Below are 224,275 nucleotides of genomic sequence, written 5' to 3' on the forward strand. Positions count from 1 at the left end.
CGCGCCGACGTGCGCGTGGCCGAGCGTCGTCTTGCTGCCGCTACCGCGCGGGTGGGCGTGGCCACGGCGGATCTGTTCCCGCGGCTGTCGCTGTCCGGTTTCGTCGGCTTCCTCGGTGGCGATGCCAGTGGCCTGGTCAATGGCAACAACAAGGCCTGGTCGCTGACGCCGTCGCTGAGCTGGGCGGCCTTCGATTTTGGCACCGTGCGTGCACGCCTGCGTGCCAGCAAGGCCGAGGCCGAAGGCGTGGCAGCACAGTATGAGCAGACGGTGCTGCTGGCACTGGAAGACACCGAGAACGCGCTGACCCGCTATTCCAAGCAGCAGGCGCGGCTGGCGATCGTGGTCGAGCAGGCGCAGGCGGCACGCCGTGCCGAGTCGCTGGCGCAGATCCGCTATCGCGAGGGCTCGGAGGACTTCCTGACCCTGCTGGATGCGCAGCGTACGCAGCTGGCAGCCGATGATGCGTTGGCCGCGGCCGAGTCCGAGGTCAACGTCAGCGTGGTGGGGGTGTACAAGGCGCTGGGTGGTTGGGGTCAATCACCGCAGCCGGCGAGTGTGGCGCAGGTGCAGTAACCGCAGGGGACGGAAGCAGTGGCTTCCGTCCCTTTCTTCTTTCAGGGCCAGCGATTGGCCGGTACCTCGCGCTCGCGCATGCGCACGATGCAGAAGCGATGGCCGGTCGGTGCTTCCATCACCCACCAGCGTTTGACGAAGCCTATCCGCCGCGCGCCGAGCTTCTCCAGGCGGTCGGCCTCGGCGTCGATGTCGTCACTCTCGATGTCCAGGTGCACCCGTGAAGGGTGATTGACGCGTTGCACCTCCACGTTCAGGCCTGCGGGCGCGCCCTGCAGGTCGGCGTACTCGGCGCCGTCTTCGGCATAGGCGGGCTGCGCCTGCAGGCCGAGCGCGGCGGACCAGAAGCGGGCGCCTTCGTCGGCGGGAATGCCCTCGCAATCGATGATGAAACCGGCCAGGCGACTCTGGTGTGCCATGCCTTTCTCCACAGTTCGGGAACGGGGGCAGGGTAGCGCGGCGTGTGCTGTGGACGTTGTCACAGTCGTGACGTTTCTGACTCTGCCGGAAGCCGTGTCCGCCGTGTAACTAGTGGGGCAGATTCCAGGGAGTACATACGATGAGTGATGACAGGCGGGATACCCAGCGCATGCTGTTTGGCGACCCGGGGCCACCCGGCGCGGGCCTTTCGGTGGCGGTCGTTGTGCTGCTGGTGCTGGCGACGATGGCCGCTGCGATCGGTTTCCTGCGACTGCCTGATCCGATGCTGGGGCTGGGCCTGATCGGCGTTGCCGTGTTCCTTGCTGTCGGCGCCCGCATCTGCCAAGCGCGCAACCAGCACCTGGCGTTGTACCGGCTGTTGTCGCGGCAGCCGCCGCGGTAGCCACGGCGGCCGCGGAGATTCAGTGCTTCGGCCAGTCCAGCTCGACCACCAGCGGGAAGTGATCCGACGGCAGCACGCCGTCGATGCGGCGGTCATCGGTGAGGAAACTGCGGGCATGGAAGCCGCGCACCAGCACCCAGTCCAGCTGCACGGTGGCCTTGCCGGTGAAGTCGTGGAAGGTCAGGCGTGGTCCCTGCGGTGCCTTCACCTGCGTGCGTGTGTCCTGCAGCAGGCGGGTGAACGCCTTGTAGGTGTCACCGCCGGGCTCGCTGTTGAAGTCACCGGTCAGGACCACCGGCAGGTCGGCAGGCAGGGCTTGCAGGCGCTTGCCGATCAGCTCGGCACCCTTCACCCTGCGCGGTTCGTCCTCGTCGCGGTAGGGCAGGTGGGTATTCATGAAGTAGAAACGGCGGCCATCGTCCAGGCGCCGGAACAGGGCCCAGGTGACCATGCGCGGGTACAGGTTGCCCCAGGTGATGCTGCCGGGGACTTCGGGCGTATCGGATAACCAGAAGTTGCCGGATTCCTCGATGGCCAGCACCTTGCTGTCGTAGAACACGCCCATGTGTTCATCGCCGCTGCCACCGCGGCGGCCTTCACCGAACCAGCGGTAGCCGGGCAGATGCCCGGACAGGAAGTCGGCCTGTTCCTTCACCAGCTCCTGCGTGCCGATCACGGCCGGGTGTGCATCGAGGATGACCTTGACCATGGCATCGCGACGGTCCGGCCAGCGCTTGCCCGGTTCGGTATCGGCCGGGGTACGGACATTGAACGACATCACTTTCAGTGGCACCGGCGCAGCAGCCCAGGCGACGGCAGGCAGAGCAAGCGCCAGCAGCGCACACAGCGCAGGGCGACGGAAACGCGACAACATCGTGGAATCCCTCCATTCCATGAAAACGGTTTCATGAAGCATGCCATGGACGGTGGGGTCGGCGATATGCCGGGATGGGCGGATGGAAGATGCCGGGCGGGCGGTGAAGGTCCCGCCCGGCGGATAGCGCGGGCGCGATCAGAAGGTCATGGGTTCTTAGTCGGCAGGCAGGTACCACTGGCCATTCTGGTCAATCCAGTACACCTGGATGTAGGGAGTGCCGTCCTCGTCGAAGTACGTCACTTCGCAACGTTGATGGTAATAGGGCCCCATCTTGACCCGGGCGCAGTTCGTGTTCTCCGGACCACCGCCACCACCGCCGGCGGTGGCCTGGGACGGCGTGGAGAGAGCTCCCACGGCAAACATCAGTGCGGCCATCGAGGCCAGGTGCAGTTTCATGGGCATCATCCTTGTGTCTGCAATCGCGCATCTGCGCGGTGTCGTGCAACTACCCCCGGGTAGAGCATGCACCCGAGCGGCAGCTGCTGCATGCGCGCCGGCCCGGCGGGCGGCCCGGCGCAGTCCCCTGCCGGCTCAGTCGCGCAGGTAAGGGTTGCCGTACTCGTCGATCCAGTACTCGGCTTCGTACACGTTGCCGAACTCATCGGTGTAGGTTTCCGTGCAGTGCTGGTGGACCCGGTTGTGGTCCACTTTCACCGGCACGCACGAAACATTTTCTTTCGGTCCCCCGGCATTGGCGTCCGCCACCGGAGCCAGGGTTGCCGTTGCCATCACCAACGCGGCCATCGCGGCCAGTTGCAGTTTCATAAGCATCGTCCTTGCTTTCTGCAATCGCGCACATGCGCATGGCGTGTGTAACACGCGAACCAGAGCGCCGGAAGTGTCTTGCCCGGATCAGTCCTCGATCTCGCCGCGCCGACTGGCAGCACGCACCGCCTGCGCGGTGGTTGCCACGCCCAGGCGCTGGCGCGCGCGTCGCAGATGATTCTCCACCGTACGGGCGGAAAGCCCCAGCGTGGCCGCGATTTCCGCCTGGCGACGGCCGGCGGCGACCCAGCGCAGCACCTCGCGTTCGCGCGTGCTCAACGCACTTCCGGAAAGCTCGGTGGGCGTCTCGGAAAGCCGGCGTGCGGCACGGAATGCTGCAGCTGCAGCAGCATCCAGCAGCAGTCGCGCGCTGGCCGATGCATCGATCGCTGTCCCCGCAAAACTGATCGCGCCTTCCAGCCCTGTGGTGCCGAACACCGGCACCTGCAGACCGTGCAGGCCTTCACCACGTGGCTGCTTTACCACCTGATAGCGTTCGCCGCGAACGCCCTGGCGCTTGCTCCAGAAGAACGGCGCGTCACTGTCCAGAACGTGGCGATTGACCGGACAGGCGTGCAGGTAGCGCGCGAGGTCGGTAGTGCTGCCGTCGCCGAACCAGTCGCCCTCGATCCAGTACACGCGCTGGGTACCGCGTTCCAACCCCGTGCCGGTGGCGAACACCAGCACGCGGTCGTAGCCCAGCGGTGCAAAGATGCCGCGCAGTACCGCGCCCACCGCACTCAGTGAGCGGGCGCGATCCAGTTCCAGCAACGCCTGCACCAGATCGCTCACGCCAGTCAGCGCCCGGCCAATGCGTCCAGCAGCGTGCGCGCGGCCAGCTTGCCCAGCGCATTGCCGGCCAGCGGGCTGTCGCCGGTCAGCAACAGGCGGTCCTGCAGCACGCTGCCATCGATGCCGTCGTTGACGATCTGCACGCCCTGCTGCGCCAGGCGCTCACCGAAGAACCACGGCAGCTGCCCGGGCATGTAGCCGATCTCCGGCGTCTGCCGGTCCATCGCATCGGGGAAGGCACAGATGCGGTAGCCGCGGAACAGCGAACCACCGTCGGCCTCGTCAACGCCTGTGGCCAGCAATGCGGCCGGGCCGTGGCAGAGGGTGATGATGTGACGTTGCTCGGCCATCGCCCAGTGCAGGGCTGCCTTTACCGCGCGACTCTGCGGCAGTCCGATGAGGGCGCCGTGGCCACCGGGAATGAACACGGCTGCATAGTCCGACGCGGCATCGAGGCCTGCCACCACCTCATCCAACGGCAGTGGCTGGCGGAAGCGGGCTTCGTAGCGGTCGTACAGTCCGCCGATCTCCTTGTCCTCATGCGGGAACGCCCACCACTCGAACTTGGCGGCGTTGCCGGACAGCGTGGCCACATCGATGTCGAAGCCCGCCTTGTCCAGGTGGTACATCGGCAGCAGGGTTTCCACCGGATGGTTGCCGGTGGAGAACAGGTGGCCGTTGGCGGTGGGCAGATAGCGTTCGTCCGCAGCGATCATCAGCACCTTCCAGCGGCCATCGCGGCGCGCGTCGGGATAGTCGGCGCCGGACAGGTCGCTCTTCGCCGATGTGAACTGTGACAGCGAGTACGGCGACGGGAAGAAGGCGTCGCGCTCGGCCGGATCGGGGCTGGGGTGGCGGCTGGGCTCTTGCGTGTTCATGCGGACCTCCAGTGGGGTAGTGGAGCCAGCATAGAAGGGCGGATGCGTACAGGCGATGAGGGTTTTCCCCTCATTCGCGCGACGTTGCCACCTGTTGGCGCCAGGCATTCGGGCTCATACCGAAGGCGCGGCGGAAAGCACGACTGAATGCCGGTTCGGAGAGATACCCGACGTCTCCGGCGATCTGAGAAACCCGCCGGTTTCCGCTGCGCAGCAGCTCTGCGGCCAGTTGCAGCCGCGATCCAGCGAGATAGCGCATGGGTGACATGCCAGTGGCCAGGCTGAACCGCTGCGCGAAATTCGAGCGCGATTGATTCAGGCTTGCCGCCAGAGACTCGACCGTCCATGCCTGTGCGGGGTGTGCCTGCATCAACGCCAGTGCCCGCCCGATCAATGGGTCGGCCAGCGCATGCAGACGCTGGCAGTTGTGTGGACTGGAGGTTCCCAGCCAGTAGCGCAGCGTCCAGACAAACAACAGGTCGAGCAGGCGTGACAGCATAAGCCCACTGCCCAGGGTGGGCCGGGCCGCTTCAACCTGGATCGCGCCCAGGGTAACCGCCACCCAATCGGCCGAGCTGGCGGGAAATCCGTTTGGCATCCGGTCCACCCCGGGGACATGCAGCCAGCCGGGCAGGGCATCAAGCAGCAACTGGCTGCCTGGGCCGTCAAATCCAAAGGATGCCGTGGTCAGATGGACGGGCTGCAGAGCTTCGCCGGCACAGTCGATGCGATGTGTCCGGCCATGCGGCATCAACAGCAGCTCGCCGGCCTGCAGTGGCACGACCGCTGCATCCGCATGCAGACGTGCCGTGCCCTGTTCGATGAAATGGAAGCAGCCGCGCCCCTCGGCAATGATGCGGGTTCCATCGGGCTGCACGACGTGGCGGGTGATGTCGCCGCCGTGCATGCGCGAGGACTGGAAGATCGCAAACAAGGCATCGGATCCGGCCTGGAGCGATTCGGTGGTGTGGAGCCTTGGCATGGTTTTCAGGAGTCCGTGCATCGCCGCTGGCAGTGGCGATCCGTAGTCTGGTCGGGTGGCTTCAGGCAGCGCTGGTGGCTGTCGGGCAACGATCCCATCCAAGTGAGGAGTTCTGCAAGATGAGCAAGCCAAGCATCGTTCTGGTTCATGGTTTTTGGGGTGGCGCCGCGCATTGGTCCAAGGTGATCCTGGAGCTCGATCGCCGGGGTTTCCACGACCTGCATGCCGTGGAACTGTCATTGACGTCGCTGGCCGACGACGCAGAGCGAACCCGGCGCATGATCCGCCAGATCCCGGGGCCGGTGCTGCTGGTCGGTCATTCCTATGGTGGCGCGGTGATCTCCGAAGCCGGAAACGAACCCAACGTGACCGGCCTGGTGTTCATCGCCGCGTTCGCGCCGGATGCGGGTGAGAGTCCCGGTGGCATTACCGAGCAACAGCTGCCGCAGGCGGCGGCCAATCTGGCGCCGGACAGCGACGGCTATCTGTGGCTGCAGCCCGGCAAATTTCACGAGAGTTTCTGCCAGGACCTGCAGGCCGACGAGGCGCGGGTGATGGCGGTCACGCAGAAGGCGCCGATGGCGAGCACGTTCGGTGATGCCGTCAGTGACCCGGCGTGGCGACACAAGCCGAGCTGGTACCAGGTCTCCAGCGCTGACCACATGATCCACCCTGACAACCAGCGGCGCATGGCGGCCCGCATGCAGCCACGTGCCAGCATTACGCTGGACGCCAGTCATGCTTCGTTGGCATCGCAGCCGGTAGCGGTGGCCGAACTGATCACCGACGCTGCGGCCCACGGACAAGGCTGAGTACGCCGGTCATGCCTCAGTGGCGGTGTCCCGGCCCGCCAGAGCACTGCTGCCGTGATGCCGCCACGCTTGCGTTACTTGTTCTGCCGGTCGTGCTCCTGCATGTCTTCATGCAGGATCCGCCGCAGTTCGACGATGGCCGGCGTGGCTTCCTGCACGCTGTGCCCGGACACGATCACCTTCTCCGAATCCGCGTGCGGAAGGTGCGAGCTCCAGTAGGGCACCAGCCCGTCGTCGGTCTTTTCCAGCGGACCATCTGCCTTGGCGCGCGCGATGATCGAGTGGTAACGCACCTTCGGTGCCATCGGCAGGTCGGCCACGGCGCGCACGAAGGGATCGTCCTTGTCCAGGTTCTGGATGCTGTTCATCTGGTAGCCGTGCTTGCCGTCGTTGCGATCGATCTTGCCGTCGTTGGCGATGGTGGCCACGTCCTCCAGGACGGTCAGTGGCAGCCGTACCAGGCGGCCGATCCAGCGGCCGAGGCGGGTGCTCGCCACATCGGTACCGCGGTGCGGCGTGGCAATGAATACCACGCGCGATACTTCCGGTTCCGGCAGGAAGGTCAGCACCGGCGCGCCCTTGGTGCGCAGCAGCTCCTGCTGCGCAGGCGTCATCTGTGCGGTCGCCAGCAGGGTCTCTACCAGGTGGTCGCCGGAAGAAGACACCATCAGCCGTGAGATCACCCCACCCATGCTGTGCCCGACCAGCACCATGTCATGAGAGGCCTGCGCCTTGCCGCTGGGGTCGAAGTGCTTGAACACCTCATCCAGCGTGTGGCGCATCGCATCGTGGCTCATCGCGATGGGCATGTTGGTCGGGTAGTAGAACTGCCAGACCTGGAAGTCCTGGCGGATCTCGTCGTCGCGCATCAGCTCGTTGGCGACGTTGACCCAGGCTTCCGGGCTGCTGGCCAGGCCATGGATCATCAGCAGCACGCGGCGGTTCGGGTCGTAGGGCTGCATCATGTATAGATGCGGCGTGTCGATGCCGCCCTTGCCACCGAACAGCGAACGCAGCGATTGGTGGCTGAAATTGGAGCGCGCCAGCCACAGTGCGTAGCCTGCGGTGAAGTTCGCGGCCAATGGCACCTGCTGCCCATGCAGGGTGACTTCCGTGACCTGGTAGGGATCGTGGATCTCCAGTTCCGGCTCGTCGTCGTGCAGTACTTCCCACAGGTTCTTTCCGGAGAAGCGCAGCAGCACCGTCATCGATGGCGACGGCATCTCGCTCCAGCTCTGCGTGACGGGCGTGGTGGCCTGCGCGGCGGCTGTGGTGGCCGTAGTGGCGGCTGGATCATCCATCACGGCCACCAGTTCGGCACCGAAGCCATCGCGGCGATGCACGCTGCGCAGCGTGCCGGTGAACGACAGCGAGGCTGCCGGTACCAGTTCGGTGGGCGTACGCGTATCCAGCGGTGATGCTTGGCCCGACGGCGCCAGCACGAACGTCCAGCGGCCCAGCTGGAAGTGGCTGGCTTCACCATGCACGCGCCCGGTGGCATAGGCGTTGTACAACTGTACCGAGGCTTCCTGCACGGCCAGGTTGTAGTAGTCGCGCACCTGGGTCTGGCGGTCTTCGAAACCGCGCTGGTTGGCCGTGCGCTCGGTGAAGAACAGGTAGGCGTAGGCCTGCCGCGCGACCTGCATCCACGCGTCCAGGCGCGGCTGGAAGTCCGCATCCAGTTCGGTGATCGCGCTCTTGGCACGGCCTGACGTGGAGTACTCGCGCTTGGGCGCGGGCAAGGTCATCGCATACTGCAGCCACAGTTCGGCCAGGCTTGAGCGCTTGTCCTCCTCGCGCACCACGATGCTGCCTTCCATCGCCTCGATGCAGGGCAGGCCTGGCTTGGCGCAGACGCCTTCGTCGAGGCCGGCGACGCGCAGCGTCTCCATGGTGGCCGAACTGAGCTTGCCGGTGGTCAGGATGTCGCCGCGTTTCAGGGCGATGTATTGGCCGGGGGTGACCGAGGCCACCTGCACCGACGGCCCGAACTGGCGCAACGTCGCGCAGCCGCCCAGGGTGAGCAGCACGGTGATGATGAGGGTCGTGCGGCCGATGAAGCCCAAGCCCGTGGTTGCCATACGATCCTCCTGCGCGGTGGCGCCACTCTAGCGGTCGGCATGTCAAAGCGGAAGATACCGGGCGGTCGGTTTGGAGCGCGGAAATGCCGCCAACCGGGCGATTCAGGCATTCCCGTGTGACACTGGGGTGAACAGGATGAATGCGGGGCTGCGATGCGATGGCTTGAGACCCGTGTTCCTCCGCCTCTCGTGATGCTGTTGTGCGCCGCCATCGGCTATATGGTCAGCCGATGGCAGCCGGGCGGGGCGCTGCAGCTACCCGTGCCGGAGTTGCTTGCGGGTCTGGTGATGGCCTTCGGCGTGGTATTGAACCTGCTGCCGAAGCTGGCCTTCCGGCGCGTGGGCACCACGGTCAACCCCCTGCGGCCAGCGACGTCGAGCATGCTGGTCACGCACGGCGTGTACCGCTATACGCGCAACCCGATGTATCTGGGCCAGGCCACTGTCCTGGCAGGTGCCATGCTGTACCTGCAGAACCTGACCGCACTGCTGGCCGTGCCGTTGTTCGTGCTGTACATCAACCGATGGCAGATCATGCCGGAAGAGCGGGCACTGTCGGCCCGCTTTCCCGAGGCATACGCAGCCTTCCGCCAGCGGGTACGGCGCTGGCTCTAGCGCGGGTCAGGCCGTCACGGTGTGATCTGGCACTTCACGGCAGCGGAATAACCTTCGTAATCGTCACCGGCAATCACGTGCAGGGTGTGGTGCTTGTCGATGCGCTTCACGTAGGACGGTGCTTCGGTGTTGGCGTATTCGTTGACCGTGGTCACCGACCAGGTCTTGGCCAGGCGCTTGGGGTCGACACCGTTCAAGTAGACGAAGATGCTCTTCTCGCCCTCGGCGACATTCACGTCGGCATGGGTGACGGTACCGCCGAACAGGGCGACCGGCGTGGTTTCCGGCTCGAACGTGCCACCAGGCTTCCTGGCCAGGCCGGCTGCCTGCAGGGCATCGATGGCCTCGGCTTCGCTGAAGGTCGAGCCTGCCTTGCAGGCCAGCAGGGCTTCGAGTGTTGCGGTGCCGGGCGGCGCGATGGCGGGTGCAGCCGCGTGCGCAGCCGGGGTCGCGGCACAAGCAGCCAGGAGCAGGGCAGAGGTGATGATCACGATTCTCATCGCAGGTCCTTCTGTAGGTAGTGGGCAGCAACACGGACGGAGGATGCCGCCTCATTGTGCGATGTTCCAGTCAGTGCCGCGTGCAGCAATGGATCATGACCCATTCCGGCTGCCGTCGTCCGATTCAAGCAAGACGGCCCCGTCGCCGCGTTGTGACAACTGGTCGCCAGGGTTTCGCAACGGACAGTCCTTCAGTGACAGGCAACCACAGCCGATGCAGCCGTCAAGCTGGTCGCGCAGCTGGACCAGGCTGCGGATGCGCTCGTTCAGCATGTCGCGCCAGTTGCTGGACAGCCTTGCCCAGTCCTTCGAACTGGGCGCCCGTTCGGCTGGAAGATCATCCAGCGCGATCTTGATCGTGGCCAAGGGAACGCCTGCACGCTGTGCGACCTTGATCACGGCAATGCGCCGCAGCACGTCGCGGCGGTAGCGGCGCTGGTTGCCGTTGTTGCGCCAGCCATGGATCAGTCCCTTGGCTTCATAGAAGTGGACGGTGGCAATGCTGACCCCGCTGCGACGCGCGACTTCGCCCACGGAAAGCGGAACGCTGACATCGATCTTCATGGCCGGGGTTCCTTGACCTCATCAATACATGAGGTTTTATAAGGCAGTTCCCTTTTTCCTGCATGTGAACCCTGGGCTGCAGGTCATGAATCATAGGTTTGAACGAAAATGGAACAGCAAGGCATCGCCGTCCCCGGCACCCGCTGGGGCGATCTCCTGTCCGGCCGCAATGCAGTGCGCTCACTTGCCCTGGCGGGCGGGGTCGCACTGCATGCGGTCAACGTCTACATCGCCACCACCATGTTGCCAACCGTGGTGGAGGACATCGGTGACCTGGATCTCTACGCATGGAACACCACGCTCTTCGTGGTCGCGTCCATCCTGGGGTCGGCATTGTCGATCAAGCTGCTTGAACGTGCCGGGCCTCGTGGAAGCTATGCACTGGCGACGCTCATCTTCGCAGCCGGTGCCGTGATCTGCGCGCTCGCGACCTCGATGCCGATGATGCTGGTGGGGCGGCTGGTGCAGGGTGTCGGCGGCGGCTTCCTGTTCGCACTGGCCTACGCCATGATCCGGCTCGCGTTCGAAGAGCCGCTCTGGCCCCGCGCGATGGCCCTGGTTTCGGGGATGTGGGGCGTGGCGACGTTGATCGGACCTGCGGTGGGCGGCGTCTTCGCCGAATGGGGCGTATGGCGGGCCGCATTCTGGTCGGTCACCGCGGTTGCCGTGTTGTTCGCGCTGCTGGCGTCGAACGTCCTTCCGCAGAGGGAGGCATCGTCTTCAGCTGCGGCCAGGTCTTCGGTCCCGTGGCTGCAGATCCTGCTGCTGACCCTGGCCGTCATCAGCGTCTCCCTTGGCAGTACATCCTCGAGCGCAGTCAACAATTTCATCGGCATCGTGATGGCCGTGTTCCTCACAGTGGTGCTGGTGAGGATCGAGTCCCGAGCGAAGCAGACGCTGCTTCCTTCCGGCGCTCTCCGGCTCCGCTCGCGGCTGGCCGCGTTGTATGGGCTGATGTCGCTGCTGGTGGTGATGATCACCAGCGGCGAGGTCTTCGTGCCACTGTTCCTGCAGGTGCTGCATCAGCAATCACCGCTTGCTGCGGGCTACCTCGCGGCGCTGATGGCGGCCGGTTGGACGCTCGGGTCGTTGGTCGGCTCCGGCTTCAGCGGGCGCGCCGTTGACCGGGCGTTGATGATCGGCCCGGCGCTGGGGTGGGTGGGCATGATCGGGCTGGCGCTGCGGGTGCCGGCTGCGGGCAGCGGTACGTGGTTGCAGATGGTGCCGATCTGCGTGGCGCTGGCCGTCATCGGGATCGGCGTGGGTCTGGCTTGGCCTCACCTGCTGACACGTGTTCTGACCTCTGCACCGCCGGAGGAACAGGAGCGCGCCGGTGCGTCGATCACCACCATCCAGCTGTTCGCCACCGCGGCCGGGGCAGCGCTTGCCGGGATGGTCGCCAATGCAGCGGGACTGATCGAGCCGGGCGGGGCCGAGGGAACCGCGCGTGCGGCCCGGTGGCTGTTTGCCACCTTCGCGCTGGCGCCGATGCTGGGCATGCTGCTGGTGAAGCGATGCCGCTTTCCGGCAGACGTGAACTGAGGAACGGAGGAGGGCGCAGCGACCTTGCCGGGCCGCTGCGCCATGCCATCAGTTGCTGGCTGCCTTCACGGCTTCGGCCGCGTCAATGATGCCTGGCCCGCAGCCACCCGGGCAGTTCGCTGCGGCGATCGGGTGCGCAGTGCGACGCAGGATGTCCTTGACCTGGTCGGTGGTCTTTGGCACCGGCGCCACCGCTTGCATCAGCGCGACGATGCCAGCGACGTGAGGCGCCGCCATCGAAGTGCCGGACATGAAGTCGAAGGCGTTGTTACCCACCGTGGACAGGATGCCCTGCGCCGGATGCTGACGGGTCGGGGCGCAGTTGGCCTGGCTAGGCGGCGTGGCCAGCGGCAGGAACTCGCCGACGGACGCGCGGCAGGACCAGGTTTCACCACCGGGTGCGGTGATATGGATGCCTGCGCCATAGTTGGAGTAGAACGCGCGTCGCCCGCCCTGATCGTTGGCAGCCACCGCGATCACGCCCTTGCAATTCGCCGGAGCAAACTCGGACACATCCAGATTGCTGTTGCCGGCGGCGACCACCACGATCGTGCCCTGCGCGGTGATGTCGTCGATTGCATCCTGCTCGGCCGGCGAGCAGGCGCGGCGGCCGCCCAGGCTGAGATTGATGACTTCGGCCGGGTTCGCATTGGCCGGGACGTTGGGCACGTTGATACCGGCACTCCAGAGCATGCCATCGATGATGTCGGCGGAACCGCCATTGCCCTGGTTGCCGAGTACGCGCACCGGCACGACCTTCGCGTTGTAGGCCACGCCGGCCACGCCGATCTGGTTGTTGGTCACCGCAGCGACCGTTCCAGCGACGTGGGTGCCGTGTGCGATGCCCGAGGCATCGAAGGCATCCGCGTCGCGTCCATCGCCATCGTCGGAGCCGCCACAGCCGGGATTCATTCCGCCGATGATGCATTGCCAATCACTGAACGGACGGGTCGACGAGATCATGTCGTAGCCCGGCAGCAGGTTGGCCTGCAGGTCGTTGTTGTTGAGGTAGCCCGAATCGACCACAGCCACCACCACGCCCTGGCCAGTGGAGCGATCCCACGCGCCGGGCAGGCGCGCACCACTGGTCGGATTGCTGTAGTGCCACTGCTCGCCGTAGCGTGGGTCGTTCGGTGTGGCGAATGCGCTCATCATGTAGTTCGGCTGCACATACTCGACGTCCGGATCGTCGGCGATGCGCTGCATCAGGATCTGCGCTTCCGGGAGGTCCAGTGGCTTGTCCGTGGTGACCACGTCGGCCCCGCCGCCCATGCGGCGTTGATGGGTTACGGACGCGGCTGCTGGCGGTGCGTTGCCGATCGAACGCTTGCTGCGCTGCTGGACGCCGAGGCGCTTCTTCAGCGCATCCTGCGCGGTGGTGGCGGAGACGCGCTTGCTGCTGCCGTCCCGGTACTTGACGATGAAACTGCTGTACTGCTCGTTGCTGGCCATGCCTCGCGTCCATACCCGTTCGGTGGGTTGGGCGAAGGCGGGGGCGCTGGCCAGGACCAGGGTGATGGCGCTGGCAAGGGAAACCCGAAGCGACGTACGCATGGATACAGTTCCTTTGTGGAAGATGTGTCGAGCAGGCCGTGCCCTTCGGGCTCGGCTTGGATGTGAAGGGTGCAGGTGTCCCGTGGTCTCCTTTTGATGGCGACCAAGGACGAACGGCTTCGCGGACACATCCCCCCCAAGGAGAGGGTGGGAAATTTCTGAAGTGGTTTAGTGATGTCGAAAGCGAGAGAAGATGGCGGTTGCCGACATTGCTTGACGGCATCGGACCGCGATTGCGCCGGGGCGTCGAACTTCGCAGCGGCGTAGAGCAGCCAATAAAAAAGCCCGGAAACCCACGCTGGTGGAATTTCCGGGCTTCTCCGGTCCTTGACGAACCGTTCGTTGGTGGAGGTGGGCGGAATTGAACCGCCGTCCGAAGGCACTCCATCCCCAGCACTACATGCTTAGCTCACCGTTGAATCTCATCCCCGAGCAGCACGGTGTGCAAAGCGCACCCGGGAACCAGCCTGTTGTGTTCTAGTGCCGGACTGACAGGCAGCCGCCCAGCGCGATTCCATGATAATGACTCTACGCTGCGAGCATGGACACAAGCAGTTTCGAGGCTCCGCCTAAGTCGGCAGAAGGTCACGCACCGCAGTTTTTAGGCTGCGAGAGCGACCGGAGCGTAGTTGTCGTCGTTGGCAACTAGAGTTTTGCAGCTGGATTTACGAGGAAAGCTACCCCCTCGGCATGCGCCAGGCGACTTCACAACCCCCGTCGAAACCAATGCACCCCCGGTTTCTTCAAGCATTGCAAGGCTTTGGGGCCAATGCCGTCATAAAAGCTGACACTGACCCTGCCCAACGAGACGGATCTTACGGCAATCTTCCTGAACAGTCACGCGGGTGAGCGTCCGTCTCCCAGCTGATTGGCACGTTGCGATCCCTTGGGACGCCGTGCTCGAATTTCCGGTACCACTCCACGGGGGGCCTCATGGCCATTTCCGTCAGCCCCGGCAACTGGGGACAGTATCGGATCGGGCAAGAGGTGCGCGCTGGCATGCTGTCGGCTGAATCGTCCTGGTACATCCAGCCACACGCAGATCGGGCGGCGAAGGCCCTCGCGGCGGCGTTTCCGGCAACAGGTCCTGCATCAGGGCTGCAGGCCGATCTGTTGTTGAAGGCAGTGGCATCGGTCTGTGCTCAAGACGGGCCGCAATAGCGCCAAACGCTGAAGCGGGCCGGCGTAGGTGCGATCAGGCTTGATAGCATCCAGATTCCTGAAGTTGAGCCAGTGGAAGGACGCCATGACGCTAGACGTTGCAGTAACAGATGAACTCAGCGACGAAGCGCTGGAGGTGATTGGCACTGGCTTGGACCAGTTCAATCTGGAGGCTGCAGGGTATGCCGATCGACGCGCGCTGGCGGTACTGGTTACCGATCCGGCCAGCGGCAAGGTAGTAGGGGGCCTTACCGGGCGAACCTCACTGGGCCTGTGGTTCGTGGATCTGTTCCATCTGCCAGCGGCCCATCGCGGCAACGGGCTGGGGTCGCGTGTGCTGAAGGCCGCAGAGGATGAAGCGCGGCGTCGCGGTTGCCGTTCCGGCGTGCTGTACACCCTCAGCTTCCAGGCGCCCGACTTCTATGTGAAGCATGGATGGGTCGTGTTTGGCCGGGTGCCATGCGATCCGGCCGGCACATGCAGGGTGTTCCTCAGCAAGGATCTGTCGGCGGGGTGAGCGCTGCGGGCGAGCCGCGCGTCCTGTCAATCCGCAACTTGTTGTAGAGCGTCTGTCATAGCGGATTGCTAACTTCGTGGGCACGAATTTGCGACACACTGGCGATGACCATCCGAGCCAGGACAGACACGGAGACCATGGGTGACCGATGCAAGCCAACAACGCAGCCTGCGGCAGCTGATCGGGCCGGTCGGTGCCGACTACCAGCGGCGTGCGTTGCCGCCGGGCTGGGTCTGGGCGGTGCTGGCGGTGCTGCTGGCGGCCACCTGGGTGACGGAGTTGCCGGCCACGGCAGCTGCGGCACTGGTCGCCAGCGCGGTGGTGGTGCACTGGTCGCAGCGCGGCCGCATCCATTGGCTGGGGTGGCGCCTGCCGGGCCTGGCGGTGCTGGCTGCCCTGCTGTGGGGGCCGGAGGTGCTGTCGCAGTGGTTCGAGCACGGGCTGGCCGTGGTCCTGATGTCGCTGGCCAGTCTCAGTATCGGTGTGCACGTGTGGCAGTCGCGACAGATGGCACGCCAGCTGCAGGGCGCGGCCGATGCACTGGACGACGCCCAGTTGCTGGCGTTGCTGCCGGCTGATGCCGCGAACCTGGCCCAACAGTGGCGCTTGGGCGATGACCGTTACGCACCGGAGCTGGCGGTAGTGATGCACCTGGCGGTGATGCACGCGGCGCTGTCGCCGCGGATGCGCAGGCAGGGCATGCTGGCGGGGTGACCTGCCTTTTGTAGAGTCGAGCCATGCTCGACTGCTTTTCTTATCGAAGCCGAGCATGGCTCGGCTCTACAGAAGCCAAGGCAGTCGAGCATGGCTTGTATGTTCCTCCCGGCTCCTACGCGGTATGTAGGAGCCAGGGTGGAGGGACCGTCAAGCATGCATCTGCGGATACTAGCCGACAGACGAGTCGAGCGATCCCCATCCCGCACACGAACGTCGATAAAGGATCGTACGGCCCCCAAAGGGGATCGTCGATGTAGGCAAGCTAACGTCGGTGCGGTACCACCCCAGCCCCTTAAAGATAGCTGGGAGCCGTACAAATGTCTGATTCTCTCGATATTGGCGTGGACGTGGACTCCAAGGAGTTCGTACCGGCAGTGGCCGACCGCAAGGCCGGCGACAGGATCGCCAACACCCGGGCCGGCATAGCCCAGTGGCTCAACACCTTGCCCCAGCGATGCCGGATTGGCATGGAGGCGACGGGGCGGTACTACGAGTTGTTGGCTCGGATGGCTGGCCAGGCAGGCCACGTTGTCTATGTGATCAATCCACGTCTGATCAAGTACTACGGCCGGGCGACGGGCTCGCGTGGCAAGACGGACGCCATGGACGCCGAAGCGATCGCCCGGTACGTGAAGAAGGAGAGCGATCGCCTGCGTGAATACGTACCGCGTACCGACGAGCAGCAGCAGATGCACGATTTGCTGCGCAAGCGGCAGACGCTGGTAAAGACACGCGCGCGCCTGGAGCAATCCTTCGGGGTAAGCAAAAGTGCCCCCGGGGAGCTGTCAGATCTGTTCTGCGCTCTGGCTGGGACGCTGTCCGAGCTGGAAAGCGAACTGCAGCGCTTGGGTCGCGATGGAGAGCATGGCGCGCTCTACAAGCGCCTGTTGACCATCCCTGGTATCGGCCCTGCCGTCGCCGCTCACCTGATCTACTACATGACGCGCTGGCCGTTGGCCAACGCCAACGCGTGGATCGCCTGCACCGGCCTGGATCCCCGGCCCAACGAGTCTGGCGGCAGAACGGGACGGCGTCGGCTGTCCAAACAGGGCGCGCCAGTGCTGCGCCAGATGCTCTACATGGCCGCAATGGGGCTCAAGCGGTGTCGCCGGGGGCAACCGCTCTACGACGAGCTGTCAAAACGCGGTCACCCCAGCACCGCCGTCTTCAACATCCTGGCCAGAAAGCTGGCCAGGATCGCCTGGGGTGTCTTCAAAAGCGGCCGGGACTTCGATCCGGCCATGCTGAAGGTGGGTCAAGCCTGCTTCCAGCAGGCTTGACCACGAACATAGGATCTCGACTCTACAGGGTGATGCGCAGACGCCTTACGCGTCGCGGTTGCCGCGACGCATCACGCGCTGCTTCTCGATCGCCCAGTCGCGGTCCTTGGCGGCATCGCGCTTGTCGTGGGTCTGCTTGCCCTTGGCCAGCGCGACTTCGAGCTTGATCTTGTTCTTGCTCCAGTACATCGCGGTGGGCACGATCGTGTAGCCATCGCGCTCGACCTTGCCGACCAGCTTGTCGATCTCGCTCCGGTGCAGCAGCAGCTTGCGATCGCGCCGGTCGTTGGCCACGACATGGGTCGAGGCCTGGATCAACGGAGTGATCTGCGCGCCGATCAGGAAGATCTCACCATCCTTCACGTAGGCGTAGGCGTCGACGATGTTGCCGCGGCCAGCACGGATCGATTTCACCTCCCAGCCCTGCAGGGCCAGGCCAGCTTCGAAGCGGTCTTCGATGTGGTACTCGTGGCGGGCACGCTTGTTCAACGCGATGGTTTTGTTGGCCGTCGCGCTCTTTGCTTTATCCTTGCCGCTGTTCTTGCTCATTTCCGTATTGTCTCCGATTCGGGCCCGCCCGGTCGATTGCCGAAACGTCCTGTATTCATGCCTACTATCCGCCGCAGCGCCCTGGTCGAACATTCGGCCGCGCGCATGTTCGACCTGGTCAATGATGTCCAGGCCTATCCGCGCCGTTTCCGCTGGTGTTCGGCTGCCCAGATCCTGGAGCAGGGCGAGGACCGGCTGGTAGCGCGCCTGGACCTGGGCCTGGGCTCGTTCAGCACCTGGTTCCAGACTGAAAACACACTGCAGCGCCCGCACAGCATCGATATGCAGCTGCGCGATGGCCCGTTCAAGCAGCTGCACGGCCGCTGGGAGTTCCATGCGCTGGCCGAAGATGCCTGCAAGGTCACCCTGACCCTGGACTTCGAGCCCAGTTCGCGCCTGCTCGGTCCGGCGCTGGCATTGGGCTTCCAGAGCCTGGCCGACCGCATGGTCAACGACTTCATCCGCGTTGCCGACGAGGCCTGAGCGATGATCGAGGTCGAGGTGGTGCTGGCCTGGCCGCAGCGGGTGCTTTCGCGCCGGTTGCAGCTGGACGAGGGCGCGACCGTGGCCGAGGCCATTGCCGCTGCTGCGCTGGAAGGCAGTGCCGACTGCCCGGCGGCGGCCGTGCATGGGCTGCTGGCGCGCCCGCAGCAGGTGCTGCTGGATGGCGACCGCATCGAGCTGCTACGCCCGTTGCAGGCCGACCCCAAGGACAACCGCCGGCGTCGCGCGCTCGGCGGTTGATTCCTGTCGCCCGTCCGCGAGGACGGGCAGGGGGCGTCAGCGACCCTTCTTCTTCTTGTCCTTCGGCAGATTGCGGCCGAACTGGCGCACGGTCTGCTGGGCCAGGGCCTTGTCGTTACCCGGGAAGTAATCGCCTTCCCAGCGGGTCACGTTGTCATTGTCGAAGAACACGGTGAAGTTCTTCACCTCGGTACGGCCCAGGCGGTTCACGCGCTGGCTGGAGGTGTAGTCCCAGCGCTGGGCGTGGAACGGGTCCGGAATGGACGGGGTGCCCAGCAGCGCAGTGACCTGCTGCTTGCTCTGCCCGACCTGCAGCTTGGCCACGGCATCTTCCCGGATCAGGTTGCCCTGATAGATGGGTTGCTTGTAGATGATGCCGCACCCGGTGGTGGACAGGGCGACGGCGGCGACCAACAGGAGATTGCGCATCGGGACTGGCGGTTGGGGAAATCAAACCGATGATACACTCCCGGCGTGCCACCGCGACCCAATCCGAGGCAGCTGGCGCTAAATCGCCAATGAACGGAGACCTATGGAAACCCACGACCTGCGAAAAGTCGGCCTGAAGGTGACCCATCCACGGATGCGGATCCTGGCGCTGCTTGAACAGCGCAATGCCCAGCACCACATGACCGCCGAAGACATCTACCGCCAGCTGCTCGAGCATGGCGACGAGATCGGCCTGGCGACGGTCTACCGGGTGCTGACCCAGTTCGAGGCCGCCGGCCTCGTGCTCAAGCACAATTTCGAAGGCGGCCAGGCCGTCTACGAGCTGGACCGTGGCGGCCACCACGACCATATGGTCGACGTGGACAGCGGCAAGATCATCGAGTTCGAAAGCCACGAGATCGAGGAGCTGCAGCGCAAGATCGCGGCCGACCACGGCTACGAGCTGGAAGAGCATTCGCTGGTGCTGTACGTGCGCAAGAAGCGCAAGTAAGCCGTTCGGGCCAGCTGGATGCGACGAAACCCCGGGCCTGCCCGGGGTTTTTCGTTGCTTACGGCAGATCCACGCCATGCGGGAGGGGCCCCATCAACACCTCCATATCCACCGACTCGGCCATGGCCCGGTTGCCCGCATCGCCCGGGTGCAGGTGATCGCCGGAGTCGTAGGCGGCGGCCATCCGTGACGGATCGGCCGGGTCGCGCAGCGCCGGATCCAGGTCGATCACTGCATCGAACGGGCTGTCGCTGCGCAGCCAGGCATTGAGCTGCTGGCGCAGGGCCTCCTTGTCCGGCTGGTAGTAGTCGTCCAGCGGCGTGCCGGGCAGGGCGCCGGCGAACGGCGTCAGGGTGGCGCCGAGGATGCGTAGACCCCGCCGATGGGCCTGCTCGGCCAGGGTGCGATACCCCGCCTGCAGTTCGGCCAGCGTGGGCCGGGCCTGGTTCCGGGCGAAGGCGGTGCCGGGCCAGCTGATGTCATTGATGCCGATCAGCACGACTACGCTGACCACGCCTGGTTGATCCAGCACGTCACGCCGGAAGCGGGCCAGGGCGGATTCGCCCATGCCATCGCGCAGCAGCCGCCCCCCGGAAATACCGGCGTTGACCACGGCAACGCCCCGCGGTGCCAGACGCGCCGCCAGATGGTCGGTCCAGCGCTGGTCCTGATCGAGGCTGGCGGTGGCGCCATCGGTAATCGAGTCGCCGATCACCACCACGCTGCGTGCGCTGGCAGCGGCCTCGACCTCGATGCCGGCCAGGAACAGGCGGGCAGTGGTGCTGCTGGCCCCGCTCAGAGCTTGGGTCAGGCTCTGGTCGCCGGGCGCAATCCAACTGGTCTGCCTGCCCTCCCAATGGAACGTCTGTACCGGCATCGGTTCCGGCACAAAGACACTGATCTGCAACGCCTGGCGATCATCCGTGGCCAGTGGCAGCGGATCGCTCAGCCGTTCCTGACCGGGCTCGATCGATACGCCGGGCTGGCCGTCGAAACTGAGCGGCTGCGGGGTGACACCGGCGTGTGCGGCCACGCTGGCCGCCCCGATCCGCAGCGGCTGGGTGCCGTAGGCATTGCTCAGCCGCACCCGCAGCCGGGGCCCGCCCAGGCTGATGCGCGCGGTCTGGCGGAAGGTCTGGTCCTGCAGCGTGGCCGGGACCAGGGTCGGGAACAGGAAATCGGCGCCCCAGACCGGTTGCGGACTAGCCTGCCAGCTGGCGACCCAGTGCGGGGCCGGGGCGGCACTGGCTGCGCTGGAGAGGGCGATCAAGGCGGTCGCGGTGAGCTGGCTGAGGCGGTTCATCGGGCAATCCCGGGAGGAGGGAGGGCCATGGTGATTCTCCGTCGATCTGTGAACTAGACTGCGCATGGATAATCATCTGTGAACTGGATTCATCGCCATGGCGCGACCCGACATCAACCGATCCGGCGAACTGGAAGTGTTCGTGCGGGTGATCGAGACCGGTGGCTTCTCCGCCGCGGCCCGTACCCTGGACATGACGCCGTCGGCAGTCAGCAAGCTGGTAGCCCGGCTGGAGCAACGGCTGGGTACGCGCCTGCTGCAGCGCTCCACCCGCCAGCTGCAGCTGACCCCGGAAGGCTGCGCATTCTACGAGCGCGGCCTGCGCGTGCTGGCCGACCTGGAGGAGGCCGAGCGCTGTGCCAGCGCCCATGCCGAGCCGCGCGGACGCCTGCGGGTCAATTCCAACGTGCCGTTCGGCCAGCATTTCCTGTTGCCGCTGCTGCCGGCATTCCTGGAGCGCAATCCGCAGGTGGGGGTGGATCTGACCTTGAACGACGAGGTGATCGACCTGCTTGAGCAGCGCACCGACGTGGCGGTGCGGGCCGGCCCGCTGAAGAGTTCCAGCCTGGTGGCGCGACGGCTGGGTGCGACGCGGATGATGATCGTGGCCGCGCCAGCCTACGCGCAGCGGCATGGACTGCCGCGCAACGCTGAGGAGCTGATGTCGCACAACCGTCTGGACATCGGCCATGCGCGTGCGATGCAGGGCTGGCCGCTGCTGCAGGACGGTCGCGAGCGCATGCTGCTGCCCAGTGGCAATGCCCGCGCCAGCAACGGCAACGCGCTGCGGCAGCTGGTGCTGGGCGGGTTGGGCATGGCGCGGCTGGCGACCTACCAGGTGCAGGAGGACATCGCCGCTGGACGCCTGTTGCCGGTGCTGGAGGAGGCCAACCCCGGTGACCTGGAAGAGGTGCACGCGGTGTTCCTGGGGCAGGGCGGCTACCTGCCGCTGAGGGTGCGTGCGTTCCTCGATTTCCTGGTGGAAACGGTGGATCTGGCGCGGCCACGGGGGTAGTGCCGGCCGCTGGCCGGCAACCTCATGATCTTCGTTCACCTGTGTTGCGTTGCCGGCCAGCGGCCGGCACTACCTCGCGCGTTGTAGATCCACGCCATGCGTGGATAACCGCGAACAGGCCTCAGACCTGCAGCAGCTTGCGTGCGGCGGCGCGCGCTTCCTTGCTCACTTCCACGCCGCCCAGCATGCGCGCCAGTTCTTCCTCGCGTGCCTTGCTGTCCAGCTTTTCCACCGCGCTCTGGGTCATGCCTTCCACCGGGGCCTTGCTGACCCGGTAATGCGCGTGGCCCTTGGAGGCGACCTGCGGCAGGTGGGTCACGCACAGCACTTGGCGCTTCTCGCCAAGGGCGCGCAGCTTCTGGCCGACGATGTCCGCCACCGCGCCGCCGATGCCGGAGTCGACTTCGTCGAACACCATGGTCGGTACTGCATCCAGGTCCAGCGCGGCCACTTCGATGGCCAGCGAAATGCGCGACAGTTCACCGCCCGAGGCCACCTTGCGCAGGGCGCGCGGCGGCTGGCCGGCGTTGGCCGCCACCAGGAACTCCACGCGTTCGGCACCCTGCGGATCGGGCTTGCCAGTGTCCTGTGGCTCCAGCTCGATCAGGAACTGGCCGCCGCCCATGCCGAGCTCGGCGATGATGCCGGTGGTGGTGGCCGACAGTTCGGCAGCGGCGCTGCGACGGCTGACGGTCAGCACCTCGGCCTGTACGCGCCAGGCCGCAGCGGCCTTGTCGATTTCGCCGGCCAGGCGCTGCAGGCGTTCGTCGGCGCCGCGCAGCTGTTCGACTTCGGCATGCATGCGCTCGCGCTGCGCGCCCAGCTCGTCCATCGGCACGCGGTGCTTGCGGGCCAGGTCGTGCAGGCGGCCGAGACGACGCTCGTTCTCCTCGAACTGCTCCGGGTCGGCGTCGAGGTCGTCATGCACGCGGTCCAGCAGCGACAGGGCTTCGTGCAGCTGGATCGAGGCGTTCTCGATCAGGCCGTCCACCTCGCCCAGGCGCGGGTCGTGTTCGATCAGGCGCGACAGCTCGTGGCGCACCTGCTGCAGCAGGTCCAGCGCGGAACTGCCGTCGTCGCCATTGAGCTGGTTGCTGGCCGCCTGGCAGGCGCTCAGCAGGGCGCTGGCGTGGGCCTGGCGGCGGTGGCTGGCACCGAGTGCGACGATCGACTCCGGTTCCAGATCTTCGCGGTCCAGTTCGCGCAGCTGGTGCTCCAGGAAGCCGATCCGGTCACTGACGTCGCCCTGTTGCGACAGCGCCAGCGATTCATGGACCAGAGCCTGCCAGGCCGCGGCGGCGCGGCGCACCTGGCGGCGCTCGTTCTCGTTGCCGGCATAGGCATCCAGCAGGGCCAGCTGCGACGGGCGCGTCAGCAGGGCCTGCTGTTCGTGCTGGCCGTGGATCTCCACCAGCAGCGAGGCCAGGTCGCCCAGCTGGGCCAGGGTCACCGGACGGCCATTGATCCACGCCCGGGAACCGCCATCGGCACGGATCACACGGCGCAGCTGGCATTGTTCCTCGTCGTCCAGCTCGTTGTCGGCCAGCCACTGGCGCGCGGCCTGCAGCTGGTCCAGCGCGAACTCGGCGGAAAGTTCGGCGCGCGCAGCGCCGTGGCGGACCACGCCACTGTCGGCGCGCAGGCCGGACAGGAAGCCCAGCGCGTCGACCATCAGCGACTTGCCGGCGCCGGTCTCGCCTGAAACCACGGTCATGCCTGGCCCGAACTCCAGTTCGGTGGCGCGGACGACGGCAAAATCCTTGATCGAAAGATGTCTGAGCATGGGTAAGGGGGTATCAGCAGCCGCGCAACGCTAGCACGCGGGCGAGGGAGGTCCAATGACTTGCCAAGGTGATGCGCCGCCATTATCTAGTGTCCGTGTCTCACAGGTTGATTCCATGCACGGTTCTCCCGACCAGCTTGCCCCGCGTGCGCGCCATCTGCTGCGCACGCTGATTGCGCGTTACATCCAGGACGGTGAGCCGGTCGGCTCGCAGACGCTGGCGCGTGTGGCTGGCCTGGAGGTCAGCCCGGCCACCATCCGCAACATCCTCGGCGACCTTGAAGACCTGGGGCTGCTGGCGTCGCCGCATACCTCGGCCGGGCGCATCCCGACCGCGCATGGCTACCGGGTGTTCGTCGACAGCCTGCTGCAGATGCAGCCGCCGGGCGAGGGCGAGCTGGCCCGTCTGCGTCAGGAGCTGGCCAGCGGCGGCAGCACCCAGGCCCTGCTCGGCAGCGCCTCGGAGCTGCTGTCGGCGATGAGCCACTTCGTCGGCGTGGTCAGCGCCCCGCGGCGCGAGCAGTTCGCCTTCCGCCAGATCGATTTCGTGGCGCTGGACGGGCGCCGGGTGCTGGCGATCCTGGTGTTTGCCGACAACGAGGTGCAGAACCGGGTCATCGAGACCCGCCAGGACTTCGCGCCAGGCCAGCTGGAGCAGGTCGCCAACTACCTCAATGCCCATTTCGCCGGCCTGCCGATGGCCGAGATCCGCACCCGCCTGCTGCTGGAGCTGCGCGATGCCCGTTCCGAGCTGGAGCAGCTGCTGGCGCACAGCATCGAACTGGCCGAGCAGGCCCTGCAGCCGGCCGCCGACGACATGCTGGTGGCCGGCCAGACCCGCCTGATGGGGGTGCAGGACCTGTCCGACCTGGAGCGCCTGCGCGAACTGTTCGAGCTGTTCTCCAGCAAGCGCGAGATCCTGCAGCTGCTGGAGCGCACCATCCAGGCCCCGGGGGTGCGCATCTTCATTGGCGAGGAGACCGGGATGATGCCGCTGCAGGGGGTCTCGCTGGTCACCGCCCCGTACACCGCCAATGGCCAGGTACTGGGCGTGCTGGGCGTGATCGGCCCCAAGCGGATGGCCTACGACCGCATGATTCCGCTGGTCCAGGCCACTGCCGATGTGCTCGGCGCGGCCTTTTCACCGGCCGGGCGCACTCCCGGAACATCCGACGCTTGAAACGCAGCATCCCGCCCACACTAGGGTGGGTGGAGGCGGAGACTGACCGCCAGGGACCCAGACATGAACCACGAACATCCAGATATCGAATCCCAGCAGACTGCCGCCGATGCGGCCGCCGCCGCCGGCGTCAACGACGAAGTGGAGCGCCTGCGCGCCGAAGTCGAGCAGATCAAGGCCGATGCGCTGCGTGAGCGCGCCGACCTCGAGAACCAGCGCAAGCGTGTTGCCCGTGACATTGAGCAGGCCCGCAAGTTCGCCAACGAGAAGCTGCTTGGCGAGCTGCTGCCGGTATTCGACAGCCTGGATGCCGGCCTGAAGGCCGCCGGCGACGACCCGCATCCGCTGCGCGAAGGCCTGGAGCTGACCTACAAGCAGCTGCTGAAGGTCGCTGCCGACAACGGCCTGGTCCTGCTGGACCCGATCGGCCAGCCGTTCAACCCGGAACACCACCAGGCGATCAGCCAGGTGCCGACCCCGGGCGCCGCCCCGGGCAGCGTGGTGACCGTGTTCCAGAAGGGCTACCTGCTCAACGAGCGCCTGCTGCGGCCGGCGCTGGTGGTGGTGGCCGCCGATTGATCGGCCGGGCCGGGCCATGCCCGGTCCCGGTCGTGCCAGGCCATGCCTGGCAAGGTTTTCCAGGCGCTGAACACAGCGTTCGGGAGGTGGCTTGAATGTTCCACGAGCCCCCCCCACATCGTATTCATCCACCGGCCGAGCGGCCGGACTGACCCCAACAAGCATCCTCAGGAGTCTCCCCCATGGGCAAGATCATTGGTATCGACCTCGGCACCACCAACTCGTGCGTGGCGATCATGGACGGCGGCAAGGCCCGCGTCATCGAGAATTCGGAAGGCGATCGCACCACCCCGTCGATCGTCGCCTACACCAAGGACGGCGAAGTCCTGGTCGGCGCCTCGGCCAAGCGCCAGGCCGTCACCAACCCGAAGAACACCTTCTACGCGGTGAAGCGCCTGATCGGCCGCAAGTTCACCGACGCCGAAGTGCAGAAGGACATCGCGCACGTCCCGTACGGCATCCTGGCCCATGACAATGGCGACGCCTGGGTGTCGACCAGCGACGGCAAGAAGATGGCCCCGCAGGAAATCTCGGCCAAGGTGCTGGAAAAGATGAAGAAGACCGCCGAGGACTTCCTCGGTGAGAAGGTCACCGAAGCGGTCATCACCGTGCCGGCCTACTTCAACGACAGCCAGCGCCAGGCGACCAAGGACGCCGGCCGCATTGCGGGCCTGGACGTCAAGCGCATCATCAACGAGCCGACTGCGGCTGCGCTGGCCTATGGCCTGGACAAGGGTGACAACAAGGATCGCAAGATCGTGGTGTACGACCTGGGCGGCGGCACCTTCGACGTCTCGGTGATCGAGATCGCCAACGTCGACGGCGAGAAGCAGTTCGAAGTGCTGGCCACCAACGGCGACACCTTCCTGGGCGGCGAAGACTTCGACAACCGCGTCATCGAGTACCTGGTTGAAGAGTTCAACAAGGACCAGGGCATCGACCTGCGCAAGGATCCGCTGGCCCTGCAGCGCCTGAAGGACGCCGCCGAGCGCGCCAAGATCGAGCTGTCCAGCGCCCAGCAGACCGAAGTGAACCTGCCGTACGTCACCGCTGACGCCTCGGGTCCGAAGCACCTGAACATCAAGCTGACCCGCGCCAAGCTGGAAGCGCTGGTGGAAGACCTGATCAAGAAGTCGATCGAGCCGTGCCGCGTTGCCCTGAACGATGCCGGCCTGCGTTCGAGCGACATCAGCGAAGTGATCCTGGTCGGTGGCCAGACCCGCATGCCGAAGGTGCAGCAGGCGGTGACCGAGTTCTTCGGCAAGGAACCGCGCAAGGACGTCAACCCGGACGAAGCCGTGGCACTGGGTGCTGCGATCCAGGGCGGCGTGCTGGGCGGCGACGTCAAGGATGTGCTGCTGCTGGACGTGACCCCGCTGTCGCTGGGCATCGAGACCATGGGCGGCGTGTTCACCAAGATCATCGAGAAGAACACCACCATCCCGACCAAGGCCTCGCAGGTGTTCTCCACCGCCGAGGACAACCAGTCGGCCGTGACCGTGCACGTGCTGCAGGGTGAGCGCGAACAGGCCCGCTTCAACAAGTCGCTGGCCAAGTTCGACCTGTCCGGCATCGAGCCGGCCCCGCGCGGCCTGCCGCAGGTGGAAGTGTCCTTCGACATCGACGCCAACGGCATCCTGCACGTGTCGGCCAAGGACAAGAAGACCAACAAGGAACAGAAGGTCGAGATCAAGGCCGGTTCGGGCCTGTCCGAGGAAGAGATCGCACGCATGGTCGCCGACGCGGAAGCCAACCGCGAAGAAGACAAGAAGTTCCAGGAGCTGGTGCAGGCCCGCAACCAGGCCGACGCCCTGATCCACGGCACCCGCAGCGCCATCACCGAGCACGGCAGCAAGGTCGGCGGCGATGTCATCGGCAAGGTCGAGGCGGCGCTGGCCGACCTGGAAACCGCGATGAAGGGTGACGACAAGGCACAGATCGAAGCCAAGTCGAAGGCACTGGAAGAAGCCGGCCAGTCGCTGTTCGCCGCCGCTTCGGCCGACCAGGGCGGTGCCGCCCCGGGTGCCGACGCTGGCAATGCGGGCAAGCCGCAGGATGACGTGGTGGACGCCGAGTTCACCGAAGTCAAGGACGACAAGAAGTCCTGATCCGGACCGACACGGGACGCTGGCCATCAGCGTCCCGTTGTCGCATCAGGGTCCTGACCGCCCACCGGCGTGTCGGGGCGCCCGACGCAAGAGCGGACCTGGTTCCGCTCTTCCGCTTTGACGAATCCCGACTTTCCGGAACCCGATTCACGATATGAGCAAGCGCGATTACTACGAAGTGCTGGGCGTTGCCCGCACCGCCAACGACGAAGAGCTGAAGAAGGCCTACCGTCGCTGCGCGATGAAGTTCCACCCGGACCGCAACCCGGGTGATGCGGCGGCCGAAGCCTCCTTCAAGGAGTGCAAGGAAGCCTACGAAGTGCTGTCCGACGGCAACAAGCGCCGCATGTACGACAGCCATGGCCACGCCGCGTTCGAGCACGGCATGGGCGGAGGCGGTCCGGGCGGCCCGGACATGAACGATATCTTCGGCGATATCTTCGGCAACATCTTTGGCGGTGGCGGCGGTGGTCCGCGCCAGGCCCGTCGTGGCGCCGACATCGGCTACGTGATGGAACTGGACCTGGAAGAGGCCGTGCGCGGCGTCGAGCGCCGCATCGAGATCCCGACCCTGGCCGAGTGCGGCGACTGCGATGGCAGTGGCTCCGAAGACGGCAAGGTCGAGACCTGCAACGTGTGCCATGGCCGCGGCCAGGTGCGCATCCAACGCGGCATCTTCGCCATGCAGCAGGCCTGCCACAACTGCGGCGGCCGCGGCCAGATCATTGCCAAGCCCTGCAAGACCTGCCACGGCAATGGCCGTGTCGAGGAAGACAAGGTGCTGTCGGTGAAGGTGCCGGCGGGCGTCGATACCGGCGACCGCATCCGCCTGCAGGGCGAAGGCGAGGCCGGTCCGGCCGGTACGCCGCCGGGCGACCTGTACGTGGAAGTGCGCGTGCGCGAGCATGCGATCTTCCAGCGCGATGGCGACGATCTGCACTGCGAAGTGCCGATCCGCATCTCGCAGGCGGCACTGGGTGACACCGTGCGCGTGGCCACCCTGGGCGGCGAAGCGGAGATCCGCATCCCGGCCGAGACCCAGACCGGCAAGCTGTTCCGCCTGCGTGGCAAGGGCGTGCGTTCGGTGCGCAGCCGCAGCGAAGGCGACCTGTACTGCCGTGTGGTGGTGGAGACCCCGGTCAACCTCACCAACGAACAGCGCAAGCTGCTGGAGCAGTTCGAAGCCACCTTCGTCGGTGAGGAAGCGCGCAAGCATTCGCCGAAGTCGGCCACCTTCATGGATGGCGTGAAGGGCTTCTGGGACCGGATGACGTCCTGATCCATCGACGCATGTGTTGAACGACAGCGCCGGGCAATGCCCGGCGTTTTCGTTTGTGGTGCCGCACTGCCGCCGCCGGGCATGGCCCGGCGCTACCGGAAAAACGCCGCCGGCGTCTGCCCGAGCTGGCGCTTGAACATGCTGGTGAATGCACTCGGGCTGTCGTAGCCCATCGCCAGCGCGACATCGATGACCTTGTCGCCGACCGCCAGTCGCTCCAGGGCGGCCAACAGCCGCGCCTGCTGCCGCCACTGCCCGAAGGTCATGCCCAGTTCACTGGCGAAATGACGCTGGATGGTTTTCACGTCCACCTGCAGCGCCTGCGCCCAGTCCTGCAGGGTGGCGTCGTCGCCGGGATGTTTCTGGATGTGCTGGCAGATCCGCTGCAGGCGCGGGTCGGAGGGCGAGGGCAGGTGTAGCGGCAGCACGTCCATGCGGTGCAGCTCGTCCAGCAGCAGGCGCACCACGCGGCCGTCGCGGCTGTCATCCACATGCGCGGTCTCGATCAGGCTGGCGGCGAGCAGCAGCTCGCGCAGCAACGGCGCTACCTGTACCGCGAACGCCTCGTCCGGCAGCTGCGGCGCGAAGTCCGGTTCCACATACAGGCTGCGCATATGCACCTCAGCGATGCAGTCCACCGCATGGGCCATGCCGGCCGGCACCCAGATCGCGCGGGTCGAGGGCACCACCCAGCGGCCGCCATCCGCACGCACCACCATCAGTCCGGACATGGCGAACACCAGCTGGTGACGGCGATGCCGGTGGGGCGCGATGTGGGTGCCGGGTTTGTAGTGGCGGGCGCGGCAGGTCACCGGGCGGTGCACCGGAACCTCGTTCCACGGCGCAGTCTCGCGGACCGGGCAGGGAGTGTCCTTTTTGCGATATGCCATGACCCGAACGCGGCAGAAGGGAGGGGGAGGCCACCGTAGCATGCGTGGCTCGCCCCCAACCTGACTGTGTCCATGTCGACCCTGGCTTCTCCCGCAACGACCTCACGCCCGGTGGCCCCCGGCGTGCTGGCCGCCATCTCCACCTCGCATGTCGTCAACGACATGATGCAGTCGCTGATCCTGGCCATCTATCCGGTGATCAAGGGCGGCTTCAATCTCAGCTTCACCCAGATCGGTCTGATCACGCTGACCTACCAGCTTACCGCCTCGATCTTCCAGCCGTTGATCGGCATGGCCACCGACCGTCGCCCAGCCCCGTACTCGCTGCCGATCGGCATGGCCTCGACCCTGTGCGGCATGCTGCTGCTCGGCTTCGCACCGAACTACGCGGTTGTGCTGATGGCTGCGGCGATGGTCGGTATTGGCTCGGCCATCTTCCATCCGGAGGCCTCGCGCATCGCGCGACTGGCCTCGGGCGGCCGTCACGGCTTCGCGCAGTCGGTGTTCCAGGTGGGTGGCAATTTCGGAACAGCGCTGGGCCCGTTGATCGCCGCCGCAGTGATCGTGCCGTATGGCCAGCACGCCGCATCGTGGTTTGCCGGTGCTGCCCTGATCGGCATCGCATTGCTGACCTATGTCGGCCGCTGGTACGCGTTGCATCTGGGCACGCCACGACCGGTCAGCACGGCTGCGATGGCGCCGCGGCATCCGCCGCGCACCGTGGCCAAGGTACTGGCGATCCTGCTGGTGCTGATCTTCAGCAAGTACTTCTACATGGCCAGCATCGGCAGCTACTTCACCTTCTACCTGATCCACCACTTCGGCATTCCGGTGGCGCAGGCCCAGCTGCATCTGTTCGCGTTCCTGGTGGCGTCCGCCGCCGGCGGCTTCCTTGGTGGCCCGCTGGGTGACCGCATCGGCCGCAAGCCGATCATCTGGACCTCGATCCTGGGCGTGGCGCCGTTCGCGCTGATGCTGCCGCATGCTGATCTGCTGTGGACGACCGTGCTGGCGGTGCTGATCGGCTTCGTGCTGTCGTCGGCGTTCTCGGCGATCGTGGTGTACGCGCAGGAGATGATGCCGCACCGCATCGGCATGGTGTCCGGCCTGTTCTTCGGCTTCGCCTTCGGCATGGGTGGGCTTGGGGCGGCTGTGCTGGGCCTGCTGGCGGACAAGACCAGCATCGAGTACGTCTACCAGTTGACCGCGTTCCTGCCGCTGCTGGGCATCGTGGCGGCGTGGCTGCCACCGTCGCGGCCTGCTGCTCACTGAGGGGGTGGGGTTTGCAGGGCTTGCCGCCCTGCACCTGCTGAATCAACGTCAACGTCAAAAGCCTGCATTCCGCGGGTTGGCGGGGTGGGTCCGGTAGGTGTCGACCTTGGTCGACACGGTAGATCCACGCCATGCGTGGATGAATTCATTCGATATCTGACAGATGTGTCGACCAAGGTCGACACCTACCAACAGCCGCGCGGAACAACAGGCGCAGTTACCAACAGCCGCGTGAACCTGTCGAAGGTGGGGCGGTGTCGGATTGCGGGGTGTCAGCGGCATGGATGCCGCTGCCAAGCCTACAAGGACGTACTTGCGGCATCCCCGCACTCCGACACCGCCCCGCCACCCCACGGAAGGCCGCTTTGGCTTCGGCCGTTGCGATTGCCGTTGCATTGAGCAGGTGCAGGGCTGCAAGCCCTGCCGAAAACTCCCTTGGGCGTAGAATGCGGCCATGAGCGAATCCCTTGATAACCACCTGGTCCACGGCCGCCGCCAGCGGCCGGATGGTCCGTCGCCGATCGATGTCATCTCGGTCCAGTCGCAACTTGTCTACGGCCACGCCGGCAACAGCGCCGCCGTACCGCCGATGCGCGCACTCGGCGTGCGCGTGGCGGAGATCCCGACCGTGTTGCTGAGCAACGCGCCGTTCTACGACACCACGCGTGGTCGCGTGCTGCCCGCCGACTGGTTCGCCGACCTGCTGCTGGGCACCCACGAGCGCAGCCTGCCGCAGCGGGCGAAGATGCTGGTGTCCGGCTACTTCGGCAGCACCGCCAACGGTGCCGCCTTCGCCGACTGGCTGGACAACATCCTGCCGGCCTGTCCGCAGCTGCGTTACTGCCTGGATCCGGTGATTGGTGACACCCACACCGGCCCCTACGTGGAACCGGGCCTGGAGGCGATCTTCGCCGAGCGATTGCTGCCGCATGCCTGGCTGGTGACCCCGAACGCCTTCGAACTGAATCGTCTGACCGGTATGCCGGCACTGGCCGAGGCCGATGCCATCGCCGCCGCGCGCACGCTGCTGGACCGTGGCCCGCACTGGGTGATCGCGCACAGCGTGGGCGGTAACCCGGGTGAGCTGGTGACCCTGGCGGTCGGTCGCGAGGAAACCTGGCGCTGGACTTCGCCGCTGCTGCCGGTGGACGTGGCCGGCACCGGTGACGTGCTGATGTCGCTGGTGGTGTCGTTCCTGTTGCGAGGTGAATCGATGCAGCAGGTGATTTCGCGTGCGATTGCCGGTACCCATGCGGCGCTGGAGGCGACTCTGGACAATGGCTTCGAAGAGTTCGACGTGATCGCGGCGGCGCCTGCCGCACTGGCCGAAGGCACGCGCTTCCGCGCCGAACGCGTGGCATGAGCGGCTTGCTCGAACGCACGCCGCGCACGGTCGGCATCGTCGGCAGTGCCGGCGCCTATGGGCGCTGGCTGAGCCGCTTCTTCCAGCAGCACATGCAGCTGCAGGTGATCGGCCACGATCCGGCCGATCCGGACTCGCATACGCCGGAACAGCTGCTGGCGCAGGCCGACGTGCTGGTGTTCTCGGCACCGATCCGGCATACGCCGGCTCTGATTGCCGAGTACGTGCGGCAGTCGGCCGGCCGTGAGCAGGACCGGCTGTGGCTGGACGTGACCTCGGTGAAGGAAGCGCCGGTGCAGGCGATGCTGGCCTCTCAAGCCGAAGTGGTTGGCCTGCACCCGATGACCGCGCCACCCAAGGCGCCGACCCTGAAGGGCCGGGTGATGGTGGTCTGCGAAGCGCGGCTGCAGCACTGGCAGCCATGGGTCGATACGCTGTGCACTGCGCTGCAGGCCGAGTGCGTGCGGGCCACGCCGCAGCACCACGACCAGATGATGGCGCTGGTACAGGCGATGGTGCATGCCACCCACCTGGCGCAGGCCGGCGTGCTGCGCCAGTACCAGCCGCAGCTGGGCGATCTGGCCGCGATGATGCCGTACCGCTCGGCATCGTTCGAGCTGGACACGGCGATCATCTCGCGCATCCTGTCGCTCAACCCGGCGATCTACGAAGACATCCAGTTCGGTAACCCGTACGTGGCGCCGATGCTGGAACGGCTGGTCGGCCAGCTGCAGGCCCTGCAGGCGCAGGTCGGGCAGGGCGACGACCGTGCGCGTGGTGAATTCCGCGAGCAGCTGCTTTCGGCCAACCGCAGTGCCTTCGGCGAGCAGGCGCTGGCGGACGGCAACTACACCTTTGAACGCGTGGGTTATCTGCTGGCTGACCTGACCGAGCGTAATGCGTTGTCGGTGCACCTGCCGGAAGACCGGCCCGGCTCGCTGCGTGAGCTGCTGAACGTGTTCGAGCAGCATCGCATCAGCCTGGCTTCGATCCATTCCTCGCGCACGCCTGGTGGCGAAGTGCATTTTCGCATCGGGTTCGTGGCCGGCAGCGATGCGGCGGCGATCACCCGGGCAGCAGCCGACGTGGACGCCAGCGGCATTGGGCGGGTGCTGGGCTGAATTCATCCACAGGCGGTGTGGATGGTTCCTGAGCAAACGTGTGGATAACCTCGCTCAGGCCCTGCCAGCAAAGGCTGTCAAGATGCTTGGCCAAAAATTGATCACGCCATTTGTAGAGTCGAGCCATGTTCGACCGCCTTGGGCAAAAGGTGTGTCGACCAAGGTCGACACCTACCAGAGGCAAGAAAGCGGGTCGATCAAGGTCGACACCCGCCAGAGCGGGGCGATACGAAATCGGGTAGCGCCGGGTCATGCCCGGCGAACCTCAGATCGTCAGTCGCAGCTCGCCGCCACTGGTGGTGAACTCGCGGCCATCGCGCACCAGCGGCCGCCCGTCATCCAGTTCGTAGCGTGGCGTGGCTTCAGAGTGATGCCCGCTGCCATTCGCCTCGGGCTTGAACTCGATGATGATGTGGCTTTCGCCGTTGCTGTCGACGGCGGGGAACTGACGGAACGACATCGTGCACCTCCTTCAGCGGATGCGGTTGTTGCGCGGCCAGCTTGGCCGCGCCGATGTTAGCCGGACGTCATCAATCGATGAACTGCAGGCGCGCAAGTTCAGCGTACAGTCCACCTTCGGCCAGCAGCTGTGCGTGCGTGCCCTCGGCGACGATGCGGCCCTGGTCCATCACCACGATGCGGTCGGCCTTGAGCACGGTGGCCAGGCGGTGGGCAATGACCAGTGTGGTGCGGCCCGCCATCAGCCGCTCCAGCGCTTGCTGCACGCTGTGCTCGCTCTGCGCGTCCAGCGCGCTGGTCGCTTCGTCCAGCAGCAGGATCGGCGCATCCTTCAGCAGCGCACGGGCAATCGCCACACGCTGCTGCTGGCCACCGGACAGGCGGGCACCGCGCTCGCCCAGCTCACTGTCATAGCCCTGCGGCAACGCGCGCAGGAAGCCATCGGCCTCGGCAGCACGCGCGGCAGCCTCGACTTCGGCGTCGCTGGCCTGCAGGCGGCCATAGCGGATGTTGTCGCGCGCACTGGCAGCGAACAGCGTCGGCTGCTGCGGCACCAGCGCCAGCTGCGCACGCAGCTCGGCCGGGTCGACCTGGCGCACGTCGATGCCGTCCACGTCGATGCGGCCGCTGGCTGGATCATGGAAGCGCAGCAGCATCGAAAGCACCGTGCTCTTGCCCGCCCCCGACGGACCCACCAGCGCCACGGTCTCGCCGGGGTGCACGTGCAGGTTGAAGTGGTCCAGTGCGGCCTGGTCCGGTCGCTGCGGGTAGTGGAACACCACGTCGTCGAACCGGATCTCGCCACGCAGCGGCTGCGGCAGCGCGTGCGGCTGTGCCGGCGCGCGGATCTCGATGTCTTCCTGCAGCAGTTCGCCGATACGGCCCATGCCGCCGGCCGCGCGCTGCAGTTCGTTCCACACTTCGGCCAGCGCGCCCACCGAGCCGCCACCGATCAATGCATACAGCACGAACTGGCCCAGCGTACCGGCGCTGAGGCGGCCGTCGATGACGTCGTGCGCGCCCAGCCACAACACACCGACGATGGCGCCGAACACCAGCAGGATGGCGCTGGCGGTGACCAGCGACTGTGCGCCGATGCGGCGACGGGCGGCGCCGATGGCATCACCGAGTGCCTTGTCGAAGCGCCCGCGCTCGTACGGCTCGCGTGCATGTGCCTGCACCGTGCGTACCGCACCCAGGGTTTCACTGGCCAGGCTGTTGGCATCGGCGATGCGGTCCTGGCTGTTGCGTGCGACCGTGCGCAGCTTGCGCGCGCCGATGATGATCGGCAGCACCGCCAGCGGAATGCCTAGCAGCGACCATGCGGCCAGCCGCGGGCTGGTGACGAACAGCATTGCCAGGCTGCCGATGACGGTGACCGTGCTGCGCAATGCTACGGACATGGTCGAGCCGACCACGCTGCGCAGCAGTTCGGTGTCCGCGGTCAGGCGCGAGACCAGCTCTCCGCTGCGGCTGCGGTCGTGGAAGCCGGCGCCCAGCTGGATCAGGTGGGCATACAGCTGGCTGCGCAGGTCGGCCACGACCTTTTCACCCAGCAACGATACGAAGTAGAAGCGCGCGGCCGTGCCCAACGCCATGACGACCGCCACCAGCATCAGCAGGGCGAAGGCGCGGTTGATCTGGCCGCCGCTGCTGAAACCGTGATCGATCATCTGCTTCACCGCCGGAGGCAGGCTCAGCGTGGCTGCAGAAGACACCGCCAGGGCCAGCAGCCAGGCGGTGAACAGGCCGCTGTGGCGGCGCACGAACGGCCACAGCGTGCGCAGGCTGCCGAGGCGCCGCAGCGGCGGGGTCGAAGCGGGGGCGTCGTCCTTGTCAGTCATCCTGGTCGTCGTCTTCTATGCGGATACGGTCACGGGTGGCGTCGCGCAGGCGGATTTTCAATGCGTCGACCTGATCGGCAGGCAATTCGATCCGCAGGCACACACCATTGGCATCGAACTGTTCATCGCGCTTTTCGGCACCGAAGGCGGGCAGGGTGGCATGCAGGGTACCCAGGTCCTCGAAGCCGGCCAGCAGCTGCAGCCGGGCCATCGCCACCAGCGGCAGGCGCGGGGCGGTGCGCAGGCACTCGGCGGCGGCGCCGCCGTAGGCGCGCACAAGGCCACCGGCACCGAGCTTGATACCGCCGAACCAGCGCGTCACTACCACCATCACCCGGTCGAAACCCTGGCCGTCGATCGCCGCCAGAATCGGACGTCCAGCCGTGCCGGCCGGCTCACCATCGTCGCTGGAGCGATAGTCCTGCCCATGCCGGTAGGCCCAGCAGTTGTGGGTGGCATCGGCCACCGCAACCTGCTGCAGGAACGCCATGGCCGCTGCGGCGCCATCGATCGGCGCGGCATGGGCGATGAAACGGCTGTGTTTGACTTCCAGCGTGTGGCTGACCGGCTGGGCGAGAGTATCGAGCATTCCCGTCATTCTACGGGGTTGCCGGGTATTCCCGTCCGCTTCAGTCGTCCAGCAGCGGGCGCAGGTCGCGCGGCAGGCGTGCTTCCGGGTACTGCTGCATGTAGCGCTCCAGGCTGGCACGGGCCAGATCGCGCTGGCCGTCGTCGCGTCGTGTACGGATCTTCTGCAGCCACTGCCGGCGCGGCAGTCGTGCGTCAGCGTCCACCTCGGCCTGCACGGCATCCGCGCTCAGGCCCGCATCGCTGCCGCGGCGCATGATGCCAGGTGCGGAACGGCTGGGAGCCTCGCGCTTCATCGAGGTGATTTCTACCCGGTCCAATGCCGGGGCCTGTTCGGCCTGCACGCTGTTGGACTCTGGCGTGCCTGCCGAGCGCGCCTTCAGCGAACCACTGGCGACAACCGGCGCCATCAGCGGCGCGGGTGCCGAGTAGGCGGTGGGAGCCGGAGGCGCAGGGGGGCTGCTGCCGGCGCTGCGGCCGGAGCGGGCGGCAGGGCCGCAAAGGAGGTATCGGCGGCCGCATCCGCAGCCATCGATCGTGCAGCCTGGGCCGGCGCTTCAGCGGTCTCGGCCGGCGCAGGCTTGCTTGCGCGCGCGATGGCCGGTGCCGGGGCAGCGGCAACCGGGGCTGCCTCGGGTGCTGCGGGCGCAGCGGCCGGTTCCGCAGTCGCCACCGCGCTGTCGGCTGCACTGCGCTCAGCGGCCTGATCGGCAGCCGCGACGTCTTCTGCCGCAGCCGGTGCCGCCGCAACAGCGGCCTCACCCGCCGGAATCGGTGGCGGTTCCGGACGCAGCTGCCAGGCGATGCCGATGGCGAGCACCATCGAGGCGGCGATGCCGAACACCGCCGGCCAACGCGGGCGTGTGCGCTGCGTACGTGGTGCTTCGGGAGAGGCGACCGCATCGGCAGCCGGAGCGTCCACGGCAGCGCGGGCCGCGGCCAGGATGGCGGCGTCCAGTGCGGCGGGCGGTGCCTGTTCGGCGCGACGGCCGAGCAGCCGGGCCAGCTCGCGTTCTTCCGGCGTCAGCGGTTCGTCTCGGTTCATGCGTTCAATCCCGCACGCAGCTTGTCCATCGCATAGCGCAGCCGCGATTTCACGGTTTCCCGGCCTACGCCGGTGATCTGGCCGATCTCCTCCAGGCTCAGTTCCTGATCCAGCCGCAGTTGCAGCACTTCGCGCTGCTCGGGCGGCAGTTGTTCCATCGCCAGCTGGATGCGGCGACGTTGTTCGAATTCGGAAAGCTCGCCTTCCGGGGTCTGTCCATCCTCGATCGCGGCCAGGCGCAGATCGGCATCGGCCGGGGCAGCCGGCCGGTGGCGGGCGGCGCGCCAATGGTCGTTCAGGCGGTTGTGGGCGATGCGGAACAGCCAGGTGCTGAACGCCGCGTCCGGTTGCCACCCCGCACGGGCGCTGATCACCCGCTGCCAGACGTCCTGGAAGATCTCCTCGGCCAGCGCGTTGTCGCGCAGTTGCCGCAGCAGGAAGCCGAACAGGCGCTTGCGATGGCGCGCATACAGGCTTTCAAACGCGCGCAGGTCGCCACCGGCCCAGGCCAGCATCAAGGCTTCATCGGTTGGCAGTGCGCTGGCTTCCACGGCGTACAGGGTAAGGCCTGCAGGCGATGGCGCATAGCCGGTGGCGAGGGCGGGCAGGGCGAGGGTCATGGCTCGGAAGGGGCTACGGTCAGCAGGAAAAACGTACGGGCGCACGATTCGGGGTTCACGGGCTTCCATTGCCCCCCGGGTGGCGCGCTATGCTCGGCGGCTCAGGGGAGGCGACGCACTGACGGCGCCAAGAGATTGTCATTTGTCCACGCATGCTGAACCGGCGGAAGAGCCACCACACGAGGCCGTGCTGAGCGCGGCGCTGGTGCGCGCGTTGCATGCGCTTCTGCCGGAAGCGGCCGTGGTCCGCGTCGGCTGGGATGACCCGCAGCTTGGCCGTGGCCAGGGGGCCTGGCCGAGGGCGGCTGCCGGAGGTGATGCGGCGGCGCCAGGCGTGGGCGACGGCCAGCACGGCTGGGAACATGATGGGGCGCGCCTGCTGTTGTCGGTGGAAGGCGCGGTGCCTTCGCCGGCATGGTGGGGGGTTGCCCGGCAGGCGATGGAGCTGGCGCTGCAGCGCGGCCGCCAGGCCGGCCAGATCAAGGCGCTGGAAGAGGCCGAGCGGTTGCAGCAGGCCTTGTTCCAGATTGCAGATCTGGCCGGTGCCGACCTGGAAATGCCCGAGATGCTGCGCCACGTGCATGGTGTGCTGGGCACGCTGATGTATGCCGAGAACTGCTACATCGTGGAATACGACGATGTGCGCGACCAGATCCGTTTCCTGTACTTCGCCGATCAGGTCGATGATTTCGTCGCCGATCCCACGCAGAGCCATGACGCCAGCGAGATGCCGCGCAGCCTGACCGTGGCGTTGCTGCGTCATGGCAAGCCGCTCAGTGGTCCCTCGCGCGAACTGCTGGCGCAGGTGATGGAGCAGGAGCACGACCCGCAACGCGGGCCCGAAAGTCTGGATTGGCTGGGCGTGCCGATGCTGCGCGATGGCCGCGTATGCGGTGCCATCGTGGTCCAGAGCTATGAGCAGGCGGCCCGCTATGGCGAGGCCGAGCGCGCATTGCTGGGCTTCGTTGCGCAGCACGTGCAGACCGCGATGGACCGGCGCCAGGCGCAGGTGCGGCTGGAGCAGCAGGTGGCGCGGCGCACCCAGGAACTGCAGCGCGCCAATCACAGCCTGCAGGACGAGGTGGCCGAGCGTCGACGCGCCGAACAGCTGCAGACCGCCCTGTACAACATCGCCGAGATGGCGATGTCGGCCGACAGCCTGGCGCAGTTCTACGGACAGGTGCATGGGGTGGTCGGGCGCCTGCTCGACGCTCGCAATTTCTACATCGCCCTGGTCAACCCGGCCGGCAACGGCCTGGACTTCGTCTATTCGGTGGACGAGCACAACGCCAGCCGCGCGCCGCGACCGTTCAGCCGGGGCCTGACCGAGTACGTCGTGCGCAACCGGCGGCCACTGTTGGCATCACGTGCGCAGATCGACGCGCTGCTGGCCAGTGGCGAAGTGCGTGAATCCGGTGCGCGTTCGCACTGCTGGCTGGGCGTACCGCTGCTGCGCGACGACGAAGTGGTCGGCGCGATCGTGGTGCAGAGCTACAGCGAGAACAGCATTTTCAGCGTGCATGACCAGCGCCTGCTGACCTTCGTCGCGCAGAACATCGGTACCGGCCTGGCCCGTCAGCGCGACCAGCAACGGCTGCGCTCGGCGCATGCCGAGCTGGAGAAGCGCGTGGAGGAACGCACGCGCGAACTGGCCGAGGTCAACGAAAAGCTGCTCGGCCAGATCGGCGAGCGCCTGCGTGCCGAACAGCGCCTGACCCACCAGGCCATGCACGATGCGCTGACCGGGCTGCCCAACCGCCTGCATCTGCTGGACCGCCTGCAGGATGCGCTGGCCCTGGCCAAGCGTGAGGGCGGCCCGGTGTTCGCCGTGCTGTTCCTCGATTTGGACCGCTTCAAGCTGGTCAACGACAGCATCGGGCATGCTGCCGGCGATCGCATGCTGGTGGAAGTGGCCAAGCGCATCGTATCGATGGCCGGCACCGAGGACGTGGTGGCCAGGCTGGGCGGTGACGAATTCGCGGTGCTGCTGCAATGCCCGCAGGGCCTGGCCCAGGCCTTGGACTTTGGCCAGCGCCTCCTGCTGGCGCTGCAGGAATCGATGTGGATCGCCGGGCGCGAACTGTTCCCGTCCGGCAGTCTGGGCATCGCGCTGTGGAACCCCCGCTACCGCACCGGCGAAGAGCTGCTGCGTGATGCCGACGCGGCAATGTACCGGGCCAAGGCGCAGGGCCATGACCGCTGTGCGATCTTCGACGAAGACATGCGCGAGCAGGCCATGCGCAGCCTCGATCTGGAAGCCGACCTGCGTCGTGCGATCAACAACCGCGATTTCGTGCCGTTCTACCAGCCGATCGTGCGCCTGTCCGATGGCGAGGTGGTGGGCCACGAAGCGCTGCTGCGCTGGCAGCATGAGCGCCGCGGCCTGCTGCTGCCGGGGGCGTTCCTGGAGCTGGGCGAGGAAAGCGGCCTGATCGAGCAGGTCGACTGGCTGATCTACGAACAGGTGATTGCCGGCCTGGCCGAGGGCGGGCAGAGTTACGTCTCGGTGAACGTATCACCGCGCCATTTCCGCTCCGCCGGGTTCAGCGGCCGCCTGTTCGGCCTGCTGGATGCATGTGGTGCCGATCCGCGCCGGCTGCGCCTGGAGATCACCGAGGTGGCGCTGCTGGACGATGGCCCGCACACGCTGCGCATCCTGCAGGGCCTGCGCGAGCGCGGCATCCAGGTGCAGCTGGACGATTTCGGTACCGGCTTCTCGGCGCTGTCCTACCTGCACCGTTTCCCGATCAGTACGCTGAAGATCGACCAGAGCTTCATCGCCGGCCTGCATGGGCCGGAAGTGCAGAGCACGCGGGCACTGGTCGAGGGCGTGCTGTCGTTGGCGCGTACGCTGGGCATCGAGACCATCGGTGAGGGCATCGAAACCGAGGCGCAGCGGCAGACCCTGCGCGAACTGGGTTGCGACTACGGCCAGGGCTATCTGCTGGGGCGGCCCGCACCGTGGAGCTGCGCGGCGGTCTGAGCCGCCGCGCAGGAAAGCATCAGCGCAGGGCGGCGCGACGCTTTTCGTCGATCCACTTCGAGGCCTGCGCTGGCTTGTAGTTCTTCATCCACTCCAGCATCGCTTCGATATCCGAGCCGTACCACAGGTCCTGGCGCTGGTCCGGGTGCAGGAAGCGCTCTTCCACCATGCGGTCGATCATGCCGATCAGCGGGGCGTAGAAACCTTCCACGTCGAGGAAGGCGCACGGCTTGTTGCCGATGCCAAGCTGGCGCCAGGTCAGCATCTCGAAGATCTCTTCCATGGTGCCGAAGCCGCCGGGCAGCGTGACGAAGCCATCGGCGAGGTCGAACATGCGCGACTTGCGCTCATGCATCGAACCGACAATTTCCAGTTCGGTCAGGCCGCGGTGGGCCACTTCCCAGTCGGCCAGCTGGCGCGGGATCACGCCGGTCACTTCGCCGCCGGCGGCGAGCACGGCATTGGCCACGGTTCCCATCAGGCCGACATTGCCGCCGCCGTACACCAGGCGCATCCCGTCGCGGGCGATGCGGTCGCCCAGGGCAAGGGCGCGTTCGGTGTAGGCCGGCTTGCTGCCAGCGTTGGAACCACAGTACACACAGATCGATTTCATGGATCTTCCTGTCTCTTGGCCGGAAACGAAAACGCCCCGTCGCCGACCGCAGGGCGGTCAGGGACGGGGTGCCCAAGGATTATGAGGCCTTCAGGGGCCTTCTGTAGAGCCGCGCCGCGCTCGGCTGCTCTTCGTTCAGACCGCGGTGGGCCCCTGTAGAGCCGAGCCATGCTCGGCTGCTCTTCGTTCAGATCGCGGCTACGGCTGAGTCGAGCAAGCTCGACTCTACAAAGAACGAGACTTACGCCGCCGCTGCCTGCTCGCGGCGCGGGCCTTCACGCAGCGCGCGGCCGACCATCCCCACCAGCAGGTCCAGCTCTTCGCTGTCCATGCCGAAGTGCGGAGTGAAGCGCAGCGAGTTCTCGCCACCGTGAATCACGTTGATGCCGTGCTGGCGCAGCCATTCCTCGGTGGAGTTGGCGCCGTAGCACTTGAATTGCGGCGCCAGTTCGCAGGAGAACAGCAGGCCGGTGCCCTGCACCTTGGTGATCAGTCCGCCCAGCTCGTTCTTCAGCTGTTCAAGCTTGCGCACGGCCTCGGCACCACGCTCGGCGATGTTGGCGCGCACCTGCGGGGTCAGCTGGGCCAGGGTGGCGCAGGCCACGTCCAGTGCACGCGGGTTGCTGGTCATCGTGTTGCCATAGATGCCCTTGCGGTACAGCTGCGCGGCATGCTCGGTCACCGCCAGCACCGACAGCGGGTACTGCGCGGCGTTGAGTGCCTTGGAGTAGGTCTCCATGTCCGGCGGGTCCAGGCCTTCGAAGCCCGGGTAATCGACCACCGAGAGCACGCCATGCGCACGCAGGCCGGCCTGGATCGAGTCGAGCAGCAGCAGGCTGCCATGGGCACGGGTCAGTTCGCGGGCGACGGTATAGAACGACGGCGGCACCGAGCGGCCCGGGTCGCCTTCGCCCATCACCGGTTCCAGGAACACCGCCTCGATGAACCACTGGTTGCGCGTGGCATCCTCGAACACCTTGCGCAGGCCGGCTTCGTCGTACGGCGCCACTGTGATCACCGAATCCTCGCCACGGTAGCTGGCCAGGTGCTGCATGTAGCTCTTGCGGCTGGAGTCCGAATAGAGGGCAGGGCGGTCGGTACGGCCGTGGAAGCTGCCCTTGACCACCACGCGCTTGATCGCAGCACCGGCGTGGCGTGCGCCCGGGTCGGTCTGCAGCTTGGCGTTGACGTCGGCGATGCGCGCGGCCAGGCCGACCGCCTCGGAACCGGAATTCAGGCACATGAAACGGGCGAACGGGCAGCCGCCACGGCGGTGGCCGATCTCGGCGCGCAGGGCGGTGATGAAGCGCTGCTGCGACAGGCTGGGGGTCATGATGTTGGCCATAACCTGCGGGCGGGCCATCGCCTCCAGCACGGCGTCCGGGGTGTGCCCGAAGCCGAGCATGCCGTAGCCGCCGGCGTCGTACAGCACGGCGCCTTTCAGGGTGACCACCCACGGGCCGCGCGCAGCCAGTGCCACATACGGGGTCACCGCGTCATCGGCATAGAAATTGACGAAACCGTCCTGCATCGCGTCGATCTGCGCCTGTTCGTCCTGCGCCAGCAGCGGCCCCAGGTCGGCCTGCACGCGCGCGAATTCCTCGGCGGCGGCGTCCACCGCGGCGATCAGCTGCGGGTGGTTGGCGGACAGGGCGGTCAGGGTGGCGTCGTCCAGGCCGGAGGTGAGGCGGGTGCCGGGCTGGTTGCGCAGGGGGGCGAGGCGTTCGATGAAGCTCATTGCAGATCTCCTGAAACAATGGGTCGCACGGGTCTTCAAAAGCAAAACGCGCGTCATCACGCGCGCTTGGGGCAGGCTCGTGCAGCGGACTTCCGACTCGATGCTAGCACTTGTTTTTTTGCGCGATAACCCCGCGGAAACCTGCTGCATAGCAGCATTTTGCGCGACGTTCGCCGCGGAGCGCGCTGGCTCGCAGACGCTGGACGTACAATGCGCGCCATTGTCGACCTGTTGCCGCCCACTGCCTTGAAGAAGTCCGATTTCAACTACGACCTGCCGGCTGAACTGATTGCGCAGGCGCCCCTGGCCGAGCGTTCCGCCAGCCGCCTGCTGCTGGTGCCTCCGGCGCCCGATGCCTTCACCGACCTGCAGGTGCGTGACCTGCCGTCGCTGCTGCAGCCGGGCGATCTGCTGGTGTTCAACGACACCCGGGTGATCCCGGCGCGCCTGTTCGGGCAGAAGGCCAGTGGCGGCCGCGTCGAGATCCTGATCGAGCGCCTGCTCGGCGGCCAGCAGGCACGTGCCCAGGTGGGCGCCAGCAAGTCGCCCAAGGCCGGCAGCCGCATCGCGCTGGATGCCGGTGGCGAAGCCGAGGTGCTGGGCCGCGACGGCGAGTTCTATGTGCTGCAATTCCATGTGCCGGAATCGCTGGAACAGTGGCTGCTGCATGCCGGCCGCCTGCCGCTGCCGCCCTACATCCAGCGCGAGCCGGGCATGGACGACCGCGAGCGCTACCAGACCGTATTCGCGCGCGAAGTGGGCGCGGTGGCCGCGCCGACCGCCGGCCTGCATTTCGACGAACCGCTGCTGGCCGCGCTGAAGGACAAGGGTGTGGACTTTGGCCACGTCACCCTGCACGTGGGTGCGGGCACCTTCCAGCCGGTGCGTGCCGATGATCTGAAGGACCACGTAATGCACCGCGAGTGGCTGAACGTGGGTGCCGAGCTGGTGCAGCAGGTACGGCGCACGCGCGCCGCCGGCGGTCGGGTGATCGGCGTCGGTACCACCGTGGTGCGCGCCCTGGAAAGCGCGATGCGCGATGGCGAACTGCTGCCGTTCGCGGGTGAAACGCAGATCTTCATCACCCCCGGCTACCGCATCCGCAGCGTCGACGCGATGGTGACCAACTTCCACCTGCCGGAAAGCACGCTGCTGATGATGATTTCCGCGTTCGCCGGCAAGGCGCGCGTGTTCGAGGCCTACCAGCACGCGATCGCGCAGCGCTACCGTTTCTTCAGTTACGGCGACGCGATGCTGTTGTTCCCGCAGGCGGGGTAGGGCGCTGACCTCTGCCTGCTTGCGGTGGGTGCGCACCGTTGGTGCGCACTTGCCGGTGCCTGGAGGCCAGGAAAGCCACGCATGGCGTGGCTCTACTGCCGTGCCGTTCAGGCCTGAATGGGCGGTCGACCCGGTTTTGGGAGACAATGGGCGACTATTTGCCCGAATGACCGCTCCATGTCCCGATTGCAGTTTCAGCTCAAGACCCGCGACGGCCGTGCCCGCCGTGGCCGCCTGACCTTCCCGCGTGGCACGGTGGAAACGCCGGCCTTCATGCCGGTGGGGACCTATGGCTCGGTCAAGGGCATCCTGCCGGACCAGGTGCGTGCGCTGGGCGCCGAGATCATCCTCGGCAATACCTTCCACCTGTACCTGCGGCCGGGCCTGGACATCATCGCCGACCACGGCGGCCTGCACGGCTTCTGCCGCTGGGATGGCCCGATCCTGACCGACTCCGGCGGCTTCCAGGTGTTCTCGCTGGCCCATCGCCGCAAGATCACCGAACAGGGCGTGACCTTCGCTTCGCCAACCGACGGTGCCCGCGTGTTCCTGGGCCCGGAAGAGAGCATGAAGATCCAGAAGGTGCTCGATTCGGACGTGGTGATGATCTTCGACGAGTGCACCCCGTACCCGGCCACCGAGGATGTCGCCCGCCGTTCGATGGAGCTGAGCCTGCGCTGGGCCCAGCGCAGCCGCAACGCGCATGACGAGCTGGGCAACGACGCGGCCCTGTTCGGCATCGTCCAGGGCGGCGTGCACACCGACCTGCGCAGCCGCTCGGCCGATGCCCTGCAGGCGATCGGTTTCGACGGCTATGCCATCGGCGGCCTGGCCGTGGGCGAGCCCGAAGACGAGCGCAACGCCATGCTCGACCACCTGGACCCGGAACTGCCCGCCGACCGCCCGCGCTACCTGATGGGCGTGGGCCGGCCGGAGGACCTGGTCGAGGGTGTCGCACGTGGCGTGGACATGTTCGACTGCGTGATGCCCACCCGCAACGCGCGCAACGGCCACTATTTCACCTCGTTCGGCACCGTTCGCATCCGTAATTCCCAGTACGCGCGCGACATGGACCCGATCGAGCCGGGCTGCGGCTGCGTGGCCTGCACCGGCGGCTACACCCGGTCCTACCTGCGCCACCTGGACCGCTGCAACGAGATGCTGGCGCCGATGCTGGGCACCCTGCACAACCTGTTCTATTACGAAAAGCTCATGGCCGACATCCGCGCGGCGATCGAGGCGGGAACCTTCCTGGCCTTCCGTGAGTCTTTCTACGCGGCACGCGGGGCGGTCGCGCCGCCCCTGTAACCCGAACACCCCCTGCCAAACGGCCCAAGGACGAATGCCCGGGGCCGTGGCATACTTCAAGGCTGACCCAGATCCGCGGTCGACACCTCGTGCCCGTGAAAGGGCCGAAGCGCCGCCCAACCAAAGGACCAACGATGAACCTGCTTGCCTTCCTGATTCCCGCCGCCCACGCCCAGGCCGCCGGCGGCCAACCGCAGGGCATGGGCCTGACCACGCTGCTGTTCCCGGTCATCCTGATCGCCATCATGTACTTCCTGATGATCCGCCCGCAGATGAAGCGGCAGAAGGAACACAAGTCCATGCTGGAGAAGATCAAGCGTGGTGACGAAGTGCTGACCAATGGCGGCATCGCCGGCAAGGTCACCGACATCGGCGACAACTTCATCACCATCGAAGTGGCCGAGAACGTGCGCATCCGCGTGCAGAAGGGCGCTGTTGGCAGCGTGCTGCCGACCGGCACCCTGGATTCGGCCAAGTAAGCCACTCCCTTTCCGATGCACAACCGCGGCGCCGGGGATGGCGCCGCGCGGGACCCAAGCAATGCTCGAATTTCCACGCTGGAAGTACGTCGTCATCCTGATCGTACTGGCGCTCAGCGCGCTGTACGCGCTGCCCAACATCTACCAGAAGGACCCGGCCCTCCAGATCACCGCCAACCGTGGCGGCCAGATCGACGATGCGCTGCGTGACCGTGTGCTGGCCGACCTGAAGACGGCCGGTGTCACCACCATCGGTGTCGAGAAGGAAGGGGAAAGCCTGATCGTCCGCCTGTCGGACCTGAAGGCGCAGTCCGCTGCCAGCGACGCCCTGCGTGACACGGTCGGCGAAAAGTACACCGTGGCCCTGAACCTGGCCTCGACCGTGCCGGACTGGCTGGCCAACCTCGGCGGTCGTCCGATGGTGCTGGGCCTGGACCTTCAGGGTGGCGTGCACTTCGTGCTTCAGGTCGACCAGAAGGCCGCCCTCGACAAGCGCCTGGACGCCTACACCGAAGACGTGCGCAGCACCCTGCGCGACGCCCGCATCCCGTACCAGTCGGTGGAACGCCGCGCTGACAACAGCATCGTGGCGAACCTGAGCCCGTCCGCCGGTGACGACGCCGCGCAGCGTGCCCGCACCGCCCTGGTGAAGGCGCAGCCGACCCTCGGCTACGACGTCAGCGGCAATCGCATCACGGTGACCGTGCCGGAAACCGAAATCACCCAGATTGCCAACGGCGCCATCGAGCAGAACATCAACACCCTGCGCAACCGCGTGAACCAGCTCGGTGTGGCCGAGCCGATCATCCAGCGCCAGGGTGCCGACCGCGTGGTGGTGCAGCTGCCGGGCGTGCAGGACACCGCCGAAGCAAAGCGCATGATCGGCGCCACCGCTACCCTCGAGTACCGCGCGGTGGTTGACGGCAATGCACAGGACGCCATCAACTCCGGGCGCATTCCGCCGGAAGCGAAGGTCTACCAGCGTCGTGATGGCGGTGGTCCGGTCCTGCTGAACAAGCGCGTGATCGTCACCGGTGACCAGATGGTCGGCGCGCAGGCGGTGACCGATTCGAACAGCGGCTCTCCGGCGGTCAGCGTGACGCTGAACAATGTCGGCGGCCAGCGCATGTTCGACTTCACCAGCGCCAACGTGAACAAGCCGATGGCGGTGGTCTACACCGAGCGCGTGCCGACCGTGACCGTCGTCGACGGCCAGGAAGTGCGTGGCTTCAAGGTCAACGAGGAAGTGATCTCGGTGGCCAACATCAACGGCGTGTTCGGCAAGAACTTCCAGACCACCGGCCTGCAGAAGAAGGAAGCCGAGGACCTGGCCAAGCTGCTGAAGTCCGGCTCGCTGGCCGCGCCGATGGACTTCGTCGAAGAGCGCGTGGTGGGCCCGAGCCTGGGTGCCGAGAACGTCAAGAACGGTATGCGCGCGGTGGTGTTCGCATTCCTGTTCACCCTGGTGTTCTTCAGCGTCTACTACCGCATGTTCGGCGTGATCACCTCGATCGCGATGCTGTTCAACCTGCTGATCGTGGTGGCGGTGATGTCGCTGTTCGGCGCGACCATGACCCTGCCGGGCTTCGCCGGTCTGGCGTTGTCGGTCGGCCTGTCGGTGGACGCCAACGTGCTGATCAACGAGCGTATCCGTGAAGAGCTGCGTGCCGGCGTGCCGGGCAAGACCGCGATCGTGACCGGTTACGAGCGTGCTTCCGGCACCATCCTCGACGCCAACCTGACCGGCCTGATCGTCGGTGTGGCGCTGTTCGCATTCGGTACCGGTCCGCTGAAGGGCTTCGCGCTGACCATGATCATCGGTATTTTCGCCTCCATGTTCACCGCGATCACCGTGTCGCGTGCGCTGGCGACGCTGATCTACGGCCGCCGCAAGAAGCTCCAGAACGTGGCCATCTGACGGGACGACACGCACATGAAACTGTTTCCGCTGCACATCCTCCCGAACGACACCAAGATCGACTTCATGCGCTGGCGCCATGTCGCGATGGTTGTCACGGTCATCGTGTTCCTGGCCTCGGTTGCCATCATCGGCTTCAAGGGCTTCAACTACGCTCTGGACTTCACCGGCGGCACCCTGATCGAAGCCCGCTTCGACAAGGCGGTGGACGTCGAGCAGGTCCGTACCAGGCTCGAGGAAAGTGGCTTCGACGGTGCCCAGGTGCAGAGCGTCGGTGGCAACACCGATCTGCTGATCCGCCTGGCCCCGCACGGTGAGCACGCTGCCGGTACCGGCGACGCCGCGCACGAGGACAAGGCCACCGCCGCCGCCGTGGTGAAGGCACTGTCCACCGCCGACAACCAGGCCACCGTGCTCCGCAACGAGTTCGTGGGCCCGCAGATCGGCAAGGACCTGGCGATGAATGGCCTGTACGCCACCATCTTCATGCTGGCCGGCTTCCTGATCTACATCGCGGTGCGCTTCGAATGGAAGTTCGCGGTCACCGCCAGCATCGTGGCGATGTTCGACCTGATCGTGACGGTCGCTTACGTGTCCCTGCTGGGCCGTGAGTTCGACCTGACCGTGCTGGCCGGCCTGCTGTCGGTGATGGGCTTTGCGATCAACGATCTGATCGTGGTCTTCGACCGCGTCCGCGAGAACTTCCGCAGCCTGCGCGTGGACTCGATGGAAGTGCTGAACCGTTCGATCAACCAGACGCTGTCGCGTACGGTGATCACCGCGGTGATGTTCTTCCTGTCGGCGCTGGCGCTGTACATGTACGGCGGCAGCTCGATGGAAGGCCTGGCCGAGACGCACATGATCGGTGCGGTGATCGTGGTGTTGTCCTCGATCCTGGTGGCGGTGCCGATGCTGACGATCGGTTTCCTGCGCGTCAGCAAGCAGGACCTGCTGCCGAAGGCGAAGGACATCGAGGCCCTGGCCCGTCGCCCGTAAGCACCCGCTGCAGGCAACACACAGAGAACCCCGCGCAAGCGGGTTTTTTGTGTGCAGGGCTTGCAGCCCTGCACCCGCGGTAGTGCCGGCCGCTGGTCGGCAACAGCAATAGCAACAGCGGGCATTCCGTGGAATGGTGGGCCCATGTGGGTTGGCAGGACACGCCGTAAACCCGTCCTTGGGGGCTCGATGGCGCCATCCATGGCGCCAACGGTCCTGCCAACCCACATGGCCCCACCTCTGACAGATTCCTGCAGCTGTTGGATCGCGCGGCTGTTGGTAGGTGTCGACCTTGGTCGACACATCTGTCAGATATTGAATGAGTTCATCCATGTCGACCAAGGTCGACACCTACCAGAGCAGGATGCCGCTCCAACAGATCGCGGAAATCTGTCGAAGGCGGGGGTGGGTCCGGTTGCGGGGGTGTCCGCGGCATGGATGCCGCGGCCAAGCCTCCATGGACGGATTTACGGCGTCCCCGCAACCGGACCCACCCCGCCAACCCACAGGAACCCAGCTTTTGAAGTTGCTCCGGCTCCGGCCGTTGCTCCGGCCTCTGCGGGTGCAAGGTGCAACCCTGCAGAACAAACCCCACCCTACGCCGCCGTCGGTTGTGCAATCTTCCCCCGCGCACTACGATCCTGCGGTTCGCGCGCGCAGGCGCGCGCCCGTATTCCTGCTGAGCGCCCCGTGCGCCGCATCTGCCAACCCGAGGTATCCATGGTCATCAAACCGCGCGTCCGCGGCTTCATCTGCGTCACCACCCACCCGACCGGCTGCGAAGCCGCGGTCAAGCAGCAGATCGACTACATCCGCGCACGTCCGCCGATCCAGAATGGTCCCAAGCGCGTGCTGGTGATCGGCGCCTCCACCGGCTACGGCCTGGCTGCGCGCATCACTGCCGCCTTCGGCAGTGGCGCCGCCACCCTGGGCATCTTCTTCGAACGCCCGGGTAGTGAAACCAAGCCGGGCACTGCGGGCTGGTACAACTCCGCCGCGTTCCACAAGTACGCCGACGAAGCCGGCCTGTACGCCAAGAGCATCAACGGCGATGCCTTCTCCGATGAAGTGAAGGCCAGGACCATCGAGATGATCAAGGCCGATCTCGGCCAGGTCGACCAGGTCGTCTACAGCCTCGCCGCGCCGCGCCGCAAGCACCCGAAGACAGGAGAGATCATCAGCTCCACGCTGAAGCCGATCGGCGAGCCGATCACCCTGCGTGGCCTGGATACCGACAAGGAAGTGCTGACCGAGACCCATCTGCAGCCGGCCACCCCGGAAGAAATCGCTGGCACCGTCGCGGTGATGGGCGGCGAGGACTGGCAGATGTGGATCGATGCGCTGGCCGACGCCGGCGTGCTGGCCAATGGCTGCACCACCACCGCCTTCACCTACGTGGGCGAAGAGATCACCCAGGCAATCTACTGGAATGGCTCGATCGGTGCGGCCAAGAAGGACCTGGACAACAAGGTGCTGGGCCTGCGCGAGAAGCTGGCCAGGATCGGTGGCGACGCGCGCGTGTCGGTGCTGAAGGCCGTGGTCACCCAGGCCAGCTCGGCCATTCCGACCATGCCGCTGTACCTGTCGCTGCTGTTCAAGGTGATGAAGGAAAAGGGCACGCACGAAGGCTGCATCGAACAGCTCGACGTGCTGTACGACATCCTCTACGGCGGCAAGGCCGATGGCGTGGCGGTCGATCGTCTGCGCCACGACCTGGTCGATGGCGATGGCCACACCGTCGCGCTGGTCGATGACGAAGGCCGCCTGCGTGCCGATTACAAGGAAATGGCCGCGGACGTGCAGGGCAAGGTGGTCGCGCTGTGGCCGCAGGTGACCAACGAGAACCTGTACGAGATCAGCGATCTGGCCGGCTACAAGGCCGATTTCCTGCGCCTGTTCGGTTTTGGCGTGGAGGGTGTCGACTACGAGGCCGACGTCAATCCGGACGTGAAGATCGAAAACCTGGTCGACATGACCTGATCAACGAAGAGGCCGGCGAAAGCCGGCCTTCTCTTTGGGTGGTGCCGGCCAGCGGCCGGCACTACCATCGGTCACCCGAACTCGAAACCCATCTCCGGCAACGCCGGGCCGACGAAGTCGCCCTGCACGTAGTCCACGCCGGCACTGAACAGCAACGTCATCGAATTGGCATCGCTGACGAACTCGGCGATGGTGCGGATGCCGGCTTCCTGCGCGCGCGCGGTGATCTGGCTGATGCGGTCGATGTTCTCGCGGGTGGCTGCCAGGTCGCTGGTGAAGCCACGGTCCAGCTTGAGGAACTGCGGCTGGAAGTGGGCCAGCAGCTGGAACGAATCCAGCCCCGAACCGAACTGCTCCAGGCCGATGCGGCAGCCCAGCGGTGCCACTTCGGCAAGGAACTGCTGTGCACTGCGCAGGTGGGTGAACACCTTCGCTTCCGGCGCATGCAGCCACAGCCGTTCGCCGGGCACACCCTGAGCCTGCAGCTCGCGGCGCAGGGTAGCGATCATCTGCGGGTCGTCGAAGGATTCCGGCGTCACTTTCACCAGCATCTGCGTGGCATGGCCTTCGCGTGCACGCTGGCCCAGCACCGCGATGGCCCGTGACACCACCCAGCGGTTGATGTCGGCCAGCAGGCCGTGCTCCTCCGCGATACCGAGGAACGCGGTCGGGCTCAGCAGCTCGCCATTGTTCTCCAGGCGCAGGTAGGCCTCGTACAGCTCCAGTGACTCGCCCTGCAGGTTCAGCACCGGCTGGTAGTGCAGCTGGAAGCCGTCACCGGCCAGCGCTTCACGGATTCGGGCGACCCAGCGCAGCACGCGTTCTTCCTCCACGCGGTCGGCGGCGGCCGGGTCGAAGATGCGGCAGGTATTGCCCAGTTCGGCGGCGGCCTGCGTGCATTCGCTGGCGCGTGCCAGCACCTGGCCGATGCTGGCGATCTTCTCGCCCACCTGCACGCCACCGATGCTGACCGTTACCGTGGCCGAGCGCGCGCCGATGCTGAAGACGTGCGCGGCGTAGGCTTCGCGGATGCGCTCGGCCAGCGCCACGGTCTGCGCATAGGGCCCGGCCTGCAGCACGGCGAAATTGTGTTCGCCGAAGCGGGCCAGCTGTGCGTCCTCGCCGACCACCTCGGCCAGCAGGCCGGCAAGGGCGCCGATCAGGGTGTCGGCCGAGGCCAGGCCAATGTCCGGCAGCAGGCGCGCGTAGTGGTCCGGCTCGATCAGCAGCAGGCCGAACTGGCCTTCGCTGCGCCCGGCCTGGGCCACCGCGCTTTCCAGCTGCAGCATGAAGGTCGGGCGATTGAGCAGGCCGGTGACCTGGTCGCGCTGGCGCAGGTCCTCGACCTCACGTGCCAGCTCGGGGTCGAATTCCATGCGGCGGCGGAGCACCACCTGCAGGCAGGATTCGCCTTCGTAGGTGGCAGCGGCAAACTCCATCGTCGCCGGGAACGCACTGCCATCCTCGTGGCGCGCGTCGAGCTGGTACTGCGGCGGCGGCGCCTCGCCACGGCTCAGCCCCTTCAGCAGCTGCTTGAAGCCCTCCACGTGCTGGGCGGCGACCATGTCCAGCAGCGAGATGCCTTCGATGTCGTCGAAATGTTCGTAACCAAACATGTCCAGATAGGCATCGTTGGCGCGGATGTGCATGCCTTCATGCACGTAGGCGATGGGGTCGCGCGAGGAGGCGATCAGCGCGTCGCAGCGGCGCTCGGTTTCGCGCATCTGCGCCTCGATGCGGCGCAGGCCACGACGCGCCTGCAGGTCCACCCACTGGTCGCGGACCACGGCGAGCAGATGCTCCGGACGTTGGCGCAGGGCGAGGGCGCGGATGCCGTGGCTACTGGCCTGCACCAGTTCATCCTCGTCGATGCGCTCGGCCAGCAGCACCAGCGGAATGTCCTTGCCGCTGGCAGCAATATGCTGGGCCACCAGTGGCAGCGGGATGCCCTGGGAGGGCGAAGCCAGCACCAGGTCGATGGCCTGGCTGGCCAGCACCTGGGCCAGCTCGGCTGCATCCTGCGGACGCCACGGGCGTACCGCGATGCCGCTGTTGCGCAGCGTGCTGACGATGGCTTCGGCGTTCTCGCCGCTGTCATCGACGATCAGCAGGCGGATGGTGATGTCGTTCGCGTTCTGCATGCACTGCTCCCCAATCTGCAAATCTAGATACACGATGCGCGGCGAACCGTCCATGCGCGCACCCCTTGCACGCATCGAACGGCGATGTGGTTCACACCACGCCACCGGCTGCGTGGCCGCTGGCCCAGGCCCACTGGAAGTTGTAGCCGCCCAGCCAGCCGGTCACATCCAGCACCTCGCCGACGAAATGCAGGCCGGGTACGCGCTTGGATTCCATCGTCGAGGACGAGACCTCGGCAGTATCCACGCCGCCCAGGGTGACCTCGGCGGTGCGGTAGCCCTCGGTGCCACTGGCCACCAGCGGGAACGCGCCCAGCAGCTGTGCGGCCTGGCGCAGCACCGGCTCGTCCAGCTGGCGCACGGGCCGGTCGGGCAGCCAGTGTTCGCACAACCGCTGTGCCAGCCGCTTCGGCAGTACCTCGCCCAGCACCGTGCGCAGCTCGGCGGCAGGACGTTCGCGCTTCATCTGGCGCAACCACTCGCCGGCATCCTGGCCGGGCAGCAGGTCCAGCTCCAGCGCGTCGCCGGGTTGCCAGAACGAGGAGATCTGCAGGATCGCCGGGCCACTCACGCCGCGATGGGTCAGCAGCATGAAATTCTGGAAGCTCTTTCCGTTGCAGCGCGCCTCGATGGGCAGAGCGACGCCGCTGAGGTCGGCCAGCCGTTCCTGGTGCTTGCCGCTGAGCGTCAGCGGCACCAGCCCGGCGCGGGTCGGCAGCACCTGGTGGCCGAACTGTCGGGCCACTTCATAGCCGAAGCCGCTGGCGCCCATGCTGGGAATGGAGAGGCCGCCGGTGGCCACCACCAGCGAGGCGCAATGGAACAGGCCCTGCGTGGTGTGCACGCGGAATCCATCGCTGCCATGCTCGATGCGCTGCACGCTGCAGTCGGTACGCACCTGCACGCCTGCCGCCTGGCATTCGTCCACCAGCATCTTCACGATCTGCTTGGACGAGACATCGCAGAACAACTGGCCCAGCTCTTTTTCGTGATACGCGATGCCGTGCTTGCTGACCAGCTCGATGAAGTGCCAGGGCGTGTAGCGCGCCAGTGCCGACTTGCAGAAGTGCGGGTTGGCCGACAGGAAGTTGGCCGGGGTGGTGCCGGTGTTGGTGAAGTTGCAGCGGCCACCGCCGGACATCAGGATCTTCTTGCCGACCTTGTTGGCATGGTCGATCACCTGCACCTGGCGGCCGCGCTGGCCAGCCGTGATCGCGGTCATCAGCCCGGCCGCACCGGCGCCGATGACAACCACGTCGCAACGGATCGTGCTCATGCCTTGGCGCGCTTGCGCCAGTTCGGGATCACGTCGAGCTGGATCTGGTCGTTGAGCAGCTGCACTTCACCGTCCTGGATCAGCACGCTCCAGCGCATGGCGCGCTGGATCTGCTGGCCCCAGCGCTCGACGAATTCACCGTCCAGATCAACCACCGAGAGATTGTCGAAGCGTGCCAGGCCCTTGCTCTGCTTGCCCCACCAGATCTCCGAGGCGTTGCCGCCGTAGTTGATCACCTGCACCTGGCGGCTGCGATTGCTGGCCTTGCGGATACGCGATTCGTCCGGATGGCCCAGGTCGATCCACTGCAGGATGTCGCCGGTGTAGTCGTGTTCCCACAGATCCGGCTCGTCATCGGTGCTCAGGCCGCGGCCGAATTCCAGGCGGTCGCCGGCGTTCAGCGCGAAGGCGAGCAGGCGCACCATCAGGCGATCGTCGGTCTCGGACGGATGCTGGGCCAGGGTCAGGTTGTGGGTCGCGTAGTAGCCGCGATCCATGTCGCTGATCTGCAGTTCGGCCTTGCGGATGGTGGCGGTGAGGGCCATGGGGGGTCCGTGGACTAAAGACGACAATGATAGAGGTTTGCTCCAGGGGTGTCCGTTGCCGGTCTGTCTGCGCAGCGTCAACGGTGGCACTCTTGCGCTCTTTCCCGTGGCCGGAGTGGACGCCATGACCTTGCCCAGCCGCCTGCAGCTGCCACCCGGCCACTGGTCCAGCCTGCTCGATGGCCTGTGCGCGCGTTTCCCGCGCATCGACCGTGCGCAATGGCAGGACCGCTTCGCCCGAGGCCGCGTGCAGGATGCGCAGGGCAGGGCACTGGCGCCGGACATGCCTTGGCAGGTGGGGCTGGAAATCCAGTACTTCCGCGAGGTGGCCGACGAGCCGGTGATTCCCTTCGCCGAGACCATCCTGCATCTGGATGCGCACCTGCTGGTGGCCGACAAGCCGCACTTCCTGCCGGTGACGCCGGCCGGTGGGTATGTACGGGAAACCCTGCTCTCGCGCCTGGTCGTCCGCACCGGCAACACCGAGCTGGTGCCGCTGCACCGCTTGGACCGGCTGACCGCCGGCCTGGTGCTGTTTTCCACCCAGGCAGGCACGCGTGATGCCTACCAGCGGCTGTTCCGCGAGCGGCGCATCGGGAAGACCTACGAGGCGCTGGCACCGGCGCTGCCGGGGCTGGCGTTTCCGTTGCAGCGGGACAGCCGGCTGGTGCCAGGGGAGCCGTTCTTCCGCATGGCCGAAGTGCCGGGCGAGCCCAATGCCCGCAGCCGGATCGAGCTGATCGAGGCCGAGGGGCCGGTCTGGCGCTACCGGTTGCGGCCGGAAACCGGCCGCAAACACCAGCTGCGCGTGCATATGGCGATGCTGGGCGCCCCCATCGAGGGCGATGACCTGTATCCACAGCTGATGCTGCGCCCGGATGAAACGGTCGAGGCGCCCCTGCAGCTGCTGGCGCAGGGGCTGGCCTTCGACGATCCATTGAGCGGCGAGCCCAGGCGGTTCAGCAGCCAGCGCCGCCTGTGCCTGCCCGGCCTGGGCGGGTAGGGCCGTTCAGCGAACCGGGCGCCGCGCCAGCCAGCGGTCCAGTTCGGCGGCGAACAGCTGCCGGTCACGGGGTCCCAGCGGCGGTGGGCCCCCGGTCTGCACCCCTGCGCCGCGCAGCTCTTCCATGAAATTGCGCATCGACAGCCGCTCGGCCATGTTGTTCGGGGTGTACAGCTGGCCACGCGGGTTCAGCGCCACCGCCTTCTTTTCCAGCACCAGTGCGGCCAGCGGGATGTCCTGGGTGACCACCAGGTCACCGGCGGCGACCCGCTCGACGATGGCGCTGTCGGCCACGTCCAGGCCCTGGGGGACCTGGATCGAGCGCAGCCAGCGTGAGGGCGGGGTCCGGATCCACTGGTTGGCGACCAGGGTCAGCTCGATCCCAACGCGTTCAGCGGCACGGAACAGGATGTCGCGAATGACGGTGGGGCAGGCGTCCGCGTCTACCCAGATGCGTGGGAGAGCGGGTTCAGCTTGGGTTTCAGCTTCAGTCATTTACCCAGTGTAGGGTAGGAAAATCCTGAATGGGGACTCGGAGTTAGCCTCGATCGGCTGCCAGCCCTTGTCACGTCTAGCGGGCGGGGTCTGCCCATGAACGTCCGGGCTATCGCTTTTTGCAGAAAACACGCGTATCGTTCGTCCCACTGTGTTTGCTAGGGTCACCGTGAATCGTGGCCTGGTGCAGTTGATCTCACGATCCGCTCATCGATCCGCTTTACCAACGCCTGCAACTCAGTCTCGGCCCCGATACCCGGTGGCTGCGATTTTTTCAACATGTGTTTCAGGAGTTAGTCAAATGTCTGATCGTCAGACCGGCACCGTCAAGTGGTTCAACGACGCCAAGGGCTTCGGCTTCATCACCCCGGAAAGCGGCCCGGACCTGTTTGTGCACTTCCGTGCCATCCAGGGCACCGGCTTCAAGACCCTGCAGGAAGGCCAGAAGGTTACCTTCATCGCCGTCCAGGGTCAGAAGGGTATGCAGGCTGACCAGGTGCAGGCGGTCTAATCCGTCTGCTACCGTTTGGTAGCCAGAACGCCGGAAGCGAAAGCTTCCGGCGTTTTTTATTGCCCGCCGTTTTTTGTAGAGTCGAGCCACGCTCGACTGTTCTCAAAGCCAGTCGAGCATGGCTCGACTCTACAAAGGGCATGCACTGCGCGCGGTACGATGTGGGCCTCCCCAAGGATCACCCCCCATGCGCATCGTCCACCATCTGGAAAACTCCCGTTCCCTGCGCGTGCTGTGGATGCTGGAGGAGCTGGGGCTGGACTACGAACTGCGCCGCTATCCGCGTGATCCGAAGACGCTGCTGGCGCCGCCGGAACTGCGCAACGTGCACCCGCTGGGCAAGTCGCCGGTGCTGCAGGATGGCGAGCTGGTACTGGCCGAGTCCGGGGCGATCCTCGACTACCTCGCTGACCGCTACGACACCCAGCGCCAGCTGTCGCCGTCGCCGACGCCTGCCGATGGTGCCGAGCGCATCGCCTACCGCTACTGGCTGCACTACGCCGAAGGCTCGGCGATGCCGCCGCTGCTGCTGACCCTGGTGATCGGTCGCATCCGCAGCGCGCCGATGCCGTTCTTCGCCCGCCCGATCGCACGCAGCATTGCCGACAAGGCCGAGCGCGGCTTCATCGGCCCGCAGCGGCGCCTGCACCTGGACTGGATGGAGCGCCGCCTGGCCGAAAGCCCGTGGTTTGCCGGTGAGCGCTTCAGTGCGGCCGACATCCAGATGAGCTTCCCGATCCAGGCCGCTGCCGCGCGCGGTGGTGGCCTCGACGACAAGCCGGCACTGCGTGGCTTCCTCAAGCGTATCGGTGAGCGCCCGGCCTACCAGCGTGCCGAGGCCCACGGCGGCCACCTGCAGGCGCTCAGCGGCAATTGAGGCGGGCGGCCGTCGCCCCCATCTTCAGCACCATGGATACCGACAGCCCCCGTTTCGACAACCGCCTGCTGCATACCCTGCCGGGCGACCCCGAATCCGGCCCGCGCCGCCGCGAAGTGCTGGGCGCGGCCTGGTCGCCGGTGATGCCGACCCCGGTGACGGCGCCCACGCTGCTGGCCTGGGCGCCGGACGTCGCCGCGATGCTCGGCTTCGATACCGCTGAGGTCGAGAGCGAAGGTTTCGCGCGTGTATTCGGTGGCAACGCACTGTATGCAGGCATGCAGCCATGGGCGGCCAACTACGGTGGCCATCAGTTCGGCCATTGGGCGGGCCAGCTCGGCGACGGCCGCGCGATCTCGCTGGGCGAACTGGTCGCACCCGATGGCCGTCACTGGGAACTGCAGCTGAAGGGTGCCGGACCGACGCCGTATTCGCGCGGCGCCGATGGCCGCGCGGTGCTGCGCTCGTCCATCCGCGAATTCCTGTGCAGCGAGGCCATGCACCATCTGGGGGTGCCGACCACGCGCGCGTTGTCGCTGGTCGGTACCGGCGACGACGTGGTGCGTGACATGTTCTACGACGGCCACCCGCGCGCGGAGCCGGGTGCCATCGTGTGCCGGGTATCGCCGTCGTTCCTGCGCTTTGGTTCCTTCGAACTGCCGGCCTCGCGTGGCGAAACCGCGTTGCTCCAGCAGTTGGTCGACGCCTGCATCGCCCGCGACTTTCCGGAGCTCGAAGGGCAGGGCGAGGCGCTGTATGGCGACTGGTTCGCGCAGATCGCGGTGCGCACCGCCGAGATGATCGCGCACTGGATGCGCGTGGGTTTCGTGCATGGCGTGATGAACACCGACAACCTGTCCGTGCTCGGCCTCACACTCGATTACGGCCCTTACGGCTGGGTCGAGGATTTCGATCCGGACTGGACGCCGAACACCACCGACGCGCAGGGCCGGCGTTATCGCTTCGGTACCCAGCCGCAGGTGGCGTACTGGAACCTGAGCCGATTGGCCCAGGCGTTGTCGCCGTTGTTCGCCGATGTGGCGCCGCTGCAGGCCGGTCTGGCGGCCTACCAGTCCACCTTCGTGGCCTGCACCCGTCGCGATGCCGCAGCCAAGCTGGGCCTGGCCGCTGCCGACGATGACGACCTGCAGCTCTACCTGCGCTGGCAGCAGTTGATGCAGGACGGTGCCATGGACATGACCCTGGCCTGGCGCGCGCTGATGCGCCTCGATCCGACGGCAGCGGATGCGGCGCTGCTGGACGCGGTGTACTACGACGAGGCGCGCCAGCAGGCGGTGCAGGCACCGTTGCAGCAGTGGCTGCAGGACTACGCGGCACGGTTGCAGGCCGATCCGTTGTCGGCCAGCGAACGCACGGCGAAGATGGCCGCGGCCAATCCGCTGTATGTGCTGCGCAACTGGTTGGCGCAGGAAGCCATCGACCGCGCCGAACAGGGCGACCTCGGCGGTGTTCATGCGTTGCAGGACGTACTGCGTGATCCGTACACCGAGCGTGCCGGGCTGGAGCATTTCGCCGGCAAGCGCCCGGCGTGGGCCGACAACCGCGCCGGCTGCTCGATGCTGTCCTGCAGTTCCTGAGGGTGGGTTTCGGCAGGGCTGCGCCCTGCACCCGCAGAGGCCAGGGCAACAGCCAGAGCAAAAGCGGATTCCGTGGTCTGGCGGGGCGGTGTGGGGCTGCAGGACACGCCGTAAACCCGTCCATGGGGGCTCGATGGCGCCATCCATGGCGCCAACGGTCCTGCAGCCCCACACCGCCCCGCCTCCGACAGATTCCCGCTGCTGTGGGTAGGTGTCGACCTTGGTCGACACGGTAGATCCACGCCATGCGTGGATGCTCTTCGTTCAATTCTCGAAACATTCGATTTCGATAGAGATCCATCCACGCATCGCATGGATCAACAGATCGCAGAAGTCTGTCGAAGGCGGGGTGGGTCCGGTTGCGGGAGTGTCCGCGGCATGGATGCCGCGGCCAAGCCCCCATGGACGGGTTTACGGCGTCTCCCGCAACCGGACCCACCCCGCCATCTCTCGGAATGCGGCTTTTGCTTTCGCTTTTGCTTGCGCGGTAGCCTCTGCAGGTGCCGGGCGCAGCCCGGCCGAACACCCCCAACAGGCAGGCGGCGCCCGGAACAGGTACCCTATGCCGCCATCAGATAGCCAACGTGACATGACCGACGCCATCGTCGCTCCGCAGTGGGCCTCCCGCCTGCGCGACATCGCCGACTTCCCCAAGCCCGGCATCCTGTTCAAGGACATCATGCCGCTGCTCGCCCACGGCGAGGACTTCCGCGGTGCCATCACCGCGATGGCCGACCGCTGGCGCGACCAGAAGCTGGACGCGGTGGTCGGCATCGAATCGCGCGGCTTCATCCTCGGCGCCGCGATGGCGCTGGAACTGGGCGTCGGCTTCGTGCCGGTGCGCAAGCCGGGCAAGCTGCCGGGCCAGGTGCTGCGCGAGGAATACACGCTGGAATACCGCAGCGACTGCATCGAAGTGCACGCCGATGCGCTGTCGGCCGGTGCCCGCGTGGCGATCATCGACGACGTGCTGGCTACGGGCGGCACGCTGGTCGCCGCGTTGTCGCTGGTGCGCCGCCTGGGCGTTGACGTGGTCGGTGCCGGTGTACTGGTCGAACTGGACGGCCTTGGTGGCCGCGCCCGTTGGGAAGCGGGCCTGCCGCTGCACACCGAACTGGTGTTCTGATCGAAGGGTAGGTGCCAACCAAGGTTGGCATCTACCAGAGCGAATGGCCTGGAGCCGGTAGTTGCCAACCTTGGTTGGCAGCGCCTTTCGCGACTGGCGCCACGGATGGGCCAACCAAGGTTGGCCGCTACCAGGTCACGTCGCTGCCAACCGTGGTTGGCAACGCTGCTTCAGTCACATCATCCGCACGCGGAAACGACGGCCCTTGATCTTGCCGGCTTCCAGCTTGGCTACGGCCTTGTTGGCCTGCTCACGCGCGATCGCCACATAGGAGCGGGTCGGGAAGATCGCGATCTTGCCGATGAACTTGCTCGACAGGCCGGCGTCGCCGGTCAGTGCACCGAGGATGTCGCCCGGGCGCAGCTTGTCAGTCTTGCCGCCGTCGATACGCAGCGTACGCATCGCTGCCTGCGGCAGCTCGGCCGGGCGCGAAGTCGCCAGCGGTGTCTTCTGCCAGTCCAACGGCTGCCCCATCTGCGCTTCGATGGCTTCGGCACGGGTCTTCTCGCGGCCGGCAACCAGGCTGATCGCCAGGCCGCTGGCACCGGCACGGCCGGTACGGCCCACGCGGTGCTGGTAGCTCTCCACGTCGGTCGGCAGCTCGTAGTTGATCACCGCCGCCAGCTCTTCCACGTCCAGGCCGCGTGCGGCCACATCGCTGGCCACCAGTACGTTGCAGCTGCGGTTGGCCAGCAGCAACAACACTTCCTCGCGGTCGCGCTGCTCCATGTCGCCGTGCAGGGCCAGTGCGGAGAAGCCGAACTGCTGCAGCGAGTTGGCCACTTCGTCCACGTCCTTGCGGGTGTTGCAGAACACCACCGCCGATTCCGGCGTGTACTTCAGCAGCAGGCCGGCCAGTGCCTTCTGGCGATGTGCCGGTTCCACCTCGCAGAACAGGTGGCGGATGGCTGGGGCCTGGTCGGCGCCTTCCACGGTCACTTCCACCGCGTCGCGCAGCAGGTCACGCGCCATGGTGCGGATGCTGTCGGGGAAGGTGGCCGAGAACAGCAGGCTCTGGCGATCCTTGTGGGTGCGGCCGGCGATCTCGCGGATCGGCTCCTCGAAGCCCATGTCGAGCATGCGGTCGGCTTCGTCCAGCACCAGCGTGCGCACCGCGCCAAGATTCAGCGCGCGCTTGCGTGCAAGCTCCTGCACACGGCCAGGAGTGCCGACCACCACGTGCGGGTCGTGGCCTTCCAGCGACGCCAGCTGCGGGCCCAGCGGCACACCGCCGACCAGCAGCAGCAGCTTCAGGTTGGGGATGCCGGTGGCCAGCTTGCGGATCTGCTTGCCGACCTGGTCGGCCAATTCGCGGGTCGGGCACAGCACCAGCGCCTGCACGCGGATCAGGCTGGGGTCGATGGCCTGCAGCAGGCCGAGGCCGAAGGCGGCGGTCTTGCCGCTGCCGGTCGGCGCCTGTGCGATCACATCGCGGCCATCCAGGATGGCCGGCAGGCTCTGCGCCTGCACGGGGGTAAGGGTGGTGTAGCCGAGGGCGTCCAGGCCGGGCTGCAGGGCCGGGCTCAGCGGCAGGGTCGAGAAGTCAGTCATGGCGCATTGTACCCGTCCGCGCGGCCGGCCCCGTCCTGGGGCCTTCATCCATGTGGGTGCCGACCTTGGTCGGCACGCTCCTGCTCAGCCAAGCACCGCCAGCACGCCCTGGTGAATCGCCAGGCCCCCGAACAGCAGCCAGGCGAACAGGATCAGTGCCAGCAGCAGCGGCTTCAGGCCTGCCTGGCGCAGCGCCGAGACGTGGGTGGTCAGGCCCAGCGCGGCCATCGCCATCGCCAGCAGCACGGTGTCCAGCTGCACCAGCCCCGCCTGCAGGCTGGCCGGCAGCAGATGCAGCGAGTTGAAACCGGCCACCGCCACGAAACCGAACGCGAACCACGGCACCACGATGCGCGCCTTGCTGCCGTCGGCGCCGGCCTTGCCGCCACGCGCCAGCCACAGCGACAGCGCGACCAGGAACGGCGCCAGCAGCATCACCCGCACCATCTTGGTGATCACTGCGGTATCGGCCGCCGCTTCGTTGACCGCGCGGCCAGCCGCCACCACTTGTGCCACTTCATGCACCGTCGCACCGGTGAACAAGCCGTACTGCTGCGCGTCCATCGCCAGCCAGCCGTGCGACTGCACCAGCGCATACAGGGCGGGATACAGGAACATCGCCAGCGTGCCGAACACCACCACTGTCGACACCGCTACCGTGACCTGCGCAGCACGGCCACGCACCACCGGTTCGGCGGCCATCACCGCTGCCGCGCCGCAGATCGCGCTGCCGGCACCGATCAGCATCGCCGCCTCGCGTTCCATCTTGAACACGCGCATGCCCAGCCAGCAGGCCAGTCCGAAGGTGCTGGCCACCACCAGCACGTCCATCAGCACGCCGCTGACGCCGACATGGCCGATGTCCTGGAAGGTCAGGCGCAGGCCGTACAGCACGATGCCGGCGCGTAGCAGCCAATGCTTGGAGAAACCGACGCCGGCCGCGCTGCTTGGCGCGAGCCGCGGGTAGAGGGTGTTGCCGACCACGATGCCGGCGACGATGGCGACGGTCAGTGCACTCAGGCCATGCGCCTGCAACCAGGGAAGCTCGGCCAGGTACAGCGACGCCGCCGCGATCAGGCCCACCAGCAGAAGGCCGGGCAGACGCGGCTGCCAGCGTTGGCGCAGGGCGGGCAGGGACCAGGAGGAGAGAGCGGGGGCGTTCATGACAGGGGCAGGGCTGGGGTGACGTGGCAAGCGTGCGCCTGAGTCTCTGACCTGTAAAACGAATAATATGGGTGAAACCTACCTATCAAACGGGTAAATAGCATGCGCCTGACCTTGCGCCAGCTGCAGGTCTTCGTCGCCATCGCCGACCATGGCAGCACCACTGCTGCCGGCCAGGCCATTGCGCTTTCGCAGTCGGCCAGCAGCGCCGCCCTGCAGGAGCTGGAAGCGCACTTCGGCACGCCCCTGTTCGACCGCATCGGCCGCCGCCTGGCGCTGAATGGCCACGGCCGCGCCCTGTTGGAACCCGCGCGCACGCTGCTGGTCAACGCCGCCGACCTCGAGCGCCAGCTCGCCGCCGGCGGTGACCCGTCGCAGGGCGCGCCACTGCGGCTGGTGCTGGCCGCCAGCACCACCATCGGCAATTACCTGCTACCGCCGCGCATTGCCGAACTGCTGCGGCAGGCGCCGCAGGCGGAAGTCGACCTGCGCATCGACAACAGTGCCGGCGTGGTCGCCGCCGTGCAGCGACTGGACGTGGACGCCGGCCTGATCGAAGGCCCGTGCCACGAGCGCGGCCTGCAGGTCACGGCCTGGCAGCAGGACCCGCTGGTGATTGTGGCGGCCGCCGATGCCCCCGCGCGCTGGTCGCTGGACGAACTGCGCCGCGCACGCTGGCTGCTGCGCGAACCCGGCTCGGGTACCCGCGAAGCGGTGGAGCAGGCCTTGTTGCCGCACCTGCGCGGTTTCGCGCAGACCCTGCAGCTGGGCAATACCGAAGCGATCAAGCAGGCCGCCATCGCCGGGCTCGGTCTGGCCTGTCTCTCGCGTCATGCGCTGGAAGAGCCGCTGGCCCTCGGCCGCCTGCGCGTGCTTGAGACCCCGTTGCCCGCCCTGCAGCGCACCCTGTGGCTGGTACGGCATCCCGGCAAGCAGTGGCTGCCGGGGTTGCAGGCGTTGCTGGGGGAGGTGGGGTAATCCATCAGAACCCCAGTTGATTCCATCCATCGACACTTCTTGTAGTGCTCATCCACGCATGGCGTGGATCTACTGTGTCGACCAGGGTCGACACCCACCAGAGCAGAATGCCGTTCCGACAGATCGCGGGATCCACTCCGCCATCCCGCAGGAAACCCGCTTTTGACGTTGCCGTTGAGGTTGCCGGCCAGCGGCCGGCACTACCGCGGGTGCCGGGTGCAGCCCGGCCGACGCCCCCAACCGGTACAATGGCCGGATGCCTCTGATTACCCTACAGAACGTCGACTTCAGCGTCGGCGGCCCGTTGTTGCTGGAAAAGGCCGAACTGTCGATCGAGCCGGGCGAACGCATCGCCCTGATCGGCCGCAACGGCGCCGGCAAATCCACCCTGCTCAAGCTGCTGTCCGGCGACCACAAGCCTGATGATGGCGAAGTCCGCGTGCAGCAGGGCGTGCGCGTCACCCGCCTGGAGCAGGAAGTGCCGCATGGCGCCGCCGGCTCGGTGTTCGACGTCGTCGCCGATGGCCTCGGCGAACTGGGCCAGTGGCTGGCCGAATTCCACCACCTCAGCCATGCCGAGGTGTTCGATGGCGAAGCGCTCGGCAACGTGCAGGCCAAGATCGACGCCGCCAACGGCTGGGGCCTGGACCAGCGCGTCAGCGAAACCCTGACCAAGCTCGACCTGGATGGCGAGGCCGAGTTCGGCCGCTTGTCCGGTGGCATGAAGCGCCGCGTGCTGCTGGCCCGCGCGCTGGTGTCCAGCCCCGACGTGCTGCTGCTGGACGAACCGACCAACCACCTGGACATCGAAGCCATCGACTGGCTCGAAGCGTTCCTGAAGGGCTGGAGCGGCAGCGTGGTGTTCGTCACCCACGACCGTCGCTTCCTGCGTGCACTGGCCACCCGCATCGTCGAGATCGACCGCGGCCAGGTCACCAGCTGGCCGGGCGACTGGGCCAACTACGAGCGCCGCCGCGAGGAACGCCTCAACGCGCAGGCGCAGGAAAACGCCCGTTTCGACAAGCTGCTGGCGCAGGAAGAAGTCTGGATCCGCCAAGGCATCAAGGCCCGTCGTACCCGCGACGAAGGCCGCGTGCGCCGCCTGAAGGCGATGCGCACCGAACGCTCGCAGCGCCGCGACCTCAGTGGCAACGTCAAGATGGAAGCTGCCCAAGGCGTCAGCTCCGGCAAGAAGGTCATCGACGTCAAGGACATTTCGTTCGCCTTCGGCGAGCGCACCATGGTCCGCGATTTCACCACCACCATCCTGCGTGGCGACCGCATCGGCCTGATCGGCCCCAACGGCAGCGGCAAGACCACGCTGCTGAAGCTGCTGCTGGGCGAACTGCAGCCGGCCAAGGGCGAGGTCAACGCGGGCACCAATCTGCAGATCGCCTATTTCGACCAGTACCGCGCGGTGCTGCGCGAAGACTGGAGCGCGATCGAGAACGTGGCCGAAGGCCGCGATTTCCTCGAGTTCAACGGCAAGCGCAAGCATGTGCATGCCTACCTGCAGGACTTCATGTTCACCCCGGAACGTGCGCGTGCGCCGATCACCCGCCTGTCCGGTGGCGAGCGCAACCGCCTGCTGCTGGCCAAGCTGTTCGCGCAGCCGTCCAACCTGCTGGTAATGGACGAACCGACCAACGACCTCGACGTGGAAACCCTGGAGCTGCTGGAAGAGCTGCTGGGCGAGTACACCGGCACGCTGCTGCTGGTCAGCCATGACCGTGACTTCATTGACAACGTGGTGACCTCCACGCTGGTGATGGAAGGCGACGGCGTGATCGGTGAGTACGTGGGTGGCTACAGCGACTGGCAGCGGTACGCCAGCAGCATTGCCGCCGCGCCGGCGGTGGTGGCTGCCGCCAAGCCAGCCGCAGCTGCACCTGCTGCAGCGGCCGCTACGCCGGCCGCGCCCAAGCGCAAGCTGGCCTACAAGGAAGCACGCGAGCTGGAGCAGCTGCCGAAGACCATCGAGAAGCTGGAAGGCGACGTCGAAGGGCTGACCTCGGCGATGAACGACCCGTCGTTTTACACCCGCAGCAGCGCTGAAGTGGCGGCGCACACCCAGCAGCTGGCCAAGGTGCAGGCCGAGCTGGATGCGGCGTACGCGCGCTGGGAAGAGCTGGAAGGCTGAGCGTCTGCCACGGCCGTCTCGCCCGGCGGGCGGCTGTGGCTTTTGATCTGATTCCGCCTTGAAGCGAGCCGAGCACCGCAGGTCCGGCGAGGGCGAAGAGGCGCGGGTGTCTGAGCGTAGCGAGTTCCCGCGCCGTCCCTCGGTGGGCCGAGGAGCGCAGGGTGCCGGTGCGCAGCATCGGCTCGCGGACGGCGGAGCGTTTCTTTTGGTTACTTTTCTTTGCGCGCAAAGAAAAGTAACGCCCATGAACGCCTCAGATTGCAGCAGTCATGATCCGCGCAGCGTGGTCATTTAACCCCGTGCAGATCCCGCAGCTGGCTCGGCCGGCTGCCGAAGTACGCGGCCAGATCGGCGATGTCCTGATCACTCAGGTCCTTCGCCTGCGGCGTCATCAGCGCATGCTGGCGGTCACCGGCACGGTAGGCCTGCAGCGCATGCGCCAGGTAATCACCGTACTGCCCACCCAGCTTCGGGTAGGTCGCATCGATCGGCGCGTTGCCGTCGGCGCCGTGGCAGTCGATGCAGCTCTGGTTGGTGGCCTTGCTCTTCACCTTGGCGCGGGCTTCACCGGCGGCCTCGCGGCCTGGTGGCAGGCCGGCAGAGGATGAAGAACCGTGTTCGCCGCTGGCATGGCCCGGGTCGGCGGCGGATTTCTCGCTGTTTTCCACCTGCGACTGTGAACAGGCGGCCAGCAGCAGGGCAACGGACAGGGCGATGGCGTGACGCATCGGATGCGCGGCTTTCGACATGGGCGGGCCTTACTTGACGGTGGACAGGTAAACAGAGAGATCGGCGATCTCCTGTTCGCTGAAACTCATCGACTGCGCCTGCATCGTCGGATGCCTGCGCTTGCCCTGGCGGTACTCGGTCAGGGCCTGGGCCAGGTACTGCTGGGTCTGGCCGCCGATCTTCGGCACCCGGTAACTGGGGTAGGCGTTCTTGTAGCCGGTGATGCCATGGCACCCCTGGCAGGTGTAGGCCAGGACACGGCCATTGTCGAAGTTGCCGGTGGGAGCGGTGGCCTGCGGCGCGGCGGCGGGCGCCGGAGCCGGGGCGGGTGTGGCAGGAGCAGGAGCGGGCTGTGCGGCGGCCCCAAGGGGCAGGAGGACGGCCAGAGCGAGACAAGCGGCGAGCGGCTGCGGGCGCATGGTGTCGTTTCCGGGGATTCGGGTCTGGTCGTTCCGGCGTGGGGTACGGAACGACCCGAGTATAGCCCCAGGTTTCATCTAGCTGAAATGGGGGGCGGGCCGACCAGCGGCACGAAGACACCATGACCTTTGGGATATGGTGTTGCCGTGAAGTGGTGCATTACTTTGCTACCACACCTGTCCACGCATCCTCCAGGGATCTGACGATGTCGCACCCAACCTTCCTGTCCGGCCGTCGCAGCGGAATCTGCGCTGCCGCACTGCTGATCTCCACCTCCCTGCTGCTGGGCGGTTGCGCCGCAGGGCCCAATTCCGAAGCCAAGGCCGCCGAGACCAAGGAGGAGAAGAAGGTCGATGCGGTCCCGGTCGAAGTGGCCGTGGCCAGCCACCGTGCTGTCGCGGCCAGCTACACCGGTACCGCTGCGCTGGAACCACGCGCCGAGTCGCAGGTGGTGGCCAAGACTTCCGGCGTGGCGCTGGCGGTGCTGGTCGAAGAAGGCCAGCGGGTCACCGCCGGCCAGCCGCTGGTGCGGCTGGACCCGGACCGCGCTCGGCTGGCTGTGGCGCAGAGCGAAGCGCAGATGCGCAAGCTGGAAAACAACTACCAGCGCGCGCAGAAACTGGTGGGCCAGCAGATGGTCAGCGCCGCCGACGTCGACCAGCTGCGTTACGACCTGGAAAACGTACGCGCGCAGTACCGCCTGGCCACGCTGGAACTGTCCTACACCACGGTGGTGGCGCCGATCTCCGGCGTGATCGCGTCGCGCTCGATCAAGACCGGCAACTTCGTGCAGATCAACACGCCGATCTTCCGCATCGTCGACAACTCGCGGCTGGAAGCCACCCTCAACGTGCCCGAGCGCGAGCTGGCCACCCTGCGCGCCGGCCAGCCGGTGACGCTGGCTGCCGATGCGCTGCCGGGCCAGAGCTTCACCGGCACCGTCGATCGCATCGCGCCGGTGGTGGATTCGGGCAGCGGTACGTTTCGCGTGGTCAGCGCCTTCGATGGCGCCGCACATGCGCTGCAGCCCGGCATGTTCGGGCGCATCCGCATCGATTACGACCAGCGTGCCGATGCGCTGGTGGTGCCGCGCCTGGCGCTGCTCGACGATGGTGAGCCGGCGGTGTTCCGGGTGCGCGAAGGCAAGGTCGCACGCGTTCCGGTCAAGCTGGGTTACGCCGAGGGCCCGTGGGTGGAGATCCGTGATGGCCTGGCGGCCGGTGATCAGGTGGTCACCGCCGGCAAGGTCGCCCTGCGCGACGGCACCGCAGTGCAGGTGATCGCCGATCCGAAGGCAAAGCCGAAGACGGTCGCAGCGGCCGCCAAGCCGGCAGACAAGGCCGGGAGCACGCAATGACCGCCCCGGGCCACGACCACGGTGCCTCGCCGGCGAGCGACGGCGCCGCCGCCGGCATGCGCGGCGGCCTGGTGGAATTCGCCACCCGCCGTCGCGTGACTATCGCCATGTGCACGGTCACGCTGCTGCTGTTCGGCCTGATCGCGCTGGGCAACCTCAAGGTCAACCTGCTGCCCGACCTGAGCTACCCGACGCTGACCGTGCGCACCGAGTACACCGGTTCGGCGCCGACCGAAATCGAAACCCTGATCACCCAGCCGGTTGAAGAAGCGGTCGGCGTGGTCAAGAACCTGCGCAAGCTGAAGTCGGTCTCGCGCACCGGCCAGAGTGATGTAGTGCTGGAGTTCGCCTGGGGCACCAACATGGACCAGGCCAGCCTGGAGGTGCGCGACAAGATGGAAGCGCTGAACCTGCCACTGGAGGCCAAGGCCCCGGTGCTGCTGCGCTTCAATCCGTCCACCGAGCCGATCATGCGCCTGGTGCTGTCGAACAAGGTGGCGCCGACCAGCGATGCCGATGCGGTCCGCGAGCTGACCGGCCTGCGCCGCTATGCCGATGAAGACCTGAAGAAGAAGCTGGAGCCGGTCAGCGGCGTGGCGGCGGTCAAGGTCGGCGGTGGCCTGGAAGACGAGATCCAGGTCGACATCGACCAGCAGAAGCTGGCCCAGCTGAACCTGCCGATCGACACCGTCATCAAGCGCCTGAAGGACGAGAACATCAACATCTCTGGCGGCCGCCTGGAGGAGGGCTCGCAGCGCTTCCTGGTGCGCACCGTCAACCAGTTCGCCGATCTGGAGGAGATCCGCAACCTGCTGGTCACCACCCAGGCGTCGAACGGCAGCGCGGCCGACTCGGCGTTGCAGCAGATGTTCAACATCGCCGCGTCGACCGGTTCGGCGGCAGCCATCGCGGCGGCATCGGCGGCGCAGAGCGCATCGTCCGGCGGTGGTTCCAGCGTGGTCGCCAACGGTGTGCCGGTGCGCCTGAAGGACGTGGCCACCGTGCGCCAGGGCTACAAGGAGCGCGAAGCGGTGATCCGCCTGGGCGGCAAGGAATCGGTCGAACTGGCGATCTACAAAGAAGGCGACGCCAATACCGTGTCCACCGCCGAAGCGCTGCGCAAGCGCCTGGAGCAGATCAAGGGCACGTTCCCGTCCGATGTCGAGATGACCACCATCGAGGACCAGTCGCGCTTCATCGAGCACGCCATCGCCGACGTCAAGAAGGATGCAGTGATCGGCGGCCTGCTGGCGATCCTGATCATCTTCCTGTTCCTGCGTGATGGCTGGAGCACGTTCGTGATCAGCCTGTCGCTGCCGGTCTCGATCATCGCCACGTTCTTCTTCATGGGCCAGCTCGGCCTGAGCTTGAACGTGATGTCGCTGGGCGGTCTGGCACTGGCCACCGGCCTGGTGGTGGATGACTCGATCGTGGTGCTGGAGAGCATCGCTAAGGCCCGCGAGCGTGGCCTGGGCATCCTGCAGGCGGCCATCGCCGGTACCCGCGAAGTGAGCATGGCGGTGGTCGCCTCCACCCTGACCACCATCGCGGTGTTCTTGCCGCTGGTGTTCGTCGATGGCATCGCTGGCCAGCTGTTCCGCGACCAGGCGTTGACCGTGGCGATCGCCATCGCGATCTCGCTGCTGGTGTCGATGACCCTGATCCCGATGCTGAGCTCGCTGAAGGGACGGCCGCCGCTGGCGTTCCCGGAAGAAGCGCCGAACGAACCGTGGCAACCGCAGAACCGCTGGCAGAAGCCGGTGGCACTGGGCCGTCGTGGTGCCGTGGCGACTGCGCGCTGGAGCTTCTACGCGCTGGCCTGGCTGGTGGTGCGGGCGTGGCGTGGCGTGGTGGCGGTGGTGGGCCCGGTGATGCGCAAGGCCAGCGATCTGGCGATGAAGCCCTATGCCGGTGCCGAGCGCGGTTACCTGCGCCTGCTGCCGAGCGCACTGGCGCATCCGGGCAAGGTGCTGGGTGTCGCCTCGATCATCTTCGTGGCGACCATGGCGCTGGTGCCGATGCTCGGTGCCGACCTGATCCCGCAGCTGGCGCAGGACCGTTTCGAGATGACGGTGAAGCTGCCGGCCGGCACGCCGCTGAAGCAGACTGATGCACTGGTACGCGAGCTGCAGCTGGCGCACGGCAAGGGCGAGGGCGTGGCGTCGCTGTACGGTGTCAGCGGCAGCGGCACCCGCCTGGATGCCAGCCCCACCGAGAGCGGCGAGAACATCGGCAAACTGACCGTGGTGATGGAAGGCGGTGGCAATGCACGCACCGAGGCCGAGATCACCGAGCGCCTGCGTGACACCATGGGCCAGCATCCGGGGGCACAGGTCGACTTCGCGCGGCCGGCGTTGTTCAGCTTCTCCACGCCGCTGGAAATCGAGTTGCGCGGGCAGGACATGGCCACGCTGGAAGTGGCCGGCCAGCGCCTGGCGGCGATGCTGCGCGGCAACGCGCACTACGCCGATGTGAAGTCGACGGTGGAAGAGGGCTTCCCGGAGATCCAGATCCGCTTCGACCAGGAGCGTGCCGGTGCGCTGGGCCTGACCACCCGCCAGATCGCCGACGTGGTGGTGAAGAAGGTGCGCGGCGATGTCGCAACCCGCTACAGCTTCCGTGACCGCAAGATCGACGTGCTGGTGCGTGCGCAGGAGGGCGACCGCGCCAGCGTGGAGAGCATCCGCCGGCTGATCGTCAACCCGGGCAGCACCCGTCCGGTCACGCTGGACGCGGTGGCCGAAGTGGTCGCCACCACTGGCCCCAGCGAAATCCACCGCGCCGACCAGACCCGGGTTGCGGTGGTGTCGGCCAACCTGCGCGACATCGACCTCGGCGCGGCCATGCGCGAGGTGCAGCAGATGGTCGCCGAGCAGCCGCTGGGTGCGGGCGTCGGCCTGCACATCGGTGGCCAGGGTGAGGAGCTGGCGCAGGCGGCGAAGTCGTTGATCTTCGCCTTCGGCTTGGCGATCTTCCTGGTCTACCTGGTGATGGCTTCGCAGTTCGAATCGCTGCTGCATCCGTTCGTCATCCTGTTCACCATTCCGCTGGCGCTGGTCGGCGCGATCCTGGCGCTGATGCTGACCGGCAAGCCCATCTCGGTGGTGGTGTTCATCGGCCTGATCCTTCTGGTCGGTCTGGTCACCAAGAACGCGATCATCCTGATCGACAAGGTCAACCAGCTGCGCGAGGCCGGCGTAGCAAAGCACGAGGCGCTGGTGGAAGGCGCGCGCTCGCGCCTGCGGCCGATCATCATGACCACGCTGTGCACGCTGTTCGGCTTCCTGCCGTTGGCGGTGGCGATGGGTGAGGGCGCTGAAGTGCGCGCGCCGATGGCGATCACCGTGATCGGCGGCCTGCTGGTGTCGACCCTGCTGACCCTGCTGGTGATCCCGGTGGTGTACGACCTGATGGACCGTCGTGGCGATGCGTATTACCGCGAACGTGGCCGCAAGCATGCCGGTGAGATCGAGCCGGGTGCAGCGGGCAGTGCGGCGGGTGCGGAGGAACCGGCATGAGTGTGGCCGAGTTCTCCATCCGCCGTCCGGTCACCACCATCATGTGTTTCGTTTCGCTGGTGGTGATCGGCCTGATCGCTTCGTTCCGGTTGCCGTTGGAAGCGCTGCCGGACATCTCCGCGCCGTTCCTGTTCGTGCAGATTCCGTACACCGGCTCCACCCCGGAGGAAGTGGAACGGACCATCATCCGCCCAGTCGAGGAATCGCTGGCGACGATGACCGGCATCAAGCGCATGCGCTCGTCGGCCACCTCCGAGGCGGCGCTGGTCTACATCGAGTTCAGTGACTGGGACCGCGACATCGCCATCGCCGCCTCCGATGCACGCGAGCGCATCGATGCGATCCGCAGCGACCTGCCCGATGACCTGCAGCGCTACAACGTGTTCAAGTGGTCCAGCAGCGACCAGCCGGTGCTGAAGGTGCGCCTGGCCAGCACCACCGACCTGACCACCGCCTATGACATGCTCGACCGCGAGTTCAAGCGGCGCATCGAGCGCATTCCCGGCGTGGCCCGTGTCGACATCACCGGTGCGCCGCCGAACGAGGTGGAGATCGCCATCGATCCGAACCGCCTCAACGCGCACGGCCTGAGCATCAATGAACTGAGCGAGCGCCTGCGTACGCTGAATTTCTCGATCTCGGCCGGGCAGATCGACGACAACGGCCAGCGCGTGCGCGTGCAGCCGGTGGGCGAGATCACCGACCTGCAGGAAATGCGCGATCTGGTGATCAACGCCAAGGGCCTGCGCCTGGGCGATATCGCCGATGTGCGCCTGAAGCCGGCGCGGATGAACTACGGGCGCCGCCTGGACGGCAACCCGGCGGTTGGCCTGGATATCTTCAAGGAGCGCAGTGCCAATCTGGTGGAGGTGTCGCGCGCGGCACTGGCCGAGGTTGAATCGATCCGTGCCGAAGCGTCGATGCGCGACGTGCAGATCAAGGTGATCGACAATCAGGGCAAGGCGGTGACCTCCTCGCTGCTGGAACTGGCCGAGGCCGGTGCGGTCGGCCTGATCCTGTCGATCACGGTGCTGTTCTTCTTCCTGCGCCATTGGCCGTCCACGCTGATGGTGACCCTGGCCATTCCGATCTGCTTCACCATCACCCTGGGCTTCATGTACTTCGTCGGGGTGACGCTGAACATCCTGACCATGATGGGCCTGCTGCTGGCGGTGGGCATGCTGGTCGACAACGCCGTGGTGGTGGTGGAGAGCATCTACCAGGAACGCGAGCGCATGCCGGGGCAGCCGCGGCTGGCCTCGATCATCGGCACCCGCAACGTGGCCATCGCGCTCAGTGCCGGTACGCTGTGCCACTGCATCGTGTTCGTGCCGAACCTGTTCGGCGAGACCAACAACATCAGCATCTTCATGGCGCAGATCGCGATCACCATCTCGGTCTCGCTGCTGGCCTCGTGGCTGGTCGCGGTCAGCCTGATCCCGATGCTGTCCGCGCGCATGGCCACGCCCAAGCTGGTGCACTCGCAGACCGGCCTGATCGCGCGGCTGCAGCGCCGCTACGCCAGGCTGCTGGACTGGTCGCTGCACCATCGCGGCTGGAGCCTGCTCGGCATCGTGCTGGTGGTGCTGGTCAGCCTGGTGCCGATGAAGCTGACCAAGGTCGACATGTTCGGAGGGGATGGCGGCAAGGACATCTTCATCGGCTACATGTGGAAGGGCGCCTACACCTATCGGCAGATGTCCGAGGAAGTGGCGCGCGTGGAGAACTGGATCGACGCCAACCGCGAGCGCCTGCACGTCAAGCAGGTGTACTCCTGGTACAGCGAGCAGGAAGGGAGCTCCACCGTGGTCACCCTGGACGAGAAGTACGCCAAGGACATCAAGGCGCTGCAGGAAGAACTGCGCAAGGGCCTGCCGAAGTCGGCCCGCACCGACTACTTCGTCGGCAACCAGGGCGGTGATGGCGGCGGTGGCGGCAACCAGGGCGTGCAGGTGCAGCTGGTCGGCGACTCCAGTTCGATGCTGCAGGAGATCGGCCAGGAAGTGGTGCCGCTGCTGGCCCAGCGCACCGAGCTGCGCGATGTGCGCATCGACAATGGTGAGAAGGGCGGCGAACTGAAGGTGCGCGTCGACCGCGAGCGTGCGGCGGCGTTCGGCTTCAATGCCGAACAGGTAGCCAGCTTCGTCGGCCTGGCGCTGCGCGGTGCACCGATGCGCGAGTTCCGCCGTGGCGACAACGAGGTGCCGGTATGGGTGCGCTTCGCCGGCGCCGAGCAGAGCAGCCCGGAAGACCTGGCCGGCTTCAGCGTGCGTACCGGCGATGGCCGCAGCGTGCCGCTGTTGAGCCTGGTCACCGTCGATGTCGGTTCGTCAGCCACCCAGATCGGACGCACCAACCGCCAGACCACGCTGACCATCAAGGCCAACCTGGCCGAGAAGGTCACCGCGCCCGATGGCCGCAAGGCGATGGAATCGGTGCTCAAGCCGATGAACTTCCCGGCCGGCTATGGCTTCACCTTCGATGGCGGCGACTACGGCAACGACGACGAAGCGATGCAGCAGATGGTGTTCAACCTGCTGATCGCGCTGGTGATGATCTACGTGGTGATGGCGGCGGTGTTCGAGTCGCTGCTGTTCCCGGCGGCGATCATGAGCGGCGTGCTGTTCTCGATCTTCGGTGTGTTCTGGCTGTTCTGGATCACCGGCACCTCGTTCGGAATCATGTCCTTCATCGGCATCCTGGTGCTGATGGGCGTGGTGGTGAACAACGGCATCGTGATGATTGAGCACATCAACAACCTGCGGCGCGGCGGCATGGGACGCACGCAGGCGCTGGTGGAGGGCTCACGCGAGCGATTGCGGCCAATCATGATGACCATGGGCACGGCGATCCTGGCGATGGTGCCGATCTCGCTGACCAATACGCAGATGTTCGGCAATGGCCCGGAGTACGCGCCGATGGCGCGCGCGATTGCCGGCGGCCTGGCGTTCTCCACGGTGGTCAGCCTGCTGTTCCTGCCGACCATCTATGCGGTGCTGGATGACCTGCGCAATGCCGTGACGCGGTTGATCCGCCGCGCGCGTGGAGTGGAAATGGTAGAGCCGGGCGCTGCCCGGCTGTAATGCACATCAACGTGTTGTGGTGTGGGGGAGGCCGGTCGTAGTGGGGCGGCCTCCCCTTTTTTTTGCCGGGCAGGGCGTGCCAACCAAGGTTGGCACCTACCAGAGCGCAGTCGAGCTTGGCTCGACGCTACACGGAACAATCAACCCGCCACCTTGCCCCACACCTTGAACGTGGTCAGCCACAGGCCCAGCATGCTGCCGATGTTGGTCAGCATGAACGTCAGCACCACGCGCGTGACCCGATTGCGGTACCAGCCCTTCAGGCTTTGCGCATCGTCGCGCAGCTTCAGGAAGTCCTCATACGCCGGCTTGCGCAGGCGCGCTTCCACCAGCGCCGAGAATGCGCCGGTCGGGATGCTCAGGCGGAACGGCTTGAACGGCGCCACCGCGATCGCGGTGAGGATGCTCAGCGGGTGACCGCCTGCCAGCAGGCAGCCCAGGCCGGCGAGGCCGCCGGTATACATCGCCCAGGTCGCCAGCAGTTCGGTGCCCACGCCCAGACCACCGCGGTAGAAGCCCACGCCGATGCCGGTCGCCACGATGGCCAGGATGCCCAGCGTGAACCACGGAATGTTGCGCTTCTTCGGCACCGCTTCCAGCTCGGCGCGCAGCGGTGCCGGTGCTTCGGTGTCGGTTTCCAGGTAGCGGGCCAGCCCGGCAAGGTGACCGGCACCCACCACCGCCAGCACTTCACGCTGCTGCGGGTCGTGTTCCTCGCGCAGGCGCGTGGCCATGTAGCGGTCACGCTCGCCGATGATGGTCTCGTACAGCGCCGGGCTCTCGCTGGCGAACTCGCCGAAGCTCGACTCCAGCATGTCGCCCTGCTTGAGCTTCTCGATCTCGTTTTCGCCCACTTCCTCGGATGAGAACAGACCTGCGCCAAGCCCGGCGACCAGCTTCAGCTTGCCGAAGAAGCCCAGCCGTTGCGAGGCACGGCGGAAGGTCAGGCCGACTTCACGGTCGATCAGGTGTACCGGCAGGTTGCGCTCGCGCGCCAGTTCCACCGCGCGCTTCAGTTCGGCGCCCGGCTCGATGTCGAGCTGTTCGGCCAGGCGGCGCTGGTACGCGGACAGGGCCAGGTTGGCGGCGAACAGGGCCACGCGGCCCTTGCGGATCACTTCGACCAGATCGAGCTTGGCCAGTGTGTCCGGATCGCTCAGCGCCTGCAGGCGCTGTGGGTCCAGTTCAACGGCAACGGCATCGAAGCGGCCGCTGTCGATGGCTTTTTCCACCGCCTCGACGCTGGCGCGGGAGACGTGGGCAGTGCCCAGCAGGGTATAACGCACGCCGTCGCGTTCAACGACGCGCACCGGCTGGCCGGCGAACAGGTCGTCGCCGGTGTCGGGAAGGGTTTCGGTCATGGGTTCATTCATTGGAAGGTGCGGTGTCGGCGCCATCGCCGAGCGCGCGCTGCATCTGCACGGTATCCAGCCAGCGGCCGTGCTTGCGGCCAAGGCCACGGAACACGCCGACCAGCTCGAAGCCGAAGCGTTCGTGCAGCTTGATCGACGCGGCGTTGGTCGGTTCGCCGATCACGGCCACCATCTGCCGGTAACCACGCGCCACGCAGGCATCGATCAAGGCCTGCAGCAGGCCGGTGCCCACGCCCTGGCCCTGGAACGCGGCATCGACGTAGACCGAGTTCTCCACGGTCCACTGGTAGGCAACGCGGGTGCGGTAGGTGTTGGCGTAGGCATAGCCGGCCACCTGGCCGTCGATCTCGGCGACCAGGTAGGGGAAGCCGCGATCGATGATGTCGCGCATACGGCGCAGCATCTCGGTCGCGTCGGGGATGTCGTACTCGTAGGTGTTGACGAAGTCGGTCACTTCCACCGCGTAGATCGCGGTGATCGCGGCGATGTCGGCCGGGCCGGCATCACGGATGAGGACGGCCATGCGCGGGCTCCGGCTCAGTCGATGTAGCGCTTGAGCAGGTCACCGTACGCGTCGATGCGGCGATCGCGCAGGAACGGCCAGATGCGGCGCACGTGCTCGCTGCGCTGCAGGTCGACATCGCACAGCAGCACGGTGGCGTCAGTGCCGGCTTCGGCCAGGAATTCGCCCTGCGGGCCGAGCACGTGGCTGTTGCCCCAGAACTGGATGCCCGACGCGCCCAGTGGCGATGCCTCGTGGCCGACGCGGTTGCAGCTCAGCACCGGCAGGCCGTTGGCCACGGCGTGGCCGCGGTGACTCAGCACCCAGGCGTCGCGCTGGCGGGTCTTCTCGTCCTGCACGTCGTCCGGGTCCCAGCCGATCGCGGTCGGGTACAGCAGCAGCTCGGCGCCGGCCAGCGCCATCAGGCGTGCCGCTTCCGGGTACCACTGGTCCCAGCACACCAGCACGCCGAGGCGACCCACCGAGGTATCGATCGGCTTGAAACCGATGTCGCCCGGGGTGAAGTAGAACTTCTCGTAGAAGCCCGGATCGTCCGGGATATGCATCTTGCGGTACTTGCCGAGCAGCGTACCGTCCTTCTCGAACACCACGGCGGTGTTGTGGTACAGGCCGGCAGCACGGCGCTCGAACAGCGAGCCGACCAGCACCACGCCATGCTTCTTCGCCAGCGCGCCTAGGCGCTCGGTGCTCGGGCCCGGAATCGGCTCGGCCAGGTCGAACTCGTCCACCGATTCGTGCTGGCAGAAGTACGGGCCGTTGTGCAGTTCCTGCAGCAGCACCAGCTTGGCACCCTGCGCAGCCGCCTCGGCCACGCGTGCTTCGATCACCGCCAGGTTGGCGGCGGCATCACCGTGGTTGCGCTCCTGGATCAGGGCGACGGTAAGGGGGCTGCGCGAGTTCATGCGGGGCGTTCCTGCGGGGGAAAACCTGCATGTTAGCGCGGATGGGCGGCGACGGCGTGTCGCGCGCTGAATGGGTGTTGGTAGTGCCGGCCGCTGGCCGGCAACCCCGTCAATCCATCAGGCATTGCATGGTTGCCGGCCAGCGGCCGGCACTACCCATCCTCAGGCCTTCAACAACCCGGCCGGCAGCTGCATGGTGATGCAGTGCAGGCTGCCGTTCTGCCAGATCAGCGAGCGGCAGGGCACCTGCACGATCTCGCGGCCCGGGTGCGCCTGCGCCAGTACATCGCGGGCCAGGTCATCGGCCGGATCGCCATAGGCCGGCATCAGCACCGCGCCGTTGACGATCAGGTAGTTGGCGTACGAGGCAGCCAGGCGACGGCCTTCGTCGATCACCGGCTGTGCCCACGGCAGCGGGAACAGGCGGTACGGCTGGCCATCCTTGGTACGCAGCGCGGCCAGCTCATTGCCCATCGCCTGCAGTTCGGCGTAGTGCGAGTCGCTCTCGTCGTCGCAGGCCTGGTAGACGATGCTGTCAGCCGAGGCGAAGCGGGCGAGGGTATCGATGTGCGCGTCGGTGTCGTCGCCTTCCAGGTAGCCGTGGTCCAGCCACAGCACGCGGTCCTGCTGCAGCCAGTCGGCCAGGTCGGCGCTCAGGCTGGCGCGGTCGCGGTCCGGGTGGCGCTCGTGCAGGCACTTCCAGGTGGTCAGCAGGGTGCCTTCGCCATCGGTTTCGATGCCGCCGCCTTCCAGCGCGAACGGAATGCTGCGCACCGGTGCGTCGTTGAACACGCCGGCCTGGTCGAGCACGCCCACCAGCTGGTCATCCAGGGTGGCGTCGAACTTGCCGCCCCAGCCGGTGAAGCGGAAATCCAGCAGCTGGAAGCCGCCGTCGGCACGGCGCAGGGTGATCGGGCCGGAGTCGCGCAACCAGGTATCGTCGTAGGCCGCCGTGGTGAAGTGGACCTTGTCCATGTCGATGCGGTTGGAGCGCAGCCGCATCTCGGCATAGGTCTCCACATCGTCGTCGGCCACGCAGATCAGCACCGGCTGGAAGCGGGTGATGGCCGCGACCAGCGCGATGTAGGTCTCTTCCACCTGGCCCAGGCGGTCGGCCCAGTCGGTGTCGGCGGTGGGCCAGGCAATCAGGACGCCGCTCTGGGCTTCCCACTCGGCAGGAAAACGAAGGGTCTGGTTCATGGTCTCGCTACACAGGCCCGCCCAGGGCGGGTAAAGGGATCAACGGATCGGCGGTTTCGGGCCGATTTCGTTCGGGTCCGCCTGGTTGGCCACCACGTCGATCACCTTCTGCTTCTCGAAGTAGACGGTGAACTGCGGGTACACCCAGCGGTTGATGGTCGGCCATTGCCGCTTCTGCCCGCCACGCGGCTGCAGCTGCTCGCTCGGCGCGCCGAACTGCGCCTGTACCTGCTGCATGCTCTGGCCGCGCACGGGCAGGGCACCGGCCGGCTTCTCGCGGGCACGGTCGACAAGCAGGGTATCGGCCAGCGCCGGCGTGGCGGTGGCCAGGGTGGCCATCACGGCCAGGGCGGACAGGTAACGCTTCATCTCGATCTACTCCCCAGTGGTCAAGAAAGGCGATTACAGCAAAAACGGCAGGAAAAAGCCGCATAAACAAAAAACCGCCCGAAGGCGGCTTTTTGCATCGGGTCGGCCCCGCGTAGGGCCAGCCGCAGCCGCGAAGGCTGTTGGGCTTAGCGCTGACGCGCCTTGAAACGCGGGTTCGACTTGCAGATGACGAAGATCTTGCCACGACGACGCACGACCTTGCAGTCACGGTGACGGGCCTTCGCCGACTTCAGGGAGGACAGGACTTTCATGGCATACCTCGGCGTAAACAGTAGTTGTTCGGGTGGAGCGTGGCCGCGATATGCGAAAGACAATCGGCAGTTGACGCTCGTTCAAGCCCGCCATTCTACCGGGCTTTTCCTCGTGGTTTCAAGTGGTTGCACAAAAGATCCCGTTGGGGGCGTCTGACAGGGGCTAGAATGACCCCTTCACACGCTCTGGGAACCCCATGAATCCACTCGCTCCCGTCCTGACCATCGACGGCCCTTCAGGGGCTGGCAAGGGTACCATCAGCCGCATCATCGCGCGCCGGATGGGCTGGCATTACCTGGATTCGGGCGCGCTGTACCGGGCAGTGGGCGTGGCCGCGAGCTGGGCCGACATCGATACCTCCGATGCCTCGGCGCTGGTCCGCTGCACCTTTGATACCCACGTTCAGTTTGTCGAGCAGGGTGAAGCCATGCGGGTCATGGTGAACGGGACCGATGCCACCGACGAGCTGCGCCTGGAGACCACCGGCGCGCTGGCCTCGGCCATCGCCGCCATTCCCGAGGTCCGGGCTGCCCTGAAGGAGCGCCAGCGCGCATTCAGGGAGCTGCCCGGCCTGGTCGCCGATGGCCGCGACATGGGCACGGTGATCTTCCCGGACGCCTCCTTCAAGGTCTTCCTGACCGCCAGTGCCGAGGAGCGCGCCGAGCGCCGGCATAAGCAGTTGAAAGACAAGGGGGTTTCTGTTAACTTTGATGACCTCCTGCGCGAGATCATGGCCCGCGACGCCCGTGATGCTCAGCGTACCGTGGCGCCCCTGAAGCCGGCAGACGATGCTGTCCTCATCGACACCACAGGCATCGGCATCGCAGATGTCGTTGCCAGAGTGATGGATCTGCTTCCGGTTCCGGCTGCCTGATCCGTTCGCGCGGGAGCACTGCCAGCAGCATCGGTGGTGGTCGCGCATAGCAGTGCTGTACCAGCTCCGTCGCGCAATGATGCGTGGCGGTTTTCCTACTACACACGACCTGCGTTTCCGGGGTCGACCAACAGGCGGGCGGTCGCCATTCCCCTGAAGGGGACGCCACCGACCCATGTGTCCAACAGAGTAAATCTAATGACCGAATCATTTGCCGAACTGTTTGAAGCCAGCCAGGCCAATCTGGCCAAGCTGAAGCCGGGCGCCATCGTCAGCGGTACCGTTGTTGAAGTCCGCGGCGACGTCGTGGTGATCAACGCTGGCCTGAAGTCCGAAGGCATCGTGCCGATCGAACAGTTCCGTAACGACGCTGGCGAAATCGACGTCGCCGAAGGCGACATCGTCAAGGTCGCCCTCGACTCGATCGAGAACGGCTTCGGCGAAACCGTCCTGTCGCGCGAGAAGGCCAAGCGCGCGATGGTGTGGGACGAGCTGGAAGAAGCGTTGGAAAAGAACGAAACCATCACCGGCCGCATCAGCGGCAAGGTCAAGGGTGGTTTCACCGTGGACATCAAGGATGTCCGCGCCTTCCTGCCGGGTTCCCTGGTCGATGTGCGCCCGGTGCGCGATCCGGCCTACCTGGAAGGCAAGGAACTCGAGTTCAAGCTCATCAAGCTGGACCGCAAGCGTAACAACGTCGTGGTCTCGCGCCGCGCTGTCGTCGAAAGCGAGCACTCGGAAGAGCGCGAGCAGCTGATGGACAAGCTGCAGGAAGGCGCGATCCTGAAGGGTGTCGTCAAGAACCTGACCGATTACGGCGCGTTCGTGGACCTGGGCGGTATCGACGGCCTGCTGCACATCACCGACATGGCGTGGAAGCGCGTGCGTCACCCGTCGGAAGTTGTGAACGTCGGCGACGAGCTGGACGTCCGCGTGCTGAAGTTCGACCGCGAGCGCAACCGCGTTTCGCTGGGCCTGAAGCAGCTGGGCGAGGATCCGTGGGACAACATCGGCCGTCGTTACCCGGCCAACAGCCGCGTCTTCGGCAAGGTCTCCAACGTCACCGATTACGGTGCGTTCGTTGAGATCGAGCCGGGCGTCGAAGGCCTGGTGCACGTCTCCGAGATGGATTGGACCAACAAGAACGTCAACCCGTCCAAGGTTGTCCAGGTTGGTGATGAAGTCGAAGTGATGGTGCTGGACGTCGATGAAGAGCGTCGCCGTATCTCGCTGGGCATGAAGCAGGTTGCCGCCAATCCGTGGGAGACCTTCGCTGCCACCCACAAGAAGGGTGACAAGGTGTCGGGCCAGATCAAGTCGATCACCGACTTCGGCATCTTCATCGGCCTGGACGGCGGCATCGACGGCCTGGTTCACCTGTCCGACATCAGCTGGAACACCACCGGCGAAGACGTCGTTCGCAACTTCAAGAAGGGCGATACCCTGGACGCCGTCGTCCTGGCTGTCGATCCGGAGCGCGAGCGCATCTCCCTGGGCGTGAAGCAGCTGGAGCAGGATCCGTTCGGCCAGTACATGGCTGCCAATCCGAAGGGCTCCAAGGTCGAAGGCGTGGTGAAGGAAGTCGACGCCAAGGGCGCGATCATCGAGCTGGCTGACGGCATCGAAGGTTACGTCTCGGCACGCGACATCGCCAACGAGCGCGTTGACGACGCCACCCAGCACCTGAAGGTCGGCGACAAGGTCGAAGCCAAGTTCGTGGGCATGGACCGCAAGGGCCGTACCCTGCAGCTGTCGATCAAGGCCAAGGACGACGCTGAAATGCGCGAAGTGCTGGAGGAATACCAGTCCTCTTCGGCTTCCAGCGGCACCACCCAGCTGGGCGCGCTGCTGCGTGCACAGCTGAACGGCAACAAGTCCGAGTAATCGGCCTTACGCTGTTCGTTGTTTCCTGGACGGCCCGGGCATTGCCCGGGCCGTTTCAGGCTGAGATACCCCTGATGTGAGCCGGTAATGACCAAATCCGAACTGATCGAAATCCTTGCGCGCCGCCAGGCGCACCTGAAGGCCGATGATGTCGATCTGGCGGTGAAGTCGTTGCTGGAAATGATGGGCGGATCGCTGTCCGCCGGGGATCGCATCGAAATCCGTGGTTTTGGCAGCTTCTCGCTGCACTATCGTCCGCCGCGCCTGGGTCGCAACCCGAAAACCGGCGAATCGGTTGCCCTGCCGGGCAAGCACGTCCCTCATTTCAAGCCGGGCAAGGAACTGCGTGAGCGGGTCAGCAGTGTGCTGCCGCTGGACGCCGATCCGGCCTGAGCCTTCCGTCGCGCCACCGCGTGCGAATCCAGCCGCGAGTCGGATAAGCTACGGACTCCTGCCACTGGAGCTGTCGCATGAAGGTTTTTCGTCTGCTGGTCCTGCTGGCGGTTCTGATCCTTGGGTTGATCATCGGTGCGGTCAACATGACCGCGATGTCGATCAACCTGCTGTTTACCCAACTGCATACCTCGGTAGGCGTGGCCCTGATCGCCGCGCTGCTGGTGGGTGTCATCGTCGGTGCCGGCCTGGTGCTGGTGAGCGTGGTCATTCCGCTCTACAGCCAGTTGCGCCGCGCCAACAAGTCCGCTGTCGCCACGCCGGCACCGGTTGCTTCCCCCCAATCTTTTGATGGACGCTGATCGAAGATGGATTTCGTCACCGAGTGGTTCTGGTTCTTCCTGTTCGTTCCGCTGGCCGCACTGGCCGGGTGGGTGATCGGACGGCGTGGTGGTCAACGCCACGGTGACAGCCAGGTCAGCCGCCTGTCCAGCACCTACTTCCGCGGCCTGAACTACCTGCTCAACGAGCAGCCGGACAAGGCCATCGAGCTGTTCCTGCACATCGCCGAGCTGGACAAGGAAACCTTCGAGACCCAGGTAGCGCTGGGCCACCTGTTCCGCCGCCGCGGCGAAGTCGACCGCGCCATCCGCCTGCACCAGGGCCTGGTCAACCGCCACGACCTCAGCGATGCGCAACGCGTGCAGGCGCTGCTGGCACTGGGCGAGGACTACATGAAGTCCGGCCTGCTGGACCGCGCCGAGACCGTGTTCACCGAACTGGCCCAGCTGGATCAGCGTGCTCCGCAGGCACTCAAGCACCTGATCGGCATTTACCAGGCCGAGCGCGACTGGGAAAAGGCGATCGACAACGCGACCCGTTTCGAGGACGTCACCGGCGAGCCGATGGGCAAGCTGATCGGGCAGTTCGAGTGCGAACTGGCCGAACGCTTCCGCGGTGCTGGCAAGCTGGAAGAGGCGAGGGCAGCGATTGCCCGGGCCTACCAGGCCGATGCGATGTCGGTACGTGCCGGCATCATTGAAGGACGCCTGGAAACCGATGCCGGCAATCCGGAAGCGGCCGTACGCGCCTTCGAGCGTGCCGCGCGCAACGATCCGGAGTACCTGCCGGAGCTGCTGCCGGCGCTGATGCAGAACTACCGCAAGGTCGGCGATCTGGCAGGCGCACGCGCGTTCCTGTCGGAGATGACCGAGCACTACCGCGGCATCGCCCCGGTGCTGGCGCTGACCCGCCTGATGGAAGAGCAGGAGGGCGTGGCGCCAGCCCGTGCCTACCTGGGCCGCCAGCTCAAGGATCGCCCGTCGGTGCGTGGCGAGTCCGCGCTGATCGACCTGACCCTGGCTGAAGGCGCCGATTCCACGGCGACCCTGCACGACCTCAAGCACATCACCGACCAGTTGCTGGTGCGCAATCCGGCCTATCGATGCACCCGTTGTGGTTTCGGTGCGCGCACCCACCACTGGCAGTGCCCGAGCTGCAAGGAGTGGGGTACGGTCAAGCCGCTGCTGAACTACGCGGTGCTCTGATCCATGCCGTGGCTCGTGATGGGCGCGCTGCTGGGCCTGGCCCTGCTGAGTGCGGCACTGACCTGGGCGGCGCGGGGTTACGCGCTGCGCCGGCAACTGTTTGACCAGCCGGGCGAGCGCCGCAGCCATAGCGTGGCGACACCCCGCGGCGGCGGCATCGCCATTGTCATCAGCCTGCTGGTGACCGCCGGTATTGCCATGTGGGCCTGGCCCGAAGCGCGTCCGAGCCTGCTGGTCGCCAGCCTTGGCCTGGCGCTGGTGGCGGGTATCGGCTGGTGGGACGACCACCGGCCGCTGCCGGCCATGCGCCGCCTGATGGTGCACTTCATCGCCGCCGCGCTGCTGGCCGCGCTGGTCAAGGTCCACGGTGGCAGCTGGCTGCTGGCCGTACTGGTCCTGCTGTTCACCGCCTCGCTGATCAACATCTGGAATTTCATGGATGGGATCAACGGCATCGCGGCCAGCCAGGCCATCGTGGTCGCGCTGGGGCTGGCGCCGCTGCTGCCCTGGCCGTACTCGCTGGCGGCGGTCGCGTTGGGCCTGGCCTGCCTGGGCTTCCTGCCGTTCAACTTCCCGCGGGCCCGGATCTTCATGGGCGATGTCGGGAGTGGCGCGCTGGGCTACGCGGTGGCGGCAGTGCTGGCACTGGCCAGCGTCAAGACCGACATCCACTGGATCCTGCTGCTGGTGTCGGCATCGACGTTCCTTGTGGACGCGGGCTTCACACTGCTGGCGCGCATCATTTCCGGACAACGCTGGATGGAACCCCATACCCAGCACGTCTACCAGCGCGCGGTGCAGGCAGGAGCCAGTCACGCCCAGGTAACAGGGATGTACTTTGCTTTAGGCCTGTTCAGTATTACAGTGCTTAATGTCTGCTCCAATTTGCAGCCGAGGTGGGAGGCTGCCGTGGCGATCGCGTGGTTCATTGCGCTGAGCGTCCTCTGGCTCCTCCTGCGCAATGGATTGCGCCACCCAAAAGGAAATACCTGACTTATGGCTTCACCCTGGCGGGACAGAATCCTCGGCCTGATGCCGCGTTCGGCCATCGTCTGCCACGACCTGTTCATGGTCTGGGCATGCTGGCAGCTGCTCCACGCGGGGCGGTATTCGATCCTGGCCAACGCCCCCGAGCTCCCTCTCTGGAACGTTGACACCACGCTGGTGCTGCTGCTGCAGGGCATGGTGTTCTGGCGCGTGGGCCTCTATCGGGGCCTGTGGCGGTTCGCCAGCGTCAGCGACCTGCTGAACATCTTCAAGGCCAGCTTCATCGGCATGGTCGCCATCGTGCTGGTGCTGATGTGGAAGCGCTTCGACGGCGTGCCGATGTCGGTGCTGGTGATCTATCCGTTCGCGCTGTCGGCGCTGCTGGGCGCGCCGCGCCTGCTGTACCGGGCCTGGAAGGACTATCAGGCACTGCAGTCGGACTCGTCCGCGCGCCGCGTGCTGATCCTGGGTGCCGGCCAGGCCGCCGAGACCCTGGTCCGTGACCTGCGCCGTTCCGGTAATTTCGAGCCGGTCGGCCTGCTGGACGACGCGCCGCACCTGCGCGGCGCCAAGCTGCAGGGCCTGCCGATCCTCGGCACCCTGGACGATGCGCCGACAGTGGTCCGGGAGACGGCGGCCAAGCTGCTGGTGATCGCCATTCCGTCGCTGGACGCGGCGGGCATGCAGCGGATCGTCGCCATCTGTGAAAGCACCGGTGTGCCGTTCCGCACCGTGCCCAAGCTCAGCGACATCCTGCAGGGCCAGTCGCTGCCGGGGCAGCTGAAGGAAGTGGCGATCGAGGATCTGCTGGGCCGCAAGCCGATCATGCCGGACTGGAACCTGATCCGTGGCTGGCTGGGCGGGCGTACGGTGATGGTCACCGGTGCCGGCGGTTCGATCGGCTCCGAGCTTTGCCGCCAGTGCGCACGGCATGGTGCCGGCCGCATCATCCTGCTCGAGATCAGCGAACTGCTGCTGCTGACCATCGAAGGCGAGCTGCGGCGCAGCTTCCCCGATGTCGAGATCGAAGCGGTGCTGGGCGACTGCGGTGACCCGGCGGTGATCCGCCACGCCCTGTCGCTGCATCCGGTCGACACCGCCTTCCACGCGGCTGCCTACAAGCACGTGCCGGTGCTGGAGCGGCAGCTGCGCGAAGCGGTGCGCAACAACATCCTGGCCACCGAGAACGTGGCCCGCGCCTGCCTGGAAGCGCGCGTTGAGCATTTCGTGTTCATCTCCACCGACAAGGCGGTCGACCCGGTCAATGCACTGGGCGCCAGCAAGCGCTATGCGGAGATGATCTGCCAGAGCCTGGACCAGAAGTCCACGCATACCCGTTTTGTTACGGTGCGCTTCGGCAACGTGCTGGCCTCGGCCGGCAGCGTGGTGCCGCTGTTCCGCGAACAGATCCTGCGTGGCGGTCCGGTGACCGTCACCGACCCGGAAGTCAGTCGCTACTTCATGACCATCCCGGAGGCCTGCCAGCTGATCCTGCAGGCGGCCGCTTCGGCATCGCATGGTGCGATCTATACGCTCGACATGGGCGAGCCGGTGCCGATCCGCGTGCTGGCCGAGCAGATGATCCGCCTGGCCGGCAAGCAGCCGTACAAGGACATTCCGATCATCTACACCGGGCTGCGTCCGGGCGAGAAGCTGCACGAGACGCTGTTCTATTCGGACGAGGACTACCGTTCCACCGCGCACCCGAAGATTCTCGAGGCCGGTGTACGTACGTTCTCGCGTGACCTGGTGCTGGGCAATGTCCCGCGCCTGCGCGATGCCGTGGCTGGTTACGACACGACCAGCATCCAGGAGATCCTGTTCGCGACGATGCCGGAGTTCTCTCCCATCGAACAGGATGCTTACATTTCATCCGCTAAAGTCGTGCCCTTTCCGGCACGTGAGGCCAACAGGCACCAATGAGCAAGCGAATTCGCAAGGCAGTTTTTCCAGTGGCAGGGCTCGGGACGCGCTTTTTGCCGGCAACCAAGACGGTTCCGAAGGAAATGTTGCCGATCATTGATCGTCCGCTGATCCAATATGCTGTGGATGAAGCAATCGAAGCAGGCTGCGATACGCTGGTGTTCATCACCAATCGCTACAAGCATGCCGTGGCCGACTACTTCGACAAGGCCTACGAACTGGAGCAGAAGCTCGAGCGCGCCGGCAAGCAGGAGCAGCTGGAGATGATCCGCCATGTGCTGCCCAAGGGCGTGCGCGCGATCTTCGTGACCCAGGCCGAAGCACTGGGCCTGGGCCATGCGGTGCTGTGCGCCAAGGCCGTGATCGGTGACGAGCCGTTCGCGGTGCTGCTGCCGGACGACCTGATCTGGAACCGCGGCGACGGCGCACTGAAGCAGATGGCAGACCTCAACGAGGCCAGTGGTGCCAGCGTGATCGCCGTTGAAGACGTGCCGCACGACAAGACTGCCAGCTACGGCATCGTTGCCACTGACGCGTTCGACGGCCGCAAGGGTCGCATTTCGCAGATCGTGGAGAAGCCGAAGCCGGAGGACGCACCGAGCGACCTGGCCGTGGTCGGTCGCTACGTGCTGAGCCCGAAGATCTTCGAGCTGCTGGAGCAGACCGGCAGTGGTGCTGGTGGCGAGATCCAGCTGACCGATGCGATCGCGCAGCTGCTGAAGACCGAAGAGGTCGATGCCTACCGCTTCGAGGGCACCCGCTTCGACTGCGGCACGCACCTGGGGCTGGTGGAGGCGACGATCCGCTTCGCGCTGGACAACCCGAAGCTGGCAGGGCCGGCGCGGGAGAAACTGACGGCGATGTTGGCGGAGTAAGGGTTCTATCAAGCGCTCCGTGCTGCGCCTTGATTGATACGTGATGGGCGGGACGGGTGGGCCTTTGCAGGACACGCCGTAAACCCGTCCATGGGGGCTCGGTCGCCGCATCCATGCGGCGAACGGTCCTGCAAAGGCCCACCCGCCCCGCCTGTCAGGTTTCCTGCGGGCGCGGACGGGAAGGGCGGAATCAAAGGCAAGAGCAAAAGCAGAAAGGCAGCCAATGGCTGCCTTTTCCGTTTCCGCGAGCATCCACGCATGGCGTGGCTCTACTGCCCTTGCCTTTGCTCACTCCTCCGCCGGGGGAGGCTGGAAGGGCCGGGTCGGCAGGGCTGCCCGGGACCGTTTGCGCCATGGGCCCAAGGCATGCCTTGGGCGGGTTGGGCAGGACGCCCAACCCCGGTCTTGCCGTGTGCGCAGGACAGCGCACACCAGCAAGGCGCCATCGAGCCCCCAGGGGTGAGGGCGCTTTGCTTGCGAAGCACCGCTTCGCAAGCGCCCGAACGCACAGCCGCCAGCGGCTGGGCCGGACCCCGGAGGGGGTTCACGGCGTGTCCCGGGCAGCCCTGCCGACCCGGCCCACGCCATGAAGCCCAACGAGGCAACGCTTTGAACCTTACAGCGCCTCGAAAATACCCGCTGCGCCCATGCCGGTGCCGATGCACATCGTCACCATGCCGTACTTCTGCTGGCGACGACGCAGGCCGTGCAGCAGGGTCGCGGTACGGATCGCGCCGGTCGCACCGAGCGGGTGGCCCAGGGCAATCGCGCCGCCCAGCGGGTTGACCTTGCTCGGGTCCAGGCCGCAATCGCGGATCACCGCCAGCGACTGCGCGGCGAAGGCTTCGTTCAGTTCAATCCAGTCCAGCTGGTCCTGGGTCAGGCCCGCCTGCTTCAGTGCCTTCGGGATCGCGGCGATCGGGCCGATGCCCATCACTTCCGGGCGCACGCCGGCTACCGAGAAGCTGACGAAACGAGCCAGCGGGGTCAGGCCGTAGTCCTTGATCGCCTGTTCCGAGGCCAGCAGCACGGCACCGGCGCCATCGCTCATCTGCGACGAGTTGCCAGCAGTGACGGTGCCGCCGAACTGGCCGTTGCGGAACACCGGGCGCAGCTTGGCCAGGCCTTCAGCCGAGGAATCCGGGCGCGGGCCTTCGTCGGTGTCGGCGATCTTGTTGCGGGTGATGATGCGCTGGCCATCGGCCAGGTCCGGCAGGTGCGAGACGATCTCGTACGGGCTGATCTCGTCCTTGAACTCGCCGTTATGGATCGCGGCCATGGCCTTCTGGTGCGAGGCCAGGGCGAAGGCGTCCTGGTCTTCGCGCGAGACCTTCCACTCTTCGGCGACCTTCTCGGCGGTGATGCCCATGCCGTAGGCGATGGCGACGTGGTCGTTATCGAACACGCTCGGCGCCATGGCGATCTTGTTGCCCATCATCGGCACCATCGACATCGATTCGGTGCCACCGGCCAGCATCAGGTCGGCATTGCCCAGGCGGATCGCGTCGGCGGCCTGCGCCACGGCCTGCAGGCCGGAGGAGCAGAAGCGGTTCACGGTCTGCGCGGCGATGGTGTTCGGCAGGCCGGCCAGCAGCACGCCGATGCGCGCCACGTTCATGCCCTGCTCGGCTTCCGGCATGGCACAGCCGATGATCGCATCATCGATGCGGTTGACGTCCACGCCCGGGGCCTGGGCGACGACGCTGCGCAGCACGTGCGCAAGCATGTCGTCGGGGCGGGTGTTGCGGAACATGCCCTTGGGCGCCTTGCCAACCGGGGTACGGGTGGCGGCGACGATGTAGGCGTCCTGGATTTGCTTGGTCATTGCAGTGATCTCTCGAATAGGTTTTGTAGAGTCGAGCCATGCTCGACTGCCACATCAGGGAGTGCCGACCAACGGTCGGCACCCACCGAAAGCAGGGAGGGGCGATCAATTACGCAGCGGCTTGCCGGTCTTGAGCATGTGCGCGATGCGGGCCTGGGTCTTTTCCTGCTGGGCCAGTTCGACGAAGTGCTTGCGCTCCAGGGTCAGCAGCCACTCTTCGTCCACCAGGGTGCCGCGGTCGACCTTGCCACCGCACAGCACGGTGGCGATGCGCTCGGCGATCTCGTAGTCGTACGGGCTGATGAAACGGCCTTCCAGCATGTTGACCAGCATCATCTTGAAGGTGGCGATACCCACGTCGCCGGCCACCTGGATGCGGCGTGCCGGCAGCGGTGGACGGTAGCCCGCTTCGGCCAGGGCGCGCGCTTCGGCCTTGGCGATGTGCAGGGCCTCGTAGCTGTTGAACACCACCTTGTCGGTGCTGCGCAGCAGGCCCAGTTCCTTGGCGTTGACCGCCGAGTTGGAGACCTTGGCCATCGCCACGGTTTCGAAGGTCTTCTTCAGTTCGGCGAACACGTCACCGCCCGGGCCAGCGGCCTGCGAGGCGCGCACGGCCAGTTCCTTGAGGCCACCACCGGCCGGCAGCAGGCCGACGCCGGCCTCGACCAGGCCGATGTAGCTTTCCAGGAAGGCCACGGTCTTGGCGCTGTGCATCTGGAACTCGCAGCCACCACCCAGCGCCAGGCCACGCACGGCAGCCACCACCGGCACCAGCGAGTACTTGATGCGCTGGCTGGTGCGCTGGAAGTTGGCGACCATCTCTTCGAACTGGTCGACCTTGCCGGCCTGCAGCAGGCCGAGCGCACCGGCCAGGTCGGCACCGGCGGAGAAGGGTTCCTTCTGCTGCCAGATCACCAGACCCTGGAAGTTCTTTTCGGCAAGTGACACGCATTCCTGCAGGCCGTCGAGCACGTGGTCGGACACGGTGTTCATCTTGGTCTTGAAGCTGACCACGGCGATGCCATCACCGTCGTGCCACATGCGCAGGCCGTCGTTCTCGAACACGGTCTCGCCCGGCGCGAACTTCTCGCCCAGCAGCGGATCGGGGAAGCGCTGGCGCTGATACACCGGCAGCGACGAGCGCGGCAGCTTGGCGTTGCGCGACGGGCTGTAGCTGCCCTCGGCGGCGTGCACGCCGTCGCGGCCATCGAACACCCAATCCGGCAGCGGGGCGTTGCTCATGCTCTTGCCGGCGACGATGTCATCGGCAATCCACTGCGCCACCTGCTTCCAGCCGGCGGCCTGCCAGGTTTCGAACGGGCCCAGCGACCAGCCGTAGCCCCAGCGGATGGCCAGGTCGACGTCGCGCGCGGTTTCGGCGATGTCGGCCAGATGGTAGGCGCTGTAGTGGAACAGGTCGCGGAAGGTCGCCCACAGGAACTGCGCCTGCGGGTGCTGGCTTTCGCGCAGCTTGGCGAATTTCTCGGCCGGGTTCTTGATCTTCAGGATCTCGACCACTTCCGGTGCGGCGGCGCGGTCGGCCGGACGGTAGTCCTGCTTCTCCAGGTCCAGCACCACAATGTCCTTGCCGACCTTGCGGAAGATGCCGGCGCCGGTCTTCTGGCCCAGCGCGCCCTTGGCGATCAGCGCGTCCAGCCACTTCGGCGACTTGAAGAATTCATGCCACGGGTCGTTGGGCAGGGTATCGCCCATGGTCTTGATGACGTGGGCCATGGTGTCCAGGCCGACCACGTCGGAGGTGCGGTAGGTGGCCGACTTCGGGCGGCCGACCAGCGGGCCGGTCAGGCCGTCCACTTCATCGAAGCCCAGGCCGAACTGCTGGGTGTGGTGGATGGTGGACAGGATCGAGAACACGCCGATGCGGTTGCCGATGAAGTTCGGGGTGTCCTTGGCGTACACCACGCCCTTGCCCAGGGTGGTGACCAGGAATTCTTCCAGGCCTTCCAGCACGGCGGCGTCGGTGGTGGTGGCCGGGATCAGCTCGGCCAGGTGCATGTAGCGCGGCGGGTTGAAGAAGTGCACGCCGCAGAAGCGGTGGCGCAGCTGCTCGGGCAGCACGTCGGCCAGCTTGTTGATGCCCAGGCCCGAGGTGTTGGAGGCCAGCACCGCGTGGTCGGCCACGAACGGCGCGATCTTCTTGTACAGGTCCTGCTTCCAGTCCATGCGCTCGGCGATGGCCTCGATGATCAGGTCGCAGTCCTTCAGCTGCTCCAGGCCGGACTCGTAGTTGGCCGGGGTGATGGCTTCGGCCAGCGACTTGCTGGCCAGCGGCGCCGGGCTCAGCTTGCCCAGGTTGGCGATCGCCTTCAGCACGATGCCGTCAGCCGGACCTTCCTTGGCGGGCAGGTCGAACAGCACGGTGTCGACGCCAGCGTTGGTGAGGTGGGCGGCGATCTGGGCACCCATGACGCCGGCACCCAGCACGGCGGCGCGGCGGACTAGCAGGGAATTGGACATGGTGTAGGGCCTTTGTTGGTCAGCAGTTACTGGGTGGAATCAAGGGGAAGCGGGCAGGGCGCTGGCGCGTGCGGCGGCGCGGAACCCGGCTTCGGCGAAATGGATCAGTTCGTGGGCGGCATGGGCACGATGCGCCGCTTCGGTGACACCGGCGGGACGCTTGATCAGCCCGAAGTCGGCCATGGCATAGGTGAGCGAGCCGGCCAGGAAATCCAGGCGCCAGTACAGCTCTTCCTTGCTCAGGTCGGGGGCGCATTCGGCAATCGCCTTGCCGAACGCACGCAGCACGTGACCGTAGTGGTCGGACAGGAACTTGCGCAGGTTGTCGTTCTTCTCGGCGTAGGCGCGGGCGATCACGCGCACGAAGGCGCCGCCGTTCTGGCGGTCCTGGGCCAGCGCCAGTGCCGGCTCGACGAAGGCGGCCAGCACCGGGCGCAGCTGCCCGGGGTGTTCGCTGCGGGCGCGCTCGAGCTGCGCCAGGCGCGCGCCGGTCATCTCGTCCATGCGGCGGCGGAACACCTCGTTGACCAGGTTTTCCTTGGAGCCGAAGTGGTAGTTGACCGCGGCGATGTTGACGTCGGCCTGGCTCGTCACCTGGCGCAGCGAGGTGCCGGCGAAGCCGTGCTGTGCGAACAGCTCCTCGGCCGCGCCGAGGATCCGGTCCTTGGTCGAGAAGTGGGCGGGTTTGGCCATCGGCGGGCGGACCTTAATCAAACGATTGTTTGATACTAGGACCAGACGGTAGCGTATGGCATTTTGCAGTGCAGCAAAATCCGGTCGCCCGGTTACAAGGGATTCAGTAGTGCCAGCCCATGGCTGGCAACGCTTGATCCTGAATGGGCAGGCTCCGGCGCTCGATATCCCGCATCCTGCCTGCCAGCCATGGGCTGGCACTACTGCACGGGATCTTTTACAATTCGCCTACGTTTATCAGGCTAAGCCCGCGTCCCGACGCGGGTTTTTTTCATGTTACCCTTCGGGCCATCAGCGGCCCGATTCCATTGGAGACATCCCATGGCGCTGGAGCGCACCCTTTCGATCATCAAGCCGGACGCCGTTGCCAAGAACGTCATCGGCGAAATCTACGCCCGCTTCGAGAAGGCCGGCCTGAAGGTCGTGGCCGCCAAGTACAAGCAGCTGTCGCGCCGTGAAGCCGAGGGCTTCTACGCCGTGCACCGCGAGCGTCCGTTCTTCAACGCGCTGGTCGAGTTCATGATCTCCGGCCCGGTGATGATCCAGGCCCTGGAAGGCGAGAACGCCGTCCTGGCCCACCGCGACCTGCTGGGCGCCACCAACCCGAAGGAAGCCGCTGCGGGCACCATCCGCGCCGACTTCGCCGAATCCATCGATGCCAACGCCGCCCACGGTTCGGACTCGGTCGAGAATGCCGCGATTGAAATCGCCTACTTCTTCGCCGCCACCGAAGTCGTTTCGCGCTGAGAGTAATGCCGTGAACGAGGTCGTACAGTCCCCCGCCATCCAGCCGCTGCCGAAGTCGGCACCCACGGCTGGCAAGCAGAACCTGCTCGACCTCGATCGCGCGGGCCTGGAGAAGTTTTTCGTCGAGGTTCTCGGCGAGAAGAAGTTCCGTGCCCATCAGGTGATGAAGTGGATCCACCATCGCTACGTCACCGACTTCGATGAAATGACCGACCTCGGCAAGGTCCTGCGCGCCAAGCTGCAGGCCCATGCCGAGGTGCTGGTTCCGAACATCGTGTTCGACAAGCCCTCCGCCGACGGCACCCACAAGTGGCTGCTGGCGATGGGCGTGGATGGCAAGAACGCCATCGAGACCGTGTACATCCCGGACAAGACCCGCGGCACGCTGTGCGTGTCCTCGCAGGTCGGTTGCGGCCTGAACTGCACGTTCTGCTCCACCGCCACCCAGGGCTTCAACCGCAACCTGACCACCGCCGAGATCATCGGCCAGGTGTGGGTTGCCGCACGCCACCTGGGCAACGTGCCGCACCAGATGCGCCGCCTCACCAACGTGGTGATGATGGGCATGGGCGAGCCGCTGATGAATTTCGACAACGTCGTGCGCGCCATGAGCGTGATGCGCGACGATCTGGGCTACGGCCTGGCCAACAAGCGCGTGACCCTGTCGACCTCCGGCCTGGTGCCGCAGATCGACCGCCTGTCTGCCGAAAGCGACGTGTCTCTGGCGGTGTCGCTGCATGCGCCGAACGACGCGCTGCGCGAGACGCTGGTGCCGCTCAACAAGAAGTATCCGATCGCCGAGCTGATGGCCTCGTGCGCACGCTACCTGCGCGCCAACAAGCGCCGCGAATCGGTCACCTTCGAATACACCCTGATGAAGGGCATCAACGACAAGCCCGAGCATGCCCGCGAGCTGGCCCGCCTGATGCGCCAGTTCGACAACGCGGTGCAGGCCAAGGATTCGGGCAAGGTCAACCTGATTCCGTTCAACCCGTTCCCGGGCACCCGCTACGAGCGTTCGGAAGAAGCGCATATCCGTGCCTTCCAGAAGATCCTGCTCGACAACAACGTGCTGACCATGGTCCGCCGCACCCGTGGCGACGACATCGACGCCGCCTGTGGCCAGCTCAAGGGCCAGGTGATGGACCGCACCCGCCGCCAGGCGGAGTTCAACAAGACGCTGCAGGCGGGGAAGGGGAGCGATGCCGCGGCCTGACCGCCTCTGGCTGGTTCTGTTCGCAGGCATGCTGGCCGTTGCGGTCGGCGGCTGCAAATCCCATCCCAAGGCCAAGCTGGGCCCCAGCGAGGCGCCGGTCTACTCGGTCCGTGATCCGGACAGCGTGCGGCGCCAGGTGCGCCTGCAGGACCTGCTGGCCCTGGCCGCCCGCGACATGCAGGTGGGCAACCTCGATGCGGCCGAGCGCAAGGCGCGCGAGGCGCTGAAGCTGGCCCCCGAGTCGCCCGATGCGCTGGTGCTGCTGGCCGGCATCGACGAGCGCCGTGGCCGGACCCAGCAGGCTGGCGAGAGCTTCCGCAGGGCTGCCGAGCAGGCGCCGCAGCGCGGGGACATCCTCAACAATTACGGCGCGTGGCTGTGCCAGCAGGGCCGGCCGGCCGAGTCGCTGGTCTGGTTCGATCGTGCGCTGCAGGCGCCGGGCTACGCCACGCCGGCCGAGTCCCAGGCCAATGCCGGGGGCTGTGCGCTGGATGCCGGCCAGTTCGAACGTGCCGAGCGCGACCTGCGTGCGGCGTTGGCAACGCTGCCGGGAAACCCGGTCGCGCTGGAGGCGATGGCCCAGCTCAGCTTCCGCCAGGGCCGCTTCATGGAGGCCCGGGCCTTCGCCGAACGTAGGATTGCGGCTGCACCCGCAACGCGTTCCGTGTTACAACTTGCGTCTCAAATCGAAGCGCGGCTGGGAGATCGGGCGGCATCTGACCGCTATCTTCAGCGCATTCGACAGGAATTTCCGCAGGAAGCGGGCTCCTAACTCCAGGGTTGATGCATTGTGATTGATGACCAGACTGTGAGCGCTCTCGAGACTGCGGCCGGCTGCGGCAGCCGCCTGCGCCAGGCCCGCGAGGCGGCCGGACTGACCCTCGAAGATGTCGGCTCGCGCCTGCGCATGCCGGTCCAGGTGGTCAAGTCGCTGGAAGAGGAACAATGGCAGAAGCTGGGGGCGCCGGTGTTCGTGCGCGGCCAGCTGCGCAGCTACGCGCGCCTGCTGGACGTGGATGTGAGCCAGCTGCTGGAGCAGGCCCAGGTCGGCCCGGTGGTTCCGCCCACCCTGGTCAGCCATACCCATACCCCGCGTGCGCGCCGCATTGCCGAGAATCTCGGCCGTCGCGTGCTGTACGTCGGCATCACCGCGGTGCTGGCCGTGCCGGTGTGGTTCGCCACCCGCGGCCATTTCGATGGCAGCGCCACGCCGTCGCCGAACACGGCCTCGCTGGACGCGATCCCGGCCGCTGTGCCGGTGGCCCCGTCCGCTGCGGGTGTCGAGCCGGCAGCCCCGGCTGAAGTCGCGAGTGCCCCGGCCAGCAAGCCGGCCGCAACCCCGTATGTCGCTTCGCTGTCCCCGGTGCCGCGTTCGGCACCCGCTGCGCCCGCAGCCGCCAATACGCTGGAGATGCAGTTCAGCGGCGACAGCTGGGTCGATATCGGTGGTCCGGACGGCGCCACGGTCGAAAAGGCGCTGATCAAGTCCGGCGAGAGCCGCAGCTTCACGCCGGGCCAGGTGACCCGGGTGACCCTGGGCAACGCCTCGGCGGTCCAGGTTCAGCAGAACGGCGCTATCGTCGATCTGACCCCCTACCAGCGAGCCAACGTGGCACGCTTTCAGGTATCCTCTGAAGGCTCCGTAGTCCCGGTTTCGCACTGAGGCGCGGTTTCACCACCTTCGATTAATCCCAATGGTCCCTCCCGATGGGCGGGGCGAGAGTACGCATGGCGATCGACGATCTGCTCGACGAGCACGAACAAAGTGAACGCGTCCGCAGCTGGCTGCGGAAGAATGGCGCCAGCATCCTCGGTGGCGTAGTCATCGCCATCGGTGCCATTGCCGGCTGGCAGTGGTACCAGAAGGATCAGGGCGGCAAGCTGGCCTCGGCCAATGTCGAGTACCAGAAGGCGCTCGTTGGCCTGCAGCAGAACAAGCTCGACGACGCCTCCAAGGCGGTCAAGGCGCTCGAAGCCGGCCCGTCCAGCATCTACGGCGACCTCGCGGCGCTGCAGCTGGCCAAGGCCCAGGTCGACGCCGGCAAGAACGAAGAAGCCCTGGCCACCCTGCGCGGCGTGAAGGTCGAAGGTGACCTGCAGCGCGTGGTCGACCAGCGTGTGGCCCGCCTGCTGGTGGCCACCGGCAAGAGTGACGAGGCGATCAAGCTGCTGGGCAGCGCCACCGACAGCAGCAGCCTGGAAATCCATGGCGACGCGCTGATGGCGCAGGGCAAGCGTGATGACGCCCGAGGCCAGTACGAGAAAGCGCTGAAGTCGCTGGACGTGGCAGCGCCGCAGCGGCGCCTGCTGGAAACCAAGGTTATGGACGCCGGCGGCACCGTTGCCGCCCCTGCGGAGTCGGTTTGATGAGTCAGAAGGTCATGATCACCCGCGTCGCCACCGTGCTCCTGATGGGCATGGCCCTGACCGGCTGCAGCACCGTGAAGGGCTGGTTCGCCGGCAAGGACGCGGCCGCGAAGAAGGCACAGGAACCGGCTGAGCTGGTCAAGTTCGAGCCGACCCTGAAGGTCAACAAGGCCTGGTCGGTCAACCTCGGCAAGGGCGAGCGCCGCATCGGCGTGCGCCAGGGCCCGGCCGTTGCCAACGGCCACGTATTCGCTGCGGCACTCACCGGTGGCGTGCACGCCATCGACCTGCAGACCGGCAAGAAGGTCTGGACCTGGGAGCCGAAGAAGGAAAAGAAGAAGGCCAAGCTGCGCCTGTCCGGCGGCCCGGGGGTCGGTGAGAACCTGGTCGTGATCGGCACGCTCGATGGCCAGGTCATCGCCCTGGACATCAACGACGGCAGCGAGAAGTGGCGCGCCCGTGTTCCGGGTGAAGTCATCGCCGCGCCGGCCATCGCCCAGGGCGCGGTCTACGTGCGCAGCAATGACGGCCGCATCACCGCGTTCGATGCCGGCAACGGCACCCAGAAGTGGTTCAACCCGAGCGAGCTGCCGGCGCTGACCGTGCGTGGCAACGCGCCGGTGGTGACCGGCCCGGGCGTGCTGTTCATCGGCAAGGACGAGGGCGCGGTTGCCGCCCTGGCCCAGCAGGATGGCCGCACCCTGTGGGAACAGAATGTGGGCAACGGTGAAGGCCGTACCGAGCTGGAGCGCATGGCCGATGTCGACGGCGCGCCTGTGCTGGATGGCAACACCCTGTTCGTGAGCAGCTTCAAGAACCAGACGATGGCCATCGAAGGCCCGACCGGTCGCCCGCTCTGGGCGCGCGACCATGGCGGTGCCGGTGGCGTGGCGGTCTCGTCTGGCAATGTGTTCGTCACCGACAACAAGGGCGGCGTGTTCGGCCTGGACAAGGCCAGCGGCGCGGCGATGTGGTCGCAGACCGCACTGGCCCGTCGCTCGCTGACCGGCCCGGCACTGCACGGCGACTACGTCGTGGTCGGCGACTACAAGGGATACGTGCACTGGCTGCAGACCTCCGATGGTGCGATGGCGGCACGGGCAAAGAGCGGCGGTGACGCCCTGCTGGCCCAGCCAATCGTCGTAGACGGGGTGCTGCTGGTGCAGAACGTTGATGGCAAGCTGACCGCCTTCCGGTTGGCAAATTAAAAATTGGAGTAATCGCGATGCTGCCTTTGGTCGCCCTGGTTGGACGGCCGAATGTCGGCAAGTCGACTATTTTCAATGCGCTTACGCGCACCCGTGACGCGCTGGTCCATGACCAGCCCGGCGTCACCCGCGACCGCAACTACGGTGTCTGCCGTCTGGACGAGGACAATCATTTCCTCGTCGTCGACACCGGCGGTATCGCGGAAGAGGAAGAGGGTCTGGCAGGGGCTACCACCCGCCAGGCCCGCGCCGCTGCGGCGGAAGCCGACCTGATCCTGTTCGTGGTCGATGCCCGTGAGGGCACCTCGGCGATGGACGACGAGATCCTGGCCTGGCTGCGCAAGCTGTCGCGCCCGACGCTGCTGCTGATCAACAAGATCGACGGCACCGACGAGGACACCGTGCGTTCGGAGTTCGCCCGCTACGGCTTCGGCGAGATGCTGACCGTGTCGGCCGCGCATCGCCAGGGCCTTGACGACCTGCTGGACGAAGTGGTCCAGCGCCTGCCGGAAGAAGGCAGCGGCGAAGAGCTGGACAACGATCCGAACCGCATCCGCATCGCCTTCGTCGGCCGCCCGAACGTGGGCAAGTCGACGCTGGTCAACCGCATCCTCGGCGAGGAGCGCATGATCGCCTCCGACGTGCCGGGCACCACCCGCGACTCGATCGCCGTGGACCTGGAGCGTGATGGCCGCGAGTACCGCCTGATCGACACCGCCGGCCTGCGCCGTCGTTCGCGCGTGGACGAGGTCGTCGAGAAGTTCTCGGTGGTCAAGACCATGCAGTCGATCGAGCAGTGCCAGGTGGCCGTGCTGATGCTCGACGCCACCGAAGGCGTGACCGACCAGGACGCCACCGTGCTCGGTGCCGTGCTCGACGCCGGCCGCGCGCTGGTGATCGCCATCAACAAGTGGGATGGCCTGACCGAGTACCAGCGCGAGCAGGCCGAAACCATGCTGTCGCTGAAGCTGGGCTTCGTGCCGTGGGCCGAGTCCGTGCGCATCTCGGCCAAGCATGGCTCGGGCCTGCGTGAGCTGTTCCGTGCGGTGCACCGCGCGCACGAATCGGCGAACAAGACCTTCACCACCAGCGAAGTGAACAAGGCGCTGGAAGTGGCGTACGAGACCAACCCGCCGCCGACCATCCGCGGCCATGTCTCCAAGCTGCGTTACGTGCACCCGGCCGGGGCAAACCCGCCGACCTTCATCGTGCACGGCACGCGCCTGAAGGAGCTGCAGGAATCGTACAAGCGCTACCTGGAGAACTTCTTCCGCAAGCGCTTCAAGCTGATCGGCACGCCGGTGAGCTTCATCTTCCGCGAGGGCACCAACCCGTACGAGGGCAAGAAGAACGTCCTCACCGAGCGGCAGGTCAAGGCCAAGCGGCGCTTGATGAAGCACGTCAAGGGCAAGTGATGCAGAGAAAGGCGGCCGCAGGGCCGCCTTTCTTGTTTGTGGTAGTGCCGGCCGCTGGCCGGCAACCCCCGTGTTCGCAGATACCGGTCGAGGCGGTCCGGCGCCCCGTGCCCGACAATACGGCCACGAGCATCGAAGAGCTCTCCCCCGCGCAGGCGTGTGAGCGCCTGGCCTACGGCGCCGTCATGATTGATGTGCGCTGGGCGGTCGCTGGGGGACCTACCTCGATGTGGAACTCGACGAGGGGACCTTTCAGCGACGGGATTTGGGCATGGACGCTTCTTTATGGCCAGGACCGGGTTCGACTTATGCAATTCCTGCTGTCATCTGCCTGGCTGAAGCCAGCACGAATTCATCCTGATAATGACCAGCGGCAACAGAGAGTCCAACCGGGCAATTGTCGACAGTCAGCAACGGCATGGAAATCTCGGGCAGCCGCGCGACACCGGAAAAGGCGGTGATCGCCATTGTCCTATCGTAGAAGTCCAGCACGGCTTCCAGCGTCGTCAGCGATCCCTTGAGAGGGGCAATGACAGGCGTCGTGGGGAAGCAGATGACGGTTCCGGGCATGAGGAAAGCATTGATCCTCTCGAAGAACCATTCGCAGCGGGTGATGCTGTCGAGTGCGGTAAGCCGGTCGAACGATTGCACATTTCCATACGCCATGGAGAAGGCAAAGCCAAGCTCGGGCTTGTGTGTTTCGATCCAGCTGCCAACCGTGCTCTGGAATTCGGCCGTCTGCAGATTCCGAAGCGCCTTCACATTGCAATCGACTAGCGGAACGTCCGCGCCGACGATCTGCGAGAAGCGGACTGTCTCCGGCTCGATGCCTGTGCGGGTGGCGATTGCCTGCAAGGCGGCCTCCGCCTGGTTTCTCACTGCTTCGTCAGCAATGTCCAGCGCATCGGCGAGGACCAGGATACGTCGCAGCGGCGCCGGCTGGCTTGAGCTGCTGCGCAGCAAAACCCGTGTCGCTGCATCAAGCAGGTTCAATGATGCGGCAACGACGCCTACCGTGCTGACGCTCGGCATGAAGGGCAGCACGCCGGCTTCGGAAATCCGATGCAGGGATGGGCGCATGCCCCAGATACCGCACAGGCTCGCAGGAACACGGATTGAGCCGCCCGAATCGGTGCCGATGGAGAAATCGGCCACGCCATTGGCGACCGACGCTGCCGATCCACTTGAAGAGCCGCCGGGAATGCGATCTGGAGCCCTGGCATTCACCGGCGTGCCGAAGAATTGGCTTTCGCCGTCGAGGCTATACGTGAATTCGTCCGCGACGACCTTACCCACGCAGCGCGCGCCCGCAGCCAATACCTGATCGACGCAAAGCGCATTGAGCTTCGGCGCAGGATGCCTGGCCCGCCAAGCGGGGCTGCCATAGGAGGTCTTATGACCCGCCAGATCGATATTGTCCTTCACCGTGAAGGTTGTTCCCTCCAAAGGCCCTGCTCCAAGCGGTGCTATGTCGATCCTTTCGACGATCGAGCCGGACGGATCATCAGGGTAACTACTGTGCATGCTCATCTCGTGGTCGGTTCCGAAGCGTTGTGACGATTGTCCGTGCGAACATCGGCCTAATAGTATGAAACCCGAACGCTGCTGTTGCGGGCGCGCTGGGCGCGCCAGCCAGGCATGGGTTTGGTTCTCGATGTCTCGATCATGGCGGACTGCTGCGACGAGCGCGGCAATGAGGCAACGCGCATGGCATGCCTCGGCCGCGCCGCGATGTTGAAGCCGGTTGCACCTGGCTTGTGGCGGGGATCGATTCCGGCAGCTGCACCTGCCCCGAGATGCTTGCCCAGACCAGGGTCGTACCCAGTGCACCTGCCAGGTACGCCACCGACACCGCCCCGATCAGCAGGCCCGCGGCATGCTCCAGCCATGGAAGCAATCGGCAACACCCCTGTGCCCTGCGCGGGTGGCTGCCGAGCCACGCCATCAGCAGGCCGAGCGACAGCGCGACGCCACTCAGGCAGGCCACGTAAGCGGCCTGGGTGCCCGTGTCGGCAACGAGGCCGGTAACCAGGGCTGCAATCGCGAACTGCAGCATCCAGTTGCTGCTGCTGGCGAGCGCCAGCAGGCATCCTGCTTCGGCGTGCGGCCAACGGGAGCGGGCGCGCAGGCCCAAGGGCATCTGCAGGGAAAGCGGAGAGAACGGGGTCAAGCCGGCGTCGCGCAGGCACATGCCCGCCAGGCGCAGCAGCAGGAGGCAGCCCGCGCACTGCATCGCCAGCGTCCACAGGCCGCGGTTTCCCAGCATGCCCGCTGCAACGAAAGCCGTCGCACAGATGACGCCCGTACCGATGGCGATACCGAACGACGCGGCCATGGCGGCGCGCCCGCCCGCGCCCATTGCGGTGCGCAGGATCTTCGCGTGATTGGAAGCAGGCAGGAGCATGGCGAAGCCGTACAGCACCGCGACGATGAAGAACTGCTGCACGTAAACCTGCCACCGACCTACAGAAAGTGCCGAGTGTGGGTTGGTGCGGACGCGCCGTATTGAACGCTATTGCGACAGGCGCGAATCGCCGGCATCAGCCCACCCACAGCGACACGACGATCCATAGCGCCAGCGCAATCATCAGGAGCCCTGCGGCGCGCTCCAGCCAGGGCAGGGCGCGTGCGAATCGGCCCAGCACCCACGGGTGGCCGACCAGCGCGGCTACCAGCAGATCCCATAGCAGGACGATGCCGAACATCCACGCGCCATAGAAGAACTTCGTTGCGGCGCTGGCCTGCGGGCCGTTGAGCATTGCCGCCAACGTTGCGTAGAACAGCGCATTCTTCGGGTTCAGCAGCGCAGACAGGGCGCCCAGCCCTGCCGCCTTCCACCATCCGTGGGCACCGTCCGCTCGCGATCCGGCGGCAGCGTCAGATGCCTGCAGCGTCGTCGAACCCGCATGGCGCAGGAACAGCGTGCCGAGGTACAGCAGGAAGCCGCAGCCCGCCAACTGCACCGCAATGAATCCTGCGCTGCCCGCGCGCAGCATGGCCATTCCAGTGAAGGCGGCCACGATGAAGACGCCATTTCCGAGGGCGATGCCTGCGCAGGCGCCACTGGCGGTGCGCCAGCCAGAGGTGATCGCAGTGCGCGCAACAAGGAAGAAGTCGGGGCCGGGTGAGAGCAGGGCGAGAAAATGTACGGTGGCGATGACCAGGAACTGTTCCATCGGGTCCGGCGGCGGCTGGCGGGGGCGCCAGTGTGGGGATGCGCCGCGCGATGGTATTGAACGTTATTGCAGGCTCAGCGCCGGTACTGGCCCGGGGTCGCACCGGCGTGGGCCTTGAAGACCCGCTGGAAATGGCTCTGGTCGGCGAACCCCAATGCATGGGCGACCACGGCCAGTGCCTGCCCTTCGCACAGCCGCCGCCGGGCCTCCTGGATGCGCTGGTCGATCTGCCAGGCGTGCGGGGTCAGGCCCGTGGCACGTCGGAAGGCGCGGATCAGCTGGTAGCGGCTCATGCCTGCCAGCGATGCCAGCTCCTGCAGGGCCGGGGTGTGTTCGAGCCGCTGGCGCAGAATGTCCATCACCGGCTGCAGCCGCTGCTGTAATGCGGCATCTTCAGGTGGGCCGGCCACGGCTACACCATCGTGTTCATCCAGATCGCCGACGAACGCGATCAGGACCGCTTCCTTGACGCTGACCGGATCGTCGGAGAACAGCGTCTCGTTGAGCTGGCAGTACTGCTGGTAGCGCGGGCGATGGTGGGAAATCCGGATGGGTTCCTGCTGCCAATCGGGTCCGGGCAGGCCGTCATACTCGGCGCGGACATCGGCCATCCAGCGCGCGTCCAGGTGCAGCATCTGGTAGCTCCAGACCTGGCCGGGCAGGGGGTTGCAGGCATGCACGCGGCCTGCGGGTACGCCGACAAGATTGCCGGGTTGCAGCAGGCGCGGTCCTTCCGCCGCGCCGGTGAACACGCTGTTGCCGGCGTCCACCGCGCCGATCGAGAAAGTGTCATGGCTGTGCGGGCGATGGCAGGCGCGGCTGTCGCACGCCCGTCGGCTTTCGACGAAGGGCATGCGCGGGTCACGCCAGAATTCGGTGGCAGAGCGCATGCAGCGGTTCCGGGATGCAGGGAGCAACGCCCGCATGGTGCCATGTTCGGGGCAAGGCGCGTCGAGGGTGTCTGCGCGATAATGCGGCCATGAGCATCCAAGAGCTTTCCCCCGCGCAGGCGCGTGAACGCCTGGCCCACGGCGCCGTGCTGATCGATGTGCGCGAGACGCATGAACGGGCCGGGGGCATGGCCGAGGGCGCGCGTGGCGTGGCCAAGGGCGAGCTGCAGGCCGACCCGGCCGCGCATCTGCCAAAGCACGACCAGGAGATCCTGCTGATCTGCCAGAGCGGCAAGCGCTCGGCCGATGCTGCGCAGTTCCTGCTGGAGGCTGGATACACCCGCGTCGCTTCCGTGACGGGCGGCACCGTGGCCTGGCGCGAGCAGTCGCTGCCGCTGGTACAGCCGCTGGCCAGTGCCGCCGAACGCGACTTCTACGACCGCTATTCGCGCCACCTGCTGCTGCCACAGGTGGGCGAGGCCGGCCAGCGCCGGCTGCAGCAATCACGCGTGCTGGTACTGGGCGCGGGTGGGCTGGGCGCCCCGGCCGGCTTCTATCTGGCTGCGGCCGGGGTAGGGCACCTGCGCTTCGCCGACCATGACCGCGTGGAGCGCAGCAACCTGCACCGGCAGATCGTGCATACCGAAGCCAGCGTCGGCCAGTTCAAGGTCGATTCGGCGCGCGAGCGGCTGCTGGCGCTGAACCCGTCGATCGAGGTCGAGGCAGTGCCGGAGCGGGTCACATCCGAGAATGTGGATGCGCTGCTGGAGGGCGTGGACGTGGTGCTGGACGGCTCGGACAACTTCCCGCTGCGCTACCTGCTCAATGACGCCTGCATCAAGCACGCCACGCCACTGGTGTATGCCGCCATCGAGCGCTTTGACGGCCAGGTAAGCGTGTTCGATGCCGGCCGCCAGCGCGGCGTGGCGCCGTGCTACCGCTGCCTGTTCCCCGAGCCGCCGCCGCCGGAATTCGCGCCGAACTGTTCCGAGGCCGGTGTGCTGGGTGTGCTGCCGGGATTGGCCGGTGTGCTGCAGGCTACCGAGGTGCTGAAGTTGCTGCTGGGCATCGGCGAGCCGCTGGTGGGGCGCCTGCTGCGCTTCGATGCGCTGGGCATGCGCTTCCGCGAGACCGGCATCCGGCCGGACCCGCATTGCCCGGTGTGCGCGCCGGGCGTGCCATTCCCGGGGTATATCGATTACGCCGCGTTCTGTCGGGGCGTGTGAACCCGGCCGGGGATTCATCCACGCATGGCGTAGATCTACTGTAGAGCCGAGCCCATGCTCGGCTGCTTCTGGCCTCGGCAGGAAGAGCAGCCGAGCGTGGGCTCGGCTCTACAGGTTGTGGTTTCGGATTGTGCCAACAAGGTTGGCGCCCGCCGATGCGCATGCATGGTTTCGGGATGATGCTGGGGGTCGCTCCCTGCATCGTTCCACCTCCAAGACAATCCGGCGCAACATGCGTGCTATTGCCGTCATCGGCATTGCTCTATTGTTGAACCCGATTCTGGATCTTGGGGAAAACACCGCATGGCGGTAGAAGCAGCGACCAGCGAGCTGGTCAAGGTCGTGGCCCTGCTGGGCGCGGCGGTGGTGATGGTGCCTTTGTTCCGCCGGGCCGGCCTGGGCTCGGTGCTGGGCTACTTCGCCGCTGGCCTGGCGATCGGACCGTTCGGGCTGGGCTGGTTCTCCGACCCGCAGGCCATCCTGCATACCGCCGAGCTCGGCGTGGTGATGTTCCTGTTCGTGATCGGCCTGGAGATGCGGCCCTCGCACCTGTGGAGCCTGCGCAAGGAAATCTTCGGGCTGGGCACGCTGCAGATCGTCACCTGTGCGGTGGTGCTGACCAGCATCGCCAAGCTGTTCGGGTTGCCCTGGCAGGTCGCCTTCATCGGCGCCACCGGCTTCGTGCTGACCTCCACCGCGGTGGTGATGCAGCTGCTGGCCGAGCGTGGTGACATCGCGCTGCCGTCGGGGCAGAAGATCGTCTCCATCCTCCTATTCGAAGACCTGCTGATCGTGCCGTTGCTGGCGCTGGTGGCCTGGATGGGCCCGAGCGCGGGCAGTGCCGATGGCGAAGGTTCGCGCTGGTTGTCGGTGGCGATCGGCGTCGGCGCCATCGTCGGCCTGGTGCTGGTCGGCCGCTTCCTGCTCAACCCGCTGTTCCGCGTGCTGGCCGAGTCGAAGGCGCGCGAGGTGATGACCGCCGCCGCGCTGCTGGTGGTGCTGGGTGCGGCGCTGCTGATGCAGCTGTCCGGCCTGTCGATGGCGATGGGCGCGTTCCTGGCTGGTGTGCTGCTGAGCGAGTCGACCTTCCGCCACCAGATCGAGGCGGACATCGAACCGTTCCGCGGCATCCTGCTGGGCCTGTTCTTCCTCAGCGTCGGCATGGCGCTGGACCTGGGCGTGGTGGCTGGCAACTGGCAGCTGATTCTCGGCCTGGTGCTGGCGTTGATGGCGGCCAAGGCGCTGTGCATCTACGTGGTCGCGCGCGTGATGGGCAGCGATCACGCGCAGGCGCTGGATCGTGGTGTGCTGATGGCGCAGGGCGGCGAGTTCGCCTTCGTGTTGTTCTCCGCCGCCGCATCGGCCGGCGTGATCGACCTGGAGATCAATGCCAACTTCACCGCCGTGGTGGTGCTGTCGATGGCGCTGACCCCGCTGGTGGTACTGGTCTACAAGCGCATCGCACCGAAGCCGACGGTGAACATGGACGGCGTGGACGAGGCCGACGGCCTGTCCGGCAGCGTGCTGCTGATCGGCTTCGGCCGCTTCGGCCAGGTCGCCAGCCAGTCGTTGCTGGCGCGCGACGTGGATGTGACCATCATCGACAACGATGTGGAGATGATCCAGAGCGCGGCGCGGTTCGGTTTCAAGATCTACTACGGCGACGGCACGCGTCTGGATGTGCTGCATGCTTCGGGCGCGGCCAACGCACGTGCGATTGCGGTGTGCGTGGACAAGGCTGAGGCCGCCGACCGCATTGTCGAGCTGGTGGCCCACGAGTTCCCGCAGGCCAAGCTGATGGTGCGCTCGTTCGACCGCGAGCATTCGCTGCGGCTGATCCACGCCGGTGTCGATTTCCAGATCCGCGAGACCTTTGAATCGGCGGTGTTGTTCGGCCAGGCCGCACTGGTGGAGCTGGGGGCGGATGAGGACGACGCGATCGAGATTGCCGAGCAGATCCGCCGCCGCGACGCCGAGCGCTTCGAGCTGGAGATTGCAGGCGGTGGCTTGAATGCCGGCGCGCGGATGATCTACGGCAACAGCCCGCAGGGCGTACCGACGCCGACGCCGTTCACTGCACCGAAGCGGGAGAGCAAGACGCTGAACCCGCAGGATGTGCCGGAAGAGGAAGAGTAATGCCCGGTAGTGCCGGCCGCTGGCCGGCAGATACGGGAACGTTCCGACGTCATGAGGTTGCCGGCCAGCGGCCGGCACTACCAGGTGGGGAATTACCCAAGCCGTGGCGGTGGGCGAGGGGGCCTGAATCGGGGACAATAGCGTCCCCGCCGCCCCACGCCTGCTCCCGATGACCGATTCCGCTCCCCAGCTTCCTGCCCGCATCCTTGATGGCCGCCGCATCGCCGAGGACCTGCTCGACAGCCTGAAGGTGCGCGTCGACGCCCGCGTGGCCGCCGGTGGCAGCCGCCCGGGCCTGGCCGTGGTGCTGGTCGGTGGTGACCCGGCCTCGACTGTGTACGTGCGCAACAAGCGCCGTGCCGCCGAGAAGGTCGGCATCGAGGCGCATGACTACGATCTGCCGGCCGGTACCACCGAAGCCGAGCTGCTCGACCTGATCGACCAGCTCAACGCCGACCCGAAGATCAACGGCATCCTGATCCAGCTGCCGCTGCCGGGCATTCCCGACGCGCGCCGGCTGATCCAGCGCATCGACCCGCGCAAGGACGTGGACGGCTTCCATCCGGAAAACGTCGGCCACCTGGCCCTGCGCGAGTTCGGCCTGCGCCCTTGCACTCCGCGCGGCATCACCACGCTGCTGGGCCACACCGACCAGCCGGTGCGCGGCCGTAACGCCACCATCGTGGGCGTGAGCAACCACGTCGGCCGCCCGATGGGCCTGGAACTGCTGATTGCCGGCTGCACCGTGACCAGCTGCCACAAATTCACCCCCAAGGACGTGCTGGAACAGGCCGTGCGCAACGCCGACATCCTGGTGGTGGCGGTGGGCCGCCCGGGCATCGTGCCGGGCGAGTGGGTGAAGCCGGGCGCGGTGGTGATCGACGTGGGCATCAACCGGTTGGATGACGGCCGGTTGGTGGGTGACGTTGGGTTTGAAGCGGCTGCCCAGCGGGCGAGCTGGATCACCCCGGTGCCGGGTGGCGTGGGCCCGATGACCGTGGCCACGTTGATGCAGAACACGCTGGAAGCCGCGGAAGCGCTGAGCTGACCTGCGATTGGGGAGATCTGCTGTTGGTGGGTACCGACCGTTGGTCGGCACAATGCCAGAGGGGTGGGGCTCCTGCTGGGGCACTGGTGTCTGAGAGAGAGTGCGGACCAACGGTCCGCACCCACCACAGGCAGGCCGACGACCGGCTGTTGGTAGGTGCCAACCTTGGTTGGCACGATCCGTCCGCCGCTGGACCCCAGATGGGGTGAAGGCCCCTCCCTGTTTGTGCCAACCAAGGTTGGCACCTACCAAAGGCGGTGCGTTTGGGTGCCCTGAACGGATCACCGCTGGCGCGACACTGTGTCGCGCAGAAATCCAATTCTGGCTACCAAAAAATGCTGTTCTTGGCTCCAGAAACAGGGTAAAATGTCGCGCTTCCCCACATCTCGGGTATGCCGATGCTGCGCATCCAGGCTGAAGCACTCACTTACGACGACGTCTCGCTCGTCCCCGCCCATTCGACCATCCTGCCCAAGGACGTCAACCTCGAAACGCGGTTGACTCGCGACCTGAAGCTGAAGCTTCCGATCCTGTCCGCAGCCATGGATACCGTCACCGAAGCCCGCCTGGCCATCGCCATGGCCCAGCTCGGCGGCATGGGCATCATCCACAAGAATCTCAGCCTGGAACAGCAGGCCGCGGAAGTGGCCAAGGTCAAGAAGTTCGAGGCCGGTGTCATCCGCGACCCGATCACCGTCGGTCCGGAAACCACCATCCGCGACGTGCTGGCCCTGACCCAGGCGCACAACATCTCCGGCGTGCCGGTGGTGGGCAGCGACGGCCTTCTGGCCGGCATCGTGACCCACCGCGATATGCGCTTCGAGACCGAGCTGGACGATCCGGTCCGCCACATCATGACCAAGAAGGATCGCCTGATCACGGTCAAGGAAGGCGCGGCCTCTGACGAAGTGCTGCAGCTGCTGCACCGCAACCGCATCGAAAAGGTGCTGGTGGTCAATGATTCGTTCGAACTGCGTGGCCTGATCACCGTCAAGGACATCCAGAAGAACACCGACTTCCCGAACGCTGCCAAGGATCTGTCGACCCGCCTGCTGGTCGGCGCTGCCGTCGGCGTGGGTGGCGATACCGATCGCCGCGTGGAAGCGCTGGTCGCCGCCGGCGTGGACGTGATCGTGGTCGATACCGCGCACGGCCACTCGCAGGGCGTGCTGGACCGCGTCAGCTGGGTCAAGAAGAACTTCCCGAACGTGCAGGTCATCGGTGGCAACATCTGCACCGGCGAAGCCGCACTGGCGCTGCTGGACAGCGGCGCGGACGCCGTGAAGGTCGGCATCGGCCCGGGTTCGATCTGCACCACCCGCGTCGTCGCCGGCGTCGGCGTGCCGCAGGTCACCGCGATCGACCTGGTGGCCGAAGCGCTGCAGGACCGCATCCCGCTGATCGCCGACGGTGGCATCCGCTACTCGGGCGACATCGGCAAGGCGCTGGCCGCCGGTGCCTCGACCATCATGGTCGGTGGCCTGCTGGCCGGTACCGAGGAATCGCCGGGCGAGACCGAGCTGTACCAGGGCCGTTCGTACAAGAGCTACCGCGGCATGGGTTCGCTGGCTGCCATGGAGAAGGGGTCGAAGGACCGCTACTTCCAGGACGCCGCCACCGCCGACAAGCTGGTGCCGGAAGGCATCGAAGGCCGCGTGCCGTACCGCGGCCCGGTGGGCGGCATCATCCACCAGCTGATGGGCGGCCTGCGCGCCACCATGGGCTACGTGGGCTGCGCCACCATCGAAGACATGCGCAGCAAGCCCAAGTTCGTGAAGATCAGCGGCGCCGGCCAGCGTGAGAGCCACGTCCACGACGTGACCATCACCAAAGAGCCGCCGAACTACCGCGCCTGATGCGCTTGCGAACTGCTCTTGCGATTACGGGCAGCCTGCTGATGGCAGGCTGTTCGTTGTCCGAACCGCCGCCGCGCTCCGGGTCTCCGGGCGCGGCGGTTTCGCAATTGCAGGACGTGCAGGCGTGCCAGAACGCGTTCTCGCTGCCGAAGGGCTGGCAGGTGCAGGCCGCTGGCGAACAGCGTTGGCTGCTGAAAGGTACTGGCGAGCGCCCGCTGCAGGTCACGCTGCAATGCATTTCCGAGCTGCTGCACGGGCCGGATGATCCGGTGCTGACGCCGGTCCTGGGCGCGCTGGAGCCCGCACGGATGAGTGTGCGCTGGGCGTCCTGGGGTGCTGCGGATTCGGGCGTCTCGATGGCGGCGCTGCAACGGCGCATCGTGCCCGGCACCGAAGTGCAGGAAATCGCCGAGCTGCCGCGCGCTGACCGCTCCAACCCCAACGCACCGCACGGCCTGCTGATGCTGCGCTGGGACGAGGAAGACACCTCACATATTCAACAACGCGAGGCGTTCATCGCCACGCTGACGCAGAGCCTTGAAGCGCCGGGCGCTGTGAAAAACACCACTGGAACGGCACCATGACCAATATCCATAACGACAAGATCCTGATCCTCGATTTCGGCGCGCAGTACACGCAGCTGATCGCCCGCCGCATCCGCGAGCTGGGCGTTTACTGCGAAATCTGGGCGTGGGACCACAACCCTGCCGAGATCGCCGCGTTCGGCGCCAAGGGCATCATCCTGTCCGGTGGCCCGGAGTCGACCACGCTGCCGGGTGCGCCGGCCGCACCGCAGGAAGTGTTCGACAGCGGCCTGCCGATCTTCGGCATCTGCTACGGCATGCAGACCCTGGCTGCGCAGCTGGGCGGCGCCACCGAAGCCGCGGACCAGCGCGAATTCGGCCACGCTGAAGTGAACGTGATCAACCCGGATGCACTGTTCAAGGGCCTGAGCGACCACGGCGGCGAGCCGAAGCTGAATGTCTGGATGAGCCACGGCGACCACGTTTCCGTTGCACCGCCGGGCTTCACCATCACCGCCACCACCGACCGCATTCCGGTGGCCGCCATGGCCAACGAAGAAAAGCGCTGGTACGGCGTGCAGTTCCACCCGGAAGTGACCCACACCCTGCAGGGCCAGGCGCTGTTGCGCCGCTTCGTGGTGGACGTGTGCGGCTGCCAGACCCTGTGGACCGCCGCCAACATCATCGACGACCAGATCGCCCGTGTGCGCGAACAGGTGGGCGATGACGAAGTGATCCTGGGCCTGTCCGGCGGCGTCGATTCGTCGGTGGTGGCTGCGCTGCTGCACAAGGCCATCGGCGAGAAGCTGACCTGCGTGTTCGTGGATACCGGCCTGCTGCGCTGGCAGGAAGGCGACCAGGTGATGGGGATGTTCGCCGAGCACATGGGCGTAAAGGTCGTGCGCGTGAACGCCGCCGACCGTTACTTCGCCGCGCTGGAAGGCGTGAGCGACCCGGAAGCCAAGCGCAAGATCATCGGCAACCTGTTCGTTGAGATCTTCGACGAAGAGTCGAACAAGCTGAAGAACGCCAAGTGGCTGGCGCAGGGCACCATCTACCCGGACGTGATCGAGTCGGCCGGCAGCAAGACCGGCAAGGCGCATGTGATCAAGAGCCACCACAACGTGGGCGGCCTGCCGGAGCACATGAAGCTGGGCCTGGTGGAGCCGCTGCGCGAGCTGTTCAAGGACGAAGTGCGCCGTCTGGGCGTTGAGCTGGGCCTGCCGCGCACCATGGTCTACCGCCATCCGTTCCCGGGCCCGGGCCTGGGCGTGCGTATCCTGGGTGAAGTGAAGCGCGAATACGCCGAACTGCTGGCCAAGGCCGATGCCATCTTCATCGACGAGCTGCGCAAGGCGGATCTGTACGACAAGACCAGCCAGGCGTTTGCCGTGTTCCTGCCGGTGAAGTCGGTGGGCGTGGTGGGCGATGCGCGCGCTTATGAGTGGGTGATTGCACTGCGGGCCGTGGAGACGATCGACTTCATGACCGCGCATTGGGCGCATCTGCCGTATGAGTTCCTGGGTACGGTGAGCAACCGGATCATCAATGAGTTGCGGGGGGTGTCGCGGGTGGTCTATGACATCTCGGGGAAGCCGCCGGCTACTATTGAGTGGGAATGATTCTGCGTCCGGAATAGATCGGTACCAAAGAGCACTAAAGCACCTCTAAGCCCGCGTAACTGCGGGCTTTCTTTATTATTGGCTCGGCGCTGTCCTGAATTCCGCCTATTTGCGCGCCGCTGCTCTGAATAAACCGGTCGACGCGCATGCCGATCTTGAGGTGGCGCGTGGACTGGTGAAGCTGAATGGCAGCTTTTGCCGATGGCTGGCCTGTTGAAATTTGGCTTGCGGAAAAGCGAGGTCGAGATGCAAGACCAATCGATGTCGCAAGCGTGATGATCGAATTCAGGGGATTGCAGGCTCAAATTCGAGAGAAGATAAGCGCCATAGTCTTTGCCCGGAAATGACAGCGGCCCAACCGGGCCGTTTCGGTTTTTCATTCGTGCTGATGGGCGTCGAAATCATTCCGTTCTTCGAACGTGAATTTCCACATTTAGGCCTGCTGCCGCTGCCATATTCACCAGTGCATCCAGTCCAAACAGATCGACCTTGCCTCTGGTAAGGTCGGAAATTCGGGGTTGCGTCACGCCGAAAGCCTTGGCGGCTTGTGACTGGCTTAGATGGGCGTTAACGATATGCTGCTTAAGGGCGGACATGAGTTCTGATCGAAGTTTCATGCTCTCTGTCTGAGCGGAATTTTCGTTAAGTGGTTCGTGTGCTGTTTCTCCGTCTGGCATGGTGGCAGTCTTATCCTCTACGGACACGTCGAGAGAGAACTGTTCGTGTGAAAGGCTGGCAATTTTTGATGTGAGACCGATCTTTTCTTCTGCCTTAGTTATGGCATGTGGCGACATAAACGAAAGGAGATGCTCAAGCCCTGAAATGTCTGAGACCGTCACAAAATCCTTATCTTTATTGACGAATACAACGGATTTTTTCTTCTCCCGAAGTAATTCAATGACGTTGCTCAGGGTTCCGGTGCTTTTACAGTCCCAAATCATTAATCCATAATCACTGCTGCGAGCCATCTCTAAGTCTTTTGCTGTAAAGAAGGCTCTGCTTCCAACTTTTGCTTTTGAGTAGACCCGGCGTACTGGCCAGTCGGCGATGTTATTTCGGGGGGTTTCACCTGTGCAATACACCGTAACGTTATTAGCTTGATAATTGTGAAGACACTCCTGAATTGATGAGTCCGCGCCATCTGCGTCGCCAACTACAACATTCAAATTTGACAACACAATCTTGTTGATTCTCTGCTGCACCTTAGGATGTAGGCGGCTAATTGAGATTGATCCGGCGATGAATACTGTTGTCATAGCTTATTTCCACGTAATTGCAGCAGCGTAGACGCGATTTATCTTGTTGTACGTGCGCAGTGCAGTGCAAACAGCGTCCATAGTCGCTCCTGTATCAAATAAATCATCCAGCAACAGTGCATCCCAGCGCCCTTCATTGGTGATGCACGGATTGATGCTGAACCTACCTAGCAACGCCGCATCCTTTTCCTCGCGGCCGTGCAAGTTTTTGAGTTGCGGGGCACCCTGTGGTGCAGCTGTTTTCAACACAAGATTGTTGAACACTGGAATTTTAGTAATTTTCCCAAGTTCTGCCGCAAGTTCATCTACCGGCTGCCGAGCGCGGGTGGTGGATGCTGGCATAGGAACTATTAAGTCAATTTTTCCAAACAATGGCAGCAATGAGGCGTGAATCTGAGCCGCCAACGGTGTGATTTGATTCCAGTCACCTCGGTACTTGAGTTGGTAGAGCGCTTCCCCTGGTTCAGACCGAGTGTTGTCAAATCGGGGATGTCCGTATTCATCTTCCCCGAGGTAGACGCTTGAGAGCGTATGCTTATGAAGGGCATAGCCAAGGTCCCAGCTACCATCAAGCTGTCTGACTTGAACTTGCATGCTGTGGCGATCCTTTGGTTTTTTTGCAGTGATGAGGAAACTGCTGGAAACGTCTTTTAAACATACAAAATTTTGTATGGTCTTTCAAGGTGTCATCTGGCGAATAGATTGTGGGTTGTGCTATCCAAAATATGGGCAGGACGTTACCAGCGGGAGACGGGGCGCATGACGGGGTGGCGGCGGGCTGTTGAGGCGATGCCTGCGCCCAATGAGGGTGCCGAGAGGTGCCCTTGTTGTTTCAATACATCACTCTTCCTTTCTGAGGGCAATGGTGCCGTGCTGGCCATGCGCTTGAAGTGACCCGGACAGCTTGTTGAATCTGGGGAATCAAGCTTGTTCAGGAGCGGGCGCCCTGCATTGGATCTGTGCACGCTACGAACTCCCTTTAGAGGGCCTCGATAAGCCAATCTTCAGGAACTAACCCTTTCCCTCGCCATTCTTCGACAGGGTGCACGTTCTCGAGTCCGCCCCAAACTTCTTCGTTTGCGTGGTCAAGTACGATTATCTGAAGTCTGCCATTAGTCTTGGAGCAGACTTCATCGAACAACGTAAAAACCTTTCTGACAGCGACAATATCCTCATTCTGCCACGCTGGATCAGGGTCAATATCATTATCCTTGCCTGCACGCCGGATGGGGAAATAGACTTGGCTCGGCTGGTCATAAATGAGTAGGGCGGGGACGGGGTGCTGGGGAAGCCTCAAGAAGTATCCTTGCAGCGCCAAGGTAAGAGCGACATGGTATGCCAGCCAATTCGCGCCGCTCCCGATTTCCCAAAGAAAGTCATCTCTGGTGTCGTGAATGACTTTTACCGTAAGGTCTGGGATGACAAGGCGAATTGGTGCATCTGGCCACTCGCCATCCAACTTTGGAATTAGTCTCCCTGAAATCTCCTGAATGGTGTTGAGTGAATTTTCAAGCTTCCGGCCTATTTCATGTTCGGAGATTTGGCTTGACATCTTGTCAACCTGCATCCGCAAAGTGGAAATCTCTTGGTTCAGTTCGGATGAGGTGTCTGCGGCGTCGTAGAGTCTAAGTGCTTCTTCCAGTCTTCCGATAAAACGAGAAATCTCTTCGCCGCGCGTTGTCGCTTTGTGAGCTTCTTCGGACTTGCCCTCAAGTGCTCGAATTTCAGCGCGAACTGCCGTAAGTTCGCTCAAACTAACCTCAACGGAATCACGCTGACGCTGAGTTTCTCGTCCTAACGACTCTGTTACTTCTGGATAGGAGTTAAGCCGAAGCTCGATGCTTTCCAAGGCCTGGCAAAGCTGGTCGATTCGCGCACGGCCGCTCTCGCTAACTTCAAATACGGTTTCGGAATTACCCGACGAGAGCTCTCTGATCCATGAGGAAAGGCTAAGTCTGTCGCGCTGAATGCGAAGGCCATTTCGATACTCGTCACTACTTTCGTCTAAACGGCGAAGCTCATGTAGTCGTTGTCGGGATTGACTCAGCTTTATTGCGAGATCTGACTCTAGAGAGCGCAATTCAGTTAGCCTTGACATGATAACGTCCATGCCTGAGAGCGAGGGCGTAGCCGACCGCGGGCTGCAGGTCAGAGCTTCACGTAGCAAATCTATAATTGCAGACCAATCTGATGGTACGTCAGTATCTGGCGGCAGTAGTCCGTACTCTATCGCGAGTCGAACCCAGGCGTATCCCTCTCGCTGCCATGCAGAGCCTGTTTCCTGGCGGGCTCTAAGTTCGGCCTCTTTTCGTCTCAACAGGCGTCCCAGTCGATCAAGGTCATGGCGAATTTGTAGTAGTTCCGGACTGATTGCTCCCAAGACATAAGGGAATATTGTCTTTAACTTCTCCCGGTGCTCGGTCGTGTCTGCCTTAAAAAACAGAACATCAGGATTCGCAACAATATTCTGAGGCTGAAAAATGAATGCCATCAGGTCGCGGAAGCCTACCCGAGACTTGAACCTGTCGTCATTGCCTGGCTCAAATTGAAGGTTCGATAGCCCGGAGAGCCTGTTCAGCGAGGACTTTACGTAGTCAACGTTCTGATTCTTTGAATGAATTTCTCTAGGGATGGCAACTAGTGGACCTTCAAGCAGGAACATTTCCCCAGAAGATTTTAGTCCGCCAGGTTCTTTGCGGGCGAATAGCTTTTGTCCTTCAAGAGTATCAAACAGAACGCCAAACCATGAGCATTTGTCGCGAATTACTCCCACAGGGATCGAGCATTTCTCTGAGCCCAGACAGTAGTCAATTATTGGGATTACCGACGATTTGCCGGTCTTGGATGCCCCGCTAATAACATTTACCTTCCCGGGTTCAAAATTCACCTCTCGCGGGGCGCCGCCATCTCGCGGCCAAAGAATTATTTTCAATAGTTGGAAGTACATCAGAATCCCACTCTCAATGTATGGGCCACTTGCTGGTCGGAAAGGCTGGAAAACCAGTGGCCAATTTTTTCGCAAGCTGGACCAATCTTTCGAATTCGCTCAGGCACTGTTGGCGTTCGTAAGTCATGGTGTGGGCTGAAAGAGCGAACTTCCGCGGTGTTGGGGAATATTCGGACAAGATGCGCCTGTTCCGCAGCGATCAACGAGGCCAGCGAGAGATTACGAAGGCTGAGCGCGCGCTCATGCACAGCGAGTAGTTCCTCGCGCTTCTCGCCTAGTTTCCCGGCTAAAAGATGTAAGCCTGAGGACTTCTGGGTACTCAGGATCATTCCAAGAGTTGCTGTATGGAGCACCAGTGGAAGCACTAAGAAGGCAAGATGAAGTGGGGCCGCTCTGCCTTCCAGCTCCTGGAAGCCAATACCGAATCGCCATATTGCGTAAGCCCCTAGTGCCTCATTCTGAACAACTGCGGCTTCACTGAGCCGGGCGGGTGGAAGAGGTGAGGTCACTTAGCTTCCTCATCGTCAAGAAGGGCCTGATGCCGTGGATGCCAACCCAACTCTCGCCTGTCTGCCAGATCATTAAATCCTCCGTGGGTGAAGTGCTCAGGAACAGAGCGCCCACCTAGCGCGACTTGCTTCTGTGAGCATCGGCTATAGATAATTCGACCTTGTGCATCCTGGGTTTTTTCGTGGAACACTTCATGGACTTCCATGCTCACTGCTTGGTACTGGCGGAGTAACGCCTTGTCCCAATCCTTAAGCGCCTCCTCGAACACATATCCCTGACTTGCCCACTTCGTTTTGTCGCCAGAGGTGCGCATCCAGTCGCTTGCTGCTCGAATTAGCGTCTCTTCGGATGCTCCGACAAGCTGCAGCTGCCGAGCGAAGATTGGTCGCCCCGTTAAAAGGGTATGGGTGTCCTCATTTGATGGGGCCGGCGTGAAGGATGGCAGGTATCCGGCCATATTGTTTTGTTGGACGAAAGCATGGAAATTTCTACGAAAATCTGCAGCGTTAATTATGGCTGGTGCTTTCTGCCTGATGCACCGATCTGCAGCTTCTTTTGCTTGTCCAATCGCAGAGGCGCAAATTATGTCAACCAGTTTCTCGGGGGTCGTGGGCCTTAGGAGATTGCGCAGAGGCTCTAGGGGGTCATCATCAGTAGCGATGATCTTAATTCTCTGAATTACTGCAGCGCGTACGGATTCTTCGGTAGCAAGAAATTTCTCAACATGCGCAATGCATTGTGGAGGGTTTGCTCTCTGCTTCAGCTTTTTGCTCACCAATTGAACAAGCGATGCAATAGTCTCGGGACCGTCTGCGAAATTCAGTGCAGAGCTGAATTTCCCCTCCTTTGCGGGCGTCACATAGAGGTGGAAAGCGGTGCTAATAGCATCGACTCCACCTTCTTCCACTTCATCCAACCAATTGCAGATTGCGTTCCACAGGTCAGGCGACCAGTCGGAAATGGGGTTGTGAGATAGAGCGCTTTTGCACTGTTCCAGTAGTAGAGCCCCGTCCTTATAGTGAACGGCGACATCATCCAAGTACTCAAGTGACACCTCTGAGTCCGCCGGGCCGCTTAGCAGGTGGTAGCACAGCCTGACAGGCTGCAGCGCAAAACCAAGATATGGCCCTGGAGCGGCGTGCTTGATCGACAGTGGCTTTGGATCGGCCATTAGACTGGCCGTCCGGTTGGCCGCGGTTCGTTACGCGCCGGCCGAATCCTTAACTCCATGTTGTCTCTCGCGCATTTGACGGTACAAGTGGACATGCCATATCTGGTTATGTCATTTCGAACTTGGCTTAATTTGTACGCGACGAGGCTCTGTTTTGTCTAGGGAGTAGGCAAGGTGGATCCTCCTTCAACACGCTCTGATTGCGCAATGGCGATTCCAAGTCGGGAGGGTCAAAAAATTGACGCCATAGTCCGATCGCATTTGCTGAATCACTCCGGCCTAACCTCCCTGCAAGCCCACTCAACCAACCCCCGGCAGGCCAGAAACAACCCATCAACAACTCCCTCATCCAAATGCCGCTCCGGCTCCGCTGCAACCCGGCAGCGATCGGCCGCGTGCAGCAGTTCCAGTACCGTCAGCGCCCCGACCATCGCGCGCTCACTCCTCGCCAGGCTCACACGTCGGCCGGGCGATACGTCGGTTTCCGGCCAAGGGTGTCCATCTGCTCCCTCGCATCCACGCATGCGCTTGAGGATGCCGAGCAGGGAGTTCAGGTCGGGCAGGGGAGTGTCGTCGTTGATGGGTTCAACAACGGTGTACGAGGAGAAGGTGTCGGATTCGTTCATGGCGTCGGCTTCCGTGGCTGTGCTTAACAGCGCCACCGCGAAGAGGGTGGCGGACGATGCGTGGCTGCAAACCGGAAGAAGCGATGTCATAAACCGGTGGGCCCGAAAGCCCCCACGCACCGCCCGCCAGAAAGGCCGACGGATTGCCCGCCGGCACCGGTTAAGGACGGTGCCGACGGGCAAGCGCAAACTACAGACATCGCTTTCTTCGGGTTTGCAGACCCGAGCCACCCGTTTTCGGTGGCGCGCCATGGTGTTAACGCCGCCGCTTCGAATGCCAATAGAAATTCGCGAAGGAATCGCGGAATCCGAGAGCGAAGAACTATTGTTGCACGCGCCCTTCGTGCAGCACGCGACGCCGGCAGACGCATCGCGCAGCTGCGCTGCTGATAGCGAAACAAAGTGGCGCAATCGCCCATGCCACACGCAATTAGCGCGATGGCCTTCTTTGCAACAGTTCTTAGTCCGCCTCGCCAAGCAACGGCGCGTGATCAGCCACACACTCCGAAAAGCGGTTCAAACCCGACATCGGCAGTGCGTCTCGCGGCTTCAACCAACGCGATCCTCAGCCGCGCTCGCATTCCCCACCAGCAACTCAATCATCGCCCGCGCCGCTGCCGACTGGCGCCGATGCGGTGCATAGATCACCGAGAATGGCCGCGACCGCCCGCGCAGCTGTGGCAGCACCTCCACCAGCTCCCCACGCTGCAACCGCTCGCGCACGATGAACTCGTAGCTCTGGCAGATGCCAATGCCCTGTTCGGCCAGCGACACCACGCCCAGCACATCGTCGGAGGTCTCGATGGACGAACGCGGCAGCCAGTCCACGTCGCGCCCGTCGTCGCGGAAGATCCAAGGCGCCAGCCGCCCTGTACGCGGCATCACGAAGGGCAGGCATAGGTGCTGCTGCAGGTCGTCCAGCGTCTGCGGTGTGCCGCGTCGCTGCAGATAGTCCGGCGCGGCCACCAGCAGCAGCGGCGCGTCTTCCAGCTTTCGCCCCACCAGCCCGCTGTCCGGCAGCTGGCCCAGGCGGATGGCCAGGTCGAAGCCTTCGGCCACCAGGTCCACGTTGCGGTTGGTGATGTTCAGTTCCACCTGCACCTGCGGGTACTGCTGCGCAAAGCGCGCCAGCACGGGCGGCAGCCGGTAGTGGCCATAGGTGGTGGGCACGCTCAGGCGCACGCGGCCGGCCAGCGCTCCGTCCTGGGCCAGTACGTCGCGCTCGGCGTCGTCCAGCAGGCCGAAGGCGGTGCGCACCTGTTCCAGATAGAGCCGCCCGGCATCGGTCAGGCCCACGCGGCGGGTGGTCCGCTGCAACAGCTGGCGGCCCAGCCGCGCTTCCAGCCGGGTGACCGCGCGGCTGAGCACCGAGGGCGTGGTGGACAGCGCCACCGCGCCGGCCGTGAACGAGCCGTGCTCGACCACCGCCAGGAACACCTCCACGTCGCCCAGGTAGTCGAACTTGCGGCTCATTTGGCTCTCCGGGGAACAGATGTTTTGCGATGGGGCCAATTTATCGCCGCTGGGGCGATGAATAAAGTGGCGGCCATTCCCCGATAGGAGCTCCCCATGAACCTGATGACCCGGCTGGCCGCAGCGTTGGCCCTGACCCTGGCCGCCACCGGCGCGCAGGCCGCCAACGTGCTGGTGGTGCTGTCCGACGAAAACCACCTGGACCTGAAGGACGGCAAGGTGCTGTCCACCGGCTTCTATCTCAACGAGCTGATGCAGCCGGTCAAGCTGCTGCTGGATGCGGGCCACGAGGTGACTTTCGCCACGCCGCAGGGGCGGGCGCCGACGGTGGACGCGTCTTCGGTGACGCCGGTGTACTTCGGCAACGATGCCGCGCAATTGAAGTTGCACAAGGAGCTGCTGGAGAAGCTGGCGCTGACCTCGCCGACGGCCTCGCCGGTGGTCAGCCTGGCGCGCGTGGAGCAGCAGGGCTACGCGCGCTTCGATGCGGTCTACATTCCCGGTGGCCACGCGCCGATGCAGGACCTGCTGAAGAGCCCGGCGCTGGGCCGGCTGCTGACCGACTTCCACCAGCGCAACAAGACCACCGCGCTGGTCTGCCACGGGCCGATCGCGCTGCTGTCCACGCTGCCGGATGCGGGTGGTTTTGTGGCGAAGCTGGACGCGGGTGCGAAGCCGGCCACGCCGAAGTGGATCTACAACGGCTACCAGATGACGGTGATCAGCAACGAGGAAGAAGAGCAGGCCAAGCCGCTGCTGGGTGGCGGTGAGATGAAGTTCTACCCGCAGACTGCGTTGCAGCGGGCAGGTGCGAAGTTCAGCAGCAATGCCACGCCGTGGACCGGGCATGTGGTGGTGGACCGCGAGCTGATTACCGGCCAGAACCCGGCCTCGGCGCTGGAGGTAGGGCAGCGGTTGGTGGAGCGGTTGAAGTAAGGCGGGCTCTGCATCGCATGCGGTGCCATGGCACCATGACGGGCTGGCCTCGTCCTTCCGGGCGGGGCCGTTTTCCCAGGGAAACCCTCGAACACGACATGCGAACGTCCTTCTTCATTCTCTCCGCCCTGTGCCTTGGCCTGTTGTCTGGCTGTGCCAGTGGCCCGGAGGAGCACGCCTCAAGCCGCGAGATCACGGGTGCGTTCGTGGCCGACGACGGCCAGTTGTATCTGCTGCCGCGCTTTGAAGAGCCGATGCGTTTCAATGCCGAGCCGTTCCGCGAGTACCGCGCGCTGATGGACAGCCCGCTACGCGAGGCGGTGGCCTGCGCGCAGATGTACTTCCATGAGGACTGGCGCGACCCGGCCAACAAGGCCAAGGTGCACGGCAGCTATGCGCTGCTGCTGCGGCCGGAGCAGGTGACGCCGGAACAGGCCGCGCAGTTCAAGCTGGAGCGGATTGAAGTGCTGCCGCGCGAGGCGAAGTATGTGGATGAGCGGGCGCGCTACTACCTGCCGCAGGACCGGAGCCGTTATGCGCTGGCGTTTGATCGGGCCTGCAATCTTTCAAAGAAGGGCGGCAGCTATTACAGCGCGCTGTTCGAGGGCGATGGCGAGCGGGTGAAGTTGCCGGATGCCGCTGCGCTGGTGGAGAAGGGGAAGCTGGCGCAGCCGATCAGTGCGCGGGCGCAGCGGATCCTGCCGGAGCGGGAGGACAAGCCGGGTGTGGGTTCGGCGGCTGGCAAGGTGCTCGGCGCGGCGTTGATCCCTGTGGCGGTGCCGGTGTTTGTGTTGAGCCTGCCGTTTTTGGGGCCGGATCATTGGAAGTGATGGGGCTTTGAGGGAGAGCATCCACGCGTGGCGTGGATCTACTTGGGTATCGCCTGAAAATTCATCCTGGAGATCTGTGTGCCCAGCACGCTGGAAACTGTTTTGAAGACCGTAGGCTTCATAGTCCTTGCGGCGCTTCCGTTGGTGATCCTCTGGTTCACCCTTCGGCGAATGTCAGCGACTGCCCGCTCTTCCGTAAAAACGGGGCTGCGTTTGGATCCCCCGCGCCGGATTTCCGGGACGTCCATGACCTTGGTGATGGTGGATGGCAAAGAGGATCGCGAGCACTACTTCTTTGATGCGGAGTCCTTTTACCTGCGACGTGGGCCGGTGCCTACGGCGGTTCCGCTTTCGCAGATCACCTCAGTCACACGAACGTCCGACAAGATCTACGGGCGCTATGTCTGGCAGGTGTGCTTCAGCAAGGCATCGGGCAGAAAGTGCGTGACGTTTACCAACAACCTGACGCTGTTCAACCGCGACTTTCTGCTCTTTCTGGAGGCGGTGCGGAAGGCTAATCCGCTCGCGACCGTTGAGCGAGCGAGTCTGTTCTTCTGAGTGCTGGATGATTCAGATGTGCGGGCGTTGAGGGAGTGAATCCACGCGTGGCGTGGATCTACAGCTTGGCCTGCCGCCAGCCACACAGCTTGCCCGCCAATGCTCCCAGGCTTTGGCATCAATGCCAGCCTTCATCGCGATGCCCTGCAGCTCCGCCCAATTCTTCGGCGAAGGCGAGGCCAGCAGCCCGCGCATGAAGGCCTGCATCTTCGCTTCGCCCACTTGCTTCTCCAACGAGAGCAGCAGCAAGGGCGCATAGACGTAGCGATACATCTCGCCCAGATCCGAGTTGCCGTCGATGGCATCGAACGCCGGCAGCGGCTTCTCCTGCATTTCGATGGCCGATTGCAGTCGCGCAATGTAGCGATCAGCCGCGGTATCGCCACTGATCTCGCGCAGCGCCTTGATCGACAGGAATTCCGCGCTGGATTCCAGCAGCACCCAGAAGTAGGGGCCCTGCGGGCGGTTCAGTGTGCCGAAGTAGTAATGGCCCATTTCGTGCGCGATGTACTGCACGCGTCGCTCGGCTTTCTCGCCCCCGGTCAGCAGTGAATCGGCCACGTTGCCGATGCTGCCGCTCATGGCGATGGTCGGCCAGGTGGCAAAGCCCCATTCGCTGCCCTCACGGTCGCGCTCGATCTGGTTGAGGGTGACCATGCGCAGGAAGGTGGGGCGGTCGGCCAGCGGCACGCCCATATAGCGGCTGTGCACGTCGGCTATCTTCTGCACGGTGCCGGAAAGAGCATCGACCTTGGCCGCGGGCAGCGTCTCGTTGAGGATCGTGACCTGCGCGGTGCGGGTGATCGGGCCGCTGCCGCCGAACAGCAGGATCGGTCGTGCGTTGTCGCTGCGGAAGCGGCCCTGCGCGCCTTCGATGGCCTGGCTGCCGTTGAGATACAGGAACCGGCAGCCGGCGCAATCCACCTGCAGGTCGTAGCGGCTTTCGCTGCTGCGCACGCGGGCCCTGGGATCGAACGCCTGCGGCAGCCATGCGGACTGTTCGGTGAAGCGGGCGCTGTCGCCGTTGAAGGCCATCAGGCCCTTGAAGTCGGTCGGGGCATCGTGCCGGGCGTAGACCGGGAAGGCGCCCACGTACTGCACGCAGAGCGTGGCGGGTGGCTTTGCCACGGTGTACACGCGTGCTTCGCCATCCACGCCGGGGGCATACCAGCCTTCGAAGTCCATCGGAGCGCCATCGCCATCGGTGACCCGGGCGACATTCAGGCCGGCGTTGAGCACGAATGAGCCCATCGATTCGGCAGGGCGGTTGGATACGCAGACGTTGCCTTCCACGCGGCCGGTCGCTATATCCAACCGCACGCTGCCGGTGGTGAGCGGTGTGGCGTCTTGAGCAGGCGGCGCGGCCTGGCTGATGGCAGGGACGAGCAGTGCGGCAACAACGGCGGGCAGCAGGGCCTTGCAGGGGTTCATCGGGCCATCCATGGGTGGATTGGGGTGAATATAGGGGGGATGTGGATCTTTGCCGAGGGGCAGCATCCACGCATGGCGTGGATCTACTGATCCAAGCGTGCGGTGGATCCAGAGGGCTACACTGCCTACCTACGCCCCTTGGACGCTCACCCATGTTCTCTGGAAAGGTTGCGGTGGTTACCGGCTCCACCAGCGGTATTGGTCTTGGCATCGCTACGGCGCTGGCGCGGCAAGGCGCCGATATCGTGCTGAATGGCTTTGGCGATGCGGCGGAGATCGAACGCATCCGTACCAACCTGGAAACCGAGTTCGGTGTTCGCGTGGCGCATGACGGTGCCGACCTGTCCCGTGGCGAGGCGGTGCGCGGAATGATCGCCCACGCCGTTGCGACGATGGGGCGCATCGACATCCTGGTGAATAACGCAGGCATCCAGCACACCGCGTCGATCGAGGAATTCCCGGTCGAGAAGTGGGACGCGATCCTGGCGCTGAACCTGTCGGCGGTGTTCCATGCAACGGCGGCGGCGTTGCCCCATATGAAGCAGCAGGGCGCTGGTCGCATCATCAACATCGCGTCGGTACACGGCCTGGTGGGCTCGGTGAACAAGTCGGCCTATGTGGCGGCCAAGCATGGCGTGGTGGGCTTCACCAAGGTGACCGCGCTGGAGAATGCGGGCACCGGCATCACCGCCAATGCCATCTGCCCGGGCTGGGTGCGAACGGCGCTGGTCGAGCAGCAGATCACCGCATTGGCGGAGAAGGAAGGCACGGATCAGGAATCCGCTGCCCGTGCATTGCTGGCCGAAAAGCAGCCTTCGTTGCAGTTCGTGACGCCCGAGCAGCTGGGCGAGATGGTCGTGTTCCTGGCCTCGGACACCGCAGCGCAGATCACCGGCACGGCGTTGCCGGTCGATGGTGGCTGGACCGCCCGCTAGCGGACCGGCATCGGCCGCGTTGCCGACGCCGCAGCAGCCAAGGCGCCTGCGGCGTCGTCCCGGCGCAGCCGTTTACTGCGGCTTGGCAAACACATCCAATCCCTTGCCGGTCTCCAACAACGACTTCAGGCTCGACAGCACGATCGGCCAGCCCTGGCGGATGCCGGTATCCATGCCGCTGCCCGGTTCCAGTTCGTCGTGGGTGACGGTCAGCCGCACCATGTCCTGGTAGGGCACGATATCGAAGGTGACGCGGCTGTAGGCATCCGGGTTCTCCGCCTGCGAGGCGGCGGCCCAGGTGATGACCAGCCGCGAGGGTGGGGTGCTTTCCACCACTTCGCCCACCAGTTCAACCGAGCGCGTTTCGTTGGCACGTACATGCTGCCAGCGCGAGCCGGGTTTCCAGTCCGAGACGTTTTCGTGGCCCCAGTAGCGGCTGGCGATCTCGGGGCGGGTGATGGCCTCGAACACCTTCTGCGGCGTGGAGGCGATGTAGATCACGTGGATGAAGCGGGTGGACTCTGCGGACATCGTCATTCTCCTTCCAGTTCTCGTTTCAGGTCATGCAGCAGGCCTAGGCGCTGCTGCTCGAACTTGCGTACCCAGCGCTCGTAGACTTCGTGCAGGGGCACCGGGTTGATGAAGTGCAGCTTTTCGCGGCCACGGCGCACGGTGCTGATCAGGTTGGCGTCTTCCAGCAGGCCCAGGTGCTGGGTGACCGATTGCCGGGCCATGTCCAGGTGCTCGCACAGCTGGCCGAGCGTCTGCCCGTTGTCTTCGCAGAGCAGGTCCAGCAGCGTCCTGCGCGTGGGGTCGGCCAGTGCCTTGAAGACCTTGTCTGTGTTGCGCGCGTTGTCTACCGCCATGGGAATGTCTTCAATTCCAGTTATCGATCCTGACGTCGTGTGGGTTGGGCTGGCCCTTGCCGGTTTCCAGCAGCGCCTTCAGGCTCATCAGGAACACCGCCCACTTGGTGCTGCAGTGGGAGGTGAACTCGACGCGCTCTTTCCAGCCTTCATGAGTGAACAGCACGATGCAGTAGTCACCTTCCTGTTTCAGCAGGAAGCGTGCGTGGGTGCCGATCCATTCGGCGGGGCCGGCGAGGAACCGCCAAAGCACGAGCTCGCCTGGAACAAGCTGCTCAAGTTTCATTTCCATGGCACCGATTTCCTGGCCGTTGTTCGTGAAGCGCACCTTGACCGTCCCGCCGGCCACGCGGTCGCCATGGGTGTCTTCAGCCCACCAGGCGGCGACGCCTTCGGGGGTGGCCAGAGCCTGGTACACCTGGCTTGCAGGGGCCTTGATGCCGACCCTGTGTGCGATATCGACCATTGCAGGTTCCTCGCTTGGGCGGACAGGTGCCGTCCTTGGGTGGACTATAGGCAGGTAAATGCCTGCATGTCAAATCCGGCTCACGGACTTCCAGCCCTGGTAGTGCCGGCCGCTGGCCGGCATCCTCGTCGCAATTGATTGAAGCGTTGAAAGGAATGCGCACATGACTGAAGCAGGAAAGGAAATCTTGAACATCCGCCGCGCCAACGTAGACGATGCCCCTGCGGTGCTGGCGCTTTTCGATGAGGTGATCGAATGGTTCGTGTCGATCGGCAACCTGCAGCAATGGGGCAGTGAGCCATGGTCCACGATGCCGCGCCGGATCACCCAGGTGACTGATGCCTGCGCACTGCCCGGTGCATGGGTGGCGCAGAACGAGCAGGGTGACGTGCGCGCGTTCCTGGCGCTGGGCGAGTCGATGCCCTATGTGCCTGCGCCCACCGGCCCGGAACTGTATGTACGGGTACTGGTGGCATCGCGTGATGCCCGCGTGCGTGGCATCGGCCGGCGCCTGATGGCCTTTGCCGATGAGCAGGCGCGCGCTGCCGGGCTCGACCATCTGCGCGTGGACTGCTACGGCGGTGGCAACGGTGATCTGGTGCGCTTCTATGAATCCTGCGGCTATGCGCGCATCGCGCCGTTCAATGTGGATGGCTGGCCGGGGATGTTGCTGGGGCGACAGCTCTGACGTGGCTGCGTCATTCGGTCGCAGCGTGCGTGCAGGAAACGGTACATCGGTTCGGCGCTAGAGTAGGGGCATGACCTGCATGGAATGGCTGTGTCATTCCACTGCGGGTTCCTGATGACCCCCTCCAGGAAGGAGCAACGCATGTACTACAGCAGTGGCAACTACGAAGCCTTCGCGCGCCCGCGCAAGCCCGCCGGTGTCGATGGCAAGCGGGCTTGGTTGGTCGGTTCGGGCCTTGCCTCGCTGGCCGGCGCCGCGTTCCTGGTGCGCGATGGCCGCATGGCCGGTGAGCGCATCACCATTCTCGAGCAGCAGCGGATTGCCGGAGGCGCGCTGGATGGCCTGAAGGTGCCTGAAAAGGGCTTCGTGATCCGCGGCGGACGCGAGATGGAAGACCACTTCGAGTGTCTGTGGGATCTGTTCCGCTCGATTCCGTCGCTGGAGATTGAAGATGCCAGCGTGCTGGACGAGTTCTACTGGCTGAACAAGGACGACCCCAACTATTCGCTGCAGCGTGCCACGATCAATCGCGGTGAGGATGCGCACACCGACGGCCTGTTCACCCTGACCGAGCAGGCGCAGAAGGACATCATCGCGCTGTTCCTGGCCACCCGGCAGGAGATGGAGAACAAGCGCATCGACGAGGTGCTGGGCCGCGACTTCCTGGACAGCAACTTCTGGCTGTACTGGCGCACCATGTTCGCCTTCGAGGAATGGCATTCGGCGCTGGAGATGAAGCTGTACCTGCATCGCTTCATCCACCATATCGGCGGCCTGCCGGATTTCTCGGCGCTGAAGTTCACCAAGTACAACCAGTACGAATCGCTGGTGCTGCCGCTGGTGAAGTGGCTGCAGGACCACGGCGTGGTGTTCCAGTACGGCACCGAGGTGACCGACGTCGACTTCGATCTGGCGGCCGGCCGCAAGCAGGCCACGCGCATCCACTGGACGCGTGACGGTGTAGCCGGTGGCGTGGATCTGAGCGCGGATGACCTTGTGTTCATGACGATCGGTTCGTTGACCGAGAACTCGGACAACGGCGACCACCGCACGGCTGCGCGTTTGAATGAAGGCGCGGCGCCGGCCTGGGACCTGTGGCGACGTATTGCCGCCAGGGATCCTGCGTTCGGGCGCCCGGATGTGTTTGGCGCGCATATCCCGCAGACCAAGTGGGAATCGGCGACGGTGACCACGCTGGATGCACGCATTCCGGCCTACATCCAGAAGATCGCCAAGCGCGACCCGTTCAGTGGCAAGGTGGTGACCGGCGGCATCGTCAGTGTGCGTGACTCGCGCTGGTTGATGAGCTGGACGGTGAACCGCCAGCCGCATTTCAAGAACCAGCCCAAGGATCAGATCGTGGTCTGGGTGTATTCGCTGTTCGTGGATACGCCTGGAGACTACGTGAAGAAGCCGATGCAGGACTGCACCGGCGAAGAGATCACCCGCGAGTGGCTGTATCACCTGGGCGTGCCGGTGGAGGAGATCGACGAACTGGCTGCCACGGGCGCGAAGACGGTGCCGGTGATGATGCCGTACATCACCGCGTTCTTCATGCCACGCCAGGCCGGTGATCGCCCGGACGTGGTGCCGGAGGGCGCGGTGAACTTCGCCTTCATCGGCCAGTTCGCCGAATCGAAGCAGCGCGACTGCATCTTCACCACCGAGTATTCGGTGCGCACACCGATGGAAGCGGTGTACACGCTGTTAGGTATCGAACGCGGTGTGCCCGAGGTGTTCAATTCCACCTATGACGTGCGCTCGTTGCTGGCGGCGACCGGTCGCCTGCGCGATGGCAGGGAACTGGATATTCCCGGCCCGGCGTTCCTGCGCAACCTGCTGATGAACAAGCTGGACAAGACCCAGATCGGTGGCCTCCTGCGCGAGTTCAAGCTGGTGCAGGAAGACTGAGCGGGTGGAATGGTGGCAGCCGATGAAACCATCGGCTGCCTACGGGCCTCAAGCGACGCCGTCGGTCGTGCGGGTCAGGTGTTCCCAGGCGTCGATGCTGTCGCCCAGCGATGCGAGCTTCGCCCGCACCAGCTGCAGTGCGTCGCTGCCCAGCAGCAGGTGGCTGGGCGGCGCGTCGCTGTCGATGACCTGCAGCATGGCCTGCGCAGCCTTCAGCGGATCACCGAGCTGGTGGCCACTCTTTGCCTCACGCGCGCTGCGGATGGGGTCGAACAGCGCGTCGTAGTCTTCAATGCTGCGCGGTGCTCGCGCCATCGAACGGCCTGCCCAGTCGGTGCGGAAGGAGCCCGGCGCGACGGCGGTGACGTGGATGCCGAACGGCGCAACCTCCTTGCCAAGCACTTCGCTGATGCCTTCGAGTGCGAACTTGCTGCCGCAGTACCAGGCGATGCCGGGCATCGTGATGAAGCCGCCCATGGAGGTGATGTTGAGGATGTGGCCACGGCGGCGCGCGCGCATGTGCGGCAGCACGGCCTTGATCAGCGCGGCCGGGCCGAACACGTTCACCTCGAACTGGTGCCGCAGCTCGGCCAGCGTCGATTCTTCGAGGATGCCTTCGTGTCCGTAGCCGGCGTTGTTGACGAGCACGTCGATGCTGCCGACGTTGGTTTCGATTTCGGTGACGAGCGCATTGATGGCGTCGGCATCGGTGACGTCCAGCAGGCGGCCGAGCGCGCGGCCGGGCGCCAGCGTTTCAAACGATTGGCGGGTGGTTTCGTTGCGCACGGTGCCGACCACGCGATGCCCGGCCAGCAGGGCCTGCTGCGCAAGGGCGCGGCCGAAGCCGCTGCTGACACCGGTGATGAGGAGAAGGCGGGATGGGGACATGGGGAGGCGCTCATGGTGGACAGGGCTTGCACGCTAGTTCTTGAACGGTGCCCGCCCCAGGCCTAGGATTCGACCATTCTTGCCTATTCCTCTGGAGTGCCAGTGGTCGATTCCCTGCAACGACAGGTGCAGGCACGCATGGTCGGCCTGCTGAAGGCGTTGGCGGTGGAGGAGGGCTATACGCTCACGCCGCTGCCGGGGGTGCGGCTGCTGCGCTCCGACCGGCCTCTGGCACGCACGCCGGTGTTGTATGACCCCGGCATCGTGATCGTCTGCCAGGGCGTGAAGCGCGGTTACCTGGGCGGTCAGGTCTACCAGTACGACGCACAGCACTACCTGGCGGTATCGGTGCCGGTGCCGTTCACGATGGAAACCGATGCTTCTGCAGAGGCGCCGCTGCTGGCGATCTACCTGCATCTGGATCTGCAGTTGGCCGCGGATCTGTTGATTGAACTGGGCGAACAGGCGGGCACATCGGAGGCACCGGCACAGAGCATGATGTCCAGCCCGATGCAGGCGCCGATGCAGGCCACGGTGCTACGCCTGCTGGAGGCGCTGGCCGACCCGCTCGAAGCGGTCGTGCTGGGCCCGGCGCTGGTGCGTGAGGTGTACTTCCGCGTGCTGACCGGTGCGCAGGGCGGCGCGATGCGCGAGGCGCTGGCCATGCGCGGCCGCTTCGGCAGCATCGGCAGGGTGCTGCGTACGATCCACGCCTTGTATGCCACTGCGTTGGACGTGGGCCAGCTGGCGGCCGAAGCGGGCATGAGTGTGGCGACCTTCCACGACCACTTCCGCGCGATCACCGCCACGTCGCCGATGCAGTACGTGAAGTCGACCCGCCTGCACCAGGCTCGGCTGCTGATGCTGCGGCAGGGGATGACTGCCGAAGCGGCATCGTTGGCGGTGGGATATGCCAGCCCGTCCCAGTTCAACCGCGAGTTCAAGCGCCTGTTCGCGTTGCCGCCGGCGGCCGAGGTGGCGCGGATGCGGCGGAGTTTTGCCCTTCCGCCGGGGCCTGCAGATGCGGTGTACGTGTCTTCGCATTGAGCGGCCGCCGGGGTTTCCCAGGCTTTCTCGACACGCCGGCCAGCGGCCGGCCCTACCCACGGGGTTCAGCAGCCGACCAGCCGGTCCGCACCAATACCGCTGCGATGCTGGCTGCGGTATTCGGTCGGGCTGGCCTCGACCTGCCCGCGGAAATGCCGACGGAATGATTCCTGCGAACCAAAGCCGGCCTGCTCGGCAATCCACTGCAGTGGCCGGTCGGTGGTTTCCAGCAGCTCACGCGCGAAGGCCACGCGCTCGCGGATCAGCCAATCGATGGGCGACAGGCCGGTGGCTTCCAGGAACTGCCGTTGCAGAGTGCGCTGGCTGAGTGCGGCCTGCTCGGCGAGGCTGCCTAGCGAATGTGGCTCGCGCAGGTTACGGCGCATCCACTCCATCAGCTTCGCCAACCGCGTGGGCTCGCCGTTGGGGATGGCCCGGCTGACGCGCTGGCTGCGCCCGGCATCACGCCAAGGTGCCAACACCAATCGCTCGGCCACCAGATTAGCCACGCGCGCGCCGTAATCCTTGCGCACCATGTGCAGCATCATGTCCATGCCGGTGGCCGAGCCGGCCGAGGTGATGATGCTGCCGGTGTCCACGTACAGCACATCCTCGCGCACGTCGATGCGTGGGAAGTCGCGTGCCAGCGCTTCGGTGAGGCGCCAGTGAGTGGTGGCCTCGCGGCCATCGAGCAGCCCGGCCCAGGCCAGCACGAACGCACCGGAGCAGATCGACGCGATGCGTGCGCCGCGTGCATGGGCGCGGATCAGTGCATCGAGCAGGCCCTGCGGCGGACGTTCGCTGGGTTCGCGCCAACCGGGGATGACGATGATGTCGGCGTCATCGACGCTGCTGAGATCGTAGGGCAGCTGCACCTGGGTGCTGCCGAGCATGCGCAGCGCTCCGGGTTCGCCCGCGCACAGCTGGGTGCGGTACCAGGCCACGCCCAGCTCTGGGCGTATCGGTGCGAACAGGCCTACAGCACAGCCGAACTCGAACAGCCCCTGGCCGTGGCAGGCGACGATGGCGACGAGTGGCGCAGTGGGATCGGCGGGTGGGCTGGGCATGGCTTGATGCTACGGGTGGCGGTGCGTGGCGCAGAGTGGTGCGCGGGCATGAGGTGATGCCGGTGGAGCATGTAGAGCCGAGCCATGCTCGGCTGCTCTTTGTGGCTCAATTGAATGGGCTTCGTCTGGCATTGAGCCGAGCATGGCTCGGCTCTACAGAGAGCAGTGCGCCGGTGCAGGCCGCCTAACGTCATTACCAGCGGTCATGTGGGTGGCCGGATATGACGGTTGGGTGACGCGATCCCGCCTGTCGCCGTGGGTGAACAGGCCCTTGAATGGAAGCGTGTTTCCGGCCCACCCCCACGAGCCCCCATGCCTGCCGCCTACGCCCCAGCTTTGAGCACTCTTGCCGTCCTGATCGCGGCCGTCCTTGCTGCATCACCCAGCCATGCGGCGGAAGCCGATGCAGACCCTGCCACCACTGCAGCCACTGCCAATGTGGCAGCCTCCACGCTGGATGCGGTGGTGGTCACCGGCTCTCGCACCAGCACGCGCACGGTGAAGAACAGCTCCACGCCCATCGATGTGATTTCCGCTGAAGACCTCGCCGCCACCGGTCAGGGCAATCTGCTGGAAGCCCTGCAGCGCAGCCTGCCGTCGCTGAGCCAGATCGGCGGTTACCAGAGCGACCAGGAGAGCCTGATCCGCGGCTACCAGCTGCGCAACCTGTCGCCGGGCTACACGCTGGTACTGGTCAACGGCAAGCGCCGCAATGCCAGCGCCTATGTAAGCGGGGCCAATGGTGGCGGCTTCCCCGGACATGCGTGGGCGGACCTGGCGTTGATTCCGGTCTCGGCCATCGACCATGTGGAAGTGCTGCGTGATGGTGCCTCCGCCATCTACGGCTCGGACGCGATCACCGGCGTAGTCAACGTGATCCTGAAGTCGCAGGCGCACGGTGGTGATGTGTCGGTGGAGAGCGGGCAGAGCACCGATGGCGATGGTTCACGAACCAGCGTGCGCGCCAACGTCGGCCTGCCGTGGGGCGAGGATGGCTTCATCAACCTGTCCGGCGAGACCACCCGCCAGCATCATGCGATCCGCACCCGTCGCTACATCGATGGCTACCTGAGCTATCCGGCAGTGGATGGCAGCGGCAATCTGGTGGCGCTTCGGCCGAACAATCGATTGCCAGCGGGTGCTGCGCCGAACCCGGCCGAGGCCAGCCGCAATGCCGAAGCCAATACCATCCTCAGCTCGCCGTCATATGCGTTGAAGGCCTTCGCGGTGAACGTGGGCCATGGCCTGGGCGAGAGCGCGCAGTTCTACGCCAATGCTACGGCCAGTGATCGCACCGCGCAGGCAATCCAGAATTTCCGTCTGCCGGCGACCATCTTCACCACTTACAGGGCTCCCGGCGTTCTGAGCGTGTTTCCGGATGGCTTCCTGCCGGTGCTGGAAACCAAGGAGAAGCAGTACACCGGTACGGCCGGGGTAAAAGGCCAGATCGCGGGATGGGACTACGACGCCAGCTTGACCGGCAACCGCAGCACGGTACGTACCTATACGCGCAACTCGGTGAACTACTCGCTGCCGTATCCCGGTTCGCCCACTGATTTCTATGACGGCAAGCTGGACTACCAGCAGGGCATCGCCAATCTGGACCTGCGCCGTGGCTTCGAGGTGGCGGCATTCGCTTCGCCGCTGGAAGTGAGCGCAGGCGCCGAATACCAGCATGAACAGTATGAGCGTGGCGCGGGGCAGTGGGAGTCGTATACCGGCTTCGGTGCGGCGGCCTTCGTCGGCTATTCCACTGCGGACGCGGTGAAGGCGACCCGCAACAGCAAGGCGGTGTACGTGGGTGCGGCCACCAACATCACCTCACGCTGGTACCTGGATGCGGCCGCGCGCTGGGAAGACCATTCCGATTTCGGCAGCGTTTCCACCGGCCGCCTTACCACGCGCTTCGACTTCACCGACGCACTGGGTGTGCGCGCAACGGTCAGCAACGGCTTCCATGCGCCCAGCCTGGGCGCGCAGTTCTACCAGGCCACCGGCAGTTGCCCGTGCGGGACCACGCTGGTGGCGCAGGTATCTTCGCCGGCGGCGATCGCGTTGGGCGCAACACCGCTGAAGCCGGAAAAGGCCACCAACTACAGCCTGGGCGTGACCTGGGACCCGAGCCCGGCGTTCCATCTGGCGGTGGATGCCTATCAGATCGACATCCGCGGCCAGCTCGGCCAGTCCAGCCAGATCGGCTACAACGCGCAGGATCCGGCGCGCGTCACCGACAACAGCGGCACGGTGCTGAGCGCGGCGCAGAAGAACACCATCGACGCACTGCTGGGTTCAGCCGGCATCAGCATCCTGCCGGGTGATGCGTTCTACGCCAGCTATTTCACCAACGTGGGCAACACCCGCACACGCGGTGTGGAGCTGACCCTGGAAGCGAACCAGGAAACGGCGTGGGGCAAGCTGCGCTGGAGCTACGCGGCCAACGTCGGCCGTACCACGATCCAGAAGGTCAGCGACATTCCGGCGGCGCTGCAGGGCCTGCCGAACATCAACCTGCTGACCAGATCCAGCGAGTATGCGCTGCGCTTCCGCACGCCCAGCTACACGCAGGTGGCGGGGCTGGGCTGGCAGAACGGGCGCTGGCGCTCGAATCTGGACTTCACCTACTACGGGCCGATCAAGCGCCTGAACAACGGCGTGGAGTACAGGCAGCCGCCGGTGCTGGTGACCAACCTGTCCGGTGGCGTGGAGCTGGGCGCGGGCTGGAGTGCGGCGCTGGGCATCAACAACGTGTTCGACAAGCGCACCCGCAAGGTGCCGGAGTACGCGCGCAGTGCCACCGATGTGGCGAGCATCGAGACCACGTGGGACAGCGGCGATGTGCTGAGCAATGTGGGTGCGTACTGGTACGGGCGGGTCAGTTACCGGTTCTGAGGTGGGAAGCAGTCGAGCATGGCTCGACTCTACAAAAGCGAAAGGCAGCCGAGCATGGCTCGGCTCCATACGGGAGCAGTTCATGTCTTCTGCATTGAGGGTGGTTGCATTGGTGGGGTCACCGACCAGCTCGGCGACGTCGCGCACGTTGTTGCTGGTGCGGCATCTGCTGGCGTCGCTGCAGCAGCGGGTGCACGCCAGCGTGGACCTGGTGGAGCTGGCGCCGATCGCGCGTTCGCTGGGTCAGTCGCTGTCGCGTGGCGAGGCGGAGCCGGCGGTGGAACAGGCACTGCAGACCATCGAGGCGGCGGAGCTGCTGGTGGTCGCAGCGCCGGTCTATCGCGGCTCGTATCCCGGCTTGTTCAAGCACCTGGTCGACTTCATCGGGCTGGAGGTGCTGGTGGATGTGCCGGTGCTGCTGGCAGCGACCGGCGGCAGCGAGCGCCATGCGCTGGTGATCGATCACCAGCTGCGGCCGTTGTTCAGTTTCCTGCAGGCGCACACGCTGCCGATCGGGGTGTATGCCACGTCCGCCGACTTCGAAGGCGAGCACATCAGCAGCGCGGCCCTGCAGGCGCGCATCGAACTGGCGACCGAGCGTGCGGCCGGGCACTTGGCCACGCAGGCGCAGGCGCTGACGGTAGCGGCGCCGCTGCGACGTATCGCCTGACGCCATAACCGGCAGCGCTTTGCTTATGGCTACGCCGCATCTGCGTGGCCGGATCTGACCGCCGATTGTCGCCAGCCGTCGCTGCTGCGGCTGCTGGCATCTCTAGCATCGATATCGAAGCGGCATCGCATTGCCGGCCCCGATGAGGACGACCCCTGTGACTTTCGACGCAGCAAGCAAACCCATCCTGTTCCTGCTCGACCGTGAGTTCGAGGACGGCCAGATTCCCGGCCAGCGCTTCTTCTGTCGGCACAGCCTGCTGCTGGAGGGCGCGCTGTCGAGCATCGATGGCCTGGACGCGCAGCTGGATGTACGCCGCATCGGCTTCGCGCGGCCGCGCCGCGAGGTGATCGCCGAGATCGGTGAGCAGGACCAGTCACTACCCAAGCTGGTGTTGCCGCAGGGCGTGCGCAGCGAACTGGCCAGTGGCGCGCACCAGGCCGCCAGTACATCTCCGGTGCAGAGCCGATCCTGGCCGCGTTGAACGGCTTGCTCGGCATTCCCGTGGCCCACCCCTGAGCGAGGACGTGACCATGAGCTATCAGATCAGTGTGCTGGACAAGAGTCCGGTGGCCGAAGGTGCCTCGCCGGAGCAGGCGCTGCGCAACAGCCTGCAGCTGGCGCAGCGCGCCGAACAGCTGGGCTACCACCGCTACTGGTTTGCCGAGCACCACGCTGCACCGACGCTGGCCAGCCCCGCACCGGAAGTGCTGGCTGCGTGGGTGCTGGCGCAGACCCGGCGCATCCGCATCGGCAGTGGTGGGGTGATGCTGCGCCACTACGCGCCCTACAAAGTGGCGGAGAACTTCAACCTGCTGTCGGCGCTGGCGCCGGGGCGTGTCGATCTGGGCGTGGGCAAGGCCCCCGGTGGCCTGCCGGCCTCGACTGCCGCGCTGGCAGCCGGGCGTCCGGCGTTCGCCGACTTCGACCAGCAACTGCGTGACCTGGAAGGCTATCTGTCCGGGGCCGACACCGAGGCACAGGCTCGGCCGGTTCCGCAGCAGGCACCGGAGCGCTTCCTGCTCGGGGCCAGCCCGCAGAGCGCGCAGCAGGCGGCCGAGCTGGGCTGGCGCTTCGTCTACGCCGCGCACTTCGATGGTGACCCGAAGCATATCGAGGCCGCGTTCGATGCCTACCGCAACGTTTCAAAGCAGCCGCCGCTGCTGGCCACGGTGGCCTTCGCCGCACCAACTGCCGAAGCCGCAGCGCGTCATATCGGCGCGCTGCGCGTCTACAAGCTGCACCTCGGCCCCGGCCAGACGGTGAATCTGCCCAGTCCCGAGGCGGCTGCCGAGTACGCGCGGCAGGTGGGCGTGGCTGACTTCCGCATCGAGGAGACACGCCCGAGCGTGTTGTCCGGTGATGCGCAGCACGTGCGTGACGAACTGGATGCGCTGCACCGGCGCTTCGGCGTGGGCGAGTTCGTTCTCGATGCGCCGGTGGCCGACCTCGACGCGCGTCTTACATCCCTTGAACTGCTGTCGCCCGCGCCGCGCGCGGCGGTGGCCTGACCTGCAGGAGCGATTCCCATGAGCACGACCACGCGCCACATTCCGTTCGGCATCATGCTGCAGGGCCCTGGCAGCCACATGCATGCCTGGAAGCATCCGTCCAATCCGGCCGATGCCAGCGTCAACCTGCAGTTCTACATCGACATCGCGCGTACCGCCGAGGACAACGGCATCGCCTTCGGCTTCGTGGCCGACGGCCTGTACATCAACGAGAAGTCGATCCCGCACTTCCTCAATCGCTTCGAGCCGATCTCGCTGCTGTCGGCGCTGGCCACGGCGACGAAGAAGATCGGCCTGGCGGGCACGCTGTCGACCTCCTACAGCGACCCGTTTACCGTGGCCCGGCAGTTCGCTTCGCTGGACCTGCTCAGCGGCGGTCGTGCCGGTTGGAACGTGGTGACCTCGCCACTGGAAGGCTCGGGCCGCAACTACGGTCGGCCGCATCCGGAGCACGCGTTGCGCTACCAGATCGCCGACGAGTACCTGGACGTGGTGCAGGGGCTGTGGGATTCCTGGGACGACGATGCATTCGTGCGTGAGCGCGACAGCGGCACGTTCTTCGCGCCGGACAAGTTCCGCCGCCTCGACCACAAGGGCCGCTTTTTCCAGGTGGAAGGGCCGCTCAACATCCAGCGTTCGCCACAGGGGCAGCCGGTGATCTTCCAGGCCGGGTCGTCCGACGATGGCATCGCGCTGGCCGGCAAGTACGCCGATGCGGTGTTCACCCATTCGCCATCGCTGGAGGAGACCCGCGCGTTCACCCAGAAGGTGAAGAACTCGGCGATCGCCCACGGCCGCAGCGGCAATGACGTGAAGATCTTCCCGGGCATCGGCCCCATCGTCGGCCGCACCGCGGAGGAGGCTGAAGCCAAGTACCAGGCAATCGCCGCACTGGCCACGCTGGAGGATGCGCTGGCGTACCTGGGGCGCTTCTTCGACCATCACGATTTCAGCCAGTACGATCCGGACGCGCCGTTCCCGGAGCTGGGTGACATCGGCAGCAATTCGTTCCGTTCCACCACCGACCGCATCAAGCAGGATGCGCGTGAGAAGGGCCTGAGCCTGCGCCAGGTGGCGCTGGAAGCGGTGAGCCCACGGCCAAATTTCATCGGTACGCCGGAGCATGTGGCCGACGAGCTGATCCGTTGGTTTGATGCTGGTGCCAGCGACGGCTTCATCCTCGGTTTCGCGGCACAGCGCGAAGGCCTGGACGATTTCGTGACCCAGGTGCTGCCGATCCTGCAGGCGCGCGACTACCACCAGCGCGAGCTGGAAGGGCAGACCCTGCGCGCGCATCTGGGCCTGCCGTACAAGGCCAGCCGCCATGCGACCGATGCCGAGCCGGCGCGGAAGGCAGGGTAAGGCGATGAGCGGAGAAAGCGCGGCAGCACCGGGCCATGCCCGGCGGAATTCCCCAACGACTGGCGTGCTGCCGGAAATCGCGGCACGCGCCGAGGCGGCCATCGCGATCCGCCATGACCTGCATCGGCACCCGGAGCTGGCCTTCGAGGAACACCGCACCAGCGCACGCGTGGCCGAGCTGCTGCAGCAGTGGGGCTATGAGGTCACCACCGGCCTCGGCGGTACCGGCGTGGTCGGTACGCTGCAGCGCGGGCAGGGCAGCCGTCGCCTTGGGCTGCGTGCCGACATCGATGCACTGCCGATCCACGAGGACTCCGGCCTGGCGTACGCCAGCCAGAACGAGGGGCTGATGCATGCCTGCGGCCACGATGGGCATACCGCCATCCTGCTGTCCGCGGCGCACTACCTGGCCCATCACGGCCGCATCGACGGCACCCTGCAGCTGGTGTTCCAGCCGGCCGAGGAAACCGGTTCGGGGGCCTCGAAGATGATTGCCGACGGCCTGTTCGAACGCTTCCCGGTGGATGCGATCTATGGCCTGCACAACTGGCCGGGTGTGCCGGTGGGCCACTTCGGCTTCGTCGACGGTCCGGCGATGGCATCGGTGGACTGGGCGCGGCTGAAAGTGATCGGCAAGGGCGGTCACGGTGCCGAGCCTCAGGGTAGCGTCGACCCGATCCTGGCGGCAGCGCATATCGTCACGGCGCTGCAAAGCGTTGTCTCGCGCAATGTGGATCCACGGCAGATGGGCGTGGTCACCGTCGGTTCGATCCACGGCGGGCAGGCCGCCAATGTGATCCCGGACGTCGTCGAGCTGAAGCTGACCGTGCGCGCCTACCTGCCCGAGGTACGTGACACTCTGCGGCGCCGTGTTACCGAGGTCGCCGAGCAGACCGCCGCCGCGTTCGGCGCGCGCGCGGAGATCGAGTTCCCGCGTGGCTTCCCGAGCGTGATCAACCATCCGCAGCAGACCGCCTACATCCGTGAGGTGGCCGTGCAGGGCTTCGGCAGCGAACACGTGGTGCCCGAATTCGCGCCGCGCACTGCCAGTGAGGATTTCGCGTTCCTGCTGCAGGCGCGGCCGGGCAGTTTCGTGTTCGTCGGCAACGGCGACAGCGCGCCGCTGCACAGCCCGCGCTATGTATTCAACGACGCCGCCATCGCGCCCGCTGCCAGCCTGTGGGCGCGGCTGGCTGAAGACTATCTGGTGAAGGACGTCGCATGAGCAGCAACGAACGCTTCCTCTACACCTCGGTGGATGATCCGCTGGCGCGGCCGCTGTTTGATGGTCTGGAACAGGAGTACGACAGCCGCTATGCCGACGTGCGCCGACGCATCGGTGGCAGCGCCCGCGAGGAGCTGCAGCGCTACCCGGCGCAGGCCTTTGCGGCCCCGGTCGGTGCCTTCGTGCTGCTGCTGCGCGACGGGGTGGCGATTTCCGGCGGCGCGTTCATGCCGCACCGTGATCCGGACACGGCCGAGTTCAAGCGCATCTGGACGTTGCCCGGGCTGCGTCGCCAGGGCATCGCGCGGCGCGTGCTGCAGGAGCTGGAAGACCAGGCGGCGCGGCAAGGGTACCGGCGGGTGTTCCTGACGACCGGCTTCCGCCAGCCTGAGGCTGTTGGCCTGTACCTCAGCCATGGCTACACCGCGCTGTTCGACCTGGAGGCCGACCCGGAAACGGTTGCGCATCTGCCGTTCGAAAAGCACCTGCGGGCAGCGACGCCTGTCGTTGCGCCTGCGCAGACCCAGCTGCAAGGAGCCCACGCGTGAGCACGCCTTCGACCGCGCTGGATGGCATTGCAACCCGGCCGGCGCCAGCACCGGCGCTGAAGATCGTGCCGGCCCGGCATCCGCTGCAGGTCTTCGGCACGGTGCTGGCACTGGCGCTGATCCTGATCGGGCTGCAATCAGTGCTGGGCAATCCGCGCTGGGGCTGGGGCACCTTCGCCGAGTGGTTCTTCGCACGCCCGGTGCTGGAAGGCCTGGGCCGTACGCTGCTGTTGACCGCACTCGGTACCGGTCTAGGCTTCGCGCTGGGCACCTTGCTTGCGCTGGCCCGGGTGTCCGGTTCACCGCTGCTGTCGGCGGTGTCGTGGGGCTATGTCTGGTTGTTCCGTTCGATCCCACTGCTGGTGCTGTTGTTGCTGTTGAACAACCTGGGCTACCTGTACACCACCATCGAGCTGGGCGTGCCGTTCACCGGTATCAGCCTGTTCTCGTACCCGACCACGCAGCTGATTGGTGTGTTCACCGCGGCGGTGCTGGGCCTGACCCTGAACCAGGCGGCGTTCTCGGCGGAGGTGATCCGTGGCGGCATCCTGTCTGTGGACCATGGGCAGTATGAGGCGGCCGCCGCGCTTGGCCTGCCGCGTGGCCGCCAGGTGCGCCGCATCATCCTGCCGCAGGCGATGCGCTCGATCCTGCCGGCCGCGTTCAACGATGTGATCGGCCTGGCCAAGAGCACTTCGGTGGTCTACGTGCTGGCGCTGCCTGAGCTGTTCTACACGGTGCAGGTGATCTACCGCCGCAACCTGGAAGTGGTGCCGCTGCTGATGGTGGCCACGGTCTGGTACCTGGTGATCCTCACCGTGCTGTCGTTGCTGCAGCGGCGCGTGGAGCAGCGCTTCGCGCGCGGTCAGCTGCAGCGCGAGCGTTCGGTATCGCGTGTCTCGTCACCGACGCGCGCCACAGGTGAGGCTGCACCGCGCGTGGTCAATCGCCCGCGCATCGCCGCGCAGGTTGAAGCGGGCGAGGGGGCATCGGTATCGCTGCACGGTGTGGGCAAAGTGTTCGGCGACCAGCCGGTGCTGGAAGACGTGAACCTGGACCTGCGCGCTGGCAGCGTGACGGTGCTGATCGGCCCGTCCGGCGCCGGCAAGTCCACGTTGCTGCGGCTGATAAACCACCTGGAACGTGCCGACAGCGGTTACGTGACCGTCGGCGGCCAGCTGATCGGCTACCGCCGCGATGGTGACACCCTGTACGAGCTGCCCGAGCGTGAGATCCGCCGCCGTCGTGCGGAGGTGGGCATGGTGTTCCAGGGCTTCAACCTGTTCCCGCACCTGACTGCGCTGGAGAACATCATCGAGGCACCGATCGCAGTGCGTGGCGTGTCGCGCGCGCAGGCCGAGCAGCAGGCGCGCACGCTGCTGGAACGGGTCGGCCTGGCCGACAAGGCCGATGCCTTCCCGCGCCAGCTGTCCGGCGGCCAGCAGCAGCGCATCGCGATTGCTCGTGCGCTGGCCCTGCAACCGAAGGTGCTGCTGTTCGACGAACCGACCTCGGCACTGGACCCGGAGCTGGTGGCCGAAGTGCTCAGCGTGATCGAGGAGCTGGCAAGCTCCGGCACCACGCTGGTGATTGTCACCCACGAACTGAGCTTCGCCCGCCGCGTGGCCGACCACGTGGTGATGATGGACCAGGGCCGGGTGATCGAGCAGGGCACGCCCGAGGCGCTGTTCGAACGTCCGCGCCAGCAACGCACCGCCGATTTCCTGGCCAAGACCCTGTAAACCCGGAAGGAAGACCATGAGCCCTGCAGCACCGCGTCGCCCCTCACGCAGCACCCTGTTGATCGTGGGCGTGCTGGTCATCGGCATCGCCGGCATCGTCTATTCGCGCGTGCGTCAGGCACCGGATGCCGGCACCGTGGCCGCAACCAGCCTGGCGGGTGCGAACACCGCCATCCTGAAGGGCACGTTCGATCCGAAGGCGCAGGCATTGATCCCCACGGGGTATCGCTTCGTCACAGCCGGTACGTTCACCGTTGCCACCCATCCGGGGCAGCTGCCGCTGGCCGACTACGGTACCGACAGCAAGGACGTGGTCGGCATCGAGCCGGACATCGCACGGCTGATCGCCGATGGGCTGGGCCTGAAGCTGGTGATCGTGCCGGTGGCGTGGGCGGACTGGCCGTTGGGGTTGGAATCAGGCAAGTACGATGCCGTGCTGTCGAACGTGACGGTGACCGAGGAGCGCAAGAAGAAGTTCGACTTCTCCAGCTACCGTTACGATCTGCTCGGCATCTACACGCGCACTGATGGGCCGATCCAGAAGATCGAAAAGCCGGCCGACGTTGCCGGGCTGAAGGTGGTGGTCGGTGCCAGCACCAACCAGGACCAGATCCTGCGCCAGTGGGACCAGCAGAACATCGCCGCTGGCTTGAAGCCGGTGGAGTACCAGTACTTCGATGACGCCGTGGTTGGGCGGCTGGCAGTGATCACCGGGCGCGCCGATGTCTCGTTCGAGCCCAACGCCACCGGCGCCTATTCGGCGCGCGATGGCAAGGTGCGGCGTGTGGGCCTGTTCCCGGGGGGCTGGCCGAACGCCGCAGCGATTTCGGTCACCACACGCAAGGGCAGTGGCCTGGCGGATGCGGTGACGCAGGCATTGAACACCCAGATCGGCAGCGGTACCTATGCGCAGGCATTGGCGCGCTGGAACGTGGCCGAGGAAGCGGTGCCGCAGTCGCAGACCAACCCGCCGGGGTTGCCGACGCTGTGACGCCGAGCATGGCCCGGCGCTGCCGCTGCTTTTGTAGAGCCGAGCCATGCTCGGCTGCTCTACCAACGCGCCTCCAGCGTTCTGAACGGTTTCGCCACGCGCACGCCCTCGGCATCGAAGCCGGAAACGCTGCGTCCATCCACACGCACCGTCTTCGGCATCGTGCGCGCCGGCCACCAGACCTTCACCGCCGTCCCGCTGCGCAACCCGTCGCCTAGGGTGACGTTCAGTGTGCCGTCGCGCTGCCGCGCCTGCATCTGCAACGTGCCATACGCGGTCGGCAGACGCTCCACCGCCATGCCATCGCCCGCCACCCACGAAGGCGGTGTGCCCGGTAGCAATGACAACGCATCATCGTCCTCGCGCATCAGCATGCCGAACAGGGTGCGGCCGTACTCGGCACCGATCCAGGTATGCGGCATGTCGCCGAGATAGCGCGGGAAGCGCAGCCGTGAATGCACTACTTCGGCCAGCACCTGCCATTCAAGCGGGCGCCGATCGTGAAGCAGGCCCTGCAACAGCTCGTCAGCCACGTCTGGCTGGCCAAGATGCACATAGCTCAGCACATTGCGGATCTCGTACGGCGTGTAGGCATACAGCGCACCGGGCTGGCTGCGCTTGCGCACGTCGTCCAGGTAGCGGGCGAAGGTGGTCCGCAACGCATCTGCCGGCAGCACGCTCTGCGCACCGGTGGGGTCCAATGCAATCGAAACGCCGGTGGGATCACCATCGCCCAGATCCGCCGAGGACGGAATGAAGTCGATGCCCTTCCACGCCATCGTCGCCCGGATCGAGGCATGCAGTGCGTCGTACAGCAGCTTGTACTGTTCGCGCGCCCAACGGGCGGTTTCATGGTCGCCAAGTGCCTCTGCCAGCCACGCGCCGTCGTGCCAGCCCTTCAGTCCCCAGTAGTCATCCCAATAGCTGTGGGTGGGCGAAGGGTAGCCCTCGTGGCTGATCGACGGCGCAAGAATGCCCGCGAAGCGCTCCGGCGCTGGCTGGTCAGCCATGTAACCCGCTACCAGCGTGCGCTCGCGCAGCTGCTGCAGGAAGCGCAGCGCCGCCTTCACTTTCGGCAGGTACGCGCGCACCGACTCCGCACCGCCATCGAGGCGGGCGACATCGGCGACCAGTGCCACATACTGGCCCTGGCTGTCGTACTCGATGTCCGAACCAAAGCCGGTGTTGACGCTGCCATCGTCGTTGAGGATCGGTGAAACCAGTCCGTTGGCATGCACGCCGTGTGTGCTGTACCAGGCCAGGTAGTCGCGCGCGACGCGGGCTTCGCCCATCCGCAGCAGCACTGCCGAGGTGGCCATGCCATCGCGGATGAAGGAGCGGTTGTAGTTGCGTGGCCCCGGTTGCATGGCCGGGCCGGTCTGGTTGATCAGCATGTAGGCAGCCTGCGCGCGCAGCATGTCCACCAGCGATGGATCAGGCAGGCGCAGCCCGACCTGGCCCAGGCGTGCCTGCCAATCGGCGGACGCCTGCGTGGCCAGCGTCTCGAACGCTGCATTGGCATCACGGGGCAGCGTTGCCAGGTCAAGCGCAGGCGCTTCGGGCAGCACGCCATTGGCATCGGCAGCGGCGGTGCCGAGTGGGAACGCCACGACCACCGCATCGCTGGCACCGGGCGCGAGGCGGATCCGGTAGCTCAATGCGGCTGCGGCCAGTCCTTGCTCGTCACGTGCCTGCTGCGAGGAAGGCAGTTCGCCGGCAGCGACGTCCGCGGTGATCTCCGTTGCGCCGTCCTTCCCGAACGGCGCCACGCCGGACGCAGCCACTGGCGTGAGCGAATGCAGCAGCGTGCGGCCATTGATGCGCAGGGCCTTTCCATCGATGGCCACCTCGCGGATCGGCGACAGCCCGCCGTTCTGCCACGGCGGATTCATCTGCATCGGACGCACGACCAGACTGAGCGTGCCGTCGATCGCCGTGGTGCCGGTGTTGTGCAGTCGATGGCGGAGGAAGGTCACCGGCTGGCCATCGCGCTCGATGGCGAACACCTCACTGCGCAACTCCAGCCCAGGCTGCGGCGACCAGGTGGCCGAAGGCATAGGCTTCCAGCCATCGCGCAGGGCGTGCTGTACGGGCTGACCGGCGGCACCTGCAGCACGCCCGTCGGCGCTTCGCCAGAGCGGCTGCACCAGCGGCGCACCCTTGAACGCTTCCAGATTGCCGTATTCGTCGAAGATCGATTTCTGCCGGCCCGCATGCACACCCACGGCGGTCCAGTAGGTCTGCTGCATCTGCAGCGAGGCGGGGAACAAGGCACGTTGCGCACCGCTGGCGGCAATCTGGTAGCGCTTCATCGGCGTCATCACGGCTTTCGGGCCAAGCAGGCGCAGGCGCGCGATCTGCGGGGCAGCGCCGTCCACGGCCAGGCGGAATGCACGTAGAGGTTGTGCCGTGTCAGCAGCCAGCCAACTCTGCCGATGGCTGGCCGCCTGTGCATCGTGTGCGAGGTCCTGCCATCGGCCCTGTGCGTCCTGCGCCTGCAAGCGGGCGGCGCCGCGCCCGCCATCGGCCCAGTCGACCGCGAGACCGGCCGTCGACTGGGTGCGAGGCAGCATGATCTCGAGCGTATGGGATCCACCTTTTCCGGCTGGAACCGCGACGGTGCCACCGCCTTGCCAGAGCGCCGCCGCCTGCGCTGCATGGACACCGCTGATGCGTGCGCTGAGCGTGCTGTCCAGCGGCTCCATTTCGAAGATCGACACGCCCCAATCGGAGGTGCGCTGTGGGCTGGCCAACCTCAGGTAGCGCGCCTGGCGTGGCGCGAAGGACAGCGTTTCCACGTCGCCCAGCGAATCGGCCATGGTGTACGCGGTCTGCCACTGCGTGCCGTCCAGCGAGGTCTGCAGTGAATAGCCCTCTGGATTGGAGACATCCCAGGTAAGCCGTGCGCCGGCCAGCATCGTCGGTGCGCCCAGATCGATCTGGAACCAGTGGCCCGGACTGAAGGCACCGCCGGTGACGGTCTTGGGGTCGCCGTCGATCAGATGGCTGATCGCCATCGCCGGTACCTGCTGCGAGGACGCGCTGGCCTGCCATTGGCTGCGTGGTGGCAGCGTCTGTGCCTGTGCGCTGAAGGCCAGCGCGGCCAACAGCAGGGCAGTGGCAGATCGCCATGGGATAGCTGAGCGGAAGACCTTGGAACGTTCGGCGCGCAACGTCATTACGGACAGCCTCGCAGGTTCGACCGGAATCGGGCGAGCGCTACGCTAGCAAGGGATGTAATCGGTTACATGACGCACTGCAGCGCCGCCGGGCGCTGGCGCTGCCATCGCGGGAGCGCTGACGGATGTGGCTCTGGACGGCTGCAGGCTTGCCCCTATGCTGATTGGCAACGACCACCGATCTGAAATGGATTGATGATGGAGTTCAGTTTCACGCTGATGTACCGAGTGCCTGATACCGGAAAAGATCTCAGTGCATTTGAGCGAGGTCTTGCAGAGGTGGGGTGCGACGATGCGCTGCTGGGCAGTGGTTCGCCGGGCGTTTTGGCGTTGCGATTCCAGCGAGAAGGCACAGCCGCAGACGATGTCGCGCGTGCCGCATGCGTGCAGGTCCAGAATGCGGTACCGGAAGCCGAATTGATAACCGTGCATGTCGATGTCAGCAATGCTGGCGGCGTCTCCAATTGCGGTGACTCCAAAGCTGAGCTTGTTTGACGTCCACGGCGCACTTCTCAGAAGCAGCCGAGCATGGCTCGGCTCTACATGGCTTCCGGCAGGTCAAGCGGCATCCTCCATTACAGCTCCACCGTCTCCCACCAGCGCGTACCCGCCTGCGGCGCCTGCATGTCCAGTGCTTCGCCCATCATCGGCGTGGCCACCGGCACGTTCTTTGCGGCGGCCAGTGCGGTGATGCGCTCGAACGGCTGTTGCCATGCGTGCAGCGCCAGATCGAAGGTGCCGTTGTGGATCGGCAGCAGCCACTTGCCGCGCAGGTCCAGGTGCGCCTGCAGGGTCTGCTCGGGCTGCATGTGCACGAACGCCCAGCGCGGGTCGTAGGCACCGGTTTCGATCATGGTCAGGTCGAACGGGCCGTACTTCTCACCGATGGCCTTGAAGCCGTCGAAGTAGCCGGTGTCGCCGCTGAAGAAGATGCGGAAGTCATCGTCCTGGATCACCCATGACGCCCACAGGCTGCGATCGCTGTCGCCCAGACCGCGGCCGGAGAAATGCTGGCCCGGGGTGGCGGTCAGGCGCAGGCCGCTGGCTTCGGTCGATTGCCACCAGTCCAGCTGTTCGACCTTGCTGGCGTCCACGCCCCACGCAATCAGCTGGTCGCCCACACCCAGCGGTGCGATGAAGCGCGCGGTCTTGCCGGCCAGCTGCATCACTGCGGCATGGTCCAGGTGGTCGTAATGGTTGTGCGAGAGGATCACGCCGGCGATCGGCGGCAGCTGGTCGATGCTGATCGGCGGCGCGTGGAAGCGGGCCGGGCCCATCCACTGCACCGGCGAGGCGCGCTCGGAGAACACCGGATCGGTCAGCCAGTATTGGCCACGCAACTTCAGCAGGATCGTGGAATGCCCGAGCCGGAACAGGCTGCGATCAGGCGCGGCGTCCAGGGTTGCACGGTCCAGCGGCAGCACCGGAATGGGGTGGGCGGGCACGGTGCCCTTGGGCTTGTTGAACAGGAACGTCCACCAGATCTCCGCGCCATCGCGCAGGCCCATCGCCGGACGCGGCAGGGCATTGCGGAACTTGCCGTCGCGGTACTGCGGCGAATCGGGGAAGTCGGGGAGGGACCAGGACTTGCAGAAGGTGTAGGCGGTCACGGCGAGGATTCCAAGCAAAAGGACAAGGAGCAGGCGCTTCATGGGTGACGTCCGCTGGGTACACTGCACAGTGTAGTTTCGTGTTTTTCAAAAGTACACTGTCGGGTGTAAAATGGTGGCGTCCGTTCAGCTATCCGGTTTCCGCCATGTCCCGTGCCCCGCAACGCCTGACCGACCGCAAACGCGAAGCCATCGTGCGTGCGGCGGTGGAGGAGTTCCGGGCATCGGGCTACGAGGCGACCAGCATGGACCGCATCGCCGAGGTGGCGGGGGTCTCCAAGCGCACCGTCTACAACCACTTCCCGAGCAAGGAAGCGTTGTTCTCGATGATCCTGGAGGAGCTGTGGGAGCGCAGCGTGGCCAGCGACGCACTGCCGTACCGCGCCGACCAGCCGCTGCAGGCGCAGCTGATGCAGCTGCTGGGGCAGAAGCTGGAGCTGCTCAGTGATGCCAACTTCATCGACCTGGCACGGGTGGCAATGGCCGAGATCATCCATTCGCCGGAACGTGCGCAGGCCATCGTCTGCCGCATGGGCGAGAAGGAAAGCGGTGAGAGTGCGTGGATCCGCGCGGCAATCGCCGATGGCCGGCTGCGCCAGGTCGATCCGGAGTTCGCCGGCCACCAGCTGCACGGGCTGGTGAAGAGCTTTGCATTCTGGCCACAGGTGACGATGGGGCAGGCGCCGTTGAACGAACAGGAGCGCGCACGCGTGGCCGAATCGGCGGTGGCGATGTTCCTGGGTTACTACGCGGTCTAGCTGGCGGCGAAGCGGCGGAACTCGTCGGCCGGCAGCGCCGCCGAGTACAGATAGCCCTGGCCGACATCCACACCCAGTGCGCGCAGTTGCTGTTCCTGCGCGAGGGTTTCGGTACCCTCGGCCACCACGATCGCACCGCAGCGATGCGCGACTTCGACGATGAAGCGAACGATCGACTGCGACTTGGCGTCGGACAGGGTGGCAATCAACGCCTGCTCGATCTTGACCTCGGCAATGGCCAGCTGCGAGAGCAGGATCAGGGTTGAATAGCCGGCACCGAAATCATCCAGTGACAGCGTGACCTCCGCCGCTAGCAGCTGTGCGATGTTGGCATCGACCACGTCGCGCTCGACGATCTCGGTCCATTCGACGATCTCCAGCCGCAGCATCACGCCGGGCACATCGTGCAGTGCCAGCAATTCCTGCAGGCGCAGGCCGAAGTCGGGCAGGCGCAGTGACTCGGCCGAAACGTTCACGGCGATCTTCAGCTGCGAGCCATCGCGTCGGCACTGCTGCAGGAAGTGGATGGCCGACTGCAGCGTGGCCCATTCCAGTTCAGCCAACCGCCCCTGCCGGCGCAGCAGCGAGATCACCCGCATCGGCGCGATCAGCCGGCCCTCGCCGTCGCGCATGCGCAGCAGTGCTTCGGCGCCGACCAGCTGGCGATCCTGAAGGCGATGCTTGGGCTGGTAGCACAGGGGGGCATCTCCCTGCTGCAACCAGCGTTCGAGGGCGACTTCGATCAGGGCGTCGATCTCGCTGTCGCGCTGGATCGGATCGTCGAAGAACACGACGCCTGATTCGATCGCACTCAGCGCCACGGTGATCGCGCGGAACGGAAGATGTCCTTCGTCGGCATCGGCGGGGGGCTTCAGTTCGACCACCGCACAGCGGAACAGCGGCCGGAAGCCGGGCCAATCGCGGCCGACCCGATCGGCCAGGTTGCTGGCCAGCTCGGTGATCTGCGGCTGCGTGCGCAGTTCGAACAAGGTCAGGTCGCGCACCAGGATCGCCAGCGCGGCATCGCCGAACTGGTAGATCTCCAGCTGCCCGGCTGGCAGCGAGGGCAGCAGCCGATGCACCTCGTCGGTGCTGTCGCGCTGCCACAGGCCGTTGTCCTGCAGCGGACCATAGCGCAGGCGCAGATCGCGCAGGTTGCCCATCTCGGCCACGATCAGGCATGCCTTGCCGATGCCGTCGTTGTCGCGCCAGTAATGCTGCAGGCGTTCGCCAAGTGCACGCATGTTGGGCAGGCCACTGATCGGATCGATGCGCAGCCAGGCCTGTTCGCGCTGACGCTGTGCATCGATCTGCGCATCGTTGTAGACCAGCGCGAACACCGCGCCGAGCATCAGCAGCGATAGTGGCAGTGCCAGCAGCCGCTGGATTGCCAACTCCTCCACGGGTAGCTGATTGGCGCCGATGATTGCGACGCCCAGTGCCAGGCCCAACGCAGTGACGGCGATACGCACGCCCCAGGCCTGCAGGATCACGCGCAGCGAGAGCTCATTGAGCATGCGCGGGTGCAGGCGCCTGCGCAGCCAGACGCCGGCCAGCATCTGCAGCGTGGCCTCGAGGCCGGCCGGCAGGAAATACTGGGTGCCGGCAAACTGGTAGCGCGCCAGCAGGCTGGCGGCCAGGCAGGTAAGGCCGCCGCGCCAACCGCCCAGCAGGCCACTGACCAGCAGGATGTCGAAGCCGAGGTGCAGCTTGACCACACCCTGGGTGTAACGGGCCACGAACCAGGAATTGAACAGGTAGATCAGGCCCAGCGCCACGCCGACATACAGGCGACGGCCTTCAATGGCGTGCCCGGCGCGGCGGGTGGCGATCAGCAGCACGCCGATCATGCCGATCACCGCCGTGGCCTGCAGCAGGTACAGCGGCAGGCTGGGCAGGGCGCTGTCCAGGACCTGGGCCGAGACCCGTGAAAGCGCATCCATAGCAGGTTCCCGCCTGTGACCGACGGCCAGTGACGAGCAGCGTAGTCGCAGCAGGGCGCAGGTTCAATTGCACTGGCTGGGTTCGGGCAGGAGGTGGTCGGCCATGAAATCGACAAACGCGCGTACACGCGGCTGCTGATGGCGATGGCTTGGCCAGAGGGCCCAGAAGGTGCTGCGCTCGGTGCTCCATGGGTCCAGGACGCTGACGAGTTCACCGCGGTCCAGCGCATCACGCGTGGCGAAGTCGGGCAGGCACGCAATGCCATGGCCATCAATGGCCATGTGCAGGATCGTCTCAAGATGATTGGCAGTCATTGCGGCAGTCAGCCGCGGCTCAGTGCCTCCCTCATGCGTGGGCAGCGGCCAACGTTCGATCAGGCCGGTGCCGGGAAAGCGATGGAGGAGGCATGCGTGGCCGCTCAGATCATCCGGGTGCTGTGGCGTGCCGCGCTTGGCGAAGTACGCAGGGGCGCCCACACAGAGCAGGCGGGCACTGCCGAGGTTGCGGCCGTGCAGCCTGGAGTCGGCGGGGTTGCCCGTGCGGACAACGGCGTCGAAGCCCTCCTCGATGACATCGACAAGACGGTCGCTGAAGTGCAGGTCGAGTTCGATGGCGGGAAAGCGGTGCGCAAAGGCCGATAGCACCGGCAGCATCAGTCCGCTGGCGAGTGGAAGACTGACCTTCAGGCGACCGCTGGGCGCGGCCTGGGCGTCGGTCAGCTCGCGCTCCGCTGCGGCGACCTCGGTCATGATGCGACGGCAGCGTTCAAGGAACTGCTCGCCTTCGGCAGTCAGGCTGACGCTGCGGGTATTGCGATTCAGCAGGCGGGCGCCCAGGCGCTCTTCCAGCCGGGCGATGGTCTTGCTTGCCGCCGAAGGGGTGATGCCACGCTGTCGTGCTGCGGCCGCGAAGCTGCGTGCCTCGGCGACCAGAACGAAGAGGCTGAGACCGGCAAAGCTGTCCATGACATGGCCATTGATGACGTTAATGTCATTAAAGCACGGACACAACGATGGATTTTTACGCGATAGCGTCGTCGCTAGCATCAATGCGGTGGCGCCTGGCCACGCTGGAGTTTCATCGACATGTCAGTTGCTTCTGCTGAGACGGCCGGATCATCACGCTTTGGAGTGGTGCTGGCGGGCTGCCTGACGGCGCTCACCATTCCGTTGAGCATTGCCAGCCCCGCCGTTGGCATTCCCGCCATCCGGGACGCGCTGGGCGGTTCGCCTGCGGCGTTGTCCTGGATCATCAACGCTTATCTGTTGACCTACGGCTGCACCACGCTGGTGGCCGGTGGGCTGGCCGATCTGCATGGCAGGCGTCGGATCTGGCTTCTGGGCGGCGCGTCGTTTGCGCTGGTCACCGGCCTGATCCCCTTGATGCCCGATGTGGCGTGGATCAATGCACTGCGACTGCTTCAGGGGATGGCGGCGTCGGCTGCGTTTGCCGGTGCGATGGCGTCGCTGGCGCAGGTGTTCGACGGCGAGGCGCGGGCAAGGGTGTTCAGCCTGATCGGCACCACCTTTGGTGCAGGAGCCGCAGGCGGTCCGCTGCTGGCAGGCGGGTTGATCGATGCGCTGGGCTGGGAATGGGTGTTCTTCCTGCCTGCGTTGCTGGCCGCCCTGACCGTACCGTTGGTCGCCCGGTCATCCGTCGAATCGAAGAGCACCGGTTCGCCACGCCTGGATTGGCTGGGCGCCGTCACCTTCATGCTGGCGCTGGGGTCACTCACCTACGCCATGATCGTGCTGCCGGAACGCGGCCTGTTGCATCCGCAGACGCTGGTACTGCTGGCGCTCTCGATGGTGTTGCTGGCCGCGTTCATTGCCGTCGAGCGCTCCCATCGAACACCGCTGCTGGATCTCGGGCTGTTCCGCAACCGGCGCTTTGTCGGCGTGCAGATTCTCGCCGCTGCGCCTGCGTTCTCGTACGTCGTCCTTCTGGTGGTGCTGCCGGCGGGGTTCATCGGTGTTGAAGGACTGCGACCCACCGAGGCTGGACTGGCGATGGCAGCGCTGTCTGCACCCTTGCTGGTTGTTCCCCTGGTTGCCGGCTACCTGCTGCGCTGGATTCCGGCGCGGACGCTGTGCTGTGCGGGCCTGCTGATCGGCGCGCTTGGGCTGGCATGGCTGGCGCAGGTGTTCCAGTTCCCGTCGGTGCGCTGGATGCCGATGCTGGTCATCGGAATCGGCATCGGCCTTCCCTGGGGCATCATGGATGGCCTGGCGGTCAGCGTGGTCGGCAAGGAGCAGGCCGGCATGGCCGCTGGCATCTTCAATGCGATGCGACTGGCAGGCGATTCCATTGCCCTCGCGCTTGTCGGCATCATGCTCTCATCCCGCATTGGCGGGAGTATGGCGCTTGAGGCCAGCGTCGTGGCCCGTGCCGCCGTGCACCGGCTGTCCATGGGCGACCTTGGCGGAGCGGTGGAGGCATTGCCAGGCGTTTCGAGAACGGCGCTGGCCCAGGCATACATGGAGTCCGTCCGTGGCCAGCTGTTTGTCCTGGCGATGGCGACCGTGCTGACCGCCATCGTGCTCGGGTACCTGTTGCGCGAAGAGGTCGAGCTTGGCCTGCGCAGAGTCGGTCAGTAGCGCGGGTCGGCGATGGCCGGCAGCACCAGTTCGCGCACGAAGCCGGACGGTGACAGCCGCAGCAACGCGCGCACCATCGCAACGACGTCGTGCACCGGCACCAGCTCGCCGTCGCCGCGCGCTGCGGCCTCTGCCACCGGCACTGAAAGTGCATCGTCGGTGTTGAGGTAGCCCAGCTGCAGGCTGGTCACCGCCAGGCGGCGATCGCGGAAACCCTCGCGCAGTGCATCGGCGATGCCGTTGAGCGCGAACTTGGATGCGCCGAACGCCACTTCCGGGCGGCCGCTGCGTGGCAGTGCCGAGGTCGAGCCGGTCAGCACCAGCTGCGGGCGTGGTGCGCCCAGCACCCGCGGCAGCAGGCGCTGCAGCAGCACCAGGGTGGCGGTGATGTTGACGTCGACGAGTTGGGTGAGTGCGGCATCGGTTTCGTCGAGGAAGGCGTACTCGTCGCTGAAGGCGGTCTCTTCCCAGATGCCCAGGTTGTGGATCAGCACATCCAGATCGGCAGGTGCCTGTGCTGCGATGTGGTCGGCAGCCACGGTCGGCTGGGACAGATCGGCTTCGATCCACTGCAGGGTGACGCCCTCGGGGCATTCAATATCGCGCGGTCGGTTGCGTGAAACGCCGATGACGGTGTCGCCTGCACTGCACAGGCCTTCCACGAACGCCCGACCGAGGCCCCTGCTGGCGCCGATGACCATCAATTTCATGTTGCTTCCTTGTTGTACTGCGGCGGCCTCAGTCGACCGCCAGAACGGTGTCCCAATCGGCGAACGCACGCAGGCCGCTGCGTTCGGCGGTAATGATCGAGGCGGTGTTGTCGAGCTGGCAACGGTACTGCGGTTGCAGCCCGGCCGTCTGTGCGGACACGGCCATGGCGCGTACCAGCTGGCGCGCGTGCCCGCGACCGCGGGCCTCGGGCAGGGTCAGCACGCCCATGTCGGCCAGGGCCGGATCCAGGCTCCACGGGTACATGCTTCCCGCGGCAACCAGCCGCTCGCCATCGAAGGCGCCGAACACCTGCCAGTGGTCCAGCTCGACCCAGGCGGCATCCAGATCCTCCTCGCTCGCGCTGGCCTGGAACCCGTCGAACGCGGCTGCGTCGGCCGGGCCAAGACAGCGGATATGTGGCGGTGCAGGGCGCTCGGCCAGGGCCGCAAGTTCTGCGGCGGGGAAGTAGAAGACGCGATCCGCGCCATGCGTGCGCTGGCCGAGCTGCTGCAGGCGCAGTTGCAGCTGCGGGAGCGTCCAGTGCGGCTGCGCGTGCAGTTGCAGGCGAGCGGCCAGGGCCGGGCGCAGCAGTGCGCGCGCGGGGCCCACGACCGGCTGCAGCAGCATGCCGTCCTCGCCCTCATCGAAATCATCGCTGCACGCCAACTGCAGCAGCGGATCATCCTGCAGCATGCGCTGCCCGGAGAACACGCTGCGCCAGGTCGCATCGATCAACGGGGCAAACACATCATCCATGACCGGTGTCTCGCTCAGTGCCGGGGCAGGTCCACCTGCAGGCCGGCGGCCTTCCATTCGGGGTAACCGGCGGCGAGCCGCTGCGCGGTCAGTCCGGCCTCGCGCAGCATCGCCACCGCATCGTTGGACAGCACGCAGTAGGGACCGCGGCAGTACGCGACAATGTGGACGGCACGCGGCAGTTCGTCCATCCGTGCACGCAGTTCCGTAACGGGAATGTTCAGCGCGCCGGGCAAGTGGCCCAGATCGAATTCCTCACGCGGCCGCACATCCAGCAGCACCACGCTGCTGCGTTGTTCCAGCAACTGCTCGACAGTCAGGCCTTCCAGAGCATCGCGGCGCTGCAGGCTGTCGTGGATCACGCCGTGCATCTCGCTGCGCTGGTGGTCGGCATAGTCGCGCAGCGCGGCCAGCAGGTTGCCCAGCGGACCCTCACCACTGCGGTAGAGGATGCGCTTGCCATCGCGACGGGTCTGAACCAGGCCGGCACGGCGCAGCTGCTGCAGATGCTGGGAGGTATTGGCCACCGACAGCCCGGTCAGTTCGGCCAGGCGCTCCACTGCGCGCTCGCCCTGGGCGATGTGCTCCAGCAGGGCCAGGCGATGGGCATGGCCGAGCGTGCGGGCGATCTCGGCCAAGGCTTCCAGCGGTGAGAGCGGTGGCTCTGTTGCAGCGTTCATGCGGCGCACGCTAGCATCGCTCTATCATTCAAGCAAATAATTGAAGGTGCGCGATATGGCTGGCCTGGTGACATTCGTGATGGATTCGGTGGTAGTCGGCGTGGGAGCGACCGCAGTGATGGACCTGTGGGCGCTGGTGCAGCGGCGGCTGCTCGGCATTCCCTCGCTGGATTTCGCGATGGTGGGCCGCTGGCTGGGGCATCTGCCGCGCGGGCGCTTCCGCCACGATGGCATCGGCCGCTCGGCGGTGGTCAGTGGCGAGCGCGCGCTGGGTTGGACCGCGCATTACGTGATCGGTGTGGTCTTCGCCGCGTTGCTGCTGGCCGTGGTGGGGAACGGTTGGGTGCAGGCGCCGACACTGTGGCCGGCGCTGGCCTTCGGCATCCTCAGCGTCGCTGCACCGTTCCTCATCCTGCAGCCGGGCATAGGCGCGGGCATTGCCGCTTCAAAGACCCCGGCGCCGGGCAAGGCGCGCCTGCGCAGCCTGGTGGCGCACAGTGTGTTCGGCCTGGGCATGTACCTTTCCGCGTTGTTGTTGGCTGCGGTCCATGCAGGATGAGCGAGAATCCGTGGGGTCACCGGCAACAGGAACACCTCGGCATGGAAGCACCCAAACCCATCACTGATGACATGCCGCTGCCGTGGGCGTGGCAGGACGCATTGGCCGATGCGCGCATCGAGCGGCAATCGATCGGTGTGTCGCGTGCGGATGTTGCCCGCGTGCATCGGCCGGGCCAGGCCGATGCTTTCCTGAAGTCGGAAGTGATCGACGCCTTCAGTGAGCTGGGCGATGAGATCGCACGCCTGCGTTGGCTGCAGGCACAGGGACAACCGGTGCCAACGGTGATTGCCACTGCCGAAGAGGCGGGCCGGCGCTGGTTGCTGATGAGCGCGCTGCCTGGCCGCGACCTGGCCTCGTCGCCGGAGCTCGCGCCGCAGCAGCTGGTGGAGCTGCTGGCCGACGCGCTACGCGGGCTGCATGCGTTGCCGGTGGCAGCCTGTCCGTTCGATCAGCGACTGGCGTCGCGCGTGCAGGTCGCGCAGGCCCGCATTGAAGCGGGCCTGGTGGATGCCGATGATTTCGATGATGAGCGCCTGGGCCAGAGTCCGCAGCAGGTCTTCGCCGAACTGTGCAGCACCCGGCCCGACCATGAAGACCTGGTGGTCAGCCATGGAGACGCCTGCCTGCCGAACCTGATGGTGGCCGAGGGCCGCTTCAGTGGTTTCATCGACTGTGGCCGGCTGGGTGTGGCCGACCGCTACCAGGACCTGGCGCTGGCCGCGCGCAGCGTGGTCCACAACTTCGGCGACACGCGTTGGGTCGCGCCGTTGTTCCAACGCTACAGCGCGGTGGCCGACGAGCGCCGGCTGGTGTTCTACCGGTTGCTCGACGAGTTCTTCTGAGCCCGCGCATGGCTGGCGATGGCCGCGCAGATCAGGCCACCGACCACGCTCAGGTGTTCCAGCGCGAAGAACAGGGCCAGCTGCTGTTCGGCGCCGTGCTTGTTCCAGAAGGTATGCACGATGACGATGGTCAGCAGCATGAACACCGCCAGCGCGCCGCTGCCCAGCCAGAGCAGGCGATCGAGCAGCAGGCACAGTGCGCCGCCCAGCAGCACCACGGCGCTGGCGATGTTGAACAGCACAGGTGGTTGCAATCCGGCGGCCTGCATTTCGGCCACGCTGTTGTCCCACGCCAGCAGCTTGGCCAGGCCCGAGGACAGGAACACCACGGCCAGCAACAGCCGCGCGAGGAACCACAGCACGCGGCTGTCGAGCAGGGTGGTGATCATCCGTGGCATGCAGGAACTCCGGGTTGGGCGTGGGACAGGCCACGCAGCATCGGGCCTCAACCGCAGTTGAGGTCAAGGCTGGCTGAACGGAGCCCGGCGTTGGCCGGATTGCCAGCTTCTAATTGGACGAACGTTCGTTCACCATTGGCGCCATGAACCGAGCCGACCGCAACGAGCGACGCATCGCGCAGATCCTGCAGGCCGCCCTGCAGTGCTTCCTCGTGAAGGGATTCCACCAGACCAGCATGCGTGACATCGCGCAGGCGGCCGGCGTCAGCCTGGGCAATCTCTACAACCACTTCCCGGGCAAGGAAGCGATCATCCTTGCGGTGGCGGTGGCCGAGAGCGAAGAGCTGGCACCGTTGCTGCAGCGACTGGCCGCGTCCGATGGCGAACGCACACAGGTGATGGCCTTCCTGCAGGACTTCCATGCGCTGTGCCGGCAGCCGGAGTGGGCAACACTTGCGGTGGAGGTGCTGGCCGAGAGTGCACGCAATCCGGCCGTGGCCGAGGCCTTCGCGGCCAATCGCAGGCAATTGCAGGCGACGCTGGCCGAAGCCCTGCAGCAGATTGCACAGCGCGAACGTCGGCGTCCCGTACTGGCGCCGGCACTGCAGGCGCAGGTGCTGCTGGATGCCATCGAAAGCGATGCGCTGCGTCGGGGGCTGGGCGAAGCCGAGGGCACCGATGAAGCATCGCTGGATCTTGGCCTGCTCGCGCTGCTGCTGGGGGCGCGTGCATGAGCGCCGTGGACCGGCGGTTGCATGGCCTGGATCTGGCCCGCTACCTGGCACTGGCCGGCATGGTGCTGGTCAATTTCCGCCTGGCGATGGCCGTGCCTGCAGAGGGTGAGCGTTGGCTGGCAGGGTTCTTCCATCTGCTGGAAGGCAAGGCTTCGGCGACGTTCGTTACGCTGGCTGGCTTGGGCCTGGTGTTGGCCACGCAGCGGCAAGGGTGGTGGCCGGCCAGCGTGCAGACCTGGAGGCGCGCGCTGTTCCTGATGGTGCTGGGCCTGCTCAACCTGACCCTGTTCCCGGCCGATATCCTGCACTACTACGCGGTGTATTTCGCGCTGGCCGTGGTGTGGCTGCGTGCCTCGCCGCGGGTGTTGCTGGCCAGCATCGTGGGCCTGGCGGCCTGTTCGTTCTGGGCGTTGCTGCATTGGGATTACAGCCAGGGATGGAACTGGCAGACGCTGGAATACGCCGGTCTGTGGCAATGGCCGGGCGCGGCCCGCAACCTGCTGTTCAATGGCTTCCACCCGTTGATGCCGTGGCTGTGCTTCTTCCTGCTGGGCATGCTGCTGGCGCGCCTTCCGTTGTCGCAGCCGCGGGTGCAGCATGCATTGCTGGTGCTGGGGCTGCTGCTGATCGGCGCCGGCCAAGGCGTGCAGCATATTGCGCAGGGAACGCCGTGGCAGGCGTGGCTGGGAACGCAGCCGATGCCGCCAGGACCCGCCTACGTGCTTACCGGTGCGGGCGCGGCCTGCAGTGTCATCGCCGCCTGCCTGTGGCTGACGCGTGTACGCCCGGGCGACTGGCTGGAGCCGTTCACCGCGGCCGGGCGCATGACCCTGACCCTGTACGTCGGCCACATCCTGCTGGGCATGGGCACGCTGGAAAGCCTGGGCCTGCTTGATGGCAGTGCCTCGCTCGCGTCGGTGCTGTTGTGGGCGCTGCTGTTCCTGATGCTGGCGACCGGCGCGGCGTGGCTGTGGTCATGGCAGTTCGCGCGCGGTCCGCTGGAGGCGGTGATGCGGCGCATCGCAGGCTAGTTCCCTGGTCGCGCTGAAGCGATGTTGTGACGGACATGTCTGTGTCGCGGCGAACGCATCTGCGATAGTGGTGGCAGGTAACACTTTCTGCTTGCATCCATGTCATTCGCTTCGGCGCAGCATCTCGGCGAAGTCCTGCAACAATCCTATGGCATCACCCCCACCGCCGTGGTGCCACGCCCGGTGGGCGCCGACGCCAATGCCAGCGTGTATCGCGTCGATGCGCGGCACGGGCAGTGGTGGTTGAAATGCCGCACCTACCAGGTCGACCCATCGGTGTGGGACAGCCTGCACTGGATGCGCGGCACGTTGGGTATCGATGAGATCGTCGCGCCGTGGCCGGCACTGACCGGTGGTGCGTCGGTACAGCGCTGGGGATTGCAGTTCACCCTGTTCCCTTATGTGGAAGGCCAGTCCGGGTTCGAGGCAGCGTTGAGCCGCACCCAGTGGAAACGGCTGGGTGAGGTGCTGCGGCGCCTGCACGGCGCGCAGCTGCCGGCGGAACTGCAGCAGGCGCTGCCGATCGTCCGGCTGGAAACCGCGGCGCTGGAGACCGTCGGGCAGTGGTTGGCCGGCGAGGGCCTGGCGGCCGCGAAGGACGGGCTGGGCCGCGCATTCGTTTCGGTATGGGACCAGCAGCATGCGCGCATCGCGGCGCTGCATGCGCAGGCACGGGAACTGCTTGCGGCCTTGCAGGACGTGCCGGTAGACCTGCACCTGTGCCACACCGATCTGCATGCCGGCAACCTGCTGATGGGCAATGACGGTGGGCTGCACCTGATCGATTGGGATGGCCTGTCGCTGGCACCGCGCGAGCGCGACCTGATGTTCATCGGTGCGGCGGTTGGCGGGCGCTGGGGACGCGAGAATCCGCTGGGTTTCGAGGACGGCTACGGCAGCGACCGCGGCGACCCGCGCTGGATCGCCTGGTACCGGCACTGGCGCATCCTGCAGGACCTGATCGAGTTCCAGCAGGTGCTGCTGGGCAGCGATGGCGAGGAGCGCTCGCCGCAACTGCGCCGGCAGTCACTGCACTACCTGGGCGAGCAGTTCGCACCGGGTAATGTGTTCGATGCGGCGGAGCGGGTGTATCGCGCGTTGTAAATGCACGTCACCTGCCATGGGTGAACCGTCGCGCTTCGCGCGATGAGTCGAGCATGGCTCGACTCTACAGTCACGCTCGGCAGCTCTTTGTGCCGCCATCGTTGATCGGGCGGACAGGAATCATCCGCGCAGGGCGCGGATCTACTCGGCGGGCTTGGCTGCCGCCGAGGCCGCTGCGCTTGCGGCGCGGCGCGACAGCACGGCCTCGCGATGGGCGATGTAGGCGTTGGCGGCAAGGATGATGCCGGCACCGATGATCGTCCAGCGGTCCACCGTTTCGTTGAACAGCAGCCAGCCGAACAGCGTCACCAGTGGCAGTTGCAGGAAGCTGATCGGGGTCAGTGCCGAGACTTCACCCAGGCGCAGCGCACGCGTCCACAGCAGCTGGCCGATGGTGCCGAGCACGCCGGTGGCCAGCAGCCACAGCCACGCCATGCCGGTGGGCCAGACCCATACGAACACTGCCGGCACCAACGACAATGGCACCCAGAACACGTAGGTGTAGAGCACCACGGTGTCGGCGCTGTCGATGCGGGTCAGCTGCTTGATCTGGATCGCCACCAGCGAACTGAGCACGGCCGCACCCACCGCCACCAGGCTGCCCGCAGTGAAGCCCGCGGTACCGGGACGCACGATCACCAGCACACCGATGAAACCGACCACCACCGCGGCCCAGCGGCGCACGCGCACGACCTCGCCCAGCCACAGCACGGCGGCGATGGTGACGAACAGCGGCGTGGAGTAGGAGAGCGAGACCGCCTGCGCCAACGGCAGATGGCCCAATGCCCAGAAGGCGCACAGCATCGAACCCAGGCCGATCGCACTGCGCACGAAGTAGCGCGGCAGCTGTTGGGTCTTCAGCGGCGCGTGGCCTGGCCGCAGCAGCATCGGCAACAGCGCGAGCAGGCCGAAGGCGTTTCGGAAGAACGCCACTTCCTGGGTGGGCACGTAGCGCGTGGCATAGCGGATCGCCACCGCCATCAGGCCGAATGCCATCGTGCTGCCGAGCATCAGCAGCGCCGCCCGCATCGGGGTGGCGCTGGGGGAGAGGGCGGGGGTGTTCACCACTGTGCGCCGAGCAGGCGGGGCTCCGGTTCGATTGGCACGCCGAACTTCTCCAGCACGGAAGCAGAGATGCGTCGCGCCAGCGCCAGCAGTTCAGCGCCGGTGGCGTTGCCGTGGTTGACCAGCACCAGTGCGTGGCTCGGCGCCACGCCAGCATCGCCTTCGCGGAAGCCCTTCCAGCCGCAGGACTCGATCATCCATGCCGCCGAGACCTTGCGCTTGCCGTCCTGGTCGGACGGGAACACCGGCAGCTCGGGGAAGTGCTGCAGCAGTACGTCGACCTGTTCCAGCGGCAGCACCGGGTTCTTGAAGAAGCTGCCGGCGTTGCCCAGTACATCCGGGTCGGGCAGCTTGCGGCGGCGGATCGCGATCACCGCATTGGCCACGTCCACCGCACTGGGCAATTCCACACCCTGCGCCTGCAGTTCCTCGCGGATGCCGGCGTAGTCCATGCGCAGGTCATGCAGCAGTGGCAGCTTCAGTTCGATGGCGGTGATCAGGTAGCGGTCCATCTGCTGCTTGAACACGCTGTCGCGGTAGGCGAAGCCACACTGTTCGTTGTCCAGCCGCACCCAGGCCTGTTCCTGGCAGTCCCAGGCTTCGACGGCCTGGATGAACTCGCCGACCTGCGCGCCATAGGCGCCGATGTTCTGGATCGGCGCGGCACCGGCGGTGCCGGGAATCAGGGCCAGGTTCTCCAGGCCGGACAGGCCTTCCTGCAGCGACCACATCACCAGGCCGTGCCACGGCACACCGGCACCGGCGCGGATCACGGCATGGTCGGCGCGATGCTCGAGGAAGCTGATGTCACGGTTGCCGAACACCAGCACGGTGCCCGGCAGGTCCTCTGCGATCAGCACATTGCTGCCGGCACCCAGCACCAGCAGCGGGCCGCTGGCCACTTCGGGCAATGCCAGCACTTCCGGCAGCAGCGTGGGATCGTGCAGTTCCAGCAGCTGAGCGGCGCTGGCCTGCACATGGAAGGTGTTCAGGGCCTGCAGCGGCGCATTGCGGGTGAGCGTCCAGCGCAGCGGGGCGTTGCCGTCGACGGTATCCATGGGTGTGCTCACAGTGGGGCCACCGCGCCGCGGCTCGGCGCTTCGCGGCGGCGACGGATCGCCTCCACGCATTCGGAGACGAGGGCCGGGCCACGGAAGATCAGGCCGCTGTAGCACTGCACCAGCGCCGCACCAGCAGCCATCTTGGCCACGGCGTCGGCACCGGACAGGATGCCGCCAACACCGATCAGCGGCACCGACTCGGGCAGGCGCGAACGCAGGCGGCGCAGTACCAGGGTGGACTGCTCCAGCACCGGCGCGCCGGACAGGCCGCCGGCCTCGTTGGCCAGCGGGTCGCCGGCCACCTTGCTGTGGTCGATGGTGGTGTTGGTGGCGATCACGCCGTCCACCTGCAGTTCGCCCAGTACGCGGGCAGCGGCATCGATGTCGCGCTCGCTCAGGTCGGGTGCCACCTTGACCAGCATCGGCACGCGGCGGCCGTGGCGGGCCGCGAGATCTTCCTGGCGGTCGCGCAACTGGCTGACCAGCTGGCGCAGCGCGGTTTCTTCCTGCAGTTCACGCAGGCCGGCGGTGTTGGGCGAGGAGATGTTGACGGTGATGTAGTCGGCCAGCGGGTACACCTTGTCCAGGCAGGCGATGTAATCGTCCACGGCCTGTTCGTTGGGGGTGTCCTTGTTCTTGCCGATGTTGATGCCGAGCAGGCCGCGGCGGTTGCGCGCGCGCTCGACGTTGCGCACCAGCGCGTCCACGCCCGCATTGTTGAAGCCCATGCGGTTGATGATCGCGTTGTGTTCCGGCAGGCGGAACAGGCGCGGCTGCGGATTGCCGGCCTGCGGGCGCGGGGTGATGGTGCCGATTTCGACGAAGCCGAAACCCAGCGCGAACAGCGCATCAATGTGCTCGCCATTCTTGTCCAGGCCGGCGGCCAGGCCGACCGGATTGGGGAAGGTCAACCCGAACACCGTGCTGGGCATCGGCGCGATGCGTGCGGCCAGCAGCGGCGTGGTGCCGGTGCGGTAGGCCAGGTCCAGTGCGGACAGGCCAAGGCCGTGGGCGCGCTCGGCGTCGAGCGAGAACAGGAAGGGGCGGGCAAGCGAATACATGCGTCGGTTCAGTCCAGCGTGCCGAGGAAGGCTCGGGTTCGATATTCAAAAGCGACCTGGCCGTCGACCGCGTGGGCGGCGAACAGGTGCTGCAGAGCGTCGATCATCGGCGCGTGACGCGGATGACCGGCTTGCGGGGCATAGGAGGAGGACAGCAGGCGCCCGCGCAGGGCGTCGAAGTCCAGGTGCTGCACGTTCGGCAGCTCGGCCATGCCGCGCAGGCCGGGGCCGAACCAGGCCTGCATGGTGGCATCGTCCTGGTAGCGCTCGGCCACGGCGGAGTAGTCGGTGCCGTAATCCAGCAGCAACTGTTCGTAGCCGACCAGGAACGGACTTGCATCGAGCAGGCGCGAATTCCAGTAGATCAGTGCCAGGCCACCCGGGCGCAGGATGCGCTGCCACTCGGCGCGCACCGCCACGGTGTCGAACCAGTGGAAGGCCTGCGCGACACTGACCAGATCGATGCTGGCGTCGTCCAGTGTGGTGGCCTCGGCGCGGCCGTCGACCGCGCGGAACTGCGGGTACTGCGGTGCCAGCCATTGCTCGGCCGCGCCCCGCATGGCGGCGTTGGGTTCAACCGCCACCAGCGGATGGCCGCTGGCCAGGAACAGGCGACTGGAAATACCGGTACCGGCGCCGATGTCGGCGACCAGCGCCTCGCGGCTGACGCCCATCGGGCCGTGCAGCCATTCCAGCAGCGCGGGTGGGTAATCGGGCCGGTAGCGGACGTAATCGGCGACGCGGCTGCTGAAGCGTTCAGTGCTGTCGGAGGCGGTCATGGCAGTCAGTTCGACATCGCAGCGAGCCAGGCCAGGCCGCCGAAGAACAGGATGAAGACCAGGATGGCGGCGATCACGGCGCCGACCATCACCCAGCCCAGTACCAGACCGGTGACGGCCAGGCCATCGCCTTCCAGTTCATGCGGGCGGCGGCGGATCTCGGCGCGGGCCATGTGGCCGGTGATGATGGCCACGATGCTGGCCACGAAGGGCAGGACGGTCCAGCTGGCGATGCCCATGACCAGGCTGACCACGGCCAGGGCGCTTGTCTGTCGGGGTGCCACGCTCATCGGGGTCCTCCTTGGCAGTGTGCACATGATAGTGCCTCTGCCCGGGCAATCCCATGCCCGGCGGATGCGATGGTAGGCGTCGACCTTGGTCGACGAAAGGCATGCCAACCAAGGTTGGCAACTACCGGAGTGCCGGTGTCAGCCCATCAACACCTGGCCACCATCCACGTTGAGCACATGGCCGGTGATCCAGCGCGCCAGGGGCGAGCACAGGAACAGGGCGGCATCGGCGATCTCACGCGGGTGGCCGAAGCGACCGAACGGAATCTTCGCCAGCGTACCGTGGTACAGGGCGGGATCTTCGGTGCGGCGGCGGTCCCAGAGGCCGTCATCGAACTCGATCGAGCCCGGTGCGATCGCGTTGACCCGAATCCGGTCCTTGGCCAGCGCGAGGGCCTGCGAGGTGGTGTAGTGCGACAGCGCGGCCTTGGCGGCGGCGTAGGGCGCACCACCGGGACGCGGCTGCTGCGCGGCGATCGAAGACAGATTGAGGATGCAGGCGTCGCTGGATTTGCGCAGCCAGGGCAGGGCCAGGCGAGAGGCCCGAACCGCCGCCATCAGGTCGATCTGCAGGCTGGCGGCCCAGCCGTCCTCGTCGTCGGCCATGCCGTAGCCGGTGGCGTTGTTGACCAGCACGTCGATGCCTCCGAGCGCATCGGCGGCGGCCTGCAGCCAGGCCTGGATCTGGCTTGGATCGGCCAGATCGGTGGAAAACGTGTGCAGTTCGAAACCCTGTGCCTGTGCTTCGGCGCGCAGTGCATCCAGACCGGCCTGGCCGCGAGCGCAGACCGAGACCTGCGCACCGGCGCCGGCAAACGCCAGTGCCATTTCACGGCCAATGCCCTTGCTGCCGCCGGCGATGAGTACGCGGCGGCCGGTGAAATCAATCACCGGCTTCCCAGCCTGAAGAGCCGAGCCATGCTCGGCTGCATTACCTGCGGTGTTCATGGCGCATCCTGCCGAGCATGGCCCGGCACTACAGAAAGCGTTACAGGTCGAACTTGATGCCCTGGGCCAGCGGCAGCGAATCCGAGTAGTTGATGGTGTTGGTCTGGCGGCGCATGTAGACCTTCCACGCATCCGAGCCGGACTCGCGGCCACCGCCGGTGTCCTTCTCGCCACCGAATGCGCCGCCGATTTCCGCACCGGACGTGCCGATGTTGATGTTGGCGATGCCGCAGTCGCTGCCGGCCGCCGACAGGAACTTCTCAGCAGTCTTCAGATTCTGGGTGAAGATCGAAGACGACAGGCCCTGCGGCACGCCGTTCTGCATGTCGATGGCTTCGTCGATGCTGTCGTACGGCATCACGTACAGGATCGGCGCGAAGGTCTCGTGCTGGACCACGGCGTCGCTGTTCTTCAGGCCCGAGACGATCGCCGGCAGCACGAAGTTGCCTGCGCGGTCGATGCGGGTGCCGCCGGTTTCGATGGTGCCGCCGGCCGCTTTGGCCTGAGCGATGGCATCGAGGAACTGCTGCACGGCGCCATCGCTGTTCAGCGGGCCCATCAGGTTGGCGGCATCGGTCGGGTCGCCGATCTTGCCTTCGACCTGCTTGTAGGCCTTGACCAGCGTGGCCAGCACGTCGGCGTAGATCGAGCGGTGCACGATCAGGCGGCGGGTGGTGGTGCAGCGCTGGCCGGCGGTACCGACCGCGCCGAACACGATGCCCGGCACGGCCAGCTTCAGGTCGGCGGTTTCGTCCAGGATGATGGCGTTGTTGCCACCCAGCTCCAGCAGGCAGCGGCCGAGGCGGCGCGCAACCTTTTCGTTGACGGTGCGGCCAACCTGGGTCGAGCCGGTGAAGCTGATCAGCGGCACGCGGCGGTCATCGACCATCTTCTCCGACAGCGCGGTGCCGGCATCGTTGATCAGGAAGAAGATGTCCGGGAAGCCGGCTTCACGCAGGGCGTCGTTGCAGATCTTCAGCGAGGCGATGGCGGTCAGCGGCGTCTTGTTGGACGGCTTCCAGATGCACACGTCGCCACAGATGGCGGCCAGGAACGAATTCCAGCTCCACACCGCGACCGGGAAGTTGAAGGCCGAGATGATGCCGACCAGGCCCAGCGGGTGGTACTGCTCGTACATGCGGTGGCCGGGGCGCTCGGAATGCATGGTGTAGCCGTACAGCATGCGGCTCTGACCCACGGCGAAATCGGCGATGTCGATCATCTCCTGCACTTCGCCGTCGCCTTCGGGCTTGCTCTTGCCCATTTCCAGCGCAACCAGCGAGCCCAGGGCGTCCTTGTGCTTGCGCAGTGCTTCGCCGCACAGGCGCACGGCTTCACCGCGGCGCGGAGCCGGCGTGGTGCGCCAGACCTTGAAAGCTTCCTGGGCGCGGGCGACGACGGTCTCGTACTCGGCCTCGGTGGTCGCGCGGACCTGCGCGATCGGCTCGCCGGTGGTCGGGTTGACCGGGGTGATCAGCTCACCGCTGGTCGCGCTCGACCACTCCCCGTTGCCCAGGTACGTGCCAGCGTTGATCGCGTCCAGGCCAAGGGACTTGAGCAGCTCGGAAGACATGCAGACTCCTGTGTTTCGTTACGTTGTTTGGCGCCATCGCGGGCAGGTGGGGGACGCGATGAACAGAACCGCCGATGGTAGCAGAGGGAGGTGGTTGGGCTTTGGTGCGGTGCGGGGTGGGGCGGTGTGCGGGATCGTTAATACGTTGACGTTCCGGGCGTTGGCGCGATCATCGGCCGGTTCAGGCTTGACGCAAATCGACGCATCCTGAAGTATTGCGATACATTAAAAAATACTAATATTTATAATGACTTAGCACTCATTCGAGGTGTACGGTAACGACTTCTGCCTCAGGCTTTTCCTATCTTTTGTGTGTGATTTCATTCACAATGCCTCCACATTTGATTGACGAAATCCCGACGAAGCCGTGCTGGAAGGGGAGTCCATGCACGTGACGACGAATCCTTCGGCGTCGTGTCGGGCCGATAATGGAGAAGTGCTTTGCTACATGGATCAGTAGAAGACCTTCGCGCGGAGCGGGCCGGAACAGGTCGCCGCCGCGTCGAGGCCCGGGCCGCCCTTGAGCTGGGACTGCGCCTGGGCGATCTGCTGCTCTTGCCGGGCATGGCCGTGCTCTCCCACATGCTGCTGAACGGAACGGGCGCGCCGGACTCCTCCCAGCGCATCGTGTTCGGCGCGGTGATTCTCAGCGCCATCGTCTGCTTCTCTGTAGCGCCGGTGTACCGCAACTGGCGGATCCGGGGCCTTCTGGCGGACCTCTGGCTGTTGCTGCTGGCCTGGTCCGGCACCTTCGCGTTGTTTTCCCTCTATGTCGTGCTGGTTGGCCTTGCTGACGCGGTGCCCTCCGCCTGGCTTGTTGGCTGGTATGTCCTCGGATTGGGCGCCATGTCGGCCCTGCGCGTGCTGTTGAGGGTGCAGTTGCATCGCCTGCGCTCGCGGGGCATGGATCATGAGCGCATCCTGCTGGTCGGGCTGCGGGCGCCTGCCCTGAGGCTGCATCGCCTGCTGCGCGGGAAGCCGGAACTGGGCAAGGACGTGGTTGGCTATTTCGCCAGTGCCGGTGATATTGCCACCCGTCGTGGTGGGGACTCCCCGCAGCGGCTGGGTGTCCTGGAGGATGTCCCGAAGTACATGGATCAGCACCGGGGTGAGTTCGACCAGGTCTGGGTGTCCATGCCGATGGGGCATGCGGCTGCAATCAAGGACATGCTCAAGCAGATCGAGCGATTCCCGGTGCCGATACGCCTGATTCCGGACACCACGGGGCTGGGCGCGTTGAATCCCGGCGTGCACCAGGTGGGTGACGTGCCGATGATTGGCGTGCGCCAGGGCTTGGTGGATCATCGCTTCCGTCTGTTCAAGCGGGTTGAGGACATTGTTGTGGCAGGCATTGCGGTGATCCTTCTGGCGCCGCTGTTTGCCCTGCTGGCCATCGGCGTGAAGCTGAGTTCGCCGGGCCCTGTGCTGTTCCGCCAGAAGCGTCATGGGCTGGGCGGCAAGGAATTCTGGATGCTCAAGTTCCGTTCCATGCGCGTACATGCAGAGGGTACCGGGCAGATCACCCAGGCGACGCGCGGTGATCCGCGAGTGACCCGGTTCGGCGCGTTCCTGCGTCGCAGCAGCCTGGATGAGCTGCCGCAGTTCTTCAATGTACTGGGCGGTAACATGTCGGTGGTGGGGCCGCGGCCGCACGCGATCCAGCACAACGATCACTATGAACGGGTGATCGAGCGCTACATGCACCGGCACTACGTCAAGCCTGGCATCACGGGCTGGGCGCAGGTGCATGGGTTGCGTGGCGAGACGCCGGAGCTGCGCTCGATGAAGAAGCGCGTCCAGTACGACATCGACTACATCCGGCGCTGGAGCCCGACGCTGGATGTGCGGATCATCGTGCTGACGGCACTGAAAGTGCTGGGGCAGAAGTCGGCCTATTAAGGCAGCTGTATCCTGGAACTGCGACGTAATTCCATGAATCTGTTGGTGATTTCATCACCTGTAATGCGCGTGTAAGGTATGCTGTGCGGCTGCTGCCGTTCCAGGTTGTTTCTGGTTGCGTGCGTCGCAAGGAATGCCACAGGATCCAGATCAGTGTTCAAGAACGTTCTTTTTGTATGTGTGGGCAATATCTGCCGCAGCCCTTCTGCGGAGGTCATGCTGAGAGAGGCTGTCTCTGGCAAAGGCATCCAGGTGTCTTCGGCTGGCCTTGGTGCGCTGGTTGGGCACGGTATTGATGCCACCGCGCAGGAGCTGCTGGTAGAGCAGGGGCTGGATGGCTTGGCCCATCGTGCCCGCCAGATCGATGACGCCATCCTTGGCGCAGCCGATCTGGTGCTGACCATGGAGCGAAAGCACGTTCGCCGCATTACCGAGATCGCCCCCCAGGCTTCCGGCAAGACCTTCCTGCTGGGCAAGTGGCAGCAGGATCGGGAGATTCCTGATCCTTATCGCCAGCAGCGCCCGGCGTTCGAGCATGTTTACAAGTTGATGGCCGAGGGCGTGGAGAGTTGGGCGCGGCACTTCTAGTGCGAATCGCATCACTCTTTCCCACCGCTCGCAACCTTGATTCGAAGAGTTCTTATAGATGACCACCGACACCCGTAGTCCAGTACAGGACGATAGCGATGAGATCGACCTGCGGCAGCTGCTTGGAACGCTGATTGACCATAAGTGGTGGATCGCGGGGATCACCGGAGCCTTCCTGATTGCCGCGGCAGCATATGCGCTGCTGGCAACGCCGGTCTATCGGGCCGATGCGATCGTACAGGTGGAATCCAAAGTGCCCAGTCTTCCGGGTCTGTCGGATCTCAGCCAATCGCTGGGGATCGGAACCGGGTCGGCCGAGGCGACCACAGAGATCGCGCTGATCACGTCCCGAGCTGTTGTGGGAAGTGCGGTCAACGCGATGAGGCTCGATATCGAGGTTGAGCCGAACCGCTTCCCGGTTCTCGGTGGCTATTTCGCGCGCCAGGCCGAGCGTTCTGCGCCGGATACGCTGGCGGACGTGCGCTTCGGCATGAGCCGGTTTGGTTGGGGTGGCGAGAAGCTGGATGTGTTCCAGCTGGATGTGCCGCGGAGCCTGATTGCGCAGCCGCTGACCCTGATTGTCGGTGACAACAGCAGTTACGAACTGTTTGATGAAGACGAGAACCTGCTGGTGAAGGGGAGTGTGGGCAAGGTTGCCTCCGGAAAGGGGGTCACCATGCAGGTCGCCGAGATTCGCGCCCACCCGGGAATGCGCTTCCAGATCGTGCGTCAGCGCCACCTTTCTGTTGTCAACGAACTGCAGAAGAAGGTCTCGGTCAGCGAGTCCGGCAAGGACTCTGGCATCCTGACGCTGGCTTACGAGAACTCGGATCCGGATGTCGCGCAGAATTTCCTGCAGCAGGTCGCCCAGGCCTACGTCCGGCAGAATGTTGAGCGGAACTCTGCCGAAGCCTCTGCCCAGTTGACCTTCGTCAAAGAGCAGCTCCCGAATGTGCGCAATCAGGTTGACGCTGCGCAGAAGGCGCTGAGCGCCTACCAGACCCGCGCCAACTCGGTGGATCTGACCCTGCAGACCAAGGGGCTGCTGGACCAGGAGGTAGCGGTTGAAACCAGCATCCAGCAGTTGCGGTTGCAGCAGGCCGAGATGGATCGCAAGTTCACTCGCGATCACCCGGCATACCAGGCGCTGATGCGCCAGATCGGGGATCTTGAGGCGCGCAAGAATGGGTTCCAAGGGCAGGTGAAGCAACTGCCGGAAGCTCAACAGGAACTTCTGCGCCTGAGCCGCGACCTGCAGGTCAGCAACGAGATGTACACCGCAATGCTGAATCAGGCGCAGCAGCTGGATGTCGCGCGTGCCGGCACGGTTGGCAATGTGCGGATCGTGGATGCTGCCGAAGTGGATGCAGCCAATCCGGTGAAGCCGCGCAAGGGCTTGATCGTGCTGGTGGGCACATTGCTTGGTGCGTTCCTGTCGATTGGCCTGGTGCTGCTGCGACAGTTGTTGAATCGCGGTGTAGAGGATCCGTCGCAGATCGAAGAAATCGGCCTGCCGGTTTACGCATCGATTCCGATCAGCCCGGGTCAGCAGTCCGATTCGGTGCGCGGCAAGTTCCGCGCCGACGGCAAGCTGCATCTGCTGGCGGTGAAGGATCCGGCGGACCTGGCAGTGGAGGCGGTGCGCAGCCTGCGGACCAGCCTGCACTTTGCGCGTCTGGAGGCGAAGAACAATATCGTTCTGATTTCCGGTTCCAGTCCGAGCGCGGGCAAGACATTCGTCTCGTCCAATCTGGCAGCTGTGATCGCGCAGGCGGGTCAGCGCGTGCTGATCATCGACGCCGACATGCGCAAGGGTACGCTGCACAAGGCGCTGGGCGCGACCCAGACGCCGGGCCTGTCCGACGTGCTGGTCGGCAAAGCGACACTGGAAACCGCCATCCGTACCGTGCCGGGCCTCGACAGCCTCAGCTTCATCTCGCGCGGCGATGTGCCGCCGAATCCTTCGGAGTTGCTGATGCACCGCAACTTTACGGAGCTGCTGGAAGCGGTGGAGAAGCAATTCGATCTCATCATCATCGATACGCCGCCGATCCTCGCGGTCACCGATGCGGCGATCATCGCCCATCACGCAGGCACCTGTCTGCTGGTCGCGCGCTTCGGCCTGAATCAGCCCAAGGAGCTGGCACTTGCACGCAAGCGCTTCGAGCAGAACAACGTGCAGCTGAAGGGGGCGATCTTCAATGCCGTCGAGCGTCGTGCGACCGGCTATTACAGCTATGGCTATTACGAATACAAGTCGACCCGGTAACGGGGAAACGCGGCAGAGCACCACCGGGTGCTCTGCCTGACACGGAAGTCACGGCTGCTGCAGAACGCGGGACCGCGACGCACTTCAAGAAACTGCGGAGATATGCATGAAAGTACTGATTACGGGTGGTGCGGGGTTCATTGGTAGTGCGCTGGCACGCGCGCTGGTCGCTCGTGGCGACCAGGTGACGGTTCTGGACAACCTTTCGCCCCAGATCCACGGTGACAGCCCGGAAGGTTCGGCGCTGCTGGCTTCGCTGCCGCCCGAGGCCGTGGTGGTCAAGGGCGACGTGCGCCTGCGCGAGGATTGGCTGAAAGTGCTGCCCGGCCAGGATGTTGTCGTCCACCTGGCAGCTGAAACGGGAACCGGCCAGTCCATGTACGAAATTGACCGTTATGTTGATGTCAACGTGCGCGGTACTTCGCTGTTCCTCGACCTGATCGGCAACAAGGTGCAGGGCTGCGGGTCTGTCAAGCGGGTCGTTGTCGCGTCTTCGCGCTCGATCTACGGCGAAGGCAAGTACAAGGGTGCCAGCGGCCCGGTCTATCCGGGGGCGCGCGTCGACCCGGACCTGCAGAAGGGGATCTTCGAATGCCGCGATCCGGCGACGGGCGATCTGGTGGAGCCGCTGCCCACCGACGAAGAATCCCGCATTCACCCGAGCTCGATCTATGGCATCACCAAGCAGGTGCAGGAACAGCTGGTGCTGGTGGGGGCCGCCGCCATTGGCATCCAGGGTATCGCCCTGCGCTATCAGAACGTCTACGGCCCGGGTCAGTCACTGAAGAACCCCTACACCGGCATCCTGTCGATCTTCTCCACCCTGCTGTTGCAGGGCAAGGGCGTCAACATCTTCGAGGATGGCAAGGAGACCCGCGATTTCGTCTTCATTGACGACGTGGTGGCGGCAACTGTTTCGGCCATCGATGCGGATGTCAGTGGCCAGGCCTTCAATGTGGGCACCGGCGAAGCTACCGATGTCATCACCGTCGCCAGCGCATTGAAGGACGCGTATGGCAAGGGTGGAGAGATCAGCATCTCCGGCAACTACCGCATTGGTGACATCCGGCATAACTTCGCCGATCTCAGCCGCACGGAGGCTGCTCTTGGCTATCGCCCGCGCGTCACCTTTGCTGAAGGCGTGAAGCGCTTTGCCGCCTGGGTACTGACCCAGCAGATTGAAGACTCCGGTTACCAGCGGTCGGTGGATGAGATGCGCGCGAAGGGCCTGCTCAAGTGAAGATTGATGGGCGATCGGAGGGGCAGGTTGTGAGCGAATCCCTGAAGGGGAAGCGTGTGCTCTTCATCGCCCCGATGTTCTTCGGCTATGAGAAGCTGATCAAAGGCGAGCTTGAGGAGTTGGGGGCCGTTGTCGATTACTTCAGCGACAGGCCGGGCGCGGATTTCCTGACCAAGGCCCTTATCCGTGTGGACCGCCGCTTTCTCGCAAGAAAGATCGAGCGGTACTACGGCGACATCATCGAGCAGACCCGCGGTCGCGATTATGATCTTGTTCTGATCATCCGCGCAGAGGCCGTGTCCGGCAGCATCCTCGACCGGCTTCGCAGCATCCATTCGCGTGCGAAGTTTGTGTTGTACCTGTGGGATTCGATGCACTACAACCCGAACGCACGCAAGGTGCTGGGCAAGTTCGATGCGGTGCTGTCCTTTGACCGCGCAGACGTCGATGCCAATCCGCAGATGCAGTTCCTGCCCTTGTTCTATGGCAGGGAGTTCGAGCGTGCAGCCAACTGGACCGGTGGCTTCAAGTACGACGCATGCTTCATCGGCACCATCCATACAGACCGTTACAAGGTGCTTGAGCAGATCATCGAACAGCTCGAGAAGGATGGAATGAGGGTGTTCGTCTACTGCTATTACCCGTCCCGCATGCTCTTCAGATTGCGCTCCCTGTTCGATACGGGCTTCCGCCGGTTTGCCAGGAAGTACGTCGATTTCAAGGGCATGCCGCTTCCCGAAGTGGTTGATCGCATCGCCGAAAGCCGTGCTGTGATTGACGTGAACAGGCCCGGCCAGCTGGGCCTGACGATGCGGACGATTGAGGCGATCGGTGCCCAGCGCCTGCTGGTGACGACGAATGAGGATATCGTCAACTACGAGGTTTACTCGCAGAAGGGCATGTATCTGATCGACCGGCGTGAGCCGAAAGTGGCCAGGGAGTTCCTTCAGCGCGAAGGCGTCCCCCACGATGAATCGGTTCGCGTCGGACTTTCTGCCAGGAACTGGGTGCTGAGCGTTCTTGGAAACTAACCGGGCCGGGCCAATGGCCTGTCATGTCGGCCCTTCGTACGTAGGCTCACCCAATACAAGCTATCGAGCATGAAGTACCTCACCGTCGTCTACTACGATACGTTCGCCCGCTTCTTCTCCGCCATTGAAGATGAAGTCAGATTGCGGGACGGTGAGGCTGAGTTCCTCCACCTTGCGTTGTTTCCAAGCGCCTACCTCTATCTGGCGCTTGAGCGGAAGTCGGTCCGTCTGCTTCCCTGGGAGGCGACAAAAGCCTCGTCGGCAGTCGCTTCGGTCGAAGCCGCCGAATTGGATCGCATCGGTGCGTATCACTCGTACATTCTTTCGGGGGCGGGCAAAGAGGCTGACCTGCGCGTGCGCGAACGCGCGGCGAAGTATGTCAATGCGGTATCGGAGATCCTTCGTGAATTCCGACCGGACCGCGTCATCATGTCAGGTGACACCCGGATTGCCTGCGAGGCGCTATCGTTCTGCCTGGCCCGTGACTGGCCCGATGTTCCGAAGTTCCACTTCGAGCAGGGACCGGGTGGGACGACGATCCTCGACCCGGTGGGGGTCAACGCCAACTGCTCTTTCCGCCAGGAAGTGGAGGCGCTGACGGGGGAAAACTACTCCGCCGAGGCTCCGCAGAAGCGCACCCGCTTCAAGCGCAATCGGGTATTCAGGGGCATTGACCACATGCTATCCCGTGGCATGAGCGCGGTATCGCGTTTGCCCGTGGAGTGGGAAACACTGCCGATGCCGCGATATCCAGAGCAGCGCTACGCCGCCTGTGTGCAGCCGGTGGCGAACGCGGGAGCCTCCAGCGCTACACAAGTCCTGGTGGCGCTGCAGGTTCCGGATGATGCGAACAATATTCACCACAACCCGCTTGGTCTTGGTGATGCGCAGTTCGTCGAGTTGGTGGTTCGCGCTGTTCGCCAGCTCGGCGGGCGTGTTCTTGTCCGGGAGCATCCACTGTATCGGCGCAAGTACAGTGCAGAACTGTATGACTTCATCTCATCGACTCCGGAGGTGGCGCTTTCGAGCGCCGAGCTGAAGGACGATCTGTCGCGGGCAGCGGTGGTGGTGACGGTCAACTCAATGACCGGTTTTGACGCCTACATGGCCAATGTTCCCTCTATCCTGTTGGGGCGCGCGTTCTACGATCATCTTCCGGGTATCGTGCGGTTGGATGGAGAGGGTGGGCTTGTAGAAGCCATTGATTCCATACAGGGAAAGACTGTCTCGGAGCTTATTGGCGGGCGCAATCCCCAAGCAATCTTTGCAGAAGCAAAGGCACGCTATCTGATCGAGGGGCATTGGCTCGATGCCGACCTTCGCGCACCCGCGGTAATCGCGGAAATGGTTGTGAAGACCGAGACGGCGTCGTCTGACGCTGCGCCAAGTCCTGCCGTTCTGGTGACGAAGGAATGACGGCCAAAGGAATCTACTGGGGAGTGGCATCGAATCTGCTCGGCAATGCGCTGATGCTGGGTGCGACGCTGTGGCTGACCCGATTGATCAGCCCAGCGGAGTTTGGTGAATTCCGGGTGGGCGCAAACTTCTCGACACTGATGATCCCGTTCCTGGCATTGGGGGGCGAACGATTGATCAGCCGCCTAATACAGAAGGGAGACTCGGCAGGTGTGGCGAGGACTGTACGAATGGTCATGACGATTGCCATGGCCGGCGCCGCTGTCCTTCTCCTCGCCTACCCGCTGCTCGCCCACTACGCCTTCGCGGGAACAGTAGGGTTCCCTGTCTTCGCCCTGGGTGTGCTGCTTGTTCCGTTGACCATCTGCTACAACCTGGCCAACACGATATGGAGGCACGTGGGCTCCCCCGCACGGGCCCAGATCCACCTGAATTTCCATCAGCGGCTTCTACGTGCACCACTTCTTATTGCATTCGCCTGGTTGCATCCCACTGCCGTTTCGGCCTCTGCGGCGATGTTCGTCGCGCAGGGGACTTCGCTCTTGCAACTGTGGAAGTACCTTCGGGTAGCTTTGAAGGGGGGGGCTGATCCAGCGATACCGGTTGCCCGAGGCAGATCAGTGATTAGCGAAATGCTGGTGATCGGGTTGCCAGTCGCGCTCCTGGCGGCAGTTGATCGCGTCGATGTGCTGATCATCAATGCGGTAATGGGCGTTGAGACCGCTGGAGAGTATGACCTTGTGTACATGCTTGCGTTGACTGCCATGTTCCCGGCAATGGCCATGTCCAAGACGTCCGAACCGTTGCTGCTCGCGCTGAGCGACGATTCCGAACGGCAGCGGAGAGTTCGGTGGTTGCAGATCAGGACCTTGCTGCTTTCCTGCGCGGCGCTGGCTGGTATCGCGGTGATTTCTCCGTTCATTCCAATGGTGCTGGGGGTGGCGGGCCCAGACTTCCCCGCCGCAGTTCTGATTCTTTCTGCCGGATTGGCCCTCTCCAGCGTATGTGGGCCGGTTCTTGAGTACATGCAGATCAATGGGCGCGCCAGGATCACCCTTGTCCTGGCGATGTCATTGATGGGGTTGTTTGTTTGGATGAAGTGGTTCGCTGCTACGGCTGATAACCTGGTGCTGTTCGCGTTCCTCGGTGGGCTCTTCTATCTGGTTCTGCGCCTAGTGCTTGCCGCCTACGTGTTCTTTGCGGACCGCGTCCTGCTTACCAACCCTTATGCACTTGCCGTGGCGGTGAGCTTCTACGGCCTACTTGCGGTCTGGTTGCTGGGAGGCAAGCGCGTGTGCCTGGGCTCGTTGTGTTGAGGTCTGCATCGTCCAGATCCGGAAGTGGGGGTGGCCTGCTGTGCCGCGACCGGCCATTGTTTTCGCCGCATCTCGTTCTACGCTGTTTATCGCTATTTTGGTGTCGGAGGTCTGGAAGTGCGATTTTCTTCTGACATTGTCGCGAGGCCTGTAAAGGGCCGTGGTGGCGGTATGCGCCTTTTTCTGAGGTGCTGCGTCGTCCTGTTACTGGTTGGTTTGTACGTGTTCAAGTACGATGGAAATGACTATTCCATGTACGAGAATTACTATCAGCTGGGCAGTGGATTTGAGATTGGCTATGAGCTTCTTGCTGCTCTGGCCCGTGCTGCCGGGTACGATTTCAAGTACTTCTACGGCATGTACAGTGCCCTCAATCTATTTCTCTTCTGCGTGCTTTGTCGCTGGCGGACTGAGCGAATGCTTTTGGCGCTCATTCCGTTGATGCTCTTTCCGGGTCTTCCGTTGAACACGATCAGGCAGTTGACTGCAGGCCTGATCTGCGCGCTGGCCTATGATCGATTCTATCCGCAAAATAACAAGAAGTTTGCGCTTCTTGTTATTTTGGCAAGCCAGTTTCATATTTCTGCGGTTCTTTTTCTGGTGCCTCTTGCGTGGAAGAGGGTTGGTGTTTTTATTTCAATCTCTATTGTCGCAGTTGCGGCTCTTGCATATTTCAGTGCGTACACAAATTATCTGACGGGAAAGATTGTTTATTACACTGGTGGAGCGGCGCAGTCCGGCTGGTATGAACAAGGAAGTGGTAAGTCCTTCGCATTCGTGATCTTTGGTTTGTCGTTGCTTGCAGCTGGTTTTGTGTGGAAATTGGGTGATTACAGAAAGTACATGCCAGTACTGTTACTGGCGGCCATCGCCATGTTCGCGTCTGCGTACATGAGTATTTTCATGCGATTCATCTATCTGTTCCTGCCGGCGGTGTCCGTGTGGATGTATGGCTGCTCCCGGAGAGTAAAGCTTGCCGTATTCCTGCCACTGTTTATTGTTGGAGCTGTCAATCTGTACTTCGTCGTCGCTGTATGGGGGGGGAGGGGGCATATCAGCACAGAAACCACCTTATCGAATATCTGTTCATCTGACGGGTTTCTTATGCGTGCATCGATGTCAATCATGGGTTGCGGCAGGAATGGCCTGAGAGGCGTATGGGGGCACCATGCATAATCTGTACAGAATTTTATGGGCGGCGAGGGCTGTCATCTACAAGCTTGTCTTCGGGCGGTTTGGATGGCCAAGCTACATTGGGCCTCCAACATTTCTGTTGCGTCCTGGGCGGATACATATCGGTAAGCGGGTGCGCATTTTCCCCGGGTTGCGTGCTGAATGTCATGGCGAGGGTGCGCTGTTTATCGCTGATAATGTATCGATTGGACAGAACTTTCATGTCATAGCGGGCTCAAAGCTGCTTATCGGCAGCGGTTGCCTGATCTCGGGCGATGTGTTTGTCACTGATACAGACCACACCTTCGATCTGATCGACGTCCCTGTCTTCGATCAGCCTGACAGGATCTCCTCGACCAAAATTGGCGACAATTGCTTTATTGGTATCGGCGCCCGTATTCAAGCAGGAACGACTCTCGGCTGCGGTTGTGTGGTCGGGGCCAATTCTGTCGTGAGAGGGGGACTTCCCGGACTACAGCATGATCGTGGGCGCGCCCGCTCGGGTAGTGAAGCGATACTCCCCTGAAGACGGTACTTGGCAGCGGCTTGTTTCAAATCATTCAAACGAGATCAATTCATGAACGTTTCCATCAATGACGCTGTTGCCGTCGGCAACGACCTCCCCTTCGTCCTGTTCGGCGGCCTGAACGTCCTTGAGGATCTCGACTCCACGCTGTTTGCGGCGGATAAGTACGTCGAGGTCACCGGCAAGCTCGGTATTCCCTACGTCTTCAAGGCTTCGTTCGACAAGGCCAATCGCTCGTCGATCAAGTCCTTCCGTGGCGTTGGCCTGGAAGAAGGTATTCGCATCTTCCAGGAAGTGAAGCGCCGCTTCGGCGTGCCGGTGATTACCGACGTCCATGAAGTGGAGCAGGCGGCTCCCGTGGCCGAAGTGGTCGACGTGCTGCAGATTCCTGCGTTCCTGGCGCGCCAGACCGATCTGGTCACTGCCATTGCGCGTACGGGCCGGGCGATCAACATCAAGAAGCCGCAGTTCCTCAGCCCGTCGCAGATGAAGAACATCGCCAGCAAGATCCGTGAGGCCGGCAATGAGCGGATCATCCTGTGCGAGCGTGGCGCGCAGTTCGGCTACGACAATCTGGTCGTGGACATGCTGGGCTTCCGCGAGATGATCGAGGCCACCGGTGGCCTCCCGGCCATCTTCGATGTGACCCACAGTCTGCAGCGCCGCGACTCGGGCAGTGAGGCCTCCGGTGGCCGCCGCCGCCAGGTAGTGGAACTTGCGCGCGCAGGTATGGCGGTTGGCCTGGCAGGGCTGTTCCTGGAGGCGCATCCGGATCCGGACAACGCGCGTTGCGATGGCCCGAGCGCGTTGCCGTTGAGCACACTTGAGCCGTTCCTGGCACAGATCAAGGCGGTCGATGATCTGGTCAAGTCGTTCCCGAAGCTCGACATCGCCTGACATGGAATCGGCGAATTACCAGGGGTCGATCAAGCTGGTCCTGTTCGACGTGGACGGCGTACTGACTGATGGTGGCCTGCACATCGATGGCAAGGGCGAGCAGTTCAAGACGTTCAACGTCCGCGATGGCCTGGCCGTCGCATTGCTGCGTGTGCATGGCATCCGGTGTGGCGTGCTGTCGGGCAAGGCGAGCTCCTCCTTGGACTTCCGGATCCAACAACTGGGCATGGATGTGGCGGTGACCGGTCGCCTCGAAAAGCTCGATGCGTTGGCCGCCATCTGCAGGGATCTTGGAATCAATGAGGCCGAGATCGCCTATGTGGGGGACGACGTCGTAGACCTGCCATTGGCGGGACGGGTAGGGCGCTTCTATGCGCCTTCCGACGCGCATCCGCTGGTGTTGACAGCCGCTGACGTGGTTGCAGACGCACAGGGCGGACGTGGCGTCGGACGCGAGGTGGCCGAGCGTGTTCTTGCCGAGGGAGGGGTGGACCTGCCGGCAGCATACGCGCCCCTCATTGCAGGATGGAGCGCCGCTGGAGCGGTGCAGTAGCCGGCGCAGGGTTGCGCGGGTAAGCGCAGCGCACGCAGGTGCGCTGCGAATTATCATCAGAAGGAAACAAGGTATGTCCTCCGTCGTATCAGTCGTCGATCACATTGCATCGGCCAAGCGCGTCCTGCAGATCGAGGCATCGGCTGTCGCCGCGCTCGCCGGCAGGCTCGATGGGCAGTTCACCCAGGCCGTGGAACAGGTGCTGGGTTCGCAGGGCCGGGTCATCATCTGCGGCATGGGCAAGTCGGGAATCATCGGGCGCAAGATCGCCGCGACGTTGGCCAGCACGGGTACTCCCAGCTTTTTCATGCACCCGGGTGAAGCGTTCCATGGTGATCTGGGCATGGTCACCGCCACCGATGTATTCGTGGCGATCTCCTACTCCGGCGAAACCGAAGAGGTGGTGAAGTTGCTGCCCTTCCTGAAGGACAACGGCAATTTCCTCGTGGCGATCACCGGTCGTGCGACGTCCACGTTGGCCCAGGCCGCGGATTGCCACTTGGATGCGGGTGTTTCGCAGGAAGCCTGCCCGCTTGCATTGGCACCCACTGCATCGACCACGGCAACGCTGGCGATGGGCGATGCGCTTGCCGTTGCACTGATGGAGGCTCGAGGCTTCCAGCCGGAAAATTTCGCGCGCTTCCACCCGGGTGGCTCGCTGGGGCGGCGCCTGCTGTCGCGCGTGGAGCACGAGATGGTTGCTGGCGACCTGCCGGTGGTGGACGCAGCAGCAACGATGATGGACGTATTGCAGGCCATTACCCGCTCCAGCCTCGGCCTGGCGATCGTACGGGCCGGCACCAGCTACGCGATCATCACCGATGGCGACGTTCGCCGTGCGCTCGAGCGTCATGGCCGCGAGGTGTTTGATAAGTCCGCGGCCGAGCTGATGACCGCCTCACCAGCCCAGGTGAGCGTAGGGACGCGGGTTGAGGATGCGCTGGTGCTGATGGAGCGGCGGCGGATCTCGTCGTTGCTGGTGTTCGACGGCGACGTGCTGGCCGGTGTGTTCAAGAAGTAGAAAGAGGAAGGCGCCCTTGCAGGGCGCCTTCGTTCTGTGCCGGTATCACTTCGCAATGGCGTCGAAGTTTCGGTAGAAAAACTCCGAGTCGCGCTCGGATGTCAGCTGGTAAAGGCTGTGGGAGTGCGAGAGGCGCGCGCCACCGTCCCGGTACAACGGGTTCCACATGAAATCGGCGCGGGCACGGGTCGAGCGCGGCAACATGAAGTCGAAAGGCACCGAGAAGTAAATGCCCTTGTCGAAGCTGCCTTCGCCGAAGTCCTTGGATGAAACGTCGGTCTTGGTGGCGTAGGCGCCCATGGTCACGCCATTGTCGAACATGCGTGCAACCGACACGGTCGCACCCCAGTCCTTGGCCAGGTATCGACCCGCGCTGACCGCGCTGATCAGGCGCCGCTGGTCACCCCACAGGTAATAGAGCGTGGCATGGCCCGTGGTCACGCTGTAGTCGCGGAAGCTGAAGCGCTGGTCGAAATCGCGCTGCTTGACCCAGTTCAGCTCAGCGCCCAGCGCCCAGCGTTCGTCCATCGGGCGATAGAGGACTTCGCCACCGACGCCGCCATACATGTACTCCAGCATGCCGGCATAGGCCATGCCGTACAGGTCACGGCCGAGCTGCTTCGTGCCGGTCAGCTGCAGGTTGGGCAGGGTGAAGTCCGAGGTGGTGAGATACTGGCGCACATAGGTACGCACGCGCGGAAGCCGGCTGGGGGCGTCGTACTTGAATTTGTCGTAGTTGTTATAGGCGTTGTAGCTGGCCGTGCCGCTCAGCCAGAGGTTTTCGTTGAAGCGGAAGGTCGCGCCGTACATCCCAGCTACCTGGAACAGGATGAAACCGTCGGGGCCGCCCACACTCTGCCGGTAGCCGACGTTGAACGCACCGTCGAAGCGCTTCAGCGGGGCTTCGTACAGCGTTTCCGAGCGCCTTGCATACGGGGCGTTCATTTCGACATGGCGGCTGACGGTCGCCAGGTTCGTGCGATCGTCCAGGTACTGGTTGAACGTCTTGCGTTCGAGGCTGGTCTCGATGATCGGGAGGCCCAGGCGAACGTTGCGCAATGTCCACCAGCTGACATCGGGAGGCGTCTGCGGATCAAGAATGCGTGCCGCACGACCAATGCCTTGTGCCGGGTAGATGAAGCGACGCTGCTCGGCACTGACGATCAGCTCCTGGCCGCTTCGATCAATGCGCTTCACCCGCAGGCCGGCGTTCTCCTCCAGCTCCCGGGCAATGGATGACCAGTCGGTGGCTGCTGTCGCCGAGATTGTAGCGACCGCCTGAGGCTCGCCCTGCGCTGCAGGGTTGCGGGCAATCGGGGGAGGGTCCATGAGCTTGGTCATGGGCTTGGCCTGGGCAAGGTTGGATCGCAGCGTGATGCCGACCATGGCGGTGTTCCCGCGCTCCCAGCCCAGGTGCAGCAACACGTTGTCGTTCACCGCAAAAACGGCACCCAGATTGATGGGCGAGGACTGCTTCTGGTTATTGCGCTGCGGCTCGTTGCGATAGTCGTTGCCGTCGTACTCAAGCTTCAGTTGCAGGCGGTCCCAGGGGGTCTGGTAGCTGACGCCGCCAAATACGCCCAGCCGGCCGCGGAACATCGCGCTGGTATTGAAGTCGCCCGGCGTATTGACACCGGGGCGTTCCTTGAAGCGGTCGTCGATTGCGCCCAGTGGATTGTCCAGGTCGCCACGGTTGCCGATATAGCCGGTTGCCACACCGAGGCTTGCGTCGAACGCGCCGAAGCGCTTGCTGGCAACGACGTACTCGCTTGAAAACAACCCGGTGCCGCCAAGATCGCGCGCGCCGACGGACACTTCCGGAAGCCAGCGTCCTTCCTGCCACAGGCGCAGCTTGAGGTCGATCGACTTGTCCTTGTAGTTCTGGTTGCCGCTGAGCCACTGTGAGCCATAACGGCGATTGGCAACCGAAATGTAACGGAAGGAACCTTCCACCCACGGCAGGGGCTGCATCACCACCGTGTACCGGCTGTACGGCGAGGTGTGACTTGCGGTAAGGCTGAGCTCGCCTTCTTCGCTCATGCGCGCGGAAGGGGTCTGCAGCAGGCCGATGCCGCCCCAGTCGCTGGCGGTGGGGGCGGGAGCTTCCTGGGCGTACAGAGCTGCGCTGATGCTGAGGCTCAAGAGGGCGGCGCCGGCGCGAGCCAGCGGCAAATGATTACGGCACATCAATCTGGAACTCCCGGCGCGTCCAGCACCTGGGTGGCGAGGAAGCGCGCGGCTTCATCGTTGATATCGGGGGTGGCGGACCGGACAGCAGATCCCGCGATGGGAACATAGATCACCGCTCCGGGCGCCAGCGTTGTCCGTGCGCTACGGTTCCACAGCGCAATGCCGATCTTCGTGACCCGGCCATCGGGCTGGATCACATACAGGTTGTCCGGACTGGCTGCGGGCAGCAGCTCGCATTGGTTGCGGTAGCTGCGCGCATCCTGCATTGCAGCGTGCGGCAAGGAGCACAAATGGGGGACGGCGCCCATGATGGTCACTGTCTCTGGTCGCGACGGGTAGATCAGTCGATCGCCTGCGCGGGCCGGCCGATCCTGCGGGCGATCGGCTTCCAGGGAGCGCGGCTCGAGCAGTTGCGGTTCGCGCCCGGTAATGGGAAGTGCGCCGAACTCGCGGGCCATCCGGGACGCTGCGTCGGCGATCTCTGGCGCGTCCTCAAGAGCTGCCAGTGTTTCCAAGTCGAACAGCAGCCCCGCTTTCAGGCGTGCCTGCGCTTCGAGGCTGTTCGTGCGAAGCAGCGCGGCGCCCGCCATGTAGGCATGCTCGTCTGGTGCGGCGGCAAGGGCTGCGGCGCTCAGCCGGGCATCGCTTGCCAGGGTGTGGGGGCCCGGTGAGCGAACGTTTCCGAAGGCTTCCACCTGGATGGGAGAAGCCGCTTGGCCCGTGCTGGCGAGTACAGCGCCAAGGGCCATCACGATCAATTGCGGCTTCATCGGGGTTGCAGGTCCGGCGAATAGGGTTTGAGCTGGATGATTTCCAGATGGGCATCCGGCGCGATGGCCTGGCGGCTTTTCCATATGAAGCCGCTGGACGGGTCCGCCCAGTAGTGGTTCTGCTGCTTCCAGCCGTCACCCCGCAGCTCCTCGCGCACGTGCAGCAGTTCGCGCGTCCGGCCCAGGATCTCAACGCTCTCCGTGCCCAGCGGGTGCAGGGTGCCGGTCACCTTCATGTCGAAGCGATAGTCCGGCATGAGGTCGTAACGTCGTTGCACGACGTCGCCATCCTTCACCTTGCGCAGGTCGAGCAGCGGGTTCGGCCCGATGATCCGCATCTGTTGCAGCTCGGGAGTACCGCCGTGGGTCGCTTCGATCAGGCCATTGCGCAGGAACACGATGCTGCGTTCGCTGCTGTACCAGGCCTGGCGGCCACCATCCACTGCGCCAAGCACCAGCACTGCGCCGCCAGCAGGTCCGTTGACCTTGATCTGCGGATAGCGGTTGCGTGCAACGTCCTCGGCGCTGGGCTGCACATCCGGCTTACCCTGCACGGCCAGTTGCACTGCCTTGACGCTGCTGCGACCGACAACACCGCAGCCGGCTGCAGAGACCGCGATGACGGTACCCAGCAGGCTCAGGCGGAAACTCCGGAGCACGAGGCGGGAGAGAGCGTTCCTGCTCATCTGAAGCCTCGTCAATTGTCCAGATCGTTGCGCGCGCTGGCTGCGTTGCTGATGATGGCGGTGAACGGCAGCAGTTGGTTCACGAAGCGGCTCCAGCGTGTCACGCCAGCTGCGCCCACGAACACGACGTCACCCGGCTGCAGGTTGAACTGGCTGGCAACGGCGAAAGCGGAGGGCGATTTGGCTTCCAGGTGGAACACCTGCGACGGCGTGTCCTGGAGGTCATTCGAGCCACGGATCACGTAGACCGCGTTGCCGTTGGAGGTGGTCTGCAGCAGACCGCGCGCGCGACCCAGCGCCTGGCTCAGTGAGATCCCGCCGGTCTTGAAGCTCATGGCGCCGGGCTGGTTCACTTCACCGACGACAAAGACTTCCTTGCGGTCGAGATACGGCACATACAGGTGATCGCCCGCCTTGAGGAAGACGTTCGTGTCGCCGCCGCCATTGCGGCCCAGCTCGTCAAGATCGATGGTGAAGGTGGTGCCGTCGCGGGTGAGGCGGACGCCGGACAGGTCGGCCTGTGCCGGGTCGAGGCCTGCCTGGCTGATGGCATCACCGAGGGTGAGCGGAGTGACCGTCAGCGGCACCGTGGCCGGCTGGCGCGAGGCGCCGGTGACCCACACGCGCTGGCTGGCATAGGTCAGCATCGAGACGTCCACCTGCGGCGCTTCGATGTAGCGGGCCAGTCGGGTGGTGATCTCTTCACGCAGCTCGGCGGGTGTCTTGCCGGCGGCGGTGACCTTGCCGATGTATGGATAGAACAGCGTGCCGTCGGACTGCACCAGGCGGCCGGCTGCACTGAGCTGCTGCTGCGGGCCTGCCGGGACGGTCAGTTCAGGGTGGTCCCAGACTGTGATGTACAGGATGTCACCTGCACCGATCTGATAGGGGCCAGGCTGGAACTGCATCAACGAGGCCGGAAGCCCGGGGGCGCTCTTTGCGCCGCGCTCCATGGCGATGAGCTTGGGCGTGATCGGAATCAACTCGATCTGATCGTTGCCAATCTGCTGGCTGCTACCCATCAGGGAATTCGAGCGCATGTGCTGGCCGGGGGCCCACATGCAGCCTGACATGGTGAGGGTGAACGCCATGGCGGCGACGAGACGCTTGCAGTCCATCGTTAATCATTCCTGGCCCGAACGGGCATGAAAAAGCCCTCGCCGAACTGCCGCCCGGCGAGGGCGTGGGTACTACAACGGCGTTTCGATCAGCGGGTGCCGGTCGTACCGGTTGAGCCGGTGGTGCCGCCCGGCGGATTGGTGGTGCCGCCGTTGTTGTTGCCGGCATCGTCGCTGCTGCTGTCTGCGGCGACGCTGTAGACCACGGCTGCGGCTGCAACGCCGAGGCCGATGGATGCAGCGGTGGTCAGGGTGCCAGAGGCGGCGGCGCCGGCGGTTTCGGCGCTCGCGACTTCGGCGCTGGTTTCGGTAGCGACAGGAGCTTCCTGAGCGAACACCGGCGAGGACAGACCCAGCAGGGCCAGGGCGGCAATCATCTTCTTCATCTACGGGGTCTCCTACTCCGTGAGGGAAATTTTTCCACCGCTATGGTGGCGGCTATTCGTTTGCTCTGTCAAGGCACGTGAAGGAAATGTGGGGTGCTCTTTGCAGCTCTCAGAGATGCTGGAAAATCTCAGTCCTGCCGGAGATGAATTTTGCCAGCGCGATGACCAGTTGATGGGTATGGATATCAGGCAGCGTGAGGGGCAGGAACATTCCGGCAAGCACGGCGGCCGTGGCGGTCACAGCACTCGGGCGTCTGGAAGGTGCTGTGCCGCGCAGCGCCCATGCGCTGCAGCCCAGGCCAAGGCCCAACCCGGCGATGGCTTCAGAGAGGCTGTGCGCGTGCAGGGGGACGCGGGACCAGGCAATGGCCACCGCCAACAACACCCCGCTCATTAGGCCGACCACCCGGGCGCGTCTTTCGGGTCCCGCCAGCAGCGCCCCGACCATTGGATACACGGCGCTGGACATCGCCGCGTGCCCGGAGAAACCGCTGAAGTGCAGGCTCTTGATGCCGATACCCCAGCCCATGAAGGCCAGCTTGGATGCAAGCGTCACACAGGCGGCCACTGCGATGGCGCTGAGCCATCGCGCTTTCAGGCCCGTTTCGCTGCGGGGCAGGGTGAGCAGCAGCACCAGCGCCATTGGCAGAAGCCAACGGCTGTCACCGAGGGCGGAAAGGGACAACCAGACAATCTGCATCGATGGGGCGGGCGGGGAGTGGGGAACGTCAGCTTAGGGGTGTTTGCCCGTCCACAGCCTTTCGATGGCTTGGTCCATTCAGCCAGACGCGGTATCCTTCCCCGCTGCCAATGGCCCCGTAGCTCAGCTGGATAGAGCGTCCCCCTCCTAAGGGGAAGGTCGCCCGTTCGAATCGGGCCGGGGTCACCATATATCAATGGCTTGTGGCATTTGGCGGGCCTGCTGAATGTCTTGACGCGCCATTTGCTCGGCTGAGGCGGCAAGCCTCCATCGCGCGGCCCCAACGGCAGGTGCGGCCTAATGGTGCCGGAGTTCTACTCCGTCGGGGGCATCCTCTCTGGGAGGCTTGAGCTGCGGTCATTTGTCCCGCCTTTTCTCATGAAGGGCAAGGAATGCGGCAATTGCGCTTGCAGCGACGCCCAGCAAAAAGCCGAGGACCATTCCGTCGAACCAACCCAAGCTCGCCACATTGCCCCCATGCAAAGATTGATGCGCGAATAGCGCTCTGCTGCTTGTGTTGTACTGCGAAGGGGAAAGGTATGGCCCCGGGCTTTCGCGGGCCTTACAGAGCGCAATTCGCGTCTTGGTGTCGCCAATCCCAGGCGATCTGCACCAGCAGATTCAAACTGTTGTTCCGCGGCGCGTTCACCGCGCGGCTGAGGTGGCAGGCCTCCATTACGTAGCCAAAAGGCACCGCGGACAGATTGCTGCCATGTACTACTCCTTCCAGATCACTGCCGTCTACCCGGAGCGGGGCCGGATGGCCGACCCAAAAGCAAAGCGGCGCATATGCCGATGAGTGAGCCTTGACCCAATCCAAGACCGAAGTGGTTTCGACGGACCCTCCGGGTGCGGGCGAGCAACGTCGCGTCGGCGTCCGGTCCGAGCGATTCAGGCAGATCGTTGCTGCGTCCGCAGGATCTTCGACCGCCGGCCGTATCCTTCCGGCTGACGTCAGGGCCAGCATCCCGGCAAAGGCTGTGACCTTCGCGAGGCTCAAGACTTGGAGTTACGGTGAGCGGACACCGCATTGGGTGACGGCTTCGATGTAGCGAGCCTGTCGACGCTTCAGGAACTTGCTGTAGAACTTGATATCGCTTCCCCCTCCAGCTCGAGGGGCGACCTCAACAAACTCTGCTGGGACGCCGCCGCTGGAGGTCGACACGGAGTAGCCATCGGAACGCGGCTCAAGTACATACTGCCATCGTGATCCTCCGATGCTCACCTCTCCCCATGCGTCGCGGACACACGTGGCGGCGGCTAAGGGATCCTGATTGGACGAGAAAGTGGCTACAGGTCCGGAACTTCGCGTGTCGCCGACAGAGGTGCAGGCAGCCAACAGCATAAGTGTGCTTCCAGCTGTTGCCATCCTGATGTGTTGGGTCATTCCATGCATTCTGCACCTCCATCGGAAGTGGGGAACTGTGACGCAACCATGAGGAAGCTTCAACGGTGTAGTCGTGAGGTCGGCCAGTTTCTGGAGGTGATCTGAACCAAGGCAATGGACCCGGTGAGGCTGTGGGCGAGGGCCGAGCTCACCACCCGCCACACTGCACGGCAACCGCTCGCCGGGCTTCTACAACAACACTAACCCACCCAGCACCGCCTCCACCTCCTCGCGCTCACCGTCCCGCAGCCCCTGCAACGGCAACGGCAGGCAGTTCTCGCTGCACAGTCCCAGCAGGGCCGCCGCGCAGGCCATCACGCGAATCCCGCCGAACCGGTCGTACAGGGACCACAGCGGCGCCAGCCGGGCAGACAGGGCAATAGCACCCTCTTCATCGTCACTACCCACGGCCCGCATGATCTGCAGCGCAACCTCGGGGAACAGTCCGGCGGTCACCGAATACCAGCCGTCACACCCCGCCAGCAGCCCTCGCACCGCCGAGGCGTCACCACTGACGCCCAGCGTCACATGCGCGGGAACGCATGCACGGAGTGCAGCAACGCGGGCGGCCGCCTCGGCCGGATCATCAGCGAGGCGCGGAATCTTGATCGAAGCGATGTTGGGCAGCGCGGCGATCCGGCCATGCAAGGCATCGGAGAAGCGGAAGTGCGTGGTGCCTGGATTGTCGTAGACGCAGATCGGTGTACGCACCGCCGTACAAATGGTCTCAAACAGTGCTTGCACCTCATGGTCCTTCAGGGGCTGGTAAGACACGGGGGCGAGCAGCAGGCCTGCAGCACCTGCATCCTCGGCGTCCAGGGCCAGCTCCAGCACATCGCGGGTACGCAGTGCACCGATGCCGGCGATGACCGGTACGCCTCCTGCGTGCGCCAGGGCTTCGCGCAGCACGCGCTTGCGCTCGTGCTTCTCCAGATAGGCGTAGCTGCCAGTGGAGCCAAGCACGCCCATCGAATCAACATCGGAATCGGCCAGGCGCTCGATCAGTCCGGCAAACGCACGAAAGTTGATGCCGGCTTCAGAGAGCGGGGTCAGTGGAAACGCGCTGAGGCCTTTGAACATGGGATCTCCCGAAGGGGGAATGGGCTGGACGCCTGGAATTGTTTATTGTCCTATGACAAAACTCAAGTGTCGCCACGCAGCGTGTCTAATCGCCACGAATGACGCACCATGCGAGTCATGAAACCAAGCCTTTGCGCCGTCCAGCCTTCGCACTACGCCACCATTGCCGATTGGCTTGATTCCGCCGAGGGCACCCAGCGCTGGGCGGGCCCCGGCGTGCCGTTTCCCTTGCCGCAGGAACGGTTCGCGCAGGTGCTCGAACTCGGGCCGAGGCCGGGCTGGGCGCTGCTGGACGAGCAGGGCCAGTGTCTGGGCTTTGGCCAGTACTGGATGACCGACGCCGGCACCGCGCACCTGGGTCGCATCATTGTTTCCCCCCTGGCACGCGGGCGCGGCCTTGGCCGGCTGCTCATGCATGCCTTGAGTGCACAGGCCATGCGCGAAGACGGTGTGCAGCGCCTCACGTTGCGCGTCTATCGTGACAACACCGCCGCCGTGACCCTGTATCGCGACCTCGGTTTCCAGCAGGTTGATGCGTTCTCGACGCCGGAACTTCTGTTCATGCAGCGCACGTCGGCCTGAACTCCGCTCATGCTGGCAAGGTGGCCTGCAGGGCAAACCATTGCTCGCGGGTGATGCGGCTGATGTGCTCTGTGCGGTAGTCGCCGAGGAAGCTGTTGAACTTGTTCACTTCGGTATGGTGATGCTGGAAACCGCATTTGCTCTGTGCGCTGAGCGATTGCAGGTTGTCAGCGAAGTAGCCGCACCACAGTGCGTCCAGTTCCAGTTGCATGAAGGCGTGCCGCATCACTTCGCGCACCGCTTCGGGCACCAGTCCGCGGCCCCAGTACGGAACGCCGATCCAGTAGGCGATCTCACCCTCTCGATCGCTGATCTCGAAGTTGCTGTCGGTGCCGATCAGGATGCCGACACAGCCGATCGCGTGGCCGTCCTCGCGGCTCTGCAGCGCGTAGACCTCTGGCCGGTTGAAGACGGTGCGGATGATTTCGGTACTTTCCTCAACGCTGGTGTGCACCGGCCAGCCGGCGATGGGGCCTACGCGCGGGTCGCGGGCGTACTCGTACAGATCGGCAGCGTCGGTGTCGCGCCAGGGGCGAAGGATCAAGCGTTCGGTGTGCAGCTGCATGTCAATTCCACGGGAACAAAGAGAGTGCACAGGCTAGGTCGACAGGCGCGATTGGCCCAGAGCGGGACCTTGATGGTTTCGGTACTTTTCACAACGGGTGGCCGAGCCCGGGTATGCTGGGGCCCGGAATACAGCCGGATCGGCCCATGGATCGCGTACCCCAGCTCCTGGACCAGGACGAATCCATGCGCTTGGAGGTCAGTACGCTGGCCGAAGGGCAAGGCGTCCCGTTGTCGTTCGGCCACGCTTATCTGGCGGTGCTGGTATGCGTATCGGGGCGCGCACGCTTTGCACTGAACTTCCGCGAGGTAGCGGTGCAGCGGCACGATGTGCTGGTGCTGGCAGAGGACACGCTGGCGCTGCTGCGGCAGCGCTCACGCGGCTTTCTGGCGGTGGTCTGCCTGATGCCCAAGGCGCTGGCATCGGAGGTGGCCTATGTGCTTCCCAATGCACTGTTCAAGTTCCTGCACGATCAGCCCCACTGCGTGCCGTCGCCGCTGGACGTGCCGCTGCTGCAGGGCTGGCTGCAGCAGTTGATGGATGCACAGCACAATGGCGGCCGCTATCGTCACGTGATGCTGCGCAACCTGCTGCAGACGTTCTTCCTCAAATTCGCAACGCTGTTGCCGGCGCGCAGTGTGGCCGTGGCGCAGGTCAGCCGACGCGAGCGCTTGGCCTGGAATTTCTGGGAACTGGTCGGTGAGCGCAGCACGCGCCAGCGCGACGTGCAGTCCTATGCCGACGCGCTGTGCATCACCCCGTTCTATCTTTCGCAGCTGACCCGCGAGTGCTTCGACGAAACGCCAAAGGCGTTGATTGATCGCCAGGTGGTGCTGGAAATCAAGGCGCTGCTGACCTACAGCGAATTGCCGATCGGTCGCATCGCCGAGCGACTGTGCTTCGAGGATGCATCCTACCTGTGCCGCTACTTCCGGCGGCACACCGGGCAGTCGCTGACCGGCTATCGCCGGGCAGGGCAGGGCGGTACTAGTGCGACACGAACAAGGGCGCCGGTACTTCGGCCAGCAGATCCTCGGTGACCCCGCCGAGCACACGCTCGACCACCCGGCTGCGGCTGTAGGGGCCCAGCACCAGCAGGTCGGCGTCGGCATCGAGCACGTGCTGGCGGATGGTCGCGGCAACGCCGCCCTGGCTTGAACTGATCGCCTGGATCTCTACTTCGACGCCGTGCCGCGCCAGGTGCTGGGCCATCTCGGCGCCAGGTGTGGCCTCGGCCTTGGGCGTGTCGACCATCAGCAGGTGCACCGCTTTCGCACGTGCGAGCAGCGGCAACGCATCGGCTACCGCACGGCGTGCCTGCTTGCTGGCATTCCAGGCCACCACGATGCGATGGCCGACCTGGTCGCCTTGCCAATGTGGTGGTACCAGCAGCATCGGCACGCCGGTCTGGCGCAGCGTTCCCAGCGGGTGCCAGCCAGAAGGGGCGCCGGGAGTACGCGGATAGCCGGCGATGATCAGGTCGCAGTACAGCGACTGCAGGGCCAGGTCGGCGCCGCCGAGATAGTCCGAGACGATGCGCAGTTCGGTGCTGATCTGCAGCGGCTCGGACACGGCACGCAGGTTCTGCATCAGCTGCGCGGTGCAGGCGGCATCCGCGCGCGCCTCATGGTCGAGCGCGGCGGCAATGCCGGCACCGCGTGCGAAACCGTTGGCGATGTCGGTGGGATGCTGGGCGGTGGAGACCGCGACCAGATGGGCCTGCTGTGCCTGCGCCAGATGGGCGGCGATGTTGAGAACGCGGTCCCCGGTGTCGCTGGCGTCGAACAACACAGCGATATCGCGTAGTGGATGCAGCATGGCGTTGTCTCCTTCGATGCCTGTGACGCGTTCCCTGCCGTGCACCGACCCGGGTGCACCGGACGCATCCCTGTTTTAGCGCATTGGTGATCCTAATGAATCATCTTTGATTCAGTTTATTAATTGGTGATTCATGCTAGCGTGAGGGCAAACCCACACCTCAACGCTTTCATGCGACCTGCCGCAGCACGCACCCGCCGCGACCTGCCCCACGCGCTGGCGGCCACCTTGGTCAGCCATCCACGCTGCACCCTCAGCGAACTCGCGCGCGGGGCCGGTATCAGCCGCGCGACCCTGTACCGGTTTGCGCCCACCCGGGAGGCGATCGACGAGGCACTGTTCGCGGCCGGCTTCGAGCGCGTGGAAGCGGCGGCGGTCTGGTTCGATGAGGGCGGTGATGCGCGCCACGTGCTGGAGCAGGTCACCGCCACGCTGCTGGCGGACTGGGAGCTGGTGACGCTGCTGTTCGCGCGGATGATGGAAGAGCAGCAGCGCCAGGGTGACCTGCATCTGCTGCCGGAGCGCTGGGCGCCGATCGGCGAGCGCTTCGAGGCCTTTTTCCTGCGAGGTCAGGCGGCCGGAGAGTTCAACGTCGGTTTCACCGCAGTGTGGCTCGCGGACTTCTACTGGACCTGCTTCTACGGCATCACCTGGTCACTGGCGCGCGGTCGGCTGGCGCCGGCAGCGGCAGCCTCTACGCTGCTGGCTTCGTTCCAGCGGGGAGCGATGAAGGGTTGACCGCAGGGCCCTGCTGCCGGGGCAACGTGGATTACGCCTGCTTCAACAACTGCACCAACTGGCGCAGCCGATACGGCTTGGGCAGGAATTCCACCTGTTCCGGCAGGGGCGGCAGCTGCGAGCGCGCATAACCGGACGACAGGATCATCCGCGCCTGCGGCTGTTCGCGCGCCACATGCTCGCTCAGTTCGATGCCGGACATGCCGTTGGGCATGCTGACGTCGCTGAACACCACGTCGAAACGCGCTTCGCCCTTCAGCAGGGCGGCGGCCTCATGCGCATCGGCGGTCGTGGCCACGTCGATGCCGAGGTCGCGCAGGGCCAGGCCGATCATTTCACGCAGATCGGTCTGGTCTTCCACCATCAATACGCGGATCGGGTCATCGGTCATCGGCAGGGTCCTCCATTGCGGGGAGCAGCAGGCTGACCGTGGTGCCGACACCGGGCGTGGTGGACACGTCGACGAAGCCGCCGCTCTGGGTAGTGAATCCGAACACCTGGCTCAGGCCGAGGCCGCTGCCTTTGCCGATGTCCTTGGTGGTGAAGAACGGCTCGGTCGCCCGTTCGGCGATGTCGGCCGCCATCCCGTGGCCCTCATCGCAGACGCTGAGGGTGACATAGCCACGTTGCAGCGTGGAGTCCGCATCCGGATCGAGGCGATGTTCCAGCGCAGTGCCGATCAGGATGCGGCCGCCTTCAAGGGTAGCATCCGCGGCATTGGCGACCAGATTGGCCAGCGCCGTCTGCAGCTGCAGCGCATCGGTGTTGATCGCAGGCAGGCCGGGCGCCAGCTGGGCATCCAGCACCACCGTGGGCGGGCAGGCGCGTTGCAGGTCCGGCAGCCACTGCCGTATCAGCGCATTGATATCCAGTGGTTCGCGGATCAGGGTCTGGCCGGTGCTGAAGGCCAGCAGCTGGCGGGTCAGCAGCGCACCACGATCGGTCGCGGTCTGCGCCGCATCAAGCAGCTCGGCGGCGCGTGCATCGTCACCGTTCACGCGCAGGGACAGCAGGTCCAGGGCGTTGCCGATGGTGGTCAACAGATTGTTGAACTCGTGCGACAGCCCGCGGCTGAGGCGGCCGACGGTCTCGAACTGTTGGGTATTGCGCAGCGCACGCTGGGCATCACGCAGCAGCCGCTGTGCCTGCCACTGCTCGGTGATGTCGCGGGTGATCTTGACGAAGCCGAGCAGCTCGCCTGCTTCGACGACCGGCTCGATGACCACGCTGGCACGGAAAGACGAGCCATCGCGGCGCACCCGCCAGCCTTCACTGGCGACGTGACCGTGCTGCGCTGCGAGGCGGAGCAGGCGCTGCGGTTCCCCGGCTTCGCGATCGGCAGCCAGATAGAAACGGCCAAAGTGCGTGCCGACCACTTCACCGGCTGAATAGCCCTTGATGCGCTCCGCGCCCGGGTTCCAGCTGCAGACGATGCCATCAGGATCAAGCAGGTATAGCGCATGGTCGCGCACGCTGTCGATCAGCAGTCGCAGTTGGCGGGAAGGGTCCGTCAGCACGGACGTCGTAGAAGCAGCTGCGTCCACGTGGAAATGAGCATTACCCCTGGGAGGGACGTGAAGCTAGGCAGTGCAGTGTGAAGAGTGCGTGCAGGCGCGGCACGTGCCAATGGTCCTGTGCGGCTGAATGAGACACGGAGTACCATCACCCACCCTTTGTGCTCTGGAACCGACCTGCATGCGTCCTGGTGCGACTACGCGTGACCGCTGGATCTGGATGACCTCCGCCGTACTGCTGGCAGCGACCATTGCGTTGGAACTGGTGGTTCCGCTGGGCTACGCCGTCTGGCTGGCGTACTTCCTCGCTGTCGGCGTCACGCTGTTCCAGCGCAGTGCACGCGCGCCGTTCATCGTGGCCGTCGTCGCCTGCATCCTGTTGATCATCGGCTACAACGTTGCCCCGGCCAGCTCCAACTCGGCGTTCTCGTTCGTCAACCGCAGCATTGGCGGGTGTGCGTTCCTGATGATCGCGCTGATCGTCTCCCGCGCCATCCAGGCGCGGCGCGACGCGATGCGCGCGCTGTGGCTGCAGGAGGCCGAGAACGCGGTGGCGATGAGCCTGCGCGGTGATCTGGGGCCGGAGCAGATCGCCGAGGCGGCGGCAACCAGCCTGGGGGCCCAGCTGCAGGCCGACGTCGCCGCCGTCTACCGCCTGGAAGGCGGGCGACTGCAGCTGACCGGCGGCCTGGCGTTGCCGTCCGGTATGCCGGCGTCGCTGGCATTGCAGGAAGGCGTGGCCGGGCAGGTGGCACGGGACGAGCGCATCCGCCACCTGCATGGGGGTGATGATGCGGTGCTTGAGCTGCAGACCAGCCTGGGGCGGTTGCCGGTGCGCGAGCGCATCCTGGCGCCGATCAGCAGCGATGGCGCGGTGGTGGGCATCATTGAACTGGGACGCACCCGCGCCGGCGAACAGGATCGACTCGATGTCGAGCTGCTGGAGCGCTGTGGCGAGACCATCGGCATGGCGCTGCGTGCATCGCTGCTGCGCGCACAGTTGGTGGTGCTGCTGGAGGAATCGCAGCGTCAGGGCGAGGAACTGCAGGCCCAGCAGGAAGAGCTGCGCGTGGCCAATGAGGAGCTGGAAGAGCAGAGCCGCAGCCTGCAGCACTCGCAGACCCATCTGGAAGAACAGCAGGCCGAGCTGGAACAGAGCAACGTCCAGCTGGAGGAGCGCACCCATGAGCTGGAAGCGCAGAAGCAGGCGCTGCTGGTCGCGCAGAGCCAGCTGGTGCGCAACAGCAACGAACTGGCCGCCACTTCGCGCTACAAGTCCGAGTTCCTGGCCAACATGTCGCATGAACTGCGCACGCCGCTGAACAGCTCGCTGATCCTGGCCAAGCTGCTGGCCGACAACAAGGACGGCACGCTCACCGAAGAACAGGTGAAGTATGCGCGCGCGATCCTGTCGTCCAACAACGATCTGCTGGCGCTGATCAATGACATCCTGGACCTGTCGCGCATCGAGGCCGGCCACGTCGAGCTGGCCGATGAAGTGGTGGTGACGGGCAGCGTACTGCAGCGCCTGCGTGAGACCTTCGAGCCGATGGCGCGGCAGAAGGGCCTGGCCCTGCAGATCGAGGCCGATGCGCTGGCCCCCAGCCAGCTGGTGGTCGACAGCCAGCGCCTGCAGCAGATCCTGAAGAACCTGCTGGCCAATGCGGTGAAGTTCACCGAGCATGGCAAGGTCAGCCTGCACGTGCGTGCGGGCGGTCAAGGACGCATCCGTTTCGAGGTCTGCGACAGCGGTATCGGCATTGCCCGCGAGCAGCTGCAGGTCATCTTCGAAGCCTTCCGACAGGCCGATGGCAGCACCCGCCGCCGCTACGGTGGCACCGGCCTGGGCCTGTCGATCTCGCGCGATCTGGCCGAGCGCATGGGTGGCAGCATCCAGGTCGACAGTGAACCGGGTCGCGGCAGCTGCTTCATCCTGGAACTGCCGTTGCAGGGCGCGCCGGTTTCGGAACCGGGCGAAGTGCCTGCCGCCGCCTCAATAGCACCTGCGCCGCCGATCGCTGCGCGCACCCCTGTCGCACCGACCGTTGCATCCGTGGCGCCCATCACCGCCAGCGTGGCCGATGACCGCGGCCGTCGCCAACGCGCCGGCCGCTTGATCCTGGCCGTCGAGGACGACGCCACGTTCGCCGAAGCGCTTGTGGCCCTGGCCCATGAACTGGACTTCGACTGCGTGGTGGCCGGGACTGCCGAAGAGGCACTGACCCTGGCCAGCGAACTGCGCCCGAACGGCATCCTGCTCGATATCGGCCTGCCGGACGTGTCCGGCCTGAGCGTGCTGGAGCGCCTGAAGCGCAACCCCGATACCCGGCATATCCCGGTGCACGTGGTTTCGGCGATGGACCGCAGCCAGGTGGCGCGCGAGCTGGGTGCGATTGGTTTCGCGATCAAGCCGACCACGCGCGAGCGGCTGGTGACGGCCATCGAACAGCTGGAACAGACCAGCCAGCGCGACGTGCGGCGCCTGCTGATCGTCGAGGACGACAGCGAGCTGCGCCACAACCTGGAACTGTTGCTGGGCCGTGATCAGCTGCAGATCGTTGCAGTGGGAACGCTGGCCGGCGCGCTGGAGCAACTCAGCACGGTCACCTTCGACTGCATGGTGATGGACCTGTCGCTGCCCGACGGCAGCGGCTACGACCTGCTCGAGCACATGGCCGGCAATGATGATGTCGGCTTCCCGCCGGTGATCGTCTATACCGGTCGCGCGCTCGGCCGCGAGGAAGAGCAGCGCCTGCGCCGCTATTCGAAGAGCATCATCATCAAGGGCGCGCGTTCGCCCGAACGCCTGCTGGATGAGGTCACCCTGTTCCTGCACAGCGTGGAAGCCAGCCTGCCCACCGACCAGCAGCGCCTGCTGCGCGAGGCCCGCCGTCGCGACACCGTGCTCGATGGCCGTACTGTTTTGCTGGCCGAGGATGACGTACGCAACATCTTCGCGCTGTCCAGCGTGCTTGAGCCGCTGGGCGTGACGCTGGAGATCGCGCGCAACGGCCAGGAAGCGGTGGATCGCCTGGCCGAGCGCGAGGTCGACCTGGTGCTGATGGACATCATGATGCCGGAGAAGGACGGCCTCGCCGCGATGCGCGAGATCCGCGCGCAACGTCACCTGCAGGACCTGCCGATCATCGCGCTGACCGCCAAGGCCATGCCCGATGACCGCGAGCGTTGCCTGCAGGCCGGTGCCAACGACTACATCGCCAAGCCCATCGACGTCGACAAGCTGGTCTCGCTGTGCCGGGTCTGGTGCTCGCGGCAATGAACGAACAGGCGTTGTTCGACCTGGAACTGAAGGTCCTGCTGGAGGCGCTGTACCAGCGCTACCACTACGATTTCCGCAGCTATGCGGTGTCGTCGCTGCGCCGGCGCATGCGCCAGGCGATGCAGCGCTATGAGTGCGAACGGCTGGTCGACCTGCAGTACCGGCTGCTGCACGAGCCGGAGCTGTTCGCCCAGGCCATGCAGTTCTTCACCGTGCAGGTCTCGGAGATGTTCCGTGATCCCGCGTACTTCCGTGAACTGCGCGAGCAGGTGGTGCCGGTACTGCGCACCTATCCCTCGGTGAAGCTGTGGGTGGCCGGTTGCAGCACCGGTGAGGAAGTGTGGTCGCTGGCGATCCTGCTGCATGAGGAAGGTTTGCTTGACCGCAGCATCGTCTATGCCACCGACATCAATCCGGCCGCGTTGGCCACCGCCGAGGCGGGCGCCTATGGCATCGACCGGATGGCCCAGTTCAGCCGCAACTACCTGGCTGCCGGTGGCACGGCGTCGCTGTCCGACTACTACGCCACGGCCTACGATGGCGCGGTGTTCGACCGCCAGCTGCGCCGCAACGTGGTGTTCGCCGACCACAGCCTGGCCACCGATACCGTGTTCTCCGAAGTGCACCTGGTGTCGTGCCGCAACGTGCTGATCTATTTCAACCGCGACCTGCAGGACCGCGCTGTCGGCCTGTTCCGCGAAGCGCTGGTGCACCGGGGCTTCCTCGGTCTTGGCAGCAAGGAATCGCTGCAGTTCGGATGCCACCATGACGCCTTCGAGGTCTGTTCGCGCGAGCACCGCCTGTACCGGAAGGTGGCCTGATGGCGCTGCCGGCGCGTCCTGCCGTGCTGGTGATCGGCGCGTCTGCCGGTGGCGTGGCGGCCCTGCAGGCGGTACTCGGTGCGCTCCCGGCGACGCTGCAGGTGCCGGTACTGGCCGTGCTGCACCTGCCGCGTGACCGCACCAGCCGCATCGCCGAGGTGCTGGCGCCGTACTGCGCGCTGCCGGTGCGCGAAGCCGAAGACAAGCAGCCGTTGCAGCTGGGCACGGTGACGTTCGCGCCGCCGGATTACCACCTGCTGGTGGAGGACGAGGGGGCGGTGGCGTTGTCGGTGGATGCGCCGGTGCTGTTCTCCCGTCCGGCCATCGATCCGCTGTTCGACTCCGCTGCTGCGGTGTTCGGCAGGCGGGTATTGGCCCTGCTGCTGACCGGTGCCAGCAGTGATGGAAGCGAGGGCGTTGCCGCCGTGCGCCGTGCCGGTGGCCGTGCCTGGCTGCAATGTCCCGAGGAAGCCGAAGCGTCGATGATGCCGGCCTCCGCCCTGCAGTACGCCGGCGCCGATGCCGTGCTGCCCCTTGAACTGATGTGTCGTCGCCTGAAGGAGTTGTTTGCATGAACCTGCTGCCACCGGACCCTGCGCAGTCGCAGTCCCCGGTCAACCTGCTGATCGTCGATGACGTGCCGCAGAACCTGGTGGCCATGCAGGCGCTGCTGCAGCGCGAGGGCGTGAATCTGCTGCTGGCCGGTTCCGGCGCGCAGGCGCTGGAGCTGCTGCTCGAGCACGAGGTGGCACTGGCCCTGCTGGACGTGCACATGCCGGAGATCGATGGCTTCACCCTGGCCGAACTGATGCGCGGTTCGCATCGCAGCCGCGACGTGCCGATCATCTTCCTGACCGCCTCCCCGGATGATCCCCTGCGCGTGTTCAAGGGCTACGAGAGCGGTGCGGTCGATTTCCTGCACAAGCCGGTGGCGCCGCAGGTGATCCTGAGCAAGGTCAACGTCTTCATTGAGCTGTACCAGCAGCGGCAGCTGCTGAAGGCGCGCAACGAGGCGCTGGAACGCGCGCTCAAGCTCAACGAAACAATGGCGGCGGTGCTGACCCACGACCTGCGCACGCCGCTGTCGGCGATCCTGCTGTGCAGTGACAAGCTGGCGATGGAGATCCCGCAGGACAATGCGGGCGCGCAGCAGACCCTGCAGTACCTGGAGGCCAGCACTCTGCGCATGGCACGCATGGTCGAACAGCTGCTGGACTTCTCGCGGATCCGCAGCGGTGGCCTGCGGCTGCAGGCCAGTGCCTGCGATCTGGCCGACGTGACCCGCGCGGTGGTGGCCGAAGCCGGCAGCGCGCATGGCGCGGACCGGATCCATCTGGACATGCATGGCGATACGCGGCTGCAGGGCGATCTGGACCGTCTCGGCCAGGTTGCCGCCAATCTGGTCGGCAACGCGCTCACCCACGGCAGCGAGGCGAGGGTGGAGGTGGACGGGCGCGATCCGCGCAGCGTGCTGCTGCGGGTCAGCAATGCCGGCCGGATCGACGACGCGCTGCTGCCGCGGCTGTTCGAACCGTTCAAGGCCAGCTTCCACCAGAGCAAGGGCCTGGGGCTGGGCCTGTATATCGTCGATCAGTTCGTGCGCGCGCACGGAGGGCGCATCGCAGCGCGCAACGAGGCCGGGCAGGTGGTGTTCGAAGCCCTGCTGCCGAGACGCGCAGAAGGGCTGCCTGCAGCGGCAAACTGAATTCTTCAGGAAACATCCGCGGGCACTGAGACGAACTCGTCCGCAACTGCTACCGTGGGTGTACATCTTGTCAAGGAAGCACCATGCCACTGCGTGCCATCGCCTACGTCAGCCAGGCGTTGCCGGATCTTTCCGCTGAACGGTTGCAGGCGCTGGTCGACGACGCCGCCCGCTTCAACAAGATGGCGGGCGTGACCGGTGTGCTGCTGCATGACGGCGGGCGATTCCTGCAGTACATCGAGGGGCCGCCGGACGGTATCGATTCGGTGTACGAGCGCATCCTGCAGGCCGGCAGCCATGTCGACATCATCGAGCTGGCGCGCGGCCGCCTGGGCCAGCGTCAGTTTCCGTACTGGTCGATGCGCGCGTTGCCGGTGGATGCAGCATTGCTGCGCCAGCTGTCGGCCAGCGACTGGTCGGGTTTCAGCCGGGCGCTGGAAGGTGATCGTTCGGCGCCGACCCCGGTGGATCTGCTCGACAACGTCGTGCAGCCCGCCCTGCACGCCGGCTGAGCGTCAACGCGAAGTGCCACCGCAGTAGGCAGCATGCAGCGCCTGCAGCACGCCCAGTGCGGGCCCTTCAATCACGCGGTAGTGGATGGCCTGTGCTTCGCGACGCGTCGCGACGATATCCAGTCCGCGCAGCACCGCCAGATGCTGTGACAGCGCTGATGCGCTGAGTCCGGTCAGTGCCTGCAGTTCCGGCACTGGTGCCTCACCTTCGACCAGGCGGCACAGCACGCGCAGGCGCGCAGGATGGGCCAGGCTCTTAAGCAGCGTTGCAGCCTCGGCGGCGTGTTCGGCCATGGCGGCGCTGTCGAGCGGGGTGCGGGCCATGGTTGACCTTTTTGTTTAGAAGTGTCTAATTTAGATAAATCTAAATCAAAGGGCAATCCCATGAGCGGCGTGAAAGAGGGCAGGGCATGAACCTGCCATGGACTGCGGTGGCTGGCGGAGCGCTGATCGGCGCCGCCGCGGTGTTGCTGCTCGCCACTGTCGGGCGCGTGGCGGGTATCAGCGGGATCGCTGCGGGCAGCCTGCGCGCAGCGGAAGGCGAGCGTGGCTGGCGCTGGGCATTCCTGCTGGGGCTGCTCGCAGCAGCGGGGCTGGTGCTGTGGTGGCAGTCGCTGCCCGAGGCCTCGCCACGTGTGCTGCTGCGCGATGCCTTGCCTGCCTGGCAGTTGATCGGCGCTGGCCTGCTGGTGGGCTTCGGCACGCGCCTGGGGAGTGGTTGTACCAGTGGTCATGGCGTCTGTGGCATGGCCCGCGGCTCGAAGCGCTCGCTGCTGGCAGTGCTGGTGTTCATGGCCTGCGCGATGCTGACCACGTTCCTGGTCCGTCACGGCGGAGGCCTGGCATGAGTCGCGCGGTCGTGGCCGCCGCTACGGCGGGTGCGCTGTTCGGCGCGGGACTGGCGCTTTCGGGGATGACCGACGCGCGTCGCGTACTCGGCTTCCTCGATGTGGCCGGTGATTTTGATCCAACGTTGATGTGGGTGCTGGGCTCGGCACTGCTGGTCAGTGCCGTCGGGCAGCGCTGGGTACTGCGACGCGCGCAGCCGTGGTTCGCGCTGCGCTTCCAGCTACCCAGTGCACGTGATGTCGATGCTCGCCTGCTGCTGGGCGCTGCACTGTTCGGTATCGGCTGGGGATGGGCTGGTTACTGCCCCGGACCGGCCATCGCCGGGCTGGCTGCCGCATCGCGTGAAGCGCTGTGGTTCGTGCCTGCCATGGTGGTGGGCTTCTGGCTGCACGATCGCTTCGTGCGCTGAGGCTTCACCCCTGTGTCACCATGGATCGGGTCAGATCGACGGACCACGGGGAAAGGAGCGTAACGACATGGCACGGATGAAGTGGAAGGGAAAGGCAATGCTGGCCATGGCGCTGGCATCTGCGATCACGCCGGCACTGGCCTGCACGCGTGCGGTGTATCGGGGCGACAACGGCGATGTGATCACTGCGCGCTCGATGGACTGGAAGGTCGATGTAGCGACCAACCTCTACGTGTTGCCGCGTGGCATCGCACGCACCGGCCTGGCCGGTCCGAAATCGCTGGCCTGGACTGCGCGCTACGGCAGCGTGGTGGCCACCGGCTACGACGTGTCGACCACCGATGGCATGAACGAGAAGGGGCTGGTGGCCAACCTGCTGTGGCTGGTGGAATCGGAGTATCCGCAGCAGCGTGGCAACAAGCCGGGACTGGCGATCTCGCTGTGGGCGCAGTATGTGCTGGACAATTTCGCCACCGTGGACGAGGCGGTCGCGGCGCTCAAGCGTGAGCCGTACTCGATCGTCACCGACAAGGTGCCGGGCGAAGACCGCCAGGCGACGCTGCACCTGTCGCTGTCCGATGCCACCGGCGACAGCGCCATCGTCGAGTACATCGGCGGTCGCCAGGTGATTCACCATGACCGCCGCTATCAGGTGATGACCAACTCGCCGATCTTCGAGCAGCAGCTGGCCCTCAACAGCTACTGGCAGCAGATCGGCGGCACGGTGATGCTGCCGGGCACCAACCGCTCCGCCGATCGTTTCGCGCGCGCCTCGTTCTACATCAACGCCATTCCCAAGGCCGAAGATCCGGTGGAGGCGCTGGCCAGTGTGTTCAGCGTGATCCGCAATGCGTCGGTGCCGTATGGCATCACCACGCCGGGTGAGCCGAACATCTCATCCACGCGCTGGCGCACGGTGGCCGATCACAAGCGGCGGCTGTACTTCTTCGAGTCGGCGTTGACCCCGAACACCTTCTGGGTCGATCTGAACAAGGTCGATTTCGGCGGCCAGGTGCTCAAGCTCGATCTTGGCAAGGACCAGCGCAATACCTTTGCCGGCGATGCACTGGGCCAGTTCGTGCCCAGCGCACCGTTCACCTTCCTGGGCGTCGACGGTTAGTTCGACGCCTGGCTGGAGGCCGGGTAGACCGCCTGGATCGTGCAGCTGCCGCGGGTGTACTGCGGCAGTGGGGCGATGCTTTCACCGCGCAGATCGTCTGTCTCGAACTCGGCAGTCATGATCCGATCGCCGGGATTGCCACAGATCAGGCCGTTCTGCAGGCCCGAGTGGAAGCTCAGCTGCGGCGCACGGTCGAGCTGGCGGCAGTGGCTGCCGAGTTCGACCCGGTAGTAGCGGTGGCCGCCATTGCGGCGCGGATTGGTCTCCACCAGCATGCCCTGCGGGTCGGATGACCAGGCACGCACGTTGCGGGTGGCAAAGCAGTACGACGGTGAGCCGCCGAAGCTGCGGCGGATTTCCCTGAGCTCGCGGATGGTCACGGCGGGCAGGGTAGCCGTGCGCAGGCGGTCGCTGTCGCGGGCGACGCTGGCGTAGTCGCGATCCTGCAGCGGGGTGACCGCACTGACGGCGCAGCGGCGGCCGTCGACCACGACGCGTTCGCTGGGACGACCACAGGCCCAACCGGTAGGTGCTTCCAGCTTCAGCGAGGTAGCACCGCGGACGCCGGGGCAATCCTCGCTGAAGTCGATGCGATAGGCCTGTCCGGAGGCGGCGCGCAGTGCGATCGAGCGCGGTGATGCCTGCTCCACTTCCTGCACGCCGACCGCGTCCATGCAGTGCGGGGCCGGGGGCGTACGCTCCTGTGCGGACGCCGAAGCTGCGAGCGCCAGGCCGAGGCTGCTGGCGAGCACCAGTGACACCTGCCGATGGGTCATGTCCTGCACTCCCTGCGTTGGATGACGGATCGACTATAGCAGCGGTTTGCACGGCCGTTGCTACACGCGCACACTGCGCGGATGGGCGCCATCTTCCATCTGCGGCACTACGGCCAGGCCACCGGCCTGGACCGCCATGACTACGCGCAGTGGGTGCTGCCGCTGCAGGGCGAACTGCACTTCGAGATGGAAGGCCGCGGTGGCCGCCTGGACCTGCTGCAGGGGGTTTTCGTTGCGGCCGGCGAAGCGCATGACCAGATGGCCGATGGCCCGAACGGTTTCGTGATCGTCGATTGTCCTCCCGGCGTGCTTGATGACGGCACGCAGGAGCATCTGTGCCGGCAGCGCTGGCTGCACCTGCCGCATGCGCTGCGACAACGCCTGGCGGGCGTGCAGGACGGGCAGCCGATGCCGGCCCTGCTGCCGCAGCTGCTGCAGGTATTTGCACCGGCCGGCAGTGGCGCGCGCATGCAGGGACTGTGTGCGGCAGTGCAGGCCGATCCGGGCCAGGCGTGGCCGGTGGCGCGCATGGCCGCGTCTGTCGGGGTCAGCGAGAGCCGGTTGCACGCGCTGTTCCAGCGTGAGTTCGGGCTCAGCCCCCAGGCATGGCTCAGTGCATGCCGGTTGCGTTGGGCCAAGCACCAGCTGCGCTCCAGCACGGCGCCGATCAGTGATATCGCGCTGGCCGCAGGCTATTCCGAGCAGAGTGCACTGACCCGCGCGCTGCGCCGTGAGTGTGGGCAGACCCCGGCCGCGTGGCGCAGGAACGCCGGACTGTAGCGTCGAGCCATGCTCGACGGCTTCTGCACCGACCACCTCGCGAACGGCAGTCGAGCATGGCTCGACGCTACAAAGGCGGGAGGGCAGTAGCCTCGGTCAAGAGCGCCCAGCGGCCAGCGCTTACACTGCGCGGCCTGTTCTCTCCCCCCGAAGAACCCGAATGCGCAACAACCCGATGGCCCTGGGCATCGCCAATGGCGTTGCCGCTGGCGCGCTGTGGGGCGTGGTCTTCCTCGCGCCCGCCGTGCTGCAGTCGTTCAATGCCCTGCAACTGTCGGCCGGCCGCTATCTGGTCTACGGTCTGATCGCTGTAGCCCTGCTGCTGCCGCGCTGGAAGCGGCTGGCACCACGGCTGGGCCGCGCCGAGTGGATCGGCCTGTTGTGGCTGAGCCTGGCCGGGAACCTGGTGTACTTCCTGCTGCTGGCGACGGCGGTGCAGTGGGCCGGCGGTGCGGCGGCGTCCTTGATTGTCGGCCTGATTCCGGTGGTGGTGACCCTGGTCGGTGTGCGCGAGCAGGGCGCGGTGCCGCTCAAGCAGCTGCTGCCGGCACTGGGCCTGTGCGTGCTGGGCGTGGCACTGGTTGGCTGGGAAGCACTGATGTCTGAGCACCTCGCGACACCGTGGCGGCAGCGCCTGATCGGCCTGCTGTGCGCGTTCGGCGCGCTGTTCTCGTGGGCGTTGTACTCGATCGGCAACAGCCGCTGGCTGGCGCGCCGACCGGATCTGTCCAGCCACGACTGGTCGCTGCTGACCGGTGTCACCACCGGCGGCCTGGCTCTACTGCTGGTGCCGATGGCCTTCATCGGCCACACCGGCGGGCACACGGCGGCGCAGTGGGGTGGTTTCTGGGCGATCAGCGCAGGTGTGGCGGTGGTCGCCTCGATCCTTGGCAATGCGTTCTGGAACCGTGCCAGCCGCCTGCTGCCGCTGACCCTGACCGGCCAGATGATCGTGTTCGAGACCCTGTTCGCGTTGCTCTACGCATTCGCCTGGCAGCAGCGCTGGCCCTCCCTGCTCGAAGCGCTGGCGATCGTGTTCCTGGTGGCCGGCGTGATGCTGTGCGCGCATGCGCATCGCACGCCCCGCGCGATCGCCGAACATGCCGGCTGAATGCGGCCGTCAAGCATACTGATGGCCGCTTTGTCTCAGATGCAACCAAATGTCGGCACGTTGGCCGATGATGGCGGCAACGACTTTTTGCACCGCAGCACTTGACAGCGGCCCGGCGCCCGGTGTTTTCTGTGCGTCATGGTTCTTGATGCCGCCCACGCCAGCCTGATCGCCCCCGCTACTGCGGGCCGTTCGACTGCGCCGGTCGCCACCACCACCATTACCACCACCACCGTCACCACTGCCCTGGTGCGGCCCGTCGTCTTCGTGTAACTCCCGAAAACCACGGCCCCGCACCATACAGGTGGCGGGGAAACTCGACACCTGCATGCGACGGGGCCTCCTACCGAGGTCTGCATGTCTTCCCACGCCCCCGCTCATCCCGTTGCCCCGGCCGATCTGGCTGCACCGTCCATCGTCGTGCACAAGTTCGGCGGCACCTCGGTGGCCGATGCCGAACGCTACCGCCATGTTGCCGGCCTGCTGCTGGCCCGCCCCGAATCGCTGCAGGTCACTGTCGTCTCGGCGATGAAGGGCGTCACCGACGCACTGATCGATCTGGCCCAGCTGGCAGCCAAGGGGGACGAAGGCTGGCGCGAGGCCTGGCATGCGCTGCGCGCGCGCCATCGTGGCGCCGCTGTGGCGCTGCTGGGCGAGCAGGTGGGCGAGACCGTCGAATGGATCGACGCCCGCTTCGATCAACTGGCCGACGTGCTGGCAGCGTTGGCGGTGATCGGCGAGCTGCCACGCGAAGTACTCGACCGCGTGCAGGGCCTGGGCGAAGTGTTTTCCGCGCAGCTGCTCGGCACGCACCTGCAGGCGCTGGGCGCAGACTGTGCAGTGCTGGATGCGCGCGACGTACTGGTGGTGGGGCATGGCGAACTGGGCGTGGATGTCGACTGGGAAGCCAGCGCCGACCGCCTGGCCAAGTGGCGCCTGCAGCATCCGCAGCCACGCCTGGTCGCTACCGGCTTCGTCGCCCGTGACCGTCATGACCGCATCACCACGCTCGGCCGCAACGGCAGCGATTACTCCGGCGCGATCTTCGCCGCGCTGTTCAACGCCGATGAACTGCACATCTGGACCGATGTCGACGGCGTGCTGTCGGCCGACCCGCGGCTGGTGCCCGAGGCGGTGCAGCTGGAGTCGCTGAGCTACGACGAGGCCTGCGAGCTGGCTTATTTCGGCGCCAAGGTGGTGCACCCGCAGACGATGTCGCCGGCGATCCGCCTCGGCCTGCCGATCTTCATCCGCAATACCTTCCAGCCGGCGCATCCGGGGACGCGCATCAGTGCCGAGCGCTCGCCGCGTGGGCCGGTGAAGGGCCTGACCCTGAGCCCCGGCTTGGCCCTGTTGAACCTGGAAGGCACCGGTCTGATGGGCGTGCCGGGCACTGCAGAGCGCGTATTCGCCGCCCTGCGCCAGGCGCAGGTGTCGGTGGTGATGATCTCGCAGGGTTCGTCGGAACATTCGATCTGCTGCGTGGTGCGTGCTGCTGAAGCCGGCCGTGGCCGCGAAGCGCTGCTGCATGCGTTCGCGCATGAGCTGTCGGTGGGCCAGGTGCAACGCGTGCAGGTCAGCGAGGGCGTCAGCGTGCTGGCCGCGGTCGGTGACGGCATGGCCGGCCAGCCCGGTGTGGCCGCACGTCTGTTCGAGGCGCTGGGCCGTGCGCAGGTGAACATCCTGGCGATCGCGCAGGGCTCGTCCGAACGCAACATTTCGGTGGCGGTGGACAGTGCCGATGCCACCCGCGCCCTGCGCGCCGCGCATGCCGGCTTCTGGCTGTCGCCGCAGACCTTTGCGGTCGGTGTGATCGGGCCGGGCAACGTCGGTGCCGCACTGCTGGACCAGCTGCTTGCCGCACGCCCGCAGCTGCTGGCCAAGGCCAATGTGGATCTGCGCCTGCGCGCGCTGGCCTCGCGTTCGCGCATGCGCCTGGAAGTGGATGGCCTGCACGCCGACTGGCGGGAGGCCTTGCGCGAAGCGGGCGAGTCCAGCGATCTGGATCGTTTCACCGAACACCTGCTGGCCGCCCACCTGCCGCATGCGGTGGTGATCGACTGCAGTGGCAGTGCCGAGGTGGCCGAGCGTTATGAGGGCTGGCTGGCGGCCGGCATCCATGTGGTCACCCCCAACAAACAGGCCGGTGCCGGGCCGCTGCCGCGTTACCAGCGCATCCGTGCTGCAGCGGCGGCCAGTGGCGCGCGCTTCCGCTACGAGGCCACGGTCGGCGCGGGCCTGCCGGTGATCACCACGCTGCGCGATCTGGTCGATACCGGTGACGAGGTGCTGGCGATTGAAGGCATCTTCTCCGGCACGCTGGCCTGGCTGTTCAACCGCTTCGATGGCAGCCAGCCGTTCTCGCAGCTGGTCGCGCAGGCGCGGTCGATGGGCTACACCGAGCCGGACCCGCGCGATGATCTTTCGGGTGTGGATGTGGCGCGCAAGCTGGTGATCCTCGCCCGCGAAGCCGGCCACGCGCTCAGCCTTGAGCAGGTTGAAGTGGAAAGCCTTGTGCCGGCGCTGCTGCGCGAGGGCAGCGTGGATGCCTTCATGGCGCGGCTGGGCGAGTCCGACGCCAGCCTGCTGCAGCGCCTGCAGGACGCGCGGGCGCGGGGGGCGGTGCTGCGCTATGTGGCACGGCTGGGTGCCGACGGCGCCTCGGTCGGCCTGCAGGAACTGCCGGCCGATCATGCCTTCGCCAACCTGCGGCTGACCGACAACGTGGTCCAGTTCCGCACCCGCCGTTACTGTGACAACCCGCTGGTGGTGCAGGGGCCGGGCGCCGGCCCGGAAGTCACCGCGGCCGGTGTGTTTGCCGACCTGCTGCGGGTCGCGGCCGGTGAAGGAGCGCGCCTGTGATCGCACGTGCGTTCGCGCCTGCCTCGGTGGCCAACGTGGCGGTGGGCTTCGATATTCTCGGCCATGCCATTGCCGGCATTGGCGATACCGTGAGCGTGCACCGCATCGATGAGCCGCTGGTGCGCATCGAGGCGATCCGCGGCAGTGCCGTCGAGTTGCCGCTGGATGCCGCCGGGAACACTGCGGGTGCTGCGTTGATGTCGCTGCGCGCAGGGCTGGGCCTGGACTTCGGTTTCGTGGTGGAGATCGACAAGGGCATTCCGTTCGGTTCCGGCATGGGCGGTTCGGCAGCGTCGAGTGTTGCGGCGCTGGTCGCCGCCAACGCGCTGCTGGATGTGCCGCTGTCCCGCGAGGCGTTGTATCCGTTTGCGCTGGATGGCGAGGCGGTGGCCAGTGGTGGCCGCCACGGTGACAACGTGGGGCCGCTGCTGCTGGGTGGTCTTGCGCTGTGCACGGCCGACCGGCTGCTGCCGATTCCGGTGCCGGCTACCTGGCACAGCCTGCTGGTGCATCCGCATGCGGTGCTGGAAACACGCCGCGCACGCCAGGCCCTGCAGGGCAGCTATGCGCTGGGCGAGTTCGTGGCGCAGAGCGCGAACCTCGCACTGGTGCTCAGTGGTTGCCATCGCAGCGATTCCGCACTGGTGCGCGCGGGACTGCGCGACGTGCTGGTGGAGCCGCGCCGGGCCGGATTGATTGCCGGCTTCGAAGCCGCACGTGATGCGGCGCTGTCGGCCAATGCAATGGGCGCGGGCATTTCCGGTGCCGGTCCCAGCGTGTTCGCCTGGTTCGAGGATGCCGACCAGGCGCGTACCGCCGCCACACCGGTGCAGGCCGCATTTGCAGCCGCAGGTTTTGACAGCGATGCCTGGGTGTCACCGCTGGATGCACCGGGAGCCCGCTTGTGCTGAATCCTACCCCTTTACTGGATACTGAACCCATGCAATTTGTTTCGACCCGCGGCCAGTCTCCGGCCGTTGGCCTCAGCGCGGCGATCGCCGCCGGATTGGCGCCCGATGGCGGGCTGTATGTTCCGCAGATGCTGCCGGCGCCACGTGAGCTGCAGGCCGGCGCGACGCTGGCCGATACCGCCGCCGATCTGCTGATGCCGTTCTTTGCTGGCGACGCGCTGGAGTCTGCTCTGCCATCGATCTGTCGCGACGCCTTCGACTTCCCGGTCCCGCTGCGCGCTCTCGGCGATGGTGACCACGTGCTGGAGCTGTTCCATGGGTCGACGGCGGCGTTCAAGGACATCGGCGCGCGCTTCCTGGCCGGTACGCTGTCGCGGCTGCAGGCCGGCAAGGACCGCGATCTGACGATCGTCGTCGCCACCTCCGGCGATACCGGTGCCGCCGTTGCGGCGGCCTTCCATCGCCAGCCCGGCGTGCGCGTGGTGGTGCTGTATCCGGATGGCCGCGTATCTCCGCGCCAGGCGCATCAGCTCGGTTGTTTCGGCGACAACATCCAGGCCCTGCGCGTGGCCGGTGCGTTCGACGATTGCCAGGCGATGGTCAAGCAGGCACTGGCTGATCGCGAACTGCAGGCGCAGGTGCCGTTGAGCTCGGCCAACAGCATCAGCCTGGGCCGACTGCTACCGCAGATGAGCTATTACGCGCATGCGGCGTTGAGCCACTACGCGGCGCATCGTCGCCGGCTCAATCTGGTGGTGCCGACCGGCAACCTGGGCAATGCGATGGCGGCCGTGCTGGCGCGCGCGCTGGGCGTGCCAATCGGTCAGATCGTGCTGGCCACCAATGCCAATGCCGTGCTGCCGGTGTACTTCAATGGCGGCGACTACCAGCCGCAGGCCAGTGTGGCGACGGTGGCCAATGCAATGGACGTGGGTGCGCCGAGCAACTTCGAGCGACTGCGCTGGCTCTACCACGGCGACGACGCGGAACTGCGTGCTGCGTTCCGCGCGTTCGCGGTGGATGACGTGACCATCCGCGCGACGATTGCGGCGGCGCATGCCAGCAATGGCGAGCTGTTCTGCCCGCACACGGCGACCGCGGTGAAGGTGCTGCAGGACCTGCGTGCGCGTGGTGCCAAGGGCGACTGGGCGGTGGTGGCCACGGCGCATCCGGCCAAGTTCGAGGCCGTGGTCGAGCCGCTGATCGGCGAAACGGTGGCGGTGCCGCCTGCACTGGATGCGTTGCTGCAGCGGCCGGCGCACGCCGAACCGTTGGCGGCCGATTACGCGGCATTGCGTGAGGTACTGCTGCGCTGAGCGGAGAGGGACGCGGTTGCCGGCCAGCGGCCGGCACTACCCGTGCTGCGTTATCTGGTAGTGCCGGCCGCTGGCCGGCAACCCCATGAACCGCGATGCGGTCAGATCAACCCTTCACCGGCCAGCGTACGCAGCCCATCCTCGTCGAGGATCTCCACCACGTTCAGGTGGGGCAAGGCGATCAACCCCTGCTGGCGCAGCTTGGTGAAGGTACGGCTGACCGTTTCCATGGTCAGGCCCAGATGGTCGGCGATATCGCCGCGGCCCATCGGCAGCGATACGCGCAGGCCGTCGCCGCCCAGCTTGGCCTCGCGCGCGGCCAGGCGCAGCAGGAAATCGGCCAGCTTCTCGGCCGGCTGCAGGCGCGCCAGTGCCAGCGCGGCGTCCTGCGCGGCATCCAGTTCCTGGCAGGCACGCTGCAGCAGCTTGCGCTCCAGGTGCGGGAAACGGCTGCGCAGTGCCTTCATCTGTGGCAGCGCGACGCGGCAGACGCGGCTGTCGGCGATGGCCTCGATGTCGTAGCGATGGTGGTCGCTGCCGCTCAGGCCCAGGTAGTCGCCGGGCAGCACGAAGCCGTTGATCTGGCGGCGGCCGTCGGCCAGGGTGCGCACCAGCCGCAGTGCGCCGCCGGTCAATGTATAGACATGGTCGCGCTCTTCACCGGTGCGGGCCAGCGTGCTGCCCATGCTGACCTGCTGCGAGACGGTGACCTGCTCCAGCGCCTGCACTTCATCGGGCGACAGCGCCGAGCACACCGCAAGGTGGCGAACCGAGCAGTGCAGGCAGTCCAGCGTGGTGCAGGACGGCGAGGCGGGATCGTTGGTGGCGGGCGGAGCGCCGGAAGGCCGTGACATGTTGCGGGGGGGCGTATCGCGGGCGGGGAGGGCCTTATGATACTTCAAGCGGCCGTTCGACCCTGCCCGAGGCGGGGGCGCTAGAATGTCGCCCCCTCCCACGTCCCGTTCCAGCAGGAGTTCCGCCCGTGATCAAGCCCCGTACCCCGCCCGGCACCCTTGAACTGCTGCCGCGCGAGCAGATTGCGTTCCAGCGCATGCTGGACGTCATCCGCCGCAACTACGAGCGCTTCGGGTTCCTGCCGGTGGAGACGCCGGTGTTCGAGCTGTCCGACGTGCTGCTGACCAAGTCCGGTGGCGAGACCGAGCGCCAGGTGTACTTCGTGCAGTCCACCGGGGCGCTGGCGAACGCGGCCGAGTCGGGCGATCGCTCGCTGCCGGAAATGGCGCTGCGCTTCGACCTGACCGTGCCGCTGGCGCGCTACGTGGCCGAGCACGAACACGAACTGACCTTCCCGTTCCGCCGCTACCAGATGCAGCGCGTCTACCGCGGCGAGCGCGCCCAGCGCGGCCGGTTCCGCGAGTTCTACCAGTGCGACATCGATGTGATCGGCAAGGACAGCCTGAGCGTGCGGTACGACGCCGAAGTGCTGGCGGTCATCCAAGCGGTGTTCTCTGAACTGCGCATCGGTGATTTCAGTATCCAGTTGAACAACCGCAAGCTGATGCGCGGCTTCTTCGAGAGCCTGGGCGTGGCCGAAGGCGAGCGCCAGCTGGCGGTGCTGCGCGAAGTGGACAAGCTGGACAAGCGCGGCGCCGATTATGTGCGCGAGACGCTGGTGGGCGAGGGCTTCAACATCCCGGCAGAACAGGTCGAGAAGATTCTGGCGTTCGTCGCCGTGCGTTCGCAGGGCCATGCCGATGCGCTGGCGCAGCTGGCGACGCTGGAAGCCGACGCCGGTTCTTCGGAGATCCTGCGCACCGGCGTCGCCGAACTGCGCGAAGTGCTGCAGCTGGTGCAGGCGCTGGGCGTGCCGGAAACCGCTTACTGCCTGAACTTCTCCATCGCGCGCGGTCTGGATTACTACACCGGCACCGTCTACGAGACCACGCTGACCGACCACCCGCAGATCGGCTCGATCTGCTCGGGCGGCCGCTACGAAGACCTGGCCAGCCACTACAGCAAGTCGAAGCTGCCGGGCGTCGGTATCTCCATCGGCCTGTCGCGCCTGTTCTGGCAGCTGCGTGAGGCCGGCCTGATCGACGGCATCGAAGCCAGCAGCGTACAGGCGCTGGTTGCACTGATGGACGAGCAGGGCATGCCGCAGTCGCTGGACATTGCCCGCCGCCTGCGTGCCGGTGGCATCAACACCGAAGTGCAGATGGAGCCGAAGAAGATCGGCAAGCAGTTCCAGTACGCGGCCAAGGCAGGCATCCGCTTCGTGGTGCTGGCGGGTGAGGATGAACTGGCGCGCGGTGTGGTTGCGGTGAAGGACCTGCTGCGCGAGCAGCAGTTCGAAGTGTCGCGCGACGAACTGGCCAGCACCCTTCTGGTGGAGCTGGAGCAGTCCAAGGCGATGGTGTGAAGCCTGCCGCCGCAGGAGTGCTGAGCGTGCTTCTGCTGGCGGGCTGCCAGAGCGACCCGGCGCTGCACAGCACGCGGATCGGGCCGGCGCAGTACCGGCTGGCGGTTGATCGCTGCCATGCGATCGACCGCGCACAGCTGGAGGACGATCTGCAGGCCCTGGCCTCGCGGACGTGCCGGGCGGGAGCGGGGGCGTTGGAGAACATCCAGTCCCTGCCGAGCCGGCAGGGCAGCCTGTTCGGCGAATGCCTGCGGCGCGGCGCGCTGCAGGCCGAGGTGCGCTGCCTGCCCTGAGTCGGGCCAGGTTGTTGATTTGAAAGCAGAGCGCCCGCCCCTTGGTGGGCGTTTTGCGTTTGTGGGGAAAGAGCAGTCGAGCATGGCTCGACTCTACAAAAGCCGGTTCCGATCAGTTTCCCAGCGAGATCCAGCAGATCGCGGCCAACTGTCGAAGGCGGGGTGGGTCCGGTTGAGGGGGCGTGAGCCGCATGGATGCGGCGACCGAGCTTACATGGGTGAGGGCGCTTTGCTTGCGAAGCACGGCTTCGCAAGCGCCCGAACGCACAGCCGCCAGCGGCTGGGCCGGGCCCCGTAGGGGTACTTGCAGCGCCCCCCTCAACCGGATCCATCCCGCCAACCCTCGGGAAACCAGCTTTTGCCGTTGCTCTGGCTCTTGCCTCTGCGGGTGCAGGGCAGCAGCCCTGCGGCCCCTCAACCCTCGATTTGACGCACTGCGCAAGAATGCGTTAATGTACTAGCGCGCTATTACATTGATGCATGGAAACAGCCCCGTGAAAGCCCGCCCCGAGATTGCCGCCAAAGACCCAAAGGCCGACCTGGAAGCCCTGGCCCAAGCCTTTGCCGCCCTGCGCGAACCGGAACAGGTCGAAGCCTTCCTGCGTGATCTGTGCACCCCGGCCGAGCTGGAAGCCATGGCCGACCGCTGGAAAGTGGTGCCGCTGCTGCAGCAGGGCGTGCCGTACCGCGAGATCCACGAGCGCACCGGCGTCAGCGTGACCACCACCGGACGGGTGGCACGCACGCTCGAGCATGGCCATCGAGGCTATGCCGCCGCCATCGACCGCCTTGCTTCGCGCTGATCCGCGCCCCGTTCCGAACTTCGAGACATCCCCCATGAGTGCAACCCAGGCAGCGCCGGCACGAGACCGGCTGCGTATCGCCATCCAGAAGAGTGGCCGGCTGGCCGAACCCGCGCGCAACGTGCTCAGCGCCTGCGGCCTGAGCTGGCGCGAGAGCCGCGACAAGCTGTTCTGCTACGGCGAATCGCTGCCGGTGGACCTGCTGCTGGTGCGCGACGACGACATCCCCGGCCTGATCGCCGACGGCGTCTGCGACCTCGGCATCGTCGGCCGCAACGAGCTGGACGAACAGGCCGCGGCGCGCCGTCAGATCGGCCTGCCTGACGCCTATCAGGCGCTGCGCGGGCTGGGCTTCGGCCAGTGCCGGCTGATGCTGGCGGTGCCCGAGGAATGGCAGTGGCAGGGTCCGGCGCAGCTGGCCGGCACCCGCATCGCCACCAGCTACCCGGCCATCCTCAAGCAGTGGCTGGCCGAGCAGGGCGTGGACGCACAGGTGGTCGAGCTGTCCGGTTCGGTGGAAATCGCCCCGCGCCTGGGCACCGCCGACCTGATCTGCGATCTGGTGTCCAGCGGCGCCACCCTGCGCGCCAATCAGCTGACCCCAGTGCACAACCTGCTCGACAGCGAGGCGGTGCTGGCCGGCGCGGTGCGCGCGCCGGATGATGCACGTGCATCGCTGCGCGCGATGCTGCTGCGCCGCCTCGACGGCGTGGTTCAGCGCCAGGACCGCAAGCTGTTGATGTTCCGTGCCAGCGAGGACCGCGTCGACGCGCTGGCGCAGCTGCTGGCCGATGCCGAGCCGTTGGTGCGGTTGCCGGCCGATGGCGGGGCGCTGCGCCTGCAGACCATGTGCCCCGGCCCGCTGAGCTGGCAGCGCATGGAGGAACTCGAGCGCGCGGGTGCGCAGGGCCTGATGGTACTGAGCGTGGAGCGGTCGCTGGCATGAACCGTCTGATCTGGTCCCGACTTGATGAGGCCGCGCGCAGCGCGGCATTGACCCGCCCGGTGCAGACCGTGGCGCAGCAGACCCGTGACGCGGTGGCGGCCCTGATTGCACAGGTGCGCGCGCAGGGCGACGACGCATTGCGTGCGATTACTGCACGTTTCGACCGTGTCGAGCTGGCCTCGTTTGAAGTTTCCGAAGCCGAATTCGCCGCTGCCGAAGCCGCCGTGCCCGCCGAACTGCGACAGGCGATGGTCGAAGCCGCCGAACGCATCGCGCGCTTCCACGCCGCTGGCATGGGCAAAGGCTATGCAGTTGAAACCGCGCCGGGCGTGGTCTGCGAACGCATGTTGCGTCCGATCGGCCGGGTGGGCCTGTATGTGCCGGCGGGCAGCGCGCCGTTGCCGTCCACCGCGTTGATGCTGGGCGTTCCGGCGCAGCTGGCCGGCTGCCCGCAGGTGGTGCTGTGCACGCCGCCGCGCGCCGATGGCAGCGCCGATCCGGCGGTGCTGGTAGCCGCGCGCCTGACCGGCGTGCAGCGCGTGTTCAAGCTGGGTGGTGCGCAGGCGATCGCCGCGATGGCCTATGGCACGGCCAGCATTCCGGCTTGTGACAAGCTGTTTGGGCCCGGCAACAGCTTCGTCACCGAAGCCAAGCAGCAGGTCGCACAGGATGGCGCCGCCGCCATCGATATGCCGGCTGGTCCCTCCGAAGTACTGGTGATCGCCGATGCCGGCGCCAATCCGGCGTTCGTTGCCGCCGACCTGCTGTCGCAGGCCGAGCACGGTCCGGATTCGCAGGTACTGCTGCTGACCGACGCCCCCGCGATGCTGGCGGCGGTCGAGGCAGAGGTGGAGCGCCAGGTGGCCCTGCTGCCGCGCCAGCAGATCGCGCGACAGGCGTTGTCGGCGTCGCGGCTGATCCAGGTCGATTCGCTGGACGAGGCCTTCGCGATCAGCAACCGCTATGCGCCCGAGCACCTGATCCTGGCCCTGCGTGATCCGCGCGCGTGGCTGGGCCAGGTGCAGGCGGCCGGCTCGGTGTTTCTGGGCGATTACACCCCCGAAGCGCTGGGCGACTACTGCAGCGGCACCAATCACGTGCTGCCCACTGCGGGTGCCGCGCGCGCCTACAGCGGTGTCAGCGTGGCCAGCTTCCAGAATCTGATCAGCGTGCAGAGCGCCAGCGCTGCCGGCTTGGCGGCAATCGGCGGCTGCGCACGCGTCATCGCCAGCGCCGAAGGGCTGGATGCGCACGAGCGTGCAGTGGCCCTGCGCATGGAGGCCGCCGCATGAGCGCTGCCATTGATGAAGTGCTGGCGCTGGTGCGCCCGGATCTGCAGGCCTTCGCCGGCTACAGCTCGGCGCGCAGCGCGGCGGTGCAGGGCGAGGTCTGGTTGAACGCCAACGAGTCGGCCTGGGCCAATCCGGCTGATGCGGCGGGCAACAGCCGGCGCTATCCGGAACCGCAGCCGCTGGCGTTGCGTGAGGGCCTGGCGACGCTGTACGGCGTGACGCCGCCGCAGCTGCTTATCGGCCGTGGCAGCGACGAAGCCATTGATCTGCTGGTGCGTGCCCTGTGCGTGCCGGGCCGCGATGGCGTGCTGGTCACGCCGCCGGTGTTTGGCATGTACGCGGTCTGCGCGCGCCTGCAGGGCGCCGCACTGATTGAAGTGCCCCTGGTGGATACCGAAGACGGCCTGCGTGCCGATCTGGATGCTGTGATCGACACCGCCAGGGCACGCAATGCCACGCTGGTGTTCCTGTGCGCACCGTCAAACCCGGCCGGCAGTGACATCGCCCTGGACGAGGTCGAACGCGTGGCGGTTGCATTGCGCGGGCAAGCGCTGGTGGTGGTGGACGAGGCTTATGTCGAGTACGCGCAGCGCCCGTCGGCGACCACGTTGCTGGCCACGCATGCCAATCTGGCAGTGCTGCGCACGTTGTCGAAGGCGCACGCACTTGCGGCCGCGCGCATCGGCACCCTGATCGCCGCGCCGGAACTGATTACCGTACTGCGGCGCTGCCAGGCGCCGTACCCGGTGCCGACCCCGTGCGCCGAGCTGGCCGTGCAGGCGCTGCAGCCGGCCGCACTGGCACGCACCGCCGAGCGCGTAGCCACGGTCATTGCCGAGCGCGAACGCCTGTTCGCGGCGCTGCCAGGCCTGCCCGGCGTTCGTCGCGTGTACCGCTCGGCCGGCAACTACCTGCTGGTCCGCTTCGCTGATGCGCAGGCAGCGTTCGACACCTTGCTGGATGCCGGTGTGGTGGTGCGCGACCAGCGCGCCGCGCCGCAGCTGGGTGATGCACTGCGCATCAGTATCGGCAGCCCCGAAGAGAATGACCGCGTGCTTGCGGCCCTGTCGGCGCGGAGGGCCGCAGCATGACCCCGATCCTGTTCATCGACCGCGACGGCACCCTCATTGAAGAACCGGCCGACTTCCAGATCGACGCCTACGAGAAGCTGCGCTTCGTGCCGCAGGTGATTCCGGCGCTGCTGAAGCTGCGCGATGCCGGCTACCAGTTCGTGATCGTCACCAACCAGGATGGCCTCGGCAGCGACAGCTACCCGCGCGCCAGTTTCGACGGTCCCAACGACCTGATGCTGCAGATCTTCGAAAGCCAGGGCATCACCTTCCGTGACGTGCTGATCGACTGCAGCTGGCCGCAGGACAATGCGCCCACCCGCAAGCCGGGCATCGGCCTGATGACCGCTTACCTGCAGGACCGCAGCATCGACTGGGCGCGTTCGGGCATGGTCGGCGACCGTATCACCGACCTGCAGTTCGCCGACAACCTCAACATCCGTGGCTTCCAGCTGCGCACCGAACAGTTCGGTGGCGAGTGGGACTGGCCGGGCATCGCCCACGCACTGGCCGACGCGCCACGCACCGCGGTGGTCCAGCGCAACACCAAGGAGACGAAGATCCGCGTTGAACTGGATCTGGATCGGGCCGGTGATGCACGCATCGACACCGGGCTGCCGTTCTTCGACCACATGCTGGAGCAGATCGGCAAGCATGGTGGCTTCGCGCTGGACATCCAGGCCGAGGGCGACCTGCACATCGACGAGCACCACACCATCGAGGACACCGGGCTTGCACTCGGCCAGGCACTGCGTGAGGCGCTTGGCGACAAGCGCGGCATCGGCCGCTACGGTTTCACCCTGCCGATGGATGAGACCCTGGCCAGTGCCGCGCTGGACTTCAGTGGCCGCCCCTATTTCGTGTTCGAGGGCGAGTTCAAGCGCGAGCGCGTGGGCGACATGCCGACCGAGCTGGTACCGCACTTCTTCCGTTCGCTGTGCGACGCCAGCGGCCTGAACCTCAACCTGCAGGTGCGCGGCGACAACGACCACCACAAGGTCGAGGCCTGCTTCAAGGCACTGGCGCGGGCATTGCGCCCGGCGTTGGCCCGCCAGGGCACGGCGCTTCCCACCACCAAGGGGGCACTGTGAGCGACGTCGCGCTGATCGATGCCGGTGGTGCCAACCTGGGCTCGGTGCGCTATGCATTGGAGCGCCTGGGTGCAACGGTGCGGTTGGTGCGTGATGCCGATGGCCTGGTCGGTGCGCAGCGGGTGATCCTGCCCGGCGTCGGCGCCGCTGGTCCCGGCATGCAGCGCCTGCATGCGCAGGGTCTGGTGGAACCATTGCAGCGGCTGGAAGTGCCGTTGATGGGCATCTGTCTGGGCATGCAGCTTCTGTTCGAGCGCTCCGAAGAGGCCGGCGTAGAAGCGCTGGGACTGATTCCCGGCGTGGTGCGCAAGCTGGTGCCGGCCTGCGGCATCCGTGTGCCGCACATGGGCTGGAACCGCCTGCTCCCGCTGCGCGAATCGCTGCTGCTGCAAGGCGTGCCGGAGCGCGCCAGCGCCTACTTCGTGCACAGCTATGCGGCGCCACTCAATACCCACACTGTTGCTGCCTGCGACCACGGTGGCCTGTTCACTGCCGTGGTGGAGCAGGGGCGTTACTACGGCGCACAGTTCCACCCCGAGCGCTCCGGTGAGACCGGTTCGCTGATGCTGCGCAACTTCCTCGAGGGCACTGCTGCATGAGTTTCATCGTCTACCCCGCGCTGGATATCCGCGACGGCCGCGTGGTGCGGTTGCGCCAGGGTGACTACGCGCAGGAAACCTCGTATGGCGACGATCCGCTGCCGCGTGCACAGGCCTTCGCTGCGCAGGGCGCGCAGTGGATGCATCTGGTCGACCTGGACGCTGCGCGTGCCGGTGGCTACACCCTTGCGGCACTGCTGGCGTCGATCCGTGCGCAGACGCCGCTGCAGGTGCAGACCGGCGGTGGCGTGCGCGGCCGCGACGACGTGGCGCGCATCCTCGATGCCGGCGCCGGCCGCGTGGTGGTGGGTTCGCTGGCAGTACGCCGCCCCGACGACGTGGTCGGCTGGCTGGAAGAGTTCGGTGCCGAGCGCATCACCATCGCGCTGGATGCCCGCCAGGATGCCCAGGGCCAATGGCAGCTGCCGGTGCACGGCTGGACCGAGAACGCCGGCGTGACCCTGGATGACCTGGCCCAGCGTTATGCGCGTGCCGGCATGCGCCACCTGTTGTGCACCGACATCGCCCGCGACGGCATGCTGGCCGGGCCCAACATCAGCCTCTACCAGCACCTGTCGGCGCTGCTGCCGGGCGTGGCCGTGCAGGCCTCCGGCGGTATCCGTGACGTGGCCGATGTGACAGAAGCCCGTGCCGCAGGTTGCGGCGGTGCGATCCTCGGCAAGGCGCTGCTGGAGCAGCGCATGGACCTGGCGGAGGCGCTGGCATGTTGAGCCGACGCATCATTCCGTGCCTGGACGTGCGCGATGGTCGCGTGGTCAAGGGCGTGCGCTTCCGCGACCACGTCGACATGGGCGACATCGCCGAACTGGCCCAGCGCTATCGCGACCAGGGCGCCGACGAGCTGGTGTTCTATGACATCGGTGCCAGCCCCGAAGCGCGTTCGGTGGACGTCGCCTGGATCGAGCGCATCGCACGCCTGATCGATATTCCGTTCTGCGTGGCCGGTGGCATCGACAGCGTGGAAACCGCGCGCCGCGTGCTGTTCGCCGGTGCCGACAAGGTGTCGATCAACTCGCCGGCGCTGGGTCGCCCGGAGCTGATCACCGAGCTGGCAGACGAGTTTGGCGTGCAGTGCGTGGTGGTCGGTGTCGATTCGGTGCGCGAGGCGGATGGCCAGTGGCGGGTTCGCCGTTTCAGTGGCGACCCGGACAAGACCCAAGCGGTGCCGCTGCGCACGCTGGACTGGATTGTCGAAGCACAACGGCGTGGCGCTGGCGAGATCGTGCTGAACTGCATGGACAGCGACGGCGTGCGCCGTGGTTACGATGTCGTGCAGCTGCAGCAGGCGCGGGCCCTGTGCCAGGTGCCGCTGATCGCCTCGGGCGGTGCCGGTGCGATGGAGCACTTCGCCGAGGCCTTCGACCAGGCCGATGTCGACGGCGCGTTGGCGGCCAGTGTGTTCCACAGCGGCGCCATCGCCATTCCAGAATTGAAGCGCTACCTGCGCGGACAGCAGATCGAGGTGCGGGATGTCTATTGAAGTGAGGCCGTCGCTGGATGCGCTGCAGGCGCTGGACTGGGGCAAGGGCGACGGCCTGCTGCCGGCGGTGGTGCAGGATGCCGACACCCTGCAGGTGCTGATGCTGGGCTATGTCAGTGCCGATTCGCTGGCGGCCACGCTGGCCATCGGTCACATGACCTTCTTCAGCCGCAGCAAGCAGCGGTTGTGGACCAAGGGCGAGCAGTCCGGCAACGTGCTGGTGGTGCAGTCGATCAGCGTCGACTGTGATGCCGACACCCTGCTGGTGATTGCACGCCCGGCCGGGCCAACCTGCCACTCCGGTGCCGAGAGCTGTTTCGACGGGGCACCGAAGGATTTCCTGGGCGGGCTGGGCCAGCTGGTGGCGATGCGTGAGGTACAGCGCCCGCCAGGCAGCTACACCACCAGCCTGTTCGAGGGCGGCATCCGCCGCATCGCGCAGAAGGTGGGCGAGGAGGGCGTGGAGACGGCGCTGGCGGCGGTGGCACAGGACGACGAGGCGTTGCTGGGCGAGGCCTCGGACCTGCTGTATCACCTGCTGGTGCTGCTGCGCGCGCGCGGGTTGTCGCTGGATGATGCGCGGGCGGTGCTGGAAAAGCGCCATCGTTGAGGAACGGTAGTGCCGGCCTCTGGCCGGCAACCTCATGATCGTCGGGCATCGGCTGGATGCCGGCCAGCGGCCGGCACTACCGGCAATGCGCCACCGCGTGCGCGATGTCATCAACGGAATCTACAATAGGCGGTCTTTCTTTCCCGGACCGCCCATGAAACTGCCTGCCACCTGGCTGTGCTGCCTGTTGCTGACTTCGCCGGCCTGGGCCGCGGACACCGTGGTCAGCGGCAAGGTCTACCTGGAGCGCGACGGCAAATCCGGGCGCGGTGCGACCGATCCGGGCCTGGCCGGGGTGCAGGTCTCCAACGGCGAGGCCATCGTCAAGACCGCCGCCGACGGCAGCTACAGCCTGCCGGTGCGCGACGGCCAGACCGTATTTGTGATCAAGCCTGATGCGTACGCCTTCCCGAAGGCCACCGACGGCCTGTCTTCGTTCTGGCGCCACTACCGCCCGAACGGTTCACCGGCACTGAAGTACGGTGGCATCGCCGCGACCAGCGACGTCACCCGCAACTGGGATTTCGCCCTGCAGTCGGATCGCCATGACAGTCGGCGCGGCTTCCAGATGCTGGTGTTCACCGATTCGCAGACCGCCAGCCTGAAGGACATCGGCTACTACCAGCAGTCGATCGTGGCGCCGCTGGTTGGCCAGACCAGGGCGCGCATGGGCACCACCCTGGGCGACATCGTCAACGACGACCTGGCCCTGTACCCGGCGATCAACAAGGTCACTACCCAGCTTGGCGTGCCGTGGTTCCACGTGCCGGGCAACCACGACCTCGACTTCGATGCGGCCAGCGATGAGCATTCGCTGGACAGCTGGCGCAACATCTACGGCCCGGACACCTACGCGGTGGAAGAGGGCGGCGCCAGTTTCGTGTTCCTGGACGACGTGGTGTATGACCCCAAGGCCAAGCCGAAGTATGTCGGTGGCCTGCGCGAAGACCAGTTCGCTTTCCTCGCCAGCTACCTGAAGGGCCTGCACAAGGATCGCCTGCTGGTGCTGGGCATGCACATCCCGCTGTTCGACGCCGCGCCGGGGCGCGAGACCTTCCGTCACGCCGACCGCCAGCGCCTGTTCGATCTGCTGAAGGACTTCCGCAACGTGCTGGTGCTCAGCGGCCACAGCCACACCCAGCAGCACGTCTACCACGGCAAGGCCGAGGGCTGGAACGGCGACAAGCCGCTGCACGAATACAACGTCGGTGCCAACTGCGGTGCGTTCTGGTCGGGCGTGAAGAATGCCGCCGGCGTGCCGGACAGCACCATGAGCGATGGCACACCGAAGGGTTATGCGCTGCTCGACGTGGCCGGCAACGGCAGCTACAAGCTGCAGTACCGCGTGGCCGGCCAGCCGGCCACCGAGCAGATCGGCCTGCATGCACCCAAGGTGCTGCGCCAGGGCGCCTACCCGGCCTGGGGCATCTATGCCAACGTCTACATGGGCGAGGACGCGAGCGTGGTCGAGTACCGCGTGGATGGCGGCGCCTGGCAGCCGATGAAGCAGGTCAGCCAGCCCGATCCGCGCCTGATGGTGGAGAACGTGGCCGATGATCTGGCCAGCAGCCTGCGTGGCTACGATCGCTCGCCGGAGGCCACTGCATCGCCGCACCTGTGGCGCGGCGCGTTGCCGACCGATCTGGCCGTGGGCAGCCACAAGGTCGAGGTACGCTCCACCCAGCCTGATGGTGCAGTGTTCACCGCCACCACCAGCTACAGCCTGCAGACTGCCCAGCCCTGATCCAGGGCGTCGCTGCCCAACGCGAAAGGACCCCGCATGGATATCCGCTTCATGGCCGGCACTACGCCGGTGACGCTCAGCCGCCACTGGTTCACCGGCGCGATGCTGCTGCAGAGCGCTACCGAGAAGGTCTGGGTGCAGCACCCGCTGCATCCGGGCACCCACTTCTCGTTCTCGCTGGTACAGTCGTGGCTGCGTCACATCGCCGGCCACGAAGTGCTGGTCGAGCGCACCCGGCCGCTGTTGTTCGCCGGCTTCCGCCCGCAGCGCCTGCGCGTGCTGGTGGATGGCGTGCAGGTGGCCGAACAGGAAGGCATATAGACCAACCTGAACCATCGGCGCGCTAGGCAAAGCCGCCCCGATGCCTGAGAATCGGGGCGATTCAATCGATCCAAGCAGGCCAGCGTGACCATCGCAGCAGCGTCCCCGGTTTCCTCCGACTCCGCCCGCGGCGGTCTTCCGCGCCATCTGGTCGTTGCCGATGTCGGCGGCACCTTCGCCCGCCTGGCCTTGGCTGAGACCCAATCCGGCCACGCGCCGCGGCTGGGCAGCCATCGCACCTATGCCTGCGCCGAGCACCCCAGCCTGGCCGCGATCCTGGCCGATTTCACCGCAGGCCTTGGCCAGCCGGTGCAGACCGCGGTGGTCGCCATCGCCGGCCTGCTCGATGGCGATGTGCTGATCAACTCGAACCTGCCGTGGACGGTCTCGCTGTCGACCACGCGCGAACA

The 224,275-nt window shown here is 65.6% G+C and carries 210 protein-coding genes, 1 tRNA gene, 1 other RNA gene and 2 pseudogenes (2 of these 214 only partly in view); 126 read left to right on the forward strand and 88 right to left on the reverse strand.

Going from position 1 to position 224,275, the window contains the following annotated elements; genetic code table 11:
• A protein-coding gene (locus tag ACZK2R_RS08405; RefSeq protein ID WP_032128266.1) for an efflux transporter outer membrane subunit crosses the window boundary here: on the forward strand, window positions 1-576 show its end. 846 nt of this gene lie to the left of the window's left edge; only the last 576 of its 1,422 coding nucleotides appear in the window; its start codon lies off the left edge, out of view; the stop codon is at window positions 574-576.
• A 41-nt stretch (window positions 577-617) separates the two neighbouring features.
• On the opposite strand, the gene ACZK2R_RS08410 is transcribed toward ACZK2R_RS08405, so the two are convergent.
• Window positions 618-995 carry a VOC family protein gene (locus ACZK2R_RS08410; protein ID WP_154263208.1) on the reverse strand — a complete coding sequence of 126 codons (378 nt, stop codon included), beginning with the start codon at window positions 993-995 and terminating at the stop codon, window positions 618-620.
• A 140-nt stretch (window positions 996-1,135) separates the two neighbouring features.
• Between ACZK2R_RS08410 and ACZK2R_RS08415 the strand changes: the two genes are divergently transcribed.
• The gene (locus ACZK2R_RS08415; protein WP_049423576.1) at window positions 1,136-1,399 is read left to right on the forward strand and encodes a hypothetical protein; all 264 of its coding nucleotides are present in this window, start codon (window positions 1,136-1,138) and stop codon (window positions 1,397-1,399) included.
• A 19-nt stretch (window positions 1,400-1,418) separates the two neighbouring features.
• On the opposite strand, the gene ACZK2R_RS08420 is transcribed toward ACZK2R_RS08415, so the two are convergent.
• From ACZK2R_RS08420 to ACZK2R_RS08445, 6 genes are all read right to left on the reverse strand, one after another.
• Window positions 1,419-2,273, reverse strand: coding sequence for an endonuclease/exonuclease/phosphatase family protein (locus tag ACZK2R_RS08420; RefSeq protein WP_180836696.1), 855 nt, complete (start codon window positions 2,271-2,273; stop codon window positions 1,419-1,421).
• Between the two features lie 156 nt (window positions 2,274-2,429).
• Window positions 2,430-2,672 carry a hypothetical protein gene (locus tag ACZK2R_RS08425; protein ID WP_180836698.1) on the reverse strand — a complete coding sequence of 81 codons (243 nt, stop codon included), beginning with the start codon at window positions 2,670-2,672 and terminating at the stop codon, window positions 2,430-2,432.
• Window positions 2,673-2,807: 135 nt separating this feature from the next.
• Complete coding sequence (locus tag ACZK2R_RS08430) at window positions 2,808-3,041, reverse strand: hypothetical protein (protein WP_032128272.1); 234 nt, start codon at window positions 3,039-3,041, stop codon at window positions 2,808-2,810.
• 87 nt (window positions 3,042-3,128) lie between these two features.
• Window positions 3,129-3,833, reverse strand: a complete 705-nt coding sequence (locus ACZK2R_RS08435; RefSeq protein ID WP_180836700.1) for a PA1136 family autoinducer-binding transcriptional regulator — start codon at window positions 3,831-3,833, stop codon at window positions 3,129-3,131.
• Window positions 3,834-3,838: 5 nt separating this feature from the next.
• A complete protein-coding gene (gene hchA / locus ACZK2R_RS08440; protein WP_180836703.1) occupies window positions 3,839-4,711 on the reverse strand; it encodes a glyoxalase III HchA in 873 nt (290 codons plus the stop codon).
• Window positions 4,712-4,781: 70 nt separating this feature from the next.
• On the reverse strand, window positions 4,782-5,714 hold the full coding sequence (locus tag ACZK2R_RS08445; protein WP_235202873.1) for an AraC family transcriptional regulator: 933 nt from the start codon (window positions 5,712-5,714) through the stop codon (window positions 4,782-4,784).
• Window positions 5,715-5,812: 98 nt separating this feature from the next.
• Here ACZK2R_RS08445 and ACZK2R_RS08450 point away from each other — a divergent pair, with 98 nt between their 5' ends.
• Window positions 5,813-6,505, forward strand: a complete 693-nt coding sequence (locus ACZK2R_RS08450; protein ID WP_180836705.1) for an alpha/beta hydrolase — start codon at window positions 5,813-5,815, stop codon at window positions 6,503-6,505.
• Between the two features lie 74 nt (window positions 6,506-6,579).
• Here the strand turns inward: ACZK2R_RS08450 and ACZK2R_RS08455 are convergent, their stop codons facing one another.
• Window positions 6,580-8,586 (reverse strand): esterase/lipase family protein, encoded by a 2,007-nt coding sequence (locus ACZK2R_RS08455; RefSeq protein WP_180836707.1) that lies wholly within the window; start codon window positions 8,584-8,586, stop codon window positions 6,580-6,582.
• A 153-nt stretch (window positions 8,587-8,739) separates the two neighbouring features.
• On the opposite strand from ACZK2R_RS08455, the gene ACZK2R_RS08460 reads away from it, so the two are divergent.
• Entirely contained in the window at window positions 8,740-9,201 is a 462-nt protein-coding gene (locus ACZK2R_RS08460; RefSeq protein ID WP_180836709.1) for a methyltransferase family protein, read from the forward strand.
• A 14-nt stretch (window positions 9,202-9,215) separates the two neighbouring features.
• On the opposite strand, the gene ACZK2R_RS08465 is transcribed toward ACZK2R_RS08460, so the two are convergent.
• Window positions 9,216-9,701, reverse strand: coding sequence for a hypothetical protein (locus tag ACZK2R_RS08465; RefSeq protein WP_049423592.1), 486 nt, complete (start codon window positions 9,699-9,701; stop codon window positions 9,216-9,218).
• A 93-nt stretch (window positions 9,702-9,794) separates the two neighbouring features.
• The gene (gene soxR, locus ACZK2R_RS08470; RefSeq protein WP_032128280.1) at window positions 9,795-10,265 is read right to left on the reverse strand and encodes a redox-sensitive transcriptional activator SoxR; all 471 of its coding nucleotides are present in this window, start codon (window positions 10,263-10,265) and stop codon (window positions 9,795-9,797) included.
• Window positions 10,266-10,373: 108 nt separating this feature from the next.
• On the opposite strand from soxR, the gene ACZK2R_RS08475 reads away from it, so the two are divergent.
• Entirely contained in the window at window positions 10,374-11,807 is a 1,434-nt protein-coding gene (locus ACZK2R_RS08475; RefSeq protein WP_180836711.1) for an MFS transporter, read from the forward strand.
• 48 nt (window positions 11,808-11,855) lie between these two features.
• Here ACZK2R_RS08475 and ACZK2R_RS08480 read toward each other — a convergent pair whose 3' ends face one another.
• Both ACZK2R_RS08480 and ssrA read right to left on the reverse strand, forming a co-directional pair.
• Window positions 11,856-13,361, reverse strand: a complete 1,506-nt coding sequence (locus ACZK2R_RS08480; protein WP_223224726.1) for a S8 family serine peptidase — start codon at window positions 13,359-13,361, stop codon at window positions 11,856-11,858.
• A gap of 343 nt (window positions 13,362-13,704) precedes the next feature.
• Window positions 13,705-14,097, reverse strand: a transfer-messenger RNA (tmRNA) gene (ssrA, locus tag ACZK2R_RS08485).
• A gap of 197 nt (window positions 14,098-14,294) precedes the next feature.
• On the opposite strand from ssrA, the gene ACZK2R_RS08490 reads away from it, so the two are divergent.
• From ACZK2R_RS08490 to ACZK2R_RS08505, 4 genes are all read left to right on the forward strand, one after another.
• Window positions 14,295-14,522, forward strand: coding sequence for a hypothetical protein (locus ACZK2R_RS08490; RefSeq protein WP_258015708.1), 228 nt, complete (start codon window positions 14,295-14,297; stop codon window positions 14,520-14,522).
• Window positions 14,523-14,586: 64 nt separating this feature from the next.
• A complete protein-coding gene (locus ACZK2R_RS08495; RefSeq protein WP_293799520.1) occupies window positions 14,587-15,039 on the forward strand; it encodes a GNAT family N-acetyltransferase in 453 nt (150 codons plus the stop codon).
• 141 nt (window positions 15,040-15,180) lie between these two features.
• Window positions 15,181-15,753 carry a hypothetical protein gene (locus ACZK2R_RS08500; RefSeq protein WP_032128284.1) on the forward strand — a complete coding sequence of 191 codons (573 nt, stop codon included), beginning with the start codon at window positions 15,181-15,183 and terminating at the stop codon, window positions 15,751-15,753.
• Window positions 15,754-16,073: 320 nt separating this feature from the next.
• Window positions 16,074-17,036 (forward strand): IS110 family transposase, encoded by a 963-nt coding sequence (locus ACZK2R_RS08505; protein ID WP_478487948.1) that lies wholly within the window; start codon window positions 16,074-16,076, stop codon window positions 17,034-17,036.
• Window positions 17,037-17,081: 45 nt separating this feature from the next.
• Here ACZK2R_RS08505 and smpB read toward each other — a convergent pair whose 3' ends face one another.
• Window positions 17,082-17,585, reverse strand: coding sequence for an SsrA-binding protein SmpB (gene smpB, locus ACZK2R_RS08510; protein WP_010484447.1), 504 nt, complete (start codon window positions 17,583-17,585; stop codon window positions 17,082-17,084).
• Window positions 17,586-17,642: 57 nt separating this feature from the next.
• On the opposite strand from smpB, the gene ACZK2R_RS08515 reads away from it, so the two are divergent.
• On the forward strand, window positions 17,643-18,068 hold the full coding sequence (locus ACZK2R_RS08515) for a type II toxin-antitoxin system RatA family toxin (protein ID WP_010484449.1): 426 nt from the start codon (window positions 17,643-17,645) through the stop codon (window positions 18,066-18,068).
• Between the two features lie 3 nt (window positions 18,069-18,071).
• Window positions 18,072-18,329 (forward strand): RnfH family protein, encoded by a 258-nt coding sequence (locus ACZK2R_RS08520; protein ID WP_032128285.1) that lies wholly within the window; start codon window positions 18,072-18,074, stop codon window positions 18,327-18,329.
• 36 nt (window positions 18,330-18,365) lie between these two features.
• Here ACZK2R_RS08520 and ACZK2R_RS08525 read toward each other — a convergent pair whose 3' ends face one another.
• The gene (locus ACZK2R_RS08525; RefSeq protein ID WP_010484453.1) at window positions 18,366-18,758 is read right to left on the reverse strand and encodes an outer membrane protein assembly factor BamE; all 393 of its coding nucleotides are present in this window, start codon (window positions 18,756-18,758) and stop codon (window positions 18,366-18,368) included.
• Window positions 18,759-18,861: 103 nt separating this feature from the next.
• Between ACZK2R_RS08525 and fur the strand changes: the two genes are divergently transcribed.
• A complete protein-coding gene (gene fur / locus ACZK2R_RS08530; protein ID WP_005409235.1) occupies window positions 18,862-19,269 on the forward strand; it encodes a ferric iron uptake transcriptional regulator in 408 nt (135 codons plus the stop codon).
• 58 nt (window positions 19,270-19,327) lie between these two features.
• On the opposite strand, the gene ACZK2R_RS08535 is transcribed toward fur, so the two are convergent.
• Window positions 19,328-20,572, reverse strand: coding sequence for an SGNH/GDSL hydrolase family protein (locus ACZK2R_RS08535; protein WP_180836811.1), 1,245 nt, complete (start codon window positions 20,570-20,572; stop codon window positions 19,328-19,330).
• A gap of 97 nt (window positions 20,573-20,669) precedes the next feature.
• Between ACZK2R_RS08535 and ACZK2R_RS08540 the strand changes: the two genes are divergently transcribed.
• Window positions 20,670-21,587 (forward strand): LysR family transcriptional regulator, encoded by a 918-nt coding sequence (locus ACZK2R_RS08540; protein WP_180836813.1) that lies wholly within the window; start codon window positions 20,670-20,672, stop codon window positions 21,585-21,587.
• A 121-nt stretch (window positions 21,588-21,708) separates the two neighbouring features.
• On the opposite strand, the gene recN is transcribed toward ACZK2R_RS08540, so the two are convergent.
• Complete coding sequence (gene recN, locus ACZK2R_RS08545) at window positions 21,709-23,370, reverse strand: DNA repair protein RecN (RefSeq protein ID WP_180836815.1); 1,662 nt, start codon at window positions 23,368-23,370, stop codon at window positions 21,709-21,711.
• A gap of 115 nt (window positions 23,371-23,485) precedes the next feature.
• Between recN and hrcA the strand changes: the two genes are divergently transcribed.
• The 4 genes from hrcA to dnaJ all read left to right on the forward strand — a co-directional run bounded on the left by hrcA (window position 23,486) and on the right by dnaJ (window position 28,516).
• Window positions 23,486-24,550, forward strand: a complete 1,065-nt coding sequence (gene hrcA / locus ACZK2R_RS08550) for a heat-inducible transcriptional repressor HrcA (protein ID WP_032128289.1) — start codon at window positions 23,486-23,488, stop codon at window positions 24,548-24,550.
• Between the two features lie 63 nt (window positions 24,551-24,613).
• Window positions 24,614-25,129, forward strand: a complete 516-nt coding sequence (gene grpE / locus ACZK2R_RS08555; RefSeq protein ID WP_032128290.1) for a nucleotide exchange factor GrpE — start codon at window positions 24,614-24,616, stop codon at window positions 25,127-25,129.
• Window positions 25,130-25,311: 182 nt separating this feature from the next.
• Window positions 25,312-27,237, forward strand: a complete 1,926-nt coding sequence (gene dnaK, locus ACZK2R_RS08560; protein ID WP_032128291.1) for a molecular chaperone DnaK — start codon at window positions 25,312-25,314, stop codon at window positions 27,235-27,237.
• A gap of 154 nt (window positions 27,238-27,391) precedes the next feature.
• Complete coding sequence (gene dnaJ, locus ACZK2R_RS08565) at window positions 27,392-28,516, forward strand: molecular chaperone DnaJ (RefSeq protein WP_032128292.1); 1,125 nt, start codon at window positions 27,392-27,394, stop codon at window positions 28,514-28,516.
• A 92-nt stretch (window positions 28,517-28,608) separates the two neighbouring features.
• On the opposite strand, the gene ACZK2R_RS08570 is transcribed toward dnaJ, so the two are convergent.
• Window positions 28,609-29,406, reverse strand: a complete 798-nt coding sequence (locus ACZK2R_RS08570; RefSeq protein WP_049463047.1) for an AraC family transcriptional regulator — start codon at window positions 29,404-29,406, stop codon at window positions 28,609-28,611.
• Window positions 29,407-29,478: 72 nt separating this feature from the next.
• Between ACZK2R_RS08570 and ACZK2R_RS08575 the strand changes: the two genes are divergently transcribed.
• From ACZK2R_RS08575 to ACZK2R_RS08585, 3 genes are all read left to right on the forward strand, one after another.
• Entirely contained in the window at window positions 29,479-30,678 is a 1,200-nt protein-coding gene (locus tag ACZK2R_RS08575; protein WP_164162773.1) for an MFS transporter, read from the forward strand.
• Window positions 30,679-31,132: 454 nt separating this feature from the next.
• Window positions 31,133-32,041 carry a pyridoxal kinase gene (gene pdxY / locus ACZK2R_RS08580; RefSeq protein ID WP_125895578.1) on the forward strand — a complete coding sequence of 303 codons (909 nt, stop codon included), beginning with the start codon at window positions 31,133-31,135 and terminating at the stop codon, window positions 32,039-32,041.
• Window positions 32,038-33,162, forward strand: coding sequence for a prephenate dehydrogenase (locus tag ACZK2R_RS08585; protein WP_107432444.1), 1,125 nt, complete (start codon window positions 32,038-32,040; stop codon window positions 33,160-33,162). Before pdxY ends, ACZK2R_RS08585 begins: the two co-directional genes overlap by 4 nt.
• A 265-nt stretch (window positions 33,163-33,427) precedes the next feature.
• On the opposite strand, the gene ACZK2R_RS08590 is transcribed toward ACZK2R_RS08585, so the two are convergent.
• From ACZK2R_RS08590 to ACZK2R_RS08610, 5 genes and pseudogenes are all read right to left on the reverse strand, one after another.
• The gene (locus ACZK2R_RS08590) at window positions 33,428-33,622 is read right to left on the reverse strand and encodes a hypothetical protein (RefSeq protein WP_005409247.1); all 195 of its coding nucleotides are present in this window, start codon (window positions 33,620-33,622) and stop codon (window positions 33,428-33,430) included.
• Window positions 33,623-33,692: 70 nt separating this feature from the next.
• Window positions 33,693-35,465, reverse strand: a complete 1,773-nt coding sequence (locus ACZK2R_RS08595) for an ABC transporter transmembrane domain-containing protein (RefSeq protein ID WP_032128297.1) — start codon at window positions 35,463-35,465, stop codon at window positions 33,693-33,695.
• Window positions 35,458-36,054 (reverse strand): IMPACT family protein, encoded by a 597-nt coding sequence (locus tag ACZK2R_RS08600; protein WP_049400110.1) that lies wholly within the window; start codon window positions 36,052-36,054, stop codon window positions 35,458-35,460. Before ACZK2R_RS08600 ends, ACZK2R_RS08595 begins: the two co-directional genes overlap by 8 nt.
• 40 nt (window positions 36,055-36,094) lie before the next feature.
• Window positions 36,095-37,098: pseudogene (locus tag ACZK2R_RS08605) on the reverse strand (hypothetical protein).
• Window positions 37,095-37,613, reverse strand: a complete 519-nt coding sequence (locus ACZK2R_RS08610) for an RNA polymerase sigma factor (protein ID WP_229301232.1) — start codon at window positions 37,611-37,613, stop codon at window positions 37,095-37,097. The pseudogene ACZK2R_RS08605 and the gene ACZK2R_RS08610 overlap by 4 nt, the downstream one beginning before the upstream one ends.
• A gap of 247 nt (window positions 37,614-37,860) precedes the next feature.
• Here ACZK2R_RS08610 and ACZK2R_RS08615 point away from each other — a divergent pair, with 247 nt between their 5' ends.
• A complete protein-coding gene (locus tag ACZK2R_RS08615; RefSeq protein ID WP_125895581.1) occupies window positions 37,861-40,701 on the forward strand; it encodes a bifunctional diguanylate cyclase/phosphodiesterase in 2,841 nt (946 codons plus the stop codon).
• A 19-nt stretch (window positions 40,702-40,720) separates the two neighbouring features.
• Here ACZK2R_RS08615 and ACZK2R_RS08620 read toward each other — a convergent pair whose 3' ends face one another.
• Window positions 40,721-41,314, reverse strand: a complete 594-nt coding sequence (locus tag ACZK2R_RS08620; RefSeq protein WP_125895582.1) for an LOG family protein — start codon at window positions 41,312-41,314, stop codon at window positions 40,721-40,723.
• Window positions 41,315-41,555: 241 nt separating this feature from the next.
• Window positions 41,556-43,052, reverse strand: a complete 1,497-nt coding sequence (locus ACZK2R_RS08625) for an aminotransferase class III-fold pyridoxal phosphate-dependent enzyme (protein ID WP_125895583.1) — start codon at window positions 43,050-43,052, stop codon at window positions 41,556-41,558.
• A 210-nt stretch (window positions 43,053-43,262) separates the two neighbouring features.
• Between ACZK2R_RS08625 and queA the strand changes: the two genes are divergently transcribed.
• From queA to fabV, 6 genes are all read left to right on the forward strand, one after another.
• Window positions 43,263-44,330, forward strand: coding sequence for a tRNA preQ1(34) S-adenosylmethionine ribosyltransferase-isomerase QueA (gene queA / locus ACZK2R_RS08630; protein ID WP_125895584.1), 1,068 nt, complete (start codon window positions 43,263-43,265; stop codon window positions 44,328-44,330).
• Between the two features lie 177 nt (window positions 44,331-44,507).
• Window positions 44,508-45,638, forward strand: coding sequence for a tRNA guanosine(34) transglycosylase Tgt (tgt, locus tag ACZK2R_RS08635; RefSeq protein ID WP_125895585.1), 1,131 nt, complete (start codon window positions 44,508-44,510; stop codon window positions 45,636-45,638).
• Between the two features lie 134 nt (window positions 45,639-45,772).
• Window positions 45,773-46,117, forward strand: coding sequence for a preprotein translocase subunit YajC (gene yajC, locus ACZK2R_RS08640; RefSeq protein ID WP_046430173.1), 345 nt, complete (start codon window positions 45,773-45,775; stop codon window positions 46,115-46,117).
• 61 nt (window positions 46,118-46,178) lie between these two features.
• A complete protein-coding gene (gene secD, locus ACZK2R_RS08645; RefSeq protein ID WP_125895586.1) occupies window positions 46,179-48,035 on the forward strand; it encodes a protein translocase subunit SecD in 1,857 nt (618 codons plus the stop codon).
• A 15-nt stretch (window positions 48,036-48,050) separates the two neighbouring features.
• Window positions 48,051-49,031, forward strand: a complete 981-nt coding sequence (gene secF, locus ACZK2R_RS08650) for a protein translocase subunit SecF (RefSeq protein WP_125895587.1) — start codon at window positions 48,051-48,053, stop codon at window positions 49,029-49,031.
• A gap of 720 nt (window positions 49,032-49,751) precedes the next feature.
• Window positions 49,752-51,011 carry an enoyl-ACP reductase FabV gene (gene fabV / locus ACZK2R_RS08655; RefSeq protein ID WP_049425168.1) on the forward strand — a complete coding sequence of 420 codons (1,260 nt, stop codon included), beginning with the start codon at window positions 49,752-49,754 and terminating at the stop codon, window positions 51,009-51,011.
• 71 nt (window positions 51,012-51,082) lie between these two features.
• Here the strand turns inward: fabV and ACZK2R_RS08660 are convergent, their stop codons facing one another.
• The 3 genes from ACZK2R_RS08660 to ACZK2R_RS08670 all read right to left on the reverse strand — a co-directional run bounded on the left by ACZK2R_RS08660 (window position 51,083) and on the right by ACZK2R_RS08670 (window position 54,973).
• A complete protein-coding gene (locus tag ACZK2R_RS08660; protein ID WP_180836817.1) occupies window positions 51,083-53,152 on the reverse strand; it encodes a GGDEF/EAL domain-containing response regulator in 2,070 nt (689 codons plus the stop codon).
• 91 nt (window positions 53,153-53,243) lie between these two features.
• The gene (locus ACZK2R_RS08665) at window positions 53,244-54,428 is read right to left on the reverse strand and encodes a BaiN/RdsA family NAD(P)/FAD-dependent oxidoreductase (protein WP_121503055.1); all 1,185 of its coding nucleotides are present in this window, start codon (window positions 54,426-54,428) and stop codon (window positions 53,244-53,246) included.
• Entirely contained in the window at window positions 54,425-54,973 is a 549-nt protein-coding gene (locus ACZK2R_RS08670) for a YaeQ family protein (RefSeq protein WP_049400101.1), read from the reverse strand. The genes ACZK2R_RS08665 and ACZK2R_RS08670 overlap by 4 nt, the downstream gene beginning before the upstream one ends.
• 124 nt (window positions 54,974-55,097) lie before the next feature.
• On the opposite strand from ACZK2R_RS08670, the gene ACZK2R_RS08675 reads away from it, so the two are divergent.
• Window positions 55,098-55,976 (forward strand): pseudouridine synthase, encoded by an 879-nt coding sequence (locus ACZK2R_RS08675; RefSeq protein WP_125895965.1) that lies wholly within the window; start codon window positions 55,098-55,100, stop codon window positions 55,974-55,976.
• Window positions 55,977-55,982: 6 nt separating this feature from the next.
• Here ACZK2R_RS08675 and ACZK2R_RS08680 read toward each other — a convergent pair whose 3' ends face one another.
• Complete coding sequence (locus ACZK2R_RS08680; protein WP_010484520.1) at window positions 55,983-56,471, reverse strand: YaiI/YqxD family protein; 489 nt, start codon at window positions 56,469-56,471, stop codon at window positions 55,983-55,985.
• Between the two features lie 301 nt (window positions 56,472-56,772).
• Between ACZK2R_RS08680 and ACZK2R_RS08685 the strand changes: the two genes are divergently transcribed.
• From ACZK2R_RS08685 to ACZK2R_RS08700, 4 genes are all read left to right on the forward strand, one after another.
• Window positions 56,773-56,982: a cold-shock protein gene (locus ACZK2R_RS08685; RefSeq protein WP_004153307.1), complete on the forward strand. Its 210-nt coding sequence runs from the start codon at window positions 56,773-56,775 to the stop codon at window positions 56,980-56,982.
• A 187-nt stretch (window positions 56,983-57,169) separates the two neighbouring features.
• A complete protein-coding gene (locus ACZK2R_RS08690) occupies window positions 57,170-57,859 on the forward strand; it encodes a glutathione S-transferase family protein (RefSeq protein WP_180836819.1) in 690 nt (229 codons plus the stop codon).
• A 32-nt stretch (window positions 57,860-57,891) separates the two neighbouring features.
• On the forward strand, window positions 57,892-59,457 hold the full coding sequence (locus ACZK2R_RS08695; protein WP_180836821.1) for a protein adenylyltransferase SelO: 1,566 nt from the start codon (window positions 57,892-57,894) through the stop codon (window positions 59,455-59,457).
• Between the two features lie 589 nt (window positions 59,458-60,046).
• Window positions 60,047-60,583, forward strand: coding sequence for an adenine phosphoribosyltransferase (locus tag ACZK2R_RS08700; RefSeq protein WP_180836823.1), 537 nt, complete (start codon window positions 60,047-60,049; stop codon window positions 60,581-60,583).
• Between the two features lie 174 nt (window positions 60,584-60,757).
• Here ACZK2R_RS08700 and dbpA read toward each other — a convergent pair whose 3' ends face one another.
• Complete coding sequence (dbpA, locus tag ACZK2R_RS08705; RefSeq protein ID WP_049461879.1) at window positions 60,758-62,134, reverse strand: ATP-dependent RNA helicase DbpA; 1,377 nt, start codon at window positions 62,132-62,134, stop codon at window positions 60,758-60,760.
• Window positions 62,135-62,218: 84 nt separating this feature from the next.
• The gene (locus ACZK2R_RS08710; protein ID WP_180836825.1) at window positions 62,219-63,298 is read right to left on the reverse strand and encodes a YeiH family protein; all 1,080 of its coding nucleotides are present in this window, start codon (window positions 63,296-63,298) and stop codon (window positions 62,219-62,221) included.
• Between the two features lie 102 nt (window positions 63,299-63,400).
• On the opposite strand from ACZK2R_RS08710, the gene ACZK2R_RS08715 reads away from it, so the two are divergent.
• On the forward strand, window positions 63,401-64,276 hold the full coding sequence (locus ACZK2R_RS08715) for a LysR family transcriptional regulator (protein WP_180836827.1): 876 nt from the start codon (window positions 63,401-63,403) through the stop codon (window positions 64,274-64,276).
• 256 nt (window positions 64,277-64,532) lie between these two features.
• On the forward strand, window positions 64,533-66,416 hold the full coding sequence (locus ACZK2R_RS08720) for an ATP-binding cassette domain-containing protein (protein ID WP_180836829.1): 1,884 nt from the start codon (window positions 64,533-64,535) through the stop codon (window positions 66,414-66,416).
• A gap of 287 nt (window positions 66,417-66,703) precedes the next feature.
• Here ACZK2R_RS08720 and ACZK2R_RS08725 read toward each other — a convergent pair whose 3' ends face one another.
• Both ACZK2R_RS08725 and ACZK2R_RS08730 read right to left on the reverse strand, forming a co-directional pair.
• Window positions 66,704-67,165, reverse strand: a complete 462-nt coding sequence (locus ACZK2R_RS08725) for a c-type cytochrome (protein WP_006361215.1) — start codon at window positions 67,163-67,165, stop codon at window positions 66,704-66,706.
• Window positions 67,166-67,174: 9 nt separating this feature from the next.
• A complete protein-coding gene (locus tag ACZK2R_RS08730) occupies window positions 67,175-67,564 on the reverse strand; it encodes a c-type cytochrome (RefSeq protein WP_012510782.1) in 390 nt (129 codons plus the stop codon).
• Between the two features lie 206 nt (window positions 67,565-67,770).
• Here ACZK2R_RS08730 and ACZK2R_RS08735 point away from each other — a divergent pair, with 206 nt between their 5' ends.
• From ACZK2R_RS08735 to ACZK2R_RS08745, 3 genes are read left to right on the forward strand one after another with little or no spacing between them, the layout of a single operon-like run.
• Window positions 67,771-68,922, forward strand: a complete 1,152-nt coding sequence (locus ACZK2R_RS08735) for an efflux RND transporter periplasmic adaptor subunit (protein WP_149909093.1) — start codon at window positions 67,771-67,773, stop codon at window positions 68,920-68,922.
• The gene (locus ACZK2R_RS08740; protein ID WP_180836845.1) at window positions 68,919-72,440 is read left to right on the forward strand and encodes an efflux RND transporter permease subunit; all 3,522 of its coding nucleotides are present in this window, start codon (window positions 68,919-68,921) and stop codon (window positions 72,438-72,440) included. Before ACZK2R_RS08735 ends, ACZK2R_RS08740 begins: the two co-directional genes overlap by 4 nt.
• The gene (locus ACZK2R_RS08745) at window positions 72,437-75,523 is read left to right on the forward strand and encodes an efflux RND transporter permease subunit (protein WP_180836847.1); all 3,087 of its coding nucleotides are present in this window, start codon (window positions 72,437-72,439) and stop codon (window positions 75,521-75,523) included. The genes ACZK2R_RS08740 and ACZK2R_RS08745 overlap by 4 nt, the downstream gene beginning before the upstream one ends.
• A gap of 140 nt (window positions 75,524-75,663) precedes the next feature.
• On the opposite strand, the gene ACZK2R_RS08750 is transcribed toward ACZK2R_RS08745, so the two are convergent.
• The 6 genes from ACZK2R_RS08750 to ykgO all read right to left on the reverse strand — a co-directional run bounded on the left by ACZK2R_RS08750 (window position 75,664) and on the right by ykgO (window position 80,162).
• On the reverse strand, window positions 75,664-76,884 hold the full coding sequence (locus tag ACZK2R_RS08750) for a TraB/GumN family protein (protein ID WP_143048236.1): 1,221 nt from the start codon (window positions 76,882-76,884) through the stop codon (window positions 75,664-75,666).
• A 4-nt stretch (window positions 76,885-76,888) separates the two neighbouring features.
• Window positions 76,889-77,419: a GNAT family N-acetyltransferase gene (locus ACZK2R_RS08755; protein WP_107432020.1), complete on the reverse strand. Its 531-nt coding sequence runs from the start codon at window positions 77,417-77,419 to the stop codon at window positions 76,889-76,891.
• 14 nt (window positions 77,420-77,433) lie between these two features.
• Entirely contained in the window at window positions 77,434-78,321 is an 888-nt protein-coding gene (locus tag ACZK2R_RS08760; RefSeq protein ID WP_005409280.1) for a carbon-nitrogen hydrolase, read from the reverse strand.
• Between the two features lie 162 nt (window positions 78,322-78,483).
• The gene (locus ACZK2R_RS08765; protein WP_032130076.1) at window positions 78,484-79,521 is read right to left on the reverse strand and encodes an agmatine deiminase family protein; all 1,038 of its coding nucleotides are present in this window, start codon (window positions 79,519-79,521) and stop codon (window positions 78,484-78,486) included.
• A 39-nt stretch (window positions 79,522-79,560) separates the two neighbouring features.
• The gene (locus tag ACZK2R_RS08770; protein WP_423175526.1) at window positions 79,561-79,860 is read right to left on the reverse strand and encodes a hypothetical protein; all 300 of its coding nucleotides are present in this window, start codon (window positions 79,858-79,860) and stop codon (window positions 79,561-79,563) included.
• A gap of 176 nt (window positions 79,861-80,036) precedes the next feature.
• A complete protein-coding gene (gene ykgO, locus ACZK2R_RS08775; protein WP_005409283.1) occupies window positions 80,037-80,162 on the reverse strand; it encodes a type B 50S ribosomal protein L36 in 126 nt (41 codons plus the stop codon).
• A 197-nt stretch (window positions 80,163-80,359) separates the two neighbouring features.
• On the opposite strand from ykgO, the gene cmk reads away from it, so the two are divergent.
• From cmk to galU, 8 genes are all read left to right on the forward strand, one after another.
• Entirely contained in the window at window positions 80,360-81,037 is a 678-nt protein-coding gene (gene cmk / locus ACZK2R_RS08780) for a (d)CMP kinase (RefSeq protein ID WP_125895521.1), read from the forward strand.
• A 198-nt stretch (window positions 81,038-81,235) separates the two neighbouring features.
• Window positions 81,236-82,921, forward strand: a complete 1,686-nt coding sequence (gene rpsA / locus ACZK2R_RS08785; RefSeq protein ID WP_005416230.1) for a 30S ribosomal protein S1 — start codon at window positions 81,236-81,238, stop codon at window positions 82,919-82,921.
• Window positions 82,922-83,008: 87 nt separating this feature from the next.
• Window positions 83,009-83,314, forward strand: a complete 306-nt coding sequence (locus tag ACZK2R_RS08790; RefSeq protein WP_005409286.1) for an integration host factor subunit beta — start codon at window positions 83,009-83,011, stop codon at window positions 83,312-83,314.
• A 77-nt stretch (window positions 83,315-83,391) separates the two neighbouring features.
• The gene (locus ACZK2R_RS08795) at window positions 83,392-83,676 is read left to right on the forward strand and encodes a LapA family protein (RefSeq protein WP_010484569.1); all 285 of its coding nucleotides are present in this window, start codon (window positions 83,392-83,394) and stop codon (window positions 83,674-83,676) included.
• Window positions 83,677-83,682: 6 nt separating this feature from the next.
• Window positions 83,683-84,861, forward strand: coding sequence for a lipopolysaccharide assembly protein LapB (gene lapB / locus ACZK2R_RS08800; protein ID WP_005416232.1), 1,179 nt, complete (start codon window positions 83,683-83,685; stop codon window positions 84,859-84,861).
• 3 nt (window positions 84,862-84,864) lie between these two features.
• Complete coding sequence (locus tag ACZK2R_RS08805) at window positions 84,865-85,854, forward strand: MraY family glycosyltransferase (RefSeq protein WP_180836851.1); 990 nt, start codon at window positions 84,865-84,867, stop codon at window positions 85,852-85,854.
• Window positions 85,855-85,857: 3 nt separating this feature from the next.
• On the forward strand, window positions 85,858-87,771 hold the full coding sequence (locus tag ACZK2R_RS08810; RefSeq protein ID WP_032130079.1) for a polysaccharide biosynthesis protein: 1,914 nt from the start codon (window positions 85,858-85,860) through the stop codon (window positions 87,769-87,771).
• Entirely contained in the window at window positions 87,768-88,646 is an 879-nt protein-coding gene (gene galU / locus ACZK2R_RS08815) for a UTP--glucose-1-phosphate uridylyltransferase GalU (protein WP_164081207.1), read from the forward strand. The genes ACZK2R_RS08810 and galU overlap by 4 nt, the downstream gene beginning before the upstream one ends.
• 616 nt (window positions 88,647-89,262) lie before the next feature.
• On the opposite strand, the gene ACZK2R_RS08820 is transcribed toward galU, so the two are convergent.
• The 3 genes from ACZK2R_RS08820 to ACZK2R_RS08830 form a co-directional block, all read right to left on the reverse strand.
• On the reverse strand, window positions 89,263-90,471 hold the full coding sequence (locus ACZK2R_RS08820) for an acetyl-CoA C-acyltransferase (protein WP_180836853.1): 1,209 nt from the start codon (window positions 90,469-90,471) through the stop codon (window positions 89,263-89,265).
• Between the two features lie 105 nt (window positions 90,472-90,576).
• Window positions 90,577-92,949, reverse strand: coding sequence for a 3-hydroxyacyl-CoA dehydrogenase/enoyl-CoA hydratase family protein (locus tag ACZK2R_RS08825; RefSeq protein ID WP_180836855.1), 2,373 nt, complete (start codon window positions 92,947-92,949; stop codon window positions 90,577-90,579).
• 39 nt (window positions 92,950-92,988) lie between these two features.
• A complete protein-coding gene (locus ACZK2R_RS08830) occupies window positions 92,989-93,642 on the reverse strand; it encodes a TetR/AcrR family transcriptional regulator (protein ID WP_006431024.1) in 654 nt (217 codons plus the stop codon).
• A gap of 321 nt (window positions 93,643-93,963) precedes the next feature.
• Between ACZK2R_RS08830 and ndk the strand changes: the two genes are divergently transcribed.
• From ndk to der, 7 genes are all read left to right on the forward strand, one after another.
• The gene (gene ndk, locus ACZK2R_RS08835) at window positions 93,964-94,389 is read left to right on the forward strand and encodes a nucleoside-diphosphate kinase (protein WP_008265389.1); all 426 of its coding nucleotides are present in this window, start codon (window positions 93,964-93,966) and stop codon (window positions 94,387-94,389) included.
• Window positions 94,390-94,399: 10 nt separating this feature from the next.
• Entirely contained in the window at window positions 94,400-95,605 is a 1,206-nt protein-coding gene (gene rlmN / locus ACZK2R_RS08840; protein ID WP_180836857.1) for a dual-specificity RNA methyltransferase RlmN, read from the forward strand.
• A complete protein-coding gene (gene pilW / locus ACZK2R_RS08845; protein WP_032130491.1) occupies window positions 95,592-96,377 on the forward strand; it encodes a type IV pilus biogenesis/stability protein PilW in 786 nt (261 codons plus the stop codon). Before rlmN ends, pilW begins: the two co-directional genes overlap by 14 nt.
• An 18-nt stretch (window positions 96,378-96,395) precedes the next feature.
• Window positions 96,396-97,268 (forward strand): RodZ domain-containing protein, encoded by an 873-nt coding sequence (locus ACZK2R_RS08850; protein WP_180836859.1) that lies wholly within the window; start codon window positions 96,396-96,398, stop codon window positions 97,266-97,268.
• Window positions 97,269-97,333: 65 nt separating this feature from the next.
• Window positions 97,334-97,972, forward strand: a complete 639-nt coding sequence (locus ACZK2R_RS08855; RefSeq protein WP_032130493.1) for a YfgM family protein — start codon at window positions 97,334-97,336, stop codon at window positions 97,970-97,972.
• Entirely contained in the window at window positions 97,972-99,180 is a 1,209-nt protein-coding gene (gene bamB, locus ACZK2R_RS08860; protein ID WP_121503076.1) for an outer membrane protein assembly factor BamB, read from the forward strand. Before ACZK2R_RS08855 ends, bamB begins: the two co-directional genes overlap by 1 nt.
• 17 nt (window positions 99,181-99,197) lie before the next feature.
• A complete protein-coding gene (der, locus tag ACZK2R_RS08865; protein WP_049453247.1) occupies window positions 99,198-100,595 on the forward strand; it encodes a ribosome biogenesis GTPase Der in 1,398 nt (465 codons plus the stop codon).
• Between the two features lie 306 nt (window positions 100,596-100,901).
• Here der and ACZK2R_RS08870 read toward each other — a convergent pair whose 3' ends face one another.
• From ACZK2R_RS08870 to ACZK2R_RS08885, 4 genes are all read right to left on the reverse strand, one after another.
• Entirely contained in the window at window positions 100,902-102,119 is a 1,218-nt protein-coding gene (locus ACZK2R_RS08870) for an amidase family protein (protein ID WP_180836861.1), read from the reverse strand.
• Window positions 102,120-102,258: 139 nt separating this feature from the next.
• Window positions 102,259-103,041 (reverse strand): lysine transporter LysE, encoded by a 783-nt coding sequence (locus tag ACZK2R_RS08875; RefSeq protein WP_180836863.1) that lies wholly within the window; start codon window positions 103,039-103,041, stop codon window positions 102,259-102,261.
• A gap of 94 nt (window positions 103,042-103,135) precedes the next feature.
• Window positions 103,136-103,771 (reverse strand): LysE family translocator, encoded by a 636-nt coding sequence (locus ACZK2R_RS08880; protein WP_180836865.1) that lies wholly within the window; start codon window positions 103,769-103,771, stop codon window positions 103,136-103,138.
• Window positions 103,772-103,845: 74 nt separating this feature from the next.
• Window positions 103,846-104,661: an AraC family transcriptional regulator gene (locus ACZK2R_RS08885; RefSeq protein WP_180836867.1), complete on the reverse strand. Its 816-nt coding sequence runs from the start codon at window positions 104,659-104,661 to the stop codon at window positions 103,846-103,848.
• 89 nt (window positions 104,662-104,750) lie between these two features.
• Between ACZK2R_RS08885 and moeB the strand changes: the two genes are divergently transcribed.
• The 7 genes from moeB to ACZK2R_RS08920 all read left to right on the forward strand — a co-directional run bounded on the left by moeB (window position 104,751) and on the right by ACZK2R_RS08920 (window position 113,420).
• Complete coding sequence (gene moeB / locus ACZK2R_RS08890) at window positions 104,751-105,887, forward strand: molybdopterin-synthase adenylyltransferase MoeB (protein WP_180836869.1); 1,137 nt, start codon at window positions 104,751-104,753, stop codon at window positions 105,885-105,887.
• Between the two features lie 303 nt (window positions 105,888-106,190).
• Window positions 106,191-108,023 (forward strand): monovalent cation:proton antiporter-2 (CPA2) family protein, encoded by a 1,833-nt coding sequence (locus ACZK2R_RS08895; RefSeq protein WP_180836871.1) that lies wholly within the window; start codon window positions 106,191-106,193, stop codon window positions 108,021-108,023.
• Window positions 108,024-108,192: 169 nt separating this feature from the next.
• Window positions 108,193-109,071: a bifunctional methylenetetrahydrofolate dehydrogenase/methenyltetrahydrofolate cyclohydrolase FolD gene (folD, locus tag ACZK2R_RS08900; RefSeq protein WP_014036908.1), complete on the forward strand. Its 879-nt coding sequence runs from the start codon at window positions 108,193-108,195 to the stop codon at window positions 109,069-109,071.
• Between the two features lie 398 nt (window positions 109,072-109,469).
• Window positions 109,470-110,927 carry an IMP dehydrogenase gene (gene guaB / locus ACZK2R_RS08905; protein WP_005409308.1) on the forward strand — a complete coding sequence of 486 codons (1,458 nt, stop codon included), beginning with the start codon at window positions 109,470-109,472 and terminating at the stop codon, window positions 110,925-110,927.
• 107 nt (window positions 110,928-111,034) lie between these two features.
• The gene (locus tag ACZK2R_RS08910; protein ID WP_180837002.1) at window positions 111,035-111,511 is read left to right on the forward strand and encodes a hypothetical protein; all 477 of its coding nucleotides are present in this window, start codon (window positions 111,035-111,037) and stop codon (window positions 111,509-111,511) included.
• A complete protein-coding gene (gene guaA, locus ACZK2R_RS08915) occupies window positions 111,508-113,073 on the forward strand; it encodes a glutamine-hydrolyzing GMP synthase (RefSeq protein ID WP_180836873.1) in 1,566 nt (521 codons plus the stop codon). The genes ACZK2R_RS08910 and guaA overlap by 4 nt, the downstream gene beginning before the upstream one ends.
• Window positions 113,074-113,258: 185 nt before the next feature.
• Entirely contained in the window at window positions 113,259-113,420 is a 162-nt protein-coding gene (locus ACZK2R_RS08920) for a traJ protein (RefSeq protein WP_180836875.1), read from the forward strand.
• A 54-nt stretch (window positions 113,421-113,474) separates the two neighbouring features.
• Here ACZK2R_RS08920 and ACZK2R_RS08925 read toward each other — a convergent pair whose 3' ends face one another.
• The 7 genes from ACZK2R_RS08925 to ACZK2R_RS08955 form a co-directional block, all read right to left on the reverse strand.
• Window positions 113,475-114,329, reverse strand: coding sequence for a helix-turn-helix domain-containing protein (locus ACZK2R_RS08925; protein ID WP_429000074.1), 855 nt, complete (start codon window positions 114,327-114,329; stop codon window positions 113,475-113,477).
• Between the two features lie 3 nt (window positions 114,330-114,332).
• Complete coding sequence (locus ACZK2R_RS08930) at window positions 114,333-114,923, reverse strand: ComF family protein (RefSeq protein ID WP_180836877.1); 591 nt, start codon at window positions 114,921-114,923, stop codon at window positions 114,333-114,335.
• Between the two features lie 385 nt (window positions 114,924-115,308).
• Window positions 115,309-117,276: a DUF3732 domain-containing protein gene (locus ACZK2R_RS08935; RefSeq protein WP_180836879.1), complete on the reverse strand. Its 1,968-nt coding sequence runs from the start codon at window positions 117,274-117,276 to the stop codon at window positions 115,309-115,311.
• Window positions 117,276-117,785: a three component ABC system middle component gene (locus ACZK2R_RS08940; RefSeq protein WP_219630797.1), complete on the reverse strand. Its 510-nt coding sequence runs from the start codon at window positions 117,783-117,785 to the stop codon at window positions 117,276-117,278. Before ACZK2R_RS08940 ends, ACZK2R_RS08935 begins: the two co-directional genes overlap by 1 nt.
• Entirely contained in the window at window positions 117,782-118,957 is a 1,176-nt protein-coding gene (locus ACZK2R_RS08945) for an ABC-three component system protein (RefSeq protein ID WP_180836881.1), read from the reverse strand. The genes ACZK2R_RS08940 and ACZK2R_RS08945 overlap by 4 nt, the downstream gene beginning before the upstream one ends.
• 269 nt (window positions 118,958-119,226) lie before the next feature.
• The gene (locus tag ACZK2R_RS08950; RefSeq protein ID WP_049449683.1) at window positions 119,227-119,583 is read right to left on the reverse strand and encodes a hypothetical protein; all 357 of its coding nucleotides are present in this window, start codon (window positions 119,581-119,583) and stop codon (window positions 119,227-119,229) included.
• A 549-nt stretch (window positions 119,584-120,132) separates the two neighbouring features.
• Entirely contained in the window at window positions 120,133-121,056 is a 924-nt protein-coding gene (locus ACZK2R_RS08955; RefSeq protein ID WP_180836883.1) for a LysR family transcriptional regulator, read from the reverse strand.
• Window positions 121,057-121,152: 96 nt separating this feature from the next.
• Here ACZK2R_RS08955 and ACZK2R_RS08960 point away from each other — a divergent pair, with 96 nt between their 5' ends.
• The 3 genes from ACZK2R_RS08960 to ACZK2R_RS08970 all read left to right on the forward strand — a co-directional run bounded on the left by ACZK2R_RS08960 (window position 121,153) and on the right by ACZK2R_RS08970 (window position 123,380).
• Window positions 121,153-121,992, forward strand: coding sequence for a type 1 glutamine amidotransferase domain-containing protein (locus tag ACZK2R_RS08960; RefSeq protein ID WP_180836885.1), 840 nt, complete (start codon window positions 121,153-121,155; stop codon window positions 121,990-121,992).
• A 98-nt stretch (window positions 121,993-122,090) separates the two neighbouring features.
• Window positions 122,091-122,822 (forward strand): hypothetical protein, encoded by a 732-nt coding sequence (locus ACZK2R_RS08965; RefSeq protein WP_180836887.1) that lies wholly within the window; start codon window positions 122,091-122,093, stop codon window positions 122,820-122,822.
• A gap of 78 nt (window positions 122,823-122,900) precedes the next feature.
• Window positions 122,901-123,380, forward strand: coding sequence for a hypothetical protein (locus ACZK2R_RS08970; RefSeq protein ID WP_343205442.1), 480 nt, complete (start codon window positions 122,901-122,903; stop codon window positions 123,378-123,380).
• Window positions 123,381-123,392: 12 nt separating this feature from the next.
• On the opposite strand, the gene ACZK2R_RS08975 is transcribed toward ACZK2R_RS08970, so the two are convergent.
• Entirely contained in the window at window positions 123,393-124,811 is a 1,419-nt protein-coding gene (locus tag ACZK2R_RS08975; RefSeq protein ID WP_180836889.1) for a M1 aminopeptidase family protein, read from the reverse strand.
• Between the two features lie 152 nt (window positions 124,812-124,963).
• Between ACZK2R_RS08975 and ACZK2R_RS08980 the strand changes: the two genes are divergently transcribed.
• Window positions 124,964-125,746, forward strand: a complete 783-nt coding sequence (locus ACZK2R_RS08980; protein ID WP_180836891.1) for a 3-hydroxybutyrate dehydrogenase — start codon at window positions 124,964-124,966, stop codon at window positions 125,744-125,746.
• Window positions 125,747-125,818: 72 nt separating this feature from the next.
• Here the strand turns inward: ACZK2R_RS08980 and ACZK2R_RS08985 are convergent, their stop codons facing one another.
• From ACZK2R_RS08985 to ACZK2R_RS08995, 3 genes are read right to left on the reverse strand one after another with little or no spacing between them, the layout of a single operon-like run.
• Complete coding sequence (locus ACZK2R_RS08985; RefSeq protein WP_032129304.1) at window positions 125,819-126,277, reverse strand: SRPBCC family protein; 459 nt, start codon at window positions 126,275-126,277, stop codon at window positions 125,819-125,821.
• A gap of 2 nt (window positions 126,278-126,279) precedes the next feature.
• Window positions 126,280-126,612, reverse strand: coding sequence for an ArsR/SmtB family transcription factor (locus tag ACZK2R_RS08990; RefSeq protein ID WP_132809957.1), 333 nt, complete (start codon window positions 126,610-126,612; stop codon window positions 126,280-126,282).
• Between the two features lie 10 nt (window positions 126,613-126,622).
• Window positions 126,623-127,078: an SRPBCC family protein gene (locus tag ACZK2R_RS08995; protein WP_049399066.1), complete on the reverse strand. Its 456-nt coding sequence runs from the start codon at window positions 127,076-127,078 to the stop codon at window positions 126,623-126,625.
• Window positions 127,079-127,241: 163 nt separating this feature from the next.
• Between ACZK2R_RS08995 and ACZK2R_RS09000 the strand changes: the two genes are divergently transcribed.
• Both ACZK2R_RS09000 and ACZK2R_RS09005 read left to right on the forward strand, forming a co-directional pair.
• A complete protein-coding gene (locus tag ACZK2R_RS09000) occupies window positions 127,242-127,766 on the forward strand; it encodes a GNAT family N-acetyltransferase (protein ID WP_180836893.1) in 525 nt (174 codons plus the stop codon).
• 141 nt (window positions 127,767-127,907) lie between these two features.
• Complete coding sequence (locus ACZK2R_RS09005; RefSeq protein WP_180836895.1) at window positions 127,908-129,677, forward strand: oleate hydratase; 1,770 nt, start codon at window positions 127,908-127,910, stop codon at window positions 129,675-129,677.
• A 48-nt stretch (window positions 129,678-129,725) separates the two neighbouring features.
• Here the strand turns inward: ACZK2R_RS09005 and ACZK2R_RS09010 are convergent, their stop codons facing one another.
• Entirely contained in the window at window positions 129,726-130,565 is an 840-nt protein-coding gene (locus ACZK2R_RS09010; protein WP_180836897.1) for an oxidoreductase, read from the reverse strand.
• A 102-nt stretch (window positions 130,566-130,667) separates the two neighbouring features.
• On the opposite strand from ACZK2R_RS09010, the gene ACZK2R_RS09015 reads away from it, so the two are divergent.
• A complete protein-coding gene (locus ACZK2R_RS09015) occupies window positions 130,668-131,612 on the forward strand; it encodes an AraC family transcriptional regulator (RefSeq protein WP_343205070.1) in 945 nt (314 codons plus the stop codon).
• A gap of 65 nt (window positions 131,613-131,677) precedes the next feature.
• On the opposite strand, the gene ACZK2R_RS09020 is transcribed toward ACZK2R_RS09015, so the two are convergent.
• Window positions 131,678-132,679: a helix-turn-helix domain-containing protein gene (locus tag ACZK2R_RS09020; protein WP_180836899.1), complete on the reverse strand. Its 1,002-nt coding sequence runs from the start codon at window positions 132,677-132,679 to the stop codon at window positions 131,678-131,680.
• 312 nt (window positions 132,680-132,991) lie between these two features.
• On the opposite strand from ACZK2R_RS09020, the gene ACZK2R_RS09025 reads away from it, so the two are divergent.
• The 9 genes and pseudogenes from ACZK2R_RS09025 to ACZK2R_RS09065 all read left to right on the forward strand — a co-directional run bounded on the left by ACZK2R_RS09025 (window position 132,992) and on the right by ACZK2R_RS09065 (window position 143,617).
• Window positions 132,992-135,568 carry a TonB-dependent receptor plug domain-containing protein gene (locus ACZK2R_RS09025; protein WP_180836901.1) on the forward strand — a complete coding sequence of 859 codons (2,577 nt, stop codon included), beginning with the start codon at window positions 132,992-132,994 and terminating at the stop codon, window positions 135,566-135,568.
• Window positions 135,569-135,650: 82 nt separating this feature from the next.
• Window positions 135,651-136,238 carry an FMN reductase gene (msuE, locus tag ACZK2R_RS09030; protein WP_180836903.1) on the forward strand — a complete coding sequence of 196 codons (588 nt, stop codon included), beginning with the start codon at window positions 135,651-135,653 and terminating at the stop codon, window positions 136,236-136,238.
• Between the two features lie 142 nt (window positions 136,239-136,380).
• Window positions 136,381-136,757: pseudogene (locus ACZK2R_RS09035) on the forward strand (DUF3088 family protein).
• A 14-nt stretch (window positions 136,758-136,771) separates the two neighbouring features.
• Window positions 136,772-137,749, forward strand: a complete 978-nt coding sequence (locus tag ACZK2R_RS09040) for an MsnO8 family LLM class oxidoreductase (RefSeq protein ID WP_006362431.1) — start codon at window positions 136,772-136,774, stop codon at window positions 137,747-137,749.
• An 18-nt stretch (window positions 137,750-137,767) separates the two neighbouring features.
• The gene (locus ACZK2R_RS09045) at window positions 137,768-139,111 is read left to right on the forward strand and encodes an LLM class flavin-dependent oxidoreductase (RefSeq protein WP_180836905.1); all 1,344 of its coding nucleotides are present in this window, start codon (window positions 137,768-137,770) and stop codon (window positions 139,109-139,111) included.
• Between the two features lie 4 nt (window positions 139,112-139,115).
• Window positions 139,116-140,336, forward strand: coding sequence for a M20 aminoacylase family protein (locus tag ACZK2R_RS09050; RefSeq protein WP_180836907.1), 1,221 nt, complete (start codon window positions 139,116-139,118; stop codon window positions 140,334-140,336).
• The gene (locus ACZK2R_RS09055) at window positions 140,333-140,884 is read left to right on the forward strand and encodes a GNAT family N-acetyltransferase (protein WP_125892936.1); all 552 of its coding nucleotides are present in this window, start codon (window positions 140,333-140,335) and stop codon (window positions 140,882-140,884) included. Before ACZK2R_RS09050 ends, ACZK2R_RS09055 begins: the two co-directional genes overlap by 4 nt.
• Window positions 140,881-142,626, forward strand: coding sequence for an amino acid ABC transporter permease/ATP-binding protein (locus tag ACZK2R_RS09060; protein WP_180836909.1), 1,746 nt, complete (start codon window positions 140,881-140,883; stop codon window positions 142,624-142,626). Before ACZK2R_RS09055 ends, ACZK2R_RS09060 begins: the two co-directional genes overlap by 4 nt.
• A gap of 16 nt (window positions 142,627-142,642) precedes the next feature.
• Window positions 142,643-143,617, forward strand: a complete 975-nt coding sequence (locus ACZK2R_RS09065) for an ABC transporter substrate-binding protein (RefSeq protein WP_180836911.1) — start codon at window positions 142,643-142,645, stop codon at window positions 143,615-143,617.
• Window positions 143,618-143,676: 59 nt separating this feature from the next.
• Here ACZK2R_RS09065 and ACZK2R_RS09070 read toward each other — a convergent pair whose 3' ends face one another.
• Window positions 143,677-146,796 carry a galactose-binding domain-containing protein gene (locus tag ACZK2R_RS09070; protein WP_180836913.1) on the reverse strand — a complete coding sequence of 1,040 codons (3,120 nt, stop codon included), beginning with the start codon at window positions 146,794-146,796 and terminating at the stop codon, window positions 143,677-143,679.
• 198 nt (window positions 146,797-146,994) lie between these two features.
• Here ACZK2R_RS09070 and ACZK2R_RS09075 point away from each other — a divergent pair, with 198 nt between their 5' ends.
• Window positions 146,995-147,291 carry a hypothetical protein gene (locus ACZK2R_RS09075; protein WP_071228931.1) on the forward strand — a complete coding sequence of 99 codons (297 nt, stop codon included), beginning with the start codon at window positions 146,995-146,997 and terminating at the stop codon, window positions 147,289-147,291.
• Window positions 147,292-147,371: 80 nt separating this feature from the next.
• Here the strand turns inward: ACZK2R_RS09075 and ACZK2R_RS09080 are convergent, their stop codons facing one another.
• Complete coding sequence (locus ACZK2R_RS09080) at window positions 147,372-148,448, reverse strand: MBL fold metallo-hydrolase (RefSeq protein WP_180836915.1); 1,077 nt, start codon at window positions 148,446-148,448, stop codon at window positions 147,372-147,374.
• 104 nt (window positions 148,449-148,552) lie between these two features.
• On the opposite strand from ACZK2R_RS09080, the gene ACZK2R_RS09085 reads away from it, so the two are divergent.
• Window positions 148,553-149,164, forward strand: a complete 612-nt coding sequence (locus ACZK2R_RS09085) for a TetR/AcrR family transcriptional regulator (protein WP_049398557.1) — start codon at window positions 148,553-148,555, stop codon at window positions 149,162-149,164.
• Here ACZK2R_RS09085 and ACZK2R_RS09090 read toward each other — a convergent pair.
• Window positions 149,161-151,107, reverse strand: coding sequence for an EAL domain-containing protein (locus ACZK2R_RS09090; protein WP_049398556.1), 1,947 nt, complete (start codon window positions 151,105-151,107; stop codon window positions 149,161-149,163). The genes ACZK2R_RS09085 and ACZK2R_RS09090 overlap by 4 nt on opposite strands.
• Window positions 151,108-151,170: 63 nt before the next feature.
• Window positions 151,171-152,073 carry a LysR substrate-binding domain-containing protein gene (locus ACZK2R_RS09095; protein ID WP_107431774.1) on the reverse strand — a complete coding sequence of 301 codons (903 nt, stop codon included), beginning with the start codon at window positions 152,071-152,073 and terminating at the stop codon, window positions 151,171-151,173.
• A 120-nt stretch (window positions 152,074-152,193) separates the two neighbouring features.
• On the opposite strand from ACZK2R_RS09095, the gene ACZK2R_RS09100 reads away from it, so the two are divergent.
• Window positions 152,194-153,705 carry an MFS transporter gene (locus ACZK2R_RS09100; protein WP_180836917.1) on the forward strand — a complete coding sequence of 504 codons (1,512 nt, stop codon included), beginning with the start codon at window positions 152,194-152,196 and terminating at the stop codon, window positions 153,703-153,705.
• On the opposite strand, the gene ACZK2R_RS09105 is transcribed toward ACZK2R_RS09100, so the two are convergent.
• From ACZK2R_RS09105 to ACZK2R_RS09115, 3 genes are read right to left on the reverse strand one after another with little or no spacing between them, the layout of a single operon-like run.
• On the reverse strand, window positions 153,699-154,415 hold the full coding sequence (locus tag ACZK2R_RS09105; protein WP_180836919.1) for an SDR family NAD(P)-dependent oxidoreductase: 717 nt from the start codon (window positions 154,413-154,415) through the stop codon (window positions 153,699-153,701). The two genes, ACZK2R_RS09100 and ACZK2R_RS09105, sit on opposite strands and share 7 nt — an antisense overlap.
• A gap of 28 nt (window positions 154,416-154,443) precedes the next feature.
• Window positions 154,444-155,172 (reverse strand): GNAT family N-acetyltransferase, encoded by a 729-nt coding sequence (locus ACZK2R_RS09110; protein ID WP_180836921.1) that lies wholly within the window; start codon window positions 155,170-155,172, stop codon window positions 154,444-154,446.
• Window positions 155,173-155,186: 14 nt separating this feature from the next.
• Entirely contained in the window at window positions 155,187-155,852 is a 666-nt protein-coding gene (locus tag ACZK2R_RS09115; protein ID WP_032129739.1) for an ArsR/SmtB family transcription factor, read from the reverse strand.
• 55 nt (window positions 155,853-155,907) lie between these two features.
• On the opposite strand from ACZK2R_RS09115, the gene ACZK2R_RS09120 reads away from it, so the two are divergent.
• Window positions 155,908-156,411, forward strand: coding sequence for a DUF2938 domain-containing protein (locus ACZK2R_RS09120; RefSeq protein WP_180836926.1), 504 nt, complete (start codon window positions 155,908-155,910; stop codon window positions 156,409-156,411).
• Window positions 156,412-156,452: 41 nt separating this feature from the next.
• Entirely contained in the window at window positions 156,453-157,256 is an 804-nt protein-coding gene (locus ACZK2R_RS09125) for an APH(3')-II family aminoglycoside O-phosphotransferase (protein WP_180836928.1), read from the forward strand.
• Here the strand turns inward: ACZK2R_RS09125 and ACZK2R_RS09130 are convergent.
• Window positions 157,229-157,654, reverse strand: coding sequence for a DoxX family protein (locus tag ACZK2R_RS09130; RefSeq protein WP_088025763.1), 426 nt, complete (start codon window positions 157,652-157,654; stop codon window positions 157,229-157,231). The two genes, ACZK2R_RS09125 and ACZK2R_RS09130, sit on opposite strands and share 28 nt — an antisense overlap.
• Window positions 157,655-157,797: 143 nt before the next feature.
• Here ACZK2R_RS09130 and ACZK2R_RS09135 point away from each other — a divergent pair, with 143 nt between their 5' ends.
• The 3 genes from ACZK2R_RS09135 to ACZK2R_RS09145 all read left to right on the forward strand — a co-directional run bounded on the left by ACZK2R_RS09135 (window position 157,798) and on the right by ACZK2R_RS09145 (window position 160,523).
• Complete coding sequence (locus tag ACZK2R_RS09135; RefSeq protein WP_180836930.1) at window positions 157,798-158,388, forward strand: TetR/AcrR family transcriptional regulator; 591 nt, start codon at window positions 157,798-157,800, stop codon at window positions 158,386-158,388.
• Entirely contained in the window at window positions 158,385-159,419 is a 1,035-nt protein-coding gene (locus ACZK2R_RS09140) for a DUF418 domain-containing protein (protein ID WP_180836932.1), read from the forward strand. The genes ACZK2R_RS09135 and ACZK2R_RS09140 overlap by 4 nt, the downstream gene beginning before the upstream one ends.
• A gap of 99 nt (window positions 159,420-159,518) precedes the next feature.
• Window positions 159,519-160,523, forward strand: a complete 1,005-nt coding sequence (locus ACZK2R_RS09145; RefSeq protein ID WP_180836934.1) for an aminoglycoside phosphotransferase family protein — start codon at window positions 159,519-159,521, stop codon at window positions 160,521-160,523.
• A gap of 141 nt (window positions 160,524-160,664) precedes the next feature.
• On the opposite strand, the gene ACZK2R_RS09150 is transcribed toward ACZK2R_RS09145, so the two are convergent.
• The 7 genes from ACZK2R_RS09150 to amaB all read right to left on the reverse strand — a co-directional run bounded on the left by ACZK2R_RS09150 (window position 160,665) and on the right by amaB (window position 167,300).
• Window positions 160,665-161,552, reverse strand: a complete 888-nt coding sequence (locus ACZK2R_RS09150; protein WP_180837009.1) for a DMT family transporter — start codon at window positions 161,550-161,552, stop codon at window positions 160,665-160,667.
• 32 nt (window positions 161,553-161,584) lie between these two features.
• The gene (gene murB / locus ACZK2R_RS09155; protein WP_107431775.1) at window positions 161,585-162,646 is read right to left on the reverse strand and encodes a UDP-N-acetylmuramate dehydrogenase; all 1,062 of its coding nucleotides are present in this window, start codon (window positions 162,644-162,646) and stop codon (window positions 161,585-161,587) included.
• 8 nt (window positions 162,647-162,654) lie between these two features.
• Window positions 162,655-163,710, reverse strand: coding sequence for a quinone-dependent dihydroorotate dehydrogenase (locus tag ACZK2R_RS09160; RefSeq protein WP_032127499.1), 1,056 nt, complete (start codon window positions 163,708-163,710; stop codon window positions 162,655-162,657).
• An 8-nt stretch (window positions 163,711-163,718) separates the two neighbouring features.
• The gene (locus ACZK2R_RS09165) at window positions 163,719-164,489 is read right to left on the reverse strand and encodes a class I SAM-dependent methyltransferase (protein WP_180836936.1); all 771 of its coding nucleotides are present in this window, start codon (window positions 164,487-164,489) and stop codon (window positions 163,719-163,721) included.
• Between the two features lie 5 nt (window positions 164,490-164,494).
• Window positions 164,495-164,779, reverse strand: coding sequence for a DUF4190 domain-containing protein (locus ACZK2R_RS09170; protein ID WP_010484694.1), 285 nt, complete (start codon window positions 164,777-164,779; stop codon window positions 164,495-164,497).
• 138 nt (window positions 164,780-164,917) lie between these two features.
• Complete coding sequence (locus tag ACZK2R_RS09175; protein WP_180836938.1) at window positions 164,918-165,727, reverse strand: SDR family NAD(P)-dependent oxidoreductase; 810 nt, start codon at window positions 165,725-165,727, stop codon at window positions 164,918-164,920.
• A 40-nt stretch (window positions 165,728-165,767) separates the two neighbouring features.
• Window positions 165,768-167,300 carry an L-piperidine-6-carboxylate dehydrogenase gene (gene amaB / locus ACZK2R_RS09180; RefSeq protein WP_049398541.1) on the reverse strand — a complete coding sequence of 511 codons (1,533 nt, stop codon included), beginning with the start codon at window positions 167,298-167,300 and terminating at the stop codon, window positions 165,768-165,770.
• Window positions 167,301-167,864: 564 nt separating this feature from the next.
• Here amaB and ACZK2R_RS09185 point away from each other — a divergent pair.
• From ACZK2R_RS09185 to ACZK2R_RS09240, 12 genes are all read left to right on the forward strand, one after another.
• Window positions 167,865-169,199 carry an undecaprenyl-phosphate glucose phosphotransferase gene (locus ACZK2R_RS09185; RefSeq protein WP_478487963.1) on the forward strand — a complete coding sequence of 445 codons (1,335 nt, stop codon included), beginning with the start codon at window positions 167,865-167,867 and terminating at the stop codon, window positions 169,197-169,199.
• 153 nt (window positions 169,200-169,352) lie between these two features.
• Entirely contained in the window at window positions 169,353-169,787 is a 435-nt protein-coding gene (locus ACZK2R_RS09190; protein WP_180836942.1) for a low molecular weight protein-tyrosine-phosphatase, read from the forward strand.
• Window positions 169,788-169,845: 58 nt separating this feature from the next.
• Window positions 169,846-172,056 (forward strand): polysaccharide biosynthesis tyrosine autokinase, encoded by a 2,211-nt coding sequence (locus ACZK2R_RS09195; RefSeq protein ID WP_180836944.1) that lies wholly within the window; start codon window positions 169,846-169,848, stop codon window positions 172,054-172,056.
• Window positions 172,057-172,162: 106 nt separating this feature from the next.
• Window positions 172,163-173,296, forward strand: a complete 1,134-nt coding sequence (locus ACZK2R_RS09200; RefSeq protein ID WP_180836946.1) for an NAD-dependent epimerase/dehydratase family protein — start codon at window positions 172,163-172,165, stop codon at window positions 173,294-173,296.
• A gap of 29 nt (window positions 173,297-173,325) precedes the next feature.
• Window positions 173,326-174,327 (forward strand): WaaS/CpsH family glycosyltransferase, encoded by a 1,002-nt coding sequence (locus ACZK2R_RS09205; protein WP_180836948.1) that lies wholly within the window; start codon window positions 173,326-173,328, stop codon window positions 174,325-174,327.
• A 69-nt stretch (window positions 174,328-174,396) separates the two neighbouring features.
• Entirely contained in the window at window positions 174,397-175,743 is a 1,347-nt protein-coding gene (locus tag ACZK2R_RS09210; protein ID WP_180836950.1) for a capsular polysaccharide export protein, LipB/KpsS family, read from the forward strand.
• Complete coding sequence (locus tag ACZK2R_RS09215) at window positions 175,740-177,059, forward strand: lipopolysaccharide biosynthesis protein (RefSeq protein ID WP_180836952.1); 1,320 nt, start codon at window positions 175,740-175,742, stop codon at window positions 177,057-177,059. Before ACZK2R_RS09210 ends, ACZK2R_RS09215 begins: the two co-directional genes overlap by 4 nt.
• Before the next feature lie 171 nt (window positions 177,060-177,230).
• Window positions 177,231-178,235 carry an EpsG family protein gene (locus tag ACZK2R_RS09220; RefSeq protein WP_478488031.1) on the forward strand — a complete coding sequence of 335 codons (1,005 nt, stop codon included), beginning with the start codon at window positions 177,231-177,233 and terminating at the stop codon, window positions 178,233-178,235.
• Window positions 178,228-178,758, forward strand: a complete 531-nt coding sequence (locus ACZK2R_RS09225) for an acyltransferase (RefSeq protein WP_478487966.1) — start codon at window positions 178,228-178,230, stop codon at window positions 178,756-178,758. Before ACZK2R_RS09220 ends, ACZK2R_RS09225 begins: the two co-directional genes overlap by 8 nt.
• A gap of 51 nt (window positions 178,759-178,809) precedes the next feature.
• The gene (gene kdsA, locus ACZK2R_RS09230) at window positions 178,810-179,655 is read left to right on the forward strand and encodes a 3-deoxy-8-phosphooctulonate synthase (RefSeq protein ID WP_180836958.1); all 846 of its coding nucleotides are present in this window, start codon (window positions 178,810-178,812) and stop codon (window positions 179,653-179,655) included.
• Complete coding sequence (locus tag ACZK2R_RS09235) at window positions 179,615-180,208, forward strand: KdsC family phosphatase (protein WP_219630798.1); 594 nt, start codon at window positions 179,615-179,617, stop codon at window positions 180,206-180,208. Before kdsA ends, ACZK2R_RS09235 begins: the two co-directional genes overlap by 41 nt.
• 73 nt (window positions 180,209-180,281) lie before the next feature.
• Window positions 180,282-181,229 (forward strand): KpsF/GutQ family sugar-phosphate isomerase, encoded by a 948-nt coding sequence (locus ACZK2R_RS09240; protein WP_054172893.1) that lies wholly within the window; start codon window positions 180,282-180,284, stop codon window positions 181,227-181,229.
• A gap of 45 nt (window positions 181,230-181,274) precedes the next feature.
• On the opposite strand, the gene ACZK2R_RS09245 is transcribed toward ACZK2R_RS09240, so the two are convergent.
• The 6 genes from ACZK2R_RS09245 to ACZK2R_RS09270 all read right to left on the reverse strand — a co-directional run bounded on the left by ACZK2R_RS09245 (window position 181,275) and on the right by ACZK2R_RS09270 (window position 187,079).
• On the reverse strand, window positions 181,275-183,371 hold the full coding sequence (locus ACZK2R_RS09245; protein WP_343205443.1) for a YjbH domain-containing protein: 2,097 nt from the start codon (window positions 183,369-183,371) through the stop codon (window positions 181,275-181,277).
• 44 nt (window positions 183,372-183,415) lie between these two features.
• Complete coding sequence (locus ACZK2R_RS09250; protein WP_180836962.1) at window positions 183,416-184,189, reverse strand: capsule biosynthesis GfcC family protein; 774 nt, start codon at window positions 184,187-184,189, stop codon at window positions 183,416-183,418.
• Window positions 184,186-184,875 (reverse strand): YjbF family lipoprotein, encoded by a 690-nt coding sequence (locus ACZK2R_RS09255; RefSeq protein ID WP_219630799.1) that lies wholly within the window; start codon window positions 184,873-184,875, stop codon window positions 184,186-184,188. Before ACZK2R_RS09255 ends, ACZK2R_RS09250 begins: the two co-directional genes overlap by 4 nt.
• 11 nt (window positions 184,876-184,886) lie before the next feature.
• A complete protein-coding gene (locus ACZK2R_RS09260) occupies window positions 184,887-185,993 on the reverse strand; it encodes a polysaccharide biosynthesis/export family protein (RefSeq protein ID WP_180836964.1) in 1,107 nt (368 codons plus the stop codon).
• 89 nt (window positions 185,994-186,082) lie between these two features.
• Window positions 186,083-186,379: a hypothetical protein gene (locus tag ACZK2R_RS09265; protein WP_054172898.1), complete on the reverse strand. Its 297-nt coding sequence runs from the start codon at window positions 186,377-186,379 to the stop codon at window positions 186,083-186,085.
• Window positions 186,380-186,488: 109 nt separating this feature from the next.
• Window positions 186,489-187,079 (reverse strand): phosphatase PAP2 family protein, encoded by a 591-nt coding sequence (locus ACZK2R_RS09270; protein ID WP_180836966.1) that lies wholly within the window; start codon window positions 187,077-187,079, stop codon window positions 186,489-186,491.
• A 112-nt stretch (window positions 187,080-187,191) separates the two neighbouring features.
• On the opposite strand from ACZK2R_RS09270, the gene ACZK2R_RS09275 reads away from it, so the two are divergent.
• Window positions 187,192-187,268, forward strand: a tRNA-Arg gene (locus tag ACZK2R_RS09275).
• Between the two features lie 1,387 nt (window positions 187,269-188,655).
• Here the strand turns inward: ACZK2R_RS09275 and ACZK2R_RS09280 are convergent.
• Window positions 188,656-189,546 (reverse strand): dihydrodipicolinate synthase family protein, encoded by an 891-nt coding sequence (locus ACZK2R_RS09280; protein WP_180836968.1) that lies wholly within the window; start codon window positions 189,544-189,546, stop codon window positions 188,656-188,658.
• Between the two features lie 117 nt (window positions 189,547-189,663).
• Here ACZK2R_RS09280 and ACZK2R_RS09285 point away from each other — a divergent pair, with 117 nt between their 5' ends.
• The gene (locus tag ACZK2R_RS09285) at window positions 189,664-190,128 is read left to right on the forward strand and encodes a GNAT family N-acetyltransferase (protein ID WP_180836970.1); all 465 of its coding nucleotides are present in this window, start codon (window positions 189,664-189,666) and stop codon (window positions 190,126-190,128) included.
• A 7-nt stretch (window positions 190,129-190,135) separates the two neighbouring features.
• Here ACZK2R_RS09285 and ACZK2R_RS09290 read toward each other — a convergent pair whose 3' ends face one another.
• Window positions 190,136-190,693: a GNAT family N-acetyltransferase gene (locus ACZK2R_RS09290; protein WP_132809997.1), complete on the reverse strand. Its 558-nt coding sequence runs from the start codon at window positions 190,691-190,693 to the stop codon at window positions 190,136-190,138.
• Between the two features lie 146 nt (window positions 190,694-190,839).
• Here ACZK2R_RS09290 and ACZK2R_RS09295 point away from each other — a divergent pair, with 146 nt between their 5' ends.
• Window positions 190,840-191,733: a helix-turn-helix domain-containing protein gene (locus ACZK2R_RS09295; protein ID WP_049421337.1), complete on the forward strand. Its 894-nt coding sequence runs from the start codon at window positions 190,840-190,842 to the stop codon at window positions 191,731-191,733.
• On the opposite strand, the gene ACZK2R_RS09300 is transcribed toward ACZK2R_RS09295, so the two are convergent.
• A complete protein-coding gene (locus ACZK2R_RS09300) occupies window positions 191,681-192,511 on the reverse strand; it encodes a universal stress protein (RefSeq protein WP_049398529.1) in 831 nt (276 codons plus the stop codon). The two genes, ACZK2R_RS09295 and ACZK2R_RS09300, sit on opposite strands and share 53 nt — an antisense overlap.
• A 171-nt stretch (window positions 192,512-192,682) precedes the next feature.
• On the opposite strand from ACZK2R_RS09300, the gene ACZK2R_RS09305 reads away from it, so the two are divergent.
• Window positions 192,683-193,249, forward strand: coding sequence for a TetR/AcrR family transcriptional regulator (locus ACZK2R_RS09305; protein WP_107431768.1), 567 nt, complete (start codon window positions 192,683-192,685; stop codon window positions 193,247-193,249).
• A 31-nt stretch (window positions 193,250-193,280) separates the two neighbouring features.
• Here ACZK2R_RS09305 and ACZK2R_RS09310 read toward each other — a convergent pair whose 3' ends face one another.
• Both ACZK2R_RS09310 and ACZK2R_RS09315 read right to left on the reverse strand, forming a co-directional pair.
• Complete coding sequence (locus ACZK2R_RS09310; RefSeq protein ID WP_010482617.1) at window positions 193,281-193,640, reverse strand: response regulator; 360 nt, start codon at window positions 193,638-193,640, stop codon at window positions 193,281-193,283.
• Window positions 193,630-194,793: a two-component system sensor histidine kinase NtrB gene (locus ACZK2R_RS09315; protein ID WP_423162771.1), complete on the reverse strand. Its 1,164-nt coding sequence runs from the start codon at window positions 194,791-194,793 to the stop codon at window positions 193,630-193,632. The genes ACZK2R_RS09310 and ACZK2R_RS09315 overlap by 11 nt, the downstream gene beginning before the upstream one ends.
• 151 nt (window positions 194,794-194,944) lie before the next feature.
• Between ACZK2R_RS09315 and ACZK2R_RS09320 the strand changes: the two genes are divergently transcribed.
• The 5 genes from ACZK2R_RS09320 (at window position 194,945) to ACZK2R_RS09340 (ending at window position 201,081) form a co-directional block, all read left to right on the forward strand.
• Entirely contained in the window at window positions 194,945-198,043 is a 3,099-nt protein-coding gene (locus ACZK2R_RS09320) for a response regulator (protein ID WP_125892854.1), read from the forward strand.
• Complete coding sequence (locus tag ACZK2R_RS09325; protein WP_032127427.1) at window positions 198,040-198,864, forward strand: CheR family methyltransferase; 825 nt, start codon at window positions 198,040-198,042, stop codon at window positions 198,862-198,864. Before ACZK2R_RS09320 ends, ACZK2R_RS09325 begins: the two co-directional genes overlap by 4 nt.
• The gene (locus ACZK2R_RS09330) at window positions 198,864-199,439 is read left to right on the forward strand and encodes a chemotaxis protein CheB (RefSeq protein WP_032127501.1); all 576 of its coding nucleotides are present in this window, start codon (window positions 198,864-198,866) and stop codon (window positions 199,437-199,439) included. The genes ACZK2R_RS09325 and ACZK2R_RS09330 overlap by 1 nt, the downstream gene beginning before the upstream one ends.
• Window positions 199,436-200,569: a hybrid sensor histidine kinase/response regulator gene (locus tag ACZK2R_RS09335; RefSeq protein WP_032127426.1), complete on the forward strand. Its 1,134-nt coding sequence runs from the start codon at window positions 199,436-199,438 to the stop codon at window positions 200,567-200,569. The genes ACZK2R_RS09330 and ACZK2R_RS09335 overlap by 4 nt, the downstream gene beginning before the upstream one ends.
• 83 nt (window positions 200,570-200,652) lie before the next feature.
• On the forward strand, window positions 200,653-201,081 hold the full coding sequence (locus ACZK2R_RS09340; protein WP_032127425.1) for a BLUF domain-containing protein: 429 nt from the start codon (window positions 200,653-200,655) through the stop codon (window positions 201,079-201,081).
• Between the two features lie 3 nt (window positions 201,082-201,084).
• Here the strand turns inward: ACZK2R_RS09340 and ACZK2R_RS09345 are convergent, their stop codons facing one another.
• The gene (locus ACZK2R_RS09345; protein WP_180836972.1) at window positions 201,085-201,405 is read right to left on the reverse strand and encodes an ArsR/SmtB family transcription factor; all 321 of its coding nucleotides are present in this window, start codon (window positions 201,403-201,405) and stop codon (window positions 201,085-201,087) included.
• An 86-nt stretch (window positions 201,406-201,491) separates the two neighbouring features.
• On the opposite strand from ACZK2R_RS09345, the gene ACZK2R_RS09350 reads away from it, so the two are divergent.
• The 3 genes from ACZK2R_RS09350 (at window position 201,492) to ACZK2R_RS09360 (ending at window position 203,459) form a co-directional block, all read left to right on the forward strand.
• Entirely contained in the window at window positions 201,492-201,929 is a 438-nt protein-coding gene (locus ACZK2R_RS09350) for a YeeE/YedE family protein (RefSeq protein WP_032127423.1), read from the forward strand.
• Window positions 201,926-202,339, forward strand: a complete 414-nt coding sequence (locus tag ACZK2R_RS09355; protein ID WP_180836974.1) for a DUF6691 family protein — start codon at window positions 201,926-201,928, stop codon at window positions 202,337-202,339. The genes ACZK2R_RS09350 and ACZK2R_RS09355 overlap by 4 nt, the downstream gene beginning before the upstream one ends.
• A gap of 67 nt (window positions 202,340-202,406) precedes the next feature.
• Window positions 202,407-203,459, forward strand: a complete 1,053-nt coding sequence (locus ACZK2R_RS09360) for a linear amide C-N hydrolase (RefSeq protein ID WP_032127421.1) — start codon at window positions 202,407-202,409, stop codon at window positions 203,457-203,459.
• On the opposite strand, the gene ACZK2R_RS09365 is transcribed toward ACZK2R_RS09360, so the two are convergent.
• Window positions 203,456-204,235, reverse strand: a complete 780-nt coding sequence (locus ACZK2R_RS09365; protein ID WP_180836976.1) for a DUF6491 family protein — start codon at window positions 204,233-204,235, stop codon at window positions 203,456-203,458. The genes ACZK2R_RS09360 and ACZK2R_RS09365 overlap by 4 nt on opposite strands.
• An 81-nt stretch (window positions 204,236-204,316) precedes the next feature.
• On the opposite strand from ACZK2R_RS09365, the gene ACZK2R_RS09370 reads away from it, so the two are divergent.
• Complete coding sequence (locus ACZK2R_RS09370; protein ID WP_180836979.1) at window positions 204,317-205,015, forward strand: helix-turn-helix domain-containing protein; 699 nt, start codon at window positions 204,317-204,319, stop codon at window positions 205,013-205,015.
• Between the two features lie 160 nt (window positions 205,016-205,175).
• Entirely contained in the window at window positions 205,176-206,126 is a 951-nt protein-coding gene (locus tag ACZK2R_RS09375; RefSeq protein WP_180836981.1) for a DMT family transporter, read from the forward strand.
• Window positions 206,127-206,135: 9 nt separating this feature from the next.
• Here the strand turns inward: ACZK2R_RS09375 and ACZK2R_RS09380 are convergent, their stop codons facing one another.
• A complete protein-coding gene (locus ACZK2R_RS09380; RefSeq protein WP_180836982.1) occupies window positions 206,136-206,456 on the reverse strand; it encodes a hypothetical protein in 321 nt (106 codons plus the stop codon).
• Between the two features lie 27 nt (window positions 206,457-206,483).
• Here ACZK2R_RS09380 and thrA point away from each other — a divergent pair, with 27 nt between their 5' ends.
• The 3 genes from thrA to thrC are packed head-to-tail and all read left to right on the forward strand — an operon-like array spanning window position 206,484 to window position 211,215.
• Complete coding sequence (gene thrA / locus ACZK2R_RS09385; RefSeq protein WP_180836985.1) at window positions 206,484-208,988, forward strand: bifunctional aspartate kinase/homoserine dehydrogenase I; 2,505 nt, start codon at window positions 206,484-206,486, stop codon at window positions 208,986-208,988.
• The gene (locus ACZK2R_RS09390) at window positions 208,985-209,899 is read left to right on the forward strand and encodes a homoserine kinase (protein WP_478487972.1); all 915 of its coding nucleotides are present in this window, start codon (window positions 208,985-208,987) and stop codon (window positions 209,897-209,899) included. Before thrA ends, ACZK2R_RS09390 begins: the two co-directional genes overlap by 4 nt.
• 29 nt (window positions 209,900-209,928) lie before the next feature.
• Window positions 209,929-211,215 carry a threonine synthase gene (thrC, locus tag ACZK2R_RS09395; RefSeq protein WP_180836989.1) on the forward strand — a complete coding sequence of 429 codons (1,287 nt, stop codon included), beginning with the start codon at window positions 209,929-209,931 and terminating at the stop codon, window positions 211,213-211,215.
• A gap of 101 nt (window positions 211,216-211,316) precedes the next feature.
• On the opposite strand, the gene ACZK2R_RS09400 is transcribed toward thrC, so the two are convergent.
• On the reverse strand, window positions 211,317-212,069 hold the full coding sequence (locus ACZK2R_RS09400; protein ID WP_032127414.1) for a Crp/Fnr family transcriptional regulator: 753 nt from the start codon (window positions 212,067-212,069) through the stop codon (window positions 211,317-211,319).
• Window positions 212,070-212,197: 128 nt separating this feature from the next.
• Between ACZK2R_RS09400 and hisS the strand changes: the two genes are divergently transcribed.
• The 14 genes from hisS to ACZK2R_RS09470 all read left to right on the forward strand — a co-directional run.
• Window positions 212,198-213,595, forward strand: a complete 1,398-nt coding sequence (gene hisS / locus ACZK2R_RS09405) for a histidine--tRNA ligase (RefSeq protein WP_180836991.1) — start codon at window positions 212,198-212,200, stop codon at window positions 213,593-213,595.
• Between the two features lie 26 nt (window positions 213,596-213,621).
• Complete coding sequence (locus tag ACZK2R_RS09410; protein WP_065428524.1) at window positions 213,622-213,888, forward strand: hypothetical protein; 267 nt, start codon at window positions 213,622-213,624, stop codon at window positions 213,886-213,888.
• A gap of 494 nt (window positions 213,889-214,382) precedes the next feature.
• Window positions 214,383-214,691, forward strand: coding sequence for a YerC/YecD family TrpR-related protein (locus tag ACZK2R_RS09415; protein WP_088025802.1), 309 nt, complete (start codon window positions 214,383-214,385; stop codon window positions 214,689-214,691).
• 34 nt (window positions 214,692-214,725) lie between these two features.
• Entirely contained in the window at window positions 214,726-215,637 is a 912-nt protein-coding gene (hisG, locus tag ACZK2R_RS09420; protein ID WP_346486883.1) for an ATP phosphoribosyltransferase, read from the forward strand.
• Entirely contained in the window at window positions 215,634-216,929 is a 1,296-nt protein-coding gene (gene hisD / locus ACZK2R_RS09425) for a histidinol dehydrogenase (RefSeq protein ID WP_180836995.1), read from the forward strand. Before hisG ends, hisD begins: the two co-directional genes overlap by 4 nt.
• The gene (hisC, locus tag ACZK2R_RS09430) at window positions 216,926-218,020 is read left to right on the forward strand and encodes a histidinol-phosphate transaminase (protein ID WP_180836997.1); all 1,095 of its coding nucleotides are present in this window, start codon (window positions 216,926-216,928) and stop codon (window positions 218,018-218,020) included. Before hisD ends, hisC begins: the two co-directional genes overlap by 4 nt.
• The gene (gene hisB, locus ACZK2R_RS09435; protein ID WP_125892828.1) at window positions 218,017-219,090 is read left to right on the forward strand and encodes a bifunctional histidinol-phosphatase/imidazoleglycerol-phosphate dehydratase HisB; all 1,074 of its coding nucleotides are present in this window, start codon (window positions 218,017-218,019) and stop codon (window positions 219,088-219,090) included. Before hisC ends, hisB begins: the two co-directional genes overlap by 4 nt.
• Window positions 219,087-219,689 (forward strand): imidazole glycerol phosphate synthase subunit HisH, encoded by a 603-nt coding sequence (gene hisH / locus ACZK2R_RS09440; protein ID WP_049424731.1) that lies wholly within the window; start codon window positions 219,087-219,089, stop codon window positions 219,687-219,689. The genes hisB and hisH overlap by 4 nt, the downstream gene beginning before the upstream one ends.
• A complete protein-coding gene (gene hisA, locus ACZK2R_RS09445; RefSeq protein WP_125892826.1) occupies window positions 219,686-220,420 on the forward strand; it encodes a 1-(5-phosphoribosyl)-5-[(5-phosphoribosylamino)methylideneamino]imidazole-4-carboxamide isomerase in 735 nt (244 codons plus the stop codon). The genes hisH and hisA overlap by 4 nt, the downstream gene beginning before the upstream one ends.
• Window positions 220,414-221,190: an imidazole glycerol phosphate synthase subunit HisF gene (hisF, locus tag ACZK2R_RS09450; protein ID WP_005409431.1), complete on the forward strand. Its 777-nt coding sequence runs from the start codon at window positions 220,414-220,416 to the stop codon at window positions 221,188-221,190. The genes hisA and hisF overlap by 7 nt, the downstream gene beginning before the upstream one ends.
• Window positions 221,180-221,800, forward strand: coding sequence for a bifunctional phosphoribosyl-AMP cyclohydrolase/phosphoribosyl-ATP diphosphatase HisIE (gene hisIE, locus ACZK2R_RS09455; RefSeq protein ID WP_125892824.1), 621 nt, complete (start codon window positions 221,180-221,182; stop codon window positions 221,798-221,800). Before hisF ends, hisIE begins: the two co-directional genes overlap by 11 nt.
• A gap of 154 nt (window positions 221,801-221,954) precedes the next feature.
• Window positions 221,955-223,544: a calcineurin-like phosphoesterase C-terminal domain-containing protein gene (locus tag ACZK2R_RS09460; protein WP_180836998.1), complete on the forward strand. Its 1,590-nt coding sequence runs from the start codon at window positions 221,955-221,957 to the stop codon at window positions 223,542-223,544.
• Between the two features lie 36 nt (window positions 223,545-223,580).
• Window positions 223,581-223,865, forward strand: coding sequence for a hypothetical protein (locus ACZK2R_RS09465; protein ID WP_125892820.1), 285 nt, complete (start codon window positions 223,581-223,583; stop codon window positions 223,863-223,865).
• A gap of 84 nt (window positions 223,866-223,949) precedes the next feature.
• On the forward strand, window positions 223,950-224,275 hold the start of the coding sequence (locus ACZK2R_RS09470; RefSeq protein WP_125892819.1) for a glucokinase family protein. 697 nt of this gene lie beyond the right edge of the window; only the first 326 of its 1,023 coding nucleotides appear in the window; it begins with the start codon at window positions 223,950-223,952; its stop codon lies beyond the right edge, outside the window.

The sequence above is a fragment of the Stenotrophomonas sp. 96582_Sma genome (genome assembly GCF_056480905.1).

Bases quoted from the DNA above. Each gene is read 5' to 3' on its own strand.
- ACZK2R_RS08410 (WP_154263208.1), bottom strand. From the start codon at position 995: ATGGCACACCAGAGTCGCCTGGCCGGTTTCATCATCGATTGCGAGGGC.
- ACZK2R_RS08415 (WP_049423576.1), top strand. From the start codon at position 1,136: ATGAGTGATGACAGGCGGGATACCCAGCGCATGCTGTTTGGCGACCCG.
- ACZK2R_RS08420 (WP_180836696.1), bottom strand. From the start codon at position 2,273: ATGTTGTCGCGTTTCCGTCGCCCTGCGCTGTGTGCGCTGCTGGCGCTT.
- ACZK2R_RS08425 (WP_180836698.1), bottom strand. From the start codon at position 2,672: ATGAAACTGCACCTGGCCTCGATGGCCGCACTGATGTTTGCCGTGGGA.
- ACZK2R_RS08430 (WP_032128272.1), bottom strand. From the start codon at position 3,041: ATGAAACTGCAACTGGCCGCGATGGCCGCGTTGGTGATGGCAACGGCA.
- hchA (WP_180836703.1), bottom strand. From the start codon at position 4,711: ATGAACACGCAAGAGCCCAGCCGCCACCCCAGCCCCGATCCGGCCGAG.
- ACZK2R_RS08445 (WP_235202873.1), bottom strand. From the start codon at position 5,714: ATGCACGGACTCCTGAAAACCATGCCAAGGCTCCACACCACCGAATCG.
- ACZK2R_RS08450 (WP_180836705.1), top strand. From the start codon at position 5,813: ATGAGCAAGCCAAGCATCGTTCTGGTTCATGGTTTTTGGGGTGGCGCC.
- ACZK2R_RS08455 (WP_180836707.1), bottom strand. From the start codon at position 8,586: ATGGCAACCACGGGCTTGGGCTTCATCGGCCGCACGACCCTCATCATC.
- ACZK2R_RS08460 (WP_180836709.1), top strand. From the start codon at position 8,740: ATGCGATGGCTTGAGACCCGTGTTCCTCCGCCTCTCGTGATGCTGTTG.
- ACZK2R_RS08465 (WP_049423592.1), bottom strand. From the start codon at position 9,701: ATGAGAATCGTGATCATCACCTCTGCCCTGCTCCTGGCTGCTTGTGCC.
- soxR (WP_032128280.1), bottom strand. From the start codon at position 10,265: ATGAAGATCGATGTCAGCGTTCCGCTTTCCGTGGGCGAAGTCGCGCGT.
- ACZK2R_RS08475 (WP_180836711.1), top strand. From the start codon at position 10,374: ATGGAACAGCAAGGCATCGCCGTCCCCGGCACCCGCTGGGGCGATCTC.
- ACZK2R_RS08480 (WP_223224726.1), bottom strand. From the start codon at position 13,361: ATGCGTACGTCGCTTCGGGTTTCCCTTGCCAGCGCCATCACCCTGGTC.
- ACZK2R_RS08490 (WP_258015708.1), top strand. From the start codon at position 14,295: ATGGCCATTTCCGTCAGCCCCGGCAACTGGGGACAGTATCGGATCGGG.
- ACZK2R_RS08505 (WP_478487948.1), top strand. From the start codon at position 16,074: ATGTCTGATTCTCTCGATATTGGCGTGGACGTGGACTCCAAGGAGTTC.
- smpB (WP_010484447.1), bottom strand. From the start codon at position 17,585: ATGAGCAAGAACAGCGGCAAGGATAAAGCAAAGAGCGCGACGGCCAAC.
- ACZK2R_RS08515 (WP_010484449.1), top strand. From the start codon at position 17,643: ATGCCTACTATCCGCCGCAGCGCCCTGGTCGAACATTCGGCCGCGCGC.
- ACZK2R_RS08520 (WP_032128285.1), top strand. From the start codon at position 18,072: ATGATCGAGGTCGAGGTGGTGCTGGCCTGGCCGCAGCGGGTGCTTTCG.
- ACZK2R_RS08525 (WP_010484453.1), bottom strand. From the start codon at position 18,758: ATGCGCAATCTCCTGTTGGTCGCCGCCGTCGCCCTGTCCACCACCGGG.
- fur (WP_005409235.1), top strand. From the start codon at position 18,862: ATGGAAACCCACGACCTGCGAAAAGTCGGCCTGAAGGTGACCCATCCA.
- ACZK2R_RS08535 (WP_180836811.1), bottom strand. From the start codon at position 20,572: ATGAACCGCCTCAGCCAGCTCACCGCGACCGCCTTGATCGCCCTCTCC.
- ACZK2R_RS08540 (WP_180836813.1), top strand. From the start codon at position 20,670: ATGGCGCGACCCGACATCAACCGATCCGGCGAACTGGAAGTGTTCGTG.
- recN (WP_180836815.1), bottom strand. From the start codon at position 23,370: ATGCTCAGACATCTTTCGATCAAGGATTTTGCCGTCGTCCGCGCCACC.
- hrcA (WP_032128289.1), top strand. From the start codon at position 23,486: ATGCACGGTTCTCCCGACCAGCTTGCCCCGCGTGCGCGCCATCTGCTG.
- grpE (WP_032128290.1), top strand. From the start codon at position 24,614: ATGAACCACGAACATCCAGATATCGAATCCCAGCAGACTGCCGCCGAT.
- dnaK (WP_032128291.1), top strand. From the start codon at position 25,312: ATGGGCAAGATCATTGGTATCGACCTCGGCACCACCAACTCGTGCGTG.
- dnaJ (WP_032128292.1), top strand. From the start codon at position 27,392: ATGAGCAAGCGCGATTACTACGAAGTGCTGGGCGTTGCCCGCACCGCC.
- ACZK2R_RS08570 (WP_049463047.1), bottom strand. From the start codon at position 29,406: ATGGCATATCGCAAAAAGGACACTCCCTGCCCGGTCCGCGAGACTGCG.
- ACZK2R_RS08575 (WP_164162773.1), top strand. From the start codon at position 29,479: ATGTCGACCCTGGCTTCTCCCGCAACGACCTCACGCCCGGTGGCCCCC.
- pdxY (WP_125895578.1), top strand. From the start codon at position 31,133: ATGAGCGAATCCCTTGATAACCACCTGGTCCACGGCCGCCGCCAGCGG.
- ACZK2R_RS08585 (WP_107432444.1), top strand. From the start codon at position 32,038: ATGAGCGGCTTGCTCGAACGCACGCCGCGCACGGTCGGCATCGTCGGC.
- ACZK2R_RS08590 (WP_005409247.1), bottom strand. From the start codon at position 33,622: ATGTCGTTCCGTCAGTTCCCCGCCGTCGACAGCAACGGCGAAAGCCAC.
- ACZK2R_RS08595 (WP_032128297.1), bottom strand. From the start codon at position 35,465: ATGACTGACAAGGACGACGCCCCCGCTTCGACCCCGCCGCTGCGGCGC.
- ACZK2R_RS08600 (WP_049400110.1), bottom strand. From the start codon at position 36,054: ATGCTCGATACTCTCGCCCAGCCGGTCAGCCACACGCTGGAAGTCAAA.
- ACZK2R_RS08610 (WP_229301232.1), bottom strand. From the start codon at position 37,613: ATGCTGGCCTGGGCCGGTGGCGACCTGCGCGCGTTTGAAAGCCTGTAT.
- ACZK2R_RS08620 (WP_125895582.1), bottom strand. From the start codon at position 41,314: ATGAAATCGATCTGTGTGTACTGTGGTTCCAACGCTGGCAGCAAGCCG.
- ACZK2R_RS08625 (WP_125895583.1), bottom strand. From the start codon at position 43,052: ATGAGCTTCATCGAACGCCTCGCCCCCCTGCGCAACCAGCCCGGCACC.
- queA (WP_125895584.1), top strand. From the start codon at position 43,263: ATGCGCGCCATTGTCGACCTGTTGCCGCCCACTGCCTTGAAGAAGTCC.
- tgt (WP_125895585.1), top strand. From the start codon at position 44,508: ATGTCCCGATTGCAGTTTCAGCTCAAGACCCGCGACGGCCGTGCCCGC.
- yajC (WP_046430173.1), top strand. From the start codon at position 45,773: ATGAACCTGCTTGCCTTCCTGATTCCCGCCGCCCACGCCCAGGCCGCC.
- secD (WP_125895586.1), top strand. From the start codon at position 46,179: ATGCTCGAATTTCCACGCTGGAAGTACGTCGTCATCCTGATCGTACTG.
- secF (WP_125895587.1), top strand. From the start codon at position 48,051: ATGAAACTGTTTCCGCTGCACATCCTCCCGAACGACACCAAGATCGAC.
- fabV (WP_049425168.1), top strand. From the start codon at position 49,752: ATGGTCATCAAACCGCGCGTCCGCGGCTTCATCTGCGTCACCACCCAC.
- ACZK2R_RS08660 (WP_180836817.1), bottom strand. From the start codon at position 53,152: ATGCAGAACGCGAACGACATCACCATCCGCCTGCTGATCGTCGATGAC.
- ACZK2R_RS08665 (WP_121503055.1), bottom strand. From the start codon at position 54,428: ATGAGCACGATCCGTTGCGACGTGGTTGTCATCGGCGCCGGTGCGGCC.
- ACZK2R_RS08670 (WP_049400101.1), bottom strand. From the start codon at position 54,973: ATGGCCCTCACCGCCACCATCCGCAAGGCCGAACTGCAGATCAGCGAC.
- ACZK2R_RS08675 (WP_125895965.1), top strand. From the start codon at position 55,098: ATGACCTTGCCCAGCCGCCTGCAGCTGCCACCCGGCCACTGGTCCAGC.
- ACZK2R_RS08680 (WP_010484520.1), bottom strand. From the start codon at position 56,471: ATGACTGAAGCTGAAACCCAAGCTGAACCCGCTCTCCCACGCATCTGG.
- ACZK2R_RS08685 (WP_004153307.1), top strand. From the start codon at position 56,773: ATGTCTGATCGTCAGACCGGCACCGTCAAGTGGTTCAACGACGCCAAG.
- ACZK2R_RS08690 (WP_180836819.1), top strand. From the start codon at position 57,170: ATGCGCATCGTCCACCATCTGGAAAACTCCCGTTCCCTGCGCGTGCTG.
- ACZK2R_RS08695 (WP_180836821.1), top strand. From the start codon at position 57,892: ATGGATACCGACAGCCCCCGTTTCGACAACCGCCTGCTGCATACCCTG.
- ACZK2R_RS08700 (WP_180836823.1), top strand. From the start codon at position 60,047: ATGACCGACGCCATCGTCGCTCCGCAGTGGGCCTCCCGCCTGCGCGAC.
- dbpA (WP_049461879.1), bottom strand. From the start codon at position 62,134: ATGACTGACTTCTCGACCCTGCCGCTGAGCCCGGCCCTGCAGCCCGGC.
- ACZK2R_RS08710 (WP_180836825.1), bottom strand. From the start codon at position 63,298: ATGAACGCCCCCGCTCTCTCCTCCTGGTCCCTGCCCGCCCTGCGCCAA.
- ACZK2R_RS08715 (WP_180836827.1), top strand. From the start codon at position 63,401: ATGCGCCTGACCTTGCGCCAGCTGCAGGTCTTCGTCGCCATCGCCGAC.
- ACZK2R_RS08720 (WP_180836829.1), top strand. From the start codon at position 64,533: ATGCCTCTGATTACCCTACAGAACGTCGACTTCAGCGTCGGCGGCCCG.
- ACZK2R_RS08725 (WP_006361215.1), bottom strand. From the start codon at position 67,165: ATGTCGAAAGCCGCGCATCCGATGCGTCACGCCATCGCCCTGTCCGTT.
- ACZK2R_RS08730 (WP_012510782.1), bottom strand. From the start codon at position 67,564: ATGCGCCCGCAGCCGCTCGCCGCTTGTCTCGCTCTGGCCGTCCTCCTG.
- ACZK2R_RS08735 (WP_149909093.1), top strand. From the start codon at position 67,771: ATGTCGCACCCAACCTTCCTGTCCGGCCGTCGCAGCGGAATCTGCGCT.
- ACZK2R_RS08740 (WP_180836845.1), top strand. From the start codon at position 68,919: ATGACCGCCCCGGGCCACGACCACGGTGCCTCGCCGGCGAGCGACGGC.
- ACZK2R_RS08745 (WP_180836847.1), top strand. From the start codon at position 72,437: ATGAGTGTGGCCGAGTTCTCCATCCGCCGTCCGGTCACCACCATCATG.
- ACZK2R_RS08750 (WP_143048236.1), bottom strand. From the start codon at position 76,884: ATGACCGAAACCCTTCCCGACACCGGCGACGACCTGTTCGCCGGCCAG.
- ACZK2R_RS08755 (WP_107432020.1), bottom strand. From the start codon at position 77,419: ATGGCCGTCCTCATCCGTGATGCCGGCCCGGCCGACATCGCCGCGATC.
- ACZK2R_RS08760 (WP_005409280.1), bottom strand. From the start codon at position 78,321: ATGAACTCGCGCAGCCCCCTTACCGTCGCCCTGATCCAGGAGCGCAAC.
- ACZK2R_RS08765 (WP_032130076.1), bottom strand. From the start codon at position 79,521: ATGAACCAGACCCTTCGTTTTCCTGCCGAGTGGGAAGCCCAGAGCGGC.
- ACZK2R_RS08770 (WP_423175526.1), bottom strand. From the start codon at position 79,860: ATGGCCACCCTGGCCACCGCCACGCCGGCGCTGGCCGATACCCTGCTT.
- ykgO (WP_005409283.1), bottom strand. From the start codon at position 80,162: ATGAAAGTCCTGTCCTCCCTGAAGTCGGCGAAGGCCCGTCACCGTGAC.
- cmk (WP_125895521.1), top strand. From the start codon at position 80,360: ATGAATCCACTCGCTCCCGTCCTGACCATCGACGGCCCTTCAGGGGCT.
- rpsA (WP_005416230.1), top strand. From the start codon at position 81,236: ATGACCGAATCATTTGCCGAACTGTTTGAAGCCAGCCAGGCCAATCTG.
- ACZK2R_RS08790 (WP_005409286.1), top strand. From the start codon at position 83,009: ATGACCAAATCCGAACTGATCGAAATCCTTGCGCGCCGCCAGGCGCAC.
- ACZK2R_RS08795 (WP_010484569.1), top strand. From the start codon at position 83,392: ATGAAGGTTTTTCGTCTGCTGGTCCTGCTGGCGGTTCTGATCCTTGGG.
- lapB (WP_005416232.1), top strand. From the start codon at position 83,683: ATGGATTTCGTCACCGAGTGGTTCTGGTTCTTCCTGTTCGTTCCGCTG.
- ACZK2R_RS08805 (WP_180836851.1), top strand. From the start codon at position 84,865: ATGCCGTGGCTCGTGATGGGCGCGCTGCTGGGCCTGGCCCTGCTGAGT.
- ACZK2R_RS08810 (WP_032130079.1), top strand. From the start codon at position 85,858: ATGGCTTCACCCTGGCGGGACAGAATCCTCGGCCTGATGCCGCGTTCG.
- galU (WP_164081207.1), top strand. From the start codon at position 87,768: ATGAGCAAGCGAATTCGCAAGGCAGTTTTTCCAGTGGCAGGGCTCGGG.
- ACZK2R_RS08820 (WP_180836853.1), bottom strand. From the start codon at position 90,471: ATGACCAAGCAAATCCAGGACGCCTACATCGTCGCCGCCACCCGTACC.
- ACZK2R_RS08825 (WP_180836855.1), bottom strand. From the start codon at position 92,949: ATGTCCAATTCCCTGCTAGTCCGCCGCGCCGCCGTGCTGGGTGCCGGC.
- ACZK2R_RS08830 (WP_006431024.1), bottom strand. From the start codon at position 93,642: ATGGCCAAACCCGCCCACTTCTCGACCAAGGACCGGATCCTCGGCGCG.
- ndk (WP_008265389.1), top strand. From the start codon at position 93,964: ATGGCGCTGGAGCGCACCCTTTCGATCATCAAGCCGGACGCCGTTGCC.
- pilW (WP_032130491.1), top strand. From the start codon at position 95,592: ATGCCGCGGCCTGACCGCCTCTGGCTGGTTCTGTTCGCAGGCATGCTG.
- ACZK2R_RS08855 (WP_032130493.1), top strand. From the start codon at position 97,334: ATGGCGATCGACGATCTGCTCGACGAGCACGAACAAAGTGAACGCGTC.
- bamB (WP_121503076.1), top strand. From the start codon at position 97,972: ATGAGTCAGAAGGTCATGATCACCCGCGTCGCCACCGTGCTCCTGATG.
- der (WP_049453247.1), top strand. From the start codon at position 99,198: ATGCTGCCTTTGGTCGCCCTGGTTGGACGGCCGAATGTCGGCAAGTCG.
- ACZK2R_RS08870 (WP_180836861.1), bottom strand. From the start codon at position 102,119: ATGCACAGTAGTTACCCTGATGATCCGTCCGGCTCGATCGTCGAAAGG.
- ACZK2R_RS08880 (WP_180836865.1), bottom strand. From the start codon at position 103,771: ATGGAACAGTTCCTGGTCATCGCCACCGTACATTTTCTCGCCCTGCTC.
- ACZK2R_RS08885 (WP_180836867.1), bottom strand. From the start codon at position 104,661: ATGCGCTCTGCCACCGAATTCTGGCGTGACCCGCGCATGCCCTTCGTC.
- moeB (WP_180836869.1), top strand. From the start codon at position 104,751: ATGAGCATCCAAGAGCTTTCCCCCGCGCAGGCGCGTGAACGCCTGGCC.
- ACZK2R_RS08895 (WP_180836871.1), top strand. From the start codon at position 106,191: ATGGCGGTAGAAGCAGCGACCAGCGAGCTGGTCAAGGTCGTGGCCCTG.
- folD (WP_014036908.1), top strand. From the start codon at position 108,193: ATGACCGATTCCGCTCCCCAGCTTCCTGCCCGCATCCTTGATGGCCGC.
- guaB (WP_005409308.1), top strand. From the start codon at position 109,470: ATGCTGCGCATCCAGGCTGAAGCACTCACTTACGACGACGTCTCGCTC.
- guaA (WP_180836873.1), top strand. From the start codon at position 111,508: ATGACCAATATCCATAACGACAAGATCCTGATCCTCGATTTCGGCGCG.
- ACZK2R_RS08920 (WP_180836875.1), top strand. From the start codon at position 113,259: ATGGCAGCTTTTGCCGATGGCTGGCCTGTTGAAATTTGGCTTGCGGAA.
- ACZK2R_RS08925 (WP_429000074.1), bottom strand. From the start codon at position 114,329: ATGACAACAGTATTCATCGCCGGATCAATCTCAATTAGCCGCCTACAT.
- ACZK2R_RS08930 (WP_180836877.1), bottom strand. From the start codon at position 114,923: ATGCAAGTTCAAGTCAGACAGCTTGATGGTAGCTGGGACCTTGGCTAT.
- ACZK2R_RS08935 (WP_180836879.1), bottom strand. From the start codon at position 117,276: ATGTACTTCCAACTATTGAAAATAATTCTTTGGCCGCGAGATGGCGGC.
- ACZK2R_RS08945 (WP_180836881.1), bottom strand. From the start codon at position 118,957: ATGGCCGATCCAAAGCCACTGTCGATCAAGCACGCCGCTCCAGGGCCA.
- ACZK2R_RS08950 (WP_049449683.1), bottom strand. From the start codon at position 119,583: ATGAACGAATCCGACACCTTCTCCTCGTACACCGTTGTTGAACCCATC.
- ACZK2R_RS08955 (WP_180836883.1), bottom strand. From the start codon at position 121,056: ATGAGCCGCAAGTTCGACTACCTGGGCGACGTGGAGGTGTTCCTGGCG.
- ACZK2R_RS08960 (WP_180836885.1), top strand. From the start codon at position 121,153: ATGAACCTGATGACCCGGCTGGCCGCAGCGTTGGCCCTGACCCTGGCC.
- ACZK2R_RS08965 (WP_180836887.1), top strand. From the start codon at position 122,091: ATGCGAACGTCCTTCTTCATTCTCTCCGCCCTGTGCCTTGGCCTGTTG.
- ACZK2R_RS08975 (WP_180836889.1), bottom strand. From the start codon at position 124,811: ATGAACCCCTGCAAGGCCCTGCTGCCCGCCGTTGTTGCCGCACTGCTC.
- ACZK2R_RS08980 (WP_180836891.1), top strand. From the start codon at position 124,964: ATGTTCTCTGGAAAGGTTGCGGTGGTTACCGGCTCCACCAGCGGTATT.
- ACZK2R_RS08985 (WP_032129304.1), bottom strand. From the start codon at position 126,277: ATGTCCGCAGAGTCCACCCGCTTCATCCACGTGATCTACATCGCCTCC.
- ACZK2R_RS08990 (WP_132809957.1), bottom strand. From the start codon at position 126,612: ATGGCGGTAGACAACGCGCGCAACACAGACAAGGTCTTCAAGGCACTG.
- ACZK2R_RS08995 (WP_049399066.1), bottom strand. From the start codon at position 127,078: ATGGTCGATATCGCACACAGGGTCGGCATCAAGGCCCCTGCAAGCCAG.
- ACZK2R_RS09000 (WP_180836893.1), top strand. From the start codon at position 127,242: ATGACTGAAGCAGGAAAGGAAATCTTGAACATCCGCCGCGCCAACGTA.
- ACZK2R_RS09005 (WP_180836895.1), top strand. From the start codon at position 127,908: ATGTACTACAGCAGTGGCAACTACGAAGCCTTCGCGCGCCCGCGCAAG.
- ACZK2R_RS09010 (WP_180836897.1), bottom strand. From the start codon at position 130,565: ATGTCCCCATCCCGCCTTCTCCTCATCACCGGTGTCAGCAGCGGCTTC.
- ACZK2R_RS09020 (WP_180836899.1), bottom strand. From the start codon at position 132,679: ATGCCCAGCCCACCCGCCGATCCCACTGCGCCACTCGTCGCCATCGTC.
- ACZK2R_RS09025 (WP_180836901.1), top strand. From the start codon at position 132,992: ATGCCTGCCGCCTACGCCCCAGCTTTGAGCACTCTTGCCGTCCTGATC.
- msuE (WP_180836903.1), top strand. From the start codon at position 135,651: ATGTCTTCTGCATTGAGGGTGGTTGCATTGGTGGGGTCACCGACCAGC.
- ACZK2R_RS09040 (WP_006362431.1), top strand. From the start codon at position 136,772: ATGAGCTATCAGATCAGTGTGCTGGACAAGAGTCCGGTGGCCGAAGGT.
- ACZK2R_RS09045 (WP_180836905.1), top strand. From the start codon at position 137,768: ATGAGCACGACCACGCGCCACATTCCGTTCGGCATCATGCTGCAGGGC.
- ACZK2R_RS09050 (WP_180836907.1), top strand. From the start codon at position 139,116: ATGAGCGGAGAAAGCGCGGCAGCACCGGGCCATGCCCGGCGGAATTCC.
- ACZK2R_RS09055 (WP_125892936.1), top strand. From the start codon at position 140,333: ATGAGCAGCAACGAACGCTTCCTCTACACCTCGGTGGATGATCCGCTG.
- ACZK2R_RS09065 (WP_180836911.1), top strand. From the start codon at position 142,643: ATGAGCCCTGCAGCACCGCGTCGCCCCTCACGCAGCACCCTGTTGATC.
- ACZK2R_RS09070 (WP_180836913.1), bottom strand. From the start codon at position 146,796: ATGACGTTGCGCGCCGAACGTTCCAAGGTCTTCCGCTCAGCTATCCCA.
- ACZK2R_RS09075 (WP_071228931.1), top strand. From the start codon at position 146,995: ATGGAGTTCAGTTTCACGCTGATGTACCGAGTGCCTGATACCGGAAAA.
- ACZK2R_RS09080 (WP_180836915.1), bottom strand. From the start codon at position 148,448: ATGAAGCGCCTGCTCCTTGTCCTTTTGCTTGGAATCCTCGCCGTGACC.
- ACZK2R_RS09085 (WP_049398557.1), top strand. From the start codon at position 148,553: ATGTCCCGTGCCCCGCAACGCCTGACCGACCGCAAACGCGAAGCCATC.
- ACZK2R_RS09090 (WP_049398556.1), bottom strand. From the start codon at position 151,107: ATGGATGCGCTTTCACGGGTCTCGGCCCAGGTCCTGGACAGCGCCCTG.
- ACZK2R_RS09095 (WP_107431774.1), bottom strand. From the start codon at position 152,073: ATGGACAGCTTTGCCGGTCTCAGCCTCTTCGTTCTGGTCGCCGAGGCA.
- ACZK2R_RS09100 (WP_180836917.1), top strand. From the start codon at position 152,194: ATGTCAGTTGCTTCTGCTGAGACGGCCGGATCATCACGCTTTGGAGTG.
- ACZK2R_RS09105 (WP_180836919.1), bottom strand. From the start codon at position 154,415: ATGAAATTGATGGTCATCGGCGCCAGCAGGGGCCTCGGTCGGGCGTTC.
- ACZK2R_RS09110 (WP_180836921.1), bottom strand. From the start codon at position 155,172: ATGGATGATGTGTTTGCCCCGTTGATCGATGCGACCTGGCGCAGCGTG.
- ACZK2R_RS09115 (WP_032129739.1), bottom strand. From the start codon at position 155,852: ATGAACGCTGCAACAGAGCCACCGCTCTCACCGCTGGAAGCCTTGGCC.
- ACZK2R_RS09120 (WP_180836926.1), top strand. From the start codon at position 155,908: ATGGCTGGCCTGGTGACATTCGTGATGGATTCGGTGGTAGTCGGCGTG.
- ACZK2R_RS09125 (WP_180836928.1), top strand. From the start codon at position 156,453: ATGGAAGCACCCAAACCCATCACTGATGACATGCCGCTGCCGTGGGCG.
- ACZK2R_RS09130 (WP_088025763.1), bottom strand. From the start codon at position 157,654: ATGCCACGGATGATCACCACCCTGCTCGACAGCCGCGTGCTGTGGTTC.
- ACZK2R_RS09135 (WP_180836930.1), top strand. From the start codon at position 157,798: ATGAACCGAGCCGACCGCAACGAGCGACGCATCGCGCAGATCCTGCAG.
- ACZK2R_RS09140 (WP_180836932.1), top strand. From the start codon at position 158,385: ATGAGCGCCGTGGACCGGCGGTTGCATGGCCTGGATCTGGCCCGCTAC.
- ACZK2R_RS09145 (WP_180836934.1), top strand. From the start codon at position 159,519: ATGTCATTCGCTTCGGCGCAGCATCTCGGCGAAGTCCTGCAACAATCC.
- ACZK2R_RS09150 (WP_180837009.1), bottom strand. From the start codon at position 161,552: ATGCGGGCGGCGCTGCTGATGCTCGGCAGCACGATGGCATTCGGCCTG.
- murB (WP_107431775.1), bottom strand. From the start codon at position 162,646: ATGGATACCGTCGACGGCAACGCCCCGCTGCGCTGGACGCTCACCCGC.
- ACZK2R_RS09160 (WP_032127499.1), bottom strand. From the start codon at position 163,710: ATGTATTCGCTTGCCCGCCCCTTCCTGTTCTCGCTCGACGCCGAGCGC.
- ACZK2R_RS09165 (WP_180836936.1), bottom strand. From the start codon at position 164,489: ATGACCGCCTCCGACAGCACTGAACGCTTCAGCAGCCGCGTCGCCGAT.
- ACZK2R_RS09170 (WP_010484694.1), bottom strand. From the start codon at position 164,779: ATGAGCGTGGCACCCCGACAGACAAGCGCCCTGGCCGTGGTCAGCCTG.
- ACZK2R_RS09175 (WP_180836938.1), bottom strand. From the start codon at position 165,727: ATGAACACCGCAGGTAATGCAGCCGAGCATGGCTCGGCTCTTCAGGCT.
- amaB (WP_049398541.1), bottom strand. From the start codon at position 167,300: ATGTCTTCCGAGCTGCTCAAGTCCCTTGGCCTGGACGCGATCAACGCT.
- ACZK2R_RS09185 (WP_478487963.1), top strand. From the start codon at position 167,865: ATGGCCGTGCTCTCCCACATGCTGCTGAACGGAACGGGCGCGCCGGAC.
- ACZK2R_RS09195 (WP_180836944.1), top strand. From the start codon at position 169,846: ATGACCACCGACACCCGTAGTCCAGTACAGGACGATAGCGATGAGATC.
- ACZK2R_RS09200 (WP_180836946.1), top strand. From the start codon at position 172,163: ATGAAAGTACTGATTACGGGTGGTGCGGGGTTCATTGGTAGTGCGCTG.
- ACZK2R_RS09210 (WP_180836950.1), top strand. From the start codon at position 174,397: ATGAAGTACCTCACCGTCGTCTACTACGATACGTTCGCCCGCTTCTTC.
- ACZK2R_RS09215 (WP_180836952.1), top strand. From the start codon at position 175,740: ATGACGGCCAAAGGAATCTACTGGGGAGTGGCATCGAATCTGCTCGGC.
- ACZK2R_RS09220 (WP_478488031.1), top strand. From the start codon at position 177,231: ATGCGCCTTTTTCTGAGGTGCTGCGTCGTCCTGTTACTGGTTGGTTTG.
- ACZK2R_RS09225 (WP_478487966.1), top strand. From the start codon at position 178,228: ATGCATAATCTGTACAGAATTTTATGGGCGGCGAGGGCTGTCATCTAC.
- kdsA (WP_180836958.1), top strand. From the start codon at position 178,810: ATGAACGTTTCCATCAATGACGCTGTTGCCGTCGGCAACGACCTCCCC.
- ACZK2R_RS09235 (WP_219630798.1), top strand. From the start codon at position 179,615: ATGATCTGGTCAAGTCGTTCCCGAAGCTCGACATCGCCTGACATGGAA.
- ACZK2R_RS09240 (WP_054172893.1), top strand. From the start codon at position 180,282: ATGTCCTCCGTCGTATCAGTCGTCGATCACATTGCATCGGCCAAGCGC.
- ACZK2R_RS09250 (WP_180836962.1), bottom strand. From the start codon at position 184,189: ATGAAGCCGCAATTGATCGTGATGGCCCTTGGCGCTGTACTCGCCAGC.
- ACZK2R_RS09255 (WP_219630799.1), bottom strand. From the start codon at position 184,875: ATGAGCAGGAACGCTCTCTCCCGCCTCGTGCTCCGGAGTTTCCGCCTG.
- ACZK2R_RS09260 (WP_180836964.1), bottom strand. From the start codon at position 185,993: ATGGACTGCAAGCGTCTCGTCGCCGCCATGGCGTTCACCCTCACCATG.
- ACZK2R_RS09265 (WP_054172898.1), bottom strand. From the start codon at position 186,379: ATGAAGAAGATGATTGCCGCCCTGGCCCTGCTGGGTCTGTCCTCGCCG.
- ACZK2R_RS09270 (WP_180836966.1), bottom strand. From the start codon at position 187,079: ATGCAGATTGTCTGGTTGTCCCTTTCCGCCCTCGGTGACAGCCGTTGG.
- ACZK2R_RS09280 (WP_180836968.1), bottom strand. From the start codon at position 189,546: ATGTTCAAAGGCCTCAGCGCGTTTCCACTGACCCCGCTCTCTGAAGCC.
- ACZK2R_RS09285 (WP_180836970.1), top strand. From the start codon at position 189,664: ATGAAACCAAGCCTTTGCGCCGTCCAGCCTTCGCACTACGCCACCATT.
- ACZK2R_RS09290 (WP_132809997.1), bottom strand. From the start codon at position 190,693: ATGCAGCTGCACACCGAACGCTTGATCCTTCGCCCCTGGCGCGACACC.
- ACZK2R_RS09295 (WP_049421337.1), top strand. From the start codon at position 190,840: ATGGATCGCGTACCCCAGCTCCTGGACCAGGACGAATCCATGCGCTTG.
- ACZK2R_RS09300 (WP_049398529.1), bottom strand. From the start codon at position 192,511: ATGCTGCATCCACTACGCGATATCGCTGTGTTGTTCGACGCCAGCGAC.
- ACZK2R_RS09305 (WP_107431768.1), top strand. From the start codon at position 192,683: ATGCGACCTGCCGCAGCACGCACCCGCCGCGACCTGCCCCACGCGCTG.
- ACZK2R_RS09310 (WP_010482617.1), bottom strand. From the start codon at position 193,640: ATGACCGATGACCCGATCCGCGTATTGATGGTGGAAGACCAGACCGAT.
- ACZK2R_RS09320 (WP_125892854.1), top strand. From the start codon at position 194,945: ATGCGTCCTGGTGCGACTACGCGTGACCGCTGGATCTGGATGACCTCC.
- ACZK2R_RS09325 (WP_032127427.1), top strand. From the start codon at position 198,040: ATGAACGAACAGGCGTTGTTCGACCTGGAACTGAAGGTCCTGCTGGAG.
- ACZK2R_RS09330 (WP_032127501.1), top strand. From the start codon at position 198,864: ATGGCGCTGCCGGCGCGTCCTGCCGTGCTGGTGATCGGCGCGTCTGCC.
- ACZK2R_RS09335 (WP_032127426.1), top strand. From the start codon at position 199,436: ATGAACCTGCTGCCACCGGACCCTGCGCAGTCGCAGTCCCCGGTCAAC.
- ACZK2R_RS09340 (WP_032127425.1), top strand. From the start codon at position 200,653: ATGCCACTGCGTGCCATCGCCTACGTCAGCCAGGCGTTGCCGGATCTT.
- ACZK2R_RS09345 (WP_180836972.1), bottom strand. From the start codon at position 201,405: ATGGCCCGCACCCCGCTCGACAGCGCCGCCATGGCCGAACACGCCGCC.
- ACZK2R_RS09350 (WP_032127423.1), top strand. From the start codon at position 201,492: ATGAACCTGCCATGGACTGCGGTGGCTGGCGGAGCGCTGATCGGCGCC.
- ACZK2R_RS09355 (WP_180836974.1), top strand. From the start codon at position 201,926: ATGAGTCGCGCGGTCGTGGCCGCCGCTACGGCGGGTGCGCTGTTCGGC.
- ACZK2R_RS09360 (WP_032127421.1), top strand. From the start codon at position 202,407: ATGGCACGGATGAAGTGGAAGGGAAAGGCAATGCTGGCCATGGCGCTG.
- ACZK2R_RS09365 (WP_180836976.1), bottom strand. From the start codon at position 204,235: ATGACCCATCGGCAGGTGTCACTGGTGCTCGCCAGCAGCCTCGGCCTG.
- ACZK2R_RS09370 (WP_180836979.1), top strand. From the start codon at position 204,317: ATGGGCGCCATCTTCCATCTGCGGCACTACGGCCAGGCCACCGGCCTG.
- ACZK2R_RS09375 (WP_180836981.1), top strand. From the start codon at position 205,176: ATGCGCAACAACCCGATGGCCCTGGGCATCGCCAATGGCGTTGCCGCT.
- ACZK2R_RS09380 (WP_180836982.1), bottom strand. From the start codon at position 206,456: ATGCAGGTGTCGAGTTTCCCCGCCACCTGTATGGTGCGGGGCCGTGGT.
- thrA (WP_180836985.1), top strand. From the start codon at position 206,484: ATGTCTTCCCACGCCCCCGCTCATCCCGTTGCCCCGGCCGATCTGGCT.
- thrC (WP_180836989.1), top strand. From the start codon at position 209,929: ATGCAATTTGTTTCGACCCGCGGCCAGTCTCCGGCCGTTGGCCTCAGC.
- ACZK2R_RS09400 (WP_032127414.1), bottom strand. From the start codon at position 212,069: ATGTCACGGCCTTCCGGCGCTCCGCCCGCCACCAACGATCCCGCCTCG.
- hisG (WP_346486883.1), top strand. From the start codon at position 214,726: ATGAGTGCAACCCAGGCAGCGCCGGCACGAGACCGGCTGCGTATCGCC.
- hisD (WP_180836995.1), top strand. From the start codon at position 215,634: ATGAACCGTCTGATCTGGTCCCGACTTGATGAGGCCGCGCGCAGCGCG.
- hisC (WP_180836997.1), top strand. From the start codon at position 216,926: ATGAGCGCTGCCATTGATGAAGTGCTGGCGCTGGTGCGCCCGGATCTG.
- hisB (WP_125892828.1), top strand. From the start codon at position 218,017: ATGACCCCGATCCTGTTCATCGACCGCGACGGCACCCTCATTGAAGAA.
- hisA (WP_125892826.1), top strand. From the start codon at position 219,686: ATGAGTTTCATCGTCTACCCCGCGCTGGATATCCGCGACGGCCGCGTG.
- hisF (WP_005409431.1), top strand. From the start codon at position 220,414: ATGTTGAGCCGACGCATCATTCCGTGCCTGGACGTGCGCGATGGTCGC.
- hisIE (WP_125892824.1), top strand. From the start codon at position 221,180: ATGTCTATTGAAGTGAGGCCGTCGCTGGATGCGCTGCAGGCGCTGGAC.
- ACZK2R_RS09460 (WP_180836998.1), top strand. From the start codon at position 221,955: ATGAAACTGCCTGCCACCTGGCTGTGCTGCCTGTTGCTGACTTCGCCG.
- ACZK2R_RS09465 (WP_125892820.1), top strand. From the start codon at position 223,581: ATGGATATCCGCTTCATGGCCGGCACTACGCCGGTGACGCTCAGCCGC.